Consider the following 230,686-nt stretch of genomic DNA (forward strand, 5'->3'; position numbering starts at 1 on the left):
AATAGACCTCAAAACAACAATCAATCTGCTAATTACTTAAATAGAAGTTGGCGCTATGTGGCAAACAACATGCCATCAGAATGGTATGGCTCTGAGGAGGCTAAACAGGTAGCCGAAAACATATTAATAACCCAAAAAAATATTGGTGGTTGGGCAAAAAACAAGCCATATCACCATACCTTATCAGCTACAGAAAAAGAAGAATACCTGAATACCAAAGACAAAGTTGGTGGTACTTTCGATAATGGCTCAACTATAACCGAATTACGGTTTCTTGCCAAAGTATATACCCGTTTAAAAGACGAACGCTATAAACAAGCTTTTATAAAAGGCATCCATTACATTCTAATTTCGCAGTACAGTAATGGAGGGTGGCCACAATACTACCCAACTAAAGAAGCCGAAGAAGAAGTTCGTTTAGACCACACTGCTCCTTACTCTATGCATATTACCTATAACGACAATGCTATGGTGAATACCATGGAGTTTTTAAAAGACATCTTTTTAGATGAAGAAGATTTTACAGCTTTAAAAATAAACCATCATTTAAAACAAAAGGCAGAAACTGCTTTTAATAAAGGTGTGGAATGCATTTTAAATACCCAAATAGTTGTAAATAACAAACCTACCGTTTGGTGCGCACAACATCATGAAACAACTTTGGCTCCTGCCAATGCACGTTCTTATGAACTGGCTTCTTTTAGTGGTTCAGAATCTGTGGGGATTGTGCTGCTGTTAATGAACATAGAACATCCTTCTAAAAAAATTATTAATGCTATTGAAGGTGCAGTAAATTGGTTTGAAACCCACAAAGTGGAAGGTATAAAAATAGAACGTGTTACCCTTTCCGATGGCACAAGAGACCGCATAGTTGTAGAAGATAAAGACGCACCAACTTTATGGGGACGTTTTTACGATTTAGAAACCGAAAAACCTTATTTTGCTAGTCGCGATGGTATCAAGAAAAACACTATTGCTGAGATAAGTTATGAACGCAGAAATGGCTATAGCTGGTACACATCAGCGCCAGAAAACGTTTTAAAAGCATACCCTGATTGGAAAAAAAAGCTAAATACACACAAGTAAAACTACTAAAGTATATCGTCTAATCTGTGCGTTTTTAGTTTATAAAACTTAACTTCGCTATTCTGTGAGTCACTTACATAAAAACACTTTTGCCTACTCACTATTGAATATTACGAAAAACACCATGGACACAAATATAAATTTAGCAGTACTTATTGATGGCGATAATATCCCATCGGCACACGTAAAGGAAATGATGGAAGAAATTGCCAAATACGGCAACCCCACCATTAAACGTATTTATGGCGACTGGACCAAACCACATCTATCAAAATGGAAAAACCTGTTACTTGAAAATGCCATTACGCCTATTCAGCAATACGGTTATACCACAGGAAAAAATGCCACCGATTCTGCAATGATTATTGACGCCATGGATGTATTGTATTCTGGTAAAGTAAATGGTTTTTGCTTGGTTTCCAGTGATAGCGATTTTACACGTTTAGCCGTTAGACTTCGCGAAGCGGGCATGTTGGTCATTGGTATTGGTGAAAAAAAGACGCCCAACCCATTTATTGTAGCCTGCGATAAATTTATTTATGTTGAAATATTAAAGAATAAAGCCGATAGGGAAAATAAGGATACCGATGATACTAAAGACAACGTTGATAAACTGACCCCAAAAGATATTGAACTAATTAAAACCACCATTGCCGACGTTTCTGATGATGATGGGTGGGCATTTTTAGGTGATGTTGGTAGTTTGCTACAAAAAAAACAACCCAATTTCGATTCTAGAAATTTTGGTTTTGATAAATTGACACCTTTAATAAAATCGATTGATATTTTTGAATTGGAGCAACGCGAAAACCCCAGAAGTCGACATAAACTCATTTTTGTGCGTATAAAGGCAAAGCAAGTTATTGTTAAAAAGAAACGACGATAAAATATACCTTCCTAAGTTATTAAAGTGTGATTCTAAAATACACTTAGAATATTGTATTTTTTATTGAAAACATTTTATGTAAATACTGCATTACACAATGTTTTAAAAAATTAAATTCGCATATAAGTGAGTATGAGTTATTGAACTAATTTATATCTTCAACGTTGCAAACCATTGTAAGAATGACAGAAAAAGCCATACGAATTGAATCCAAACAAATGCAGGATGTACTTTACAAACTCTTTGTAAAATATAAATTCACTAAAGAAAAAGCCAAATTAATGGCCAATGTATATACTGAGAGTACTTTAATGGGTGTAAATTCTCATGGAATTAACCGACTGCCTCTGTTTATTGAATATGTGGAAAATGGTTTAGTTAAAATTGATGCTGAAGCTGAAAAAGTAGAAACTTTTGGAAGTATTGAGCGATGGGATGGCAACCATGGTCCAGGTATTGTCAATGCAACGAAGTGTACAAATAGAGCCATAGAATTAGCAAAACTACATGGAATGGGAATGGTGGCATTACGCAACACCAATCATTGGATGAGAGGGGGAACATACGGAAGACAGGCGGCAGATGCCAATTGCATCTCTATTCTTTTTACAAATACTAAACCGAACATGCCACCTTGGGGTGGTAAAGACAGCCGAATTGGTAATAACCCATTGGTTATATCAATACCAAGGGAACAGGGGCATGTGGTGTTGGATATGTCAATTTCACAATTTGCATTCGGAAAAATCAACGACTATAAACTAAAAGGTGAAAAGTTACCTTATCCAGGAGGTTGGGATAACAATAATGAGCTATCCAATGATCCTGAAAAAATTTTATCAAATGAACGCGGATTACCCATTGGTTATTGGAAAGGTTCCGCTTTATCAATAATTTTGGATATGCTGGCAACTTTATTATCTGCTGGAGATTCTACTTACAAAATAGGGTTAAAAGAATTTGAAACAGGTATTTCTCAAGTGTATCTCTGTATTTACCCTGAAGTTTTTAACGATAAAGCATTACAACAAAAACTCATCAACGAAATTATTGATTATACCCATAATGTAGAACCCATGCGTTTTGGAGATAAAACTTATTATCCCGGAGAGCAAAGTTCAAAAATAAGAGCTAAGAATTTGAAAGAAGGGATGCTTGTTCACAGTGGTGTTTGGCAAAAAATAATGGTACTATCAGCATAAAACTTGAAAAACAACCGCTTGTAAAACCCTTTACAAAAGCTAAACTTGTAATTTTTTCGTAAAGTTTTATATGATGTTTGCTAACCGATTAAAAATGTCCGTCGCACATAACAGATGCGCTTTGCCCTTCTAAATACTGAACGTTATAGTTCTAATTATTGAAGTGTGATTTTTATATGTTTTCCGATTGATTTTGTTTTCATTAACACTTTTTTCATATAAATTACAGACTATATTTTTCTTTAGAGGGTTATAATTGTAAATTTGATTACCAGCTAACTTCCTCTTTCACCGAAGAATAAGTTAAATTCAACACTTTATATTTACAATCTAATGAGTTCAAATACCATAAACATAGCACCCATTACCAATAAAACCACCACAAAAAATAAAGGTGATTTTTATACTGTTTGTTGGATAAAAAACGATGTATTATCCATTGAGATTGATAAAGTAGTTTATAAAAATATTTCCAACTCCATTTTCTTTTTAAACTCTAGAATAGATTGGAAAATAACAAAAAAGAATACGACCAACTCATCTGGTTATGTACTGTACCTACCCAAAGCGGTATTAGACAATCCCTTGTTAAGCCAGTTACACATTAACGAAGTGGTGTTGTTTTCAGCAAATGAAATTCCAAAAATTAGCCTAGCACCAGGTATTGAAAAAAGAATACAAGCCATTTTAGAAATGCTTGACGAGTTATTAGGCTCTCATTTAAAACATAAAGATGATGCCATTATTTCTTTATTGAACACCTTTTTTGTGTATTGCGATGGGCAATGCAACATTAAATCCATTATTAGTGAAAGCAGCACCAAAAAAACCATCGTATATAAATTTAAAAAACTGGTTGATAAGCACATTTCGGAATGCCATGAAGTGAGTGCATATGCGCGTTTACTAAATATCTCCAACAGCTATTTAAACGAATGTGTTAAAGAAATTTTAGGTGTAAAAGCCATGCAAATCATTACGGAACAACGTATTATGAGGTCTCGCCACGAGTTAAAATTTACCAATAAATCCGTTAAAGAAATTGGTTTTGAAATGGGGTTTTCCTCCCCAGATTATTTTAGTTATTTTTTTAAAAAACACACCGGAATTACCCCTTCGGCCTTACGATAAAATGACAACCTTTAAAATTCTAAGGCTTTACCCCGTTTTGTACATGGTGTCCTAATGGTTTATATTATAATTTGCCTAAAAAACATATTATGGACCGTAAACAATTTATAAAAGCATCAAGTATGGGTATAGGGATTTCTTTAATTCCTGGAATATTCCACAGCCAAACAACATTTTCAAAAAACGAATCTTTAAACAATGCCGACCCAAAAATTATTAAAAACAAAGACGGAACTATTCTAAATGTTATTGGCGACATACAAACCCACAAACTGGTTGGGAGCGATACAGGCAACCAAATTGTAGAATGGGTAGATAATGTAGAACCTGGAGTAGGCATACCACCGCACATCCATACCTTAGAAGATGAAATTTTTAGGGTTATTAAAGGACAAATTGAAATTATGGTGGGTGGAAACACCTTTGTTTTAGAAGCGGGCGATGTTGCCTTTGCCCCAAAAAACATCCCGCATGCTTGGAAAGTAGTGGGGACAGAAAAAGCTAAAATGATAACCTCGGCATTTCCAGCAGGTATCGAACATATGTTCAAAACCTTATCTGAACTTCCTCCAGGGCCGCCCGATTTTGAAAAAGTAATAGCCATTTGCGCCGAACACGGTATTTCTTTTGTTTAAATACCTCCTTGGTGGCTTTATAATTTTAAGCAGGCTACAATTATTTATGGTGAAATATTAAAGAATAAAACCGATAGAGAAAATAAAGATACCGAGAAACCACCCCATTTTGATTCTAGAAATTTTGGATTCGATAAACTTACGCCATTAATAAAATCGATTGATATTTTTGAATTGGAGAAACGCGAAAACCCAAAAAACCGCCACAAACTTATTTTTGTGCGTATTAAAGCAAAACAAGTTATTGTTAAAAAGAAACAACATTAAAACTGATTTTTCTCTACCTGAACTTGCTTTAGGTTCCCATATAAAATTTCCTAAATTATTTAAGATGTGATTCTGATACAAGTTTAGAATCACATTTTATTGTTGGAAACTTTTCTTTATCTGTTTGTAATGTATTTCTGTTTTATTAATTGGGTTTTGTAAATTTGATTTTCGTGAATATAAAACATTGAAACGAATTTATATTCACCGTTGGCAACAAGCTAAACAAATCAAGAAAATGAAGTTATTAATTTGGACATTATTACTATTTACCAACATTACGATTGCTCAATCGAATGAAAAATTTCTGACTGACTTTTTGCTTAAAAGTGAACTGAATTCAGAAAATATTTTAGATAATTACAATCATTTTTACTTTTCAAATATTTGGACTAAAACAGAGAATAATAGCATTTTTGGAATTATAGGTAAAGAACATCAACGTATTCAAATCAAACTGATTTCAATAAAGAAAAATTCAAATAATCCGAATCAATATTTTGTATTTGGAAAATCCTGTGTTAAAGGTACAATCTGTGATTTTAAGGGAATTATTACTCTTACGGAAATAAAAGAAGTTAAAGAATTACACTTTGGAATTGACGATGAATATGCAGATAAAGGAATTAAATCACAAGGAATTTTAATTGCAGATTATGAATTCAAAGAAAATTCAGAACAAAAACATAGCGGAATTTTTAAAGGTAAACTTTACTCAAAATGGTACTTGAATTCTAAAAATCAAATTGAATACGACAATATTGAAAACATTTCAGATGGATATACAAACAATGCGTTTGTAGGAGTTTGGAAAAGCTACACATCTGAAAAAGAAAAGATTTGCAATTGGGCTGATTATAGAGTTCCAAATACCAATCGAGATTTTGACATTGGAGCTGGAGAATTTAGCGTATCGGAAAAATATTGGGATAAAGGTTGGCTTGATATTGCTTTAAAAAATCAAGTTTCAAATCACGCAATCAAGAAAAACAAAGAAAAAGAAAAAACTAAAGAGTGGTGGGAATAAAAGCCAGTTGCCAACAATCTGTTAAAATAATCGCTCAATTTTGGTCTTAACCAAAGGTCGTTGCAAGTTTACTACGTCTGATTTTCCTGCGGAAAATCCTCGCACGTAAACCCACAACTATTCTTATACGAGACCGATCAGCGCACATCCCAAAAATCACCCATAAAAAAAAGAGGCTGTCTGAAAAGTGTAATTTTGTGTCATGTCGAAATGAGGCACGATTGAATCATCGCATAACCGCTTATCAACCAATCTTTATGGGATTTCTCCTAACGTCGAAATGACATAGTAATTCACAAAAAAAGACCTTAATTAAAGGTCTTTTTCAATTTATGTAATCGTATTTTCTACTTCAAATATTCTAAAACATTGGTTTCAATACGTTTTTGTATATTGTTTACATCACCTTTTACAAAAGTTTCTCCTGTAATGTTTTCGTAAAGCTCTATATATCGTTCGCTAACGGTTTCAATATATTCATCACTCATAACAGGTACGGTTTGCCCTTTTAACCCTTGAAAATTATTGGCAATTAACCATTGGCGCACAAATTCTTTACTTAGTTGTTTTTGGGCTTCACCTTTAGCTTGTCTGTCTTCATAACCATCTGCATAAAAATAACGCGACGAATCTGGGGTGTGAATTTCATCAATCAATACAATTTGTCCGTCTTTGGTTTTTCCAAATTCGTATTTGGTATCTACTAAAATTAAACCACGGCTTGCTGCTATTTCTGTACCTCTATTGAATAATTTACGGGTATAATCTTCCAGTACCAAATAATCAGCTTCACTTACAATACCACGTTTTAAAATATCTTCTCTAGAAATGTCTTCGTCGTGGTCGCCCATTTCAGCTTTGGTGGCTGGTGTAATAATAGGTTCTGGAAACTTATCGTTTTCCTTCATGCCTTCTGGCATCGCCACACCACAAAGCATGCGTTTTCCTGCTTTATACTCGCGTGCTGCATGCCCACTCATATACCCACGAATCACCATTTCTACTTTAAAAGGTTCGCATAAATGCCCTACAGCCACGTTTGGATCGGGTGTAGCAGTTAACCAATTTGGTACAATATCTTGAGTAGCAGCCATCATTTTGGTAGCTATTTGGTTTAGTATTTGCCCTTTGTATGGAATTCCTTTTGGCATCACCACATCGAAAGCCGACAAACGGTCGGTGGCAATCATTACCAATTGCGCGTTGTTGATGTTATAAACTTCTCTAACTTTTCCGTGATACACCGATTTTTGTCCAGGGAAATTGAAATTGGTACTTGTAATTGTGTTCATTAAATGTAGCATGTTATGTATGTCACAAAGGTAATTTGTTTAAGGATGCCAAACAATAACTAAATAAAAAAAGGAGAAATAAACTTTCTCCTTTTTGCACTTATAAATTTATATTGATTATTTAAAACGAATATTATAGGTAACCCCTACACCAACGCTTTGTAAATCGACATCGTTTTCTGCAAAGGTGTTTTGGTAAAAGGCATAAATATTCCAATCGCGGTTATGGTAACCAATTTGTGGGTTTACGTATAAACCACCATCATTATTATCAACATTGGTTAAAAAACCATATCCTAAATCTGAACCAATAAACAGTCCGTTAGGGGTAAAATAATAACGTGCAAAACCCGCTACTGGTACCAGACCAAAATCATCAGAACCATCTTTTCCAAAATAATGATTATACCCAGAAGCCACACCTATGGCAAAATTAGGGTTGAATAAATATTGCCCTCTTAAATCGACGCCTGCTGTAAATGACGAAAAATCGCTAGCATCTCCTACGGGAACCCCGGCTGTTAATCCTGCTTTTAACCACGAGTTGTTGGGGGTTATGTCTATGTCCGTTTGTTGTGCAAACATGGTAGTTGCTCCTATTAGTCCGATTCCGATAATTAAAACTAATTTTTTCATAATGTTCTTTTTTTAAATATTTATACAGCAAATCTAGGTAACATTAGAAGAAAATGATTTACATGATTTTTATAAAAATTTATAGAATTAAAAGAATCCCTAGTGAAAAGTGTAATGTTAAGGACTAAAAAAGCCAGCTACGTTGGTAACCGGCTTTGCATATATATATAATGTCTATTTAATTAATCAGCGGCGTGCTCTATGCTTTTATATGCTTCAATTACTTTCTTAACCAAACGGTGACGGATCACGTCTTTATCGTCTAAAAATATCATACCCACACCTTCTACATTCTTTAATATCAACAAGGCTTCTTTTAAGCCAGAAATAGTACGACGCGGTAAATCTATTTGACCCGGATCGCCAGTTAATAAAAATTTAGCGTTTTTTCCCATACGGGTTAAAAACATCTTCATTTGGTTGTGTGTTGTATTTTGTCCTTCATCTAAAATTACAAAGGCGTTATCGAGTGTACGCCCACGCATAAACGCCAATGGTGCAATTTGTATAGTACCATTTTCTATATACATAGCCAGTTTTTCGGCAGGTATCATATCGCGTAGCGCATCATATAAAGGTTGCATATAGGGGTCTAGCTTCTCTTTTAAATCGCCCGGTAAAAACCCAAGGTTCTCCCCTGCTTCTACTGCTGGACGGGTTAAAATAATACGTTTCACCTCTTTGTTTTTAAGTGCTTGAACCGCCAAAGCTACACCCGTATAGGTTTTACCGGTTCCTGCGGGCCCAATGGCAAAAACCATATCGTTGGCACGCATACTTTCAACTAATTTACGTTGGTTGGCCGTTTGCGCTTTAATAAGCTTACCACCAACACCGTGTACCAAAACTTCGCCACTAGATTCGGATGTAGTATAATCGTCACTACTCTGGCTTGTTAATACACGCTCAATAACGTTTTCGTCCAGCATATTGTATTTGTTAAAATGGTTTAAAAGCATTTTCATGCGGCGGTCAAATTCTTCGAGTAAATCATCATCGCCAAAGGCTTTAACTTTATTACCTCTAGCTACAATTTTTAGCTTTGGAAAGTGTTTTTTTAGGAGTTCAATATTGATGTTTTGGGCTCCAAAAAATTCTTTGGGAGTAATTTCTTCAAGTTCTATACTAATTTCGTTCAAAGGCGTAGATTTTGTTTAAAAATTTCTTCTGAGATTAATGATAATATTGTTTACTCAAACGAAATGATTTATTAGATTTATTCAGTTATTTTAATTTGATAAATTGTCTTTATGAACTTACATTTTTCATGTTAAACATAAAATGAAAACAAAAATTTTATGTAGGTTTGTTGCAACTCTGTTAAAACTCAAAAATAAACAAATTTGAGTGTACAAACCTTAAAAACATATCAACAATTTGCCAATGGCGATAATAACATTAACTACCGATTTTGGTGAAAAAGATCACTTTGCAGGCGCAACAAAAGGCGCTATTTATAGTGAGTTACCTGATGTTAAAATTGTTGATATCTCACATTCTGTGTCCCCTTTTAATATTATGGAAGCGGGATATATTATTCAAAACGCCTACAACAGTTTTCCAAAAGGCACCATTCATATTATCGGAATAGATTCTGAAATAAATGAAGAAAACAAACATATTGCTTTAAAACTGGACGACCACTATTTTATTTGTGCCAATAATGGGATTATGAGTATGATTTGTTCTGAAATTGCCCCCGAAAAAATTGTTGAAATTAACATACACGATAAAATACAAACTAGTTTCCCTGTATTGGATGTTTTTGTAAAAGTAGCATGCCATATTGCTCGTGGTGGTACGCTAGAAGTTATTGGTAAAACCATACCGGAAATTAAACCTGCTAAGCACATTACCCCGTTTGTGAACGATGATAAAACCCAAATTATTGGTAGTGTTATTTATGTTGATAATTATGGAAACGTGATAACAAATATTAAACGTGCTTTTTTTGAAACTATACAAAAAGGAAGGTCCTTTGAAGTTTCGGCAAGAAACAATAAGTTTAAAAAAATACATAACCGTTATAGTGACATTGTAAATTTTGACATTCCTGAAGAAAAACGACATGACGAAGGAAGGGGTTTGGTGGTTTTTAATTCGGGAGACTTTTTGGAAATCGCCGTATACAAAAGCAATAGTGCCACAGTGGGTAGCGCCTCTACTTTAATGGGACTTGGTTTAATGGATGCTGTTAGCGTTAATTTCAGTACGGAATCTATACTTCCAAAGAGTTTGGAATAATAAATGTTTATAAGGATTGTTAAACTGAGATTTCTTAGTAATTTTGACACAAATTTATTATTAACGGTAAACAAGATTGACACTTTTAACCTTTAACTAAAATAAATGTTAGCCATACTTAAAAAAGAAATAAACACGTTTTTTGCGTCGCCCATTGCCTATTTGGTTATTGGTGTGTTTTTATTACTTAACGGTTTATTCTTATGGCTTTTTAAAGGTGAAAACAATATATTAGATTATGGCTTTGCCGATTTATCATCGTTCTTCTTATTAGCGCCTTGGATATTAATTTTCTTAATTCCGGCAGTAACCATGCGTAGTTTTTCAGATGAAAAAAAACAAGGCACTTTAGAATTGTTACTTACCAAACCCATTACACATTTAAACATTGTTTTAGGGAAATATTTTGGCGCATTCGTTTTAATTTTAATAGCACTTTTACCAACGTTATTATATGTTTACACTGTTTACCAATTAGGAAACCCTGTTGGTAATTTAGATTTTGGAAGTACTTTAGGTTCATATTTTGGCTTGTTGTTTTTAATTGCTGCCTACACAGCTATTGGTGTATTCGCTTCTACCTTATCAGACAACCAAATTGTGGCTTTTATAACAGCAGTAGCTATTTGTTTTATGTTTTATATTGGTTTTGAAAGTGTTGCCAACTTTACGTCAAGTAATTTTATAGACCAATTAGGCATGAACGCCCACTACAAAAGCATCAGTCGAGGGGTTATAGACACTCGAGACATTATCTATTTTCTAAGCATTACAGCATTTTTTATAATGCTAACTAAACTGAATATTAACAAAGAATAAAATGATTTTAACACCACTGTTCGTTATTTTTTTAATAGTCGTTTTCTTGTTAGTTTGGGCATTTACCAATACTATAGACAAGCGTAAATGGTTAAGCTTTTTAATAAGTATCATCTTAACCCCCATTGTTTACTTTTATGTATTTTATCCGCTTATCAATATTTTTAGTAGCTACCACCACGAAAAACATTTTGATGCAGAGGCTTGGACTGACAAACCTGCTTTACGCTATGAAATGAGTAACGAGATGACACAACTACAAATGTTTAAGGGCAAAACCAAAGGCCAAGTGGAAGCCATTTTAGGGACTAGCGAATGGTATGGTTGGGATGATAGCATTAAAGCCAACTCACCAGACAAATGGAACTACAATTTAGGTTACAAACCAGGTGCTTTTAACCTAACCCAAGAGTGTTTAGAGTTGGAATTTGTAAACAACAAAGTTGAAAGTGTTAAACAATATCAATTAGAAACAAAGTTTGAAGAAGCACCTTAAACATATTGCCTTATTATTAATTGCACTAGTAGCGATTAACTACATAAGTAGCCTTGCATTTAAGCGTTTCGATTTAACCGAAGACAAACGCTATACTTTAAGCGACGCGACTATTAATATTATTAATAATGTGGATTCACCTATTGAAATTGATGTGTTTTTAAGTGGTGAAGATTTCCCTTCGGAATTTAGACGCCTTCAAAACGAAACCAAACAATTACTTGAAGAGTTTTCATCAGAAAATAAAAACATCATTTTCAATTTTATCAATCCGTTGGAAGATGATGCTACCCGAGAACGCAATATTCAACAATTAACGGACAGAGGCTTAACACCTATGCAATTAAGCGTTCAAGAAAATGGAAAAGCATCCCAAGCTATTTTTTTCCCATGGGCGTTAGCCAGCTATAATAATGAAACGGTGATTATTTCACTTGTAAAAAATAAAATAGGCGCTTCGCAACAAGATTTGGTTACCAACTCTGTACAACATTTAGAATATGCCTTTGCCGATGGATTTAGCAAACTAATAACCCCAAAGCATCGAAAAATTGCCGTTTTACGGGGAAATCTCCAATTGCAAGATAAATACATTGCTAATTTGATTAGAAAATTGGGCGAGTATTATTTTATAGCGCCTTTTACTTTAGATAGTGTAGCTGGTAATCCTCAAAAAACACTTGAAAAACTAGAAGATTTCGATTTAATAATTTCAGCAAAACCTACCGAAGCTTTTACAGAAGAAGAAAAACTTGTTTTAGACCAATATACCATGAATGGCGGGAAAAGCTTATGGCTTATTGATGCCGTGGCTATGGAAAAAGACAGTCTGTACAACGACACAGGCAAAAATTTTGCAACCACAAGAGACTTAAACCTAACCGATTTCTTTTTTAAATACGGTGTTCGAATCAATCCAGTTATAGTGAGCACGCTTTACTCTGCCCCTATTACATTAGCTATGGGCGAAGGTAGCGAATCACAATTTCAGCACTTACGCTGGCTTTATTCTCCATTAGCTTCCACAAACGACACACATCCCATTGTTAATAATTTGAATTTGGTAAAATTTGATTTTGCCAACCAAATAGATACCCTTAAAAATAACATTAAGAAAACTATTTTGCTTGAAAGTGCGCCATTAACAAAACTTGAAGGTACTCCAAGAGAGATTAGTTTAGACATTGTTACACAAGATCCAGATCCGGCAACATTTAATAGAGGCAACCAAACTCTGGCTGTTTTATTAGAAGGCGAATTTACTTCGGTTTACGCCAATAGAATAAAACCATTCAGTCTTAAAAAGGAATTAAACAAAAGTATCCCAACAAAAATGGTAGTTATTGCCGATGGAGATGTTATAAAAAACGATGTTTTTAAAAATGTTCCTCAAGAATTAGGCTTTGATAGATGGACAGGGCAAACCTTTGGCAACAAAGAATTTTTACTGAATACCGTTAATTATCTATTGGATGATAATGGACTTATAAACATTCGTTCGAAAGAAATAATCGTTGAATTTTTAAATCAGGAAAAAATTGCAGACGAAAAAACCAAATGGCAAGTTATAAACATTTTACTTCCACTATTGCTATTAGGGGCTTTCGGGATGATTTTTAATTATTTCAGAAGAAAAAAATATGCAAATTAAACTCTGGTATTACAATGAATAAACCCTGTCTATTTAGTGATAAATGTTAATAAGTTTGTTTCCAGTTTCAGTCAGTATAGAATATATTTGTAAGTAGTATAATTAAAAATAATCTAAGCTATATTAAATGAAATTTATAGTATCAAGTACCTATTTATTAAAACAATTACAGGTTTTAGGAGGTGTTATTAATAGTTCGAACACCTTACCTATTTTAGATAATTTCTTATTTGAATTAGATAATTCAACATTAACAGTTTCAGCAAGCGATTTAGAAACCACTATGGCATCTTCTTTAGAGGTAGAAAGTGAGAGCAAAGGCAGTGTGGCAATTCCTGCGCGTTTGTTACTAGATACTTTAAAAACATTTCCTGAGCAACCGTTAACATTTGTAGTTGAAGAAAACAATACCGTTGAAATTAGCTCTAATCATGGTAAATATGCCTTAGCTTATGCTAATGGAAACGAGTTCCCAAAAGCTGTTTCACTTGAAGACCCAAGTAAAACTGTTATTCTTGGCGATATATTGGCTTCCGCTATAAGTAAAACCATTTTTGCTGCTGGCAACGACGATTTACGCCCGGTAATGAGTGGTGTGTTTTTTCAATTCTCAACACAAGGCTTAACGTTTGTTGCAACTGATGCGCACAAATTAGTAAAATACACGCGTGAGGATATAAAAGCAAACCAAGTAGCAGAATTCATTATGCCTAAAAAACCTTTAAATTTATTGAAAGGCATTTTAGCTGGTAGTGAAAATGAAGTTACTATTGAATATAACGATTCTAACGCTAAATTCACTTTTGAAAATTCTGAATTAATCTGTCGTTTAATTGATGGTAAATACCCTAATTACGAAGCGGTAATTCCTAAAGAAAACCCTAATAAATTGGTTATTGACAGAACACGGTTTTTAAACTCTGTGCGTCGTGTTAGTATTTTTTCTAACAAAACAACCCACCAAATACGTTTAAAAATTGCTGGTGCTGAACTTAATATTTCGGCTGAAGATATTGATTATAGCAATAAAGCTGAAGAACGTTTAACTTGTGATTACCAAGGTGATGATATGCAAATTGGTTTTAACTCACGCTTTTTAACAGAAATGCTTAACAATCTAAGTTCTACTGATGTACAGTTAGAAATGAGTATGCCTAATAGAGCCGGTATTTTAACGCCTATTGATGGTTTAGACGATGGGGAACAAGTAACGATGTTGGTTATGCCAGTCATGTTGAATAACTAGTTTTTATCATTCTCTTTTTCGAGAGAATTCTATATATTATTTAAACGAAAAAGGCCATCAAAAAATAATTTGATAGCCTTTTTTATTTATCTTATAATAGCTCCTAGATTCGCAGGAATTCTTCACTAACTAATAAAATTAAATGATAAAGGATATTTTGGCGTTTCGCCATTACTGGCTTTTATGGCATTTAATACTGGGAATATTATAGAGATAATTCCTAATACAATAAAGCCCACTATTCCTAATCCTAATAATAAAATTAAAGGGATACAGATTATAAAATACACTATCAAACTTAATTGAAAATTAATAATGTTTTTACCGTGCGCATCCATTTGATACACTTTGTCTTTTTGGGTAACCCAAATTATTAATGGTATTAACAAACTACCAAAGCCCGTTACCAAAGTAACCAACTGGCTTAAATGGGTAATTACTAAAAGTTGATTATCTTCCCTCATGATGGTGTTTTTTTTTTGATTGATACTAGTATGACGCTTAAATTCAAAAAATGTTACACCTATAAAGTTACAAAATTAATTATTACTGCACTTCATTACAAAAAAAGGTATATCAATATTAAATGCAATATTTTCAAAAGTGTTATTGTTAAACAAACGTTCAAAAAACGAATGTTTTCCTCTAGACATTGCAATCATTTTAATAGCATTTGTTGCTGTAAATTCTTGAATACACTTATAAACATCATGCTCTTTTACATTCAAATATTTAAAAACTGGATATCTAAAATTCGATTTAAAGAAATCTATACCACTATTAAGTTCTTCAGAAAAAGCATTATCACATACTGCGTGTAAAACATACAATTTACTATAGTTTAACGAAACAATATCTGCTAAGGGCTGCAATTCCTCTTTTTCATAAACCCTTCCAAAACTAGTTGTAAATGCAATTTTTTCTAAACTTGAAAATTTACAATTTTCTGGTATTGCCAAAACAGGCACATGGCCTCGGTTAATAACATGTACGGTATTGCTTCCAAAAAACACTTTATTTAATCCTGATGCGCCTTTAGTTCCCATGATTATTAAATCGATTTTAAATTTTTCTGAAACCTGATTAATGGAATCTACAAAATTATCATAGTCTACAATTGTTTTAAATTGATGCTTTTCGTTACTATATCGAGTTTCTATTTTTGTTATAATATTGGTAATCGATTTTTTTGCTGCATCTACAATGGTATTATAAATGGTTGCAGAAGCATTTGCTACCATAATATCATCTGAAATAAAAGAAGATGTTTTTTGTACATTAAGAATATAAAAAACACTTGGAACGTTTTTAAACAATTCCATAGCATAATTTATAGCGTTTATTGAGTTTTTAGAAAAGTCGGTTGGTAATAATATGGCTTTCATGTGTTTTTTATTAGTATTTTAGATTACATACTTACAATTATTCTTCTAGTTAGTTAAAGCTTTTTGTTTAAGTTAATCTTAAAAAAAGTGGTCATTAAACAATACTTTAATAATGAAATTGACAACAATAAATATAAAGGTAGCTTATCAAAAAAACTATGATAAATATCAGTTAGTACTACTCATTATTTTTGTATAAATAAAAATTAGTATAATATCTTAAAGCATTGTATTTTCGGCACAATAAATACCAATTGCTACGTTATAAATTAATTTTACTATATGTGTCGAATTCTAATTCATTTTGTTTTAATTTTAAGTTTTACCACGCATCTTTTTGCTCAAAATAAAGCTGTGGCAGCTGGTGAAAAACTTACATATACAGCTTCGTACAATATGTCTGGTGTTTTAACCGATATTGCCCAAGTAACCATGGAAACAAATGAAGTTAAAACATCAAAATCTACGCTATTAAGACTGAAATGTACAGCGGCAACCTATAGCAAATGGGATACCTTCTTTAAAATTAGAGATTTATACGAAAGCTATGTACACCCCAACAACTTAACCCCATACCTATATAATAGAGATGTGAATGAAGGTAGTTATTTCAAAAACATGAAATACACTTTTAGTAACAGTAGCAATACAGTAAAATCTGTAATGAAAAAAAAGAATAATTATGTTGAAAACAACAGTATAAAAATTAATTCTGGAACAAAAGATATTGTATCTACTTTATATTATATGAGGATTTTAGATTATAAAAACATGGCTATTGGCACAAAAAAGTCATTCACTATATTGTTTGACAATGAAGAAATTAAAGGTATAATAACCTATTTAGGGAAAGAAACCATTTCTACAGCCATAGGAAAAAAAGAATGTTACAAGCTTGCCGTTGGGTCTAGTGAAACCAATGTTTTACAAGGAAAAAACAATAACTTTTTATGGTTAACAGCCGATGAAAACAAGATAATTGTTTATGGCAAATTTAAAATACCCGTAGGTAATGGTGAATTAAAAATTAAATCGGCTTCAGGTTTAAAAAACTAAATTTATAAAATGAAAAAAATATTCACAATTTTAACCATTACAACATCTATTTTAGCTACCATTATTTCTGTATTACCCATTTCAAATTTAGCAGTTTTTCCTGCTGCTTTGGCTTTTATTTTTGGTGTTACCGCTTTTTATATATCAAAAAAAACAGGCGAGGTAAAAAAGATTATTCAGTTTAGTTTTTTACTAACCGCATGTGCTTTATCTATAGTAACCTACAAAGCTTTTTTTATTAAAACCGAAGTAGTAAACACAAAAATACTAAACGAAAAAGAAGCTCAATTTGAAGAAGATGCCATTGAAGAATTAGAAAATTTGGACATTGAAAGCTCTGAATTTGAGGATATTGAAATTGAAAATACAAATTTAGACAATTAATAGTAAGTAATTTCTTCGTTTATTAGTATATTTGTAAACGAATAATAAAAGAAACTAACATTAAAAACGTTTTCCTGCCCCAGAGAATGGTTTTACTGTAAGTTACAAGATACAAATCATCTTTTAAATTTATATATGAAAACCTTTTGCATACTCTCGGCATTTGCGTTAGTTGGTACTTGTGCTACACCAAAATACACGGCAAGAATACAAAGTCTTAAAGACAATATAAAACTAGAAGATAGTGCTTTAGTTATCAATTATGCCAATACAATAAATTCTAAAGAATTAAGCACGCATTTGTACACTTTTTCTTCAAATGATTTTCAAGGCAGACGCGTAGGTGAAATTGGGCAAAAAAAGGCAGCAGAATTTCTTAAAACTTACTATCAAAATGAGGGTATTAAATCGCCTTTAGGAGTGAATAGTTACTATCAATATATTCCAGAAGACTTTTTATCAAATGGCATTAAAGCTTCTGAAAATGTATTAGCTTTTATAGAAGGTTCTGAAAAGCCAAACGAAGTAGTTATAATTTCTGCACATTTAGACCATCTTGGGGTTAACAAAAACGGACAGGTAAACTGTGGTGCAGACGATGATGGGTCGGGTACAGTAGCAATCATGGAAATTGCCCAAGCTTTTAACATCGCAAAGAAAGAAGGTCATGGCCCTAAACGAAGCATTCTTTTTTTACATCTTACCGCCGAAGAAATTGGAAAAAGAGGTTCAGAATACTATGTTCATAATCCAGTATTTCCTTTAGAACAGACCATTACCAATCTTAATATTGACATGATTGGAAGAGTTGACGATATTCATAAAAATAATAAAAATTACATCTACCTTATAGGTTCTGATAGATTAAGCAAAGAACTTCATTATATTTCTGAAAAAGTAAATAAGGCTTTTTTTAATATTGATTTAGACTATAGGTATAATGCTGAAAGAGATAAAAATCAATATTACACCAGATCGGACCACTACAATTTTGCATCAAAAAACATCCCTGTTATATTCTACTTTAATGGTGAACATAAAGATTACCACCAACCAACAGACACACCCGAAAAAATAGAATATCAATTATTAGAAAAACGCACAAAACTTATTTTTGCTACCGCATGGCAAATTGCTAATCAGGACAAACGGTTAGAATTAGATATTCATAACCAGCTACTTAATTAACCCTCAAAAATTGTTTTCCTTAATTGATTTTTGTATTATAGTACAAAATTAATGCTTCAACAAATGAAAAGAACCTCCTTGCTTTTTTGCATCGCTTTATTAATAGTGGGCTGCAGTACCTGTCAAAATAAAAACACTGCAAACAATGCTGCCAAAGCTATAGATTATGCAAAAACCATTACTGCAAATAATTTAAAAGAAAATCTTTACACCTATGCTTCCGATGAATTTCAAGGCAGAAAAACAGGAGAACCGGGTCAAAAAAAAGCCGTTGAATTTATTAAAAATCATTATATCACTTTAGGAATACCCTCACCTATTGCTTATGGTGATTATTTTCAAGATATTCCAGCTTCTTTTTTTACCAGTGATATTACTAATGGATCTGAAAATGTATTAGCCTATATTAAGGGCTCTGAAAAACCAAATGAAGTTATTATAATTTCTGCGCATTTAGACCATATTGGAGTTTCCAAAAACGGCGATATAAATAATGGTGCCGATGATGATGGTTCGGGAACGGTTGCTATTTTAGAAATAGCTAAAGCTTTTAAAACTGCTGCTGACAAAGGCTATGGACCTAAACGTACCATTCTGTTTTTACATGTTACAGGTGAAGAAATCGGACTTTATGGCTCACGTTACTATACCGATGTTGATCCTGTTTTTCCTTTAAAAAACACTATAGCCAACTTAAATATAGATATGATAGGGCGTGTAGACCCTAAACACGAAAACCAACGCAACTATTTATATTTAATAGGTTCTGATAAATTAAGTAAAGAATTGCACAACATTTCTGAAGCTGTGAATAAAGAATATTTTAACATGGAGTTTGATTATACTTATAACGATGATAACGACCCAAACCGCTTTTATTACCGTTCAGACCATTACAACTTTGCAAAAAAAAATATTCCTGTTATCTTTTATTTTAATGGCACCCATGCCGATTACCATAAACCTACAGACACACCCGATAAAATACAATACGACCTTTTGGAAATGCGAACACGCTTAATTTTTCATACCGCTTGGGAATTGGCAAATAGAGATAAACGTGTTAAGGTTGATTAACAACAAAAAAATGAGCACAAAAAAAGCCTTTCAATTTCTTGAAAGGCTTTACTTTTTGGGTGGAAGACCGGGCTCGAACCGGCGACCCTTGGTACCACAAACCAATGCTCTAACCAACTGAGCTACAACCACCATGTAGCACGCATTATTAATGCGAGTGCAAATGTAACTGATTTCAATCTTTTCTACAAAGACTTTTTTGAAAAATTTTAAAGTAATTTTATAAATAAAATACTGCTTATTGATAACTATTTCAAATTGAATAAACTATCTACGGCAACAAAGCGCTCAACATTAAACCCTTCGGCGTACTCAACTCCTACTAAACGCCCTAAATCTCTAGCTCTATATAAAATACTATCGGTAAAATTTTTACTGGAAATAGGTGTTTCTGGCTCTTTACTGCTTGCGTCATAAAATTGTGTTTTATAAGCCAAAACCGCTTTCATCTTGGTTTCCATAAATTCGGAAACATCAACAACAAAATCGGGTTCTAAATTTTTCCATTGTATATAATGGTAAACTTGTTTAGGCCTCCAAGCTTTTTGCAATTTGCCTGCTTCTGTTTTTGTTTCGATTTTTACAAGTCCGCTTAAAAAACAAGCATCACTCACCAATTTACTGCCTTTACCATGGTCTATATGCCTATCATCAATGGCATTACAAATAACTATTTCTGGTTGATATTCGCGTATTTTACTTATAATTTCTAATTGATGTTTTTTATCATTTTCAAAAAAACCATCGGCAAACTTCATATTAATACGAACAGACACCCCTAATATTTTTGACGCATTGTTGGCTTCTTCAAATCTTGTTTCAGCGGTACCACGCGTTCCTAATTCTCCTTGGGTCAAATCTATTATCCCTACTTTTTTACCATTTGCTATTTCTCTTGCTATGGTAGCTCCACAACCTAATTCTACATCGTCTGGATGTGCACCAATTGCAAGTATGTCTAATTTCATTTTTTTATATATAAGGTAAACGTAAAATTAATAAACATATATTAGATACAATCTATTTGATATACTTCTTTTTAATTGCAAAGTTCTAACAAGCTAAAATTAAACCGCATTTACCCATTTCTTCTGCTCTTCAGGATTTAAAAAAGTCCAAACCACAATTCTTGACAGCTTATTCCCATGCCCCATATTAATAGTTTTAATTTCTTTTGCTCCTAATTTTTTTAATGACGCATACATACCCTTTACCAATTCCTTTTTAGAAACTAGCGTTGTAAACCAAAAACACTGCTGTTTAAACAAAGAACTTTCATATAAATAATTATGAAGAAAAGCCTTTTCCCCGCCTTTATACCACAATTCATTATGAGTGCCCGAAAAATTGCGAATCACTTTAGTTTCTTTACTATTTAGACCTTGTAACTTATTGCTTGTTGCATTTAAAGCCTCTTGTTCCGATTTGTAAAAAGGCGGGTTACACATTGTTGCAGAATACCTATCAGAGATATTTAAAACACCTTTAAAAATCAATGATTTATCTTTTTGATAAACTAAAGAAACAGAATTAGTTAGTCCATTTTTAGTTATTATTTTTTGTGCATGTTTTAATGAAGTTTCATCAATATCTACACCTGTGAATTTCCATTGATATTCGGCGGTTCCTAAAATGGGATAAATGCAACTTGCGCCCGTACCAATATCGAAAACAGAAATATCTTCCTTTATTTTTGAAGCTTGGAGCAAACCTGAAAGATGGTGAATATAATCAACACGCCCCGGGATTGGCGGACATAAATTAGTTTCTGGAAATTCCCAAAAGGTAATATTATAGTGTTTTACCAATAAAGCGGTGTTAAGTGCTTTTACCGCTTTGGGATTTGCAAAATCTATGGTTTTTGTTTGAAAAGAATTTTCAAATACAAAAGATAATAAATTGGGATATGCCTCACATAAAGCCACTATATCGTAACCTAATTTATGCTTGTTTTTAGAATGAAAATTGGGATTATTTTTGATAATTTATTTATTATAAATTAGAATCTTTATTTAGTGCTTTTTCAATACGATTATCTGGTATTAACCACATAACAGCTACAAAAACAAACATAAAACCACTTATCCAAATATTAAAAAATGCCGAAATAATCCCAATAATATAAAGTACAGGAGAGGCTTTTCCTTTTAAATCTTTCCCTAAGGCTTTAGATAAAATAAAATCTTTACCATGACTTTTTATGATTAAATATTGTAACACAAAATAAGCTATGGCTGCACCCAATAAAACGATGCCATACAAAAACACACCCGCTGTTGTAAAATGGTTTTCACCCATCCACCCAGACACAAACGGAATTAATGAGAGCCAAAATAGTAAATGCATATTTGCCCATAAAATGCTGCCTGTTACATGTTTTACGGTTTGCATCATGTGGTGGTGGTTATTCCAATAAATAGCGATATAAATAAAACTAAGAATGTAGCTTCCGAATATAGGGAGCAAAGGTTTTAAATCTTCAAAATCACCACCATGTGGCACTTTTAACTCCAAAACCATAATAGTTATAATGATTGCTAAAACACCATCGGTAAACGCTTCTAAACGTCCTTTTGTCATCATATTGTTATTGTTTTATGCAAGGTATGTAATTTTTAGGATTTAATATAAACCTGTAAGTTACATCAATCATCAAAAACTATAGTGTGTGAAGTCACGCATAATATAGAAATACATAGATAAAACAAGAACTTCAGTATTTAATCACTAACAATTAATATGTCAATTCAATATAAAAAGTATCAAAACACCCACTTTAGGGTATTTCATTGCGAGTCCATTAATGCTAATTTTGGTTAATCCATTAATGCTAATTTTAATTAATTATGTTAACATAATTAGCCAATAAATCCATATACAATGTTCAATTAAAAAACCACATTTAGTAGGTTACGTTCTTCCAAATCTATCTTAAATAAAACCAACAACTTTGACAACAAAACTAAGTAAAAGAATAGAATGATTACGCATTTTAATTACATATATTACAATAGATTAAGTCAATTAAAATAAAATTGAACTAATTATGGAATTATACAAATCGGAATTTATCACCATAATAAAAAAGGATGACACCCTCATTCAAGAGTGGACAAAGAAGCAATTAACCACAGATATCTTTACTAAAGAAATTCTAGTTTTTTTGGATTTCTTTGAAAGATTTAAACCTACTTCTGTTTTATGGATTCAAGATAATTTTAATCTAAAAATAGAAAATGATTATATTGGCTGGGTAGACAAAAATATTATAAAATGCGACCACAAAATTGGTATTCGTAAAATTGCAATTACTATCGCAAAAGACGAAGAAGCACATATAGCATTAGTTAAATTATTACATGCATCAAATTCACTCATACAGCCTCAGTATTTTAGATCTATTAGTACCGCTGAAAAATATTTAGAAACAGGTTATAATAGAGAATTGTACGATCATACAACTGTAAATTATAAAATTGTTTCTAATGGTTTGAACCATGTTATTTCACTTCATGTAGGCCATAATGACTTAGGGCAAACTTTAAACACGTTGAATCTTTTAAAAGAAAATAAAATATTTGCAAATAAGAATAGATTGAAGTTTGAATTATTGACATTAAAAGAATTAAAGAATTAGAGATTTTTAAACTTATTGTATTAGGAAATACGAATAAAGCCATTGGGGTCATCCTTTTTATAGAAACATCTACAGTTGCAACACATAGAAAACATATTTTAAGAAAATTAGAGGCAAGTTCATTTAAAGATTTGTATAAATTTGCAAAAGCTTTTAAAATTGTTAGATTTTGATTCTTATTAAAATTACCCTATTTCGGGTATTTTATTTAACTTGCTTTTTTTGTACATTGGCTTTTGTTTGAGTTACTTACTACCAAAAAACGATTAAAATCGTTTAAAATAAGAGAATTAAATTTATTGCTATTAATCCTATTCTCTAAATTAAAGCTATTATTTTTTTAATAGCTTTTTTTATTTTGTCTGTCTTTAATTTTCTTTTAAATCACAACTGATTTGCGTAAAGGCTTACTCATACATTTCTACTTAAAAATTTAAATCGTGAATGCTTCACATTTGAAACAACATCCTTTTTGGTACGAAAAAATATAGTAAAAGACCTGGTCAACTGGGCAATACAAATGAATTTTATTCCTCTTTATAAACTCTTTCTTTTTTCTTCCTCCAATAATTTGCCAATAAGGAGCCTGAAATATTCATCCAAGGACTAAAAACGGCCGCTGCTAAACCAACCGTAGCTAATTTACCCATAGAACCCGCCAAACCTGATGCCATACCTCCGTTTTGTAAACCTACCTCTAAAGCTACAGTTCTGCATGAGTTTTTATCTAAACCTAAGGCCCTGCTAATCCAATAACCAAATGTGTAACCTAATGTATTATGGACTATAGATGCTACTAGTATAAAAACACCTATGGTAAGTATATTATCTCTACTTGCTGCGGTAGTTACGGTTGTAAAATACACAATACCAAACATAGAAAGTATGGGCATGAAATTATGTATTGAAGGCTTTAAAGTAACCAAATGATAATATAACTTACCCACTATAATAGCCCCAAAAATGAAGTTGATTAATTCTACAATCTGTAAGGCGCTTTCTGATGATTTAGATTCTAAGAAAGCCCAAAACCCTAAAATCATAGCACAAAGCCAAATTACTGAAATATAAAAAGCAAGGTTAATACGTTTTCTAGCACCTTTTAAATCTTGTGAATAAACATCGTAAAGTAAAGCTGCTCCTATAGGCACAATAACTATTTTAATGATTTGTACACACATCCCTACAAAATCTATTTCTACGTAAGTACCAGCCAAAAGTTTCATCATTAATGGCGTCATAATAGGTGCTAATAAAGTCGCGACGGCTGTTAATGTTACTGAAAGTGTTAAATTGGCTTTTGCTATAAAAACCATAACATTAGATGCCAAACCACTAGAACAAGAGCCTATAAGTATAATGCCTGCTGCAATTTCTGGATCAAAATTAAATACACGCGTTAGCATATAACCAACAATGGGCATGATGGTAAATTGACAGAGAACACCAACCAAAACACCTTTTCCCATCGTTCTAATACCATAAAAATCTTTGATGCTCATTTGCGTTCCCATACCAAACATAACAACCTGTACCACAATAAGGATGAGCCATTTATTACGAAGATCGAAACTTCCCCATTGCAAAAAGGCAGTTGGGTAAAACATGCCACAAACTATGGCTACTAAAATCCAAGCAGTGTATTGATAACTTTTTAAAGTTGGCACCGACCGCATGCCTATAGATAAAGCTATGGCTGAAATTACCGATAGTGGCCCTATTAAACTTTCCCAATCAATTATTACGGACAATAAAAGTGTAACGGTTGAAACAAGTCCAAACCACAATGTATACTTTTCAACCTGCTTCATAGACTATAGAATTTTGGCTAAATATTCCATAGCTATTTCTGGGCTAGCCAAAATAGGTACTTTTTTATCGGCTTCTGAAAGTTGCCCCACTACCCTGGCCATAGAAGCTTGAGCCAACAAAATAACATCTACTTTTTCTGCTAATTCTTTTAATGCTGAAGCCACCATTTGGTCGTGTACTTCTGGTTTACCTCCCATTAAGGCTTCAAAAGCACCTTCACAAAGTTTGGAAGTTATTTCAATATCTTGGTTTAAAATAACGGCGCGTCTTCTTACTAAATCGCTTGTAGGCTCCAAAGTAGTTGGCAACGTTGCTATTACCCCCACGCGTTTCCCTAATTGTACTGCTGTATCTACCATGGGTTGATCGACACGTAATACAGGTACTTTTGTTAGCGGCACTGAACTTTCAACTGCTGCACCAATAGAGGAACAAGTTACCATAATATAATCGGCACCAGCTTCTTCGGCAGACCCAATGTAATTTACAACTCTGCGGGAGGTATCGGGTGTTACTTTACCACGTTCAATAGTGTTTTTTATTAAGCTATCATCAACAATATTAAATATTTTAATATCTTTTCCTTTTAAATGTTTATCAATCAACTCTTGGAATAAAGGTACTAAAGTTGCCGATGTATGTATTAATGCTAATGTTTTTGCCATGATATATTTTCTTTATGTTTTAAATTGTTTTTCTTCCTTTTTGCAAGGCTACAAAATAGGTTTCATCGCCTACTTGCCCGCCTTTTAAATTAACTTCTATATTGTTTATTGGTGAATTTGGAGCAAATGCACGACACATGGGAGCACCAATGAAAACGGGGGCTATCATTTCAACAGCTACAATACCCAATTCTCTAGCCACATAACTAGACGTATCACCTCCTGCTATAACCAATCGCTTAACAGGAATTTGTTCTAAAGCACGTCTAGCCGATTGACCTAAAATTTTACCAAAACGTTTTGCTGTTTGCGAACGAATCATTTGTTCATCCCAACCTTTTCTATTAAAAAATGATTTCGTTTCTTGAAATCTAGAATCTTCTGGTCCTTTTGATGTATGAAGAATAACACTCTTACCTGCTTTTAAAAAACTTGTTATTTTTTCTTGATAATCGTTAATTAACTTTGCTTCTGAATCCTCATTTTCTAAAGCTTCAACTGAAACTGCTATGTCTTCAAAACCATTGGCAACTGCCCAATTAATTTGAGATGCCGTAACAGGAGATACACTTCCCGAGAGCACCAATATAGGTTGACATTCTTCTAACACTTCCCAATCTGTTCGCTGTTTTAGTATTCCCACTTTCGACCAATAATCTCCTAAGGCCTTTTCAATACCTGATGAGCCTACTGAAAAAAGAGGTGCGTTTTCATTCACCTCGTTATCAAAAACTTCACCTATAATTTGCATTTGGTTTTCATACATAGCATCAAAAAACACAATTTGATTTCCTGATTCTGTTTCGGTGGAAAGTTTTTCTTTTACATCTAAAATGTCTTTATCTAAATCAACCAAGTCTATTAAACCCATTGGTTGGTTGGTTTGTTTTGACAGATGAATTCTTAAATCACTTTCGTGGGAAGGTGTAATAGGATGCTTGCTCATTGACGGATGCTTATCCAAACGATAAATAGCACCTTTACTACCAATACCCATGCGAGCATATAAATGTCCGAATGCGGAATAACGTCCCAAGTTTGGTGCTGCCACTAAAATAGGCGTAAATTTATTATTAAACGTATTAACGCCACATTGAATAGCAGTTCCAATATTTCCTATTTCCGGTGAAGAATCAAAGGTTGAACAAACTTTGTAATGTACATGCCGGGGTTTTAATTTTCTTAAAGACTGAAATGCTTCATCTAAAACGCTAGCCATTTCATCAGGAACCATGGCACGTGTCATACCTGCAACACCAATGGCATCCAAATCATTAAATTTTTCAAGAAGTTCTTTAGTTGGATTTTCAAGAAAAAGCACTGTTTTTGCTCCTGCACGACTTAAAAATTCGAGCGCATCGGTAGAACCCGTAAAATCGTCACCATAAAAGGCTAATAAAATATCTTTTGTTTTCTCCATGAAACTTAACCAAATTTAACAACCGATTCTCCAAACTCTTTATACTGTTTTGCTGTTTCTTCTAAAGTCATCCCTTTTACCGCCGAATCCCAAGCTTGGTGCAAAGCCCGGACACCACCAGTAGGACCTGATGGATGCGCCATAATGCCACCTCCTGCCATATAAAGCAAATTAGTTGTTTGGGTTCTTTTATAAGTTTCAAATGCTTGACCGCCCCATTGACCCGAAGATACCACTGGAATAACCGATTCGTTATTTAAAAACGGGGTGTGGCATGATTTAATGGAACGCACCACAGCATCGTCAGACTCCCAAAATTTATTTTTGATGCCATTCACATGCATTTGATCGACGCCTGCCAATCTCCAAATTTTATTATATGCCGGGAAATTTATACCTAAAAGTGGATGCCTGTTTAACATACCCCAACCATTCCTATGTCCGTGAATAGAGAGTTCTCCCCAATCACAAATTTGTTTTACACCTGCCCAACCTACACTGTTTATGCTTACCATAGCACAGGTTCCACCAGCATTTACAATGGTTTCATAATTGGTTTTCATGGTGTCTAAATCGCCAGTAACATTAAAAGCATACATGATTTTTTTACCTGTTTTATCAGCAAAATCGTTAATTACGTTCATAATCCGCTCCACGCGGGCTGCAAAAGGTGAATTTCCTGAAGAACCTAAAAGTTCATCGTCTTTAACAAAATCAATGCCCGCTTCTGCTAAGGTTTTAACCAAATTAGCTGTATATTCTGGTGTTAAACCCACACTTGGTTTTATTATAGTGCCAATCATTGGACGTTCTAAACCAACATTTGCTAATTGCTTGGTGCCTTTCATTCCAAACTTAGGACCTCGAAAATAGTTTTTATAAGACTCTGGTAATTCAAAATCATCTAATTTAAGACCTGTAAACTGGCGTAATTCGTATAAATTCCCTTGAAGAGTAGATATTAATAATGGAATGTTATATCCAAAATTTTCTACTGACCAAGATACTTTCACTTTGGCCTGTGTATAAACTTTATTCGCAATTACTTCACCAGGCATACTGGGTGAAGTAACTTCATTTAATATTTCAATAGACTCCACCCGAGCCGCAAAACGTGTTTTAAGTTCATCCGTTTCACCAGGTACCGATACAAAAGTTCCGCTAGATTGTTCGCCTGCTAACACAGCCGCAGCTTTTTCAACTGGGTAAGGCGTTTCTATAAGATACGTTGCTTGAATTCTTTCCATTTAATTAATTGTATAAAAATCAAATATTTACATTAAAAAACAACATGTGTTTATTAAGTCTTTATTTTTAAATTATGCTAAATGTATGAGTTTTTACTCAATTTTTATTTTATAATCAAACTTTGACCTTTATTATAAACCCTTGCTTCACTTAGGCTATTGTATTCTATTCTTTTATCTTCGCATAAAAAATTAAAATGCTAAAAGCTGTTATTTTTGATATGGACGGGGTAATTATTGAAAGTGAACCTCTGCACCATTACGCCTACTACAATATGTTTAAAGATGTTCATGTAGAAGTGAGCGATGCGCTTTACGAATCATTTACAGGGAAATCAACCATTAATGTTTGCAAAGAAGTCTGTGATATTTTTAAATTAAAAGAAACACCCGAATATTTGGTGTCTTTAAAAAGAAAGCATTTTGAATTTGTTTTTAATAACAGTCCTGATTTTGATTTAATTGAAGGTGTTTTAAATTTTATTAAAGACCTTCACGATAATGGTGTTACCTTGGTCTTAGGCTCATCTGCTACCATGCCGAGTATTGAACGCATTTTTAATCGTTTTGATTTGAATGCCTATTTTATTGCCAAATTAAGTGGTGCCGATTTAAAGCAATCGAAACCACATCCTGAAATTTTTATTAATTCAGTAAAAGCTTCGGGTTTTAAAACTAATGAATGCATGGTCATTGAAGATTCTACCAACGGTATTGAAGCTGCTAAAGGCGCTGGGGTGTTTTGCATTGGATATGATAATTTTCACTCTAAAAACCAAGATTACAGTAAAGCCGATTTAGTAATTAAAAAGTTTGAAGAAATTAACTTTGACAAGCTTAAACAGTTACTGTAATTTAACTAATTGCTTTTAGAAAATCTTCTTTTCTACGTGTTGAAACCTCTATCACTGAATTATCGATTAGCGTTACATAACCTCCCTTTCCTTTGGTGTATTTTTTTATATAATCTAAATTAATTAAGTGTGAATTGTGTACTCTAAAAAAATTACAATTGGCAAGTAACGCTTCAAATGATTTTAATGTTTTAGAAACCATAATTTTTTTAGAGTCTTTGGTAAAAATATTGGTGTAGTTTACATCGGCTTCACATCTAATAATATCAGACACTTCTAAAAACTCTAATCCGTCAATTGTTGGAATGGTGATTTTTTTCTGACCATCACTTTTAGAAACATTACTTAAAAGTGCATTTACTTTTTTTGTAAAATCTTTAGATTCAATTTTAGAGTTTAGCTTTTTGATTGCCAAATTAAAGTCATCTTCATCAATAGGTTTTAATAAATAATCTACTGCACTAAATTTAAAGGCTTGTACTGCAAAAGTTTCGAAAGCAGTGGTGAAAATCACTTCAAAAGCGTGATGATTAACTTCCATTAAAACATCAAAACCCGTTTTTTCATGAATCTGTACATCTAAAAATACAACATCAGGATTTAAGTTATCAATGGCTTTAATACCAGAATTTACCGTTGAAAATTTACCAATTAGGCTAATACTATCTTCAAAAGGTTTCAAAAGTTTTTCAACCCTATCAATACAATGCTGTTCGTCGTCTATTATAATAGCTTTTATCATATTTAATATGCTAATTGAAATGGAAGTTTAACCTCAACACGAACACCCTGTTCTTTATCTATCATTTTTACAGCTCCATTGGTACTTTTCTTCTGATTTATAATATCTATACGGCTTTTAGTAATACTAATGCCTAACGATTTGTTTTCAGACGAATTGGTATCAGTTTTTAGTGTTCTTCCTATGCCATTATCATCTACTGTACAAACAAGCATGTTACCTTCTTTCTTAATGTCAATATCTATATGTCCACCCGATACTTTTTTAGAAATACCGTGCCAAATACTATTTTCTATAAACGGTTGTAAAATTAGTGGCGGTACAAGAGTATTTTCAGCGTTAATGTTTTCATCTACATTTATTTTGTAGGTAAACTTGTTTTTTAACCGCATACTTTCTACTTGTAAGTATAAATCCAAAACTTTTAAATCGTCTTCTAATAAAATTTCACTTTGATTAGAATTTTCTAAAGTTTGGCGCATAATTTTTGCAAACTTGGTTAAATAGGTGCTAGCAGATTCTACATCGTTTTTTGATATATAATCGTTTATAGAGTTTAAAGAATTAAATATAAAATGCGGATTCATTTGAGCGCGTAAGGCTTTTAGCTCGGTATTGGCTACTTTAGTGTTAAATTCGGCTTCTTGTTTTTGGGTTACAGCGTCGCGTTTTCTTTTATACAGGAACAATCCTAAAATAGCCAAAGTTAATAGAACAGTACCTCCAGCTATAGCGCCGCTTTTTATTAGTTTTTGACGTTCAATTTCGGCGTTAGCTAGTGCTTGGTTTTTATCGTTTTCAGCCTTAACTAAATCGGCTTTTTTATCATATTCATATTTTACTTCTAATCGGGTAATTTCGTCTTTTAAGTCTTGTGAAGTTATACTGTCATTTATAACAATTGCCAATTCTTTAAACGCTAATGCATTTTTATAATCTCCCTTTTTAGCATATAATTTTGAAAATGAACTGTTTACATCTTTTTGAGTTTGTAAATTTCTGGTTTCCTTTGCAATTTCTAAGGCTTCATTTAAATGGGCATCAGCCTTTTTAAAACTACTAGTAGTTAAAGGCATTTCTAAAAACGCCTCACCAAGATAATATGTAACAATACCAAGGTTGTACTTATGCCCCAACTCTTTATATAAAGGCAAGGTCTGTTCCAAATAAAATACCGCCTTTTCATAATCGGGAACCGATGTGTAGGCTATTCCAATATTAGAAAGGGCATTTACCATTCCTAATTTAAAACCTATCTCTTTACAAATATTGTACGATTCTTGGTGTATTCCGATAGCTTTAAGTGGTTGGTTTAAATTGTCGTACGCATTTGCTAAATTAGCAAGCGCATTAGATATTGCTTTTTTACTACCTGTTTTTTTTAAAACTTCAACAGCCTGTTGGCTATACTTTAAAGCGAGGTCTAACTTATTTTCCATGCGGTTATAAACAATTCCAATATTGCTTAAAACATTGCCGTATTCTATGGTTTCGATTTTATTTTCATTTTCGTAGTGTCGCAATACTTTATTAAACGTTTCAACAGCTTTTGAATATTCATTTAAATACAATTGGCAAATCCCTATCCCATTTAGCATAGTTGCCATACCGGAATTGTCGTTTTTAGATTCAAAAAGATGGTAGCCTTTATAATAGTACTTAATCGCTTCTTCATAATTAGCCCAATTTTGATAAACTCTTGAAATGCCATACAAGGCTTTGCCAATGCCATCCAAATTATTCTTAGAAGTATAAATATCCAACGACTTATAATATAGTTTTAAAGCTAAAGAATCTTTACCCGCTGTTATGTAATTATGAGCTTTGTTAATATAAGCTCTTGCTAATTGCTCTTTGTAATTAAGTTTTTGGGCTAATGCTATGGCTTGGTCTGAAACTAACAATCCTTGTTCACTATTAATAGCTTCGTAATAGTAAGATAAACTGTTTAAAATATTTAACCTGATAGTATCGGGCTCTTTATGCTTTTTTAACAACTCGCTTAACGAATCAATCTTTTTTTGCTGAGCACCAACAAAAACAGAAAAAAGCAGAAGGATTATGGTTGGTAGTTGCCTTTTCATAAATACAATTTTATAAATGCTATTAATCAAAACTGTAAGTACAATACTTAAAATTAACTTTTTTTAAGATACAATCTAACTTTTAGAGCAAATAATAATTGAAGTATAGCAGAAAATAAATGTGTATAGTATTTATTTTCAATTTCATATAGTTTTATATAGCAATTAATCCATAAAACACAACATAATGAAACCAACATTATTTTATTTCTCGACTGCATTGACAATACTATTTTTAGTATCCAACAATGCTTATGCTAAAATTTGGCGTGTTAATAGCCAATCTAACTTCAACAATACTTCCAATTGGGGTGAAAATTATGGAGGTACTCCTTCCTACCCTGTTTTTAAACAAATTAATGAAGCCGTCGCAAGTGCAAGTGTTGTTGCTGGCGACACGTTACACATTGAAGGTTCTGTTATAACGTACAATGATGCTATAATTACGAAGCGATTGGTAATTATTGGACCTGGTTACTTTTTAACTGAAAACACCAATGTATCCAACACAACTTACGATGCTAAAATTGGATGGATTCAGTTTAACCCAGGTTCTGAGTATTCTCAACTTATAGGTATGAATATCATAAATGATGGAAATACTGCCGATGGCAAAGTGTATGTAACCGTGAATGATATAACCGTTAAACGTTGCAGAATGGAACGTGGGGTGCAATTTGGAACACTTCTGACTGATGTTTATATACTTCAAAATTATTTTGCAGCTGGCACAAATACTATATATACCAATGGTAATACTGCGTTTGTTTCACCTAGTAATATTTACTTTAATAATAATATTTGTTTAACAACGCTGCTTTGGGCAAATAAAAACATTCTGGAATGCAACAACAATGTTTTTGCAGGACCTGCGAATGTTTTAAATCTCGATTTTAATACTGGTTCTTTTAAAAATAACATATTAAAATCGGCCGGAATTACGGCAAATATTAATGGTGGTGCTAATAATAATGTGCAATACAATACGGTTTCCAATTCTGGTGTTTTTGTTGGAACCACTGGTAATGTTTGGGAGCCAAATATGACTGCTTTATTTGTAACCAATAGCACCTCCGATGGAAATTATAAACTACAAGCTGCAGCTACCAATAATGTAGCTGGTAGTGATGGTGCCGAGCGTGGAGCTTTTGGCGGTGCATCTGTAATCAAAAGATATACCCTTTCTGGTTTAGCCGCTATTCCTGTGGCTTATGATGTAACAACAAATGGCGTATCTCAACCTGGCACTGGCTTATTGGTAAGTGTGAAAGCAAGAACTATAAACTAAGCGCCATGAAAAAATCAATCCTAATTTGGTTTTTATATGTTACAATAGCGGGTATCTATGCACAATCGCCTATAACGCAAGTAGAATATTTTCTGGATTCGGATAATGGTTTTGGGAATAATACGCTCGTTGCTATTACACCAAATACCACTATTTCAGAAAACATTTTAGCTACCATCCCTCCTTCCACATCTATTGGTTATCATAAATTATATTTTAGAACCAAAGATACGGATGGCAATTGGAGCAAAACTACAAGAACCCATATAGAAATTATTAAACCTCAAACACAAAACAATGTGATTGTTGGCGAATATTATCTGGATAGCGACCCAACTTACTCGCAAGGAACCAGCTTTGTTATAAATCCACAAAGTACAGACATTACCCAAGATTTTATATCGCAAATACCTATCAATGCATCTATAGGCTACCATAAATTATACGGAAGAGTAAAAGACGTTTATGAAAACTGGAGTCACACCTTTCGAAAAAACATAGAAATTATTGAGAACAACGGAAATTTAGATATTGTTGAAATTGAATACTTTTTTGGAAGCGATTTAACCTTTGGAAATTCAAATATTATAACGGTTAGAAATCCGCAACCAGATCATACCGAGTTATTTCAAGTGCCATACCCTGCTGGACCTTATAATTTTAATGACGTGTTGTATGTTAGAACGAAAGACAGCTATGGCAAATGGTCTCACACTACTATTCTGGATGCCATAGATACTGGCTTAAACACTAATGAATTAGAAGTTAAAATGTTTTCATTATTTCCAAATCCCGTAAAAGATGTACTTCATATAAAATCAAATAATACGTTTTCGATTGAAACCATTTCAATTTATGACATGACAGGCAAAAATGTGTATAAAACCAACAAAAACAAACAGGTAATTAATATAAGCACTCTAAGTTCTGGAATCTATCTATTAAAACTAAATACATCCATTGGAAATGCCAGTTACAAAATATTGAAACAATAAAATATTTCTTATGAAAAATTTTAAAATTATATCGCTGTTCATTATTCCATTATTTCTTCTAGGATGTTTTGAGAATGGACTTTCAGGAACCTATATTGGGCAAGATGGTGCTTTTTTAGAAAAAATGACTTTCATATCTAATGATAAAGTTGAACTTACTTTTCTAGGCGCCACAACCGAAACCACATACGCAAAAGAAGGCAAAAAAGTAAAAATCAATAACGCTGGCGAAAACCAAATACTCACCATAACCGATACTGGTTGTTTAGATGGTGGCGGCTTTATTGGGACATATTGTAAAGAGTAACTAACATTAAAAATTTAAAAAAATGAAAACTATTAAAACAATTACAACCCTTTTCCTAATGTTAAGCTGTACTTTATTAAGTGCACAAAAAGATCCAAAAACAACGGTAGAAGAAATAGAAAGTAAGTGCGCAAGTACACCTACATCACAACGTGTAACCGTAAGTGTTTCCAGCTTTAATGTGGCAACCCCTACCGCCTATGCCAAATTTGGTGACGAACTTTCTCAAATGCTTACCAATGCCCTTCAAAATGTAAACTGCTTTAATGTATTGCTTAGTTTAAAGGACAGCAATGAAATTATGCAAGAGATAAACTTTGGAGAATCTGGAAATACACAAGCTGGTACGTCACCAAAAAGAGGCAATATGAAAGGCGCTCAAGTTATTGTTATGGGTAAAGTAACCGAATTTGCTTCGGGCGAAAGTAGTGCCGGAGCCATAGGAATAAAATTTGGAGGCAACAAAGCGCATATTGGGTTTATAATCCAATTAATTAATGCCGAAACCAGAGAATTAATTGATTCAAAATCGTTTAATGTTGACGGTAGAGCGAACGGGTTTAAAGGGCTTAAAATTGGGGGCTTAAATGTAGCAGGTTCTACACAAAACAACAAAGCTTTGGCCGATGCTACCGAAAAAGGCATCATTGAAGCTATTGAATATATTGTAGCTTCAAAAGATAAAATGCCGCTTCCTAAGGTTAACGACGTTAATTCTAAAAGTGGTTCATTTATATCTGTTTCGAATGCCGATTATGCTAAAGTAAAGTTATTGACAGACTTACTAGCTTCAAAAGGGAAAATATCTGACAAATCAATATCCAATGGTACAGGTTCATTTTGGTTAGAACATTCTGTAGCAAGTGATGCTATCGCCGATTTTATCAACACAAAATTAGGAAGCAAATTTAGTATTCAGTCTTTAGATGCTGGTGAGATAAGTTTGGTTGCGAAATAATTTTAAAATTCACTTTACTAAAAACTAATTCATGGACTTAAAACAAATCGATTTCGGGAAAACTTTACTTAAAGTTTTAGAGCTAATTATTGTAAAGCCTTTTACATTGCCCTGGCATGTTTACAAAAGTGCCTTATTAAATTTATCGAATGCGAATTCTGAAAATTCTGAAGAGAAAGTCTTATCGGCAGATTTTCCATTGTTTACATGGTTTATACGCATGTTCGATGCATTGATAGCTATTATTTATCCTATCGGAATTATTATAGCTTTAATTGCAGGACTTAACAAATATACTGGCGGATTTGGTAGCTTTTTAATAACCTTATTAGTTACATATTTTGCACCGCTAGGTTTAGGACTCATAAGAGAACTTTATCAAATCTCATTAAAAATGCTATTGTATTTAAAAATAATTTCTGCAAAATAAAATAAACAGAGTGTATCAAAAACCAACCTACTTTAAAACAGCATACCCAAAATTGACAGAGAAAGGCACACACCAAACAATAACATGGTTGTATTTAGTTAAATCTATGTTAGCGGGTAATGCGTAATCATAGTTACCACTAACCCCTTTTATTGCACCTAATGTTATATAATTAGCTCCAGAAGTATTTGTAGCTAAATATATTTCTAAAGAAGGACCACTATCTGTTTTGAAATTTGTTAGTGATAAAATAGTTTTTTCACTATTAATAGTTGCTTTTCCAGAAGTTGGGTGTGCGCTTGAAACAAAATCACCTTTATATAATGGTGTTCGCGTCATGTCTTGTATGTCCATTTTATCATCGTCCATCATTGGAGAATGAGAATTGGTACATGATTGAAACGTAATAAAAACAAAAAAAATTAAATAGAAAATACGCATGCCGTGTGGAATCAATTTTAAAAATTAACATTTTTGTCGAATTTCAAATTAAACCTTACAAAAATATGATTTATAGGTTTTTTTTAGCTTGATTCGCTGTTGTAATAATAGCCTTTAAGCGTTCCTTTCTAAGTTGTTCTTCACTCTTTTTCTTGTTCTTTTTTTGAACCATTAACTTAGAATGCTTCGCTTTGCTTTTTGTGTTTTTATCTCGACCTGTTTTTGCCATAGTAATCTTTACTTTTTATAAAACTTTGCGTAACCACGATATGCAAAAACAGCTAATAAAGCAATTATAGCAATGGTTATAGCTATAATATTAAAACTCGCAATTTGCTGTCCCGATTGGTAGGAGTGTAAACCCGATAAATAAAAATTAACCCCAAAATAAGTAAAAATAATACTTGAAAAAGCGACTATTGACATCAAATTATAAAACCATCTACTACGAAGTCCTGGAATTAATCGCATATGGATAACAAAGGCATAAACCATAATACTAATAAGTGCCCAGGTTTCCTTTGGGTCCCAACCCCAATAACGTCCCCAACTTTCATTTGCCCACATACCTCCTAAAAAATTTCCTATGGTTAGCATTACCAAACCTACCGTTAACGCCATTTCGTTAATTATGGTAAGTTCTTTAATATTCAAATCCATTTTAAGTTTATTCCTTTCTGTAGTGAAAATCATTAAAAATAGCACAACTACCCCCAAAATCATCCCTAAAGCAAACGGACCATAACTTGCCACAATTACCGCCACATGTATCATGAGCCAATAACTGTTTAAAACAGGTTGTAGGTTAGCAATGGCTGGGTCCATCCAATTCCAATGGGCAATCATTAACAACATAGCTGTTACAAATGCGGTTGATGCGATGGTTAAATCACTTTTTCTTCCAAAAGCCAATCCAAAAAACATGACTGACCATGCTACATAAATCATAGACTCATATGCATCACTCCATGGTGCATGACCAGAAATATACCAACGTGTAATCAACCCTAAAGTATGTATAACAAATAAGCCTAAAATGATGATTTTAAAAACGGTAACCGAAACATCTATTGCTTTACTATTTTCTTTAAAAATTTGAATAATTAATAGCACAAACAATAAACTACCAGCATACAAATACCAACTGAATAGCTTTTTAAATATATCGTACTTGTTATAAAGAATTTCTGCATTTATTTTTTTATCGGTTAACATTACCGAAGCACCCATTTGATGTTGGTTTTTTTTGAAAGCATCTAATAATTTTGTTGCTTCGGAAAAATCGCCCGTTTGTTTTGCCGTATTTACCGCATATAAATACATTTTGAAACCATTCTTCATAAAGTTTCCATATAAAGAATCTTGTATTTTATAATCGCCGTGTTGATAATCGTAAGCCGAAATCCACTTATTATTTTCATCATTTGGAATAGGAAATATTTTTAACGACATACCTTCAACTGTATTGTACAATAAATTCACACGCTGGTCGGCTTCTTTAAATTCCTTTTGAAAGGCATTAGGCGCAGTTGTTTTATAAGCTTCATCTAAATAAGGCGCTAATTTATAATCGCCTCTCTCGGTAAAAAAATCGGCCAAAGCCACGTACTTCGCGCTTTCATCTACACCAATAATATGCCTGATTGAATCGGCTTTTTTCATAGCCAAATAAATAATTGGTACATTATACCAAAGCATCGGGCTTTCTTGAATTGATAAAAATACTTGGTTCGCATCAAAACCGGCGTAAGTATCTTTTTTACTCAATTTTCGAAGCATTTCGGATGCATACGTGTTTACAGGCATCATACGCCCACTTAAATCTTGAATTACCAAATGCCCTAAGGCGTCGGTATGTTCTTTTGGAGTAATGTTCGCTGCTAATACAGAATCTATTTGGGTTTTGGTTGGTTTTGCGCTGTGGTTATGTCCATCGTTTTCAGAATGTGTTTGTGCGAAGGAATTCAACCCAAAACATAATACAAAAACACTCAAAAGTTTTGCTTTTTTGGCCTTTACTTTATCTAACTGATTTTTTAAATCTCCAAAACGAGACCCTTTCGTAAACAATATAGCCATCAATCCAAAATACAATAAAAAATAACCTATATAGGTAATTAAGGATCCCCAATAATCGTGGTTTACCGACAGAATAGTCCCTTTTTCATCAGGATCAAAACTAGATTGAAAAAAGCGATACCCCCTGTGATCTAATATATTGTTCATGAAAATCTTATAGTCAAAACTGCCTTCTTCCTCATCAACAACTGTTACTTGACTTGAATAGGCCGAATAACCATTTTCTGTTCCTGGGTAGCGTTCCGCTTCAAAATCGTTTAATTTTATGGCAAACGGTAACTCCATAACTTTAGAACCGTATTTAAACGCCATTTCCAATCCGCCAACCTGTAGTTGTTTAAAAGCATTGTTCATCCCTTTTCCTCCCAACAAACCTACACGTTGAGTTTCACCGTTAGTAGTTACTTTTAGGACAACGCCATCTTCATCGTTCTTTAAAATTTGAGATTTTTGAACAATATCAAAAACACCTTTAACAACGGGTTTTGGAAACACCAATTGCATATCGCCAATTACATAACGTGAACGTAGCATTAGTGGTTGTAAACTATCTTTTACCAAAACACCTTGAGCCATGGTTGCCATAACCATATACTCGCCTTCAAATGGAGATTGAATGATAAGTGCATCATTTTGATATGTAATATTGATAGCACCATCGGTCGGCTTATTCAATGCAAACAATACATTATGAATACTTTGCACCTCACCCACTTTTAAAAAGTGATTATGGGCTCCTCCGCCTCCTGCTTCAACTAATTTTAAATATTCCTCGCCTGTTTCATCTGGAATGATGTCTTCTTCTGCACCAACAATAAACTTTTCTAATTCAATGGTTACAGGCTGTTCGTGGTATTTTGTTTCAATCTTAAAATCGTTTTCCATCCGTCCTGAAAAATCAACTTCCCTTTCAAGAGGCAAACGTTGTAGCACACCATCAATTTCATAATCACCATCAATATAAGTGGTTATATATGTTTTTTGTGAAAGAAAGGTATTTTCGGTAGCACCCTCACGAATCGCCATCATACCTTCAAAACTAACATATCTAGTAATAAAAGCGCCTAATAGGATAAAAATAAAAGCCAAATGCAGCACCAATGTTGACCATTTTTCTTTTCTAAATAGTCTGAATCTAAAAATATTGCCCACAAAATTGATAACAAAAAACACCATAATAGCCTCGAACCACCATGCATTATAAATTAAATTTCTGGTATATGGTGTTGGTGATGTACCTTGACTGGCATCTAAAAACGTACCCGTAGCCATAGCTGCTGCAAATACTATAAATAAAATACCGGTAAGACGTGTTGAAAAAAGAATTTTGGAGAGTTTATTTTGCATAATACGAACCCATTTTAAGGTCGAGCAAATTTAAGTATTTAAGTTTATTTTAATGTGTTAAAGTTTGTGAAAAAGCCTCTAATATTTAGAGTTTCAAAGTTACAGAGTTTCAAAGGCTCAAAGTTTTCTGTATTTGTAAACTAAGACTGATACTGACAACTATTTATTGCGTGCTTCAAATATTTTTAAATACAAAAACGTTCCCATTTTACGGGCCCGCTGTTTGGCATTATTTGCGTAGTCACCTTCAAAGAGTTCATCAATGGTTTCAAACCAAAGGTTTAACCACAAACCAAAATGCAGTTCGGTAATACTATTATTATTTTCTTTATCTACTTTTACATGCACTTCCAACGGATTGCCTAAATACTTCGTTTTCAGAAACAAACTAGCTTCCCAAAAAGAAGTTAAGTTTTCTAAATGCGCATTCCAATCTTTTATAACACCATTAAAAAAAGGCCCTAAAACAACATCTTTTCTAACTTTTTTGTAAAATGATGATACTAATAAATACACATCGTCTCTGGTTTTAATATCTTTTTTCATAGATACAAAGCTATACTATTATTCTCGCTAAGCAACAAAGTCGCAAAGCTTCTTAGTTTCTAAGATGTTGTTAAAAATTTGTCCATTCATGTTAAATGGCTTTGCTGATTTGAAACTTTGCTACTTTTAACTTTCAACTTTCAACATAACTTATGTATTTTTGCCGTATGATTTCAGTAGTAATTCTCGGTGGTGGCAATGTCGCCTCTCATTTATTTAAAGCTTTGAATAAAACAGAACAAACATCTGTTGTTCAATGGTATAATAGAAGCATAAATTCTATTAATGAATTTAAAAATGAAGTAGCTATTATTGATGATCTATCACAACTTAAAGAAGCCGATTTATATATTTTAGCTGTAAGTGATGATGCTATTAAATCCCTTTCATCCCAACTTCCGTTTAAAAACAGATTGGTTGTGCACACATCCGGTGCAGCAAGTTTGTACGATATTGATAAAAAACACAAACGAGGTGTTTTCTATCCGCTACAAACCTTTAGCAAAACTGCTAAAATTGATTTTGCTAATGTACCTATTTGCATCGAAGCTTTAGAAAGTACAGATTATCATGTTTTAAAAAATTTAGCTAAAACCATTGGAAGCCCCACCAAGAAAGTAAATACCGACCAACGTAAAGTATTGCATCTTGCAGCTGTTTTTGTGAATAATTTTACCAATCAACTTTACAGAATAGCACATGAAATAACAGAAAGTGAAGGTGCTGAATTCGATCTTTTAAAACCCCTCATTTTAGAAACCGCTAAAAAAGTGCAAGACCTATCTCCGTATATGGCTCAAACAGGACCTGCAAAACGCAGCGATAAAAAAACCTTAAAGAAACATTTAAAACTTTTACAAGACACTCAACATAAAGACATTTACAACCTATTAACAAGCTCTATACAACGCACTCATGGAAGAAAAAAGCTATAAAGAATATTTGAATCATATCACCACGTTTATTTTTGACGTAGATGGCGTATTAACCAATGGTACTGTCTTAGTAACAACCTCGGGAGAACTTTTAAGAACCATGGGCATTAAAGATGGATATGCTCTAAAATTTGCCGTAAGTGCAGGTTATAATGTGGCTATTATTTCGGCAGGTACCAATGAAGGTGTTAAATTACGTTTAGAGGGCTTGGGTGTTAAAGACGTGTATCTTGGAGCGCACGATAAAATAAAACAATTTGAAACCTATATAAAAAACAATAATATCAAGCCTGAAAACATCCTGTATATGGGTGATGATGTTGCCGATTTTCCTGTAATGAAAGTCGTGGGTTTGCCAACGTGTCCACAAGATGCCATCCCTGAAATTAAAGGAATTTCTAAATACATATCGCACAAAAAAGGTGGCGAAGGTGCTGCCAGAGATGTTATTGAGCAAGTTTTAAAAGTACAAGGGAAATGGGCGTTGTAAAAAGTGGTTTTATATTATTTAGTATTTTAAGTTTTAATGCCTTTTCTCAAGATATAGATTCAACTACAGTCATCAAATTTTCAATAGTTGATGAAATTCCTATAACTCAAGATTGTAAACCAAAATGGGAAAAAGAAAAACTTAGAAAATGTGTTATGCATAGTATTAATATGCACGTTAATAAAAAATTTAATGTTGGTTTAGCAGCTGAAATAGGATTAAGTGGCAGAATAAAAGTCACGAATACTTTCACTATTGATACTGAAGGCAATATAGTTGATATTAGAATTACAAGTCCTAATGACAGATTAAATGAAGAAGCAATAAGAGTTCTTAAATTACTACCAAAAATGACACCTGGAAAGCAAAATGGAAAATTAGTTCAAGTAGAATATGAATTTCCTATTATTTTTAATGTTCAAGATTAATGAACCTCTTAAACCTCATCCGCTGGAAAAATTTATTGATGATTGCCATTGTGCAATTACTAATTAAATATGCGCTTTTAGAGCCCTTTGGAGTTCAAACCAGTTTGAATACTTCAGAAATCACTCTACTAATTATTGCCACCATTTGCATTGCAGCTGCTGGAAATATTATAAATGACATTTACGATGTTGAAACCGATTTTATAAACAAACCAGATAAACTTATTGTTGGCAAATCCATTTCAGAAAAAACAGCCTACAACTTATTTATTGCCTTCAACGTTGCTGGAGTTGGTGTTGGTTTTTACCTGTCTAATTTAGTTGATAGAAGTGCCTTTTTCTCGTTGTTTGTAATCGTTTCCGTGCTACTTTACGTGTACGCTAGCTATTTAAAACAAACTGTTTTAATTGGTAATATTATTGTTTCGGTTTTAGTAGCGCTTACCCTTATTATTATTGGGGTGTTTGAGTTGCTGCCTTCAATTACGAGCCTAAACCAGCAAACACAACTCACCTTTTTTAAAATTATTTTTGATTATGCAGTATTTGCATTCGCTATTAATTTACTTCGGGAAATAACTAAAGATATTGAAGACATTAACGGTGATTACAAAGCAGGTATGAACACCTTACCTATTGCTATTGGCACAGAACGTGCTTCAAAAGTGTTGTTTACATTATCAATAGGTATTTTATTAGCTGTTGTTTATTACGTAATTAATTCACTTTATAAAAATCAAATAGCAGTACTGTACTTTTTGGTTTTTATTATCGGCCCTCTACTCTACGCATGTATTAAAATTTTTAGTGCTAAGACAAAAAAAGATTTTCATTATATAAGCAATGTGCTTAAATTAGTGATGTTTTTTGGAATGCTTTCACTACTTTTATACAAGTATATTCTATTATAATGCTGAACGAAAAACTAAAAAACCACAACATTATTTTAGCTTCAGGCTCTCCCAGAAGACAAGAGTTTTTTAAAACATTAGGGTTGAATTTTGAAATCCGATTAAAACCCATTACCGAAGAATATCCACCACGCTTAAAACACTTTGAAATAAGCGATTATTTAGCACAACTAAAAGCATTGCCTTTTAAGAATGAACTGAAAGAAAACGATATCCTTATTACTAGTGATACCATTGTTTGGCATAACAATAAAGCTTTAGGAAAACCTAAAAGCGAAACAGACGCTTTTCAAATTATAAAATCGTTAAGTGATACCACGCATGAGGTTATTACTTCGGTTTGTTTTACAACAAAAACTTTCGAAAAAACGTTAAATGCCATTACCAAAGTTACCTTTAAAGATTTATCTGATAAAGAAATTTCATACTACATAAACACCTTTAAACCATTTGATAAAGCTGGCGCATACGGCATTCAAGAATGGATAGGGCTTATAGGTGTTACAAAAATTGAAGGCTCCTATTTTAATGTTATGGGCTTGCCATCACACATTGTTTACAAAACATTAAACGATATCGTTAATGATTTGTGAAAACTGAAAATACAACATGACCATGTTACGTTTCTAACGTATCTTTGTTTTTCATTCAATTCTAATAAAATTTAAAATGTTTTTTGAAACCTACAAAAGCGAATTCATTATAACCGGATTTCTACTTCTTTTCCTACTCATTATTCGATTTATTTTAACGAGACTCATAACTAAAATATCACGAAGAAACGGCATTAACCTAGCACGTATTCATCTAATTAACAGATACGTATCGGTTACACTTCTTTTAATAGGACTTCTTATTATTCCTTTTATTTTTGGAGCACAGCCACGCGAGCTAGCACTTGTTTTTTCTTCTGTTTTTGCTGTTATTGGTATTGGCTTATTTGCTATTTGGTCTATTTTAAGCAATATAACTTCGGGCATTATTATGTTCTTTTCGTTTCCTTATAAAGTAGGGGACAAAATTCAAATACACGATAAAGATTTTCCTCTTGAAGGCATTATTGAAGATATTAGAGCCTTTCAGCTACACTTGCGTTTAGAGAACGGGGACTTAGTAACCTACCCAAACAATTTAATGTTACAAAGAGCGGTTACACTTGTTGAAAAAGACGCTATAGACGATGATAGTATAGACGATATTTAATTTAAATATTTCATATATTTATTGAATGGCGAAAAACAGAATTAAAAAGCAGCATAAAAAGTTAGGGAAAGCACCTGGCAGTATTATTTATACCGGTGAAAAATCAACTAAAAAATTATTTGTAGAAGTTTTTGATTATAACATTGAAAAATGTGTAGAAAAAGAACTATATACAGTTGAAGAAGCCTTCGATTTTAAACATTCCGACTCTATAACATGGATAAATATTAACGGCTTAAACCATGTTGAAGATATAGAAAAACTAGGCAATCACTACAATTTACACCCACTTGTTTTAGAAGATCTTGTAAGCATTTCGCAACGCCCAAAAATAGATGAGTATGAAGACTACCTATTTGTTGTGGTTAAAATGCTCTATATAGACAAAAGCGACAACATTGCTTCAGAACAAGTCAGTTTTGTTTTAGGAAAAGGCTATGTATTATCGTTTCAAGAATCTGAAGGCGATGTATTTGATGCTGTTAGAGAAAGAATAAGACAAGGCAAAGGTAGAGCACGAAGCATGCAAGCCGATTATTTACTTTACATATTAATGGATGCTATTGTAGACCATTACTTTACCATAATTGAAGATTTAGGAGATAAAATTGAAGATTATGAAGACAGTATTTTTTCTGGGCAAGTAAATAAAACCATCAACAAAGACATTCAAGATTTAAAACGAGAAATACTTCGTATACGACGGGCCATTTTTCCGCTTCGCGAAGTTATTAATCGCATTGAAAAACACGAAAGCACACTTATTCTTAAAAAAACAAAAACCTTTTATCGCGATATTTACGATCACTTAATTCAAGTCTCTGAAAATATAGACATTTACCGAGAAATGATTTGGAGTTTAATGGACATGTACATGACCACCATTAGCAATAAAATGAATGAGGTTATGAAAGTGCTTACCATAATGGCATCCATTTTTATTCCACTAACCTTTATTGCAGGTATTTACGGTATGAATTTCGATTACATTCCCGAACTACATTACAAGTACTCTTATTTTATCTTATGGATTGTTATGATTGTCATGTTTTTAGGCATGCTTTACTATTTTAAACGGAAAAAATGGTTATGAATTAGATCTCTGTCAATCTGACATTTATAAAAACCAAAACCATTTATAAAAGGCATTTGGTATGTTTTTTGAAATTATTCAATACGAACAAATTGTGTAATCTAAAATATATCAAAAATGAAAACACTTAAATTTATTCCAATTTTCTTTCTTTTATTTTTTAACTGCACTGCTCAAAACAAACAAAAAACTGAAGAAAAAGCACTAAAACCGGACGAAAACATTCAAGTTAATAAAGAATATGATGAGTACGGAAATTTAACAAAGTACGATTCAATTTACTCCTATAGCTATTCTTCTAATGGAAAACTAAATGATAGCTTAAAAATGCAATTCCAAAAACATTTTAACAATCATTCATTCTTTAATGATTCTTTTTTTGATGATTTCTTTAAACAAGATTCCATTTCCGGGCATTTCAACCCACAAAACTTTTTTTATGATGGTTTTATGAATCAAGATGAACACATAAAAAGCATGATGAAGCGTATGGACTCTATCCAACAACAGTTTTTTAACCAAAATTTCCAGAGTATCATTCCTGCTGAACCTCAAAAAAAAGATTTAAAAAAAATTTAAGGGGATGTTTCCAAACCGTTAAATAAAGATTAAAACCAGCATAAATGCTGGTTTCTTTTTTATATTTGGTTTTAGCTAACTAAACAAACATGCAAAGAGTTCTTCCTACTTTTATATTATCATTTTTAATTTTCACGTTTTCACAAGCCCAAAAACCCACAACCTCTTCATCATCAGAGATTTTTGAATCTATTCAAAAACTTAATTTTTTAGGTTCTGTATTATATATTGCCGCTCATCCAGACGATGAAAACACCCGGTTAATTTCATACATGGCAAACCATGAAAAAGCCAGAACCGCATATTTGTCAATAACAAGAGGCGATGGTGGACAAAACCTTATTGGTACTGAAATAAGAGAGCTTTTAGGCGTAATTAGAACCCAAGAACTATTAGCCGCAAGACGTATTGATGGTGGTGAACAACTATTTACCCGTGCAAACGATTTTGGCTATTCTAAAGACCCCGAAGAAACTTTAACTATTTGGAACAAAGATGCTGTTTTAAGTGATGTGGTTTTGGCTATTAGGAAGTTTAAACCAGATATTATTATTAACCGTTTTGACCATAGAACTCCAGGAACCACACACGGACACCACACCAGTTCTGCCATGTTAAGTTTTGAGGCTTTTGATTTGGCTGGAGACAAATCGGCATTCCCAAACTTACTAAAAGACGCCAGCGTTTGGCAACCTAAACGTTTGTTTTTTAATACAAACTCGTGGTTTTACAGAAACCAAGAGGATTTTGATAAAGCCGATAAAAGTAATATGCTAAGTTTTGATATTGGTACCTATTATCCATTAAAGGGCATGTCGAATAACGAAATAGCCTCTTTGGCAAGCAGTCAACATTTATGTCAAGGTTTCGGGCGGTTATCCCAACGTGGGTCTCAAAAAGAATATATCGAGTTTTTAAAAGGCGATGCCTTAACAAATAATACAAACATTTTTGATGGCATCGATACCTCTTGGAATCGTATAAAAGAAGGCAAAGCTATTGGCTCTATTTTATATGCTATTGAAAATAATTTCAATTTTAAACACCCTTCAATACATGTTCCTCAGCTAATGGAAGCTTATAAATTACTCCAAAATATTGAGGACGAACATTGGAAATCTCAAAAAATTAAAGAATTAAAATCGATTATTGAAATGTGTGCTGGTTTGTATTTAGAAGCATCAGCCGAAACTCCAACAGGCACATTAAATCAAACTATAAAAATTAATATTGAGGCTTTAAATAGAAGCGGACAAAGTATTGTTTTAGAGAATATTACACAAAGTGATGGAAAAACGATTTCAAAAAATTTAGAATTGAAAAATAACGATTCTGAAAAGTTTGATACCAGTTATTTTATTTCAAACAATGAGCCTTACACATCGCCTTATTGGCTAAATAAAAAAGGCTCTTTAGGAATGTACGAGGTTGAAAACAACTCGCTCATAGGGTTACCGGAAACGCCTAGAAATGTTGTGGTTAACTTCAATTTAAAAATTAACAATACAGCAATTACTTTCAGTAAACCTGTTGTGTATCGTTACTCAAAACCAGACAAAGGTGAATTGTATCGTCCTTTTGAAATCATCCCTGAAGCTTCAGCTAGAATTTCGGAAAAAGTTATCATTTTCAACAATGATAAACAACACGACATTAATGTGATTGTAAAAGCAGGTCGTGATAATTTAGAAGGTTTTGTTGAAGTTTGCCACCCAAAAGATTGGAACGTATATCCTGAAAAACAAAAAGTAAACATCAGCCATAAAGGTGAAGAGCAAATGGTAACATTCACAATAGTTCCTCCTAAAAATCAAGATGAAGGGTATATAAGTCCTATTGTTCATGTGAATCATAAAGATTATACGAAAGAACTCATCGAAATCAATTACGAACACATTCCATTTCAAACAGTTTTACTGCCAAGTGAAAGCAAAATAGTGCGTTTAGACATAAAAAAGAAAGGCGAAAATATTGCTTATATTGCTGGTGCTGGAGATGTAATTCCAGAAAGTTTAAAACAAATTGGCTATAACGTTTTAACTATAAAACCCGATGATATTAGCTCTGAAACTTTAAGTAGATTTGATGCTGTGGTAGTGGGAATAAGAGCCTATAATACGGTTGAAAATTTAGAGTATAAACAACAATTGCTATTCGATTTTGTTGCCAATGGCGGTAATATGATTGTACAATACAATACCAGCAGAGGATTAAAAGCAGATAATATAGCGCCTTACGCTTTAAAATTATCAAGCGATAGAGTAACCGATGAAAATGCCGAAGTGCGTTTTTTAAATCCGAATCACCCCCTTTTAAACTATCCAAACAAAATCACCCAAAAAGATTTTGAAGGTTGGACCCAAGAACGTGGTTTGTATTTTCCAAATTCATGGGCTAATGAATTTACTCCTATTTTATCTATGAACGATAAAAATGAAACATCTAAAGAAGGAAGTTTATTGGTAGCAAAATACGGTAAAGGCTATTATATATATACCGGTTTAAGCTTTTTTAGAGAATTTCCTGAAGGTGTTTCGGGTGCGTATAGATTGTTTGCCAATATGTTATCTATAGGAAAAGAAGATTTAAAATTAGAATCTAAATTAAACGATTAGCCATGAACAAAGAAAAACAACATAAACAACCTTGGCTAAAACTATACTCCATCGTTTTAATTGCTAATGCCATTTATTTTATAATGTTCTATCTAATCATGCAAGCTTTTTAATATGCAAATACTAAGCTTGATAGATTGGGTTGTTTTAAGTGCTACATTACTTGCCATTGTTGTTTACGGAACGTGGCAAACTAGAGGTAGTAAAAATGTTCAAGACTATTTAAAAGGTGGAAACACATCCAAATGGTGGACAATCGGTTTATCGGTTATGGCAACACAAGCTAGCGCCATTACCTTCCTTTCAACACCAGGTCAAGCGTTTAATGACGGCATGGGCTTTGTGCAATTTTATTTTGGTTTACCTATTGCCATGGTGGTTATATGCATGGTATTTATTCCCCTATACCACCGATTAAACGTTTATACTGCTTACGAATTTTTAGAAAATCGCTTCGATCTAAAAACCAGAACCTTAACCGCTATTCTGTTTTTAATACAACGTGGGTTAGCTGCAGGAATTACCATTTTTGCACCCGCAATTATTTTATCTGTTGTTTTGGGTTGGGATTTATTAACTCTAAATATAATTATAGGCGTACTCGTTATTATTTACACAGTTTCGGGTGGCACACGAGCGGTAAACGTAACGCAAAAACACCAAATGGTGGTTATTTTTATAGGTATGCTCATCGCCTTCTTTTTAATAGTTGATAAGCTTCCGCAGGACATCACTTTTAGTAAAGCACTAAGTATTGCTGGTGTTAGTGGGAAAATGGAAATATTAGATTTTTCGTTCGATTTGAATAACCGCTACACCTTTTGGAGCGGCATTATTGGAGGTACGTTTTTAATGTTATCATATTTTGGGACAGACCAAAGCCAAGTACAACGGTATCTTTCAGGAAAATCGGTTAAAGAAATGCAATTAGGTTTGATTTTTAATGGCCTGTTAAAAGTACCCATGCAATTTTTTATTCTATTAGTTGGTGTTATGGTGTTTGTGTTTTATCAGTTTAATGAAGCACCCATGAATTTTAACCCAACAGCAACGGAGCTTGTTTTAGATTCTGAATTTTCAGAAGAATATATAAATCTTCAAAAAGAACAACAGGCGCTTTTTAATGATAAACAAGAGCTCATTAAATCATTTATAACTTCTGAAAACACTGAAGTTTCAAAACACATTGCATTAGCCAATAAATCAAACGATTCTTTAAGAGACAAAGCGCGAGAATTAATCGATAAAGCCTCTGAAAACCAAAGCAAAAAAGTGGAAAGTAATGACAAGGATTATGTTTTCATTCATTTTATATTGAATAATTTACCTCGCGGACTTATTGGTCTGCTATTAGCTGTTATTTTAAGTGCCGCCATGTCTAGTACCTCTAGTGAATTAAATGCCTTAGGTTCTACCACCACCATCGATTTATACAAACGAAACACCAGCGAAAAAACCGAAGAACACATGGTTAAAGCCTCAAAATGGTTTACGTTTGCTTGGGGTATTATTGCCATTGGTGTAGCCTGTATAGCAAATCTTGCCGAAAATTTAATTCAGTTGGTAAACATTATTGGCTCTATTTTTTATGGCAATGTTTTGGGCATTTTCCTATTGGCTTTTTTCTTTAAATTTGTTAAGGGACATGCGGTATTTATCGCTGCCATAATTACCCAATTCATAGTTTTTGCTCTTTATTTTTTAGATTTATACCAACATATTAACCTGCCTTTTTTATGGCTAAACTTTGTAGGTTGTGCTATTGTTATTGCTACAGCGTGCACCCTTCAACTAATTACAAAAAATGACACAACAATCACAACCTAAAAAAATTAAATGGGGCATTATTGGTTTGGGCAAAATCGCCAACAGTTTTGCAACCGATTTATCAACCATTAATGATGCAGAACTATTCGCCGTAGCTTCAAGAAGCCAAGAAAAAGCCGATGCCTTTGCTGAAAAACATGGTGCCACAAAAGCGTATGATAGTTACGAAGCTTTAGCCAACGACCCCAATATTGATGCCGTTTATATTGCAACGCCACACGCATTACATAAAGAAAATGCCATCATGTGTTTAGAAAATGGCATTGCTGTTTTAGGTGAAAAACCTTTTGCTATGAATGCCGAAGAAGTGGATGCTATGATAGCAAAAGCCAAAGAAAAAAATGTGCTACTTATGGAGGCTCTTTGGACCTACTTTTTACCGCATTATCAATTTGTTTTAAATGAATTAAAAAATAAAACTTACGGTAATATTTTAAAAATTGAAAGCGACTTTGGGTTTCAACGCCCGTACAATACCGAAACTAGGCTTTTTAATAAAGCCATGGGTGGAGGCAGTTTATTAGATATTGGCATCTACCCTATTTTTGCAACACTTTCTACGCTTGGTTTACCTAAAAACATTGAAGCAGCTGCAACTTTTTTTGAAAATGGCACCGATTCTTCATGCAATATGGTTTTTAGTTACGGTAACAATGTAAAGGCACATTTAAAAAGCTCCCTTTTGGAAGTTTTAGCTACGGAAGCTATTTTTTATTGTGAAAAAGCCACTATAAAAATCAATACAATGTTTCATATGCCAACAACCGTATCTATAATTATTGACGGAAAAGAAGAAATTAAGGATTTTGGATACAGTACTATTGGCTATAACTACGAAGCTGTCCATTTTAACCAACTCATTAGAGAAGGTAAAACCGAAAGTGATATTATGACTTTTGAGTTTAGTAAACAGCTTATAAAAACGCTTGATGATGTTAGAGGAATTATTAAATTGGAGTATTAATACTTATCGTTTTAAGATGTAAGTAATTTGAAAAAAACCTTAGCCATATCATTAATTCTTGTATTTGGATTCTACTCATGCGAATCCGATAAAAAATTTTCGGACTTTAATGAAGATGATTTTTATGAAGTTCAAGGAATTCTTGATTATGTTGGACAGAATAATAATCCTTTTGACAGTCGGTCAATAAAAAATGTAAGTTTTACTTATTTTTTAGATCGGTCAACACATAAAAAAGGGTCTGAAAAAAATCTTGACTTAAATGAAATTGAATATATATTGCGTCCTTATGACATCCAAAATGGTTACCCTCTAATTGTTTTAGTTCATAAAGACGACGAAAATATTAGCTTTTATGGTCAAGTTGGAATTCTAGAGAATTTGAATGAAAATGAAAAAGGGTTTCTAACTAAACACCTCCGAAAAGAAATGGATAAACTAAAAAAAAAGATACCTGAATACATTTATAGCGCACTAATAAAAGACACTATTAAATAAAATAAAACTTACAAAAACACAAACTTAAGAAGAACTGAGCTAAAAAATAAATATTTTTAAGCCATTTTTAAAAACAAAGTAATCATTGAGTGGTCTTCCTTATTTTCCGTCAGCAATCGTCGCAGTCAAACACGCAAATTTCTATTTACAAACATGTTACCCAACAAAATACTCATGTTCATTTTTGTAAAAAAATACATTATATTTGATTTCCAACTAAAAAAATATCATGGAGGAATTTCTTATATTAATTGTTCTTGTTCTAGTCATTATTATTCTTTCAAAAAACAATTCACACCGTAAAGAAATAAATAATTCCATTGATGGAATTCATCAAAAACTAAATCAGCTCAGAAAGGAGCTGTCATCCCTTCAAAATCCTGAGGTTAAACAAAAGCAAGAAGCAAAACCTACTCCAAAAGCTGAACCAGAAATTATAAAACCGGTTGAAGAAAAACCAATTATTAGGCCTCCAAAACCAATGGTAGCTGATGCTGTTATAAAACCAATTCCAATACCAAAACCTTTACAATTCACCGAACGGGTAAAACCAAAAGCACCAGTAACCCCTAAAAAATATTGGTTTGAAACTTTTAAAGAAAACAATCCTGATTTGGAAAAATTTATTGGTGAAAACCTTATCAATAAAATTGGGATTCTGGTTTTAGTTTTGGGTATTAGCTTTTTTGTAAAATATGCTATTGATAAAAACTGGATTAATGAATATGCGCGGGTTGGCATAGGCATTTTATGTGGATCGTTGGTAATGGGAATTGCACACAAACTCAAAAAAAATTATGCTGCTTTTAGTTCGGTAATGGTGGCCGGAGCTATTAGTATATTTTATTTCACCATTGCTATAGCGTTTCATGAGTATCATTTGTTCAATCAAACAGTAGCGTTTATTATCATGGTCGTTATTACTTCTTTTAGTGTTTTAATTTCTGTGACTTACAACAGGCAAGAGCTTGCTGTTTTATCGTTAATTGGCGGTTTTGCGGTTCCTTTTATGGTTAGTACTGGAAGTGGTAATTACATTATATTATTTACTTATATTACTATTTTAAACATTGGTATTTTAGCTATTTCGTATTTTAAAAAATGGAATGTCGTTACCATATTATCATTCATTTTTACCACTTTAATTTTCTTTTCATGGGTTGTAAAAGAATTATTCAACAACACCTTACCCCATGGTGGAGCATTGGCATTTGCTACACTGTTCTATTTTGTTTTTAGCATCCTTGTTGTTTTAAATAATTTGAGAAACAAAGGCAGTTTTTCATTCATTGAATATGGAATTCTTATAGCAAACACCTTCTTTTTCTTCGGGATTGGATTAACTATCATTCACAATTGGGAACTTCAAATAAAAGGATTATTCACCCTTTCACTTGCGCTATACAACCTTATATATGCGATGATTCTTTATAAAAAGTTTGGGCTGGACAAAAACGCCATTTATCTGCTTATAGGTTTAACATTAACCTTTGTAACCTTAACAATCCCTATTCAATTCAAAGGAAATTATATCACATTATTTTGGGCTTCCGAAGCTGTTTTATTGTTTTGGCTATCACAAAAATCTAAAATTAATGGTTTTAAACTAGGTGCTATTGCTGTTCAGTTTTTAAGCATTATCAGTTTGGTGATTGATTGGACGCAAAAATATTCGGATACTAATGATGATTCTTTACTAATCATTTCAAACCCCATATTTATTACGGGCATCATTGTTTTGGCTGCACTAATTGCTACCTATTATATTGTTAAAGAAGAAAATATAAGTTTTAATACTTTAGGGTTCGATTTAGACCTTTCATTTTATAAAAAACTATTGATAATCACAGCTGTTGGTATTGGTTATTTAGTTGGAATACTTGAAATAATTTACCAATCCAATCAATTTATTGCCAACCAACCATCGGCACTTTCATTTGCGGTTACCTATCATTTTGTGTTTAGTGCCCTATTTTTATACTTTGGTTTAAAAACCAAAAACACATTATTTAGCAAAGGAGCCTTATTACTTGCCATTACAAATATTGCTCTTTACATTTTGTTATTTTACAAACTTTCTTCAAACGAGATGGAGACAAATTACAATTTAGAATTGAATTATAGTTATGCTTTTATGTTCCATTATATCATTCTTGCTTGCCTAATTTATTATGGTATTTGTCTAGTTAAACAATCAAAAGAAAAAGCTGTTTTCAACTTTTTGAATTCAAAAATGACACTTTGGATATTTGCTTTTGCAATTGTTTATGTTTTTAGTAGCGAAGTTATTACTCATAGTTTAAAATTCGCGCCCGAAGTAGTAGATGTAACCGAGCTTAACACCATTTATGGTAAAGTAACTACTGATAACTATTATGAAGATTATGGTAGAATAGATTTTATAAACAACGAATTTAATACTGTTAAACGTCAAATTATAAAAATAGGCTATCCTATTTTATGGGGAATTTTGTCATTCATCTTTCTAATTATTGGCATTAGGAGACAATGGAAACAATTAAGAATTATAGCCCTTTCCCTTTTAGGAATCACCATATTAAAACTTTTTGTTTATGATATTAATAACGTTTCTGAAACAGGAAAAATCATCGCTTTCATACTTTTGGGCGTACTTATTTTAGTCATTTCTTTTGTATATCAAAAGATTAAAAAATTAGTTATAGATACTGAAACTACCAAAAACCCGGATGCAAATGTATAAACAGTTTCTTAATATATTATTTCTGCTTTCAGTATCTACAATAGTTTCTCAAAATTATAGAGGAATCATTTCAGATATAAACCAAAACGGATTTCATAAAATATTACTTTCACCAGAAGTTCGATCTGCAAGTTTATCAAACACCAATTTTTTCAGAATCCTAGACAGCAAAAAAAACGAGGTGCCATATATATTGTTAAATGGCGAAAGCACGATTGAATCCTTATACACACCATTCACTTTCGAATCTGTAAATAACACGAAAGACTCTGTTTCTTCCATTATAATTGAAAATAAAAACAAGCTAAAACTAGACCATTTCACGTTTAAAATTGCCAATACAAAAGTTAAAAAAACATTTAGCATAAGTGGTAGTAATGATAAAAAGGAATGGTATGGATTGGTGTCAAATCAATTATTTTATGGATTGAACGAAGCTGAAAAAACAACAGTTGAACAAACTTTTTCATTTCCACTAAATGATTATGCTTTTTTGAAGTTTGAGTTTAACAACAAAAAAGCGCTACCGCTTCAAATTCTAAATGTTGGTTTTTTTGAAAATCATTTTTCAAAGGCTGTTCCTCAAGTAGAGATTACCGATTTCAAAATAAAAAAAAGTGCCCATAAAAAAAACAAGACCACACAATTAACTGTTACCTTCAACATCCCACAACATATTGAAAGTATTGTTTTTGATATTGATAATGATATTTTTATGCGCCAAGCAAAAATTTTAGTAAATAAAACTAGAATTACAAAAAAAAGAATAGAAAACTATCAAGACACTGTTATTAGTTTTGACTTACACTCAGGCACACACAACAATTTTAAGATACCTTATGTTTTTGAAAAGGAAATTATAATTGAAATTGAAAACAATGATAATCCACCATTAAATATCAAACAGATTAAATTCTTCCAAAAACCACTTTATGTGGTTTGCGATTTTAAGAGCAGTGAAACTTATGAAGCCATTATAGATACCACATTGCAAAAACCCATATATGATATAGTTAATTTTAAAACCTCTTTTAATACTGATTTACCACAAGCAGCGATTACTAATTTTAGTAAAATAAATACTGGAAACAAATCTAATTCTCCCAAAAAACCGTTTTGGCAAACCAACGTCTTTATGTGGCTTTGCATTTTATTGGCAATAGTAGTTATTAGCTATTTTGCTTTGGGTTTACTAAAGGATTTAAAAAAATAGAATATTAGCACCACTTAAAAACAAAAAACCTCAAAGATTAAAAATCTATGAGGTTTAATTCTAAAAGTCTAAAATATCTAAAAGCGAAGCGGGCTAATAATCTAAATTACATCCCACCCCACTCTTTTAGCGAGTCTTTATTCATTTTTACATAATCAGCATTTCCTGCTGCTTCAGAAGCAGTTAACGATTTTTTTGCAGCTGCAATAGCTCCTTTTTTATCACCAGCTTTTGCATAAATTAACGATTGCTGTCTTAGTTGCCAAAACTGTACTTTATCGCCAGCCATGGCAATAGCTTTATCTATCCATGTTTTAGCCTGCTTAATGTCTTTACCTTCTTGTAAATAATAAATAGCAGCAGCATAATAATCATTAGCTGTTGGTGTACCGTTCATAGCGTCGTTAATATTTGCCAAAACCATGTCGTCTGTTGGTACATTAAAAGTAACACCTACAAAAGTTTTTTCCCAAATAAATTCAATACGCGCATCATTATTGGTTATAGCATTAATATCTATAGTAAAAGTTTCAACGTTAAACGGTATTTGATGGGATTCTGCCATAGTTTTTGCTGCTACTTTAGTATCATCCCATTCTTGAGGTACACCACCTCCGCTATAGTCAGAATAAAAATAAACTTCCCATTTTTCTGCTTCAGGTTTAGTAAAAATGGCATAAGTTCCTGCTTTAAGTGTTTGTCCATCTACAGTTACATCAGTACTAAAAGTAATTTTAGTTCTTGCGTTAGCACCAGTTCTCCATACTTTACCATAAGGCACTAAATCTCCAAAAATAGTTCTTTCTCGCACACTTGGTCTAGAATACTCAAGAGTCACATCGGTTAATCCCACCTTTTGCTCAACTTTAGAAAAAGGGCTTGGTTGTGGCGTTACAATTTGCGCATTAACAGTAAAAGTCGCTGTTATTGCTAATAAAATTAAGAGTAGTTTTTTCATTTTCAATATATTTATTTTAGGTTTTTAATAAAGTATATAAATTTAATCAATGCTTAGCTTTGAAATGTTAATAAAAGCTTAAATTAAAAGAAATTAAAAAGGTTAGATTAAAATCTAACCTTTTTAACTTACTCATGTTCTTTATAATAACAAAACCCTTTATTTGAGTCCTAATATAAAAACACCTAACTTTATACACAATAAAAAAACCAGAGAAGTTAACTTCTCTGGTTTAATTTAATTTATTTAAAAACTGTCAACCTATTTTTAGGACAACTCAAAATAATATTGCTACTTATGAATTTTGACGCTTAGCTTTTTTCTCTTCTCTAATTTCCTTTAATCTTTCAATTAAAGAACCTCCTATCCAATAAGGTATCACAAAAGTTAATAAAAAAATCATTAACCAGAAGCCTAATGTTAAAATGGATAAAAAAGCTAAAAATCCTAAATATTGGTCAAAATCAAACATAATTGTATGTATCTATTAAAAATCTTAAGCAAAGATAATGCAACGGTTTTTGTTAAACAATAGCTAAACCAAAATTTATTAACAGAACGGTGTTAATCTAAATTAGGTTGTGGGGTCATTCTTAAATAAGGTTTTATTTCTTTATGCCCTTTTGGGAACAGTGCTGGTATCTGTTCATTTGTAATAGCAGGAGAAATAACTACGTCTTCTCCATTTTTCCAATTGGCAGGTGTTGCTACTTTATGGTACGCTGTTAATTGCAGACTATCTATAACACGCAATAACTCTTCAAAATTTCTGCCTGTTGAAGCAGGATAGGTTATAATAAGTTTTACTTTTTTATCATCTCCAATTACAAATACAGAGCGTACTGTAAATTTATCACTCGCATTTGGATGAATCATATCGTACAATTCGGACACTTTTCTATCTTCATCTGCAATAATTGGAAAATTTACTGAAGTATTTTGGGTTTCATTAATATCATCAACCCAACCTTTATGAGACTCTAAACCATCTACACTTAATGCAACTATTTTTACGTTACGCTTATCAAATTCTGGTTTATATTTTGCTACGGTACCTAACTCGGTAGTACAAACTGGTGTGTAATCTGCGGGATGCGAAAATAATACTCCCCAGCTATCCCCTAGCCATTCATGAAAATTAATGTTTCCTTCGGTAGACTTTGCTGTAAAATTTGGAGCATCGTCGCCCAATCTAATTGTTGCCATACTATATAATATTTTTGAAATTAATAAATATATTCTTTACTTGCTAAGTTACCTTTTTTAATTCAATTATTAAAAATGAAGGCGTTATATCTCTGTTAAAAAAACTTATAAAAACTAACAAATATCTTACCAATAAAAACCATAAAACAGTTAACTTTGTAACTTAAATTAAATCATTTTACGATGGGTTTTAGAATAGAAAAAGATACCATGGGCGAGGTAAAAGTACCTGCCGATAAACTTTGGGGAGCACAAACAGAACGCTCTAGAAATAATTTTAAAATAGGAACTTCGGCATCCATGCCTTTAGAAATAATTTACGGATTTGCCTATTTAAAGAAAGCTGCTGCTTACACCAATTGTGAATTAGGCGTTTTACCAATAGAAAAGCGCGATTTAATTGCTGCCGTTTGTGATGAAATTTTAAAGGGTAAACATGATGACCAATTTCCGCTTGTAATTTGGCAAACAGGTTCTGGAACACAAAGTAATATGAATGCTAATGAAGTTATTGCCAATAGAGCACAACAATTAGCAGGTAAGGTTATTGGTGAAGGGGAAAAAGCCATTCAGCCTAATGATGATGTTAACAAATCCCAATCATCTAACGATACGTTTCCAACGGGCATGCATATTGCCGTTTATAAAAAAGTAATAGAAGTTACTATTCCTGGAGTTAAACAACTTCGTGATACATTAAAGAAAAAATCGGAAGCATTTAAAAATGTTGTAAAAATTGGTCGTACACATTTAATGGATGCTACACCTCTTACATTGGGGCAAGAACTTTCTGGCTATGTTGCACAACTTGATTATGGTTTAAAAGCCTTAGAAAACACCTTACCCCACTTAAGTGAACTAGCATTAGGTGGTACAGCTGTTGGAACTGGCTTAAACACACCTAAAGGATATAGCAAACGTGTTGCGGAATACATTGCAGAATTCACTGGACTTCCTTTTGTTACGGCTCCTAATAAGTTTGAAGCACTTGCTGCACACGATGCCATAGTTGAAACACACGGAGCGCTTAAACAATTAGCGGTTTCTTTAAATAAAATTGCTAATGATGTTAGAATGATGGCATCTGGACCACGAAGTGGCATTGGTGAAATTATTATTCCTGCAAACGAACCTGGTAGCTCTATTATGCCAGGAAAAGTAAACCCAACACAATGTGAAGCCTTAACAATGGTTTGCGCACAGGTAATTGGTAATGATGTGGCTATTTCTGTTGGTGGTTTACAAGGACATTATGAATTGAATGTGTTTAAACCTGTAATGGCAGCAAATGCGATACAATCGGCTCAATTAATTGGTGATGCATGTGCTAGTTTTAATGAGCATTGTGCTGTTGGTATTGAACCAAACCACGAAGTCATTAAAAAATTATTAAACAATTCATTAATGTTGGTTACTGCATTAAACACAAAAATTGGCTATTATAAAGCTGCTGAAATTGCAAATACTGCCCATACTAATGGCACCACTTTAAAGGAGGAGGCCATTAATTTAGGCTATGTTACTGCCCAAGATTATGACGCTTGGGTAAAACCAGAAGATATGGTTGGCGGTTTAAAATAAATATCCATTTACTACAAAAATAAAAAAACAGGTAAAAATTTACCTGTTTTTTTTTGGTTGGTTAGCTATCAATCCTTTTATATCCATAGGAAATCGTTTCAAATATATAATTAAACATGTTCTTAGATGTTAACATTTGTTAACATCTATCATTTTTTTCTAATTCTACTTAATTGAACTGCTGTAATTCCTAAATATGAGGCTATATGATACTGTGGTATTAAGGCGTCTACGTTTGGTATTTGCTTTTGTAATTCTACATATCTCTCTTTAGCATCCAATGAAATTAATTCTACAAGACGTTTTTCATACATCATATACACGGTCTCTAAAAATTTAGAATACAGAACATTAAGCGATTCGTTCTTTTTACATAATTCTAAAAGTTTATAATAGTCAACTTCATACATTTCAGAATCTTCAAGTGTTTCAAACACAAAAAATGATGGCGTTCTTTGAATTAACGCTGTTAAAGGACCAACAAAACTTAATGGCATATAAAAACTTTTATTGAATTCTTTACCAGACTCTGTACTTAAATAACATCTAACAATTCCAGAGACAAGCATAAATACTTTTGAAGGCACTTCGCCCAACTTAACAAATTGCTTACCTGCTTTTAGCGATTTAAACTCAGAAATTTTTAAAAGTTCTTCTTTAACATCTTCAGAAATATTACCGTAGGAATTTAAAAAATTTGCGTGAGAGTCTGTTTTATACATGTAAGAAGGCTATATTAAATATATAATTAGTGGAGTTTATAGAATAATACTAAAATATTCATTTTTTTTTTAATATTTGGAATATCTATGAACACTTTAAAATTACATCTTCTCATATTTCTATCGCTTATTTTTCTATAATTTACACATAAATTTGTTTAGATGTATTAAACCACATGAATATTAAACATTAATAAATAAAAAAGTCTTAGGAGTTAACCTAAGACTTTTCATTAACTTATTTTATATATAGTTTTATTTTAAAGTAAATTCAGATGTTGCTACTAAATCTTTTTCGTTAAAAACATTTATGATATACCGCCCTTTTTGAAACTCAGATTTACCTTTTGATGCAACGAACTCGCAAATATCTAAACTTGCATTTTCGTAATTAAATTTACTTATAATACTATAGTTTAAAGTTTTTCCACCAAAACTAACTTGGTCATTTAAACCTAATGTATTGCTTTTTGGGTCTATAACCTGAACATATAATTCTTGATTACCAGATTGAACTAATTTGTTCTTAGGCACTGTAAAACATACTCTAATTTTATCAGTACGACTTGCTCTTTCTGTTGGTATTAATTTACCAGAAGTTCTTTCAATTACTCCAAACCCTTTCATGTTTACCGCACCTAACACAGCTGCATTTGAAACCACATCTGCCAATGCTGTGTTTTGTATTAATAACGAATCTGAAAACATTGTGCGTTCTTCTAAACGAACACGTGTGCTATCTAAAGACGTCGCTAAATAAGAATTCTGAACTTTTAATTTATCGTTTTCAGCTAACAATACATCCATTTCTTTTTGTAATGAAGCATATTTTTGTTTGTAGCTCCATAAACTTTTTACGTTAGTTTCAGAAATTTTTAAAGAGTCAATTAATCCTTGAATACGTGCTCTAGCTTCAATTAAATCCTGATTTGCTACTTCATTTTCGCTAATGGCTACATCATATTGTTTTGCCATTGCATTTAAATCATTCATTACCAATTGCTTTTGCTCAGTTAAATCTTTCTGAACTTTTTCGCTGCTTTGGTACAAATTCATTGTGTAAAATGCAGTTCCTAAAAATAAAACCAATGCAATACCTAATGCTACTTTAAGCCCCATGCTACTTTTGTTGTTTTCCATAATTACTTGTTTTAATGTTTTTAATGTTAATTTTCTTTAATTATAATACTTTGTTTTTTTTTAATGCCGTAAAAAAATAATGATGTATTTTTATTTCAAAATTTATTTACTTTTTATGGATAAACTGGTTTTATTTAACAATACTACTTTAAATAAGTTATTAAACAAACGTCACGGCGAATCCAAATTTGGTGAACATATTCAAATATTAACCAACATTTCCAATATATACGACCAACTTATTAATTTGGATGTCACGCATGTAATTATTGGTTTACCCGAAGATGTTGGAGTATATGCAAATTACGGAAAAACGGGCACTTCAAAAGCTTGGGAAGCTACATTAAAGGTGCTTTTGAATATACAAAGTAACGAATTTACTAGAGCCAACAAGGTATTAATATTAGGGCATTTAGATTTTACTGAAGAATTATTAAAAATTTCTGAATTGGATGTTAATGAAAAGAAAAGCATTACTAAAGCCAGGAAAATTGTTAGTAAAATAGACAAGCATGTTACATTTATTGTTAACCTAATTGTTTCAGCAGGAAAAAAACCTATTATTATTGGTGGTGGGCACAACAATGCATACGGCAATATAAAAGGCACCAGCTTAGCTTTAAAAAAGCCTATTAATATTATCAACTTTGATGCACATTCCGATTTTAGACCCGAAGAAGGACGCCATAGCGGAAATGGTTTTAGTTATGCTTACGCTGAAGGGTTTTTAAATAACTATTTTATTTTTGGATTACAAAGAAACTATACATCAGATAAAATATTTAAATCGTTGAAGAAATTTAAACTAATTAAATATAATATTTTTGAAGATTTGGCTGTTGGTAAAGAACTAAAGTTTAAAGAAGAACTGGAAAGGGCTTCAAACCACATTGCGGATAAACCATTTGGAATAGAATTAGATTGTGATGCTATAGAAAACATACCAAGTAGTGCCATGACGCCTAGTGGTTTTAGCGTTAATAAAGCCAGAAGTTATGTTTCTTATTTTGGTAAATATGAAAACGCACGTTATTTACATATATGTGAAGCTGCTCCCACAAAAAAAACAGAGCAGCAAGTAGGGAAATTAATCGCTTACTTTATTGGTGATTTTATTAATGCCCACCAAGATTCATTATAAAAGTTTATGGATTATCGCGTATTGCAGTAAAACGATGGTTCTGGTATCGTATATTTCACCATTATTTAACATTCTAACAGCTTCTGTAAAAGGTATTTCTAAAACTTCAATGTCTTCGTGTTCACTCTCTAATCCGCCACCTTCATTTACTTTCATGGCATCAGTATATTCCCCAATAAAAAAATGCATTTTCTCTGTCATCACACCTGGCGATGAATATGCTTCAAATACTTTTTTTACCTCTTTCAACCTATAGCCTACTTCTTCTTCGGTTTCTCTTATTATACAAGCTTCTGGATTATCTTTATCTAACATGCCTGCACAAATTTCAACCAACATTCCATCTTTATTATCATTTAAAAACGTTGGCATTCTAAACTGTTTGGTTAAAATAACGGTGCCTTTTTCTTTGTTACAGAGCAAAATACCTGCGCCATCTCCCCTATCATAACATTCACGCATTTGCGTCACCCAATTTCCGTTTTTTAATTTATAATCGAAAGTTAATTTGTTTAATGTATAGTAGTTATTAGAAAGCACTTCTGTTTTTACGTTCTTTAATTTTTCAGATGACATAATAAATCGTAAATAAGTTTATTAAATTATAAGAAGCAATTTCGGTAAAAAAACATCAAATGACTACAACATTTAATTATTGTTGATAAAATTTGATAACATTTATTGCTAAACCCTTGTTTAATTTTCCGCCTATATTGCTCAAAACAAATAAGATAACTTACTGTTATTTGTGTTACAAATCTTGCTTTTACATTTTCAATGCTGTCATTTATAATTGCTTAGTAAATAAATTATACTATATTTGATTAGCTTTTAAATCAAACTTTTTGCACTGACTATGCCTCCAAATTTTTCAATCAATTTGCAACCTATAACACTTTCAATAAGCCAATCGGATATTGTATCCATTTTAGTTATAGTGGTTGTTTTTTTCGCTATATTATTAGTTTTAGGTATTAGGAAATCTTATAAACTTAAAAAAGAAAATGAGCGATTAGATAAGATTAGCGAAGAAATGGCAAAACAGGAAGAAAAATACAAAGATTTTACAGATGGCCATATGTACGGCGGCAATTAAAAAAACATAGAATAGCCAAAAAGCCTGCAAATGCAGGCTTTTTGGTTATGTACTCAGTACATTATTAACGTACTAACTTTTTATACTTAATTCGCTTCGGCATCAAATCACCACCCAAACGTTTCTTTTTGTTTTCTTCATATTCACTGAAACTACCTTCAAAGAAATACACTTGACTATCCCCTTCAAAAGCTAAAATATGGGTACAGATTCTATCTAAAAACCATCTATCATGCGATATAACTACAGCACAACCTGCAAAGTTCTCCAAACCCTCTTCCAATGCACGTAATGTATTAACATCAAGGTCATTAGTAGGCTCATCTAAAAGCAATACGTTGCCTTCTTCTTTCAATGTCATTGCTAAATGCAAGCGGTTACGTTCACCTCCAGAAAGCAATTTAACCTTCTTGTTTTGCTCACCTCCAGAAAAATTAAATCTACTTAAATAAGCACGGGAATTCACTTCTTTTCCACCCATTAAAATCAATTCTTGCTCATCACTAAAATTTTGCCAAATAGTTTTCTCAGGATCAATATTTGAATGACTTTGGTCTACGTAAGCGATTTTAGCAGTTTCACCTACTTTAAATTCTCCTTTATCTGGGGTTTGCTCGCCCATAATCATTCTGAAAATAGTGGTTTTCCCAGCACCATTCGGACCAATAACACCCACAATTCCAGCTTGTGGTAGTTTAAAGTTTAAATCTTCATATAATAATTTATCATCAAAACCTTTACTAACGCCTACGGCTTCAATAACATTGGTGCCTAAACGAGGTCCGTTAGGAATGTAAATTTCCAGCTTTTCGTCAAGTTGTTTTTGGTCTTGACTCATTAACTTATCATAGTTTTGTAAACGCGCTTTTTGCTTGGTTTGACGCCCTTTTGCACCTTGACGAACCCATTCCAACTCACGCTCTAATGTTTTTTGACGCTTAGAGGCTGTTTTGCTTTCCTGAGCCAAACGCTTCGATTTTTGGTCTAACCAAGATGAATAATTTCCTTTCCATGGAATCCCTTCACCTCTATCCAACTCTAAAATCCAACCCGCTACATTATCTAAAAAGTATCTATCATGCGTTACAGCAATAACAGTTCCTTTATATTGTGCTAAATGATGCTCTAACCAATGTACCGATTCCGCATCCAAGTGATTCGTTGGCTCATCCAACAATAACACGTCTGGTTCTTGTAAGAGCAATCTACATAAAGCAACACGTCTGCGTTCCCCACCAGACAATACACTTATTTTTTTATCACCGTCTGGCGTTCTTAGCGCATCCATGGCAATTTCTAATTTGGTATCCAACTCCCAAGCATTTGATGCATCAATTTTATCTTGAAGCTCAGCTTGTCTAGCCATCAGTTTATCCATTTTATCTGGGTTCGAATACACTTCTTCCAACCCAAACATATCGTTTATTTTATTGTATTCATCAAGAATGGCGACAGTTTCGGCTGCTCCTTCTTTTACAATTTCCAAAACGGTTTTACTTTCATCAAGCTTCGGTTCTTGCTCTAAATAGCCCACCGAATAATCTTGTAAAAAGGTAACATCACCTTGATAATTCTTTTCAACCCCTGCAATAATTTTAAGCAAAGTGGACTTACCCGAGCCATTTAAACCTAAAATTCCAATTTTCGCACCGTAAAAAAAACTTAAATAAATATTTTTTAGCACAGGCGTATTCGCCCCTTGAAACGTCTTGGTTAAACCAGACATCGAAAAGATAACTTTCTTATCGTCAGACATATAATTTTTGATTTACAATTTTTGTATTTACGAATTACTAAACGAAACAAGACATCGTTTTCAGCATATTAATTGTGTTTTTGTGTACGATTTTCAATCATAAAGTTTAAATTGAATATCGTAAATTTATTAAACACGTCCTTTTAAAGCATTAAACACCCATGCAATGGCAAAAAAACCAATTCCTACGGTTGCAAATCCCCATCCTGCTACATCATCATACCTGTAAGCTCCCATTAATATTAAAACCACACCCATAATAATCATTAAAACAGTTGCCCAAGCCAATACTGTATTTTTATTCATTGCCATAATTAGTTGTTTTTTTTTGGCGCAACCTTGAAAAAAGGTCGGGCTTTCCGCTATGTCTTTTATATGTATCTTGTTTTCGCTAAGAACAGAATTGTTTCGAAAACACATAAAAAAGGACGCCGCTGCAATCCCTTGCGCAAATTTAAAACACAAATATCGTATTTTTAAATAAAAAAGTATCCTTTTAAAAACTTAATTTTAACTTATTACAAAAGCATTTTTTAACATTCAAAATACACTCCATTCAACAAATGGATTGTATTTAATCCGATAAAACAGATGCTTTATCTATGTTTATTTTTATCTAATTGAAATTCATGTCTGTAAATTATTTAAATTTACATGTTTTTAATCCAAAGGTCTTAAATTGAAAAACATAAATATTCAATACCTGAAGATAGAAACAATTAGATTTTATATTCTCAATCAAATAATATGAAAATATTTGCCCCTTATTTTCTGTTTTTGTGCATCGCTATACAAGCACAAACAGGTAAACTGATTCCAAACCCTAAAGCGGATTTAAGAGGTGTTTTTGTGCCTTCAATATCCAGTTTATCTTGGCCAACAAACCGAAATGCAACACCTGCTGTACAACAAGCAGAACTCATTACCATTTTAGATAACCTCAAAGCAAACGGTTACAACACCGTTTTTTTACAAGTACGTCCAGAAAGCGATGCCTTGTATGCCTCATCCATTGATCCATGGTCTTATTGGCTTACAGGCACACAAGGAAAAGCGCCCACCCCTTTTTGGGATCCTTTGGAATTTGCTGTTAAAGAAGCGCACGCACGAGGATTGGATTTGCACGCTTGGTTAAATCCGTACAGAGTTAAACAAACTCCAGCCATGGAATTAGCACCAAATAATGTAGCAAAATTACACCCAAACTGGACGTTTCAAGCTAAATTAAATAATACTGATAAAGCGTTATCGTTAAAAATGCTAAATCCTGGACTTCCAGATGTTAGAAATTATATTGTTAATGTTGTTAAAGACATAGCAAACAGGTACGATATCGATGGTATTCATTTTGATGATTATTTTTACCCATACGCTGGCATGAATGCTACACCACAAGATGCAAAAACCTTTAAAGAAAATAATCCAACCAATATTACAACCATAGAAGACTGGAGAAGAAATAACGTAAACTTAATGATTGGGATGGTTTATGACGCAATTCAAACGGTTAACACAAACAAAAATAAAAATATTGTATTTGGTGTAAGTCCTTTTGGAATTTGGAAAGCAGACACACCTGCAGGTATTAAAGGAACATCTTCATTTAGTGCTTTATATTGCGACCCAATTGCTTGGTTAAATTCGGGGAAAGTAGATTATTTAGCCCCGCAATTATACTGGAATATAAATGGCAAACAAGATTATACGGCACTTTCCAAATGGTGGAACGATCAAGCAAAACGGTATTGCAAACAACTGTATATAAGTCAAGGCTTTTATAAATTAGACGGCAATAAATCTTGGGAAATTTCAGAAATTCAAAACCAAATCAATCAAAATAAAGCGGAACTAATGGATGCCAGTTTTGGTCAAATTGCATACAGTTATAATGCTATAAAATATAATTTGAAAGGGCTGAATGGTGTTTTAAGCAATACGCATTTTAAATATAAATCTTTTGCCCCACCTATTTTGGGATTAGGGAAAGATAATATTTCCCCCATAAAACCAAAAAACATTCGAGTGGAGCCATTTAAAATTTTATGGGACACACCAATTGCCGCTCCCGATGGTGATTTACCAGTAAAATATGTTATTTACGCTTTTGACAATGCTAATGAAGCCATTACAAACATGCATGATGGCTCTAAAATACTTGATATTGTTTCTGGTAATGAATTGAAATTAACCCAACATCAAATGGATACTAAAGTTTTTGTAGTAACATCATTAGACAAAAACAATAATGAAGCTGGCGATTTTACAGAAATCAAAAAATTTGGAATTACACACAAAAAAGTGAATGAATTAGTAATAAATCCCATTACAGATGATATTCAAACAAATGTTGAAGACCCTAATATTTTAATAAAAAAATCGATTTGATTACGAAATGAACTACGTCAAAGTACCATAAACAATGTTAACTGATTTATGCGTAATTTTTTAGATTATTTCTCTGCTACCTAGCTTTTCACATACTCGTTGCTTTTGGACTTGCAACAAAAATTTGAACAATTAATTACACATTTTAAGCTGCTACATATTGGCTATACATTTCCATTTCAAAGTCGTTAATAGCTTATACACCAAAGTAGAGCGTAGCATTCATTTATTGTGCCAAGTTTCAATCCAAGATAAGATGGATAGTTGCTTGGGCTTTGGATCTGTAATTATATCTATATTCGTAAACCCATTCTGTTTTTAAGCTCTTAAAAAAAAGGATTCAGTAACGACATAATCACAACAATTTCTTTTTCGGCTCATGCTCTGCTTTACTTAACCATCATAGTTTTTAATAAAATATTCTACCAAGCTAAAATTATACAATAACATCTCAATTTAGTGACTTCTTGTAACTTTTTCTAATAAATTTTCTATTCAATAATTGTATTTTGTTTAGTTTTTATTAAAAAATGTTGAACATTTTGTATATTTGCTGTAAAACTAATGGTTATGGCAAAAAAGAAAGAAATTGCAGAAAATAACATTATCGCATTTTACATGGATTATGTTTTACAAAATAATGAATACCCAAAATCAGTTTATGCATTTGCAAAAACAAATAATTTCGAAGAAGCAAAATTCTATGAGTATTTCGGTTCTTTTGAAGCTGTTGAAAAATTTATTTTTAAAAAATTTTTCAACAATACACTTTCAACTTTAAACCAAAGTGATGAATACATTTCGTTTGATGCAAGAAACAAACTACTAAGTTTTTACTTTACATTTTTTGAAAATTTAACTGCAAATAGAAGTTATATTGTTTACACATTGCGTAACCATAAAAACAATATGAAAGGTTTAGCGCTTCTTTCTGACCTTAAAAAAAGTTTCACAAAATACATTGATGGTTTAGATATTGAAACCTTAGATGTTAAGCAAGAGCAGCTAGAAAAAATTCAAAATATAGCCATTCAAGAATCGGCATGGGTGCAATTACTATTAACAATGAAGTTTTGGCTGGACGATACCTCTGCATCTTTTGAAAAGACTGATATTTTTATTGAAAAATCGGTAAACACAAGTTTTGATGTATTAGATATTGCTCCACTAAAAAGTGTGATTGACTTTGGGAAATTTATTTTCAAAGAAAAAATGCACATGAACTAAATATAACTATGAAAACAATAGATTCTATTCCTGTTTCCAAAATACACCGTGCTTCGAAATTGGTTTCTACAGGTGCCAAAGTCGGTGTTAATTACCTAAAATATTATGGTGATAAATTAACAAAAACCGAATCGGAAGCAAGAGCAACATTAAACGAAAATAACGCTGAAGACATTTACGATGGCTTAAAGCAGTTAAAAGGCAGCGCCCTAAAAGTGGCACAAATGCTAAGCATGGAAAAAAGTATTATGCCCCAAGCCTATGTAGAAAGGTTTTCGTTAGCACAATTTTCAGTACCTCCGTTATCGCCTCCATTGGTTATAAAAACCTTTAAAAATTATTTTGGTAAACTCCCAAATGAATTATATGATTCCTTCAACACAACTTCTGTAAATGCTGCAAGTATCGGTCAGGTACATATTGCAACAAAAGACGGAAAAAAACTTGCCGTAAAAATCCAATACCCGGGAGTTGCACAAAGTATTGCGACCGATTTAGCTTTAGTTAAGCCTATAGCTATGAAAATGTTCAATATTAAGGGAAAAGACTCGGACAAATACTTTAAAGAAGTTGAAGGAAAGTTAATTGAAGAAACAAATTATGTGTTGGAAATAAAGCAAAGCAAGGAAATTGCTTTTGCTTGCTCTCATATTTCCAACCTTTTGTTTCCCAATTACTACGAAGAACTCTCATCAGACCGTATCATCACGATGGATTATATGCATGGTGAACATCTTTCAGAATTTACATCCCATAATACCAACCAAGAAACCGCTAATAAATTAGGGCAAGCTTTATGGGATTTTTACATGTTCCAAATTCATAAACTTAAAAAAGTACATGCAGATCCGCACCCTGGAAATTTTCTGGTTTCAAAAACAGGTGAATTAATAGCACTTGACTTTGGTTGTATGAAAACTATTCCAAACGACTTCTACATACCTTACTTTGAATTGGCAAAACCACAAAACATATCAAACCAATCCTATTTTGTTGAAAAACTATATGAATTAGAAATTTTACGGGAAGATGATTCCAAAGAAGAAGTTGAATTCTTCACCGAGATGTTTCATGAGTTATTAAGCTTATTTACACAACCTTTTCATGTAGAAACGTTCGATTTTTCTGATAGTGATTTCTTCGGAAAAATCACAGAATTAGGACAGCGCTATTCAAAAAATACGGAATTAAGAAAAATGAATGGTAACCGCGGTTCTAAACATTTCATATATATAAACAGAACTTTTTTTGGCTTGTATAACTTAATGTTTGATTTAAAAGCTAAGGATATAAAAATTAATAATTTTAAAAACATATAATGCCACATTTTAACCAAAAGGATATTAAAAATTTGCAACATTTATATAAAATAAATCTTATAAATAGTTGTTCTGGTTTTAAATCGGCTAATTTAATAGGCTCAAAATCCATTAAAAACATTTCTAACGTAGCAATTTTTAGTTCGGTAACCCATATCGGGTCCGATCCTGCGTTGCTAGGTGTTTTCTTTAGGCCTACTACAGCAATAAGAAATACATATGATAATATAAAAGAAATGGGGTTTTATACAATAAATCACGTTTATGAATCTATTTTAGAAAACGCACATCATACCTCTGCTAAATATGATGCACATTTCTCCGAATTTGATGCTACTAACCTACAAGAAACTTATAAAAACAATTTTCGGGCACCCTATGTAAAAGGATCTCCGGTACAAATGGGCATGGAGTATGTTGAAGAATATCCTATAAATGCAAATGGAACTATACTGCTTATAGGTGAAATAAAAGACCTGTATATTCAAGATGATTTGCTAGAAACGGATGGTTTTATAAATCTATCAAAAGCAAATATTGTTACAATAAACGGTTTAGATGGATATTTAATCCCTAAATTTAAAACAAGATTAACCTACCAAAGACCAAAAAAATTATCTGATACAAACCCAATTAAATGAAAATCCTAGTTACAGGTTCAACAGGCTATATTGGAAAACGTTTAATTCCTATTCTAATTAACGAAGGGAATCACGTGGTATGCGCTGTAAGAGATAAGTTGCGTGCAGAAAAAACATACTTAAAAGAACCTCTTATAGAAATTATTGAAGCTGATTTTTTAAAACCTGAAACGTTAAACGCTATTCCAAAAGATGTAGATATTGCTTATTATCTTATTCATTCAATGTCTAATACATCTAAAGATTTTGAAAAATTAGAAGCCCAATGTGCTGAAAACTTTAAAGCCTATTTTGAAGATGCCAAATTAAAACAAGTTATCTATTTAAGCGGTATTACCAATGAAGAAAAGCTTTCTAAACATTTACAATCGAGAAAAAATGTAGAGGAAATATTAGCATCTAAAAACTATGCCCTAACGATTTTTAAGGCAGGAATTATAGTTGGCTCTGGGAGTTCTTCTTTTGAAATTATTCGCGATTTAGTTGAAAAACTACCTGTAATGGTCGCTCCAAAATGGTTAAACACAAAAACACAACCTTTAGCCGTTAGAGACGTGATGGCATTTCTTTCAAAAGCAAAAGCAAACCAAGAGCTCTATAACAAAAGTTTCGATATTTTTGGTCCAGAAATTTTAACTTACAAGCAAATGCTCTTAAAATTTGCCGAAATAAGACTTTTAAAACGCTACATTTTCACAGTACCGGTAATGACTCCAAAACTATCCTCTTACTGGTTATACTTTGTTACATCTACCTCATATAAATTAGCATCCACATTAGTAGATAGTATGAGTGTTGAAATTGTTGGAAAACCCAGTAACATCAATCAAATTTTAGATGTTAGCCCAATAACCTATACAGAAGCAGTTCAATTAGCTTTCGAAAAAATAGAACAAAACAGTATTGTTTCGAGTTGGAAAGATTCGATGATAAGTAGTGGTCGCTTAAAAAATAACCTACATAAATATATCAATGTTCCTAAATATGGTTGCTTTAAAGATTATAAAGAACGAAAAGTTATGGATGAAACCGTAACAATTAATAAAATATGGTCTATTGGAGGTACTACGGGTTGGTATTATGGTGATTTTTTATGGAAAATAAGAGGCTACATAGATAAATTAGTTGGAGGAATTGGACTTAGACGCGGAAGAACTCATGCATCAGAATTAAATGCAGGTGATGCTTTAGATTTTTGGCGTGTTATATTTAGTGACAAAAAAGGGAAAAAACTTTTACTATATGCTGAAATGAAATTACCAGGAGAAGCTTGGTTAGAATTCAAAATTGAAGACGGATTACTAAAACAAACAGCCACCTTTCGTCCCCGAGGTTTAGCTGGCAGATTATATTGGTATAGTGTATTGCCTTTTCATGGTTTTATATTTAATGGAATGATTAAGGAATTAGTTAAGGCTCTTTAAAAATTTTTGCTTTGTTAATTTTTGTTTAATTTTTTAACAAAAACATTAAACATTATTAAATTTTCATTATCTTTAAGCATGGTTTTAGATACAACTTACACAAAAAAAGAGCATAACAACTTAATAAACGATGTTGTGGGAAAACCATTTAGCTTTCTAAAATCTATTAAAATGAAGGGAATTGGCTCTAAACGGATGATAATTGATGATGCTAGTCTAAATATGAAAAAATATCTGAATTTAGTTTCTGATGCAAATTTAGAATTGCGCCCAACAGGAATCATAATTAGAATTAACAAAGGATTAAACAACTTTACATGGGTAATGCCACATTACCAATTAGTAGTTTATAAAACAAATGGCATAAGTATTTATGCACAAGGACGATTTATTCACTTTAAAAACAATGCTACATTTAATGAAAACAAACATTTTTTTGAAAATATGATGAATGAAAAAGTAAAATTTGAATCTAAATATAAATTTTCTCAAACATGAAAATTTACACCGAAAAAGATTTAGGCCGCATAATAGAAATGGCTTGGGAAGACCGAACACCTTTTGAAGCTATTGCATTTCAGTTTAACCTTAAAGAACAAGATATTATAGAGTTAATGCGCAAAGAAATGAAACTTAGCAGTTTTAAAATGTGGAGAAAGCGAGTTCAAGGACGAATTACAAAGCATCAAAAATTGAGAACTTTTAAAAAAGGTCGCTTTAAATGTTCAAGACAAAAACACATTACAAACAACTCAATTTCAAAACGATAACGTGCTTTGCTTTCTAAAATGAATACATAAAGATAGCATATAAAAAAGACACAATGAACACAGAAACATTAGTTAATAAAAAAAACGGACACAAACTCAAAGGGTTTTCGACTGAAGATATTGGAGACGACCATTTATATACTGGATTAGAAACTCCAATTAAAAAGGATGCATTCAAACTATCAGATTCTGAAAAGAAACACAGAATAGCCTTGTTATTTGAAGAAATTATGAAAGTTATGGGGTTAGATTTAACCGATGATTCTTTAAAAGGAACACCACAACGTGTTGCCAGAATGTATATTGACGAAATTTTCTCAGGTTTAAACCCTGTAAACAAACCCAAAATAGCACTGTTTGACAACAAATATCAATACAACCAAATGTTAGTTGAAAAGAATATTTCTTTCTATTCAAATTGCGAGCACCATTTTGTGCCTATTATTGGTAAAGCACATGTTGCATACATATCTTCAGGAAAAGTAATTGGTCTTTCAAAGTTGAATAGAATTGTACAATATTATGCTAAACGCCCACAAGTACAAGAACGTTTAACAAATCAAATTGCAGAAGATTTAAAACATATTTTAGGGACAACAGATGTGGCGGTTATTATTGATGCCAAACACTTATGTGTATCTTCTCGTGGCATTAAAGATGAATCATCAGCAACAGTTACATCTTATTATGGAGGAAAGTTTAATACTCCTGAAAAAATTGCTGAATTACAAAACTATCTTAAAGATTAAATTTATGGATATAATAAACGAAGCACTTGAATTCGAACAAGTAAAACTTAAATCACTTACAACAAGTAATAGAATAGAAATTTCAAGAAAAGCCAAATTGTTGATTTTAGGTTTGAATGAAATTTACAAACGCAGAAAGGATGAGCAAATAATGGACATTATGAAACGACTGACAACTATAAAAAGAAAAGTTGAAAAACGACTGAATGGCAAGCATTTAATCTCAAATATATAATTTTATGAAGACAATAGTTGTAATTGGTGGTAGCAAAGGCATTGGTAACGCTATAGTTAACAAACTACTTGACAAACATAAAGTTATTAATATAAGCAGGACAACACCCACCACAATACATACTAACTTGACACATTATGGTTGTGACATTTTAAAAGATGATTTACCGGAAATTACATCTATAGATAGCTTGGTTTATTGCCCTGGAAGCATCAATTTAAAACCTATTTCAAAATTAACTTTAGATGAATTCCGTGAAGACTTTGAAATTAATGTGCTTGGTGCCGTAAAAGCAATTCAGAAGTATATGGACATTCTTAAAAAGGGAGAAAAACCATCAATATTATTATTCAGTACTGTAGCTTCAAAGTTAGGTATGCCCTATCACGCAAGTATTGCTACAGCAAAATCAGGCGTCGAGGGATTGGTTAAATCGTTAGGAGCTGAACTTGCTCCAACTGTTAGAATAAATGCCATTGCACCTACAGTTACCAATACCGAATTAGCTTCAAAACTATTGCGGAATGACAAAATGATTGAGAACATAGTGCGTCGCCATCCTCTTAAAAAAATATTGAATACAGATGAAGTTGCTAGTATGGCTGAATTCTTGATATCGGACAAATCTATGGCTATGTCAGGACAAATATTTGAAATGGATTGTGGTATCGTTTCCTTTAAAATGTAAAAACATGAAAAAATTAATTTTATTAAGCCTTATGGTATCCATATTCTCAAAATCTAAAGCACAAACAGACCCTTTAGAATCTATTTACAATATTAAAATAAATAGTTTACAAGAAAAACCAATCGATTTCTCTCAATTTAAAGGCAAATACATCTTATTTGTAAATGTTGCTTCTAAATGTGGTTTTACTGGTCAATATGAAGATTTACAAAAATTACACGAAACCTATAAAGATAAGTTAGTGGTTATAGGGGTTCCTTGTAATCAATTTGGTGGCCAAGAACCGGGAACTTTTAAAGAAATCCAAACATTCTGTGAAGCTAACTATGGCGTTACTTTTTTAATGACCGAGAAAGTGGATGTGAAAGGTAAAAACCAACACCTACTTTACCAGTGGTTAACTCAACAAGAAAAAAATGGTAGTTCCAATTCGTCTGTTAAATGGAATTTTCAAAAATATTTAGTGGGTAAAAAAGGAGAGCTCATAGATTATTATTTTTCGGCTACTAATCCACTAAGCGACAAAATTACAAATCATATAAAATTATAACTATGTTTAATTTGTTCAGAAAAAAATCGGAAATTGAAAAATTAGAATCTACTTTCAAAAAATTAATGAAGGAGTGGCATGAGTTGTCTAGTGTTAACAGAAAGCTTAGTGATGAAAAATACGCTATGGCTCAAGCTTTAATTCCTAGAATTGATCAATTAAAAAAAACAAATGAAACTTTTTAAAACTCTATTAATTTTTCTAATTATTAATTTTTCAGCATTAGGCATTGGTGTTTGGCTTATGGATAATGGTCCACAAACCGAATGGTATTCTCAACTTAACAAAGCGCCTTGGACTCCTCCTGGGTGGGTTTTTGGAGCGGCTTGGAGCAGCATCATGGTATGCTTCTCCATTTACATGGCTTATTTGTATGATTTAGTACCAAATACAAAGTTAAAAATACTTTTTACGTTACAATTTATTTTTAATGTTGGATGGAATTTTGTTTTCTTCAACCAACACCTCATCGCTTTAGGGCTAATAGTTATCTTATCACTTACAGCCATTGTTACTATACTTCTATATGATTTTAAAAAACAATTAAGCTATAAAACCCTTTTAATACTACCTTACTTTTTATGGTTGTGTGTTGCAAATTCACTTAATCTTTACATTTTACTATACAACTAAATTATGAAGATTTATACACTACATAAAAAACAAAATTTACCAATAACTATAAATCAGGCGTGGGATTTTTTATCAAACCCAAAAAACCTAAAAATCATTACGCCCGATTATATGGGTTTCCATATTCTATCTGGAGTTGACAAGCCTATGTTTGCAGGACAAATTATTCAATATATTGTAACACCTGTTTTGGGTATTAAAACCAAATGGGTTACCGAAATTACCCATGTTGCTGAGAAACATTATTTTGTAGATGAACAACGTTTTGGCCCGTATGCACTTTGGCATCATAAACATTTTATAAAGGAAATAGAAGGTGGTGTAGAAATGGAAGATATTATAGATTATAAAATTCCCTTTGGAATTTTAGGACAATTAGCACACCCAATTTTAGTTAAGCCAAAACTGGAAGAAATCTTTAATTACAGAACAAAAAAGCTAGAAGAATTATTTGGAAAATATTCGTAATTAGCATCCATTTAAGCACATTCTACAATTTTTTAATAAGTAAATGAAACAAACAGTCAACATTTTTTGGTTTCGTCGTGATTTACGTCTAAACGATAACCATGGATTATTTAAAGCTTTAAACGGAAAACATTCTGTGCTTCCTGTTTTTATTTTTGATACAGAGATTTTAGACAAACTCCCAAAAGATGATGCTCGAGTTTCATTCATTCATAAAACGCTTCAAAATTTAAATAAAACACTTCAAACAAAGTACAGTAGTAGTTTGGCAATGTATTTTGGAAAACCTATTGAAGTATACAAACAACTTACCCAAGATTATAATATTTACACCGTTTTTACAAATCATGATTACGAACCCTATGCCCAAACACGCGATATAGAAATTAAAACTTTTTTAGCTGAAAATAATATTGAATTTAAAACTTACAAAGACCAAGTTGTTTTTGAAAAAAACGATATTTTAAAATCTGATGGTACACCCTATGTAGTTTACACACCGTATATGAAGCAATGGAAAGCACTTTTTAAAACCATAAAATTACAAATTTATGAAACTGAGGCACTTTTAAGCAACACCATTAAAACCAAACAATTACCTAATGTAAGTTTAGCCTATATGGGTTTCACCATATCAAATCAACAAATAGAAGATTTTACAGTTACACCACAACTTATAAAAAATTACGAAGCAACTCGAAATTTCCCATCGCAAGATAGCACCTCTAAATTAGGGCCTCATTTGCGTTTTGGAACGGTAAGCATTCGAAGAATGGTACAAAAAGCTGTGGCAGAACAAAACGAAATATTCTGGCAAGAACTTATTTGGCGCGAGTTTTTTATGCATATCCTATGGCACTTTCCGCATACGGTTACCCATAGTTTTAAACCTAAGTATGACCGAATTGAATGGCGGAATAATGAAGATGAATTTAGATTATGGTGTGAAGGACAGACTGGTTATCCGTTAGTAGATGCTGGTATTAGGCAACTCAACCAAACAGGTTTTATGCACAACCGTGTACGTATGTTGGTAGGTAGTTTTTTATGCAAACATTTACTTATAGATTGGCGTTGGGGTGAAGCCTATTTTGCCCAAAAACTGCATGATTACGATATGGCAAGCAATATTGGTAACTGGCAATGGGTTGCTGGCTGTGGTGTTGATGCTGCCCCCTATTTCAGGATTTTTAACCCAACTACGCAAATTGAAAAATTTGATAAAAACTTAGAGTATATTAAACAATGGTGTCCCGATTTTCAAGAACTCACCTATCCAACACCTATAGTAGACCATAAAATGGCCAGAGAACGCTGTTTACAGGTTTATAAAAAGGCTTTGCATTAATGAAAAGCAGTTCAAAACGTTAATGTTTCATTAATAATACGGTAAAAAAACTATAAACCCATTAGCTTTAGTATCTTGCAAAATTTTGACAATTAACGTTATCAAAAGTTTAATAAAATAAATTAAAATTCATGGAAATTATTGCCAATGCTTTAGAGTTCGAACAAAGAAAACAAACTTTTAAAACCACAAGCGAACGTATAGAAGCATCAAGAGAAGTAAAAGAGCTTATATTAAATTTGAATACCATTTATAAAGAAGAACAAGACCCAAAAATTATGGATATTATGAAACGATTAACGCTCATTAAGCAAAAGATTGAAAAACGATTAAAAGGAAGACCTTAATTATTTGTTACTATATTTTTTTTTAGCATCCGTTGAAAATATGGTTTTTACCAGAAATTGAATTTAAAGTCGGTATCAAAACCACCAACTACATCATTATTCCTATTTAAATTTTGGTAGTTAATTTAGCTCAATAAAAAAGTGGCGTTTTGATATAAATCAAAAACACCACTTTAATTTAAAAATGATACATTCTAATTTTAAGTATCTTAAAAATTATTCAATGCGTTCAATCTTAGCACCAATAGCACGTAAACGTTCGTCAATACGCTCGTAACCTCTATCAATCTGTTCTATGTTCTGAATAGTCGATGTGCCTTTAGCAGATAAAGCCGCTATAAGTAATGATACCCCCGCACGAATATCGGGAGAGGTCATGTTAGTTGCCTTTAAAGTCGATTTATAATCATGTCCAATTACAGTAGCACGATGCGGGTCACAAAGAATAATTTTAGCTCCCATATCAATCAATTTATCTACAAAGAACAAACGGCTTTCAAACATTTTTTGGTGAATAAGCACACTACCTCTGGCCTGTGTTGCAACTACCAAAATAATACTTAATAAATCCGGTGTAAACCCTGGCCAAGGTGCATCAGAAATGGTTAAAATAGAACCATCTATAAAACTTTGAATTTCATAACCGTCATTATGGGCAGGAATATGAATATCATCACCACGTTTTTCAACGGTAATACCTAATTTTCTAAAAACCGCAGGTATCACACCTAAATCATCCCAAGATACATTGGTTATGGTTAGTTCACTTTTTGTCATGGCAGCAAGACCTATCCAGCTCCCAATTTCAATCATATCGGGCAACATAGTATGCTGAGTGCCTCCTAAATTATCAACTCCATCAATGATTAACAAATTAGAGCCTACGCCACTAATTTTTGCGCCCATGCGATTCAGCATTTTACATAATTGTTGTAAATACGGTTCGCAAGCAGCATTGTAAATTGTAGTCCGGCCTTCTGCTAACACCGCAGCCATCACTATATTGGCAGTTCCCGTAACCGAAGCTTCTTCTAAAAGCATGTAAGCCCCCTTTAACCTATTAGCTTCTACACCATAAAACTGCTCTTCTTTACTATATCTAAATTTGGCACCTAAATTAATAAGACCTTCAAAATGAGTATCTAACCTACGACGCCCAATTTTATCCCCACCTGGCTTAGGGATGTAACCTCTTCCAAAACGCGCTAATAATGGGCCAACAATCATGATAGAACCTCGTAAACCACGGCCATCAACCTTAAACTCGTCCGATTCTAAATATTTCAAATTAACCGCGTCGGCTTGAAAGGTATAAGTACCATGTGCTAATTTTTCAATCTTAACACCTAGTTTTCTTAATAAGTTAATGAGTTTATTAACATCAACAATATCTGGAATATTATGAATGGTAACCAATTCTGGGGTTAATAAAACCGCACATAAAATTTGTAGTGCTTCATTTTTTGCACCTTGTGGCTGTATGCTACCTTTTAATTGGTGGCCTCCTTCAATTTTAAATGTTCCCATATAGTTTAGAAGCGTTTTCTTTTATAATTAGAGGTGTTTTTTTTATGATGCCCTCCTTTTTTGTTACTAGTATTACTACTGCTACTTGAAAATTTTGTTTTGCTACGCATTAAACTCGTAGCGTCTGATAAATCTTCTTCCGAATTTTTCAAGTTTATTCTACCTCCAGAAAGCTCGAATAAATGATCATAAATAACGTCATCTTCAACAGTGTCTTTATTCCAATTTAAAAAACACTTCTTCATGTGGTTGGCAATGGTATAAGTTAAAGCTTCTTTATGGTCGCCATCTTCCCATGTATTAGCAACATCAATCATCGTTTTAATATTGTTTCCATAAAAACGATATTTAGGAAAATTTTGTGGGTACTTTAAAGGCTCTGGGCGTTCCTCAAGAAGTTCTTTCGTTGGTTTTTCATAATCAGAATCAACATCCAATTCGAAATTAGACATGATAAAAAGCTGGTCCCAAAGCTTATGCTGGAAATCAGGAACATCTCTTAAATGCGGCTGCATATTTCCCATTACCGCAATAATACCTTTAGCTACTTTATTGCGTTCTTCTTTTGTTTCTAAGGTTTTAGCGTGATTAATCATTTTTTGCATGTGGCGACCGTATTCGGGTATGATTAAATGTTCACGCTCTGTGTTGTATTCTAATTCGTCTATTGTCAAAATAAATGTGGTGTAGAGTTATGGGTTTACTGCATGTAGTTGTTATGCTTGTGCAAAATACAAAAAAAAACTAAAGACTTATTACTCCTTCTACTTTTTCTGCTACTTCTTTGTACTTTTCTATAACAACCTCGGGGTTTTTCAATAAAACATTTATAGAAATACTTGTGTATTTACCGTTTTTAGACTCGGTAGTTTGTATTACTGCCCCCATATTATCAAATATAGATTCAACCATTACAATTTTAGAAGCATCCGATTTAATAATAAACTTATATAAATATTCCGAAGGCCAACTAGCAGTATCGTATAACTGCGTTCTTAACTTTTCGTAAAATTCATCCGAATTTTGGGGTGTACTCATAGTATTTTTATATACTGCAAATATACATTTAGTAAAGTAAATTATAAAAAATAATACACAATTAAAATCAGGGCATTTCCCTCCTGCCGTCGGGTCGGGCTTGTAGTTTACCCTGAGCGCATACGAAGGGCCACAAGTTCTCGCTCCCACGACGTTTCGGGGTCGCATGGGCTTTCTACAGCAATCCTTAACCCATCACCGCTAGTCACATTCCAAGTCACGGTTATTGCATCCATTAATCCTACTTTATCCGTTTTTAATTGTTAATTATCAATTGTTAATTGTTAATTTTACAGTTTAAATTTTCACTTTTGAACACAAGAAAGATTGTAATAACAGGTGGCCCTGGTACAGGAAAATCGACTTTAATTAATGAATTAACAAAAAGAGGTTTCACTTGCCTTGAAGAAATTTCGCGTCAAGTAACCTTAGATGCCAAAAAAGAAGGTATAGACCAGTTGTTTTTAACCAACCCGCTTTTATTTAGCAAGCTGCTATTAAAAGGCAGGCAGCAACAGTTTGAAGCCGCCAACAAATTACAATCAAAAACTATTTTTTTTGATAGAGGACTCCCCGATGTACTGGCATATATGAATTATATTGGAAACACCTATCCACAATCATTTGTAGACACCTGCAAAAAAGCGTTGTACGATACCGTTTTCATTTTAAAACCTTGGGAAACTATTTATACCAGCGACAACGAACGTTACGAAAGTTTTGAGCAAGCTTTAGAAATACACAAACAGTTACTCAACACCTACCAACAATTCAATTACAATTTAATTGACGTCCCATTTGGGACTGTAGAAAACCGAACCGATTACATTTTAAAAGTGTTACAGCTATAAATGGAACAACCCATAAACATACTAGAACGTTATTGGAATTTTACCGAATTCCGTCCCGAACAAGAAGCCATTATAAATGCCGTTATTGATGGGGAAGATACGTTTGTACTGCTACCCACTGGCGGCGGAAAATCTTTATGTTTTCAAATTCCTGCATTAGCAAAAGAAGGTATTTGTGTAGTTATTTCACCATTAATCGCTTTGATGAAAGATCAAGTACAGCAACTCAATGATAGAGGCATCAAAGCCATGGCACTTACCAGCGGCATTACCTACAGCCAATTAGATACCCTTTTAGATAATTGTATTTATGGTAATTACAAGTTTTTATACCTCTCGCCCGAACGTTTGCAGCAAGAACTTGTGCAAGAGCGCATCAAACAAATGAACGTAAATTTAATTGCTGTTGATGAGGTACATTGTATTTCACAATGGGGTAGCGATTTTAGACCGGCATATAAAAATATTACGCAACTACGTCAATTACAACCTACCGTTAATGTGGTGGCTTTAACAGCATCGGCAACTCCTAAAGTAGTGGATGATATTATTAAAGAACTCGATTTTATTCAACCTAAAATATTTAAACAATCGTTTGCCAGACCCAATTTGGGCTATATGGTGTATCATGAAAACGACAAATACTATCGCATTGAAACCATTTTAAAAAAATACAAAGAATCGTCTATTATTTACGTTCGAAACAGAAAATCCACCTTGGATGTTAGTACTTTCTTAAACTCAAAAAAAATATCGGCAACTTATTACCATGGCGGTTTAACCAACACAGAAAAAGACACAAATATGACGCTTTGGCTGCAAAACCAAAAACAGGTTATGGTGGCCACCAACGCTTTTGGAATGGGCATTGACAAACCCGATGTAAAAACCGTCATCCATTTAAATTTACCCGAAAGTATTGAAAGTTATTTTCAAGAAGCGGGTCGTGTTGGGCGTAATGGTGATAAGGCTTTCGCTGTTATTTTAAAAAATAATAGCGACGAGGTTTTGGTGAAAAACCAGTTTTTAAGCGTGCTTCCATCAGTCGATTTTGTAAAACAAGTGTATAGAAAACTATGCAGCTATTTTCAAATATCGTATGGAGAAGGCGAATATGAAACTTTTGATTTCGATTTTAATTCCTTCTGCAAAACATATAGTTTTAGTACCGTTTTAGCATATAATGCACTACTTTTATTGGATAGAAATAGCGTCATAACCTTATCAAAACAATTTAAAAACAAAGTATCGGTGCAATTTATCATATCAAGCGCTACACTTTTTAGTTATTTAGAAAATCATACTAATTTTAATGTAATAGTAAAATCGATGCTTCGAATGTATGGTGGTATTTTTGACCATAACAGCAAAATTGACTTAGTTAAAGTTGCTGAAAAAGCTTCTACAACAGAAAGTGTAGTAACACAGGTACTTCAAAAATTAGAGAGTGATGAAGTCATAAACTTACATCTAGCAAAAACCGATGCCCAAGTTACTTTTATTGAACCACGTGAAGATGACAAAACCATCAACCGCATTGCATCTATTATAGAACAACAAAACGAATTAAAACAATTTCAAGTAAAAGCAATGCTTGCGTACGTTGAAAACGAATCGGTCTGTAAAAGCATACAACTACTCTCCTATTTTGGCGAGCAAGATGCCAAACATTGTGGGATCTGTTCTGTTTGTACAGGCACTAAAAAAACGCCAAAACCACAGGACAGTCATGCTATTAAAAAACGTGTTATAGAGTTACTTGAAACAGGCCACCAATCATCAAGAAACATGATTGCTGCCTTAAATTGTAGTGAAACCGAATTGAAAATCGTTTTAAAATTACTTTTAGAACACGATATTATATCTATAACACCTACAAACACGTATAAATTAAGCCATTTATAAAATAAGCACTCTAATTGCAAATGGTCAATTAAAATTAAGAAACATCAACCGATGAAAGATTTAAGAATTGTATTTATGGGAACGCCAGATTTTGCCGTAACCACTTTAAAAACTTTAGTAGAAAACCAATATAGTATTGTGGGTGTTATTACAGCACCCGATAAACCTGCAGGGCGCGGACAAAAACTTAATGAAAGTGCCGTAAAACAGTACGCTGTATCGCAAAACTTGAATGTTTTACAGCCTACCAATTTAAAAAATGATGGTTTTATAAGTGAATTAAAAGCTTTAAAAGCCAATTTACAAATTATTGTGGCTTTTAGAATGTTACCAAAAATTGTTTGGCAAATGCCCAAATATGGCACATTTAACTTACATGCTTCTTTATTACCGAATTACCGTGGGGCAGCCCCCATTAATTGGGCGATAATTAATGGTGAAACAAAAACTGGTGTTTCAACCTTTTTTATTGATGAAAAAATTGATACTGGCGATATGATTCTTCAAGAGTCTATTGATATAAACCCAGAAGAAAACGCAGGTATTCTACACGATAAATTAATGAATATAGGAAGCCAGTTGGTTTTAAAAACCGTGAAATTAATACAGCAAGGTTCGATTAAAACCATTCCTCAAACCGAATCGACCGATATTAAAACCGCTTACAAACTAGATAGGGATAACTGTAAAATTGATTGGAACGATTCTTTAGAAAACATTTACAACTTAATTCGTGGTTTAAGCCCTTACCCTGCCGCTTGGTGTACTTTAGTAAATGGAAACGATTCATTAGATATAAAAATTTACGCTGCAGACAAAGAGTCCACATCACATAGCCACAGCATTGGAACCACAATTTCAACAAAAAAGGAATTAAAGGTTGCTGTATCAAATGGTTACATTATTATTAAGGAAATTAAACTTCCTGGTAAACGTGCTATGGATGTAAAATCCCTTTTAAACGGTTATGCTTTTGAAATAAATGCAAAAATGTGCTAAACCCCCGTTGTTATAGATATAACCTAATTTCACCGATAAAACACATGTTCTTTATTAACAAAATTCCTAATTTATCAACAATACTACGTATTTCCTACGCTATTGCTTGCGTGATTGTATAATCCGTATAAATTTGTAATAGGATTTAACAAAATGTTTAACCAATTTATTAATATTTAAAATATTACATTATGAACAAAACAGATTTAATCGATGCAATGGCAGAACATGCTGGAATTACTAAAGCTGCTGCAAAAAAAGCATTAGAATGTGCACTTATTGAAATTGAAGGCGCTTTACAAAAAGGCAACCGCGTTTCTTTAGTAGGATTTGGATCTTGGTCAGTTTCTAAAAGAGCTGCAAGAGAAGGTAGAAACCCACAAACTGGAGCTACTATCAAAATTAAAGCTAAAAAAGTTGTAAAGTTTAAAGCTGGAGCAGATTTATCAAACGCTGTAAACTAATTACTTACGTCTTTTATAAAAAAAATGCCTTCAAAATTTGAAGGCATTTTTTTTATATTTCATTAAAACAGTTGCTTTTTTAATAAATAAATATTAGATTTAGTTACTAATTCCTCAATTGTATGGTAACAACAACACCCAAAAAAGGTAATTTGTTAATCGCCGAACCTACCATATTTGGCGATGTTTCTTTTAACAGATCCATTATTTTATTAGCAGACCATTCTTCTGAAGGCTCTATTGGTTTTATTTTAAATAAACCCTTGGATTATACCATTAACGATTTGGTTCCTGAAGTAGAAGCTACTTTTAAGGTTTATAACGGAGGCCCCGTAGAACAAGATAATCTATATTTCATTCATAAAATTCCGCACTTAATACCTAATAGTATTGAAATTTCTTTAGGTATTTATTGGGGAGGCGATTTTAATAATGTTGCAGAACTTATTGCAAAAAAAATTATTAGTGAAAACGATATTAAATTCTTTTTGGGATATTCAGGATGGAATGCGAATCAACTTGAAAACGAATTAAAATCTAATTCCTGGGTAGTTACTGAGAATGTTTATAAAAACGGTATCATTGAAAAAAATTACGAAACGTTTTGGAAAGAAAAAATGTTAGAGTTTGGAGATGAGTACAGTATTTGGAGCAACGCACCCGAAAACCCTAACTATAATTAACTTAAGCGTAATTTCACATTTAATTTTTCAAGAATTGTTTTTGATACTTCTGTGTTAAATAATTTTTTACGGTATTTTGTTATTGGTTGAATCCCTACAATGACATTGGTTATAAAAATTTCATCGGCTTTTTGAAGTTCGAAGGGTGAAACCGATTCTTCAACCAATTCATATTCTGAAACGGTTTTTAAAACCTCAATAATCTGTTTGCGCATAACGCCTTTTAAACAACCATCACTAACAGGTGGTGTTTTAATAACATTACCTTTTACAACAAAAATATTACCATTAAGTGCCTCAATAACATGTTTGTTAGTGTTCAAAACAAAACAATTATTCAACTTATTTTCTTCAGCATAAATACTTCCCACCACATTAAGGGCTTTATTATTGGTCTTTAGGGTAGATAATAAGCTTGGTGACACATAATAATCTTTAAACAAATCTACTTCATAAAACCCATTTTGAAACACATAAAAATCGTCTTCAATCTGTTTTACTGAAATTATAAAACTAATATCGTTGGTGTTTGGTAAATACAAACCACCTTCATTTCTATGAACTAACAATTTAACTCTTGCCGAAGCAGTTTCTAAATTCGCTTCTTTTATTGTGTTTATAATTTGATCTTCAAGAAATTCCATGGTAAAATTCATGGGAATCTCCATACGCATAATACGCATCGAAGCCATGAGCCTGAAATAATGGTCTTCCCAAAATAACAATTTTCCATGAGATGTTTTTATAGTTTCAAAAAGCGCATCGCCATAGGCATACCCTCTATTTTGAATAGATAATAATTGTTCTTCCGCAGTAATAGTTCCGTTAAAATTAGTCATAAAAAAAAATCCCGTTCACTTTAATTTTGTAAACGGGACAAATATAATTTAAATTAATTATTTTTAGAATTAAGCCGAACCTAATACTTGTTTTAAACTAGAAATTTGGTTTTCCCATAGCATTTTAGACTCTTCAACTTCGTCTTCTTCAGCAAAATCGGTTACTATTAACGATACATCTTTGGTTATTTCATCCACTTGAATTTTAATTTCAAAATAAGAGGTTAAGTCTTCCTCGTCAGTTAGCCATCTAAATTTAATGCGCTCGCCTGTTTTTTTACTTATCAATTTTGCCTTTTCTTCGCTATCGTCCCAAATAAAAGTAAATAACTCACCTCTAGAATTCACATTATCAGAAAACCACTCCGATAAACCAGAAGGTGTTGATATATATTGATAGATTAATTGAGGTGAAGCTTGTATAGTAAATTCAATTTCAAATTTAATTTTTTCGTCCATATGTACTGTGAAAATTTTAAGTTCCCAATATATACATTAATTAATAAGTACCGTAATTATTTTTAATAATAATTTACTTAAGTAATGTTTGCAGACAATAATATTGTTTTTATATTTGCAGCCTTAAATTAGGCGAGGTAGCTCAGTTGGTTAGAGCGTCGGATTCATAACCCGGAGGTCGGGGGATCGTGCCCCCCTCTCGCTACAAATCAAAATCAGTTCAAAAACAACGGTTTAGTTCACTCTAAACCGTTTTTTTATGCATGATATTCATGAATTAATTATCTTAGACGTTCAAAATGAACACGATTTAGAACACGATTTGGAACACAAGCCCCTTTTTTCAAAACCCAAGATCTATGATGCCGACGGCGATTTAAGTAAATGCTGGTAGGTGTATTTTTCTTGTTTAGATCCTAAAACCAATAACGACTATGGATTGATAAATGATTTTATTCAACTTTTCTTTTTCTGCTTTTAACTCACTATCCCTAAATTTTAATTCAATATCCTGCGCTTCTCTTTCCTTTTTAAAATAATTATACTTAACAAATGAATACTTGTTTTCATTGATTTGTTTTGCCATTGCAATACTATCAGAAAGAAATTTATATTCCTTAATATTTCTATTGCCTTCAATCTCTATAAGAAAAGAAAGTGCTTCTAAGCGTTCCAGAGAATTATTGGTTTTTAAACTAATGGCATAAGCTAGCTGTGCATATTTTTTTAGATTTTAAATGTCGTTTCTGTCTTTGTAGTATTCTGCTAATGCTATATAACTTGAGTATAATCCTTGTATATCGTTTTTTGTTTTCTAAACTCTAAAGCTTCTAACAGGTTAGGCAAAGCTTCCGGTAATTTCAATTTCCCTTCTACAAAACCAAGGATATTTAACGCTCTAGCTAGTTGCAAGGTGTTCTTTATTTTTAGGCTATTCCCATAAACTATTTGAAACTATTTTTAAGCCAGCGTGTAGCTTTTTTAAATGTATTCGCTTTGTTGTTATGGATGATATTGACATAACTCAGCCTTTTGGTAGATTACAATAATTACCCAATTCGTTATAAATGATTTCCAAATGGTTATACAGCCCAATTTTGGCATCAAGTGTTTGTTCCGATTCTTTTAGAGCGTCCACAATTGTAATCGCTTCAACTGCGGTGGCTTCACTTTCATGTAATAGATCCAAATTATATTGAATGCTCGACATAAACCTTAAATCCCTAATAATTTCTAAGGAATCCTTGAATTTTAAATTCAGTGCTTTATGTTCTTGGTAATACGTAATAGCATTTAATAAGCCTTCACTAAGTCTGCTATAATCGGCCAGCTTTCTATAAGCCGATAGCAGTTTAATAGAGTCCTTGGTTTTTTGACTTTCCGTTAAAAGTATTTTTGCTGTTGAAATGGCATTCTTGAAATCTCCTGTTTTTGAATACAAATAGCTCTTTCTATCTAACCCGTTTTTTGCAGTTTAATATATAGTAAGTGTTGTTGTTGTTTTATTGCTAGATCAAGCAATTTACTGGTATACTTTAAGTTTTGTTTGTGATTTTGGGAGGTGTCTTCACTTAGTTCATGATAACAACTTAAGCTATCTGTCGCTTTTTGAGCCTTTACCCTATTCCAACCAAAAATAGTTAAAGCTAAGAATAAAAAAAAAGAGGAATGATGATTTATGTCTTTCATCCCTCCAAATTAACAACTAATTTTTAGTTAAAATAAATATTAATTATTGTCTTCATATTTAATCTTCAGGATGTAAAATTTCTCCATTTATTACCAGTTGTAGATTGTTATTCTATGGACAATATTTTCTGCTTTTAAAAAAAGCAGGATTTCAATTAAAACAATTCCTAATACCACTCAGATATTAAAATTTTGAATTGGACATGTTCAATGTAAAAACCTAATCATTGAGTTCTATTCTTAATTAAAGTTTTTGAACCATTTTCACTATTTAAAAAGCTCTTATGGGTTAACTTTAATCTTTGTAGCGTTGTTTTTCTATACGTTTCCAAAGGTTTTCGTTTGTAACCCATTCCACTTAACAAAAAACCATTATTTGTAAAAAAAAAAGATAAAGTCCCCAAACGTTACAGCAAACCTTTCAAATTTTTACTTAAATTGGTGTACGCATATTTATGAATAAGTTATTATGAAAAGTCACTATAACATTATTATTGCTGGTGCTGGGGGAATTGCAGAAGCAGCTGGACTCATTTTGGCTGAATGGAGTTCAGTAACACCTACAATCTATATTGGGAATCGCACCCTTTCAAAAGCTCAAAAAGTGGCAAATTGGATTATGAATGGCACTACCAAACCTTGTAATGTAATTGCTTTCCATCTAGATCCATCAAATATTACCAACGAAGTCACTTCCATTTTAAAAAATGGGGATGGCCTACTTGATTGCCTACCTGGTAGTTTAGCTCCAATCATGGCGAGACATGCAAAAAATAATAAACTCTATTATGCAAACCTTACTGAATATGTCTCAGAAACAAACCAAATAATAGAAATGGCTAAAAACGCCAAAACAGGGTTCGTTCTGCAAACAGGCTTAGCTCCTGGTTACATTAATCTACTGGCTAATTTTATGTTTCAGGAATTTTGCAAGCAACATGAGGTTGAACAGGTAAAAACGCTGGAATTTAAAGTAGGCGCACTAACCAATCATGCTGTAGCTCCACATTTTTATGGTTTTACTTGGAGTCCTGTTGGTGTGGCAACTGAATATTTAAGGGACTGCATCGCTATTCGTGATTTTAAAAAAACAAAGCTTTCTGCTCTATCCGAAAGAGCCCTTATTATAATTAATGGGATTACCTATGAAGAAGACCTTACCTCTGGTGGAGCAGCAGATCTTCCTGATGCCCTAAGTGGCAAAGTTCAACATTTGGATTATAAAACACTACGGCACCAAGGCCATTATGGTTGGGTCGAAAAACAGTTAAAAGGTTTAAATAATACCAAAGACCCCATTTCTGGTTTACAAAAAATTATGCGAGATGAAATTCCACATATCGAAGACGACCAAGTTGTAATCTATGCAGCTGTAGAAGGTAAAGACACTAATGGTATAGCACGCAGACAGGAAATTGCCAAACATATTCTGCCAAAACAAGTTGGAAAACATAAACTTCGAGCTATTCAAACAACAACCGCCGCCCCATTAGTACAAGCTATTCAATGGCTATTGGAAACAAAACCACAAGGCATTCTACTCCAAAGTCAACTAAATGCCAAGACTTTTTTAAATGGAGCGTTTGTAGCACCTATTTATGGGAAGGTTTAGTAAGCCATAAGAAAACAGCCTGTAAATAATTATACCTAAAAGGATGTATTAGAAAATAAATTAAATGAGTTGTTTAATTATATTGCCGTTTAGTCTTTGCTAAATCGTTTTTCGTGTCTAGATCAAAGAAATTACTATTTTTATTAATATTATAATTACCTAAAAATGCCATGAAAACTACCATAATCCGTTTTTTATTACTTGCTTTAAGCTTTTCTATTATTTCTAATACTAATGTACTATCACAGGCTTTACCCAAAATTATTGGAGATAAAGCAACAATTAAACAGAACTATTTACCAGATTATAGTTTTGCAGGATATCATAACGGTGAATTACAAATACTAAATAAGGATGCCCATATCATTTTAGCTATCGATTATGGTGCTATTCCTAATGATGGACTAGACGATTCAAAAGCTTTAATAAATGCTATTGAAGCTACTAATGATATAAAAGGGAATGTGGTATTGCAACTACCCGCTGGCAAATTAATTTTAAGTGATATTTTATATATTAAACGAAGCCATTTTGTGTTAAGAGGAAGCGGTGTTGGTAATGCTGGTACTGAAATTTTTTGTCCACGCCCAATGATGTATTTAGATAACCCAGAACAATTAAAAGAATTAAGGGAATATTTAATTGAGTTTGATAAACGGGAAATTCAAAAAAACAACAATATCGATTTGCCTTTTTCACAATATACCTGGTCTGGTGGTATGATTTGGACTCAAGTTCCTGGTGAACGTGTTAAGTCCTATTTAAGAAAATATGACCAACCCTCGCGAGTTTTAGCAAAAGTAAAGCAAGGTAATAGAGGAGAACATGTTATGACTGTTTCAAATATAAACGGACTTAAAGTTGGGGATATAGTGCAATTAGAGCTTTTTAATACCGAAGGAGAGAAAGGAAGTATGATACAGGATTTGTATAAAAATAGTAACGTAAAAATTGGCTCACATCACTGGGAATTTCCAGATATGGCAATTGTAAAACAACAAGTTGAAATAACAAAAATTACAAATAATAAAATCACAATTAATTCACCATTAACTATTTCAATAAAACCAAGCTATAATGCACAATTAGTAGAATGGAAACATTTAGATGAGGTTGGAATTGAACAGTTAAGAATAACATTTCCGAACGCTCCAAGAATTGCACATCATGTAGAACCGGGTTATAATGGTATTTATTTAACACGCGTATTTAACAGCTGGGTTAGAGATGTGGTAATTAGTAATGCCGATAGCGGAATATTATCTGAAGAAATAGCGAATGTTACAATTAAGGATATTGTTACAGAAGGCACCGAAATGGCTCATTACACAGTTGCTATTTCGGGTTCATATAATGTTTTGGTTAAAAACTTAAAGGTGTACAATAAAGCTTTTCATTCTTTAAGCTTCAATACATTATCTACCAAAAATGTATATCAAAACTGCGAAGTTTTTAATAGCCCTTTACTAGATCAGCATTCGGGTGCTAACCACCAGAATTTGTTTGATAATGTTAAAGTTCATATTAATCCAAATGAGGATAATACCTATCCCTTATTTACAGGTGGTGGTGCTAGCTATTGGAAACCTAGCCATGGCGCCTATAGTACCTTTTGGAATTTGAATGTTCATGTTTTAAATAAACAAGATTCTAAAAAACCTATAATTTTAGATGGAATGAAGGGCGATGGGCCATATGCTTACATTGTTGGTGTAAATGGAAATAATACTTTTAAAATAGATTATGGTCCCCATTCTTATAAAGAAAACATAAATGAATCTTTGGATGAGGTTCCTTCATTATATGACTATCAATTAAAAAAACGTATGGAATAGTTTTTTTTTTTTTAATATTAGTCGGTTGTGTTTTGCATAAAATCTGGAAACCCACTTTCTGTCCACTCTACAACACGGGCGCGAGTTGCACGATTTTTATCTGATAATTCATGACCCTGTATTTCCTTATAGTCTCGTGTATGGTATATCATTATGGTTGTTTTTCCATCTTCAGTTGTGGTAAATGAATTATGACCGGGACCATATCTTTTTAAATCTTCATTCGTATAAAAAACAGGTCCTGGAGATTTATGCCAATTGGAAGCATCTAACAAATCTGCTTCTTCATCAACCCATAACAAACCCATACAATAATTGTGGTTAGTAGCACTGGCAGAATAAGTTACAAATATTTTTCCGTTTTTCATAATCATCGCAGGTCCTTCATTCACATTATATTTCATCTTTTCCCAACTAAAATCTGGTTCTGTTAAAATTACTTCTGGCCCTACAAGTGTGGTTGGGTTTTTCATTTCAGATAATACTAAAGCAGTTCCGTGTTTTCCACCCCGTACATTTTGTGCCCATATAAGGTATCGCTTATCTTTATGTACAAAAGTTGTTGCATCTAACGAAAAAGATTCTCTTTGAGTTTTTATTTGCCCTTCTTCTATCCATTCTCCTTGCATAGGATCTTCCGATGAATTTGAAAGTACCCACATTCTTATGTTCCAAATATTTTCAGCTTCACCTGCTGCAAAATATATATACCAAATCCCATCTATCCTATGTAATTCTGGTGCCCAAATATGATGCCCCATAGTACCTTGCTTGTGTTTATGCCAAACTTCTTTTTCTTTGGCTTCTTTTAAACCGTTTATACTAGTAGCCTTTCGTATAACTATACGATCATACTCAGGAACTGTAGCTATTAAATAATATACGCCATCATCTGTTTTATGCACCCAAGGATCGGCACGTTGTTCTGCTATTGGGTTATTAAACTCTAATGGTTGTGAATAGCTTTGGAATGGATGAACCATAGCCATTATAAGTACAGTAAAAATTCTAAATAACTTCATACGTTTTTTTGTTTTTATCAACCTTTTTTAAAATCTTGCTTTTCTATTATTGCACCATCATTAAAATTGGATGTTATTTTCTATGCCTCCTTTTATTTTAATAGTAACCGTGCCATTACCTGAACTTGTAATTTTTTTTATTGGTAGTAATTCATTTTTCTTCCATGTTTCTCCAGACCTTTTCCAAAGCATTAAAATTGCATACACAGATGCTTCTTTCCCATTTGAAATTTCATTACTAGAAACATTAATCACACTACTTTCCTCACTTTCTGGATGCAACCCTTTTGCTTTTACAATTTCTGCTTTATCCCATCCTAACAATGGCACCATGGCCAATTGGTATTTGCCGTTATCTATAATTGTTACATCGTACCCTTTTACCTTTCTTTTAATTGTAACGATTTCTTTGTCTAATTTTGGCAACGCATAATGTCCTAACCGTAAAGAAACAGGTTTTGTACTATTTTTTTTATCTATTCTTAAAATGCCGTTGGATAAAGGCATATCTGCCAAACTAAACTTAATATTTTCATCGGTTTCTAAAACAACATCCCTGTAATAAATACCATTTTCAAACTTTTTAAAAGTGTACAATCTAAATGCTTCCCACTTATTATTTTTATTTTCAACCACATAATTCATGGCTACTTCGCCGTTTTCTCCATCGGCTTGCCAAGGAAACGCACTGTTATATGATAGCCTATTATAATTTTCGGTAGAACGGAATTTTTGCCAATCGTCTTTCACTTTTTCATGACACCAAGCACGTATTTCTGATGCTCCAATGTTTGGATAATCAGTAATCAAAATTTCTGAATCTCCTTGATATTTATTATAAACTGTATCTTTTTGAAATTCGCTTTCCCATGCTCCATTATTTTCTTTGGCTGTCCAAAAAGGGTTATTATCTGGAACAAGCAATCCTAAAAATGCCTTTCCCATCCAATACACGCTTCCTCTGCAACTATAATTTTGTACCGCAGGCTCGAAAACACCATAAAAACCTAAAGTTGGTACATTATCTTTTATGAAATCTGGATGTGTAAAAAATTGCTTAATAACGCCTGATGCTATTCGACGCATCCATCCAAAATTTATATTTGAATTGTTTTCGAACCCCATTAATGGAAACGGGATAATTGATCCTATTCTATAACTAATGCTTCGTCCATACATTATCATTTCCCCATTTTTGCTAAACATATATGGGTAATTATCTTTTAAACCACTGAAATTTTCTTTGAATTTTGAGGCTATTTCTGGGTAGTATTTATTCCCAAAATATTCAGACCATATCATGCCATACATTTGAAATGCCCACATGCTATAATAATCGTATGCAGGACTATCATTATACCAACCATTACCCCTATAATGTTTTAATGATTTTTCTAAATATTCAACCAACAAATTTTCATTAACAGTATAGCCCTGATCTTTAAAAAAACTTAATACGAAAATGTTGAAAAATTTCCAGTTAGAATCTACCGTAGGCCCATCACCATAACTTAACATGGTTTTAGCCAATGCATCTTTTTGATATTGAGGTAATGGTTCCCATATCACTTCTGGATTGATTAACATCGATAAAGCTAAAGCACCAAATTCTACTAAATTTTGATTTGCACCTCCATTTTTTGCTCTGGGAACAATATAGGACTCACTTATTAAATCTATTAATTTACCTATTTGATACCGGTAATAATCGGCAACTTTTATATTGTTAATAACCAACTCTGGATTCTCTTTTAAAAGTGGTGCTGCTACAAACAACGTTCTACATAAACCTTCTAATTTTTCGGTAGGAACACGACTTTCATCATGCGGATAACTCTTTCCGGGTTGTTTAGGAAATTTCATCGGGTCGTCTAAACTGTTAACATATCCAAACGCGCCTTCAAGCAAATACATCGCAGCATCTTTCCAGTGTTGCTTGGTCATACCTGTATGTGGACTTAATTTATAATCAGGGTTTACTATTTGAAAAATATCTTCAGTATTTTGTTTTTGTTGAGAAAATACTGAAAAGCTGCATGATATAGATAGTAGTATAAATATTTTTAAGCATTTCATATGAAAAAATCTATATTTTTATTAAATATTAAGGTTTGTGAATTTTTCCAACAACTAGTTTGTCACCAGATAAATCAACCTCAAATATATGAGGAATTCTAATGTTTCTTTCTGCAACTTTTTTATGGCTGTGAATTGCCATAAGCGTTTTTCCTTCAAATGTTTTAAACAACATACCATGACCAAAATTTGCAGGTGTAATAAGCTCTTTTTCATGAATCCATGGACCATCTAACGTACCACTTTCAGAATACGCTACTCCCTGTACATAAATATCAAATTGCCAACTTGTCCAAATCATTCCTAATCGATTAGTGCCTGTACGAAATAAAAAAGGACCATCAGTAACTTTATGAGCTACAATATTTCCGTTTTCATTTTTGTCTTTACTCCATGGCGAATCACTTGCCTTAAAAAGCAATTTCCCTTCTCCCACAGAGCCACTTAAATCGGGTTTTAATTCAATTTTTTCAATTGTACCATTACCATTTTGTAACCACTCATAACAATACACCATATATGGTTTATTATTAGTATCTATCCAAAAAGTACCATCAAGAGTTGGTTTATCTGCTGGTAAATAGATCTCATCTTTCATTGGAATATACGAACCATCTGGTGTATTGCTCACTAAAATATGACTTGCACGACGGTCAATTATATTATCTGAAACCGTATCAATCTTTATGTTCTTATTGGTGAATGTGGCGAAATAATAATATTTGTTTTTGTATTGATGAAGTTCTGCTGCCCAAATCATGGGGTTTTCTCCCATCCATGATTTTGGGTTTGTTTTAGCCACCACGTAAGGGCCTTCCCAAAATTTAAGATCCTTACTTTTCCAAAGTTTTCCACCAGTACCAGTCATATAATACATTTGCGTCTTTATGTCTGTTAAAATGTAGGGGTCACTTAACCTTATAGAATCTAAAGGTATATTCTTTTTAATATTTCCTTTTTGCCCAATGCAAAGTGTAATCCACAAAAAGCTGACAAATACCGAGAAATAACGATGTGGTTTAACTATCATTCTTTATATTTTTTAGTTATTGACCCATCAATTTAAGTTGGTATGAATACGTGTATTTTTTATCATGCAATCTATACTGTTTATGTGGGTATGCACCCCAACTGGTATCTCCACCTACTCCTCTTTGTTTTAAATCGATATGCAGGTATATTTTATCTTTTTCTACAATAATATCCGTGGGATGTGTTTGCGATTTAGTGTCACCGCCATCTAAAGTTTCAGTAGCCATATTTAAAGCACTAAAGCCTAATGGTTGTTCTCCAATAATTTCCAAACCGCTGTTATTTTTATCTTTTAAAGTTAACCAACGCACATCGGTTTTATAGCCAGCTTCTTGTGGGCGAATGTATGTCCATGTATATTGATTTTCAACTTTATCATTGTAAACCCCCATAAATGAAGCGGTATTTCTATCGGAATAATTTTCCCAAGGACCACGACCATAATATGCTAAATCATCAAAACTGCCATCTACCACCATTCGCATACCAAAACGTGGTAACTCGGGCAATTCTTTATCTCCCATATCCATACTTGCAGTGATTTTTATAGAACCATCATTTTGAATCAAGTAATCTACTATATATGGAATATCTAATTCTGAAATAATAAACTCCACTTTAATTAGAACTCCTTCCTTTGTTTTCTTACCAACCGTAACATTTTCAACTTTAATATTTTTATGAGCGTTTTTCCATTTTCCTAAACGTTCCGGCATTTTATTACCGTAATCGTTATCGGTTGGTGCGCGCCAAAAATAAGGTTCAGGAAAGTTTAAAATAATTTCAGAACCATCTTTAACCGAAGCATATTTTTTGAATTTACCTGTTGCTAAATCAAATTCTCCTTTAACGACATTATTCGAAAATGAAAGTACCTTATCCTTAATTTTGAATACAATGTTACCATCATTAAATTCTCTTGAATCAAAATAAGTTGAGCTACCTAACGCAAACTGCTCGCGAGCCACTTCATGATTTTCGGGAATAATTTTAGTCGCATTTTTGGTAAATGCATAAACCTCTAGATAATGGTCTTTATTACTTTCTAAAATAGGTAGTTCTAAAACAATATCTTTACTTTCATTTGGTTCTGCTGAAATTTGAAACGTTTTTTCTTTAACAACCTGACCATTTACCTTTAAAATCCATTTAAAATTATATTGACTTAAATTGGTAAAATTGTAACGATTTAAAACTACTAGCCTATTATTTTCTATTAACTCAAACTGAATATCCTGATATACTTTTTTTACTTCAAAAAGTCCCGGATGTAGAATCCTATCTGCTGTAACCAAACCGTTAGCACAAAAGTTCTGATCGTGTTGCAAGTTTTCGCCACCTAAATCGCCACCATACGCCCAAAACATCCTACCATCTGCTGTTTCAGTTTTTAAGCCTTGGTCTACCCAATCCCAAATAAAACCACCTTGCATTTTTTTGTTTGTGCTTATAATATCAAAATATTCCTGAAAATTACCGTTACTATTCCCCATAGCATGCGAGTATTCACACATAATATATGGTCTTGTTTTTTCTGGATTTTCGGCATATTCTTTCATTTTATCCATACTTGGATACATGGGTGCAACAATATCAGTGTTACTATTTTCATCAGCTTGTTCAAAGGTTACAAAACGTGTTTTATCGCGCTCTTTCAGCCATTTATAGGCATCATAAAAAACAGGTCCGTTACCACATTCGTTACCCATAGACCAAAGAATAACTGACGTATGGTTTTTATTTTGTTCAAGCATTCTTTTAATCCTATCTAAATGTGCCGGTGCCCACTCTGGTAAATAGGCCGGATGCTTACTTTTGTCAAAGTTTCCTTGTTTTTCTGCACCCATTGCATGCGTTTCAATATTGGCTTCATCTACAACGTACATTCCGTATTCATCACACAAGGTGTACAAATACGGGTCGTGCGGGTAATGGCTCATTCTTATGGCATTGATGTTATTTTGCTTCATCAACTTAATATCTTCCAACATGGTTTCCCTATCTGGTGCGTGTCCTTTAACCCCATGATGTTCGTGCAGGTTCACCCCATTTACCATTAAAGGCTGCCCATTGACCATGAGTTGTGAATCTTTAATTTCAACCTTTCTAAAGCCAATCATTTTTGAAATAACTTGAGATGCTTTTTTATCGGATAATTTTAATACATATTGGTATAAATTTGGCGTTTCAGCACTCCATTTTAAAACATCTTCTATGGTGGCAGAAAAACTAATTTTATTAGTTGAAGCATTTATTTTCTTTTCTTCGGAATACACGACCTTACCATGAGCATCTAAAAGGCTGATTGAAACTGATTTATTTTTTGAAGATTTGGCTTCAAATTTCCTTAAATCGACATCTACCTTGAAAGTTCCATTTTTATAAGCATCATCTAAACTAGCTTCAACAAAATAATCCCAAATAGTAGTTTTTGGCATTGCTTGTAAATACACATCACGTTCTATACCACTTAAACGCCAAAAATCTTGGTCTTCTATATAACTACCATCATGCCAACGAAAAACTTGAACTGCCAGTAAATTTTGTCCGCTTTTTATAAGCTTAGTAATGTTAAATTCCGCAGCCGTTTTTGAAGCTTTCGTCATTCCAACCTCATTTCCATTTACAAATATTCTAGCATAACCTGATATGGAACCGAAATTCAATACTATTTCTTTATCAATCCAATCATCAGAAATTGAAAAAAGCTTTCTATAGCTGCCAACAGGGTTATAACCGCCATCTATATATGGAGGGTTTTTAGGAAACGGATAAATAATATTGGTATATATAGGAATATCAAAACCTTGCAATTCCCAATTTGAAGGTACATTAATGGTACTCCAATTAGAATCATCTAAGTTGACATTATAAAAATTTAAAGGTCTACTTGCTGGTTGTTTTACTAAACTAAATTTCCATGCCCCATTTAAACTTTTATAGAATTTAGAATTTTCGGGAATATCCGTAAGTGCAGAAACTTCATTTTCATATAAAATAAAAGATGCTCTCCCTGTTTCTTTATTGCGATCTACAACCGTTGGGTTTTCCCATTCATTGGGTTTATTTTGTGCAAAACTAACACTAAAAAAAACTAATAATATCTGTGCAAAAATTAAATAACGCATTATATATATTGTGATTTTAATTATCCTATTAAAGTGTGTTTATAAATCTTTTTAAATAGGTTTTATTTATTTAAAGTTATTCCTTCATGTGTGGGTTTCACCTGTTTTATTGAGCCGTCTGTTTGAAATTCCACTTTATCAATACAAACTTCACGATTATAACCTGCTGAACGTCCCATTTTAATACCGTTTGGATAATCGAACCGATGATAAACAATATACCATTCATCTTTACCTGGTATTTGTAATATTGAATGATGTCCAGTTCCCAGTATTCCTAATTCCTTATCCTTGGCAATCAACAAATTATCATTAGGTATTGTGAATTCTCCGAGTGGCGATGTTGATGTTGCGTAACGTACTCTATAATCTTCACTTCGAGTATCATTTTCAGACCAAGTAAAATAATAAACGCCATTTCTATAAAATATGTTTGCACCTTCTCGAAACGTATTGTCTGGTTTCAAAATGGTTAATGTTTCGGTTTTAATAGAAGTCATATCATCGTTTAATTCGGCACCAGCCATAAAACCATTACCCCAATAAAGGTAACTTTTACCTGTTTTCGGATCGGTAAACACATCGGGATCAATAACTTGTCCGCGTGTAATCCCTTCTGGATGTTTATCAATTAAAGGTTTCCCTAAATCAATAAATGGCCCTGTTGGATTGTTAGACACCGCCACACCAATTTTTTGTGCAGCAGTGAAATAATAGAAATATTTATAGTCTCCGTTAATCTTCTTTTCTTCAATACACGGTGCCCAAGCATTTCTATCTGCCCAAGTAACATCTTTTCCTAATTGCAAAATAACTCCTTCATCGTTCCAATCTATAAGATTTTCAGATGAAAATGATTTAAAATAAGTTCCTGACCAATTTGTAAAACCATCACTAGTTGGGTATAGATAATATTTACCAGTTTTATTTGAGAAAAGTATATCAGGGTCGGCATAGTAACCTTCCAAAATTGGATTGTTGTTAATTTGCGGAAAACCAACTGGCCTACCCCATTTATTTAACAATGTTTTTAGTTCGCTGCGGGTAATAGCCATGATTGTGCCATGTCGAGGTTTAAAATTTAGATTAACCACACTATCAATTGCTGTAAATGTTTCTAAATCGGTACTTAGGCTAAATTGAAAACCATGTGCTTTGAATAAGTCGTACATCATGATATAGGTGTCTGAATTATTCATTTTAAACACTCCAGAACCTTCTACATCCTCCTTGGTAGGTTGAAGGTAACGTTCTTTTTCATTCCAATTTCCAGAAGTTAAATACTTTGCTGTAGCTACTTTGATGCCAGATCCATCTTTATCTCCCGTTTTACGAAATAAATAATAAAGACTGTCTTTTTTGATGATATCGCCATCTATACAAAAATTGCCTGATTTTGGTATAAACAGTGGTTTGGGCTCGCCTTCAATGTCTGTAAAATCAGCATTGGCGTAGGTATAATAAATAATATCATTTTTGTTTCCATATTTCATAGACCAATAAATCATATACTTGCCAGTTTCAGCATCAAAAATAGTTTGAGGTGCCCAAACACGTAACAAATTGTCTTGCCCTTTATACTTTTTTTGAATGTTTACAACGCTAGATGTCCAGTTTATTAAGTCGGTTGACTTTAAAAGAACCATGGCCCTATTAGAATCCCAACCTTTTGAAGCAACCATATCGGTAACCACCATGTAAAAGGTTTTACCATCTTCACCTCGCAAAATATGAGGATCTCGAACCCCACCAGAAGAACTTATACTTTTTGCGTCGATAACTGGTTTGTTTTCGTTAAGTGCCATATAGTTGTACCCATCAGTACTCACGGCAAATCGTATGGCTTCATCACCTCTATTATTACCCGTAAAATATGTGAAAAGGTAAGCCGTTTTATCTTTTTCGGCCAATGGTGGTGGTGTTTGAGAACTTATTTTTTCAGTAAAAAAGCACGAGATAAGTATGATAATAAATGTATTTTTCATTTTGTCAATGTCTATTTAAAATTGGTTGTTAATTTTTAATAAAACTATTTAAGGGGGAAATCAAAATCTTTAAAACCCATCTAAAAATCGATGCATTTCTGATGCTGCCAATAAAAAAGCGCCAACGCCAAAATCGGCAGTAGATTTAACATCTACTACTTGACCTGGTATGGCTTTTTCACCTATAGGTTGTACATAGCCTACAGCACCGTTTTCTTGCAAAGCAACTTCGGTTAAATATTTCCAAGATTTATTAACTACCGGCAAATAAGCTTGCTTATCTAAAATTCCATTATTAATGCCCCATAAAAAGCCATAAGTAAAAAACGCTGTTCCACTGGTTTCTGGCCCAGGTGCGTGTTCTGCATCTAAAATACTGCGTGTCCAGTAGCCTTCTACTTGTTGTGCTTTGGCCAAGGCTTTTGCCATATCTTTAAATCTGGCAATGTATTTTTGCTTTTGCTCAGAATCTGGTAAATCTTGAATAATTTTAGCGTAGCCTGCAAAAACCCAACCATCACCACGTGCCCAAAAATCTTTTTTACCATGGGCACTTTTATGTTTAGGGTAAACGTATTTAGCATCTCGATAATAAAGTTTTGCTTCTTCATCGTACATAATACTATCAGCATAAGTTAAATACTCATTTAACTTATCTAAATAAAGTTCATTGCCTGTAACATTATATAGTTTGGTCATTACCGGCATCACCATGTACAAACCATCTGCCCACCACCAATAATCGGTTTGTGGTGTACTCATTTCATATTCCATAACCTCTCGTGCACGAGCAATTTTAGAATCATCATTTTTTCCTGTGAAATTATAAAGGTCTATATATGTTTGAAAACAAATTTGCCAATCGCCGAACAGCACATGCTTGTCAGTTTCTCCATAATTATACTTCCATTCTGATTTGTTTTGAGATTTTGCACCCATCCATTCATTTTTATCTGCCCACGCTAACGAGTAGTTAAGATAGTCTTTATTTTGAGTTACTTTATAAGCTTCCATATTTCCTGTGTGGTACGCGGAAACATGCCAAAATGCATTTCCTGAATTTGGATGGGTTTCTTGCCAATATTTATTCACTTTATGAATTATTGAAATAACGTCTTTCTTTGATTGATTTATTGCATTTTTTTTTACAATACTGCCACAGCTAACAAAAATCAATACTATTAGGGTTATAGTTGAAAAAAGTAATGGTTTTAAATTCATGGTTTTATTTCGTTTTATGTAAACATTAACTTATTACTCGCCTATTCAATTAATTTATTGAGGTTTTCCACCTTTAAGATTCTTACTTCTGAAGCTTTCTCTTTAGCCACGCCTTCACCATCAATTTGAGTTACGTTTTGTAAAAAAATATGGAGTTCTTTTTGGCTTTTCCATAGAACTATATCATAATTTGGTTCCCATTGCCCTATCTCATTTTTACTTAAATCAACAACCTTCCAAGGTAATTCATCATTTAAAAATGAATAGGCTAAAGACACTTTATTACCTCTTTCTTCATCTCGAAAAAGTATGAAAACCAAAGTTCGTATATTAGTATCATCAATTAAAATATCCGGACGTGCGATAGGGATTTTTTTGGTACCACCACCACCTAATAAAAAGGACGTTTTTCTAAAACCTGTATTTGACTTCTTCCATTTATTAGATTCTAAATAAATAACTTGATATTGCGGAATAGTTGCTTCGTTGAAGTAGGTAGCTATATATGGATTACCGTTGCTATCGGTATCCATTGCTGTTTGATTGATTAAATTACTGTTTTGAGGAATTTTCCAAGCTATTTCAGCTGAAGCTAAGGTAATTGGCAGGTTATAGATTTCTCCATTAGATTTTTCCCAAGTTTTGCCACCGTCTTTAGAACGTGCATAGCATACATCGTGATTGGTTTCTACGCCCCATGTTTCTCTCCAAACCCAAGACATATGTATAATGCCAAAGGCATCTACACATGCTTGCCAATATGCACTTCGTTTATCTTCGCCATCAATAAGATTACTTTGTAATGGTGTCCATTTTTTTGTGTAAATGTCATAGGAATTAATTACCAGATTGCCTCTTCCAGATTCACCAGACCGGTAGAAAAAAACCAAATTTCCGTTAGGTAGATTATAAAATTCCGGATAAGTTACTTTATCCTCTTGCTCCCAGGTCATTAAGGTTTCTTCACCTAGTTCCAAACTTAAAGGTTCTTTACTTTTAGCATATCTTAATTTGGTATTATGATGGTCCCAACTTACATGTAAATACCCAGAACCATCAACAGCTATACTTATACTGTTATGAGCATCTTTAACATTTCCCTTATAGTTCGTTTTTAAAGTAGTCCAGTTGGAAGATTTAATGTTTCGCTTTCCTAAAATTAAATAGCCTTCTTGATTATAATACGCTGTAAATTGAAATTCTTTGTAAGCGGTTAGCGCGTTTTTTCTGAATTTTACCGTGTTTACGGAATTACCACTCCACCCATTACCTACAACTGTGTATGATGTGTTTTTGACACACGCTAAGAAACAAATGCTTAACAAAGCTAATAGTAAATAATTTTTAAAAAATAAAACTAATTTGTTTTTGTTCATTAATAAAAATCTAATTTTAATAAAAGTTTAAAAAGCTTGCTGTTGGTAATTAAACTTAATAAGTGTTAAAATTACATTTTAAAAACTAATTGTTCAAATATCTCCGTGAAAATTAATTCTCAAAGTCGAAATTTTAGCAAAAAAAGTTAGAAATGTTCTAGTTAAAAAAACTAAAGAATACCAGTAAAAACAACCTCTGTAATTGTGCCATTTATTTTATTAAAAATCTTTGAACAGTAAATCAATTTGATACGAAATATATACTACATTAGACCGCGTTTTTGTAAAACAATAAAGTGTTATGAAAACATGAAAAACGGTCTGCAACTTTAACAAGCTAAACTAAATTAAACATGTATATTCTTCTAGCTATTGCATTTATAATTGGCTATATTTTTATAGCTTTTGAACATCCTTTAAAAATAGACAAAGCAGCATCTGCCATTCTTACGGGCGTTATTTGTTGGGTTATTCTTGTTTTAGGGCAGGAAACTATTTTCCAAACAACACCCGAACCTCATTTTATTGATGAAGCTATCCTTCATCATTTAGGTGAAATATCTCAAATTTTATTTTTTCTATTGGGTGCTATGACTATTGTTGAGTTGATTGATACACATGGCGGATTTCACATTATTACTTCAAAAATTAAAACAGCTAATAGAATAAAATTATTATGGATTATTGGCGTTGTTACGTTTATATTATCGTCTGTTTTAGATAACTTAACAACTACCATTGTTATGGCAACATTACTTAAAAAACTGATGAAGGATAAAGAAGATGTTTGGTTTTTTGGAGGTATTGTAGTTATTGCAGCAAACGCGGGAGGCGCTTGGTCTCCTATTGGTGATGTTACCACTATTATGCTTTGGATTGGAGGGCAAGTAACGGCTCTTAATATTATTAAAGAAGTTTTGCTACCAAGTATTGTTTGCTTGATCGTCCCACTTTTTGTTTTGTCTTTTATAAAAAGAGGAGAAATTACAAAGTCCGCAAGTTTAGACAGTAATAACCATGAACAAATAACAAGTCCTTTTGAAGCTTCATTAATACTTTGGTTGGGAGTTGGTGGTTTGTTATTTGTTCCTGTTTTTAAAACACTTACGCACCTTCCCCCTTTTATGGGCATCCTTTTAAGCTTAGGGGTTTTATGGATAGTTACAGAAATTATTCACAAAAATAAAGCCACAGACCATCGACACAACTTATCGGTTGCACATGTGATACGTAAAGTAGACACCCCTAGCGTGCTATTCTTTTTAGGTATTCTTTTGGCTGTTGCCAGTTTACAAACGGGTGGTCATTTAATAGAAGTTGCTAAATTATTGAACGACACTTTTGGTAATATCTATATCATCAACATCATTATAGGTTTAATATCATCTATTGTAGATAATGTGCCGCTTGTTGCTGGCGCCATGGGTATGTATCCGTTATCATTATACCCACAAGACCATGAGTTCTGGGAGCTTTTAGCATATTGTGCTGGAACCGGAGGCAGTACACTAATTATTGGGTCGGCAGCAGGAGTTGCCATAATGGGTATTTTAAAAATAGACTTCTTATGGTATTTGAAAAAAATTAGCTGGTTGGCCATTATTGGCTATTTAGCAGGTGTTTTAACTTATTACCTTATAAACTTATAATTAACAAAAGACTCCCAATGGGAGCCTTTTGTTTTTTTTACGAAGTAATGACGTAAAAAAATGTTGACAATTACGTATTACTACTTTAGAAATTTTGTTAATAAAAATCTAACTTGGTTTATCTGTAAATATAAGTCATGGTAAAGGAATTCATATTCTAAATGTTCTATGTCATTCAAAAAAACATAAAAAAAACAAATAATTATATTTTTTATTATAATAATTCCAAAATTTATCATGGCACAAGATTATCTTACGGCGGATATCTTATCTAGAGTTTTCCATGTAAAATACAATACTTAAAGTGAGACGACTTTTCTTATAAATAAAGGTTCTGCTAACTATTTTGTAATTGCAAAACACATGTTACAAAATCCAAAATATGGAGAGAAAATAACAATTGAAATATATCAAGACAGTTTTGTGGGAAAAAATCAATGTGTGAAGTTTATTTTTATAAAACGAATAATATTGAGGTTGCCTTTATAAAGCTAGAAAGTTTAGACTTTGTTCAATCAGGAATTAGCTCAAAAAGTATTCAAACATATTAGGAGATGCGGGATGTTTTCTTGGATTTCTTATGGATCAAGCAGTAACTATAAAGAAAATACTAATGCTGGATTCCCTGTTTCTTTAGTTAAAAAAGCGGTATTTTCTGGAACAACAACTAATGATGGCGCTAAAACTTTATTATTAGATGGCCAAAATAATCCTGGTTTTACAGAGGACCAGTTCTATTTAAAGATAAATTGAAAAATGGCGATAATAAATATCAGTTAGTTGTAATTGTTTCTGCATACGTTAATCAACAAAATGAATTGATAATGCCATTCGGAAATTAAAATATCAAGAGTATTCAGGAATAATTGTTGCTATAGGGAAAAACTAATTGACGAAATTATTGAGAAAATAAAAACGCGTTAAAACAAACAGTATAAAATAATTGCTAGTTCAAGCCTACTTATAAAAATCCTGAAAATTTCCAAATAACAAAAAAATCCAGCTATTTGCTGGATTTTCAATATCTAACTAGGTGGTTTGTAAATTAGTTTACTACCAATCTAAACCCTTCACCATGTATGTTAAGTATTTCTACTTTTTCATCTAGTTTTAAGTATTTACGCAGTTTGGCAATGTACACATCCATACTACGTGAAGTAAAGTAATTATCGTCTCTCCAAATTTTGGTTAGGGCTAATTCACGAGGCATTAAATCGTTTTCATGTAAAGCCAATAAACGCAATAACTCATTTTCTTTAGGCGATAGCTTAACAGGCTCTTTGCCATCAAATTTCAAAAATCGTAGTTTAGAGTTTAAATCAAAACGTCCTATTTTAAATTCAAATTGTTTACTATCTGATATGGTTTCAGTGGCTTTGCGTTGAATGATAGCTTTAATTTTCATTAGCAAGACTTCACTATCAAACGGTTTGTTTAAATAATCGTCGGCACCTACTTTATAACCTTTTAAAACATCTTCTTTCATGGTTTTAGCCGTTAAGAAAACAATAGGCACATCTGTATTCTTTTCACGAATCTCTTTTGCTAGCGTGAAACCATCTTTATAGGGCATCATAACATCTAGAATACACAAATCGAAATCGTCTTTTTTGAATTTTTCGAATCCTTCCATACCGTTTTTCGCATGAACAACATCATAATCGTTCATCATTAAATAATCTTTAAGAACAATTCCAAAATTAGGATCGTCTTCAACTAGTAAAATTTTCTTTTTTTGCTCTTCCATTTTTATGATATTATTGGAAGCTTTATAATAAATGTGCTTCCTTTGTCTTTTTCACTTTCTACTGATACATGACCTTGATGGTCTTCTACAATTCTTTTTACATAGGCCAAACCTAAACCATGACCTTTAACATTATGAATGTTTCCTGTATGTTCTCTATAAAATTTTTCGAACACACGTTTGGCAGCTGCTTTACTCATGCCACTACCATAATCTTTTATTTTTAACAAAATATTGTTTCCAACATTTTCAGTATATACTTCTATTTTTGGTGCTTCTGGAGAATACTTAATGGCATTATCCAAAATGTTTACAATCACATTTGTAAAGTGGGTTTCGTTTGCTAAAATAGTCGATTTTGGTGCATCAAAAAATGTTTTTATATAACCTTGCCTGTCTTCAACCAGAAGTTCTACATGTGTAATAGCATCTTCAACTATGTCGTTCAAATCTAACCTATCCTTACTTATATTTAATTCGTTTTTCTCTAGTTTAGATATTCTTAATACGTTTTCGACTTGGGCGTGCATGCGTTTGTTTTCTTCTTTTATCATTGCCAAATAACGCACTACTTTTTCTTTATCGTCAATAACTTTTGGATTTTTTATAGCATCCAACGCCAAATTTATAGTAGCGATTGGCGTTTTAAACTCGTGTGTCATGTTATTAATGAAATCCGTTTTTATTTCTGCTATTTTACGTTGCTTTACTAATTGGTATAAAGCACTTCCATAAGCTAAAATAATAATGGAGGTAAAAATTATAGATAGTAAGATCATACCCATTATAGATGATAAAATAAACTTTTTATCATCTGAAAAACTTACCAAAAGCTTATAGGTGCTTTGGTTACTTTCGTTATAAAACATAAACACGCTAAACACCGATGCATCGTTATTCTCAAAATTATCGCTTCGTACCCTAGTAGCTAAATCATTACTATAAATGGCAAATTCAAAATCGATATTAATACTATCTTCTTTAAGCTTTTCAGATAATAACTTTTGGATTTCTTCTTTAGTTACACGTTTATGAATTGGTAAACGTGATGCTAAATCTTTATAAATATCCTCAAAAACAATTTCGTCGGTACTGGACATTTTATCTAAAAGCAACAACTTGTCGTTTGTGCTTAAATCTAAATCTAAACTAGACCCGCTATTTTGATAAATTTTTGTTTCGCGATTGTTTAAAATGCGCTTTACGTTAATGGTATCTAAACCTATGTCAAAGATCGATGAATTAAACTTATAATTTTCTTCTAAAGTACCACTTCTGTAAACTACAGTTTCTTTAGAGTCAAAATCTTCTTTAATAATATATAAATTTCTAATTGCCGCAGTATCAACCTTAACACCTTGAGAAATTAAATCTTGAAGTTTATATACATATTCTGAATACTCACGTTTTTCAATGGTATTGGAAACGTAATTTAATACCTTATTTACATTAAACCTAAATCGTTCCTTTTCGTTTTTTACAGAACCACTAATATAATAAGCTTGAACAAAAATAATCCCTATTAGAGATAAGCTCATTAATAGGATTAATAATACAAATATTTTTTTGCTCATTATTCAAAATTAACATTTTAACATTTAGTGCTAATGCCTTTTAACCTTACATTAACAAAAATGTTAAAATTTGAGTTTATTTGATAGATTTAAGAATTTTAAAGTGAATTTCTTCTACTTGATTTATAGTATTTTCAAGTTCAGTATTGGTTATTACATAATCTGAAAGCTTTATTTTTTCGTCATCAGACCATTGATTTTTCATAATGGCTTCCACTTTCTCTTCAGTTGTTTCATCTCGCTTTAACAAACGTTCTATACGTAGTTCCTTTGGTGCTGTAACGGTAATAACATAATCGCATTGTTTATAACCTCCGTTTTCAAACAAAATAGCGACTTCCTTTATTAGATAAGGGGCGTCTTGTTTTGACTGCCATTTTTTAAAATGAGCTGCCACCCGTGGATGTACAATAGCATTCATTTTTTGCAAATAGGATGTATCGTTGAAAATAATATTTGCTATAAAAGGTTTGTTTAACTGGTTGCCAACATACGTTTCCTTACCGAATAATTGAATTAGTTTTCGTTTAATAACTTTAGACCTATTCATAAGCTTTTTTGCTTCCTCATCGGCTATATACACAGGAATACCTAAGGTTGCAAACTGTTTTGCTACCGTAGTTTTACCACTTCCAATACCGCCTGTTAAACCTACTGTTATCATTCTATTATAATGAATTCTATACGTTGCTGCTTTATTTTTACATTTTTTGCCGTTTTAGGAAAATCATCTAATTCTGGCACCAAAAGCGATTGATTATTTACGGCGTTACTGTAATTACAAACTACATTAAAATCTTTTGCCGAAATTGAATTAAAATCACTTAAACTTACGTAATAAGACACATTAACTTCTTTAGGAAAATACTTTAAATTGATATTATCGGGCACATTAATAATAGTTACAGGAACTTTTAAGGTGCCCTCGGTAAACTTTTCAACGGTGGCTTTTAAAATAATTTTATCATTTGAAAAGGTTAAATCTTTATTCTTTTTAGGCAGTTTTAACTTAACGGCTTCAGATATATTTTTTCTAACATTATCTAACGAAAATTTTTCAGTTTGAACAAAACCTACCTGAGAAACTAATGCTTTAGGGCCTACTACCACAATAGAATCTGGTTTTAAAATATATGGTTTTGAAACATTAAACCCCGGACTATATTTTATATCCGAGTTGAGTTTAACGGGCACCTTTTTAACCATATTAACGCCATACCTGAATGTGAGTACTTCTGGCGATACGTTTAGCAACGCAACTTGCTTATCAAATTGGGTATTCTCTATATAAGCCTTGGACTTATTCCATATAAAAACAGAATCTTTTTTATAAACATCTTTTTTAAAATCGATTGTAATTGTTGGTTTAGAGAAGTAATAGGACATCCATTTAAAACCATGTGTTTTTAAGGTAATGCTTAAAGCTACTGAATCGTTAAAAATAACATTCTCTTTTGGCACATTCACTTTTTCAATATTAAAAACAACTGTGTTGGTATATGTTTTAGAAAGTTTTGTAAATATTAAAATGATGAACGACAGCACTAAAAACAAAAGAAACACATTTATTTTTTTGTTTTTAATGGATGTTAGTATGTCTGATTTTATTTTTTTTATCATAGCGATTTAAAAAACAAATTAGGAAAATGGATTTCGGGATTCTTTTTAAAAACATCTACAGCTAATGTCGATTTTAAAAATCCATAGCCATAACCAAAAAACTGAACGCAAATAGCAACTAACGCTAAAACCGAAACCACTATGTTTTTAGTTGTAAACAAGGCTGTTAAAAGCGCTAAAATAAAATAAATGACATAGAGCATAATGAACAACTTGATTTGGAATGCAAGAAATAAAACAGCCATGAAAAACCCCAAACTAAACACCGTAGGAAACCAATAGGTTATTTTTTTAGTTGAAGGATGCCAGCTATTTAAAATAGGGCGCACCAACCCAAATTTATAGACTTGTTTGTAAAATTTGTTCCAAGAAATACGGCGTTTGTGGTACACAAAAGCTTCTGGAATTAAGGTTGTTTTATAGCCCAGATCCCAAAGTCGGATGGATAAATCGGGATCTTCACCAGGGTGAATAAAACCAAAACCTTTGGATGCTAAAAATGCTTCTTTTGAAATTCCCATGTTAAAACTTCGCGGTTGAAACGTATCTACACTTTTTTTATTCCCTCGAATTCCTCCTGTTGTAATAAAAGACGTCATTGAAAAATTAATCGCCTTTTGCAAATCACTAAACGATTTGTGTGCCGCATCAGGACCACCAAAGCAATCTACATAATTTTGTTTTAAGCTTTTTTCAACTTCTAATAAATAGTTTTCAGGCAGGATACAATCGGAATCTAAAATAATGAAATAATTGCCTTTTGCCTTTTGCATACCAAAGTTTCTAGAATCGCCTGGACCTGTATTTTCTTTTAAATAATATGAAATATCAAGTGTAGATGCAAAAGCATCAACTACTTCTTTAGAAGATATAGTTGAACCGTCTTCAACAATAATAATTTCAAACTTATCATCCGCTTTCAACCCAACAAAACTTTGCAAAAGTTCTTGCGTTTCGTCAGGACGATTATAAACAGGAATGATGAATGAAAATTGTAATTGCATAACACAAATGTAATTAAACCAATAACAAAAAGCACTTAAAAAGAAACAAACTCATCTTTCTGATTTCGTCTAAAAATCAAAAAGATGAGTTCATTTATTATGAGAACCTAAAACAAGTTCAGGTTGACGTAAAACAAAAAAACCACCTTATACAAGTGGCTATGTTTTATTTTTTCAGACCTCACAGGTTTTTGAAATCTGTGAGGTCTTACCCAATAAATTATATAATTTAATTTTATTCTTCTCCAACAAAAGTACTCATAACAGCATCACTAACTCCCATATTGCTAAAACCTCCATCGTGGAATAGATTTTGTAAGGTCACACGCTTTGTTAAATCGCTAAATAATGTTACGGTATAATTCGCACAATCTAAAGCCGTGGCGTTACCAAGTGGTGACATTTTATCGGCATAAGCAATAAATCCGTCAAAACCTTTTACACCGCTACCAGCAGTTGTAGGTGTAGGCGATTGAGAAATGGTGTTTACACGCACTTTTTTATCGCGACCAAAGAAATACCCAAAACTACGGGCAATGCTTTCTAAATAGGCTTTATTATCCGCCATATCATTATAATCTGGGAACACACGTTGTGCTGCCATATAGGTTAAAGCCACAATACTTCCCCACTCGCTCATAGCATCTTGCTTGTAAAGCGTTTGCATCACTTTATGGAAAGACATTGCAGAAACATCCGTTCCTTTTTGTGTCCAATCATAATTTTGGTCGGTATAGTGTTTTCCCTTTCTAACGTTTATAGACATGCCAATAGAATGTAAAACAAAATCTATTTTACCTCCTAAAATTTCTACAGATTGTTTCACTAAATTTTCTAAATCCTCTAAAGAAGTAGCATCGGCTGGAATAATTTTAGACCCTGTTTTCTCAGCTAATTCATTAATTTGTCCCATTCGCATCGCAACAGGTGCATTGGTTAAAACAAAAGTTCCACCTTCTTCATGAACACGTTCTGCTGTTTTCCAAGCAATTGAATTTGAGTCTAATGCTCCAAAAATGATTCCTCTTTTTCCTTTTAGTAAATTATACATAGTTTTTAGTTTATGTGTTGATTCGTTAATTTGTTGATTCGTTTAAAAGCTAGCTTAAAACTTTTAAAGTTCAAAAATACTAAACTTTAAACTTTTAACTTTAAACTTTTTCAATTTAGTAATTCTTTTGCATGTGCAATAGCAGAAGACGACATTTCTAAGCCACCCAACATTTGAGCTATTTCTACAATGCGCTCATCATGGTTTAGTTTTACTAAATTGGTTTGTGTAACGTTGTTAACGTCTTCTTTAAATACTTTGAAATGTGAATGTCCCTTGGCAGCAATTTGAGGTAAATGTGTAATAGAAAATACTTGCATGGTTTTGCTCATTTGCAACATAATATCACCCATTTTATTGGATATTTCGCCAGAAACACCCGTATCAATCTCATCAAACATGATGGTTGGCAACTGAATATATTTTGCCAATACCGATTTAATGGCCAGCATAATTCGAGACAATTCGCCACCAGAAGCCGCTTTTTTAAGCTCATTAAAATTCCCGCCTTTGTTGGCAGAAAATAAAAATGATAAATCGTCCTTTCCATTAGCAAAAAATTCATCGCCATAAACAACTTCAATTTTAAATTGCGCATTTGGCATACCCAAAGTTGCTAAAATAGTTTCTAATTGTCCTTTCAACTGCGGAATAACCTCAGTACGCTTATCATGAATTACTTTTGAAATAGTATCAAGCTCTACTTCTTTTGTGTTAATTTCTAATCGTTTTTTCTCAATAGAATCATCTAAATTCTCTGTAAAAGACACTTTTTCTTCCAGCTGATTTTTTATTTCAATTAATTCTGAAATGCTATTTACAACGTGCTTTTGCATTAAATTGTGAAGCACACGTAATTTAGAATCGACCACTTCTAACCTATTGGGATCTGCTTCTAAATTGTCTTGCAAAACATCAACTTCTCTATACACATCATCCATTTCAATTAAACTACTATTTACTCTATTGAATAAATCTTCATATTTAGTAGCGTAGCTCGATAGCTTTTGAAGTGTATTTTTTAAAGATGTTAAAGTTGATAATACGCCTATTTGTTCTCCATTTAATAATTGATACGCCTCGGCAAGTTTTTCTTTGATACCTTCAATATTATTTAAAGTTTCATATTCTTCTTCTAGCAATTCCAATTCGCCATCAACCAAATTGGCCTCAATCAACTCATTCAACAAAAACGAGTTATAATCGTGTTCTTTTATAGCTTCAGTTTGAAAATCTAAAAGTTCTTGAAGTTCTTTTTTAAACTTTTTATAAGATTTTAATTCTAGTTTATAAGTATGAAGTGTTTCTTCGTTATTAGCCAACGCATCAATAATTTGAAACTGAAACTCATTGCTTGTTAATTCTAAAGTTTGGTGTTGCGAATGGATATCAATCAATCGTTCTCCCAATAATTGTAAACTATTTAAGTTAACTGGCGAATCGTTTACAAATGCTCTCGATTTACCTGAAGGCAATATCTCTCTGCGAATAATAGTCTGCGCTTCATAATCAAAATCTTCTGTTTTAAAAAGCGATTGAAGCTTGTAGTTTGAAATATTAAAAACTGCTTCAATCACGCACTTTTCTTCGGTGTTTTTTAAACTGCTTAAATCGGCACGTTTACCAAGAATTAATGATAAACCACCTAAAAGTATCGATTTCCCTGCACCAGTTTCACCTGTAATTATTGAAAAACCATCGTTAAATTCAACTTGAAGATTATCAATTAAAGCGTAATTTTTAATGGAAAGTGATGTTAACATTTTTTAGGTGATGGGTGTCTAAAAACTTTATTACTATAAAACTATTTTACTTTGAAACTTTGAAACTAAATAAAACTAAAACTTAATATTTTGCCATTTGCTACTATGCATTGGCGCTACTTTTTGTAGTGTTTCTTTAACGCTTGCTATGTTTACATTGGGACCATCACTAAAAATTTGTTGAATTTCATCGGCTTTAGCATCAAAAAAAGTTCGTAGTAAAAAAGAATTTGGTCGGCGATTGTTCATGGCCTGAAATTGTTTTAAAGATGTTGCTATTTGGTTTTTGCCTTCTTTAGCATTGTTACTCATTACATCTAATCCAATACGGTGGTAAGTGTACATAACATCTCTATATTCTTTAAAGGTTGGCGACAAAATATTGTCTATAAGTGCAAATCTGCTTTGTAAACCATCTGCCAATTTCCAGCCTTTAAAATTATCTTGCTGAGAGTAATTAACAATGGTTTGAACCTGTTTAAAATAGGTGTCGCCTCCGTTTGGAACAAACGATTCGGCATCTAAACCTAAAATCATATAAACATGAAATGCCAAAACAGAGACTAAATTAGATTCGTACTGCGTTGGACTGAAAATTAAATTTTGAAATTCTAAATACCTGAAATTAAAATCTTTATCGTTATAATTATAAATAGGTGTTGTAAACGATGAGCCATAAACGGGTCGAGACGATTGCACTTGTAAAGACGCTTGAAATGACTCGCCACTATAATTTACAATATTAACAATCATGCTACAATCAATGCGTTCTTGGGAGGTAAAGGTTTTGTTCGTCCATTTAGTATTATTAACAAATTCTTTTAATTGTTTTTCTAAAGTTTTAAAAATAGGCAAATTTTCGTTACCTGTTTGTTGTGCATTTACTACTACATTGCAGTTTAACTCTTGAGAAAAACCAACAATTCCAAAACTGAATATTAAAACTATAAGAATATTACGCATTAATTTTTTCTAAAATTTTATTTAATAAATCGTTTGCAACGGCCGCTTTCGACTTTAATTGAAATTCGGTTACAGTGTCATCAGCATCAATAAACGTTACTTTATTGGTGTCGCTTTTAAAACCTGCACCTGTATCGTTTAACGAATTTAAAACAATTAAATTTAAATTCTTTCTTTTTAGTTTGTCTTTTGCGTTTTCAAGCTCGTTATTGGTTTCTAAAGCAAACCCCACTAAATACTGATTGGTTTTTAAAGCACCTAAAGATGCTAAAATGTCTTTTGTTTTTTCCAGCTCTAAAGTTAACGTAGAATCTTTCTTTTTTATTTTTTGAGAAGCCACTTCTTTTGGCTTATAATCGGCAACTGCAGCAGAAAGTATGGCGATATCTACTGATTTGAAATGCTCGTGAGCAGCATTATACATATCATTCGCACTTACAACTGGAATTGTATTTATAAGACTATGTGAAACTTTTTGATGCGTAGGACCCGTAATTAAAATGACTTCAGCACCTAGATTTGCTGATGCTTTAGCTATTTCAAATCCCATTTTACCACTGGAATGATTACCAATAAACCGAACCGGATCTATAGCTTCGTGTGTTGGACCCGCCGTAATAAGTACTTTTTTTCCTTTTAAAGGAAGTTTCCCTAAAATATCGTTTTCTATAAAAGAAACAATAGCTTCAGGTTCTGCCATTCTACCCTCGCCTAACAAACCACTGGCTAATTCACCACTTTCAGCAGGAATCATTATGTTACCGTAACTTTTTAAAACTTTAAACGAGCGTAATGTGCTTTCGTGCTTGTACATATCTAAATCCATAGCGGGAGCAAAATATACAGGACATTTAGCCGATAAATAGGTTGCTAACAATAAATTGTCACAAACACCATTTGCCATATTAGACAAGGTATTTGCTGTAGCTGGAGCAATAATAAACAAGTCTGCCCATAAACCTAAATCTACATGGTTATTCCACACAGCATTTTCATCTTCTTCCTTTGTGAACGATGAATACACCGGATTTTTTGATAGTGTTGATAAGGTTAAAGGTGTAATAAAATCTTTAGCAGAAGGCGTCATAACTACTTTTACATTGGCGCCCGATTTTACAAATAACCTTACTAGAAAAGCTGTTTTATAAGCGGCAATACCAGCTGTTATGCCTAATAATATTTTTTTTCCGCTTAAAATACTCATAAAAAACAGCTTTCAGAATTCTTATGATTAATACGAATTAAACTCCAAAACCACATATTTATATCGTTTTGGAGTTTAATAATAACATTGAAATTTTAGAAATTATTGCTGATTATCTTCCTCAGTATTTCTAAAATATATTTTATCTGTTAACCATTCTTGAACAGCTAAAGCGTGTGGTTTTGGTAATTTTTCATAAAATTTAGAAACCTCAATTTGCTCTTTGTTTTCAAAGATTTCTTCTAAACTATCGTTATAAGTAGCAAATTCCTCTAACTTATCGATAAGTTCTTTTTTAATCTCTGTGTTAATCTGCTCAGCACGTCTTGCGATGATTGAAATTGACTCATAGATATTCTCTGTTGGTTCGTCAATTTGATTTCTGTCGTACGTGATGGTATTAACAGGTGCATTGGTTTTCTTTAAATCCATTGTCATTGTTATTTAACTTTTAGTGCTATATTTTTGTAATTGTTCATTTAATTCTAAAGCCATTTTGTCAACTTCTTCTATGTGTTTAGAATTAGCGAATGCTTTTTTAAACGAATCGTGATATTCTTTTGCTTGTTCCAAACGTTCTTTCTTTAAATGAACAATACCGTTTGGTGTATTTTTGTATTCTACACTATTTACAGCTAATTTGTAAGCTGAATCAAATCTTAAAAACAAAGCGTCTTCACGCAATGTAGAACCAGGAAAATCGAACATGAAATTATCGAACGATTTTACAGAAGCTGGATAATCGGATATCGTATTATATTGTTTAGCAATACTAAATGCTTTCTTTTCTAATTTATAATCCAATTCTTTAACTAATTTATTAGCTTCAGAAAGGTACTCAGACTCTGGGAACAAATTGATAAAATCTTGAAGCTTCTCGATAGCAGATCTAGTATCCTTTTGGTCTTTAGTATAAACTGGCGACAACATGTAATAACTCTTTGCCCCTAAAAAAGATGCTTCCTCTAATTTTTCGCTTTTTGGGTAACTTGATGCAAAACGTTCAAACTGATAGCCCGCTGTATAGTAGTCTTTCATTTTATAAAATGAATTCGAATATAAATACATCAACTTTTCTGCTTGTGGTTTTCCTCTATAATTAGGCACTATTTGAGCAAATAATTTATTCGCTTTTGCAAATTTACCATCATTATACAGTTCTTCTCCCATTTTAAACTTGGCAGCAATATCTTCTTTTTTTAAAACTTTTTGATACTCGCTACAAGAGCTTAAAAGCGTAATAGTTATTAATATGTAAAGAAATCTCCTCATGGTTTTGAAACAAGACGCAAAATTAAGTTATTAATATGGATTTTAAAAATATTATTTTACCGCTAAAATAAAGGCTTGAACCCAGTAATTATAAGGATTAAGTAATATTTAACAGATATATAAATTTAACTTTGCTCTTAAAACTTATTTATAAACGATTTGATTTTCTCTTTTAATGGATTTGAAGCTGGCACCAACGGCAATCTTACACTATCTCTACACAAGCCTAAAGCTTCAAAAACCCCTTTAATACCCGCAGGGTTATTTTCTTCAAAAATATAACCAATAACATCCATTAACCTGAAGTGAAGTTTGTAGGCGTCTTTAGCGTTTCCTTTCAATCCTAAACGAATCATTTCCGAAAACTCTTTTGGAAACCCTTGCCCTATTACCGAAATAACACCTGCTCCACCAGCTAAAACAATACCTAAAGCTAAATCGTCATCACCAGAAATTATTAAAAAATTGTCTGGTTTGTTTTTAATTAGCTGTAAATATTGCGACACATTGTTTCCTGCTTCTTTAACACCTATCACGTTTTTAAAATCGTTTGCTAGCCTTAAAGTAGTTTCTGGCTCTATATTTCTAGAAGTACGTCCAGGAACATTGTATAAAATAATGTCAATTGGTGATATTTCCGCAATGGCTTTAAAGTGCTGATAAATGCCTTCTTGTGTTGGCTTACTATAATAAGGTGACACCGATAAAATGGCGTCGATATTACTTAAATCGGTAGCCTTTATTTCTTCAATAACTTGTGCTGTATTGTTACCTCCAATACCTAAAACCATTGGCACACGTCCATTATTAGCTTTAGAAATGGTAGCTATTACATCTTTCTTTTCTTGCTTGGTTATGGTTACACTTTCTCCAGTAGTACCACAAACAACTAGATATTCTACACCATTTTCAATATTGAAATTTACAATATTTGTCAATGCAACGTGGTCTACACTTAAATCTGCTTTAAAAGGTGTAACCAATGCAACTCCAGTTCCTAGAAACTTACTATTCATTTTTAATTTTATTTAATATAGTTAGGTATTTAAAAATTTCGTCTTTAAATACGTTAAATTCTCTTAGGTTGGTTTTTATAATTAAATCATTTAAACGCTCGTCGGTTTGCAATATGCCTACTTTTAATTGCGCTTTTGATAAGGCTGTTAGCAATTTTAATTCTGTTACCTCAGCTTCGTAATAACTGATTAGGACATCAAATTTAGTATCTAAAAAGGTTTGCAATTCGCTATTTTTTATAACACCATGCCAACCAAAATCGTCTAGATTAAAACAAACATCCCAAGATTTAAGGGTCTGCTTTTTATTTGATGAAAACGCTATGAGCTTTAATTTGTTTGGAAGCACTTTTAAATAAGATGATAGCTTATTAAACTGTTCAAAATCATCAACCTCATCTAAATTAAAGATAATTCCCAAACTTTCAACCTTATTATCTGAAACATTAATATGCCGTTCAGATAACAATTTGTTCATGTACTTTTTAATAGATTTTTCCTTAAAACCTTTTAAAATCATTTATCTTTATACTTTGCGCAAAGGTAACAAAAGTACATTCAAAATATCTATTAAAAATATGAGGTTTACATATTTAATTTATTTGTTATATATATTACTCTTTTTTAATTGCAAGCAGCCTAAAGCATATGTAACAAAAATTGAAGGCAAACAAATTCCTATTACAGATTCATTAGCTATCGATTCTGAAATTGAAGCCTTTATTAAGCCTTACAGAACACATATTGAAAAAGACTTAGATAGCGTATTGGCATATTCGGTTGGTACTTACACAAAAACTGATGGCGCATTTAATACAGCCATTGGGAATTTTATGGTTGATGCTGTGTATGATGAAGCAAATCCTATTTTTAAAAGTAGATATGATAAAAATATCGATTTTGTATTTCTCAATTTTGGAAGTATCCGATCAATCATACCAAAAGGAAATGTTACAACTAGAAACATTTTTGAAATAATGCCTTTTGATAATGACATATACATTGTAGCCTACAAGGGTAGCCAAGTATTAGGTCTTGCCAAAGAAATTGTAGAAAATAAACAAGCACATCCTATTTCCAAAATTAAAATAGTAATTGATAAAAACTATAACTTAATTAAAACAACTATAAATAACGAGGAAATAGATACTTCAAAAACATATTATATAGCTGTATCAGATTACATGTATAATTCTAGAGTTGATTTTTGGTTGCCAAATGATGGTGTTTATCCTCTAAATTACCATATTCGGAATATCTTAATTGATCACGTTAAAAAAATTGACACTATCGAGCCTGTTATGGATGATAGGTTTACACAAATAAATTAAATCATGAAAAGAAGAGATTTTATACAAAAAACATCGGCAGGTGCTTTAATAACTATTGGCGGTTTTGGGTTAACATCATTTACTAACTCAACAAAAACATCAAAAATAACTATTTTACATACAAATGATGTACATAGCTATATTGACACTTTTGGTCCAAATGAAGGTAGAAACTCAAACAAAGGCGGTGTAGCCAGAAGAGCCAGTTTAGTGCAATCTATCAGAAACGAAAACCCCAACACACTTTTATTTGATGCTGGCGATTTTTTTGAAGGAACACCCTATTTTAACTATTATGGTGGAGAGCTAGAGCTTAAACTAATGAGTAAACTTAAATACGATGCAGCTACCATAGGCAACCATGATTTTGCAAATGGATTAGATGGATTATTGGCACAATATCCACATAAAGATTTTCCTTTTTTAATTGCTAACTACGATTTTTCAAACACTGTTTTAGATACCCAAACTAAACCTTACCAGGTATTCATTAAAGACAAAATTAAAATTGGTGTGTTTGGTTTAGGCATTGAACTAGAAACTTTAGTTCTTAAAAGCCTTTACAAGGAAACTAAATATTTAGACCCTGTTGAAATAACACAAGACATAACACGTATTTTAAAAACCAAAGAAAAATGCGATTTGATTATTTGCCTGTCGCATTTAGGATATGAGTACAAGAACAGTGCTGAGAAAATATGCGATCTAAAACTTGCCGCTTTAACTAAAGATATTGACTTAATAATTGGTGGACATACCCATACTTTTTTAACCAAACCAACTGTTGTTAAAAATAGTGAAGGCAAAAACATGTTGGTAAACCAAGTGGGATGTTATGGTATTAATTTGGGGAAAATTGATTTTTATTTTGATGCCGATAAAAACAAATCTGCAAACGGAACATCAATTATTGTTTAAGACAAAACCGTATCAGACGAATAGCTTTCTTCCAACTTTATTTCCTTAGGTTTCTTTAATATAACCTCTCTACTCATAACATATTTAAACATTACATAAAGTGCCAATGCATATAAAATTCGCTTTAGTAATTCCAAACTCCAATTATATACATAATATAGATTTATATAACTCAATATTACAGATAAGCCAAAAAACACAACGGCTGTTAAAAACAAAACAGATTGTTTCGTTTGCCTGTTTAAATACACCCCAAAAGACACAAAAGTTAAAATAATTAAAGTGATACTTTTTACACCATACAAATGCACCTCTGTACTATTTGGTATAATAACTTTTAACATACTATATATAGTAAACAAGAAATAAAGGCTAATTACAAAAACAACCAGTAAATACACACCTATTAATTTATCAAATTCCAAAACCTTAAATTTAGGTGCCACCATAACTATTAAGCAAATGTAACTTAATATATAAAGTACACTTGATCCTTCAATTAAAGCATCCTCAGAAAAAAGCATGGGAGCTATATCGCCTAAAAAAGAAAACAATAAAAATGAAATAAAGGCAATCCCTAAAGAAGTATATCTTATAAAAAAGAAGATTAGATATACAGGAATGAAAAGCGGCATAACCGTTTTCATTACCAAAGCATCTTCTATTAATGCTCCAACAACATTTAATGCTATTAATAGAATTAATGCACCTAGAAATACTGTATTGAAAGTAAATTTAAACCAATTTTTCACAATGTCACATAAGTAAGTTCAACCAAATATAAAAAATAAAAATTATTTCAACGGAAAAAATGTACTTTTAATCGATTATATAATGATTATTGTGCGTTTTGTCGGATAAATTAGAAATTTTCTGATAAGAAGCTAATCCAAAAGCATCTAATGCTATGTCATCTAAACACGCATGATGAAAAATTACATTCCTCTAGAATTAATAATTATAGTAGCCTCCAATTCAAACACTTCGCTTTAAATTTACCGCACAACCAAATAATGTGTATATTTTTTAAAAAATTGGACTAGAACCTTATGGCAGAATACCTATAGGTAGTTCAGAACTTATTGCCGGTATTTTATTGCTCATACCAAAAGCCATTTGGGTTGGGGCACTAATAACACCTAGGTGTTATTAGTGGCGCCATATTTATGCATTTAACAATATTAGGCATTGAAATAAATAAAGATGAAAGTATTTTATTTTACACAGCAGTGCTAACTTTTATATTATCTGTAATCATTTTATATTTATACAGAAAAGATATGACTTTAAAAAAGCAGGTTAACTAACCAACATAGCTGACTCATCCAGCTCGACTTCTCGTTCTATTCTTGATTGTCTATAGAAGAAATAAAACGCTGACACATATAATGTTATATAAACAACACTAAGAAAATGCCTTTCAGAAATATAAGTATAAGCTACCCAAATTACTTCACCAAACACAATGCATAAAGCGCCTAAAAACATATACAAAGACTTCACATTATCTTTGTAAAAATAGTTCACCAACGCAACCGACAGTAACAATAGCATAACTATATTATATATCAATTCTACATAGTATTCATTTGTTTTGGCTACAAAAGGATCTACTATAACTTGTAAAACATGAATTATATATATGTTTAAAATGGTTAAAACCAACAAATGAATTTTATAATTTCTTATAACATGAAATAAAGAAATAGATTTAGAAACTTCAACAACCAAAAAACCATATGCTAATATGTATAAAGAATTCCCTAAAAAATAATCAATATTATTTGAAACATAAGGCGTTAAAAAAAACATTAAATCTGAAACAGAAAACAACACTAAAAAAAGTGTAAAAAACAATGATTTCTTCTTTACCGTTACAAAATATAACAAAGTAACTACTGGCAATATAATTGATTTGAGAGCATTTGCAATTACATCTTCATCGCTAAACTGAAATACAACAGATAGAATATAAAGTAATAATGCTAAAATCGCCAAGGCTTTCGACTTGTTCATGATAACAATTTATAGTTGAACTACAAATATAATTAAAATATACAATTAAACGTTAAAAAATACATTTAATCGATAAAAAACACTTTTTATTTTATTTTTTGTAAGAATTCGTATTCGTTTAATATAGGTATTTTTAAGCTATCCGCCTTTATTTTTTTACTTGGGCCCATATTATCGCCAGCAACAATAAAACTAGTTTTTGATGAAATAGAACTGCTTACTTTACCGCCATTATCTTCTATAAGCTTTTTAAGTTCGTCGCGCGAAACAGATTCAAAAACGCCAGAAACAACAATACTTTGTCCTTTTAGTATATCGGTTTGACCAATAAGTTGTTCTGCTGAAATTTCTAACTGAACACCAAATACTTTCAATCTGTTAATTATAACTATATTCTCCTCTGAAGAAAAGAAAGCACGAACACTTTCGGCGATCTTAACACCAATCTCATCAACATTAACTAGCGCTTCTTCCGATGCTTCAGCAATGGCATCAATACTTTTGTAATGCTTTGCCAATTTTTTAGCAACGGTTTCTCCAACATACCTAATCCCTAAGGCATATAACACGCGTTCAAAAGGGATGTTTTTAGATTGTTCGATGCCTTGAATTAAATTATCGGCACTCTTTTCTGCCATCCGCTCCAATGGAATAACCTGCTCTTTAGTTAATCCATACAAATCTGAATAATTGGAAATCAAGCCTTCATTAACTAAAAGCGCCACAGTTTCGCCACCCAAACCTTCAATGTCCATTGCTTTTCTAGATATAAAATGTTGTATCCGACCAATTATTTGAGGATTACAACCATTGTAATTTGGACAATAATGTTGTGCTTCACCTTCTTGTCTTACTAATTCTGTTTCACATTCAGGACAATGTGCAATATACTCGGTTGGATTAGAGTTTAAAGGACGCTTAGTTAAATCGACCCCCAATATTTTAGGAATAATCTCCCCTCCTTTTTCTACATACACTTCATCACCTACACGTATATCCAGTTTTTCAATTTGGTCTGCGTTATGTAAAGATGCACGTTTCACTGTTGTTCCTGCCAGCTCTACAGGTTCTAAGTTAGCCACCGGAGTAATGGCTCCAGTACGCCCCACTTGGTATGTGATACTATTTAGTTTTGTTGAAACCTGTTCTGCTTTAAATTTGTATGCCATAGCCCAACGTGGTGCTTTGGCAGTATACCCCAACTCTTCCTGTTGCTGCAAGCTATTTACTTTTATCACAACTCCATCAGTTTCATAAGGCAAATCATGGCGGTTTACATTCCAATAATCTATAAACTTTAAAACTTCATCAATGGAATTAGCAATTATTGCCGCACTAGGCACTTTAAAACCCCATTTTCTGGCTTTTTCTAAACTTTCAAATTGTGAATTGACACCCAAATTTGACCCTGTTAAATTGTAAAGCATACATTCCAACGGGCGTTTAGCAACCTCCGCACTGTCTTGCAGTTTTAAACTTCCCGAGGCTGTATTTCTTGGGTTTCTATAAGGTTCTTCGCCAATTTCAATACGCTCTTCGTTCATTTTATTAAACCCATCAAAAGGCAAAACAATTTCACCACGAATATCAAATTTTTGAGGGTAATCATTTCCTTTTAACTGTAATGGCACCGATTTTATAGTCTTCACATTCGCTGTTATATTATCCCCATGAAACCCATCACCCCTAGTTACCGCTTTTTGCAACATACCGTTTTCATAAGTCAAACTAATGGAAGCACCATCGTATTTTAATTCACAAGTGTATTGAATAGTGCCATCTATTTGTTTTTTTATTCGTGTTTCCCAGTCTAGTAAATCTTCTTTTGAATAGGAATTATCTAACGAATACATGCGGTAATCATGTGTAATGGTCTCAAAGTTTTTGGTAATCTCACCTCCTACCCGCTGTGTTGGTGAATTCGCATCAAATAATTCTGGATGCTTCGCTTCTAATTCTTGAAGCTCTTTTAATTTTATATCAAAATCGTAATCAGAAATGGTTGCATTATCTAGCACATAATAATTGTAGTTGTGCTCATTCAACTCGTTACGAAGGTTTTGTATTTGTTGTTCTATATTCATAGTATCTGCCACTAATTCACTAATAGATGTATTCTATAATTGTTATTCTTTAATTCCTTTAATCATTCTATCTTTTTTGAAAATATCTTGTTTTAATTCGATGTTATTGAAATTATTATCTACCAATAATTGTATCATTTCTTTCCCAAGATATTCATTGATTTCAAAAAACAACTCGCCATTTTTAGCTAAATTTTCAACAGAAAACTCTGTGATAGCCTTATAAAAAAGTAACGGGTTTTCATCTTTTACAAACAAAGCCAAATGCGGTTCGTTATTTAAAACATTGGGTTTCATAAGCTGTTTTTCTTGCTCCCTTACATAAGGAGGATTTGAAACTATAACATCAAAATTCATTCTATTGATGTTGATAGTTATCGGAACGGAATTCCAAGTTTCAGGCTTTAGTATATCGGCTTCAATAAATTCAACATCCACATTATTTGATTGTGCATTTTTTTTAGCCATATTAATAGCTTCTTTACTTACATCTAAAGCATAAACCTTAGCGTTTGTCAAATTTTTGGCCAATGAAATTGCAATACAGCCACTACCTGTTCCCACATCTAAGATTCTAAATTCTGAACTCTGATTTCTGAATTTAGAAATTATCCACTCAACCAATTCCTCTGTTTCTGGTCTTGGTATTAAAGTATGTTGATTTACTTTAAAAGGCAATCCATAAAACTCGGTTTCACCTAATATATATTGAATGGGTTGCTCTTCTTTTAACAAATTTAAAGCATTCAAAATAGCTTTGTTACTATCAGCCGAAAATTCAGGCTCCATTGCCAACTTCAATCTAGACACATTATAATACGATTCTATGAGCATGTAAAAGAAGCTGTCTACCTCTTCCTTACTATAAATAGCACCTAACTCTAAATGGAATGTATTTTGTATGTCTTTTAAATTCAAAGTTTAAAGTTTCTAAGTTACTGACTATAAAGTTACAGAGTTATAAAACAATGAGAAAACCAATCGCTAATCATAAATCTTTAATCATCCAAACACCACACGAGTAATGCCCAGTATTTCCTAAAGCACCTTTTAAATGCTTAAAACCATAACTTTCATAAATATGAATAGCCGCTTTAAGCTGTGGTGCCGATTCTAGATAACATTGTTTGTAACCCAGCTCTTTGGCAGATTGTATACATTTTTCAAAAAGTTGTCTACCATAACCTTTTCCTCTTACTTTAGGTGAAAAATACATTTTTTGAATTTCGCACACGTCTTCTTCAAAATCCTTTAAAGGTTTAACTCCACCTCCACCTAAAATTTCTCCCGCAGCATCAATCACAAAATAAACATCATTAGCGTTTTGGTACGACTCATACATTTTAGGTGTTTCCTTATCTGAATACGCCGTACCTTCCAAAGGAATTTTAAATTCATGAAAACACGCTCTAATAACCTGCTCTATTTGAGCATTATCGCTAGGTGCTATTTTCCTAATAACAATAGTATCTTTACTCACATTAAAATATTAATTTTGTATCGATGTTTATCGGGATGAAGATACATTAAATCTAAAAAAACAGAGATGAAACGCTTTATAATCTTATCAACAATATTCATTACTTTTTTAAACTGCTCTGTAAATGAGAAACCCGAATTTTTAGGAGTTGAGAACATAAAAATGCTTGAATCTACCCCAGAATATATCATTTTTTCTGCTGATGCTTTATTTGAAAATCCAAATATTATCGATGGCGAACTTGAAGTAAGCAACATTAAAGTTTATATTGACAATAGTGAAATGGCTTCGGTTTCATCTAAAAGTTTTAAAGTCCCTGCAAAAAAGGATTTTTCAATACCTTTAACAGCCAATGTTCCCATTGATAGTATTTTTGGTGACGAAAACTTAAGCACTTTAATTGGCAGCTTACTAAGCAAAAAAATGACCGTACAATATAAAGGTGTGATAAACTATAAAGTTTTAGGTTTTTCCCATACGTACAATATTGACAAAACCGAAGATGTAAAATTAAAATAACTCACTTTTTTTTGACCAATCACGAAACATACATAAAACGCTGTATAAACATTGCTAAAAACGGTTTAGGTTCCACTAGACCCAACCCTATGGTTGGTAGCGTTATTGTATATAACAATCAAATTATAGGCGAAGGTTATACAAGTACTTATGGTAACAACCATGCAGAAGTAAATGCTATAAACTCGGTAAAAGAGAAATCACTTTTAAAAGAATCTACTATATACGTAACTTTAGAGCCCTGCTCCCATTTTGGAAAAACACCACCTTGTAGCGACTTAATTATAAAACACCAAATACCAAATGTGGTTATTGGCTGTATAGATGACAATGTGCAAGTAGCAGGAAAAGGTATTGAAAAACTAAAAAGTGCAGGTTGCAATGTGATTGTTGGAATTTTAGAAAACGAATGTAAAGCACACCACAAACGCTTTTTCACCTTTCACAATAAAAAACGGCCATATATTATTTTAAAATGGGCGGAAACTGCTGATGGCTTTATAGCACCTAATACAAAAAACGAACAAAAACCGGTTTGGATAACCAATGCATATTCCAGACAATTAGTGCACAAATGGCGCACCGAGGAACAAGCTATTTTAGTGGGCACCAACACCGTTTTACAGGACAACCCAAGTTTAACGGTTAGAGACTGGACCGGGCAAAATCCTATTCGTATTGTACTAGATAAAGAAAACAAACTTTCTAAAGATTATACAGTTTTTAATGAAAAAGCAAAAACCATTGTTATCTCAAACAACGAAATAGATTTTTCTAAAAATGTGGCGCAACAAATTTGTGATGTCCTTTTTAAAAACAACATCAATTCCGTTATAATAGAGGGCGGCTCTAAAACTTTACAAACCTTCATTAATGAAAACCATTGGGATGAAGCGCGTGTTTTTACAGGAACTATCCTATTTAAAAAAGGTGTAAAGGCACCAACCTTTTCTGGAAGGTTAGTTTCTGAAGAAAAAACAATTACAGATACCCTCAAAATCTACAGAAATGACTAAAACTATTATTTTCGACTTTGGTAACGTGTTTATCAATTTAGATATTGAAGGCGCCATCAAACATACTTTTAATTCATTTAAAATTGATGCTCTTTCGGAAGAAATGACGGCGTTTAACAGTTTCTATGAACAAGGTTTAATTTCAACCAAAGAATTTATCGAGTTTTATGTTGAAAATTTTCCAAACATTTCAAAAGAAGAAATAATAGACATTTGGAATTTTATGTTGAAAGATTTTCCAAAGCATCGTTTAGAATTTTTAAAACAATTGAAAGCCACTTCAAAATACAAGCTCATTCTTTTAAGCAACACGAACGAACTTCATATAGATTCCATAAAAAAAACCATACCATTTTATGATGAATTCAAAAACTATTTTGATGCGTTTTATTTATCTCACGAAATCAATTTAAGAAAGCCAAATAAAGATATTTTCGATTTTGTTCTTACTGAAAACAAATTAATTGCCAACGAATGTCTTTTTATTGATGATAATGAAGACAATTGTAAAACCTCAAAATTTTTAGGCATTAAAACCTGGCACATCAATCCAAAAACAGAAGATATTACAAATTTGTTTAAACTTAAAAGTGAGCTATTTAATTAAGTTTGGTTGAAAAAGACACATACAAAACCATTGAAACTTCAACCGAAGGCATTCTGTTTAAAGAAAAGAATAGCAAATTTTTCGGTTACGCCTTCCCTGTTTTAAATGAAGATGATGTAAAACTTCATATTGAAACCTTAAAAAAAGAACACCATGCTGCAAGACATTGGTGTTATGCCTACCAACTTGGAACAGAAACCATATACTACCGAACTAATGATGATGGCGAACCTAGTAATTCTGCAGGCATGCCTATTTACGGACAAATACAATCTTTTGAAGTTACCAACATTTTAATTGTAGTTGTTCGCTATTTTGGCGGTGTTAAACTAGGTGTTGGTGGTTTAATAAGTGCTTATAGGGCCACCGCGCAATTAACACTTGAAGCGTTGTCTATTGTTGAAAAAACCATCAATATCGATTTTCTAATTACTTTCGATTATAAAAACATGAATACGGTAATGCGTATCATAAAAGAAAAAAAATTGAACATTACTAATCAGAAACTAGAATTGAATTGCCAAATAACAATCTCTGTTAGAAAAAAAGAAGCTGCATTTGTTTTTGAAACTTTTTATCATCTTTTTGAAATCGATATAAAAGAAATTTAGATTAATTATTAATAGCGTCTAAAATGTATTGTGGTGCTTTTATTGGCCTGTTAGTTTTCATATCTATAAACACCAAAGTAGTATTAGCCATTGTTAAAATTTCCCCCTCTTCATTAGTAATTTCATACTCAAATTCTATCTTAGCCGTGGGTATGTTTTTTAGTTGAGTTTTTACATTAATTACATCGTCATAAACAGCTGATTTTTTATAGTTTATATTTAAAGAAATTACTGGTAGCATTACACCGTTTTCTTCCATGCTTTTATAGGAAACCCCTAATTTACGAAGCCATTCAATCCTACCCATTTCTAGGTATAATGCGTAGTTTCCGTGATAAACAACGCCCATTTGATCGGTTTCTCCATATCTCACTCTTATTTGTATTTCGTCGATTTTCATAAGGTTTATTAAATATTTTTTTGTAGCTTCGGCAAGGGGTTAAACATGGGGAAAAAATTCTGAAAATTCAATACTATTTCATTTTTTTTTTAAGAATTTTGTCCACATATTTGCCAAACCAAAAAGGGGGTTAATATTATTAATTTTCTTTCACAAACCTAACGAACAAAACCAGAAGAATAAACATGAGTATAACTGCGCAAACGGTATGGAATAATTGTCTCGAATTCATAAAGGATAATATTCAGCCGCAAGCTTACAAAACTTGGTTTGAACCAATTCAAGCAGTTAAACTTACTGATAATGCTTTGAGCATACAAGTACCTAGTAAATTCTTTTACGAATGGCTTGAAGAACACTACGTAAAAATCCTAAAAGTATCATTAACTAAAGAATTAGGTGAAAAAGCCAAACTTGTTTACATTATTAAAATGGAAAACACCTATGGCAACAAACAACCTTTTACTGAGAAAATTCCAAGTTCTAATAGAACTGCCATGAAATCTCAGGAAGTTGATGTTCCCTTGAACAATAAAAACCCGGAATTACGAAATCCGTTTGTAATTCCTGGAATTAGAAACGTAAAGATAGAATCTCAACTTAATCCTAATTATAGTTTCGAAAACTTTTTAGAAGGCGATTCTAACCGTTTAGCTCGTAGTGCCGGTTTAGCAGTAGCTTCAAAACCAGGTGGCACTTCGTTTAATCCGTTACTAATTTTTGGAGGTGTTGGTTTAGGGAAAACCCATTTAGCTCATGCTATTGGCGTTGATATTAAAGATAAATACCCCGAGAAAACGGTTTTATACATTTCTGCTGAAAAGTTTACACAACAATATATAGATTCTGTTAAGAAAAATAATAGAAATGATTTTATCCATTTCTATCAAATTATTGATGTGCTCATTATTGACGACGTACAATTCCTTTCAGGAAAAACAGGTACTCAGGATGTGTTTTTCCATATTTTCAACCACTTACACCAAAACGGCAAACAGGTTATTTTAACAAGTGATAAAGCACCTGTTGATATGCAAGATATTGAGCAACGTTTATTATCTCGTTTTAAATGGGGGCTTTCTGCAGAATTGCAGACACCCGATTTTGAAACCCGTGTTTCTATACTAAAAAACAAATTATATCGTGATGGTGTTGATATGCCAGATGATATTATTGACTATGTTGCAAAAAACATCAAATCGAATGTACGGGAGTTGGAAGGTGCTATTATTTCATTAATTGCCCAATCGTCTTTCAACAAGAAAGAAATCACCATTGATTTAGCAAGAATTATAGTTGAGAAGTTTGTTAAAAACACCAAACGTGAAGTTTCTATTGATTATATACAAAAAGTAGTGTCCGATTATTTCCAAATGGATATTGATACATTACAATCAAAAACAAGAAAGCGTCATATAGTTCAAGCGAGACAATTAGCTATGTTTTTTGCTAAAAAGTTCACCAAGGCTTCATTAGCAAGTATTGGTTCCCAAATTGGAAAACGCGACCACGCCACTGTTTTACACGCTTGCAAAACTGTTGATAACTTATCTTCTACAGACAAGCAGTTTAAAAAGTATGTTGAAGATATTACCAAAAAACTTTCAGTCTAAACTCAACTAAAATGACTAAGATTCTAATGGTATGTTTAGGCAATATTTGTCGTTCTCCATTAGCTGAAGGCATTTTAAAGTCTAAACTTCCAAGTGATTCGTTTTTTATAGATTCTGCTGGAACGGGCGATTATCATATTGGTAAAAACCCAGACATTCGTTCCATTGCCGTAGCTAAAAAATACGGTTTAGATATCTCGAATTTAACAGGACGCCAATTCAATGTTTCAGATTTTGATGCCTTTGATATTATTTATGTGATGGATGAATCGAATTACCGAAACGTTATACTACTTGCAAGAAACGAGCAGGACAAAGCAAAAGTCAACTTCATTTTAAACGAAATTCATCCAAACCAGAACCATAATGTTCCAGACCCTTATTACGGCGGAAACGATGGTTTTGAAAATGTTTATAAGATGTTAGACGAAGCTTGTATTGTTATTGCTAAAAATCTTCAAAAGTAATTCCTATAGTTTTCACAAAAGATTTTTTGTAACTTAGGCTATCTTAACTCCCTAAATACTAACAAGATGAAAAAATTAGCCTTATTTTTTATAACCTACATTACTTCTATTTTATCAGCGCAAAATATCGACATTGAATTAGTCGCAAACGGTTTTGACGCTCCTGTAAGCATTAAAAGTGCAAACGATAGCAAACTATTTGTTGTTGAACGTAAAGGGGTTATCAAAATATTAAATGCAGATGGCAGCGTAAATAATATGCCTTTTTTAGATATTAACAGCAAGGTATCCGATTCAGGTGGAGAAAGAGGTCTTTTAGGGTTGGCGTTTCATCCAAATTATAGCGTAAATGGTTTTTTTTATGTGAATTATGTGAACAACTCTGGCAACACGGTTATCGCAAGATATTCCAGAACGGCCGAATCAACTGCCAACGCCAATTCTGAGCTTGTTTTACTAACAATAAACCAACCCGCATCAAACCATAATGGTGGCGATATGAATTTTGGACCCGATGGTTATTTATTTATAGCCAGTGGTGATGGTGGTGGTTCGGGAGACCCCAGTAATTATGCTCAAAATTTGAACACTTTATTAGGAAAACTACTCAGAATTGATGTTGACAATACCAGCAACGGAAACAATTATGCCATTCCTTCAAATAATCCATATTTAAATGATGGCAATGCAAACACATTACCCGAAATTTGGGCTTACGGATTAAGAAATCCTTGGAAGTTTTCGTTTGATAAAACTACTGGCGATTTATGGATAGCCGATGTAGGTCAAGGTGTTTATGAAGAAATAAACATGATCTCACCTACAGTTTCTGGGGTAAATTACGGCTGGCGTTGTTACGAAGGTGCAAACCATCCATATAACACGAGCGGTTGCCCACCGGAAAGTTCAACAACAAGACCTATTGCAGAATATTCACATAACGGAAATGGTGTTTTTAAATGCTCCATCACTGGTGGTTTCCGCTACAGAGGTTCGCAATACTCTAGTTTATCTGGACTTTATTTCTTTGCTGATTATTGCAGTGATGAAATTGGTGTACTAACCCCAAATGGTTCCAATTGGATCATGACATTCCCAAAAAAATACAACAATAAAGGATGGACTGCTTTTGGTGAAGCAAATAATGGCGAGCTTTATATTGCTGGGATAGAGTCTGGTGAAGTTTTTAAAATTATAGATCCTAGCTTGAATGTTGACAGCCTTAACAAATTGAATATTAGTATGTACCCAAATCCTGCTGAAAATATTTTAAATTTTAATATCTCTCTCCTTAAAAACCCTTTAGGTTCTATTAAAATTTACGATATTCACGGAAAACAAATATCACTGGCCGCTTCAATAAATAACCCAATAACAAGGATAAACGTTAACAACTTAGCAGACGGTATTTATTTTATTGAATTGGTAGATACCAGTGGCATAAAAGAAATTAAAAAACTCATCAAATATTAATGGCAAATCCTTTAGGAAAATTATTCCTTATACCTACAACATTAGGCGACAACGAACCTTTAGAAGTACTTCCTATAACCGTTAAACAGGTTATTGAAGAAACCGATACATTTATTGTTGAAAATGATAAAACTGCAAGACACTTTATAAAACGTATTTCTCCGGAAAAATCGCAACCTTCGTTAAAAATGTTTCATTTGAATAAACATACTGATGTTGCAGATTTACCAACTTTCTTAGAACCTTGTTTAAACGGCATCAATGTTGGGCTTTTATCTGAAGCGGGTTGCCCAGGTGTTGCAGATCCGGGTGCTGATATTGTAAAGATTGCGCATCAAAAAAACATTAAAGTAATCCCTTTGGTTGGACCATCATCTATTTTAATGGCATTGATGAGTTCTGGAATGAACGGACAAAGTTTTGCTTTTAATGGCTATTTACCTATTGATAAAGGCGAACGAAAAAGTGAAATCAAACGTTTAGAACGTTTATCATTTGAACACAATCAATCGCAAATATTTATTGAAACACCTTACAGAAATAATAAAATGCTTGAAGATTTAAGTAATGTTCTAGACCAAAATACTCAAATTTGTGTGGCTTGCGATATTACTTTATCTACCGAATTTATAAAAACTCAATCTGCAAACCTGTGGAAAAAAAACAGCGCAGACCTTCACAAAAGACCTACGATATTTATAATCCATAAAAGCTAAAATTAAATAGCTTTTGCTTTCTTGTTTGCTGTTATAGACGAGGTGTCGTATCCTGAAAACTTTTTCATATAGTACTCAATGGTAGTACCATAACTGTCTTCAAAATTATCAATACCGTAACTTCTCAAATAGTTTTTCACACTACCAGCACCTGCTAAATGCGCTGCTGCCAAAATACCAGATTCCGTAATTAAGATACCATTAAGTTTTCTACCAACAAAATTCTTGATGTCTCTACGTAAAATCCATTTATTACGTTGCGTATTAGCTACAAATGCTTTTTCTTGAAGTTCTGGATCTTTTAAAAATAATGATGGATTATGAATTCCTATTAATTTTAAAGTTCCTGCTCCAAATTGATATTTTCCTAAATAGCCTAAGGTGTTTACTATAAAATAGTCGCCTCTAGATTCTTTAAAAGCTAAGGCTTCCTTAAAACCTACAAACGATTTGCCAAGAATAGGAGAAATAGGTTTGTTCACTTCATTTGACGCTAAAGCATTATCTTTAATGCTTTGGTCCTGACTTACCGTGTAGTATAACTCTAAGCCAGCTGTTGAATATTTACTTAAATCAATCGTTTCATCTGACGAAAACGATACGAACAATAGAATACATATTGTTAGAGTTAGGGTTAAGTAACTTGCAATACTTTTTCTCATAGTTTTTAAATTTTTTCAGCAAAAATCACATCGTAAAATTGCTTGAAAATTTGAGCGTGCAAATGTACGCCTTTTTTTAATTATTTCAAAACTAATCGGTTAACTACTTTTTTTAGTAGTAGAATAGATGAAATACACAGCCTTTTTTATTGAATTCTAAAGTTGGAAAGGGAACTTTTATCATATTGACAATATCGAAAACAGACCTAAGCAACTTTGAATTTGTTTCAATGTTTGATAAATTTACATCTAAACTCAAATAGAATTGACGTTGCCTGTCTGAATTTGTTAACAACTGATTGTCAACATCTTTCAATCCAGTCAACATGCCGTCAGCCCCATAGCCTACTGCTATATTCAACCATTTCGGTATGTTTTTTTCTTTAAAAAACGAATATAAATTTCCACTTAGCCAATATGTTTGACCATTATAGTCCTTCAAAACCTGTTCCAAAAATCCATCTCCGAGCTTATCAGGACGTTCTAAAGCGTATTTTGTTTGATGAAAAGAGAATTTTAATGCGATGCGTTGTTCATTCCAAAGCAATTCTTGACCTACATACAATCCTGTCCCTAATGCATTTGCTAAAATATCACCCCAAGAAAATCCCCATTCTTGAGAAAAACCATCAAACATTTCAACTGTTGTTAAAAATCCAAAACCTAAAGTAGCACCGTAAATTAATTGGTCATTTTTACCAACACCACTCCAATTTAATAACTGTGCACTATGTTTTCCCATTTGATACGAAGTGAACACATGCCCTATTTTATCCATTTTAAGCCACTCGTTGTTATCATTTATGGTGTGAAATTTTGATTGTTTATAATCGGCATACCAAAGTTGATGTAACCCTACCAAAGAAATACCTGCAAGTGAAGCCTCGACGATTACGACAGCGTTTCGTCTGGATTTATTAAGCGTGTCACTCGGTGTTAAAAATGTATCGAGATTAGATTGTGAAAATGATATGAACGGCAATAAAACAAATAGCAACAGATATTTTATTGGTGAATACGTCACTATTTATTTATTCCTTGAGATGATAAATAGTGTTGGTATTCGCGTGCGTTCGCGTTATGCTGCGATAATGTTTTAGCAAATTTATGAAACCCTAAGTGTTTAGCATCCGCACAGAAATAGAGATATTGATGTCTCTCATAATTTAAAACCGCATCAATAGCCGAAATATCGGGCATGGCGATAAGTCCTGGTGGCAATCCTAAATTTTTATACGTATTATAAGGAGATACAATTTCTTTGTGAATATTTAAAACACGTTTAATAACGGTCTCTTTATATTCTGGTAATTGATATGCTGCAAATTTCAACGTTGGGTCTGCTTGCAATGGCATACCAATTTTAATGCGGTTCAAGTAAACCCCGGCAATTTTTGGTTGCTCTGAAGCTTGTTTAGATTCTTCATAAACAATAGATGCTAAGGCAATAACTTTGTCGCGAGTTAAACCAATGGCTTTTGCTTTTTCATTTCGAGCCTCCGTCCAAAAACGATTGTACTCTGTAAGCATGCGCTCTCTAAATTGTTCTGCTGAAGTGTTCCAAAAAAACTCATAACTATTTGGTAAATACATACCTAAAGCGGTAGCCTTACTAAAACCATATTTTGATAAAAACGAAATGTCCTTCATAGCATTCAACAAAGACATGCTGTCTGCTTCAATTTGGGAAGAAACACGTCCTGCCAGTTTTTCAAGACTTTCTTGATTGTTAAAAGACAATTTTATTGGAAGATTTCTACTTCTAATAGAATTAATGATATCATTATTATTCATGCCTTTGGTAATGGCAAAACGTCCTGCTTTTATATTAGCAACATACTTTTTTTGTTTCGCCAAAGCATCGAACGTATTAATATCTTTTAATAAAGGTTCTAATTGTTCCCTAACATCATCATAAGTTGAATTCGTAGCGACAAAAACGTAAGCGGTATCATTATTAAAAGCTGTATTGGAATTCATCATAACACTATAAACATAGTAAGCAAAATAAGCTGCAACAGCCAACCCAATAAGCACAATAGCAAAAAGTATTTTTTTAATGTACATTTAATATTTTATAAGCTGAAATATATACTCGTTTTTATAAGAACCGTTAACTAAAATCCAGTCCTTTTTTAGTCCTATTTTTTTAAAACCCTGATTGGAAAAAAGCTTGACGCTCACATCATTTTCTTCAGAAATATTGCAATATAACTGATGTAAACCCAAATGGTTGAAACTGTAATTTACAAGTAGCTTTAAGGCTTCACTACCTACACCTTTTGCTCTATCTTCAATGTTTTTTACTAAAATACCAACACCTGCCCTACTATTTTTAAAATCGAAATCGAACAAATCTATCATACCCAAAGCAACCTCATCATAACTTGAAATAACCAAGCGCAATTGTTTTACTTCAAAAATATCTTTGTGAGATTGTTTTAAATATTGTTTTATTAAAAATTTAGAATAAGGTGTTATGGTGTTGCTTATTTCCCAAACCGATTCATCGTTTTCAATAGTGTGAATAAACTCTAAATCTTCAGGTTCTAAAGCACGTAAATAGATATGTTCTCCTTTTAGGGTAATCATAAAGTTCCGCTAAACACGTAAGTTGCTGGTCCAATAAGCCATACGTTTTTATAAACGCCATTTTCTACATCAAAACTCACTTGCAATTCGCCTCCTTGAACTTTTAAAGTAATTAAGTTTTCGTTGGTTTGTTTTAGCGCATGCATAGCCAGTGCTACGGCTGTAACGCCTGTACCACATGACAAGGTTTCATCTTCTACCCCACGTTCGTAAGTTCTAACAGCAAAAATTTGGTCGCTAATTTTCTTTACGAAGTTTACATTACTGCCTATTTCGTTATAAGGTGCGCCGTACCTAATTTTAGCTCCTTTTGTTTTGATATCGAAATTTTCAATTTGATCTTCAAACTCTACATGGTGTGGAGATCCTGTATTTAAAAACACATGGTTTTCATGTTTTTCAACTACATCTACATCTAGCATTTGAAGTTTTACGATGCCGTTATTTATGGTAGCATGGTGCAACCCATCAATAGCTTCAAATACAGCTTTATCTTTTATAACGCCTAATTGGTTTGCGAAGGCAACCAAACAGCGCCCACCGTTGCCACACATGGTGCTTTCGTTTCCATCGGCATTGTAGTACACCATTTTAAAATCGAGGGTAGGATGATTTTCTAAAAGAATTAAACCATCGGCTCCTATGCCAAAACGACGGTCGCACAAAAATGCGATGTGTTTGGTATCTTTTTTGTTGAACGTTTCTTGACGATTGTCTATCATCACAAAATCGTTTCCTGTTCCTTGATATTTGTAAAAAGTCTGTTGCATAATAATGCACAAAGATAAAGAAGTCTTTTTTATGATTTACGATTTTTGATTAAACGATTAACGATTTTTGAACTCTGAAACTTGTTTGTCTCCCTAAGACGCTAATTTGCAAAGCTAAATAGCAACAATACAGAGAATAAAAATAAGATATTAAAAGGCGTTTGGATTTTTAAATGTTCATTGTTGATTTTTCATTGTTAATTGGTTTGCGTTAGGGATTGAAACGGCATCCTTTTTAAAACTTGATAGTAATAAATAATAGGGAAACTTAAAATTAACAGATTACTTCGTCGCCTACTCCTCGTAATGACGTTTTAAAAAGACATATAGAGAAAAGCCTGAACCGATAGGGTAATGCCCAAATTATGAATGGTATATGTTTGTTAAAACGTCGTTAAAGTGGGCGTTAAAAAAAGTTAAAGTTGATTTCTTAAGTCAATAAATATTTAATTTTAATCGTTAATTAAAAATTAAAACTTAAACTGAAAATATATGAAAAAGATATTATCATTAGTACTGGTTTCGGCATTAGGTGGCGCTTTAACCTTGGGGGCTTATAAGATTTTTGTTGAGCCAAAAAGTGAATTTGTTTTAACAACGCCTGCCTCAAATCCGGCATTTTTACCCACTAATAATATAAATAATTTAGCTTACGAAGCACCCGATTTTACGGTTGCTGCAGAAAATGCAGTGAATGCCGTGGTGCACGTTAAAAATGTATCGATTAGTTCGGGACAAATGAGTTTGCAGGATTTGTTTTCGGGTAGAACAACACCGCGTGCACAAATGGGTACTGGTTCGGGCGTGATTATTAATGCTGATGGATATATAATTACCAATAATCATGTGATTAATAATTCGGATGAATTGTCGGTTACCTTGAACAACAACAAAACGTATAAAGCAGAAATTGTAGGATCGGATTCTAAAACCGATATCGCGCTTTTGAAAATTGATGCTGATGAAGATTTGCCTTTTGTAACGTTTGCCGATTCAGACCAAGCTAAAATTGGTGAATGGGTATTGGCAGTTGGTAACCCTTTTAACTTAACATCTACCGTTACAGCGGGTATTATTAGTGCGAAGGCTAGAGATTTATCGGGCACGAGTTCACAATCGTTTATACAAACCGATGCTGCTGTAAACCCTGGAAATTCGGGAGGTGCGCTTGTAAATACCAGAGGAGAGTTGATTGGTATTAATACCGCAATTTCATCACAAACTGGTTCTTATATTGGCTATTCGTTTGCAGTACCAAGTAATATTGCACGTAGAGTTATTGAAGATATTATGGAGTTTGGTAATGTGCAAAATGGTATTCTTGGTATTAGCGGTGGCTCGTTAAACAGTGAGGTTTCCGAAAAATTAGGTATTAACGATACCGAAGGTATTTATGTAGATAGTGTTGTTGAAGAATCGGGGGCTGAAAAAGCGGGAATTAAAAAGGGCGATATTATTAAAGAAATTGACAATGTAAAGGTTTCTAAATTTGCCGATTTAACCGGACACATTGGAGCAAAACGTGTTGGTGATATTGTAAATTTAAAAGTATCTAGAGATGGCTCGTTAAAAAACATTAATGTAACATTGACCCGAAATGAAACTTTAACGCTTCCATTGGTTGGCCGTGTAAAAAATGCGAAACAAGAAGATTTAAAACGATTTAAAGCTTCTAATGGTATTAAAATTATTGAACTGGATGAAAAATATGCCGATTACTGGAAAAAGAACGGTGTAAAAGAAGGAACAATAATTACATCTATTAACGATAGTAAAATAAACTCGGTTGATGATGCCCAGGAAGCTATTAAAAACAAATCGGCTTACGAACCTTTACGTATAGAACTAATAAATGCTAACGGCGAAAAAGAACGTTATAATTTTAGATAGAATTTAAACATTTATAAACTTAAATAACCGCTTGAAAATAAATTTTCAAGCGGTTATTTTTTTAAAAACAGGTTACGAAAACGTTTGAGTTGTAGTATTTTTGTTAATATTAATATCAACAACCTAAACTATTTAAGCATGCCTTTGAATAAAAATTATGAAAAGGAATTAGCCTTTCAAGCAGATCGTAGAAAAGCCACTGTAGAATTTATTAAAATTGTTAGCGACTTATGGTACGACAAATCTATTGAATTAGTGATTTTTAGAAATCAGTTAATTGACCGAAACGTAAGTCAAATTTTAAACCTACACGAATATGCTGGTAAATTTGTAGAAAAACCCATTTCCATTTTCGATTCTGTTGAAATTGCCCAAGCTATAAAAGCCATGGAAATTCCTCCAGCAAAGTTAGATATTGGTAAACTAACGTATGAATTTCATTCCGAAGAAAACAACTTTAGCGACGCCCGAAGTTTTATAACCGAAAAATTGAAAGGTGCGCATAAAGCTGAAAATTTCAAACCCAAAAATGTGGTACTCTATGGTTTTGGTAGAATTGGCAGATTAGTTGCACGTGAATTAATGACACGTACAGGTAAAGGTAGTCAGCTACGTTTAAGAGCCATTGTAACAAGGGGAACTATTGATACCCAAATACTTGAAAAAAGAGCGGCATTGCTACGTAATGATTCTGTTCATGGCTATTTTTCAGGTTCCGTTTCTATAGATGCCAAAAATAATGCTTTAATAATAAATGGTACTACTGTAAATATTATTTCGGCTAATGCTCCAGAAGACATTGACTATACAGAATACGGCATTGACGATGCCTTAGTAATAGATAACACTGGGGCTTTTAGAGATAAAACAGCTTTAAGCAGACATTTAAAATCTAAAGGTGTTGACAAAGTGTTGTTAACAGCGCCTGGAAAAGAAGTTCCTAATATTGTTTATGGCGTTAATCATTTAGAAAATAATCCTGATAAAATTAATATTGTTTCAGCAGCTTCATGTACTACCAATGCCATTACCCCTATTTTAAAAGTTGTTGAAGATTCCTTTGGAATAAAAAGTGGCCATATAGAAACCATTCATGCCTATACGAACGACCAGAATTTAGTTGATAATTTACACAGTAAATACCGCCGTGGTCGTGCAGCAGCTTTAAATATGGTTATTACCGAAACTGGAGCTGGAAGTGCCGTAGCTAAAGCATTACCTAGTTTAACTGGCAAATTAACTTCAAATGCCATACGTGTTCCTGTACCCAATGGATCGTTAGCCATTTTAAACTTAGAACTAAAAAACAAAACTTCTATCGATGGTATAAATACCATATTAAAAAAATATGCCTTAGAAGGTGATTTGGTTGAACAAATAAAATATGAATTAAGTGACGAATTGGTATCTACCGATATTGTTGGCTGTTCTGCACCTGCTATCTACGATAGTAAGGCAACGATAGTGCGTGCCGATGGCAAAAATGCAGTACTTTATATTTGGTACGATAACGAATATGGTTATAGTCAACAAGTTATTAGACTTGCAAAATATATTGCTAAAGTAAGACGTTTTACATATTATTAATTTAAAAAAATCTATTTCACATTTTTTATCGTATATAATTTAGCCTCACTTTGTGAGGCTTTTTTATAATTTTAATTTATTTAATAAACATTTTTTTTAACTTAGTAAACCGAAATAACCAGTAAACCTAACCAAATGCATTATTTTAAGCCCCTAACTTTATTACTTTTTCTGATTTCCTTCACAACTTTTGCACAAAACCCTGATAATAATGAAGACAAACTGTCTTTAAATAGTGGTCCAATAGAAAATCAATTTGAGTACGCCATTAAGAATTCGAACGGTTGGAGAGATGAACGCGGACAAGAATATCGAGTTATAAAAACCTTTTGGTTAACCGAATTGAAAGCACACGTATTAGATTCTATACAAGCCATCAAAAAAGATATAATAGAATCACAAATAACGTTAAAAGCGCAAGCGCAAGAAATTTCAGATTTAAAAACAAGTCTTTCCAACACACAAAGCACTTTAGATAAAACCAAAAATGAAAAAGACAACATGTCTTTACTTGGGGCTGAAACTAGCAAAAGCGGTTATAGCGGCATCATGTGGAGTATTGTAGGTGTTCTATTTGCTTTATTGCTTTTCTTTATTTATAAATTCAAGAATAGTAATGCTGTTACTAAAGATGCCAAACGTGCACTTTCAGAGCTTGAAGATGAATTTGAAGAACATCGTAAAACTGCTGTAGAGCGCGAACAAAAAGTACGTCGCCAGCTACAAGATGAAATAAATAAGCAAAAAACAATTAAGACAAAAAAATAAGTTTTATTTCCCTTATAAATAGTTTAAAATCTGCAAGAGTTTCTTGTGGGTTTTTTTTTTTGACTTTATCAGAAAAAACAGTTAAATTTAAAAACAAACACCTCTGTTCTTACCTGACCAAGAAATAAACCTATTGAAATAGAAAATCAAACAAGAAACAGAATTGGATTCAGAGGATTTACTCAATGAGTATAAAATGTGTTTTAGGAAAATGACTCAACGATTATACTTCTTAAAACAATTTCAAACATTAAAAACTACTAAATGAAAAAAATAAGTTCTGTTGATGAATACATTGAAGAACATGCCCAATTTAGTGAGGCATTAACACTTTTACGTACTATTATTAACAGCTCCGAATTAGAAGAATCTGTAAAATGGAATGCACCAATTTATGCTCTTGAGGGTAAAAACGTAATTGGTTTAGGGGCTTTTAAACATCATTTTGGTATTTGGTTTTTTAATGGTGTTTTTCTTAAAGATGAAAAAAAATTACTGCAAACTGCTCAAGAGAAAACCAAAGGATTAAGGCAAATGCGCTTTGAATCGATTAATGATATTAATAAAAACAGTGTTTTAGCTTATATAAAAGAAGCTATTGAAAATCAGAAACTAGGTAAAGAAATAAAACCGAACAAAACAACAAAAAAAGATATTGTATTTCCTGAGGAACTTCAAAAACTATTGAAAAAAAATCCAGTGTTATATGAAGCCTTTAATATACTAACACCAAGCAAACAGCGTGAATATTGTGAATTCATTGCTGAAGCCAAACGTGATGCTACCAAATTAGCCCGCTTAGAAAAAATAACACCTATGATTTTACAAGGTGTTGGCTTGAACGATAAATACAAAAACTGCTAAAACATAAAAAGCTTCCTAATTGGAAGCTTTTTATGTTTTATGGTTCTGTTGATTACAAAGACACTTTTGTACCAACCGCTTTACCATCTATAATATCAATAATAACATTATCTTTTTTTCCATTTACTATATAAGTAGGTACATTATTTGCCGCAGCTTGTTGTGCATAATCTAGTTTAGAACCCATGCCACCACGACCTTCAGCTTCACCCTTATTACTGTCTTTAATGTATTTATCTAAATTATCGTTCGGATTTACATTTTTTATTAAATCACTGCTTTCAGCATCAGGATGACCTGTGTAAAGTCCGTCAATATCCGTTAAAATTATGAGCTTATCAGCATTAATAAGTTGCGCAATTAAACTTGCCAACTCATCATTATCAGAGAACATAGACATGGTAACTGATACGGCATCATCTTCATTGGCAATAGGAATTACGCCTTCAGCCAACAAGCCTTCACAACAATTAATCATATTTTGTCTGTGCACACCTGCACTAAAATCGCGTTTAGTAGGAAGTACCTGTGCACATTTCATACCAAAATCATGAAAAATATTGTAATACAAACGCATCATTCGTGGTTGCCCAATAGCCGAATAAACCTGACGACGCTGTGTTTTATCTTTTATTTTAGACTTTCCTAAAACTTCCTTTCCCGCAATGACGGAACCTGACGATACGAGAACGCAAATGATATCTCGTTCATAAAGTTCTGCTATTTGTTTTACCAAATTACTCAAAACAGGCCTAACAATTCTATTGTCTTTGTTGGTCATTACATTGGTACCAACTTTTATAACTATTCTTTCTTTATACATTATTTAATATTCTTTACCTAATTCAACAGCACGATTAAACGCCGCAAATGCTGCTTCTTTTATCAATTCGCCTACGTTATTATCTTTCATAGAATCTAACGCCGCTCGGGTTGTTCCTCCTTTTGAGGCTACTTTTTCCATCCATGAGTCAGGTGATAAATTAGATTGGTTAAACAACTCAACTGCTCCTGTAAAAGTTTGACTTACCAACACGGTAGAGTCATTTTTAGAAAAGCCCATTTGTAAGGCAGCTTCCATCATGCTTTGCATAAAATAAAACACGTAAGCGGGTCCACTACCAGAAATGCCTGTAGAAGCATCTATAAAATTTTCGTTGGATACACGCATGGATTTCCCTGTGGTATCTAACAAACTTTCTACGGTTAGCATTTCGATTCTGGAAATCTCATCCGAGGTGACGTACGAGGTTAAACCTTTACCTATTTGTGCTGGTAAGTTAGGCATCGCTCTAACTACTTTGTTCAATCCGGTTAATTCTTTTATAGAACCTATGGAAACTCCTGCCATAATTGATACTATAATTTGTTGTGGCTGAACTAGTGTTTTTATAGCTTTAAATACACTTTCGGCATGGTATGGTTTAACGGCTACAAATATAATATCTGCTTCTGGAACACAATCTTTCAACTCTCTAAAAGCATCAAAATGTGATATTTGGTTAAGTTCTTCAAGTTTTTCTTCAGATTTATCTAAAACCATTATGTTTTTTTTCTTCAACAATCTTGATTTAGACATGCCTTCTGCATAAGTAAGCCCCATGTTGCCTGCTCCTATTACTAGTACTTTCATTTATTTGTGTATTTGTTAATTTAGGTTTTCTTTATTAAAATTATTAAACGAATAGCATACAATCATTACAGTCTTTAACCTCTCCATAATAAGTTTCTCTATATTTATGAAGTGTTTTAATAGGTAACCCGAACAGGTATTTTTTAATATAAGTAACCTTTGTGGTTAATTCTCCCATTTTTAAACTGTGTCGCTTTTCGTATGTTGTTTCTCTTTTTATATATAAAATTTTCATATGTGCTTTATTTGTAATTTGTATTAAATGATTGATTAATTTCTAACCAACCTCATTTCTATATTTCTTGATTTAAAACCCTGTTTTTCAAATAACTCAACCACAGGATTATCTTTATTTATATGTATTGAAATATCGCCATCGCAATATTTTATGGTATGTTTAATTAATGCCTTAGCAATACCTTTTTCTCTAAAAGCCGTCTTAACAGCAATGTAAACCAATATATTTTCCGGTATATATTCATTCATTCCGGTTCTGTTTACCACTGTTGCTCCTATAATATCATTATTATGCTCCATAACAAATACATAGCCCCCTAATCCAGGAACCTCTTTTGCGGCATATAACACGGATTTTCTAATGGCACTTTTAGTGTCTCTAACATCATCAGAATATTCAAACAAAAAATTAGTTATTCGGTTTATATCAATAATTGATAGCCTTGAAAAGGCATCAAAGGTTTTTATAGTCATTAATGTTATTGTTTTTAATCACATCTAAAACAATAGATGCAACTAATTAAGGAGATAGTAATTAAATTAAAAAAACGGGAATAAATAAAGTGTACTATTTAAAGACAGAACACCTATTTTGAGGCTCTAGGAGGAATAAATTTATCTGATTGGGTTCTGAAAACCAAAAAGTTAAAGTTGAATATTCTACAGTTTTGCCTTTCATGAAGTCTTTTGCTCATGCTGCAAATTTACAAAAATAGACCGCCAATAGCAAATAAGCATTGTTAAGATAATGACAAGCTTAAATAACAAACAAAAAAGCTCCCGGAAAAAGGAGCTTTAAAATCAAATAACTATGTATTAAAATAAACCTAAACTAACTCTTGGGGTTCGAACGTTTATACTGGTGTTAACAGTACTACGCTGTGGATATCTATGGTAATAACCATCATCATATCTGTAATAATAAAATGATGCATGGTGATAATAATGAGGACTGTGACGACAATGAGTATCGCAATGTTCGTAATGACTAGCGTACGCATCCTTTTTACCTTTCATATAGGCTTTGTAAGCTTTTTTATCTCTTTGCTTTAAATCTTTTTCGTAAGCTTTTTGCTCTTTCCAAAAACTTTCTTCCTCTGCCTTAGTATCAGCGGAATACTGTTGTTCGAATTTAGCGTCTTCAATAGCTCTTTGTTCATAATAAGATTTACTCGCTATTTTAGCTTCTGTAGTTGACTTTGTTTCCTGTGCATTTCCTATAGAAGAAAAAATTACCATTAATAATATTGCTATAATTTTAATTAATTTCATGGTTTAAATTTTTATATTAAACTTTAATCACAAGGTTAATTGCTGTGATTCTATAATTAAGACAACTTAACATTTGTTTACCCTACCCCTCAAATAAAATAATTTATATATTTTTTTTAATTTGTAGATAAAGAAGATATACGTCTGGTAGATTTTAAAATACTTTTTTGGGTTGAAAATTTCAAATCATTAAACTCATGCATTTGACTAAATCTACTTTTATCAATTTTATTATGAGCCAAATACATTTCAAAATCAGAAATAAATTCCAACATTTTTAGTTTATTGTTCAATTGAATTTTTTCAATACTCAAATCGAGTAAACGTTTAGCTTCTGTATTTTTTTGTTTTTTTGAATTACCTAATAACAAAAATATAGATGCTAAACCGTTTTTTCGTTCAGGCAATACGCTGCTTAAATTAATACTGGAAAAATATTTAATCTTAGATATGACAAATGAACTTTTATTAGGGTTTTCAAAAATGTTTTTCTCTTGAAATGCATATATGGCTATACCATTTATTGTTAAAAAAACTAAATAAAATAAGAATAGATACATAGTTTAAAAGATTAGGTTAATAAAGAACTCAACATTAAGACAATCTTAAAGTTATTTACCCTACTTTAATTAAACTCGAATGATAAGACTGTTACGAAAACACCGACTATATCCTATTTAATATTTCAATTATAAAAAACAAAAAAGCTTCCTTATCCAGGAAGCTTTTTCAATATTTTTTAAACTAAACTAGTATTATTCTTGTGCGTTAGCTTTAACACTTAATTCCATAGAAATGGCAGAACGCTCGAACTTAACTTTTCCCGACATGGTTTCTATAATACATGTTTGGTCTTTATCATTAAGTTCTAAAATTTTACCGTGCAAACCGCTTTTGGTTATAACTTTATCGCCTTTTTTTAATTCTGAATTAAACTTTTTCTCTTTTTTGGCTCGTTTCATTTGTGGTGCAATCATAAAGAAATACACAACCACAAACATTAGTATAAACGGTAAAAATTGACCGATTCCTTCCATTGTTTCTTGTTATTTGTTAGTTATTTATTGTGCTGCTCTAGCAGCGATATTAATTTGTTACTGCAATTGGGTCTTTTACAAACGCAGAAATTTTAACAACCTCAGACCCCTTTTCGGTATTGGCTGTAACTGTAATGGTTTTTGTGATTTTATTAGACCCACTGCCATTATATTTAACTGTAAATTGTCCTGTTTTCCCTGGTGCTAAAGGTTCTTTACTCCAATTTTCTGGCACGGTACATCCGCAAGAACTTTTAATTTCAGTTATAACTAGCGGAGCATTTCCTGTGTTTTTATATGAAAAAACAGTTTCAACTGCTTGGTTTTTTTCTATTTCGCCAAAATCATGTTCCGTTTCATTAAATTCAAGTACAGGAAATTTAGACGCATTAGCATCTCTAATGGCTGCTGCAGTTACATTAGCTTCATCTACTTTTTTAGAAGCATCTTCTTTACAAGATGTAAAGGCTATTAAACTAAGCACACTTAATCCTAATATCAATTTTTTCATTACTAAGGTATTTTTTTTCAAGCTGTAAAAGTAGGAATTATTTAAACTATTAAAAACTTTTAATGGTTTCTTAACACAATTTTACAGCAATCCGCGACCTACTTTTTTTAGGTTTCCAGCCTCTTCATACTCTTTTACCAATTTATCTAAAATACCATTTATAAAAATGCTACTTTTTGGTGTAGAATATTCCTTGGCTATTTCTAAATATTCATTAATAGTCACTTTTACAGGAATAGACGGAAAGTTTTTTAATTCACAAATTGCCAATTGCAGCAATACATAATCCACATTGGCTATACGGTCCGAATCCCAATTCTGTGTTTTCTCTTCTATTTCTTTATTTAGTACGCTTCTATTTAAAAGGGTTTTTCTAAATAAATCGATAGCATACTGCTTATCGTCTGCATCTTTATACAGTTTTGGTGTAAAATAACCTTCTGCCGAGGTGCTTTTTGCTTTTCGTAACAACTTTAATATGGTGGTATTTACCGTTGGTAAATCGTCTAACCATGTTAAATTTTTATCTTCTAAATAATCGTACAATTTATCGTTTGGAGCTATAATGTCTTTGAACACATCTACAATAAAATCTTTGTCTTCTTTAAAATCGGACACTTTGGTTTGCATATATTCTTTATACAAATCGCTAGATGTAATGGCTTTAAAAATCACATCTACATATTCGCCATCAAGTTCCCAATTATTGATATTGTGTATTTCTAACTGGTTTTTTAATTGAAAATTATCTGATATAAGTTGAAGCAGTTGGTTGTTTACAAACTTCCTGTTTGGGTCTTTATCTTCCTTAGTGGCTAAATGCTTTTTTTGCTTTTTTTGTAAATCACTTTCGGCTCTCTTTTGAACCTCCAATAACAAAGAAAGAAGCAATAAGTACAAGTTGTACATATTGTCAATACTAAACAGTAAAAATTTTTGATCTTTACTAAAATCATCACTTTCACCACCTTTAAAGGCATACATGGTTTGCATTACTTTTACACGGATATGTCTTCTGTTTAGCATAATTACAATGAACTTAAATTTATAAAGACGAAAATTTTATTATTTCGAGCTGCAAAAATAACACTATTTTAAAAAGTTACTCCATATTTTTTGTTTTTATTATTTACTAAACACTTTATGGTATTTTTAACAATTACTAAACAGTTAACAACCCTATTTATGCTTTTAAAACTTTATATTTGCTAACTTATTTATTACTATTTTCCACACAGATCAAACCGTTAAATGAAAGAATTACAGCACTTAAACAAATACTTTTTAAAATATAAAAAACAGCTTTTAATAGGTACTGTAATTACAATTATAGCTAGAATATTTTTGCTTTTTACACCGCGCTATGTTCGAGAAATTTTTGTGGTTATTGAAAAATATTTAAAAGGAGGTGTTTCAGAACAGGTTGTAAAAGCAGAATTAACCGAAGTTATCATCTACATTATTGCTGCTGCATTAATCGCTGCCATTTTCACGTTTTTTATGCGTCAATATATTATTAATGTATCGCGCTATGTTGAATTCGATTTAAAAAATGAAATCTACATTCAATATCAAAAACTGTCTTTAAACTTTTATAAAAAGAACAGAACAGGCGATTTAATGAACCGCATAAGTGAAGATGTTGGCAATGTACGCATGTATGCAGGTCCCGCTATAATGTACAGCATTAACACTATCACGCTTTTTATAATTGCACTTATATACATGTTTAACGAAGCACCAAAATTGGCTTTATACACCGTATTGCCTTTACCTGTATTATCAATAGTTATTTATAAATTAAGTAAAGAAATACACCATAGAAGTACCATTGTGCAACAATTTTTATCGAAACTTTCTACTTATACACAAGAATCGTTTAGCGGTATCTCGGTTATTAAAGCATACGGAATAGAGCCACAAACTTCTGCAAGTTTTAAAGACTTAGCTGCTGAAAGCAAAGGAAAGCAAATAAAATTAGCCAAAGTGCAAGCATGGTTTTTCCCCATGATGATTTTACTAATTGGCACCAGTAATTTATTGGTAATTTATGTTGGTGGAATGCAATACATTAATGGTGAAATTGAAAGTCTAGGAACTATTGCCGAATTTATTATTTATGTAAACATGCTTACATGGCCCGTTGCAACGGTAGGTTGGGTAACCTCTATTGTGCAACAAGCCGAAGCTTCTCAAAAACGTATCAATGAGTTTTTAAAACTGGAGCCTGAAATAACAAATACAGTAGAAGCGCATACCAAAATTACTGGAGATATTGTTTTTAATAACGTAACCTTTACTTATGATGATACAAATATTCAAGCATTAAACGGCGTAAGCTTCAATATAAAACAAGGAGAGACCTTAGCTGTTTTAGGAAAAACAGGTTCTGGGAAATCTACTATTTTAGATTTAATTGGGCGTTTGTACGACATCGATGGTGGCTCAATTTTAATAAATGACATCCCTATTAAAGACCATAATTTAACCGATTTAAGAAAAAGCATCGGCTACGTTCCACAAGATGCCTTTTTGTTTTCAGACACCATTAAAAACAATATTAAATTCGGAAACCAAGAAGCTACTGATGATGAAGTTATTGAAGCAGCCAAAAATGCCCAAGTGCATAAAAACATAATCAAGTTCAACAACGGTTACGATACCATTTTAGGTGAGCGTGGTATTACACTTTCGGGCGGACAAAAACAACGTGTATCTATTGCGCGAGCTATTATAAAAGCGCCTGAAATTTTATTGTTTGACGATTGTTTATCGGCAGTTGATACCGAAACCGAAGAAAAAATACTAAAGAATTTAACAAAAATCACTAAAGGCAAAACATCTATCATCGTAGGCCACCGTGTATCCTCAGCTAAAAATGCCCATAAAATTATAGTGCTAGATAATGGCAAGATTGTTCAAGAAGGTACACATGAAACACTTATAAATGTAAAAGGATATTACCAACACCTGTACTTAAAGCAGTTAAGCGAAGCCTCCTCTAATAAAGATTAAACCCCTTATTTACAAATAAATAGCTTGCATAAAATTCAACAAAAAATGATACTTTAAAAAGAAATATCATAAAATGTTGGTTAGTATCGGTTTTTTTTAGATTTTTGATATAAATTGATAATTTAATAAATTTCTATACAACTATGAACAACAATGACATGATGGAGAAAGAGGAGATTTTTTCTAAAGTATTAAGAGCAGGAAGACGCACATATTTTTTTGACGTAAGATCTACAAAAGCAGACGATTATTATCTAACTATAACTGAAAGTAAAAAGTTTACCAACGATGATGGTTCGTTTCATTACAAAAAGCATAAAATTTACATCTACAAAGAAGACTTTAATGAGTTTAAAGATATTTTAGGTGAAATGACAGATTACATTATTGATGAAAAAGGAGACGAAGTTATTAGCGAACGCCATCAAAAAGACTTCAAAAAAGAATATGAAACCGAAGATACTCCAAGTGAAAATGGTGAATTACACAAATCTACTGAAAGTTTCACTGATATAGATTTTGACGATATTTAATCTTCAAATTAAAAAAAGCAAAAAACCGTTACCAAAAAGTAACGGTTTTTTTAGAGTTAGTCTAAAAAGTTGCATCAATATCATATTGGCCTTCTCGAAACAAACCAACTTATTGATAATCAGTATTATTTTTAACAAGTTCAACCTGACAAAACAAGTTAAAAACACTTTTTAGACAGCCTTTTTTTAGCTAACAACACTACCATTTTTTACTTTGTTTTCTGGGTTTAAAAGAATCACATCTTTACCGTTTACTGCACCCAAAACCAAACATTCGCTCATAAACTTAGCAATTTGTTTTTTAGGGAAATTAATTACCGCAGTAATTTGTCTTTGTAACAAATCTTCCTTTTTATATAACGTTGTAATTTGTGCCGATGTTTTTTTTATCCCCAAATCGCCAAAATCAATCGTTAATTGATAGGCAGGATTTCGTGCTTCTGGAAAATCGTTTACTTCTATAATGGTTCCCACACGAAGGTCGATTTTAGAAAAATCCTCAAAAGTTATTATAGTACTCACTTTTTTATTTAAACTTCATTTTCGTTTTCCAAAAATAGAAATAATCCCGAACTTTGAATAAAACTTTTTATTATGTCTGACACACCTTCAAACATGCTTCCTTTAGGCACAAAAGCACCTTTTTTTAAGTTACCTGACACCATTAGCGATACGCTTATGGATTTGAACACATTAAAAGGGAAAAGAGGAACTGTAATTATGTTTATTTGCAACCACTGCCCTTTTGTAATTCACATTAACAAAGAAATAGTTGCCATTGCCAAAACCTATTCTAAAAAAGGAATTGGTTTTGTTGCTATTTCGAGTAACGATACTGTAAAATATCCGCAAGATGGCCCAGATAAAATGAAATATCACGCTAAAAACGAAAACTATCCATTTCCTTATTTGTATGATGAAAGTCAAAAAATAGCCAAAGCTTACGATGCGGCATGTACACCAGATTTATATGTGTTTGATGCTGATTTAAAACTGACTTATCGAGGTCAATTAGACGATTCTAGACCTGGAAATGGATTGCCCATTACAGGAAATGATTTAAGAAATGCCTTAGATCGCTTAATTGAAAACAAAGAAAATACTAACATACAAAAACCAAGCATTGGTTGTAGCATTAAATGGAAAAAATAGCGTTTTTATAACTTTCATAAAGTTAATTGCCAAAAGCCTACATCGTGCCACTTTCCAAATTTATATCCCACTTCTTTAAAATGAGCTACTTTTTCAAAACCAAAGTTTTCATGAAGTTTTACACTTGCATCATTAGGCAAAGTTAACCCTCCAATAACTACATGATAATTTTTATTTTTAAGCTGAAACAATAATTCTGAATACAATTTTTTACCAATTCGTTTTCCTAATTCTGTATGTTTAATGTAAACCGTTAATTCTACGGTGTTTTTATAGGCAGGTTTTGTTCGGAACGTATTGGCATAAGCATAGCCTAATACCTCGTTATTTTCTTCATAAACTATAAAAGGAAAATCATTCGAAATGGTTTTAATTTTATCTTCAAATTCCTGAGCCGAAAATGAAACCAAATCTAATGTAACTATAGAATTTATTACGTAATAATTGTAAATATCTACTATTTGTTGTGCATCTTGAATAGTTATAGGTCTAATCATAAACTTCTAAATCCAATTATTTCGTTTTATCAAATTTTCAATATGTGCATAATGATGATTGCTGTGCCATGCATAAATGCCTATATTCTTTTTTAAAACCACTTCACTTTGTGTTTCTGGATGAACAAAACACTTATTTAAATTATCGTCCGATAAGCCTTTTAATAAATAAACAAGTTTCGCATGAATTGCTTTTAAATGAAGCAAAGACATTTCAATTGGTGCCGATTTAGTATCAAATAATTCTGCCCACCTATCTTCATAATAAGCTTTAATAATCGGCTTGTCTTCGGTTAAAGCCCATTTAAACCGCGCATAACTATGATGATGACTATCCGATAGATGGTGAACAACTTGCCTAACCGTCCAACCTTCTGGTCTGTAATGTGTATCTAATTGCTCGTCTGATAAATCTTTAATAAGATTTTCTAATCGATTTGGAAAATGTTCTAAAATAGATATCCAACTTTCTATATGCTGTGAAGAAATATTGTTTGGACAATCAAACTTACCAATTGGGTATCTAAGCTTTTGTAATTCTATATCTGTCATAAAAACAAATATAGAGAATTACTATGCAATTCAAGCAACCTTGTTTTTTATTGAATTTATTGCTGTATGAAGATTGTTAAACCACTTTATCTTATTTCAAAGAAAGACAAACTATAAAAACTAAAAAGCACCTAATGAACAGGTGCTTTTTAAACTTATATTTTGTTGAACACTATTTAACTTTCATCAATTCTACATCAAAAATTAAAGTAGCGTTAGGAGGAATAACGCCACCCGCACCCCTGCTTCCATAGCCTAAATGACTAGGAATTACAAAACGTGCCTTATCACCTACATTTAATAATTGAATGCCTTCATCCCAACCTGAGATTACCTGACCAACACCCACTGGAAAATCAATGGGTTCGTTACGTTTGTATGATGAATCGAAAACTGTACCATCAGCTAGTTGTCCTTTATAATGTACGGAAACATTTTTACCTTTTTCAGCTTTAGCTCCAGTTCCTTTTTGAATGATTTGATATCTTAACCCGCTTTCGGTTTTACTAAATCCTGTAGCTAATTTATCTAATTCTGTTTCAACTGCCTTTTTTTCTTCAGCTAATCTTTTTTCTCTAGAACCTTCAAAAGTTCTAAAAGCTTCAATGGCATTATAAGATTCGGCATCAGCACCAACTCTTACAATTTCTAAGGTTTCAATTTTATCACCTTGGGCAATGGCGTCTACCACATTTTGCCCTGCAATAACTTTACCAAAAACCGTATGATTGTTATCTAACCAAGGTGTAGCAACGTGTGTAATAAAAAATTGACTCCCGTTAGAACCAGGACCTGCATTTGCCATTGATAAAATACCCGGTGCATCATGCTTTAAATCTGGGTGAAACTCATCGTCAAATTTATAACCTGGATCTCCTGAACCTGATCCTTGTGGACAACCACCTTGTATCATAAAATCTGGAATAACTCTATGGAATTTCAAACCGTTATAATAAGGTGTTCCTTGTGGCTTTACTTTGTTTTCTAAGTTTCCTTCGGCTAAAGCTACGAAGTTACCAACTGTTCCTGGTGTTTTTTTGAATTCTAAAGCAACAAGAATTTCTCCTTTTGTTGTATTGAATTTTGCGTATAATCCGTCTTGCATTGTTCTAATTTTATTTGAAAATGCAAAGATAGGAATGATTTACGAATTACGATTTACGATTTTTGATTTTTTAGGAGTTAAAAGCTACTCTACTAAGTAACAAAGCTCCAAAGTTTCATGCAAATACATTTAAACTTTGGAACTTTAAATACTTTTATTCTTTTGATACTTTCAAACTCTGCTTGTTTGAAGGGTTGCAACTTTGAAACTTTAATTAGCTACGTCACTTATAAATTTTATTCTATATAAACGAAGTTCATCATCATCATAATCGCCATCAAATTCTTTAATAGCCGCATCAATACTATCGGTTTTAGATTCCATAAAGTAATCGTGAATTTCTTCTTGCTGGTCTTCATCTAAAATATCATCAATCCAATAGTTTATATTTAGTTTAGTACCAGAATAGACAATGGCTTCCATTTCTTTGATAAAGTCTTCCATAGACATTCCTTTTGAAGAAGCAATATCATCTAATGGTAATTTTCTATCTATATTTTGAATAATGTAAAGCTTATTTGCAGAATTAGTTCCTGTAGATTTTACAACCAAATCGTCTGGACGAATAATATCATGCTCTTCAACATACTTCTCAATAAGTTCTATGAAATCTTTTCCGTATTTTTTTGCTTTACCATCTCCAACACCATGAACATTAGCTAGTTCCGATATGGTAATTGGGTATTTTAACGCCATATCTTCAAGAGATGGATCTTGAAAAATAACAAATGGCGGAACACCTAACTTTTTGGCATTCTTTTTACGTAAATCTTTCAGTAAATCCATTAACAACTCATCGGCTACAGCGCCTTCACTTTTAGCTGCAGTTATAATAGAACCATCTTCTTGCTCTCCATCAAAAATATGGTCTTCGGTCATCATAAAGGATTCTGGTTTTTTTATAAAATCTCTACCAGCATCCGCTAATTTAATGACACCATAAGTTTCTATATCCTTTTTAAGGAAACCAGATACCAAAACCTGCCTTAACAAGGCCATCCAATATTTTTTATCTTTGTCTTTGCCTTTTCCAAAAAAAGCTTGCTCGTTGGTTTTATGTGAATTAATTAGCGCATTTTCTTTACCCGTAATTACATGTACTAAATCTTTAGACTTATACTTTTCGTTTGTTTTATCAATGGTTTCAAGAAGTAGTTTAACATCATCTTGGGCTTCATGTTTCTTTTTAGGATGTCTTACATTATCATCCATACTGCCACCTTCTCCAGTTTCATTATCAAACTCTTCACCAAAATAATGCAAAATAAATTTTCTACGGGAAATAGAAGTTTCGGCAAACGCCACTACTTCTTGCAATAAGGCTTGCCCTATTTCTTGTTCAGCAACAGGTTTGCCAGACATAAATTTTTCTAGTTTCTCAATATCTTTATAGGCATAATAAGCCAAACAATGCCCCTCGCCCCCATCGCGTCCTGCCCTACCAGTTTCTTGGTAATAACTTTCGATACTTTTAGGAATATCATGATGGATTACAAACCTCACATCGGGTTTATCGATACCCATACCAAAAGCTATGGTAGCTACCACCACATCAACATCTTCCATAAGGAATTGATCTTGATAATTAGATCTAGATTTGGCATCTAACCCGGCATGATATGGCACTGCTTTAATACCGTTTACTTGTAAAACCTGTGCTAATTCTTCAACTCGTTTTCTGCTTAAACAATAAACAATACCAGACTTTCCATTATTTTGCTTTATAAAGCGAATAATATCGGCATCTACATTTTTGGTTTTTGGGCGTACTTCGTAATATAAATTTGGCCTGTTAAACGATGCTTTAAATGTTTTAGCACCACTAATTCCAAGGTTTTTTATAATGTCTTCCTGTACTTTTGGTGTTGCCGTAGCCGTTAAACCTATAATCGGGATATTATCACCTATACGTCCAATAATATGCTTTAAATTTCTGTATTCAGGTCTAAAATCGTGTCCCCATTCGCTAATACAATGTGCTTCATCAATAGCCATAAAGGACACTTTCACCGAACGTAAAAACTCGACATTTTCTTCCTTTGTAAGCGATTCGGGCGCTACGTAAAGCAGCTTCGTTACACCATTTACAATATCCTCCTTAACACGTTTTATTTCTGTTTTATTTAATGAAGAATTTAAAACATGTGCAATACCTTCTTCATTGGAGACGCCTCTAATGGCATCGACTTGGTTTTTCATTAAGGCAATTAAAGGCGATACCACAATAGCGGTTCCTTCTTGCATTAACGCAGGGAGCTGATAACAAAGCGATTTACCCCCACCCGTTGGCATGATAACAAATGTGTTATTTCCTGACAGTATACTTTCTACGACACCTTCTTGTAGTCCCTTGAATTTACCAAACCCAAAATATTTTTTTAGTGCAGATTGCAAGTCACTTTTTGCTATTAACATGAATAATACTAAAATTTATTTAATCATTAAAAACACTAAAAATATTCAATACACTATTGATTATTTTAAAGTGCATAGAGAGAACCCTCGTAATTTTTTCGTTAGTTTTGTAACGAAAATCGAAATTACAACAAAATTAATTTCGATTTACATTTAAAGATAACAATTTCTTTAAAAGCATCAACTAAAAAATCAATAAATTTTGAATAGTAAAAGTTCAATTATCAATATCGCAAAACAAACTATTGAAATGGAAAGTAAAGCCATTTTAAACCTTTCTAGTTTAGTAAATGACGATTTTGCCGATGCCGTAAAACTTATTTATAATTCTAACGGCCGTGTTATTATTACAGGTATTGGCAAAAGTGCTATAATAGCAAGTAAAATAGTTGCTACCTTAAATTCTACCGGAACACCATCTATTTTTATGCATGCTGCAGATGCTATTCACGGCGATTTAGGACTTATTCTTAAAGATGATGTGGTAATTTGTATCTCAAAAAGTGGCAATACCCCAGAAATAAAAGTGCTTGTTCCACTTATTCAAAGAGCTAAAAACAAAATAATTGCTATTACTGGCAATAAAGAATCGTTTTTAGGACAACATGCCGATTATATTTTAAATGCTTACGTAGAAAAAGAAGTTTGCCCCAATAATTTGGCTCCAACTACAAGCACCACAGCCCAATTAGTTATTGGCGATGCGCTTGCTGTTTGCTTACTAGAATTACGAGGTTTTTCCAGTACCGATTTTGCTAAATACCACCCTGGTGGTGCATTAGGAAAAAAACTATACTTACGCGTTCAAGATATATCTTCCGTTAACCAAAAACCAAAGGTTACTGCTTCAACAAGCATTAAAAACGTTATTATAGAAATAACAGAAAAAATGTTAGGCGTAACAGCAGTTGTAGAAAACACTAAAATTATAGGTATTATAACTGATGGCGATCTACGTAGAATGTTGACAAAAGTTGATGATTTTTCTAAACTAACCGCCAACGATATTATGAGCGCCAACCCAAAACGCATTAATGCAGATGCTATGGCGATTGATGCCTTAGATATGATGGAAGTCTTTGGTATTTCCCAGCTTTTAGTTGAAGACAATGGTAGTTATGCAGGCGTGGTTCATTTACACGATTTAATTAAAGAAGGCATTATATGATGGCTAAAAAAAAGAATATAAACGAGATGTCTTTTTTAGACCATCTTGAAGAGTTACGCTGGCATCTTATTAAAATTACTTTAGCCATAATTATTGTAGGGACTTTGGCTTTTATTTTTAGCCGATTTATTTTTGATGATATTATTTTCGCACCATTAGACATGAGTTTTCCAACTTATAAATGGTTGTGTGACATGGCTACCTATATGAGTTTAGACACTAGTTTCTGTAATGATAAAATACCACTTATTTTACAAAACAGAACTATGGCTGGACAGTTTTCAGCAGATATTTGGACCGCTATTTTAGCTGGTTTCATCATTTCATTCCCGTATGTTATTTATCAATTATGGAAATTTATCAGCCCAGGTTTGCACGACAACGAACGCAAACATTCACGTGGGTTTATCTTTATTTCATCTTTGTTATTCTTTATGGGGGCGTTATTTGGGTACTATATTATATGTCCGCTTTCCATTAACTTTTTAGCTAATTATAGCATTTCATCGCGTGTAGATAATCAAATTGATATTAGCTCGTTTATAGGCTTGGTTCGTTCTTCTGTATTGGCGTCTGGTATTATTTTCGAATTGCCCATTATCATCTATTTTTTAACTAAAATAGGCATCGTAACACCCGAATTCCTAAGAAAATATAGAAAATATGCGTTGATTCTTGTTTTGGTTTTATCGGCAATTATAACACCTCCAGATATCGCAAGTCAAGTAATTGTAGCCATTCCTATTTTAATTTTGTATGAAGTGAGCATTTTTATTTCTAAAATTGTTGTCCGAAATCAAAACCGTAAAGCAAAAAAAAATGTCAGAAATAGTTAAGGAATTTAATGAGTACCGTGCTAAAATGAACGACAAAATTTTAGCCGATAATAATAAAGTCATCAAGCGTATTTTCAATTTAGATACGAACGCTTACGCCAAAGGCGCTTTAGATGTAAAAACAAAAGAACTTTTAGGTTTAGTAGCTTCGGCAGTTTTACGTTGCGACGATTGTGTAAAATACCATTTGGAAACAAGCCACAAACTAGGCTTAACAAAAGAAGAAGTTGTTGAAGCTTTAAGCATTGCCACATTAGTGGGTGGTACTATTGTTATTCCGCATTTACGTCGTGCTTACGAGTTTTGGGACGCTTTAGAGGAACAGCGTTAAACAAAATATAAATTAAAACATCTGGCGCTAAAGTGAATATGATTTCACTATTTTTGGCGTTCATTATATAAGATATGATTTTAAGAGCTCAAAATTTAATGAAGTCCTACAGTGGACGAAAAGTGGTAAAAGATGTTTCTTTACAGGTTGAACAAGGTGAAATTGTTGGACTTTTAGGACCAAATGGTGCTGGTAAAACCACTTCTTTCTACATGACGGTTGGCTTAATTAAACCTAATAGTGGTCATATTTTCTTAGATAATACTGAAATTACACAATACCCTATGTACAAACGGGCACAAAACGGTATTGGTTATTTGGCACAAGAAGCATCGGTTTTTAGAAAATTAAGTATTGAAGATAATATTTTAAGTGTATTGCAACTTACCAAGCTCAGTAAAAAAGAGCAAGAACATAAAATGGAATCCCTTATCGAAGAATTCGGTTTAGGCCATATTCGTAAAAGTAGAGGCGATTTATTATCAGGTGGTGAACGTAGACGTACCGAAATTGCACGTGCTTTGGCAACCAACCCAAGTTTTATTTTATTAGATGAACCCTTTGCGGGCGTTGACCCCGTTGCTGTTGAAGACATTCAACGTATTGTAGCGCAACTTACCAAAAAGAATATAGGTATTTTAATTACAGACCATAACGTACAAGAAACACTTGCTATTACCGATAGAACCTATTTAATGTTTGAAGGCAGTATTCTTAAAGCTGGTGAACCCGAAGAACTGGCAAATGATGAAATGGTACGTAAAGTGTATTTAGGTCAGAATTTTGAATTGCGTAAAAAGAAAATTCGTGATTAGGCACTAAGTGCCATTTGAAAGATTATCTGCTTTTGTTTGTCATTTCAACCTTCGAAGGAATGACAAACTTGAAAATTTTGAGTTATATTAAAAGAGCAAGAATTATTTTGTCTTATTCTCTATTATAATTGGGATATCAACTTCTGTTTCATCATCCATATTTAGAAGAGGCAACTTTTTCAAATAGTTTTCATAATTCAAAGCAATTATACTATCAATGCCTTTAAACTTAAACATTCTGTTTTTAGACATGACCTCGTATTTATATTGGTCTTCAAAATTCCTACATTTATCAGCAGTAAATGCAGTGTCACTAATTCTATATAGTCTTATTATCTGTCTATAAGTTATATTTTCCAAACTTATTTTAACATCATCAAAACTTCTAAAAACACATTTATAATATTTATTTGACTTATTGAATAAAAAAGTGTCATACTTAATTTTATATTTTCTTATGTCTACAGGAAAACAATTGTGATTATAATAAATTTTAAAATCACTTTTTGAATCAAAATTTACTTCTGCATATGTTGAATCATTATCAATAGTTAAAATCCAATTTCCTTCTATATTGTAATTTTTAGTTTTAAAATTGCAAGAACATATGATTAAAAATATGAAAATTAAAATAAATATTTTTTTCATGTTTTTTAAGTTGCAAATTCCTATTGTGTGTTTAGCAATTCTACTTAATCAATTTAAAAATAACTAATCTACAAATATCAAAACGAAATTAAATATTCTTAACGCTGGATAATTATCTTTTTTGTCATTATTTTTTTATCATCCTCTAATACTGAAACAAAGTATACTCCATTTGAAAATTTAGAAGTATCCACCAAATAGTTATTGGTTATTTTTTGAATTTCTTTTATTGTTCTTCCGTAAGCATCAACTATCACTACATTAAGAGACGCTTTAAAATTAGAACTGAAGCTTAATTTAATTTCATTTGATGCCGGATTTGGCACCAATGAAATACTATTTGTTTCAAATTTAGAATTGCTTAGCTGCGTACCAACAAATTGAAGTTTTACCAATGCACCGGCATCTGTTACTGTGTAAATTGTGATTCCATCAGGGTCTATTGTTACATCTCTAAAACGGTCGCTAGACGAATGAAATTCCTCATAAGTTCCATCTTCTAAGGCTGTACCATCAGCATTTAATTTTGTTCTAAAAATTTTTCCTGCTTTAAGCGTAGGCACTAAAAGAGATACGCCCCAATTTGGAATTTTCCCTCCTTCATAAATATTAATACTAGCTGGAGCAACTGTAGGCCATGTAGAAGATGTACTACCTGTAGGCTCTGTATTTGGAGTGCTATTAAACGTTCCTATTGGCGGCATAAAGTTTGGCATTGAGGCCGCCGATGTAGATTCTTCTATTGCGGCTCCTGGGCAATTACCAATAACATTACTATAAGAACCACAATTTGCTGGATAACTAGACCAATTACAGTAAGCATAACCTTTATCATCATTATAACCCGAAATTAATGGCCAACCGTAGTTTTTACCCGATTCTATAATATTTATTTCATCATCGGTTTTATCACCGTGTTCAGATGAATATAATTTTCCATTAGAGCCAAACACCAAACCTTGAGCATTTCTGTGCCCATAACTAAATACATGACTTTTCACACCATCAAGTGTTGGATTATCCGCAGGTATACTACCATCCAAATTTAAACGCAACATTTTACCTTTATAATCGGAGTAATCAGAAGGGCTTGTAGGTAAATATTGTGCTCTTATTTCTAAGCAAGCTTTACTTCCTCTATTATTAGCAAATTCACCAATAGTCCAATACAATTTCAAATCTGGTCCCATTACAATTTTACCAGAATTATGATCGTTGCTAGCTTCAATGCCATCAATAATAGTTGTAGCACTCGCACTATTTAGTTTTCCTGTGGCAACATTGTAGGTATAGCGTGCAATTCTAAATTTAGTGCCAGAACTATTATATGTGTAAAGCAGATATAAATAGTTATTTGTAGTTGTGTTGATATCTGCATATAAATCTGGATGCACAGTCATACCCATTAAGCCGTTTTGACCAGCAGATTGATATACAACACCAGACAAATCTAGCATTTCTATTTTTGCGCCTCCTGAAGGGCTAATTTTAACAACTTTTTTTCCAACACGTTCTGTTATCCATAAATAACCATCAGGACCATATAGAATGGTATTTGGGTTTAGTAATGCATTATTATTTGCTAGGTTGGTTACGGTCCAATCTGCACCAGAGGTAACTGGCGTTTGTGAAATACCTACATTCAAAAAAAACAAAGCAACAAGAAGTAATATAGTCTTCATATATAAATTTTTAACCAGTTAATCGATTACATTATGAGACATTCAACTCATATTTCTAAGTGATAAAGATATTGTTTAAATTATTCTTATTTGAATTTTAATATAATTATTCTACAATTTATTTCTAATACCGTGAAATACTTTTAGTATTAAAAGCATCACTAACCCAACTAAAAGACCAACTATGAAGTCTTTAATAAAAACTGGAATCACTTCTATGAAATGATGAAAAAAACCAATGTTATGGGTAAAAATACCTCCTGCAACCAAAATAAGTGCTATAGTGCCTATTACCGATAAACTCTTAATAACTAAAGGAAGTGCTTTAACTAAAACAGTTCCAATGTTTGCTAAAAACCCTTCACCATTATTACTCTTTTTAATAAGTCTGAAACCTAAATCGTCCATTCTTACAATTAACGCCACAATACCATAAACACCAACGGTTGCAATGATGGCAACTATAGAAACGACTAATATTTGGGTAATTAAGGGTTGGCTTATAACAGACCCTAGTGCGATAATAATAATTTCAACAGACAAAATAAAATCGGTAAGAATAGCTGATTTTATCTTCTTATTTTCAACCAGCAACACATCGTCTTCGGAAGGATTCAGTTGTTCAATATCTGGTATTTCATGATTGTGTGGCACAAAATATTCTACTATTTTTTCAACACCTTCATACGCCAAATAAACCCCACCTAATATTAAAATAAAGGTTACCGCCCATGGTAAAAAATAACTCAATAAAAAAGCTATGGGTAAAATAATAAGTTTATTTAAAAAAGACCCTTTAGTAATTGCCCATAAAACAGGTAACTCTCTTGATGATACAAAGCCCGTCGCTTTTTCGGCATTAACCGCTAAATCGTCTCCTAAAATACCTGCTGTTTTTTTAGTAGTAATTTTACTCATTACCACTACATCGTCCATAAGTGCAGCAATATCATCTAATAGGGCAAAAAATCCTGAAGCCATTGTAAGTGTAAGTTATTTTAATTTGGAAGCTACATTATCTAAAACAGACATGCTAATATAAAGTAATATAATAAGTGGAATAGCTGCGAATTGCAATACAATTAAAAGAATAATACAAAGCATGATAAAAATATATCGGGTAGCATTAGCTTTAAAACCCCAATCTTTAAACTTTAATGCAAATAGTTTAATGCTAGAGTTTAACATATAACAACTTAGTGCTGTAAGCCCAATTAAAAACCATTTATTAACTATTATGGAGTTTATTAAATCATTGTTTTGGAATTCTAAAATTAGTGGCAATGATACAATTAGAAGTGTATTGGCAGGTGTTGGCAAGCCTTTAAAATAGGTTTGTTGGTCTTCATCTATATTAAATTTTGCCAATCTGTAGGCTGAAGCAAGCGTAACGCTTAGCCCGATTAAAGGAAAAAAGCTATAGACTTTTGTAGTTCCATAAAAATCGCCGTTCCATCCATCATCAAAACTTACCGTTGTTGGTAAATCTAAAGTCATTTCCAATAATTTATACATAACAATTCCAGGCACAACGCCACTGGTTACCATATCTGCCAACGAATCTAATTGCACACCCAATTCACTTTGTACATTCAATTTTCTAGCTGCAAACCCATCAAAAAAATCGAAAAATATTCCTAGAAACACAAATAAGGCAGCAGCAACAAAATTATTGTTCACAGCAAAAATAACAGCAATACATCCACAGAAAAGATTCAAAAGTGTTAATGCATTCGGAATATATTTATTCATAACAGGTATTTTAATCTTGTAAAAATAGCAAACAATTTTCGTCTAAAGCAATATCTATTATAATTTCAAGTTTATAGGTTTATAAATTATGTGCATCTTTGTAAAAAAATTGCGATTGAGATCTTACATTACTGCATTCCTTTGCGTTATAACAGCATCTGTATTTAGTCAAACCGTTAGAAAATATTCCAACGAGTTTATGAATATAGGTGTAGATGCTGCCGCTTTGGGCATGAGTAGTGCCGTAACTGCAAACACATCCGATGTAAATTCTGGGTATTGGAATCCTGCTGGTTTATTGAAATTGGAAGACAACCAATTGGCCTTGATGCACTCCAGCTATTTTGCCAATATTGCCAATTACGACTATGTGGCATTTGCGAAACCTTTAGATGACCGAAGTGTTATTGGTATTTCATTAATTCGTTTTGCTGTAGATGATATTTTAAACACCACACAACTTATTGACGAACAAGGCAATATCAATTACGACAGAATTAGTCTTTTCTCTACTGCCGATTACGGACTCACCTTTTCGTATGCACGTGAGCTTCCTGTTAGAGGGCTTAATTATGGGGTGAATGCAAAAATAATACGTCGTGTTATTGGCGATTTTGCTTCGTCTTGGGGGTTTGGTTTTGATGCCGGTATTCAGTTTGAAACCAATAACGATTGGAAATTTGGTGTGATGGCGCGTGATATTACAACCACTTTTAATGCGTGGGCTATTAATGAAGAAGAATTTAAAAAAGTTCAGGGTGCCGTTGAAGGACAAAATCAAGAACTGCCCGAAACCACCGAAATAACCATTCCTAAATTACAAATTGGGGTTTCTAAACTATTCGATTTTCATTACGATTATACCCTTTTAGCTGCTGCCAATTTAAATGTTCGATTTGAAGAAAACAACGATGTCTTCTCTTCATCTTTTGCAAGTATCAATCCCGCATTAGGTTTTGAATTTGGTTATATCGATATGGTATATTTACGCACAGGAGTTGGAAATTTTCAAAATGAATTGCAAATAGACAATAGTACGCAATTAAGCTTTCAACCTAGTTTTGGTGTTGGCTTTAAATACAACGGCATTCAAATTGATTATGCCTTTACAGATATTGGTGACCAAAGTGTAGCCTTATATTCCAATGTATTTTCATTAAAACTCGATTTTAGTTTCTTTAGGTAATTCTATTTACATGAAAAAAACAGTACTTTTTTTATTTCTTATTTTTTTTGTTGAAATAAGCTTTGCACAACAAAACATTTTATCTGAAAGAGCCGAAATTAGCGTACTAACTATTGGTCCTGGTATATCTTTAAATGATGCTTTTGGACATAGTGGATTTCGAGTGAAAGACCCTGTTAAAGGCATCGATTTAGTATTTAATTACGGTGTTTACGATTTTGAAACGCCTAATTTCTACACAAAATTTGCTCAGGGAAAACTCAATTATTTAATTGGCTTAAACTATTATGAAGATTTTTTTGAGTCTTATATATCTCAAAACAGATCCATTAAAGCTCAGGTTTTAAATCTTACTGCTTCAGAAAAACAGAAATTATTCGATTATTTATTAAATAATTTAAAACCAGAAAATAAGGCCTATTTGTACGATTTCTTTTATGATAATTGTGCCACAAAAATAAAAGATATTACCAATATTGCCGTAAATAATTCCATCGTTTTTAATACACCTAAAGACTATAAAGACCAAACTTTTAGAACTTTAATTCAAAATAATTTGAATAAAAATTCTTGGGGAAGTTTTGGAATAGATATCGCATTAGGTTCTGTTATTGATAGAAAAGCAAGAACCATAGACCATATGTTTTTACCAGAAAACATCTATAAATTCTTTGAAGTTGCCAGTATCAAAAACAACAAACCCTTGGTTAAAGAGAGTAAAGTGATTTATGAAAAAATAGAATCGCCAACACCAAGTAATTTTTTAACTAGTCCGTTATTTGTTCTTGGGGCTTTAGGTTGCTTCATTCTTTTTATCACCTACAACGATTTTAAAAAGCAAAAACAAACGGTTTGGTTAGATGTTACTTTATTTAGTATTACGGGACTTATAGGTGTACTTATTTTACTACTTTGGTTTGCCACAGACCATAAAGGTACGCACCAAAACTATAATTTACTTTGGGCTTTTATTCTGAATATTTTTGTAATTGGACAATTATTAAAGAAAAAAACAAGCACTTGGTTTCTTAAATATTTGAAGCTATTGGTAATTCTTTTGTGCCTTTTAACACTGCATTGGGTTATGGGCGTTCAAGTATTTGCTATTGGGTTAATTCCTTTATTAATGGCCTTGTTTGTTAGGTATGTCTTTTTAATAAAGCACTACTCTACTATTAGGCATTAGGCATTAGGCATTAGGCATTAGGCAAATCTAATTATTGACCTCTGTAGAAAATAATGGTGCTCAACGTTTTTATAATGATGTTGGCATCTAACATAAAACTTCGGTGCTTGATATAATACAAATCGTATTGTAACTTCAATAAGCTATCATCAACCGAAGAACCATACCTCGTTTTTACTTGTGCCCAACCTGTAAGTCCTGGTTTCACAATATGTCTGGTTTCATAAAATGGCAGTATTTGTGATAGTTGTCTAACAAAATGCGGACGTTCTGGTCTAGGACCAATTAAACTCATATCTCCTCTTAAAATATTTAAAAACTGAGGGAATTCGTCTAGTCTGCTGTTTCTTAAAAACTTGCCAAATGGGGTAATTCTTGTATCATTTTTTTTTGCCCAAACTGCTCCGGCTGTTTCGGCATCCTTTATCATGGTTCTAAACTTAATAATTCTAAAAAGATTTCCATTTTTACCAATACGCTCTTGTCTATAAAAAAGCGGCCCTCGGTTTCCTAAAAGGTTTCCCAATAAAATTACAGGTAATAGCAGCAGACCAATAAAAGTTCCTAAAATAGAAATAAGAATATCGAACAAGCGTTGAAAAAACAAATACAGTTTATTGTGATTGCTTCGGCTGAATGGAAAATATCTATAAAAATCTTTTCCAACAAATTGAACGGGTACACGTTGGGTCAAATCTTCATAAACCTGGGTGTATTCCTTTATGGGGAAACCGCCTTCTAAAAGCGTAATAAGGTCTCTATAAATTTCCGCAGTTATAGATTCAGAATTATAGCTAGCAATAACAATTTCCGAGATGTTTTCATCTTTAATAACTTGATAAATTTGCTTCGGACTGTATTCAACAATGCCTTTAAATTTAATTTTATCTAATTTTTTCTTTTCACAATTAATAAATCCAATGATTTTATAATTAGGATCGGAAGCTTTAAAGGTTTCAACTATTGCTTGGATGTTTGAAGTTTCGCCTACAATAAGTACCTTCTTATAAAAACGAGGAGAGACTATAAATGTTAAATAAGCTATTCGCCATAAAAACAAAGCAAATAGTATGGCAAAATAAAAATAGATAATTTGTAGCCGGTTATCTGGCAATATAGGTGTAAAGAAGGGTGTTAAAAAATAGAATAAAACGGTAATAGAAACCGTAAAAACAATACTGGTAGAAATTTTTTCAATTTTACTGGATTTTTGCAAATCGTAAAGTTCAAAAATGGTTCCGAAGATAGAAATGTATAAAGTTAGAACAAAAGCCCAACGCCAATTTTCTTTTGTAAGAGTAAAATAATCAAAATCAAAGGTGTTGCTTACAAAGTACAAAACGACAAAAATTGAAACGATATCGAATATTCGCAATAAAACCTTGCGTTCTGAAATTTCGAAATGAATCCCTTTTTTGGACATTATATACTTTATGGTTTGGGTATAGTAAAGATAGGAAGTAAATTAAACAAAACACTACTTATTGCAACACACTAATCCATAAGTTTTTAACAACATCCCAATCATAATTTTCAGCCTTTTTTCTAGCTTTTAAAGCCATTTTATTGGTGTTTTCAATATCCAACTGTACTTTTTTAATGGCTTCAACAAATTGGTTTACGTTATTGGGTTCTATTAAGATGCCTTCTAAATTGTTTTCAATTAAAAAATGCATACCACCTACATTAGTTGAAATAACAGGCATACCTAAGGCCATCGCTTCAACCACACTAACTGGCATATTATCAAAATTGGTGGTGTTAATAAAAATATTGTGATTTTGGGAAAGTGAAATCCATTTTGGTTTTGAAAGCTTATTGGTAAAAGTAACTTCAACACCTAATTGGTTTGCATAGCTTTTAGTTTTTTGCAAAGAACCATCACTATCTGGACCTATCATACAAAGTGACGCTTGAAGCCCTTCATCTAAAAGAAATTTTAAAATTTTAACTGCCAATAATGGGTTGTATATTTCTGAGAATGAACGCACCCATAGCAATTTAATGGTTTCGTAATTTCTTTCTTTAAAAGAATAGTTTTTTATATTTATTGAATTAGGAATATATACCAAATTGGAATACCCTTGCTTTTCAAATTCAGATAGCATATAAACCGAAGGTGCTATATTTTTATATGCATAATTAAAAATGAAACTACTTAACTTTGGATTTGATTTTAATCGGTTTGGTAAATTTCCACCATGCAAAATGGGTATGTATTCCAAATTTAAAAACCTGCACAATTGACTGCACAAATAAGCATAATAAAAATTGGATGTGCTATAGGTATCGATTAAAACATAATCAATTTGTTTTGTATATTTCAAAATAGAAAATAGCATATCTAAAAGACGCAATGCTTTGTTTTTCTTATTAGAAACCGTATAAATTGTATAGCCTTCTTGCCTTAACGACTTACTTAAGGTTTCAATGGTCGTTTCTGTTTTACCGCTATTGGAAAGATAATTTCCTATGTATAGGAGGTTTTTCATTACTTTTTGTGCACTTCTTTTAGTTCCTTATTCCTATTTGCTTTGTGCTATTGTCACTACCTGCCGGTTTTTGGGGTTTGCCATTTGGATATGTAATACTTAATAAACTTAGTCCGTACAAAAAGGCAGGAGCTGCAATTCGCATGGAGGAATGATTAATAGTTAAAAACCAAAAAAGATAACATGCATAAAAAAACATATTAGATTTGTTTCTAATTCGTAATATTAAAGGTGCTAACAACAAAATGGATAAGGCTATCAAACCCAACAACCCGTGTTCAGATAGTATTCGGCTCATTTCGTTGTGCGAAGCTGCCAAAACACCTTCCTTTTGCTCCCTCAATTCTTTTATTTTCCCTACTCCAACCCCAACAAATGGGTTATTTAAAAATTCATCCAATTCAAAAGAAACCAATTCACTACGTCCGGTTGTAATATCTGCTTTCTCTCTTCCTAAGGCATCTTGGTTAGCATAACGTTTGTCTATAAACCCTCCTGTCTGTACAGAGGAATAAACCCATATAGAAAACGCTAGACCTGCAAAAATTAATACCAACCTACTAATTCTTAATTTATGGAAAACATTTACTTTTTTGAAATAGAAATAGACAAAAGCGGCAATCATCAATAACGCTGTGATAACCCCACCTCGACTAAACGTTATTATGGCTCTATAACTAATTAAAAAGAAAAGGGCTGCATTAACCGCTTTAAAAAACATGGAAGGTGATTGGGAAAAAAACCGAACGCTAAAAATAAACATCCCCAAACCCAATACCGTTGCCACTTGGTTAGGTCCAAAACCACCAGATGCCGCATAATTTGAACCTGTTCCCGTAATAGTGTCTCTTACACTTGGGTTAAACAGAAACAAATAAGTGGTAGTGGCTATTAGTGGCAATGCCATGGTAAAAAATATTTTTTGAATATTGTTATAGCTTACTTTAAGTTTATAACAAAATACCGCTACAATACCCAAACAAATAGGACCACTTAAATTAAACGTAATAGCTGTACGAAGTGTGGTACTCTCACTAACATTAAACGCAGCTACAAAAATACCAGGGATAAGTAGCAAAATATAGATTACATATGCTATCGGCTGGCTTTGTTGTCTCACAGTAAATATCCCCATTAGGCAAAACAATATCACCAAATACTTTGATGCTTCATACAAAAAACTTCCCCCGGTCATCCTTATAAACACCTCTGCACCCACCACATAAGCACAGGCTACTAATATTTTCACTGCCCGATTTGATGGTTTTGTTTTAAATATTTGGTTTGTAAAATACACCAAAATACCTAGAAAGTATACTTTAGATAAACTAGAGAACGCATAAACAGCAAATCCTATTAAAACATGTAATCCTATTGTTTTTATGTAATTACTATACTTCAAATTAGTTGCAAATATTATTATAGGTTTTTAAAATAGTTTTTATTTGTGCTGCTTCTGAATAGTTGTTTTGTATGTGTTTGTTATAACATAAGGCATGCTTCTCTCTTAATTCTTTATTTTCAATATATTTAATTAGTACTTTTGAAAGTTGTTTGAAATCTTCTGATTGAACCAACAACCCATTACAATTATCATCTATAACTTCTAAACATTCGCCGACAGAGGTAGCTATAACTGGTAATTTTGCTAGACCATACTCTAACAAGGCCAAGGGCAATCCTTCCGATTTTGATGCTAATACCCCTATACTACTTTGAGATAAAACATGAAACGTATCGGTCTTGCTTCCGTAAATAAAAACATTATTTTCTAGCTTATTGTTTAAAACAAATAATTTTACTGCTTCAGAACAGGAATCATTAAAATCTTTACCTACCAAATGCAAACTCCAATCGTTATGCTTTTTAGTAACTATTTTGAATGCATTCAATAACGTTAAATGGTCTTTTTGCGCTCTAAAATTGGCCAAACACACAATACGTTTTTTATCATTCCCATATAAAGCAGTTTCAGGAATTTCATTGTTTATGACTGCAAAATTTGGTAAATAGCTTACACTTTTAGATTTAAGGTTTAATTGAGCCCACTGCTTCAATTGTTTATTAACGCTAAAAACATGACTAAAATATGTTGAACAAATTTTTAAAACTTTAAACTTTCTGCTTTCTAAAAACTCGCTGTTGCCATAGTGGTCGTGCCAAACTACTTTTAAATTATCATTAAAAAATTTAATGATTGTAGCTAAAAAAAATGATGAAGAATGGGCGTGGATAACATCTATTTTTTCAGCTTTAACAAACTTGCTTAATTTAAAAATAGCCTTTAAATCGATTGTAGATTGTTTGTTTAAACACAAAAAAATTACCTGATTGTTTAGTGCCTCTTTCAACAATCCTTCTTCACGGGTGGCACACAAATAAGAACCTTCAATTTTTGAAGACAGTGCATTTGCTATGTTTACAGCAACACGTTCTGCCCCACCAACTTCCAAAGAATCTATTAATTGTAAAACCTTCATACTTTACGTAGCAACTTATAAATTTCCTCATCAAAAACTTCCAATGTGTAGTGTTGAGACCAATTTGATGCTAATTTACTCATCATTTTTAAAGATGCTTCATTATTAATAGCTTTATTAATTTGAATTAAGGCGCTAGTTAATTCTGGTTTAATCATGACACCCCTTTCAGCCTCATTCAACATAAAAGGAATACATGAAACTGAAGTTGTTATTGGTATCGTTCCAAAAAACATAGCCTCGGCGACGGCTTTAGGCCAACCCTCAGATTTTGAAAGTAACATTAAAAAATGGGTGCTTTTTAAAGCATCCTTTACAATAGTTTTTTCTTTATTACCATGAAGCTTTATGAATTTTTCTAAACTATTTCTGGAAATATATTCCTGCAATACTTCTCTTAAAACACCATCTCCATACACATCCAAACGTACTCGCTTTCCTTTATTTTGCAATGCTTCTACTATTTGAATCGCCAACAATGGTCTTTTTCCTTCCACTAAACTACCTACAAAGGCAAACTTTAACTCATTGGAATAATCTCTTGGTCTTGGTTTTTCAATTTCAGAATTAGAATAAGTAGCTGTAAAAAATGGTTTTATGTTTTTGGTTTGATTTTCCCAATTACCATAAACCAAAACTTGTATGTTTTTTGTTAGAAAGGTATTGCTTAAAATCCATTTTTGAAGTTTATAGCTCAAAGGTTGTTTTGCCTTTGGGTCCCAATTACCTGCATACTTCGCCGTTTTTGGCTTTTTAGGAAATAGCATTTGAACAAAACACCCAAGTAACCCCATATTTCCCGGACAACGCAAATGAATATGGTCTGCCCTTTTGCATGCTTTAAAAATAGCCCAGACAATTATTGGAAGTTTTATTACAGATGACAAACTACTTTTTAATGAAGTAAATTGAATGGAAGGAATCTTATGAAACTGAATATTTTTATACTTATAAGCCATATCAATAGCTGAAGGCATTTTCTTTGTTTTGGGAGCAACAATCAAAACCTCATCAACATGCTTAAGCCACAAATTCATTTCACGCACATAAGGTGCATAAGCAAAATATTCGCTTTGCGATGTACTATGCGGAACATGAGTGATGATGGCAAAAATCATTTTTTTAAAGTATAAAACTCTTTCAGCAATTCTTTTGATGTCCTTTTAACATCATCTTTTTTAAATGTGAACGCATAGCCTTTGGGCATGGATACAGTTCTCCTGTTTGGTAATGCCTGTCGCTTATCTAAATACTTCAACCAGCCAAATAAAATTCTTGTCACAAATAAAAACCCGCTTCTAATTAGTTTTTTTGAACTTAAATTCACAAAATAATTAGAGAGGGTTATAGCCACAACCGATGCATTCCCTTCGGTTATTTCGGCTTTCAAAACGGCGCAATTAGGAAACAAACTACGCATACCTGTATAAGTAAACCTATAAAAATCATAGGGTTCTGCGTGATATGGAAAATTATGTGGTGCTTCAATTTGTAATATGCCACCAAGTTTAGTTACACGTTGTAATTCTTGGCAAAATTTCCACGGATTAATAGTATGTTCAATAACCTGAGCCGCTAAAACAACATCGAACGTGTTGTTAACAAACGGAATAAAATGTCCATCAAAAACATAATCGGGTTTAAATTGATTATGTACGTCGGAAGTGATGACCTCGCAATTCTTGAATTTATTTTTATAATAATCAATCTTCTCGCCAGCACCAACAACTAATACTTTTCCGTTATTAGGGCAAAGTTCTACAAGTCGGTTATACCTTTTTTCAATATTAAAATCGGTGCAAAGTGAAGGCAACAGTTTTCTTCGTATGTAGTTTTTAGTACTAGAGGTATTTAAATAATCACTGCTTTGAGTGGTTGCTTTAGCTTTGACAATATCATCAATACTAAAAATAGAATCGGAGCTAAACAAAATAGGCACCCCATTGTGTACTGGTAATATTGTTCCATCTTCAAACAAATAATTAGATTCAGTAATTTCAATTAGTTTTGAATGTGTATCTGGATGAAATATATTATCTATAGTCATGCTTTTTTTAACGTATTAAAACTTTTAACCAACCTACAGACCGTCCAATAGCTTCTGTAAATACTTGTTTTTTGTTTGATGCCGTAAAGGTATTGCTAAATCTAATGAATATCAACAAAAGCGTAATGACATGCCATTTCATCTTGTCTTTAAAAGTAGGCTCCGAATTTTTAACCCGCCAAACATACCAACCATTTTTAACCACCATATTACCATATTTGTATTGGTTTGGTCTACCAGATACTTCGTGGTAATGATCTAGTTTTGCCGCTGTGTTTAAGTATAGTTTTCCTGTTTTTGCTAAACGAAGCGAAAAATCTGCATCCTCATACAAACCATAGCCTTCAAAATAGGTTGAAAATTGATGCGTTTCAAACACTTCTTTTTTAAATGATGAAACCCCTCCCATTAATAATTCTACCTCATAAATTTTATTGCTTGGAGGTAAAAAACTAACGCTTCGTGCATGTGAAAAACTCGGTGAAAAACCCGGAGGACAATCGGGTTCTAGCCCAAATTTCTTTCTTATTACAAACCGACTACTGTCTTTTCGTTTCCAGCCATCAAAATAAAATTCATTGCTTTTAGGCTTATAATTATGTCCTACATAGTCAAAAACAGATTCATTTTCAATATAACCACCAACACCCAAAGCTTCTGGATATACACTATATGTATTTAATAATTGCTGAAAATAATCGGTGTTTAAAACGGTGTCATCATCTAAAAAACATATAATTTCTGAAGCTTCAGAAACTTTATCAATACCAAAATTACGTTGCTTTGTTAAACCTCGATTTTCGGCATCAACTTTATAATACTTTAAGTTTTTAAATGGATCTTGGTTTAAAGCAAATTCCGTTTCATTATTGGTAGAACCATCAATTATTAAAATTTCGTTCGGATAAACGGATTGCTTATCTACCGATTTCAACAGCTTTAAAAGTGGATTTGGCCTTAAATAAGTACAAATTATAAGGGTAAACGTTTTATCCATTTCTATTGACTTTATTTAAAAATGCATCGTGAATTTTAATAAAATACAACGGACGCATTAAATGGGTTTCCCAAAGATTCCGATTACTTTTTTGAAGTTCCTCAAACTCATTATCGCTTATAGAATTATGAAAATCAATCATTTGACTCCCTAAAGACGCTTTCTTTTTAATATCTAAAACAACAATATGTTTATTCCAATCTATTATATCACTTAAGGGCAATCTGCAATCGGTATTTAATAAAATTGGAATGCGACCAACTGCTAAGGTTTCGTAAAACCGAACCGAAAAATTACCAACACCCCGACTACAAAATGTATAGGCATTATTAAAAACATTATTGTAAAACTCTTGGGTTGATGTTTGTTTATCAGCTTCGGTTTGTACACCAGCTCTATAATGATTTCTTAAAATAAAATTGGTTTTCAAGCCCTTTGACAAACGTAATTTATGCAAATAACCAGCTCGTTTTATACTGGATGGATAAAATGTTTGTCTATCTGCCAAAACAAATCCCATAGTTCTTTTAAATTTAAATTTAAAATGGCTTAATAACTCTTTTGTATATTTAAAAACACCCGCTTTAGCGTTCCCAACAAAACCAATTGTTGGCTCTTTTTCCTTTTTTAAAGAAGAAAAACCTTGGGGCAATTGACATGAATACGGGTCGTTTACAAAAGAAGGCATTATAAAAGTCGTTTCATCCAATTTACTATCAAAACCACCCAATCTAAACGTATAACTGTTTTTTATATAATTAGAAAACCCATAATCGCCCCCTGTGTAAATCCAAATGGGTTTTTGATATTGTTTTGCTAACTGTTGAAGTTTATTAAATGCCGATTTAAATTTTATAAAACGAACATAATCAATTGGAAACACAACAACATCGCTTATTGAAGCATCATCAACTAATTGATAGTAATTAAACAATAACTCATTTTTTAAATAATGCAAATCAAACAGTAACGGAAACACTTCTTTACGATGGCTTTCGGTTAAAAATTCGATATCAGTATATAGTTTAAGCATTAATTAAAAGCGTGTTTTCTTGCGTTTTTATATGAAATTAACCCTCTTTTAGTTTTATTATAAAAAATCCATTCAAAATACAACCTAAAAGCTCTTGCTAGTTTTAATAAAGATTTACTTGGTGTTATTTTGGTTGTTTTAGGTTTAAATTCGTGTATTAAAATAGATTGACTACCTTCAATTGTAGTTGCTAGCGTTTCATTGGTTATTGCAATTTTAGCGTTACTATTACAAATACGAATGGCATATTCTGTCTCACCATATCGCCCAGAGGTATTTTCTAGATAATAACCGTAAGAGCGATAAAAAAGCTTTTTGGTAATAAATGGATGATCGCTATACTGATAATAATTTTGAGTAAAATTTTTAAATGAAAACTTAGGTATTAATGAAATGGCATCGGTTAATTTAATCAACTTGTTGAACTTAAAATTTGATGTAAACCGAATTAAATCTACACGATTGGTGTCCAACAACTCTAAGCATTCATTCAAAATACCGCCAATTCTAGGGTTTAGCAAAAAATCTTCCTGACAATACAAGATATATTCACCTTCACAAGCTTCAATACCTTTATTAATATTGGCTGCTAATCCTTTATTTTCTTTAGTAAGCACAAGTTTATCAATACTATATGTTTTTAAAAGGTTACTAGTATTTTGATCGCTACCATCATCACTCACTACAATTTCAGATGCCTTAATATTAACTTGACGTATGGCATTCATACATTTCAACAAATCATTTGGTCTGTTGTAATGGGTAATTAAAATACTTATACGTGGTTTTTGTTTCACAATAAATTATAGTTTTTTAGCCCAAAATATACTTGCTTGCCATTTTTTTTGAAAATTTTTATAAAAACTCCAATAATTAAAAATCGATTCTTTTTTAATTAGTCTTAAAAACAAAACCAATTTATAATTTAAAAGTTGCTTTTTGGTATAATGTTTTAAAAAGGTGTACATAATAGTTGGCGATGGTTTGGGTTGTACCGCATTATTATCCCATAATTGTTTAACCTCGGTTCTAAAACCGCCAAAGGGCGCTTTAAGATGTGTAATTCTAATATATGGACAGTAAACAACATCAACGCCTTCATTGCGCAACTGCATGCCAAAATCAAAATCTTCACCATAACCAAACTCCAAAGCCATATCAAACCGAATGTTTTTTAAACAACTGGCTTTTACAAAACTATTACCCGAACCAAATATACCTGTTTGATGCATTTTTGTAAAAAGCAGACTTTCGTTTTCTTGTAAATACGCTGTGGTGATAGCCAAAACATCAAATTTGTTGATTGTTTTAAAAACAGATTCTATTAAATTTTTATTAAACCTGTTATCATCATCATTTAAAAACACCCATTCACTTTCAATTTGATTCAGTGCCAAGTTTCTAGCATTGCAAACACCTGTTTGGTTCGTAAAAGTATGTTTTATATTAAAGGGCCAGTTTTCAGTAGTTATAAAATCTAATTCTGAAACGCTGTCTGGAAGTGGGTTTTGTTCGATAATGATTACGTTTTTTGGAAGTACGCTTTGGGTGGCTAAATCTTTTAAAACATCGTGCAAATAGGTTGTTCTTCCTATGGTTGGAATAATAACATCAATCTCCTTTTTGGTTACAACAATGTTTTTTGATTGGTAATCAAACTCCTTTAAACTTAAAAGTAATCGCTTCTGAAAAAACGTGTTAATAAGTGGTATAATTTTTAATTTCCTTTCGTAAATAGCAAAGCAAAATGCAAGCATATAAACCCAAACCCACTTGTAATGTTCTTTTACAAATTTGAATAATTGAATATTCGAAGCTTGTTTTGTTTCAACTATTGGTTGTACATTTTGATTTAACAAAGCAGGTTCAGAATAACAAAACACCCCTTGAATCATACCTGCTTTTGCTAATGAATTAAGAAAATACTCAAAAGCATCGGTGTGGTTTAAACTTTTGGCAACCGAGTTTAATAATCCTGTTGAAACACCGCCTACATCGCTACTCATTAACCAAGTTGGGTAAGTCACATCTTTTTTTACGTTTAAAAATACCGATTGATCTATATAACCAATACTATCTGGAATGTAATATTTGTGACTAACCGAATAAGATGCTAGTATATTTTGATGATGAAATATAGCGTTTAATACTGATGAATTTATAAATGCTTGATAGGTTTGATGGCACCAAATAATGGTGTCGTTTGGAAAGGCTTCAGCTATTTTAAATAGTGTTTTAGTAATGGAAGCATCTATTGAAAATGGCACTTCTACAAATTCACTATTAAGCACCTTTAGCGCATTATTATTTTCATGTATTAAATAAATCATTCTATTATAGATTTATAATACTTAATATTTATATCTGCAATTTTATCTATATCAAACAATGCTTCTACTTTTTCTCTTGCTGCAATACCTACTTTTTCAGACAATGCTTCATCTTTTAAAAGTTCCAGAATACGTTGTGCATATAAATCGATGTTTGATGGATGTACTAAAAAACCATTTTTAGTGTCATCAATTAATTCTTGCGCCCAACCTATATTCGTATTCACCACTGGTTTTTGCAATGCCATACTTTCAATGGTTACCATTCCTAAAGTTTCAGCAAAACTAGGAAACACACATACATGTGCATTTTTAATATGATCTATAACTTCTGAATAAGCCACTTTCCCTAAATAATTCACATGCTTTTTTGCTTCGTTTGAAAACAAACTATCAACCAAAGTATAGGTTGATGAAGTTCCCGTTTTTAAATCGGGCGAATCATTTCCTATTAAAATTAATTGTGCTTCAGAATTTGATTTTGCTACTTTATTGAATATTTCAGCTAGTTCTAAAACACCTTTTTTTCTTATAATAGTTCCAATGTAAAGAATGTTATTTCTATTGTAAGTTGAAGGAGTTTCATTTTCAAAATCCTTTAATCGCAAGCCATAGTGAATGGTTTTTATTTTCCTCTTATCTAAACCGAAAATCTTTTGCGTTTCTGTACCAGCAAAGGTAGTTGGAGTAATATAAGCCGAAGCATTTTTTAGAGCCAATTTTTCAAATATGAAATTTTTAAACTTTTGTTTACGCTTATCTAATTTGCAAAAATAAGCATCGCTTCCATGAAACCTTATTACCAAAGGCACTTTAAAGTGCATAAACGCTGTTATACCTGTCCAATCGGGAGCTTCAACTATATCAATACCTTCCGAAACAATATATGAGTTAAGATATTTTTCAATGAATTTACGATGCCAGTACCATCCCATAACTTTATAAGCTCTATTCTTAATAAGATGAATTTTCACTTTGTCTTCATTAAAAATAGCGTCCTCTTTCTGAGCATAAACAAAAACAGATACTTTTACTCCCTTTTCTGATAATGAAACCACTAAATTCCTAATACTAGTTGCTATACCCGCAGCATGAGTAGCTCTCTGATGAGGATATTCCGAAGTTAGGAAAGCAATGTGCATATTAGATTTATTTATAAACGAAATTAACTATCTATTGCCAAAATTTTTGTGCCAGTTTCCATTTTAGAGATTATCCTTTTTGCAAATTTTTGAAACGGAACTTCAACTAGACTATAACTTATTTTTGAAACTATAATTGAAATGAATAAAACCAACAACAATCTAGTAACGTAATTAATTAAATAATTATCGAAAAAATCCATTAGATGATATTTAGCTAACCAAGAAATAACTATAAAATGGAAAATATACATACTATAACTGATTTTTCCAATATATCTTATTAAAGGAATATTTAAAAACCTAAATTTTCCTTTACTTAAAAGAACACCAAAAAAAACAAAAATAATCCCAAAAATTATATGATTTAAATATAAAAAATCTAATGCAGAACCAATTTGTAACGGTAATAAAACCAGTAAAAATATTATAACTTTATTTGAAACTTGACGTATGCTTTTAGAGTCTTGTATTAAGAAAAACATAATAATACCTAAAGCAAAAATTGGGAGTTGACATGGAAAATAATAAAATAAATACTCATTCCACAAAAAATCGGAAGCCATTAATTGATTATAGCTTAGTATTTCTTGAAATATCAGTTTAAAAATTAATGATACATTTAAAAACACAAAGGCGTTATTAATGGTCTTTATACGAAAAAATAAAAAAGGAAAAACCACATAAAACATCATTTCTACAGCAATTGACCAACCACCAGGAACTAAGGTGTTTGTCCAATACGGACTAAAACCATGTAGAAACAATATATTTGAAATTTTATTATATATAGAAATATAAGGTTGGGTTCCTAACCAGTAACGCGCACCTAAACTTTCGTGAAATATATAGTACAATATGGCTAAATAATAAATAGGAGCTATTCTAAAAAACCTTCTAATAAAGAAATTTCTTGTTGGCATATTTTCTGCCAAACTTCTATTTTTATAGGATCTGAATAAAGTAAAAGCACTGGCAATAAAAAATAGTTGCACACCTCTAGAACCTAAACTAAAAAAAACTGCAACTGCGTGTGGTATTTTCACAAAACCTTGTTGAGCCGTATGGTGCATTACTACCATAATTATGGCAAGCCCTCTAATTGCATCAATATAATTTAGTTTTTCTAATTTGGTTACACTCATATTCGTACTAAACTTTACAATATTTGAAAAAAAAAATCAAGAATTAATTTTTTATGCAATTTTTAATAGCCTTCCAAATATTTTCAGATGCTTTTGTTGGGGCTTTACCTGCTACTATTTCAAACCATTTTAACCCTTCTTCAACATTCGATAATTTACCATCTATAATTTTCTGCACCAAATTTTCTAAATCGTTTTTATCAGTACAAAATACAGCCGAATTTTTACTTGGCATGCTTCGAAAATGAACATATTTATAATTCTGACCAATATCTCGAATGCCTTTTTTTAACTGAGGTTGCTCGTAATTATAATAAATACAAGCTTTATTGTGCGCCACAAAATCAAATACTGTGGATGAACATACATTGGTAACAAAGACACTATGTTCACACACGTTATACAACATTTTAAAGTCTTCTTTAGCTGGTAAAACCTCGTTCCACATTGTACCAACTTGTTTCCAAATAGGATCTAAAACTTCAATAATATCTTTGTTCGCTTCAATAATGGCATCATAGCGATTTGTAAAATCAACCGGACATTTTCTATAAATAATGCCTAAGTTGTAGCCCTTAGAGTTTAAGTTTCGAACGGCATTTGCTAGATCTTCTAAATAATATTGATCTAAAGGTGAAGTGGTTTCATCATCACCGGAATAACAAATATATTTTTTATTACTATCTAGATTATACTGCTCAAAAAAAACTTCTCTATTCTCTTTTAAACTACTATTAAAATGTGGTTCAAACTGTGGTGTCCCAGTAACAAAAACATGTTCATCTTTTACAAATGGGTAATACTGTAGCACCTGTTGTTTCATTAAATCACTCCAAACAAAATAATAATCGGTTTCTACTACTTGCATGGCCTTAGGAACGTTATCCCATGAATATACAAATGCCACTGTTGGAATTCCTAAATCTTGTGCTGCTAACAAAGCACTTATAGATTGTGTAGAACGTTGTGTGGTGCAAAACACCAAATCTGGTTTATGTTTTTGCAATTGTACTTTACAATAGGCGTATTTGGACGTTGAACGCTCTAAGCCATTTATTTTTTTTCGAATACGGTCAATACCCTTTTCAGAATTATACAACCCTATTAAAAATTTAGTAAATATACTTTTGAATGTGTTTTTTAATCCATTATAATTAAACGGAAACTTGTAAGTTGTGTATACTTCATCATTAAACTTCTTTTTAGACACATTTAGTTCAATTCGTTTTCTTGCTCTCGAATATAAAGGTGTTAATGGATGAATTTGATGGTTTTCAATGATAACTTCATTAAAACCCAAATTATCTTTTAATGAAAAAACAGTATTGTTCCAGTAATGGATATCATACCCCATGTTTTCACCTATTTCCTTAAAATCTGTAAATGCAAAGTTTCTTAAACCAACACCATCAGGAAAAAAAACGAATACCTTTTTCTTCATATCCTATTACGCTTTAAAAGGGCAAACGGCCATTAAGTTAGAACATAATGCTTCTATTTTTGTGCTTTCAGGTATTGATTCAACTCCATTAAAAAGGCTAAGTAATTCCTCTGTATTCATCTTAACATCTTTCATTTCTAGTTTATAGGCAGGAATTCCTACAGACTCTAAATAATCTTGATATTTTATATCGTCTCCAAATACATCATTAGAAAATTTTTGCCAAACAGCTGGAATACGATAAGCATGCGCAACGATGACACCGTGTAATGACGAGGAAACAATTTTTTCACATTTCAAAATTTCATTAGTCGTTTTCTCAACATCATCCGTCATTAAATCAATTAATAAGGTAGATGTTTTATTTTTATAAAATGCCTCCACTTTTTTAAAATCTCTGTAATGTGGAATCACACCTATTTTAAATTCTTTCTCAATTTCTGGATTGTAGTACTTTGGCAATAACAACGCAGGATCTCCATAAACTTCTGGAACATCATAGCCTTGGATTAAAAGACACTTTCTTGTTTGTGGTCCTCGAACCGCTAAAAATTCAGCTTTTTTTACTACTGACTCTTTTGATATAATGCCACTTCCCCAAACAATACAATTACCGGTTACATGAGTAAGAATACTGCCGATAGTTACATAAATGGGTGAGAAAAAGTTATAAATTGAAAACATGGAAGGTTTCACCCAAACTGCTTTTTTTTGGGATATTTTTTCAACCAAATACTTACCTAAGAGGTCTCCATAATTTTCTTTAGATTTTTTTTGTAGTTTCTTTTCGTTCCACCAAAACAACCTAATTGTACTAGAAAAAATCATGTTTACACCTTTTGGTTTTTTAATTTATTGCGTTGAACCTGTTCGATAGGCAAAATATCATGCAATTTAAAACTAAGTGCTTTATGTACCGCATTTAAATCTCTAGATAATTTACGCAATCCCATAGGCTCTAATGAAGCCGCATGATCTGTACCTTTCCAAGTTCTATCAATAGTATAATGGCGTTCTATAATGTTTGCACCCAAGGTATAAGCAGCCACATCTACAGCGATGCCTAAATGATGCCCTGAAAAACCAATATGTTTTACATCCTCTTTATATTTTTCAATGAGCAAATTAATGTCTAGAAGGCATACATCTTCAAATGGCACTGGATACCCCGAGGTACAATTATAAAGCACTAAATCTTTATTTCTATTGAACTTTTTGAAAAACTGAACCAAGTCTTCAATTTCATTTTTAGTAGTCATACCTGTTGAAATATGAAGTTCGCCTTCATAATTTTTACATAACCACTCCAACATGTTCATATTATTATTACATGCCGAGGGTATTTTTATAAACTCAGGCTGTAAAGAAGCTATTTCTTTTGCAGAAGTTACATCCCAAACCGATGTGGAGTACGTAATCCCAATTTCTTCGCAATACGCTTTCAATTCTTTATGCTGCTGCACATCAAACTCCAGGTACTCACGATGTGCTCCGTAGGTGTCTCCATAAGAATTAGCTGGGTTTGGATGCGGTTGGTTGTATTGTTCTTCAGTTAATAATTCTTTATTATTTCGCTTTTGAAACTTAACCGCATCGGCATTACAAAATATTTTCGCCACTTTAATAAGTTCTTTGGCTATTTCCATATCGCCTTTATGGTTGCAACCAATTTCAGCAATTATGTAGGGTTCTTTATAAGTATTCATAAATATTCAGGCAATTAAAATCTTTTATTATAATTAAAAATAAACTGACAAGCTTCTCTAATAGCACCTGCTCCCGAATTTTTAGAAAGCACAATGTCAGCATGTTGTTTAACCACATCGGTCGCGTTATTTGGGGTTAACGACCAACCAACACTACAAATATTGGTTAAATCGTTCACATCATCACCTAAATATGCGACGTTATTAAGTGATATGTTTTGTTCTTTTAAAACATGCTGTAATAAGCTGTATTTATCTTTCACACCTAAAAATACTTGATTTATTTTTAGTTTTTGCATGCGTTTGGCAACCAATTCAGACTGTTCCGAAGTCATGACCATAACCTCAATATTAAATTGACGTAATATTTCAAGCCCCATACCATCACGCATATCGAAGTCTTTAGTGTGCTCACCATCTTTGGTATATGTAATAGTGCCATCTGTAAAAACACCATCTACATCTAAAACAATGTGTGTGATTTTCTTAGATTCCTTTGCACGTTTTTGGCGTTCTATGAGCAAAGTTTCAACAGCCATCCAATCGTTTTCAGAATCAATTTCCAATAAAGTATCCTCTGCCATTTTAACCACAGCTACTTTATTGCCTATTCTGTTTTTATGTTTCTGTAAAGCTTCTTTGGTTGTGGTATAAACAGCTCCATTTTCCACCAATAAACCCTCAAAATCTTGACGTCTAGGTCTTTTATGAGGATTGTAATTAATGGCAGTTCCGTTTTCATTCCATAAAAAACGATGTGTATTTACAACTGTTAATGCGGAATCAAACCCATTCTTTAATTCATCCAAACAGGCATTTATATCCTCTTTTTTAGTAAAAGGCGATGTGGCTTGAAGCAAACAAAATATATCAAAATCATAATTTATTCTTTCACAGAATTCAAGCATTGCGAACTCGGATGAAGCAGTATCGGTTGCACTTTCATCACTCCGCAAAACAGCTTTTACTTTAGGCGTCCAACAGTATTCTTTATTTATAAAATCAATAATATCAGTATCATCTGTATAAACAAATACTTCATCTAAATTTGAAAAAATGGCTTCCGCTAAAACCCACGTAAACAAGGGTCTACCAACCATTTTCCGCTTATTTTTATTAGGTATTCCTTTGGAATTTTTTCTAAGAGGTATAAATCCTATTTTACTCATCTATACTTATATCATTTGGTTGCTAAACAGAACATGCTAAAATACACTTTTTGTGTTTGAAACAACAGAAATTTAAAACAAAATAGATAATTAAAAAACTAAACTAATGGATTAAATATTGAAGGCGAATTATAGTTAAAATCTAAATTATTTAAATCAAAAATTAAATTCCCTGCTTTTTTAACGAAACAGACATCACTTTGATCTAAAAAATAAACTAATTCATTATCAATGTATTGACTAAACATTTCTTTACCTACTTCATTAACTAACAAAGTAGGAATTCTTAATTGTACAGCCTCAATCAAACACCCTGAATAATTTGTAATATGCAACAAACTAGATAATAATGCTTTTGGTAACGGTATAGAGTAAGCGTCCTGAATTACTACTTTACTATCTATTTCATTTATATATAAAAACGTATTCAATTCATTAATATCCAAATTATTTCTTGGGTGCAACCTCAAAACCCATTTATATTTATTCTCTTTGATTAATAAAACCATCTTAGGTGTCAGTATGTCTTTGATGGTGAATGGATATGTTTGTAGGCTATAAAAAATACAATCACGCTTAATTTCAATGTTTATATTCTTACTCAACCAATACCCTAAATAAGGCTGACCAACAACTCTAGAAGAAATTACATCTGTTTTTTTTGCCCATACATCAATATTATTTTTAGAAGCCTTATCCCAATTCCAAAATTCTATTGGCATCGTATTAAAACCTTTTTTTGGTATTTTATCCCAATTTGAAAAAGCAAGATGAACATTAGTTTGTGGTCCATGTTGAAAATCAATTGTTTTTATTTTAAGATTATTAGCAACCACCAATGCTGAATATAAATCATCTAAGCCGTAATAACCTAAAAAAATCACTTTTTCTGGCTTTACACACTTGAATAGGTTGTTAAAAAACCCATTACTAATTCTTAGTTTATTAGTCCATTCAATCAAGTTATGCTTTCTTAAGCTTAAGATATCCATATTTAGGTTTTCCATAACTAAATCATCAAGAAAACTATCATAACCCTCTAGCTCAAATTTTGCTTTTTTCTTTATTAACTTGTTGAGTACTTTTTTTAAAAACTTATAATAATCAAGGTGTTTATTTAATAGAATTATGGACTTCCTATTATAAATAGGCTCATTGATTTTCTGATATTCAATTGTATAAATTTCATTTTCCAACCTATGAAAATCAATCATCGAATCATAAAATCGATTAAAATTTACTCCATCTTGTAGAATACGATGAATATGAGATCCAAAAAAAACAATTCTTTTTCGCTTTAGCCTTAAAAAGAAAACTATCAAAACAAATGGAGCCTTCAAAAAGTACAGGTTTTTTTTCAGAAGTTGGAGTGGTGAAAAGCTTTTTCTTGATTTGGTTTTTTCACCATTTTTAATGGCCAAAGGTTTTTCATTCATTAAAACCAACATATGAATATACAGTTTTATACGAACATAAGGCCAAATATGAATACCATTGATAAGCCAAGTATCAACAGGATATTTATGCTCTAAACCCAGAATGGTTTCCTTAATCTTTTTTTGTGTAAACATTGAAAATAATATTCAACTTTTTGAAACTTTGTTATAAGCGTCCAAAACTTGTTCTTTAATTAATTGTCTTTCAAATATTGGTTTTACTGATATTTGATTTAACTTAAATGCATTTTTAATTAAATCCATTCTTGAAAGAGCAGAAACAATATGCCGGTTAATTTCATTAATATCTTCACAATTTTCAATCAACAAACCATTTTTATTATGAGTTATAACTTCTGCCGATGCACCTCCAGGGTTGGACTGAATTGGGAATGCCCCTTGTGCAATAGCTTCTAATAACGTATTTGGCATACCATCTGAATTACTGTTACCAATATAAATTAAAGCTTCCCCCATAAGTTCTAAAATTTCATGATGGGGTAAAAAGTCTTTCCTGTATAAAACCTTAATGGAAAGTTTGTTAGAAAGTTTTTTTTTAATCACATAATTAGCAACCTCAATATCGGCACCAAATACAACAACAGTAAATTCTTTAAGTTCTTCTGTTAATGATTGAATGGCTTTTAAAACCTGAATAGACCTACCCGAACGCCCTTGGTATCCTTTTATTAAAATTGTTTTTCTTTCTTCTACTGGTTTTATATATCTATTAGTTTCATCATAATTAAAACCTCCTCCTCCTGGAAAAGTTCCCAAAACGTTACCTTTAAACCCTAGTTCATTTGCTATGTTAATATCTCGCATACAATCGGTAATTAAATAATCAATTCGGGGCAACACTTTTAAAATATCTTCTTTATATTTAGGTAAGTTTCTAAAATAGAACAAGTCGCTACCCCACGAAGAATAAATCCAAGGTATTTTATTATAAGTTTTCATTACTTCTAAAATTGGAGCACAAGAAATATATAAGACGAAGCTGTGAACTATATCTGGTTTAATGTTTTCTATTGTTTTTTTAAAGGTTTTAACAACATCATTTTCTATTAAAAAACTAATTCTTTTATAGAAAAAAGGCAATCGTTTTTTTATAAAATGTCTTCCTTTTAAATTAGGGTACTTTTGCTTCCAACCTGTAATTTGATATACCCATGGTAAATTTTCTGCTTTACCGCCATCTAAAACATCAAACCAATATACTTCATGTCCAGAATTTTCAAGTTGATGTGCCCACCGCACAAAATGTATTGAATTCATTGACACCAAAAGTATTTTCATATTAGTTACAATTTAATAATTAAATGGATTGTTTGATTTTTGGAGTTATACTGAAATTGATATGCTTTATCTCTCAAATTTGTAATAATATATTCCAAAAGAAGATTATTAATTGTGTCCATCTCTAAAAAAGATATTGTTTTTTGTCCTAATACTTTTTTGGTGTTTTGTTTTATAGATTTAAATTCTTTGTGTGGTTTTATTTCAATCTTGATTACTTTATCTTTTTCAGTAAGCAGAATATGGTTTACAAAAGCTTTAAATTCAGCTTCTTTATTAGTTAAACTATATGTTGTTTCTATATTATTTAAATCATCATAATCAGATTTGTTATAGCTCCCCCAAGGAAAATTTACATTTGCTTTTATTTTATTATTGCTATTTGTAAACTTTAAATACTCATGATTTATCTTTTCTAACAAATTATGAAAAGGTGTTAAACTGTTCTTATTTCTATAGCTTTTAGGATGCCATTGATGAAGCATTAATATAGTATCATCATAAAAATAAACTGTGTAACCAGCATTTCTAAGTCTGATGTGAACATCTGTATCTTCACCTCCCCAACCATTATAAAATTCATCATAACCATTAATCGATTTTAAAATATCCGTAGTAAACAAAGCCATTCCCGTAGCCTCTTTATTGGATTTAAAATTGATATGATAATCAACAAACGCTTTATTAATTTTTGATTCGGTTTGACTTAAAAAACCAACCTGAAAATAGACAACCTTTAAGTTGTTTTTTAAAATATTAAGTGTGGAAATAAAATCCGGACTATAAATCATGTCCACATCTCCAACAAAAACAAAAGGGGTTACACACCGTTTTAAAGCTATATTGATAGCTCTTGACTTACACCACAACTGTTGCTCCGTCTCACATCTTACTAGCTTTATAAACTTATAATTTCCGAGCAACTTTTCAAGTTCGTTTTTGTATAATGCTACACTACCATAATCTATCAATATAACTTCAAAACATCTATCTGTTTGGTTTAATAAACTGTCTAAACAGTTTTTCAAAATACCTATATCTCGGTTTCTGTATGTTAAAACAATAGTTATCAATATCTAACTGTTTTACTTAACTTATTTGTTATAATAATCGGAGTTTTCTTTAACCTCAATACACGCTTTTCTACTAAATGCCACGATAAACACCCAAACATTATAGAAGCCATCAGAGAATAAATCATCAACTGGTATGCATCCAATCTAAAAAAATACATTAAGGTTTGTTGAACAGGAAAACTATAAATATAAATTCCATAGGACATATCTCCAATTTTACCAAAAGTACTAAAAAAAGGCAGGGGTGTAAACCCTATAAGCAAAATTATAATTGGCAGAATAAGATGCTTTACCATGCTATAAAAATTGAAATAAATTGAAACGACAAAAATTAGAGTAGCCAACAAAAGCAGCCATTTCGTTTTTATCTTTTCAAAGTCAAATGCCGCCAATGTACTACCACAAACGAAGAAAGTTCCCAGATCAAGAATTTCATACCCAAGCATCCCTAATACAGAAGCTCCTGCAAATCTGCCAAGAAAAAAATTATATATGATTATTAAAACAGCTAAACTTGTTATGAGAATACATTTCGCTATATCAGTATTTTTCCTAAAAAAGAATAACAAAGCGAGCGCTATGTACAATGAAAACTCATAGCGAATGGTCCAAAGTGAACCATTGATAGAATGGTAAGGGTTCTGGTTGAATATCCCTTTTATAACTGGTTGAAAATTGTATAAGGATAGGTTATTAGGCAAGTAAGTATAAACTTCTATATTTTTATAAAAAGGCATAGTCCCTTCATATACAAACGGTGCTAGCATTAAGGTAATTAACAAAACCACGAAAAGTGCCGGAAAAAGTCTTAAAAACCTTTTTTTAAAATAATCTAATAGGCTTTTACTTCTTTGAAGGCTTTGAAAAATAAAAAATCCACTAATAATAAAAAACCCATCTAAGCCTATTCGAGCTAATACTAACTGTCCATTGCTTATTTGGTAAATCCATTGTGAAGTTTCATTACTTCCAGAAAGCGGATAGGAATGTGATATAACCACAAATATGGCAAACAAAAATCTTAAAAAATCAAAATTATTATGCTTTTTCATTTTTAAGACTTATCCTTTTAAAACCGCTTGTGTCTTCAAACATTAATATTTATCTGGTTTGTTTGATATAAATTTTATTAAATAAACATACCGCTTCATTATATACCAAAAATCAATAAAAAAGTTTTTTAGTAATCTGAAAACAGACATTAAAAATCCTTTTGAAGCACTTATAAAACCAACATCCTCATGCCATAATTGATAATTTCCAACTACATCTCTTGTAAACCTAAAAAACAATTGCTTTTTGTTTCTTTCAATTTGATAACAAAAAATGGATGCAACAAAATCAATCTCATATCCTGCTTTTAAAACACGTTTTGTCCATTCCTTATCTTCAAAAGTGGCAACATCTTCTTTAAAGGGATGCTTTTCCCAAACTTTTTTATTAAAAGCTGAACCTGAAAAAATTAAACCCGATTTATTTGGGTCTGTTTTGGCAGGTATATTATTTATAAAATTTTTGTAATCATTTGTATTATGCAAACATCGTAATCCCGCCAAATCTGGATTTTCCTCAAATTTCTTTTTTATTAGCTTAAAAAAATCATGGCTAACAGGATAAGAATGTGCACTAAACATGACTACAATGGGAAACTTCGCTTCCTGTGCAGCAACATTTGCACTACCACCGTAACTGAATTTATTAATGGTAATAAATCTAGCATTATATGCTTTTGAGACCGCTTCACTTGTATCTGTTGATAAATTATCAATTACCAAAATCTCCCCAATATCATCTAAGTACCTTTCTGCTAAATTCTTTAAAAGAAAAGTAAGTGCTTGGTCTTGATTTTTATTTCTTATAACAACTGAAATCATAGATAGTAATTCCGAATAACTTTTATTTTCTAAAAAACCTTAAAGGTCTGCTAACTAGTTTAGCTATTCTATATTCTATTGAATTTTTAATTTTCATTTCACTAGAACGGTGCGTTTTTAATTGATAAAAAAGTACCCGCATGCAATTGTCAAAATCATCAATATAAAGCTCTTTATGCTTTCTATAAATATATTCTCTGCTTTTTTCCGAATGATTTTTAATAGTGTCCACAAGCATTGATTTTCTTGATTTTCTATAATAAAACAAAAAGTCTTCAACTATTTTATATTTCCAACCTCGCTTGGTAATGGACAGCCAAAACTCCCAATCTTCAAAACCATTCTTCATACTTTCGTCATAACCACCAACCTCTTCCCAACATTTTTTTTTATATAATGAAGTGGCAATTAATTGGTTTGCATAAAGTAGATTGAGGTGCGTAGTTCCCTTTGGTTTCAATTTATAAATAATGTTATCTACCCCTTTATCAAAAAACAAGCTGTAACATGATACTATTGCCAATGATTCATCTTTTCTTAATTCTGGAACCAGTGTACTTAAAAAATTGGCATCAATAATATCATCTGAATCTAATGGAAGTACATACTCACCATTACTAACTTTTATACCAGTGTTTCTAGCACTTGATAAACCACCATTTTCTTTAGATATGTATTTAAATCTTTCATCTTTAGAACACCATTGTTTTGCCACCTTTTCGGTGTTATCTGGACTTCCGTCGTTCACAACGATACATTCCCAATTATCATAAGTTTGATTTAATACAGATTGAAGCGTTTCATCTAAAAAATGAGCTTGTTTGTAACAGGGAACTATTATGGAAACGAGTTTATTCATTCAAAAGAAAATCCTAACAATACTATTTTACTTATTAAAAATACCTATATATTTTTTCAAAAATCTTAGTGGTGCTAAAATAGCACTTCCTAATTTGTAATTTAATGAGTTTACTGCTTTTAGCTTACTTTTTTTTAATTGATGGTTTGAGTATAATAATTGACTTGTAAACGACTCAAAATTATCCAAATATATTTGCTTATGTTTATTGAATATATAATTTCTTAATTCTGTGTCATGATTTTCAAGCGCTTTACGATCGCGTGATATGGTTTTTACTCTGTATATAAATAGAGGTTCTTCAATGATGTGCATGTGCCAACCGATTTTCAAAATGGAAATCCAAAAATCCCAATCTTCATAACCATTAACCATGTTTTCATCATAACCAGAAGTTTGTTCCCAGCATTTTTTTCTGTACATAGAACAATTCATCGCATTGTTTTTTACCAGAAAGTTAGTAATAGAACCCCCTAAAGGTTTTATAACCTCACCACCTATTTTATTACCTTTTAACTTTTTATAATAACAGCCAACAACACCAATATTTAAATTACCATTTAATACATTAATTGCATTTTCTATAAAAGTAGTCTCAAAATAATCATCGGCATCTAGATTTAAAATATAGTCTGTTTTTGCTAAACTTACACCTACATTTCGGGCTCTGCAAACCCCTCTATTATCTTGAAAAACAACCTCAACATTTTCATACTGAATAGTTTCTAAAATTTTTCTTGTTTCAGCATTAGAACCATCATCAATAATAATAACCTTTTCAGCTTTTAAAGTTTGATTTAAAACAGAATGCAACGCTTCCATAATATACTTCCCATCATTGTAACAGGGAATTACTACGGTAACATTGCTAAGAGTACTCATGGTTTTAAATTAACTTATTGTTTGTATAAAAATGGAAAAAGTTTTTTTCTAAGCCTAATTATTGGGAAGTATTTTACACTAAGATATGAAAATAGAAATTCAGGATTTTTCATAAACAACATCACCCAATACATGAGATCTTCATGTAGTTTGTTTTTTTCTCTAAATCTTACTACCCATAACCAGTTAAAAACAACATCAATTTCATCAATTGAAATTTGATTTTTACTACTCCATGAAATGATAGATTCATATAATTTCATATTATATTTTTTATATAAATCTTTCTGGTCAAAAACATTTGTTTCGTGAATACCTCTTAATGCTAGAGGTTCTTCTATGATTCCTGATTCCAAACGACATTTAATTGCCATTTTAAAAATAATATCTGAATCTTCAGCCACCATTAACTGTTCATTAAAATAGCCAATAAAATTAAACACAGACTTTCTAACCGTTAACCCGTTTAAATGTAAATAACCATATTTACTGGAAATTATAGCATCAAATAATTTTTCGGGTTTTATTTTTTTTGTAATGGTGTTTAACTTTAGCTGTTCCTTTTCTAAAGGTGTTACTTCTCTATAAAAATGAAATCCAACGGCATTGTATACTCCATCGGCTTTTTTGTTTTCCTCAAATATTTTTTTATCATTTGCAAACCTATCTTCCAAATAAAAATCGTCTGCATCTAAAAAGGCAATATAGTTTTCTTTAGCATGTTTAATTCCTAAATTCCTGCTAGCCGAACGCCCTTTATTTACTTTGTTTTGATGCTGGTAAATTTTAATTTTTGAATTCGAAATTTGTAATGTTTTAAGAATTTGAAGTGTTTTGTCTGTACTGCCATCATTTACCACAACAACTTCATTAACTTCTGGCTGCAATAATGCCGAGTTAATAGCCTTTTCTATGAAGCGTTCAACATTATATGCTGGAATGATTACAGATATTAAAAAAGACATTTGTTTGTTTTAAAATTATCAATACTGCTTCAAAAACATATTGCGTATTGTAAAGTTGTAGATTAATTAACTTCTATACAAAAATGGGAAAAGTTTTTTTCTAAGCCTAATTACAGGAAAGTATTTAATTGCTAAAAGTGAAAACAAACATTTTGGATTTCCGACAAATAAAAATTTCCAATACTTTATATTTTTTAACAAACTATCCTCTTCTTTATATTTTAAAATCCATAATCGTTTAAGTATTGTATCTATTTCATTATAAGGGATGCCATTTTTACAACTCCATAAAAAAAGCAATTCATAAACTTTTGCTGTATAATTATTATAAAGTTCTTTTCTATTAAAAACATTAAATTCATGCACCCCTCGAATCGCAACAGGTCGATTGATTATTCCCGTTTGTAATTTACACTTTAATGCTATTTTATAAAAAAGTTCTGTGTCTTCCATAACCTGTAAAGATTCATCAAAGTATCCAACAGCATCAAAAACTGATTTTTTAATTGTTAATCCATCAATTGAAAATTGACCTTCTTTTCCATAGAATAAGGTTTCAAAAAGATGCTCTGGCTCAATTTTGGTTTTTACGGTGTAAAGTGCAAGTCCTGCTTTTTCACCTAAAGTAGTTTCTCTATAAAAATGAGCTCCAATAGCATTATACACACCATCTGAAAAGGGATTGTTTTCAAAGTGTACTTTATCTGCTTTAAATCTATTTTCCAGATAAAAATCATCAGCATCAAGAAAAGCAATATAATTGCATTTCGCCTTCTTAATACCTAAGTTTCTACTTGCCGAACGCCCTTTATTTATCTTATTTTCGTGTTGATATATTTTTATTTTTGGGTTTTGATTTTCAAGTTTTTTAAGTATAATTTGGGTATCATCAGTGCTACCATCGTTAACCACAATTATTTCACTAACTTCTGGTTGTTTTAATACAGATAGAATAGCCTTTTCAATAAAACGCTCGCAGTTGTACACCGGAATTACAACGGAAATTGAAAAAATCATTTTTTATATTTTCGATTTGCTTTAATAAATCTATTCAAAATTTTTAAACCAGAAATAAAAGACCCTTGTTTAAATAGTTTAAAAGCAATGATACATGCTTTATTAAAATGCAATTGTCTATTCTCTTTTAAAACATTACCATATTCTAGCAAGAAATACTCTTGTTGTTTTGTTTCAAATTTATTTAGAGCTTGATTAACCAAAAACTCATAAAATTGCATCTTTGCTTCACTTTTCTCCGTTAAATTATTGTCTTTTCCTGTAATACTATTTGAAGTTACCCTTATTGAAACTACTGCTTCGTTTAAAGTGTATATTTTTTGGAAATTTGTAAACTCTAACCACATGCGGTCATCTGAAAACCAAGCTAAAGGATAATTATATAACTTGTTTTTAAGATAGGCTGCTTTTGAAAAAATATGCTCAGAGAGCGAACTTCGTGATTGCCCTAAACATTTCCGATAATATGCATCTGTAGCTTTTTCTATTTTTGAATGATTATATAAAGGATATCCTTTTAATGGGTTGCCATCTTCATTAATATATTGTGATGCAAAACGCACAACTTCAATATCTTCTTTTAAAATGTTATTCATATTGGCATAAAAAAATTCTACACAATTTTTTCCCAACACATCATCATCTCCTAAAAGCATAATCCAAGTTTCGTCTAAAGTCATGTCAATACAGCGCTTCCATTGTTTAACCAATGATTTTTTACCTAAATTATTATCGAAACTTTTATAGGTAATATTAAGGCATTCCTTATATTTTTCAATAATATCCACAGGGTTATTTACACTATTGTCATTGCCTATATATACATTAAACCGTTTATCAGTTTGAAGGGATAAAGACTTTAGAGTGCTTTCAAAATAATTATAATTATAATATGGTATAACGATGCCTAACATTTAATTGTTTATTTGAATTTTAAAAAATTCTATCTTAGGAAACTTTAAAGTATACTTAATACCCAAATCATTAATAAGAGTTTTGTATTTATTTTCATCCCCCCAAAGTCCAAATTCAGCTTTTTTCCTAATATAAGACACAATAGTACATTGTTTTAAAGGTTTTATTGAATTTAACAATAGTTCACATTGTTGTTTGTTTTCATCTAATGATTCGTCGTAGCGCAAATAGATTAACAATTCATCATTTGGTTTTAAAAGTGTGATGAAATTTTTAACAGATATCATATAATCAACTACACTTTTTTCAGTCTTAAAAACTTCACTAGTTGTGTTGTGCAAAAAACAGCAAGGTCTATATTTGGTTTTGTGCACTAATCTATTTATTCGCAGTTTTATTTTATTCTGAAATTGAATGTTTGTTTGTAAATCATCGAAGTGGTAAAATAAAGCTTCAGGGTATTTTTTTGAATATACTTTACCTTCCTCATTTTTACTTAAATCTGCTAAAAAAAAACGGAAAGAATCTCGAAGCATTTCATAAACATATTGCATTGCTAACAGAGGTTCAATGTCTAACCAATCAAACGGTAAACTCTCATCTCTTAATTTAGTTTTATACAAAACATATGCGGGATGGCAATCGCAACCAATTGGTATAATAGCTTTATTTGAACCATATTGCTTATTGATTTTAACTCCAAATTGACCACCTTTATATTTAAGTAAATTAATTCTCATTTTTTTATCTTGAAACCTATGCACTTAAGCTTGTTAAAGAAATAATTTTCTTTTTATAGTCACTAAAATTTTCATAATAAAACTATGCTTCTTCAATAATTTCATTTTTGTTTTATTGTTGAGAAGCCAAAAATACTGGTTATAAACAATGACATCAAACTTTTGTAAATCTGAAATTTTTCCTTCATTTTTATTTGTAGTTTGTTCTAAATGAAGCCTAAATGTTACTAGTTTTTCATTTATTAACGCCGCTTTATATTTTAAAAGCGCTCGGTTACAAAATTCAAAATCTAATATTTGAATTAAATCTTCTCTAAATTTACCAATTTCTTTTATTAAATCTTTTTTAAAAAGTATAACGCTTGGTTCTCCGAATTTGTTTAAAGGCTCTATTAAAAACGCGCTTAGTTTGAATATTTTTTTATCAATAATAGAGATCCCATTTTCAGATTTTAAGTTTAAATTACTTTGTAAATCACCATACATTTCAATCCATTGCTTGGTTTTGTTTGATTTAAATGATTCATCTACCAAAATATTTCTTTTAGATAACACAATTTTTATAGAATTATCGGTTTCTAAAACTTTCATCATTTTATCTATACAAGTAGGTTCAAGTAAATCGTCTTGAAACAAAAATTTTATGTATTCACCATTTGCTTTGTCTATACAATAGTTCCAATTTGCACCAATCCCTTTAGGTGCATGGTTATATATTTTTACAGGAATTCTTGTTTTAGAAATATACGATTCTATAATAGACAATGTATCATCATTTGAAGCATCATCAGAAACAATAATCTCTAGGTTTGGATATGTTTGCTGTATTGCTGAATTCATAGTTTCAGCAATATACTTTTCCCCGTTGAACGTTGGGATACAAATAGATACAAGTGGTAATTTAGCCATTAATGTTGCTGTTATGTTATTACTTCAAATTTAATATTGGTTTAACTAAAAACATCATCAAAATTATACTTGCTACTTATTTTGTGTTTTTATTTAAATTTAGAAACAATTGAATTAAATATTAAAACACTTTTTTTAACCAATTTATACTTATTTAAGAAAAAAGGAAATGTACTTAACATGACAAAAAAACCATTAATCTTTTTATTATTGCCATATAAAAGACTCGCTTTTTCATACTTTAATTCCTTTATTACCTTTCTGTTATTTTTTAATATTGAAACGTAATTGGTGGGTTTGCTACTTTTTAAATAAAGTAACATTTTAGACCTAAAAAAAAGATTTGCATCAATAATAGATATTTTTTTTTCATTTCTAACCAAAGTAGCAATAACACTATTGGAATGACATCTAAAATTATTTAAGCTTTTAGCAACATATCCTATTTTATTATTAACTAAAAGTTTAATATACAACAACCAATCGCCACTATATTTTAAATCGTTTTTGCTTTCTATAGAACCTAACGACAATAATGCTTTTCTTTTCATTAAAACCGCACTAGCATTAGGTATTACATTTATAAACATTAAATAGTGTTCAATAAATAAATTACCGTCTAAAATAAAATCATTTTCAAATTGATTTTTACTTAACCAATTCGTGTGACTTTCCCAATTTCCTGTGATGGTCCCTTTTTCATTTACCCGATTTGATTGACAGTAAGATAAAACAACTTCACTATTATGAATTAATGGTTTACTTACTTCTTCCAAAAATTGAGCATCATTAAAATCATCTGTCTCTGCTATCCATATTATCTCACCCTTAGCCAAATGCATCCCTTTATTCCACTGTATAAATGTATTTCCTGAATTGGTTTTATTTAAAATACAATGGCTCACGTTTGGATTTTTAGCATATTCAAGCAATATAGATTGACTATTATCTGTACTACAATCATCCAATAAAATTACCTCAAAATTAGGGTAGGTTTGATTAAAAATAGAATCTAAACGTTCCCTTAAAAAAAGTTCGTGATTATAATTTGGTACTATTACTGAAATTAATGGCACCTCACTTTTATTGGGTTCTATTTTATTCAAAGTACTCAATTCCTCTTTTATAAGCTATTACTTTATAATATTCCGGACAAATGATATCTGGAGTAAAATTTGAAAATTCAATTTTGTTAATTTCTCCATGAGCCTTTAAAACCTGTTGATTATTAAAATAATAAACAACTTTTTCTGCCATTGCTTCAATATTTAAATATGGCACAATTACTCCTCCACCTTTTTTTATAATCTCTTCGCTTCCTGTAGCGTTCTCAAAACAAATAATAGGTTTACCAAGCATACCTACTTCAATACACACCAAAGGAAAAGGGTCTTCACGAGAAGTCATTAAAAACAAATCAAAACTGTTATAATAATCTTGTGGATTGGTTTGCTGTCCTACAAATGAAATAAGACTTTCTATTCCCATTTTTCTTATATCCTCGTCATTTATAAGTTTTTCCTTATGAGATATATCGCCAACCCAAGTAAACTGTATTGATAAGTTAGGGTAGTGTGTTTTAATATATCTTGCAACTTGAATAAATATATCGCTCCCTTTTCGCCAATGAACAACTCCAGAACCTCCAACATGAAATACTCTTGAATCATTATTTTGAATTAGCACATTATAATTAACCGTAGAACATTCATACACTCTAGTAATACAAGTTTTATTTATAGACCAATTTAATATTAAATTTTGCTTTACGAGTTCCGATGCTGCAATAAAATGATCTACTTCAATGATATCTTTATTAAAATTAGGAGTTGCCTCTTTAATAATAACATTCAATTCATGAATATGAGCAATATGTTTTGAATTTTTGCTTTTTATTTTACTACCATAAGCAATAGATAAAATAGTGTTTGAATAAATAATATCATAACTATTTAAACGAAGTTGTTCAATTAAAGCATCTTGCTTATCTTTTACTTTAATTAATTTACCTGACAGCCTTTTTAAAGCTGTCTTTTTTTCTTTTAATTCTGACAAATCAAAATATTCGTTTACCACTTGTTTAAAATCCTCATACAACTCCCCTTTTTTTAATGAAAGAAGTGTTAAATTCAAATCACTTTTATTCGCTTTTAACCAACGCAAAAAATGTAGTAACACCATGGGTGCACCAGTTCTAGAAGTTTCATGGGTTATGAAGATTAATTTCATAGTATAAAGTCTACTTTAAAATGTTTTTAATTTGAGAAGAATTTTTTTAATCTCATTTTGCAATTTTAAATATTTACTAGACAATTCATAGGCTTTTTTATATAATAACATTTCTATATTTTGCATTATAAATATACAACCTGAAAAAATTAACTTCAGCTAAATTTTATTCAAATGAATCAACCAAGCCATTAAATATTGCAACATTTTCATTAGGATAAGCAAAAATTTGATTTTCGGATTTATGTAGACAATCAACAACATAATCAAAGCGATCAAAAATTGTCACTCCACTGTCGACAGCAGCTGAGTAATGTTTACCCGAATTATTCATAAAAGATTGAGACCAATCGTATCCTAATCCTGTCTTTGTAAATAAGGCTTCAAGTTCTTCATCAAAAAAATATTCCTTAGTATTCAAATCAACACCTAACATTAATATATTTAACTTCGGATACTTTATAGATACTAAATTCAAGACACTTGTCAAACTACCTCTAAAATGAAATAATTCTTCATTGAGAGTATTTGCCCATGTATTATCAAGATCCCATAAATAATGCACCTTGATATAATAAACCTTATTATGTTTATTAAGTAATAAAGGCTTTCTCTCCTTAGAATCATACAAATAAGCCCTTATCCTATCGTGGCTTTTTTTACTGAATGGTTTTACCGTTCTTCTGCTTACTTTTTCAAAAAAAGACTTATTCAAGATTATTAAATACCTTAAAAATAAATAAATAAAATAAAAAAATGATTTAGTTATAAAATCTTTAGTTACCGGAGAAACATAATAGGTCGTTGCTGTATTCTTAGTCCGATTAATCGTCTTGTAAAAAAAATACTCAGATGTTTTATCATGAAAATCATGAAAATAAATATCCGTCGGAATTATACCCGCTTTTTCATAAAATGCTCCATATTTATTTATAGCGATTCTTGCCCGTGTTTTGTTAGTCCATTTTTTAAGATTTTTAGGTAAATAATTAATACTAGCTCCTGAACCTAAAACAACTATCCACTCTTCTGGATTTGGAAATTGTTTATTCATAAGCATTTTTCAACTTAATCGCAGCAATTCCATCACTTACGTTCCTCAACGAAACCTCATATAACTCTTTTTGCTTTTCAGTTATGAAAGAAATATTATCTTTTGTATTTGCAAGAGAATCTAAAACCTTTAATTTCAAATCTTCCATATAAGTGCTAGACAATACATCTACACCCCATTCTGGTTTGTCTATGTCATCTAAAAACCATTGCATTTTATTATGAGAAACAATAGAAATTATAGGTGTTTTACAGCCAAAAGGAATCATTTGAGCATGTCCCCGCATACCTATTACTAACTTAGGTTTAGCATAAGCCTCTATAATGGTCTTAGGGTGTTTTTTATTTAGCTTTACTAACTCATATGGCACATTATAACTTTGCAAAAAAGGCAAAATAGCCTCATCTGATGGTATATGACTATAAAATTTGATAGGCATTATTACTGAAAGTTCTTTTAATACTTTAGTCGTATCAGATAATATGCTACCGATATTTTCTCCAAATCGCAGATGCGACCTATCAAAAGCAGCATTAAAAGCTATAAAGTTCTCTTTTGTATCAAAATCAAAGTCTTTATCATATAAGCGTGATATAAAAGTAGTCATGCATGGTTGAAAGCGTAACTTTTTATGTAAAGCTTCTGGCAAATAATTTTTAAGAGCATTTATACTCCCAGAATTTCGCAATCCTATATATACTGCTTTTTCGGCAAATGCCTGGATGTTGTCTTTAAAAAACGGCTCAAATTCGTCTTGCCCCCTAAAACGGTTATAACCAACAGCATAAAAAACTATTGGCACTTTAATTTTAGCTAGCATTTCTGTCGAACATGGCCACTGCCAACCACTTATATCGTTTGCATTAGTATCTTTTAAGAATAGACCACCACCACCTATAACTAATCCATTTGAATTGTTTATTTTGGTTACTAAATCAAAATCTACAGCAGGATGAATTTGTTGATTCTCCCAATTTATTTTACCTACTCCATTTTGCCAAGTGTCTTGTAATACAATAGGTAATAATACATCGCCTGCATTTCCATAATCAAATGCAGACACATGATATAGGGATAATGCGCTCCTACTATCAGTATAGTTTGTTATTTGAGGTAACTTCTCTTTTTGTTGAATTCGTTTCACCTGCTTCTTTATAAATGGCTTAACTAGCTGCTTTATTTTTTTTAAACCTCTTTTTAATAGCTTTACCATAATCTACAATTATTTAATTGCTTCGACATATAAAGAACGATAATCCTCATTTGCTTCAGATGGGTATGCCCCTTCAAAAGAAAAATAATCAACTTGACTATTTTTAAAGCCCATTTTTTTGACTTTATTATCATGAAAGCCTGCTAATATTAAATCTGATTTTATTGTTTCAAAATCCCACGCATTTTGATGTGCTAATGAATTTTCGCCTAATAAATTCGTTTGCGCACTAGCAGATAAAAAATCTTCCTTTAAACACTCAAAAATCGTGTAATCTCGACTATAATTAGCCATTGCTCGCTCTTTCCTTCTTTTAAATAACAAGAATTCCTTGTTACCATCCAAATATTCCTTAATACTTTTCTCGGCATCTGGAAGAATTAACCTAAAAACACCATCTTTTTTTAAAACTCTATATACTTCTCTAAAAATCTTTGGAGTTGTAAATATGCTCATGTGTTCAAAAACATGGGAGCCATATACACACTCTATAGAATTATCTTTAAGCGGAAGCTTTTCAAAATCTTTAAAATTAATTATTATATCTCCCAAATCAGGCTCCACATCTACACTTAACCATTCTTTATTAGGTTTTTTCCAATTAGGTCCTGGCCCAAAATTTAATTTTGCATTATCAACAACAGTTAATACTTTATTAGAAGTTGTTTTCTTTATATACTTTTTAATTTTTATTTGAAACTCTACACCTAACAGTTGTATTCTTTTTTCCATATTAAATTTAGAATTAAAATTCTTTTAATTTTAACAAAATTAGTTTCAGCCTACTTTTGATTTTACCAAACACACTTTTATTAATATTATTTTTGTTTTGTGATACTTTAAATTTTTTCACTATTTCTAAAACCCTTTCTTTACTATCTGACTCAAACCTTTTTTCAACTCCTTTTGATGCTATTATGCAAACAAATCCCCTATTCATGAAAATTTCATTTACTGTAAAACCTTCACTTTCTAAAAGCCAAGGAAGACTTTTGTTTGAAAAGGTATTAACATGTACGTCCCAAAAGAAAGTATTTAAATCATTAGTATATATGTCATCAATTGTTGGACACTCAATAAGAATACAACCATTGTTTTTCAATCTTTGATATATGTTTTTCACAAATTCCCGAGGATCTAGAACGTGCTCAATGACATGAAAGTTACATATAAAATCATATAATTGTGAATCACTGAAATTGTCAAAAAGTACAGTTTCTACATCTATATCATATCTTTTAATCGCAACATTTACAAACTGAGAATCAGGCTCAATACCTTTTACCAAATGTCCTCTACTTTTAAGCAACCATAAAAAACTGCCTGTTCCACATCCTATTTCCAAACAAGTTTTTGTGTTCAAAAAAAAAGTTGGCAACTTTTGCTCTAATAGATGTAATCTTTCCAATGCCCAACTTTCGGTTTGTATAAATTTGTTTAAGTCTGGTTCATGTGATTTTCTTGCCTCTTTAGAAAAACCACCTTCTAAATACAAATTGCCAATTTCTTCATTTGAAATACGTGGAAAAGTATAAATAAAACCACAATTATCGCAAACATAGTTTTCAAGATACTTGTTACCTCTTGAATTTGTATAAAGCAATTCATTATTATTAGATTCGCAAAGGGAACATTTATTCATATTCTACGGTGAAATTAGAGTTTAATATAATTGGAACAGATGTTGTCAAAGGTGATTCTCTTACATAAAACTTAAAACAATTTTCTTTTTTATATAAGATTTTCCCAATATTAAAATGATTTGGGCCTCCTTTTGTTTCTATTATTGTAATGCCCACGTAGAATTTTCCATTAGTAAAAGAACTTGGAATTTTACATTTTACATAGATATCATCACCATGATTTAAACTAACTCCTATATTTTCCAAAGAAGATGTTAATGCTACATGAATCATCTGTTCATCTGTTATGGGTAAATGAATGGAAAATTCCTTTATATCCAATGGACATTTGAAAGTAAAACTAAGTTCTAAATCTTCCCCTTTTTTCAAATTCAATGCCAATTCATTATCACCTACATCCAATCCATTAGCTTTAATATCGTAAATATCTATTCCAAACGGATTAATTTCGTTGGATTTATAATTATCTGTAAACACCTTGTAATATTGTTCAACAAGCTCTCCTATGCTATTGGTTATTAATCTTTCTTGTCCGTTATGCAACAATAATCCATTAGTACAAATTCGAGCTATTTGAGGCATTGAATGCGAAACTAATATTACAGCACAATTATTCAATAAGTCTGATATTCTGTTCAAGCATTTTATCCTAAAACCCACATCTCCTACCGCTAGCACCTCATCAATAATCAATACATCAGGTTCCATTTGTGCCGCTATGGCAAAACCCAAGCGGACTTTCATACCACTACTGTAGTTTTGCACAGGCATATCGATAAACTCGCGTATTTCAGAAAAATCTATAATTTCTTCAACTTTAGCCTCAATTTCCTTTTTGGAGAAACCCAAAACCGCAGCATTGTTGTAAATGTTTTCACGCCCACTCAATATGGGATTAAACCCTGCACCTAATTCTATAAGTGCACCAACCCTGCCTTTTATAGTTACTTTACCTGCATCAGGATTAATTAAGCCATTTAGTATTTTAAGTAAAGTTGATTTTCCGGCTCCATTATGCCCAATCAAGCCTAAACATTCGCCACGGCGCAATTCAAAATTAATATCTTTTACTGCCCAAAACTCTTTGTCTCGCAACAATCTTTCGTTTTTATTACCTCGTATGTTTGAAACTAGATCTTGCACACCATACCACAAGCTTGTTTTTAAATCTTTACAGAATTTTTTACTTAAGCCTTCTACTTTTATCAATACTTCTTTTTCTTCCATCCTAAGCACTTAAACGTTCTACAATAATTGGAATTGAAATTCGGTAAAACAACAAGCCTATAAAAAACAATAACGCACTAACAGCAAAAACACCACAGAAATAATTCAAATATTCAGGCGTACTCCCTAAAGCCAGATCTCTTGCTGTTAAAATTAACGACGTAAAAGGGTTTAACTCCATAACCATTTTCATAAGTCCATCTTCAGGAATCGCATAAACTACCGGTGTTATATACATGAGTAAACTTAACCCCATGCTAATTATTTTAGCAATATCGGTGTAAATAAGACTTATGGGTGTAAAAAACAACCCAATGGTGGTACCAAACAAAATGGCTGCCAGAATAGCAAACGGAAATAGCAACAAAGACCAATGAAACCCAACACCAAATGCAAAAATTAAAGTTATTAACAGTCCTATTTTTATAGAACTATTAAAAAGCAGCTTGTAAATACCTGATAACACCAAGGCTTCCTTTGGAAAATTAATTTTTGTTAAGATACCTCTGGCTGCATTGGTATTACTTGATGGTAAGTTAATAGCTTCTGTAATAATAGACCATATTAAAGTTCCTGAGAACACATATATAGGGTATGGTACACCTGTGTCATTAAGTTTTATCGTACCAGTAGCACTTAAAAAAATCCAAACAAAAGCAGAAGAAATAGGGGAAATAAATGCCCAAATAATGCCCAAGTACGATTGTCTGTATTGCGCTTTTATATCCCTAGTTGCTAACTGTTTTGCCAAAAAGTGAGAATCAAAAAAATCTTTAGCAGAATCTTTAAGTAATTTGCCAATTTTCAAGTTATTTTCTTTTTGATATATTCTGGTTTCAAGCTGCATTTTAATTTTTTAAATGTTTTATCATTTCCTTTATCTAACTATAAAATATGGGTTTAACAAATTTTCTTTATTGTATACTAATGCTTCTTTTTTATTTACTTGGGCCACTTCTAAGCCTACGGCGTTGCAAATGGCATGTCCTGCAGCCGTATCCCATTCCATGGTTGGGGCAAATCTAGGGTAGATATTAGCCTCACCTTCGGCTACTAAGCAAAACTTTAAAGAACTTCCTTTAGAAAACAAGAGAATGCCTTTACCTTCTAATTTTAAGTTTTTAATAAATGTATCGGTTTCATCACTTTTATGGGAACGACTACCAACTATTTTTATTTGATTGTTTTCTTCCTTTTGAGGCACTAATTCTCTACTATTATGAAAGATACTTTCTGTAAACTCATGTGAATTTAATTCACATTTATATGCTTTATTATTAGATACTATCGCGTAATATAGCATTTTTGTTACAGGAACATAAATAACACCTAATACAGGTGTGTTGTTTTTTATAAGCGCTATGTTTACGGTAAATTCACCATTTCTCTTTATAAATTCTTTGGTTCCATCCAATGGGTCTACCATCCAACACGTATCCCAATGTTTCCGAACGGCAAATGACACTCGTTTATTCTCCTCACTAATAATAGGAATTGCTGTTTTTTCTAAATAAGCATTTATAACCGCATTGGCACGTTCATCAGCGATTGTTAATGGCGAATTATCCTGTTTTAAAGTGAACTTAAAACCTTCAGAATAAATTTTCATTATTTCTGCCCCTGCATGAATAGCGCCTTTTATGGCTGTTATAAGCAATGTATTCATTGTGTATTCAATTAAAAAAACATCAAAAACTTTTAAGTAATTAACCTTTTTTAAATATCTTTTTTAATTTACCCATCAACCCTTTTTTAGATTCCTCATCTTCATGATACCCATTGGCATAATGCCCGTAGCCATAGCCGTAACCATAGCCATAGCCGTAACCATAGCCATATTTTCCTTTTTGGTCGTAATAATTATATAGGAAACTTATATTTTTAACTTCGCCTTTATCATACTTATCGTTAATAAGGTTTAGCATACCCTTTTCGGTATAATCTTGTCTAACTACATAAATAGTAGCATCTGTATATTTTAACAATTCAAAAGCATCTGCCACCAAACCAATTGGAGGCGTATCTAACACTATAAAATCATAGGTTTCCTTAAGTGTGGCCATTAAAGCATCTGTTTTTTCGCCTATTAACAACTCCGATGGGTTAGGCGGCACAGGACCAGATGTTATTACGTCTAAGTTAGGCACATTGGTTTGCTGTACAATTTCTTCTACACTTTTTTGTCCTATTAAATAATTAACTGCTCCTATATCATTCTTAATTTCAAAATCGCCGAAAATTTTCGGTTTTCTTAAATCCAATCCTACCAACACCGTTTTTTTACCACTCAAGGCAAAAACAGTGGCTATGTTTATAGAACAAAACGTTTTCCCTTCGCCACTTACAGACGAGGTAACCATAACTGTTTTTGAACCCTCAGGATTTCGTTTGCTGTACATATATTGTAAACTAGACCTGATGCCCCTAAAGGATTCTGCTACAACCGACTTTGGTTTAAAATGCACTATTAAATTACTCTCTAAACTACTTTTACCAACCACACCTAACAGGGGAATTTTAGATAAATTCTCTAAAATCTGAGGACTATGTATTTTTTTATCAAAAAAAGTAATTAAAAATGCTGCTAACAAAGGAATTAACAACCCTCCTACAACCGCAAACAAATACCTGGAACTCAATTTTAAATCTATGGGAATGGCACCTGTATCTTTTGCTGTATCTATTATAACAACATCTGAAACACTTGCTGATTTTATAATGTCAGCTTCTCCTCGTTTTGCTAAAAATACGTTATACGTTTGCTCGCTTAAGGCATATTGTCTTTTTATACCCAATAATTTTTGTTGTGCTTTAGGAAGCCTCCTTATTTCAGATTCAGCGGTAGCTATTTTAGAATTTACATTTTGCAATTCTCTTTTTATACCGTTGGTTGCAGTACTTATATTTTCTAGAAGTACGGTTTTTATACCTTCTATCTGCCTATTCAGGTCATCAAAAATCAACGCATCTTTTCTTACAGTAGATTCATACTTTGATTTCTGTACAGATAATTGGTTAATCTGCCCAATATTTGACAGAATGTTACCTTCGTCTATTCCCGCAATTGATGGCGCAGGAACTTCTGTAAAGCTATTGCTCGTTTCTAAATAGGTTTTTAAACTGGCATAATATGCCAGTTTTCTATTCATGTTATCCTTTTCTAATTCTAAACTTGTTAGCTTATTATTTACAACTGCGCTTTCACCATCTAGACTATAAATCTTATTTTGCTCTCTATAATTATTTAAGGAATCGGCATTTAAGGTAAGTTGGGCCCGTACTCTTTCTAACTGCGCATCTATAAAATTAATGGTATTGGTAACAAATTGGTTTTTTCTATTTAATTGGTCTTCGCTTAAAACTTGAACGGTTTCATTCAAATAATCTACAATTTTACCTGTATTCACATCTACCATACTTAAATTTAATATGGCGGAATTTCTCGGGTTATCGATGGCTAATCTATTTTTATAATTAGCAACAACCGCATCAAAATCGCTAAATTGTATATAATACTCATCGCCAGCATTTGCTATTCTTTTTTCTGCTAATTCAATAGTGCCATTAAAATAAGGTAATATGACCGTTTCACCCAAAGCAAATTGCATTTTAAGTTCTTGAACAGGCACATCTATATTAAGTCTTTCTTTGCTTGTAAAGTTTTGTGCTCTAACAACATTGGTCTCGAAATTGAAGGTTAATTCATAGGTGTTCTTATCTAAAAAAACAATTTTAACCGGAATATTTAAAACCTGATTGGTGTTTGGAACTAGCTTAAGCCTAAAAGGGGCATCTTTATAAATATCGTCTTTTCTAAAACGAGATTGCTTTAAATAAGACACATAGAACTGAAGATTATCGACTACTTTTTCATGTATAGAGCGCGAACCTAAAGATGTCATCATGGTTTGCACCTTTCCTGATACACCTCCCCAGTTAAATGTTAAACTGGTGGTTGATGTAAATAGCGGATTTGATTCTTCCTCAATTGAAATTTGTGTACTTAATCGATACGATTGTTGTTTCCTTATGTTTTGTTGATATACTATGAATACACCAATTCCTATAAAAAGTATATACAGTTTCCAATAGCTTAAAGCTCTATATAGAAAAGCTTTAAAATCAAATGCAGTTTGAAATTGCGATTCCGATACTTCAAATTCATCATTCATATTAAAAGCTTATATGTTTTTAACTAAAAAATAAGTAGACACCAATACTGCAAGGATGGATGATACTGTTGTTATGTTTTGAATAGCTGTTTGTCCCGCACCTAACACTTTTCTTTTTAGTGGTTTAACCAAAATGATGTCATTTGGTTGAATATAATAAAAAGGGGATTGCATAGCGGCAATATCAGTTAAATCAATATGGTGTATTTTTTGACCGTCTGGGTATTGCCGTATTACCAAAACATCTTTTCTATCTCCCGTTAAGGAAATATCACCTGCATTTGCCAAAGCTTCAATAATATTTACCCTGTCTTGAAAAAGCGTGTGTACACCCGTACCAACCTCTCCTATAGTTGTATATTTTAATCCTGCAAGTTTAACTGTTACAAACAATTCTGCCGATTCTTTAAAGTATTGTGCTAACAACTCACTTTTTACTTTTTTTTCTATTTCTTGAATGGTAAAGCCTAAAACATTAATCTCTCCCAAAATGGGAAATTTAATGTTTCCATGTAAATCAACAGTAAAACCGCTAAAGTACAAACCACCTTGACCACTGTTAGAAGCACCTTCAACAGGATTAAAAATAGCCGTAAGCTCATTATCTAAAGCCTTTACATTAATGCTTAAAATATCGTTAACTTGAACTCTGTAAGGTTTCGATAATTCTTTTATTGACAAAGAATCTAGTTTAACAGTACCTTTATCTTGTAAATAAACAACATCTTTATTGGTGATACACGAAGAACATAAAACACTGATTGACACACAAATAAACAAGAATGTTTGTTTCATCATAGGGCTAATTGATTTATCACAAATATAACTTTTCAAAATGAACAATGAAACTTATCACTGAATTTTTGGTTTTTTATACGTTCTTTGCATAAAAAATAGCCTTTTGAATTATTTAACTGTTGAAAATATATCGAAATCTTACGGAGAGCTAACGCTTTTTGAAAACATTTCTTTTAGTATACACAAAGACCAAAAAATTGCTTTTGTAGCAAAAAATGGGACTGGCAAAACCTCTATCTTAAATATTATTTCTGGTGATGATGAAGCTGATTCTGGCAACATAACCTATAGAAATGGCATTGTGGTTTCGTTTTTATCACAAGACCCAAAATTGGATAAAAACTTAACCGTTGAAGAAACTATTTTTGCTAGTGATAACCCTATTTTAAAAGTCATTCAAAATTACGAACATGCCCTTTTAAATTCTGACGATGCCGAAGCTTATCAAAAAGCTTTCGAACAAATGGAACAATACCAAGCATGGGATTTTGAAACACAATACAAACAAATACTTTTCAAATTAAAGTTAGAAGATTTAAATCAAAAAGTTTCTTCGCTTTCTGGAGGTCAGAAAAAACGTTTATCACTGGCGAATGCCTTAATAAACAAGCCCGATTTATTAATTCTTGATGAGCCGACCAACCATTTAGATTTAGAAATGATTGAATGGCTAGAAGCCTTTTTCGCCAAAGAAAACATCACCCTTTTTATGGTAACGCATGACCGTTACTTTTTAGAACGTGTATGCAATGAAATTATTGAATTAGATGAAGGGCAGCTTTACAGCTACAAAGGCAACTACTCATATTATCTGGAAAAACGAGAAGCCAGAATTGAACAAACCGAAGTAGAAACCGGCAAAGCAAAACAACTTTTTAAAAAGGAGTTGGAATGGATGCGCCGCCAACCTAAAGCACGTACCACAAAATCGAAATCACGTATAGACGATTTTCACGACATAAAACACCGTGCCAGCCAACGCAGAAACGACCACGAAGTTCAATTAGAACTCAACATGGAACGTTTAGGCAGTAAAGTGGTGGAGTTTCATAAAGTGTCAAAATCCTTTAAAGACAAAGTAATACTTGATGGTTTTGAATACCTTTTTAAAAACGGCGAACGTGTTGGTATTATTGGAAAAAATGGTACAGGAAAAACCACTTTTTTAAATCTTTTAACACAAACCACACAACCCGATTCTGGAAAGGTTATTTTAGGTGAAACCGTTAAGTTTGGTTACTACACCCAAAACGGCATCGCCATAAAACCAGAGCAAAAGGTTATTGATGTAATACGGGAATTTGGTGATTACATTCCACTAAAAAAAGGACGTCAAATTTCTGCTCAGCAATTACTGGAACGCTTCTTATTCAGTAGAAAAAAACAATACGATTTTGTTGAAAAACTAAGTGGTGGCGAACGCAAACGCTTGTATTTATGTACGGTTTTAATTCAAAATCCAAACTTTTTAATTCTAGATGAGCCAACCAACGATTTAGATATTGTAACTCTAAATGTATTGGAAAGTTTCTTGATGGATTTCCCTGGATGTGTGATTGTGGTATCGCATGACCGTTACTTTATGGATAAAGTGATCGACCATCTTTTTGTGTTTAAAGGCGAAGGTGACATTGAAGATTTTCCTGGAAATTATACCGATTATAGAGTGTATGAAGACAGCCAACCCGTTGTTTCAATTGCTTCAGAAGACAAAAAGGATAAAAAAGCCTGGAAAAAAACCGAGGACAATAAGCTGTCTTACAACGAAGAAAAAGAACTTAAAAATATTGAAAGTAAATTAAACTCTTTAGCGTTTGACAAAAAGGAATTGGAAGCAAAGTTTAACAATCCAGATTTATCGCCCGATGAAATAAACAAACTCTCAAAAGCATTACAGAAAATTATTGATGACTTGGAAGCAAAAGAAATGCGTTGGATGGAGTTGCAGGAAAAATTGGAAGAATGACATTGCAAAGAAGTCACAAAGTTGCAAAGTACCTGATTAGCTAAGCTACAAAGAGACTAAGACCTATTTTTTTCTCTAAACATATAAACCTACAAAACATTAAAACTCTGTGGCTTTGAAACTTAGAAACTTTGAGACTTTATTGTATCAAATTAAATCATACATAAAATTCCTTTTAAAATCCACCAACCAACATGGTGTGCACTCCCCGTTTGTTTATAGCTTGGTAACCAAATGTTTTTACAATCGTTCAAAACATGAAGAGTATAAAACCATTTCAGCATATAAAAATCAGCTCCTTCAAAATAAAAATAAAATTTCAGTAAACGATTTAGGTATAGGCTCTCATGCGACTAAACAACGGGAACGCTTCATTTCTGAAATTGCTGAAAACGCTGGAACTACCAACAAAAGAGCTAAACTTTTATACCGACTTGTCGCTTATTTTAAACCAAATTCCATATTAGAATTAGGAACTTCCCTCGGTATAGCAACACATGCTATGAGTCTAGCAAACCCGGAAGCATCCATCACTTCTATTGAAGGTTGCCCGAACATTTCTAATTTCACAAAAGCTAATTTTGAAAAGCATCAATTAAACAACATCAATTTAATTACGGGGAATTTTAATGAAGAAATCCAAAACCTAAAATCCAAAACCTACAACCTCATTTTCTTCGATGGGAACCATCAAAAAGAAGCTACATTAAGTTATTTTGAAACGCTTTTACAAACAGCTCACAACGATTCTGTTTTTATTTTTGATGACATATACTGGTCGAAAGAAATGACTGAAGCTTGGGAAACCATCAAACAACACCCACAAGTAACCGTAACCATTGATACCTTCTTTTGGGGATTTGTGTTTTTAAGAAAAGAACAAGCTAAAGAGCATTTTATAATTAGAGTTTAGCTGTTTTATGTAATAAAATCATTAACTTTTTAAATACCTCATTTGAATGTTTTTACTATTTAAAAAAACAATAAAATAACGAGCAAAAACTTCAATACAGAAAAAGGAGAAAAAAAACGCGAAGATTAAAAAATATTCACTGTGCCCCAGTGAAATGATTATTGGTGAATTCGTTGCAAAAACTTTCAACTTTTAATATTTAACTTCTAAATTTGTTGTTATGAAAATTTACACAAAAACAGGCGATACAGGTACCACCGCGTTATTTGGCGGTACGCGTGTACCAAAACACCATATTAGAATTGAAAGCTACGGAACGGTTGATGAATTAAATTCACATTTAGGATTAATTCGTGACCAAAATATGGATTCTCACTACAAAGATATTCTTACACAAATTCAAGATAGATTATTTACCGTTGGGGCTATTTTGGCAACCGACCCTGAAAAAGCTATTTTAAAAAATGGAAAAGAACGACTGAACATTCCTAAAATTTCCAATGGAGATATTAAACGTTTGGAGCAGGAAATGGATACCATGAATGAGGCTATACCACCTATGACGCATTTTGTGCTTCCTGGTGGTCATCAAACGGTGTCATTCTGTCATATTGCGCGTTGTGTGTGCCGTAGAGCCGAACGTTTAGCTACAGCACTTAATGACATTGAAGTGGTTGACCCCAACACATTAATATACTTAAACCGTCTTTCTGACTATCTTTTTGTATTGGCACGAAAGTTGACTTACGACTTGCAGGCAAACGAAATTAAGTGGATTCCTGAAAAGCGCTAAGCTTTGAAGAAATGTTTACATTTCGAGAAACAGTGATTTTTTCATAAAAAAGTGATTTGCGTTAGGGATTGAAGCAAGCTACCGTGTAGCGCTAAACATTTATGTTCATGAGCTCATTGATTTGAAATAGAAACTCACGAATAAAAGCCCGACCCTTTGGTAAAGCCCAAATTAAAACACTTAATTTAAGGTGGTTGCAATTGAAAACTACACGTTCTTGAAAATAATAATTAAATAATTCATTTTTTTCTTGTGTGTTTAAACTAAAAAATTATTTTTGCACAAAATTAAAACGCATAAAAAATGTATTGGACTTTAGAATTAGCATCGTATTTAAGTGATGCGCCTTGGCCAGCAACAAAAGACGAGTTGATAGATTACGCTATTAGAACTGGTGCTCCTTTGGAGGTTGTTGAAAACTTACAGTCTATTGAAGACGAAGGCGATGCCTACGACTCTATTGACGAAATTTGGTCTGATTATCCAACAGATGAAGACTACCTTTGGAATGAGGATGAATATTAATAAAGCATAAAGAAAAGTTAAAAAGTCTCGGTTTGAGGCTTTTTTTTTGGCTTAAATCTTTATAAAACATATAACAAAATGTATCTTTGATTGCTTTTAAAAAGCAACCAAAAACAATATAATTTACCACTAGGAAATCCCTAGTTAACATATAATATATATAACATGAGTTTTTTAAATTCTGTACTTAAAGTATTTGTTGGCGACAAATCGAAACAAGATGTGAAGGCCATCACCCCTATTGTTAGTAAAATTAAAGCCTTTGAAAGTGCTTTGGAAGGATTATCGCATGATGAATTAAGAGCAAAAACAGCACAATTTAAGGCAAGTATAGCTCAAGCCATTCAGCCTATAAACGACCAAATTGCTAAACTACTAGAAGAAGCTGAAAATACGGAAGATATTGATAGACGAGAAGATATCTATCAAGATATTGACAAACTAAAGGATGACGCTTACAAAACGACCGAAGATGTTTTAAATGACATTTTACCCGAAGCTTTTGCGGTGGTTAAAGAAACCGCAAAACGTTTTAAAAACAACACTACAATTACAGTAACAGCAAATACTTACGATAGAGAATTATCGGGCAATAAAGATTATGTTACTCTAGATAACGAAAAAGCCATTTGGTCTAACTCTTGGGATGCAGCTGGGAAACCCATTACTTGGGATATGGTGCATTACGATGTACAGCTTATTGGTGGTATTGCCATGCACCAAGGTAAAATTGCCGAAATGCAAACGGGTGAAGGTAAAACTTTGGTAGCAACCCTTCCTATGTACTTAAATGCGCTTGCTGGAAAAGGCGTGCATTTGGTAACCGTAAATGATTATTTAGCAAAACGTGATAGCGCGTGGATGGCACCCATTTTTCAGTTTCATGGATTGACTATTGATTGTATTGATTACCACCAGCCAAATAGTGAAGCTCGTAAAAAAGCATACAATGCCGATATTACTTACGGTACCAACAATGAGTTTGGTTTCGATTACTTGCGTGATAATATGGCACACTCGCCAAACGATTTAGTACAACGCCCACACCATTACGCTATTGTGGATGAGGTGGATTCAGTATTGGTTGATGATGCACGTACACCCTTAATTATATCGGGCCCTATTCCGTTAGGAGAACGCCATGAATTTAACGAATTGAAGCCTAAAGTTGATGATATTGTTGCGGTACAACGCAAATATTTAACAGGTGTTTTGGCAGAGGCTAAAAAATTAATCACTGCTGGCGATACTAAAGAAGGTGGTTTCCAATTACTACGTGTGTATCGTGGGATGCCTAAAAACAAAGCGCTTATTAAGTTTTTAAGTGAAGAAGGCGTAAAACAACTGCTTCAAAAAACCGAAAACTTCTACATGCAGGACAACAACCGTGAAATGCCACAGGTTGATGCCGAATTATACTATGTAATTGAAGAAAAAAACAATCAAATTGAATTGACAGATAAAGGTGTTGAATACCTTTCTGGAAAAGACAATCCCGATTTCTTCATCATGCCAGAAATAGGTATTGAAATTGCTAAAATTGAAAACCAAAATTTACCTTTAGCGGAAGAAGCTAAATTAAAAGAAGAATTATATAAAGATTTTGGTGTGAAATCGGAACGTATCCACACACTTAATCAACTGCTCAAAGCCTACGCTTTGTTTGAAAAAGACATTCAATATGTGGTCATGGATAATAAAGTGATGATTGTTGATGAGCAAACGGGACGTATTATGGATGGTCGTCGTTATTCTGACGGATTGCACCAAGCCATTGAAGCTAAAGAAAATGTAAAAATTGAAGATGCTACCCAAACTTTTGCTACTGTAACACTTCAAAATTATTTTAGAATGTACCGCAAATTGTCTGGTATGACGGGTACTGCGGTAACTGAAGCTGGTGAGTTTTGGGAAATTTACAAATTGGATGTTGTTGAGATTCCAACAAACAAACCCATTGCTAGAAACGATAAAGAAGATTTAGTTTATAAAACAAAACGTGAAAAATACAATGCGGTTATTGATGATGTAACAGCACTTTCACAAGCAGGTAGGCCAGTACTTATTGGTACAACTTCGGTTGAAATTAGTGAGTTACTTGGTAAAATGCTTACCATTCGTAAAATTCCGCACAACGTATTAAATGCGAAACAGCATAAAAAAGAAGCTGAAATTGTAGATCAAGCAGGTAAAACAGGACAAGTAACCATCGCCACCAATATGGCGGGTCGTGGTACCGATATTAAATTAAGCGACGAAGTTAAAAAAGCCGGAGGTTTGGCCATTGTGGGTACAGAGCGCCATGATTCACGTCGTGTAGACCGCCAGTTACGTGGTCGTGCAGGTCGTCAGGGAGATGTTGGTAGTTCGCAATTCTATGTATCGTTAGAAGATAACTTGATGCGCTTGTTTGGTAGCGAACGTATTGCTAAAATGATGGATCGCATGGGCTTGAAGGAAGGTGAAGTGATTCAGCATTCCATGATTTCAAAATCTATTGAGCGTGCCCAGAAAAAAGTAGAAGAAAACAACTTTGGGGTTCGTAAGCGTTTATTGGAGTACGATGATGTTATGAATGCACAACGTGAAGTGGTTTACAAACGTCGCCATCATGCCTTATTCGGGGAGCGTCTTCGTGTGGATTTAGCAAATATGATTTTTGATACGTCTGAAGGCATCGTTGAAACTAACAAGACTGCCAACGACTTTAAAAATTTCGAATTTGAATTGATTCGTTATTTCTCTATGAGTTCGCCTATTACTGAAGTGGAATTCGGAAAACTTTCTGCACAAGAAATTACTGGTAAAATATACCGTGCAGCGTTCGATCATTACAAAGAAAAAATGGCACGCAATGCAGATATCGCATTCCCTGTTATTAAAAATGTATATGAAACGCAACGTGATAAATTCAAACGTATCGTGGTACCTTTTACCGATGGCATTAAAACCTTAAATGTAGTTACCGATCTTGAAAAAGCTTACCAAACCAACGGTAAACAATTAATTACCGATTTTGAAAAAAATATCACACTTGCCATTATTGATGATGCTTGGAAAACCCATTTACGTAAAATGGACGAGTTGAAACAATCGGTGCAATTAGCCGTACACGAACAAAAAGATCCGTTACTTATTTATAAGTTTGAAGCTTTTGAATTGTTTAAAGCCATGATTGATGAAGTAAACAAAGATGTAATTTCATTCTTATTTAAAGGGGAGTTACCTCAAGAAACACAAAACACCATCCATGAAGCTAGAGAGCGCAAACAAGAAAAGCTAAATGTGCAAAAAGACGAAATACCTAATTTAGATGAGCGTTCGGCACAAAGTAGGGCTGCAGGAAATACCCAGCGCCAGCAACAAGTAGTTGAAACTATTGTGCGCGATAAACCAAAAATTGGGCGTAATGACCAAGTAACTATCAAACAAGTTATTACTGGTGAAAATAAAACGCTTAAATACAAACAAGCGGAACCGCTTTTAGCCAAAGGCGACTGGGTAATCGTTGAAGATTAAACAACACGCTAACAATAATTTATCAATAAAAATCCCGATAGGCAGCTATCGGGATTTTTTAATTTTGATACTGCAATCTAGAAGTTTCTATCTTTTGCATATTCGCTTTGGCCCAGCCTACCAAAGTATTTAAATGTGGTATTAAGCTTTGACCTAGTTCTGTTAATTCATACTCTACTTTTGGTGGCACCTGCGGATAAATGGTTCGTTTCACCAAACCATCGGCCTCCAAACCTTTTAAAGTCACCGAAAGCATTTTTTGAGAAATGCTTACAATATGTTTATCTATTTCATTAAAACGCAATAAGCCTTTTTCTTCTAAAAGTAACAGTACCAACATAGACCATTTATCACCTATACGATCTAGAACATTTCTAACCGGACAATCTGAGGGTTCTGTATATTTATTTTCAATTTCTTTTTTCATAATACATTGATTTTCAATAAAACTAACCTAAACGTTAGCTAGTCACATATTTGTAACCTCTTGTTTTAAAGATACTTAATCACTATATTTAACTAACTAAAAGTAAGTTAAAAACTTTTAATCATCAAATATACAATAGAAACTATAACAAACAAATACTATGAAAATAGGAATAACAGGCGCTACCGGTCAATTAGGCAGATTAGTAGTAAACGAACTTAAAAAAAGAGAACATAATAATCATCTTGTTGCTTTGGTACGTTCCACTGAAAAAGCTAAGGATTTAGAAATTGAAACTCGCGAGTTTGATTATGATAACCCAAAAATCCTAGAAAAAGGATTAAAAGATATTGATCGTTTGGTGTTTATTTCTGCTAATGAAATAGGCCAAAGAACCCGTCAGCATAAAAATGTAATAGAAGCAGCCAAAAAATCAAATGTTAACTGGATTGTTTACACAAGTCTTCTTAAGGCAGACACGTCTTCAGTAAATTTAGCTGGAGAACATTTAGCAACAGAACAAGAATTAAAAGCTTCGAATATTGATTATACCATTTTACGCAATGGATGGTATACAGAAAACTATACCGCATCCGTACCTAGTGCCATTAAAAACGGTGCTTTTATAGGTAGTGCGGGAAACGGTAAAATTTCTTCGGCAGCACGATTGGATTATGCAGAAGCCCTAGCCGTGGTAATTACAAATGACCAAAATAAAGGGCAAACATTTGAGCTAGCAGGAGACAACAGCTATACTTTAACAGATTTAGCTAAAGAAATATCAAAACAAACAGGAAAAGATATTCCTTATAACAATTTACCTGAAGACACTTATTCTAATATTTTATTACAGGCTGGTCTACCTGAAATACTAGCTAAAGGTTTAGCAAGTTGGGATATATCTGCTTCTAAAAATGATTTATTTGATAATAATCGTAAATTATCTACCTTAATAGGAAGGCCTACAACCGCACTGGAAATCTCCATACATGACGCTTTGTAATTAGGTTTTTCAAATAAATTTTCTAAAATTGTTAGTATTATTGCTACAATACGTTTGAGTATGACTTTAAAAGATTTAAATAAAATAGTCTCAACCTTAAGCAATACAAAGAAAATGCCTGTATTGTTTTTAGGACATGGTAGCCCCATGAATGCTATTGAAGAAAACGAATTTGTTGCATCTTTCAGGCAATTGGGCAAAGATCTTGCAAAACCAAACGCCATACTATGCATATCTGCACATTGGGAAACTAATGGCACGTTTGTAACCGCTATGCAAAATCCACCAACCATTCATGATTTTGGAGGGTTTCCACAAGCCTTGTTTGATGTACAATACCCAGCTCCAGGCAGCCCTGAATTAGCTAAAGAAACTAGAAGTATAATTACTAAAACAAATGTGGAACTAGATGATAAATGGGGATTGGATCACGGTGCTTGGAGTGTTATTAAACACCTGTATCCTAATGCCAATATTCCTGTTATTCAAATGAGTATTGACTATTCTAAACCACCACAATACCATTATGAACTGGCTAAAGAACTAGCAAGTTTAAGGCAAAAAGGCGTGCTTATCATTGGTAGTGGCAACATGGTGCATAATTTAAGGCTTGTGGCTTGGAACAAACTAAATGATACTTTTGCTTTCGATTGGGCATCTGAAGCTAATGAAAAGATGAAACAATATATTTTAAATGATAAACATCAAAATCTAATTCGCTTTAGGGATGAGGGAAAAGCATTTGATTTGGCCATACCAACACCAGAGCATTATTTACCTCTCATATACACCTTAGCTTTAAAAGAAAAAAACGAAACCGTTACTATTTTTAACGATAAACCCGTTGGTGGCTCACTTACAATGACTTCGCTTAAAATTGATTCTGATTAATTTCCAAGACATTGTGTTATCTATATAATTAGCAATAGAAATCAAAAAAAAACAATCTATTTTTTAAAGAAAAAAACCAACAATCATGTCGGCTTTTTTGTTTAAAAAATCTCTATAACCACCCTAATCTTTAATGGTTATCTCTGTTTTTTTCTTTCCGTCTTTAGTAGAAAACTCAACGCCATCACCATCAACTTTAAGAGATGTTCCATCGTTTTCTTCAGCTTTAGGAGCCTCAACTTGTTTTTCTATAACAACGGTTTCCGTTTTTGCTTTCTCTTCTCTACAACTTGTAAAAGCTAATAATATAATCGTGGCGAAAATGGCAAAACTTATAAAATTTCCGAGTATTAATGTTCTTTTTTTCATCTTCATGTTTATTTAGATTAATATAAGCGCAAGGTACAACCAGCTGCAATTAAATAAATTACATCAATTTTAATTTGTGTTATAGAATTACCATTTTTGATTCTGATATTCAATAAGCATTAACAAACTTTATGAAACTATAACTTCAATAACAAATTCGGGTTGGGGCAATTCTCTAAATAAAAATCTAAATCAGCCTTATTACAAACTCCAGGGTAATCACCCTTAAAACCTTGTAAATCTTTTATAATTTGAAAATGTAAATGCGGTGGATAATCGCCATTTACACTGGCATCACCCAATAATCCTAATAGTTCACCTTGTTTTATAAATTGATTCACTTTTAAGTTTTCAATAGATGCCAAATTTAAATGACCGTAAAGTGTATAAAAATCCACATTATTTATGTGATGCTTTAAAATAATGGTAGGTCCGTAATCACCATAATTAATATTGTTTTTAAAACTATGTACAGTAGCATCCAATGGTGTAAATACAGGCGAATGGGCATCGTACCACAAATCCATTCCTATATGGATATTACGTTCTTTAGCAGTTTCTAAGTTAAAATAATTACTGCGCTTATAAATATTTCGGTTTTCATTATAACCTCCAAAAGCAACGAGTGCATTGTGTTTTTTTATATGATTTGTTATATAGTTTTCTAATTTAGATGATGAAGACACATCAACCATTTGCAGTGCTTCGTTATCTTCTGACAAATCCAAAGCAATATAATTTGAATTATCAATAGAAGGATCTAGCACACGAAGTGGTGTACCGTTAAGCTTAAAAAGGAATTCAGAAAAAGTATTTGGATACACGAAAAAAGGTTTTACCAAAAGTAAGAAAGTTAGGTAAATCTTCCACAATACAAAATAGTTCTAAAAACCATTAATAAAGCATTACAATATGTTAACATTCAAATAATTATCAATAGTGAAAGAAACTTTATTTTTATAGGATAACCAAAGTATTGAATTATGAAACTTGAAACTGCTGAAGATTTTTTAAAAAAGTTTGATTACAATTACGAACGACGTGACAATGCGTTGATTGTTGATATGGAATTTTCGCAGAAAGTTTTAGTCGATTTTTCTAATCCTGAAAATGTTGTAATGACAAATAAATTAAAAGGTTGGAATTTTTTAACAGGAATTATTCCTTCAAGTATTAAAAATGCAATCGTGCTTAATGTAATTATAGGTGGCATTTTAAGCCTTATAATCTCAATTTACGATACTAAAGCAGGTATGTTTTTCTTTTTAGGTTTGCTATTTTGGGTATTGGTATGGTTTACTTTCTACCACTCAAAGTTTAATAAATTACAACAGTTTTTAACTAAATGGGTGAATTAAATTCAAATAACAACTATCATACAAATTGAAATAGCTTTACTAGTTTCAAAACCACAAAATTCTTTTTCTATACATTACAGCTAAGAAATCTTCAAAATTTAACGAGTCACCATAAAAGTATGTATTCAAACGCATTAAAATAGTACTTTTGCTCCCATGGAGAATTTAGAACAGATTACAAAAAAATTGCATCGGTCTACGGGTGAGGCTTTAGAACAATTTTCGATGATAGCAGATGGCGATCGCATTATGGTTTGCCTATCTGGAGGAAAAGATAGCTACACCATGTTAAACATGCTACTCCACTTTCAAAAAGTGGCTCCTATCTCTTTTGAAATTATTGCTGTTAATCTAGACCAAAAACAACCTGGTTTTCCTATGGAAGTATTACCTAATTATTTAAGTAAGTTAGGTGTAAATTATAAAATTATAGAAAAAAACACCTATAAGGTGGTCATGGAAAAAACCCCCGAAGGCAAAACAACTTGTAGCCTTTGCTCCAGATTACGCCGTGGCACTTTATACGAAGCCGCCAAAAACTTAAATTGCAACAAACTGGCGTTAGGGCACCATAGAAACGATATTGTAGAAACTTTTTTACTAAACTTCTTTTTTGCTGGAAAATTAGAAACCATGCCTCCAAAGTTTAAAAACGATGCAGGCGATTTGGTGATATTAAGACCTTTGGCCTTATGCAAAGAAGAAGACATTGAGGTGTATTCGCAATACATGAATTTTCCTATAATCCCATGCAATTTATGCGGTTCTCAAGAAAATTTACAACGCAAAAAAGTTAAAGAAATGATAGCCAATTGGGAAACTGATTTCCCTGATAGAACGTCTGTTATGATGAATGCACTACAAAACGTATCACCTTCTCACTTATTAGATCGTAAAATTTACAACTTTTCGTTGCTTCAAGATATGGTTTCTAACGACGCTTTGTTTTAAACAACGTCTGCGAACAAATCAAAATCTGCTGCTTCGGTAATTTTAACGGTAGCAAACTCACCTGTTTTCATATAGGTTTTGCTGGCATCAATTAAAACTTCGTTATCAACATCTGGCGAATCAAATTCGGTACGTCCCACAAAATAATTACCTTCTTTCCTGTCGATAACCACTTTAAAGATCTCTCCTATTTTTGCTTGGTTCAATTCCCAAGAAATCTGAGATTGAATTTCCATAATCTCGTTGGCACGTGCCTGTTTTACTTCTTCTGGCACATCATCTTCTAAATTATAAGCATGGGTGTTTTCTTCGTGAGAATAGGTAAAACAACCCAAACGTTCAAAACGCATATCCTTGACCCATTCTTTTAGAATTTGATAATCTTCCTCCGTTTCTCCTGGATAACCAACAATAAGTGTGGTTCTAATGGTCATATTAGGCACGGCAGCTCTAAAATCTTTAAGTAACTGTGTGGTTTTTTCTTTGGTAGTTCCACGACGCATACTTTTCAAAATAGCATCTGAAATATGTTGCAACGGAATATCTAAATAATTACAAATTTTAGGTTCGCGGTTCATAACTTCCAAAACATCCATTGGAAACCCTGTTGGGAAGGCATAATGCAAACGAATCCACTCGATGCCTTTAACTTTTACCAAAGCCTCCAGTAATTCGGCAAGGTTACGTTTTTTATATAAGTCTAAACCGTAATAGGTTAAATCTTGTGCAATTAAAATCAGTTCTTTAACACCTTTGGCTGCTAATTTTTCAGCTTCAATAACCACGTCTTCAATCGGGGTACTTTTATGTTTCCCACGCATTAATGGAATGGCACAAAAGCTACAAGGGCGATCGCAACCTTCAGCTATTTTTAAATAGGCATAATTTTTTGGTGTGGTAGTTAATCGCTCGCCAATCAATTCGTGTTTATAATCGGCTCCCAAGGCCTTCAATAAACCTGGCAATTCGGTTGTGCCAAAATAAGCATCAACATCTGGAATTTCTTTTTGCAAATCGGGTTTATAGCGCTCACTTAAGCAACCTGTCACAAATACTTTATCTACTTCTCCATCTTCCTTTTTCTGCATAAATTCCAAAATGGTATTGATGCTTTCCTCTTTGGCATTATTAATAAATCCGCAGGTATTAATTACAACAATGTTACCTTCTTCCTCATGAACAACATCTTTCCCACTGGCTTTTAATTGCCCCATTAACACTTCACTGTCGTAAACATTTTTACTACAACCTAGCGTTACTACATTAATCTTATTCTTTTTAAGCGATTTCGTTCTCATACCAAAATTTAAGTGTGCAAAGATACGGAATGATTGTGGATTAACGATTTTAGAATTACAATTTTAGAATTGTTAAATTCTAAGTTCATTATTCACATAAAACAATTTGCAACTGTTTTACATTCAACTTTTAATCCTTTTTGTTAAAGCTTTCATATATTTGAATGTCCTATTATTAATACCTACTTTATGAAACGATTGTACTTTTTACTGTTTATAGTAATTGTAACGCTTTTTAATTGTTCAAAAGACGAGCCTGCTGAAACTGAAACACTTTACTTCCCTTCAATAAATTCCAATGCTTGGGAAACAAAGTCTATAACCGATTTAGGCTGGAACGAAAATGAACTACAGCCTTTATTGGATTTTTTAGAAGAGAAAAACACCAAAAGTTTCATGATGCTTTACAATGGCAGAATTGTTCGTGAAGATTATTTTAACGGACACAGCAAAACAGCTTTATGGTATTGGGCAAGTGCCGGAAAAACATTAACCACTGCTGTTTCTGGGATTGCACAGCAAGAAAGGTTGATAAATATAAACAATAAAGTTTCTGATTATTTAGGAACGGGCTGGACGAGTGCCTCCATTACCAAAGAAAATCTAATTACTTGCAAACATTTGCTATCGATGAATTCTGGTTTAGATGATAGTTTAGGTGACGATGTATCACCCGCCAACCTTCAATATGTGGCAGACGCCGGTACACGTTGGGCATACCATAATGTATATGTAAAAATGCAGGATGTAGTTTCAGTAGCAAGCAACCAAACATGGAACAGTTATTTTAACACCAAACTTAGAGACAAAATTGGCATGAGTGGACTTTGGGTAAATTTAGGTGATTTAAGTGTTTATAACAGCAACACCCGAAGTATGGCACGTTTTGGTTTGATGATATCTGCTAAAGGAAAATGGGAAAACACACAGATTGTGCCCGAAACATTTTTAAATGAAGCCACAAATACTTCACAAAACATCAATAAAGCTTATGGCTATTTATGGTGGCTAAACGGAAAATCAACTTACCATTTACCACAAACTCAAATTGAATTTAATGGTGAATTAATACCGAATGCACCAGAGGACATGTATGCTGCTTTAGGTAAAAACGACCAGAAAATCTATATTGTTCCTAGTGAAAAATTGGTGATTATTAGAATGGGAGATGCAGGTGATGGTCCTAATTTTGCACTTTCTACTTTTGATAATGAGTTATGGGGAAAGATTAATGCATTAATAAACTAAGCTCGGTTTTCAAAAGGAACAACAATTCCTTTTTCAAGATAGTTTTTTAATCCATTTAATAGCAATGCCCAACAAAATGAACAATGCTTGAAATGATTATTGGCTTCTTGCCAATTGACATGGCTGAATTTAACAAGCGCTCCATTTTCATTTTTTTCAAAATCGAAACCAAAAGTGGTTGGATTCCAATCGGCATCAGATTGTGTCATTTTTAAATGAAATGATTTGTTTGGCTTGACTTTGGAAACCAGACAATACCAATTATAAGTATCGGTAAAGTTTAAATTATATTCTGAATTTGGCTCTGGTTTCCCTGAAGATTTTAAAGTCCACCAATTATTAAGATGTTCTGGCAATGACACTGCATCAAAAATTTCTTTAAGTGAAGCTTTAATAACAAAGTTATGAAAGATAGAATAACTCATAATTGTAAAATTATGAAAAATATCCATTAAACAGATTTCTGCGTTCTAAGTAATTTTACTTGAAAAAAGAATCAACAAACTCGAATTTATTAAATACTTGTAAATCTTCAATACCTTCGCCTACGCCAATATATTTTACAGGAATTTTAAACTGGTCTGAAATTCCAATCACAACACCACCTTTTGCGGTTCCATCCAATTTTGTTACGGCTAATGAAGTTACTTCGGTTGCTGCTGTAAACTGTTTTGCTTGTTCAAATGCATTCTGACCTGTTGAGCCATCTAAAACCAATAACACTTCGTTAGGTGTGTTATCCACTACTTTTTGCATCACACGTTTTACTTTAGTCAACTCATTCATTAAGTTTACCTTATTGTGTAAACGACCTGCGGTATCTATAATAACTACATCGGCATTTTGAGTAACAGCACTTTTTAACGTATCAAACGCTACCGAAGCAGGATCTGAACCCATAGATTGTTTTACCAGAGGAACTCCCACTCTATCTGCCCAAACTTGAAGTTGATCAATTGCAGCGGCTCTAAAAGTATCGGCAGCACCTAACACCACATTATATCCTTGCTTCTTAAACTGATGTGCCATTTTACCAATAGTAGTCGTTTTACCAACTCCATTAACACCAACTACCATGATGACATATGGTTTTTTATCTTGAGGAACAGTAAATTCGGAATCATTACCAGAATTCGTTTCACTTAATAAACTCGCTATTTCTTCACGAAGTATGAGATTTAATTCGTCGGTTCCCAAATATTTATCTTTTGAAACGCGCGCTTCAATACGTTCGATAATTTTCAAAGTAGTATTTACACCAACATCGCTTGATACCAAAACTTCTTCAAGGTTATCTAAAACCTCATCATCTACCTTAGATTTTCCTGCAACTGCTTTACTTAATTTACCAAAAAAACTGGTTTTAGTTTGCTCTAAACCTTTATCGAGGGTTTCCTTTTTTTCTGAGGAAAATATTTTTTTAAAAAAACTCATATTGTTGGTTGTTGGTTGTTGTTTAGTTGTATGTTGTTAAGCTTTGGGCCAAATAACTATACAACAAACACCTTAACTAATTAAAACAAATATAAACATAAAAAAGCTGCTATCAATAAAGAAAGCAGCTTGGTATATTTTAAAAAGCTTGTTCTTACTTTTTGTTGAAAAAGTCGTCAGCAAATTCTGGAGCCATGATTGATTCAACAAACATGTAAGCACCTGTTTTAGGTGATTTTACCATTTTAATTGCTTTTGTTAATCTTTTAGAAGATGTTTGTAACGATGCTACTGTTTTCTTTGCCATGACTTATTATTTTATCTCTTTATGAACTGTCATACGCTTAAGGATAGGGTTGAATTTTTTAATTTCCATTCTATCTGGCGTATTCTTTTTATTTTTTTTAGTAACGTAACGTGAAGTTCCTGGTTGTCCAGACTCTTTATGCTCTGTACATTCTAATATTACCTGAATTCTATTGCCTTTCTTTGCCATTTCTTTTACTTATTAAATACAGCTATTATTTTAAAAATCCTTTAGATTTTGCATCCTTAATTGCTGCGGTAATACCTATTTTATTGATAGTTTTTAAAGCAGATGTAGAAACTTTTAAAGTTATCCAGCTGTCTTCTTCTGGAATGTAAAAACGTTTCTTTACTAAATTCGCATTAAATTTGCGTTTAGTTTTATTCATTGCATGAGACACGTTGTTTCCAACCATTGCCTTCTTACCTGTAAGTTCACAAACTCTTGACATTATTTATAACTTTAAATTTCTTTTGTTGCTTAAAATCGAGGTGCAAATATACAAATTCTTTATATTATGACAACTTAAATATTATCAATTTTTAAAAATTTCTTTTAGAAGCATTTCCAAAGCTTTATTCACAGCTTTATTTATCACTTTTATACGGTGATTTCCCAGCATGAATTTTTCTGAATACACGTCATTTTTAGTAGCAATTGCAATGTAAACGGTTCCTACTTCGGCTTCAGAATCGCCTTTTGTTGGACCTGCATTTCCTGTAGTAGCCACCGCATAATCTGACTGAAATAATCGCAAAGCATTACTAGCCATAGACTCAACAACTTGAGCACTTACAACAGAAAAAGCATCAATATCTGCTTTTGGCACACCTAAAACGTTAATTTTAGATTCTGTTGAATAAGTTACCACACCACCTTTAAAATAGGCTGACGCACCTGGATGCGTTGTAAATTGTTCGGCAATCATGCCTCCCGTACAACTTTCGGCAATTGCCAGAGTTTTTCCTAATTTATTTAATTTTTTTGCAATAACAACTTCTACCGAGCCATCCTCTTCTTCAAAACCTGCAAACTCGGTTTTTATTAAAGGAATTACTTTATCTATTTCGGTTTGAACACTGTCTGTAACTTCTTGAACATTAAAACCTTTTGAAGATAAACGCAACCTCATTTTTCCTAAACTTGGCAAATAAGCTAGTTTAATATGTTTTGGCAAAGCGTCTTCCCAAGATTCAATGCGTTCTGCTAAGGCACTTTCACCTATACCGTATACCAATAAGGTTTTGTGTAAAATATACGGGCAATTGTATTTTTCTTTTAGCTTTGGAATAACCGACTCTTCAACTAAGGCATTCATTTCGTAAGGCACTCCGGGAAGTGAAATAAAAACTTTATCATCTTTTTCCATCCACATACCAGGAGCAGTACCCAATTTATTCATAAGCACTTTGGCTTTTGAAGGTACTAACGCCTGGTCTCTATTTACTTGAAGTAGTAAACCACCAGTGTAATGTTTCCAGAGTTCTTCAATATTTTCTATGACCGAATCGTCTTTTACTAAAGTGTCATCAAAATATTCGGCTATGGTTTTTTTTGTAATATCGTCTTTTGTTGGTCCTAAACCACCTGTAAGAATAACGATATCTACATTGTTTTCAGCATCTTTTAAAGCTTTAAGTATATGTTCTTTATCGTCTTGAACCGATGTTATTTGATATACCGATATGCCTATTTTATTAAGATGTTTAGCTATAAATGCAGAATTGGTGTCAATAACTTGACCAATAAGAAGCTCATCTCCAATAGTAATTATTTCTGCTAACATTTATAAATTAAAATCTGATTTTATTTCAGCAACCGTATTTTCTACAGCCGAAATAACAATAGCCAATTGAGAAGAAATATCTAAATCTCTTTTTTCAAATTTGCCCCAATCTTGTACTTCTATTAAAATATCAAGCACCCCTAGCTCAAATAAATCAACTGTTGGTTTCATTTTATGTGCCGCTTGGTAAGCTTCCTGATAATTTTTTTCAGCTACAGCTTTCTTTAAACGTTCGGCATCTTCAGGTACTTCTTCCAAAAATGCCTCGGCTAATGTTGCGATAAAATCTTCGTCGTTGTCTGCCAACTCACGAACCCTAAATAATTTGTAATGTTGTTCCATTTTATTTTACTGTTATTGAAAATAGTTCTTTATCTTCTATAAATCCTTTAAGTTTATCATTTGCAACTACTTTGCCAACACCTGCTGGTGTACCTGTAAATATAATATCTCCTATCTTTAATGTGAAATATTTTGACACATATTCTATTAATTCATCAATTTTCCAAAGCATGTGGCTTGTATTTCCTAATTGCACAATATTATCATTTTTTTTTAAGGAAAATTCAATCGCATTTACATTTTTAAAGTCAGAAACTGGTAGCCATTTTCCAACCACTGCTGCTCCATCAAACGATTTTGCTTTTTCCCAAGGCAATCCTTTTGCTTTTAATTCGCTTTGCAAATCCCTTGCTGTAAAATCTATTCCTAAGCCAATTTCATCATAATATTTATGAGCAAATTTTCTATCAATATACTTTCCAATTTTATTAATTTTTACCAAAATCTCAACTTCATAATGTACATCGTTTGAAAAATCCGGAATGAAAAATGGTTGTTTTTTAAGCAGAATAGACGTGTCTGGCTTTAAAAATACTACAGGATCTGTGGGTTTTTCGTTTTCGAGTTCTTTTATGTGTTCAGTGTAATTTCTACCGATGCAAATTATTTTCATTCTAGGCTTAATTAGATTTTAGACTTATTAGATAACATTAGACTAACCTAATTTATTATTGAAACTTCTTAGTTTAATAGCCGTTAATACTTTCTTTGTGTACAACGGGAAATCGGCATTTAATAACCATCCGAAATAACCAGGTTCGGTTTCTAAAACCTCGGTTACTAATTTTCCTTTATGCTTTCCGAAAGAAAAACATTCTTCACCCTTTTTATTGTAAACAATGAAGCCCGCAAAATCTGCAAATTGTTTTCTGGAGCTAAACTCAGCTAAAAACTTCGTGTCGTTTTCTATTTCATCATACTTAGCTATTTGGGCTTTCAATACTTCAAAAGTCGCTCTGGTATCAGCTTCGGCTCCATGTGCACCTTCTAATTCTTCATTACAATAAAACTTATAGGCAGCACTTAAGGTACGTTGTTCCATTTTATGGAAAATAGTTTGCACATCTACAGCTACTCTATTTTTCATATCAAAGTCTACCTCCGCACGCAACAGCTCTTCTGCCAATAATGGAATGTCAAATCTATTAGAATTAAACCCTCCTAAATCGGAATCTTTAATCATATTATAAACCTCTTTTGCGACTTCCTTAAACGTTGGCTTATCGGCAACATCTTCATTTGTTATACCATGAATAGCGATGACTTCCTTTGGAATAGTCATTTCAGGGTTTACCAACCATGTTTTACTTTCTTCCTTTCCGTTAGGATGTACTTTTAAAATAGCTATTTCAACTATTCTATCGGTTGTTATATTGACACCTGTTGTTTCTAGGTCGAAAAAACAAATGGGTTTTGTGAGATTTAAATTCATAAAAGTGATTTTTGCAAATATACTTTTTATATATTTATTTAAATTTGCTTCTTATGATGATTTTAGAATAAGAATTAAAATGACTGACTTCAAAGATTTATAATGCTCAACAAATTTATTTTCTTATTCACATTTCTTTCCTTTTCATTTTGCTATGGACAATATGATTGGAGTTATGGTGAAATTCTCTTAAACAATAATATTCGATTAAAAGGATTAATTGAAATACAAATGGAATCTAATCATCCTCTTGATTTAGGGAAACAAAAGGTGTTTTATAAAAAAAATCACAATTCCAAAACAGAAAAATTTAACGAAGATTTAATACAAAAATCTACTTTGATGGTTTATCAGATGAGAAAACTGGCTATTATGAATATGTTTCCATTAAGAAAAACAAGAAAACCATCATGAAATTGATTGTTGTTGGAAAAGTAAAATTATATACCAGAACGAAAAAAATATTTTCAAGTACATATAATGGTCTTTCTAATAATCCAAACATGCCTAACATGCCCAATCGCGTGGTTACAACAGATACTGAAAGTGAGTTTTTTGTAATTAGAGATAATGAAGACTATGCAACTGGCTTAATTAAAAGTAACGCACTGTCAAAATCATTTATTTATGCTGCTAAAAAATATTTCTCAGACTGTGAAAATATTATATTTCCCTATTACTATCCCAAGCTTCTAAATAATCTTTAACCGCTTTTACAAATTGCCCACCTAAAGCGCCGTTTACAACACGATGGTCGTAAGAATGCGATAAAAACATGCGGTAACGGATGCCGATAAAATCGCCTTCACTCGTTTCTATTACTGCTGGCACTTTTCGAATAGCACCCAATGCCAATATCCC

The 230,686-nt window shown here is 32.2% G+C and carries 237 protein-coding genes and 2 tRNA genes (2 of these 239 only partly in view); 102 read left to right on the forward strand and 137 right to left on the reverse strand.

The features are described from left to right. The 7 genes from pelA to VP395_RS01200 form a co-directional block, all read left to right on the forward strand. Nucleotides 1–1,086, forward strand: the 3' portion of a protein-coding gene (gene pelA / locus VP395_RS01170; protein WP_346239870.1) for a pectate lyase. Its footprint begins 63 nt before the window's first position; only the last 1,086 of its 1,149 coding nucleotides appear in the window; the start codon falls outside the window, past its left edge; its stop codon occupies nt 1,084–1,086. Between the two features lie 124 nt (nt 1,087–1,210). After that, the gene (locus VP395_RS01175) at nt 1,211–1,972 is read left to right on the forward strand and encodes an NYN domain-containing protein (protein ID WP_346239871.1); all 762 of its coding nucleotides are present in this window, start codon (nt 1,211–1,213) and stop codon (nt 1,970–1,972) included. A 182-nt stretch (nt 1,973–2,154) separates the two neighbouring features. Then, nucleotides 2,155–3,174 carry a 3-dehydro-L-gulonate 2-dehydrogenase gene (yiaK, locus tag VP395_RS01180; protein WP_346239872.1) on the forward strand — a complete coding sequence of 340 codons (1,020 nt, stop codon included), beginning with the start codon at nt 2,155–2,157 and terminating at the stop codon, nt 3,172–3,174. A gap of 333 nt (nt 3,175–3,507) precedes the next feature. Beyond that, nucleotides 3,508–4,305 (forward strand): helix-turn-helix domain-containing protein, encoded by a 798-nt coding sequence (locus tag VP395_RS01185; RefSeq protein ID WP_346239873.1) that lies wholly within the window; start codon nt 3,508–3,510, stop codon nt 4,303–4,305. 89 nt (nt 4,306–4,394) lie between these two features. Further along, nucleotides 4,395–4,940: a cupin domain-containing protein gene (locus tag VP395_RS01190; protein ID WP_346239875.1), complete on the forward strand. Its 546-nt coding sequence runs from the start codon at nt 4,395–4,397 to the stop codon at nt 4,938–4,940. A 54-nt stretch (nt 4,941–4,994) separates the two neighbouring features. Next, nucleotides 4,995–5,207 carry an OST-HTH/LOTUS domain-containing protein gene (locus VP395_RS01195; protein WP_346240422.1) on the forward strand — a complete coding sequence of 71 codons (213 nt, stop codon included), beginning with the start codon at nt 4,995–4,997 and terminating at the stop codon, nt 5,205–5,207. Between the two features lie 187 nt (nt 5,208–5,394). Continuing rightward, nucleotides 5,395–6,234, forward strand: coding sequence for a hypothetical protein (locus VP395_RS01200; protein ID WP_346239876.1), 840 nt, complete (start codon nt 5,395–5,397; stop codon nt 6,232–6,234). Nucleotides 6,235–6,581: 347 nt separating this feature from the next. On the opposite strand, the gene VP395_RS01205 is transcribed toward VP395_RS01200, so the two are convergent. The 3 genes from VP395_RS01205 to VP395_RS01215 all read right to left on the reverse strand — a co-directional run bounded on the left by VP395_RS01205 (nt 6,582) and on the right by VP395_RS01215 (nt 9,301). Continuing rightward, on the reverse strand, nt 6,582–7,526 hold the full coding sequence (locus tag VP395_RS01205) for a phosphoribosylaminoimidazolesuccinocarboxamide synthase (protein ID WP_346239877.1): 945 nt from the start codon (nt 7,524–7,526) through the stop codon (nt 6,582–6,584). Between the two features lie 117 nt (nt 7,527–7,643). Then, a complete protein-coding gene (locus VP395_RS01210; protein ID WP_346239878.1) occupies nt 7,644–8,162 on the reverse strand; it encodes a hypothetical protein in 519 nt (172 codons plus the stop codon). 182 nt (nt 8,163–8,344) lie between these two features. After that, entirely contained in the window at nt 8,345–9,301 is a 957-nt protein-coding gene (locus tag VP395_RS01215) for a PhoH family protein (RefSeq protein WP_346239879.1), read from the reverse strand. A 244-nt stretch (nt 9,302–9,545) separates the two neighbouring features. On the opposite strand from VP395_RS01215, the gene VP395_RS01220 reads away from it, so the two are divergent. The 5 genes from VP395_RS01220 (at nt 9,546) to dnaN (ending at nt 14,618) form a co-directional block, all read left to right on the forward strand. Further along, on the forward strand, nt 9,546–10,406 hold the full coding sequence (locus tag VP395_RS01220; RefSeq protein ID WP_346239880.1) for an SAM hydrolase/SAM-dependent halogenase family protein: 861 nt from the start codon (nt 9,546–9,548) through the stop codon (nt 10,404–10,406). A 105-nt stretch (nt 10,407–10,511) separates the two neighbouring features. Beyond that, nucleotides 10,512–11,225, forward strand: coding sequence for a gliding motility-associated ABC transporter permease subunit GldF (gene gldF / locus VP395_RS01225; RefSeq protein WP_346239881.1), 714 nt, complete (start codon nt 10,512–10,514; stop codon nt 11,223–11,225). Nucleotide 11,226: 1 nt separating this feature from the next. Continuing rightward, on the forward strand, nt 11,227–11,721 hold the full coding sequence (locus VP395_RS01230) for a hypothetical protein (protein ID WP_346239882.1): 495 nt from the start codon (nt 11,227–11,229) through the stop codon (nt 11,719–11,721). Beyond that, a complete protein-coding gene (gldG, locus tag VP395_RS01235; RefSeq protein WP_346239883.1) occupies nt 11,705–13,372 on the forward strand; it encodes a gliding motility-associated ABC transporter substrate-binding protein GldG in 1,668 nt (555 codons plus the stop codon). The genes VP395_RS01230 and gldG overlap by 17 nt, the downstream gene beginning before the upstream one ends. A 127-nt stretch (nt 13,373–13,499) precedes the next feature. Beyond that, complete coding sequence (dnaN, locus tag VP395_RS01240; RefSeq protein ID WP_346239884.1) at nt 13,500–14,618, forward strand: DNA polymerase III subunit beta; 1,119 nt, start codon at nt 13,500–13,502, stop codon at nt 14,616–14,618. Nucleotides 14,619–14,743: 125 nt separating this feature from the next. Here the strand turns inward: dnaN and VP395_RS01245 are convergent, their stop codons facing one another. After that, nucleotides 14,744–15,082, reverse strand: coding sequence for a DUF4870 domain-containing protein (locus tag VP395_RS01245; protein ID WP_346239885.1), 339 nt, complete (start codon nt 15,080–15,082; stop codon nt 14,744–14,746). 75 nt (nt 15,083–15,157) lie between these two features. Then, nucleotides 15,158–16,003, reverse strand: a complete 846-nt coding sequence (locus VP395_RS01250) for a universal stress protein (RefSeq protein ID WP_346239886.1) — start codon at nt 16,001–16,003, stop codon at nt 15,158–15,160. A 282-nt stretch (nt 16,004–16,285) separates the two neighbouring features. On the opposite strand from VP395_RS01250, the gene VP395_RS01255 reads away from it, so the two are divergent. From VP395_RS01255 to VP395_RS01270, 4 genes are all read left to right on the forward strand, one after another. After that, on the forward strand, nt 16,286–17,059 hold the full coding sequence (locus VP395_RS01255; RefSeq protein WP_346239887.1) for a DUF3108 domain-containing protein: 774 nt from the start codon (nt 16,286–16,288) through the stop codon (nt 17,057–17,059). A gap of 9 nt (nt 17,060–17,068) precedes the next feature. Next, nucleotides 17,069–17,443 carry an FUSC family protein gene (locus VP395_RS01260; RefSeq protein WP_346239888.1) on the forward strand — a complete coding sequence of 125 codons (375 nt, stop codon included), beginning with the start codon at nt 17,069–17,071 and terminating at the stop codon, nt 17,441–17,443. 135 nt (nt 17,444–17,578) lie between these two features. Further along, on the forward strand, nt 17,579–18,631 hold the full coding sequence (locus tag VP395_RS01265) for a M28 family peptidase (protein ID WP_346239889.1): 1,053 nt from the start codon (nt 17,579–17,581) through the stop codon (nt 18,629–18,631). 63 nt (nt 18,632–18,694) lie between these two features. After that, nucleotides 18,695–19,708 (forward strand): M28 family metallopeptidase, encoded by a 1,014-nt coding sequence (locus VP395_RS01270; protein WP_346239890.1) that lies wholly within the window; start codon nt 18,695–18,697, stop codon nt 19,706–19,708. A 57-nt stretch (nt 19,709–19,765) separates the two neighbouring features. Here the strand turns inward: VP395_RS01270 and VP395_RS01275 are convergent. The 4 genes from VP395_RS01275 to VP395_RS01290 form a co-directional block, all read right to left on the reverse strand. Further along, nucleotides 19,766–19,841: transfer RNA gene (locus VP395_RS01275), tRNA-His, on the reverse strand. Between the two features lie 115 nt (nt 19,842–19,956). After that, nucleotides 19,957–20,676, reverse strand: coding sequence for a bacillithiol biosynthesis deacetylase BshB1 (bshB1, locus tag VP395_RS01280; protein ID WP_346239891.1), 720 nt, complete (start codon nt 20,674–20,676; stop codon nt 19,957–19,959). A gap of 99 nt (nt 20,677–20,775) precedes the next feature. After that, complete coding sequence (gene rlmF, locus VP395_RS01285) at nt 20,776–21,693, reverse strand: 23S rRNA (adenine(1618)-N(6))-methyltransferase RlmF (protein WP_346240423.1); 918 nt, start codon at nt 21,691–21,693, stop codon at nt 20,776–20,778. A 7-nt stretch (nt 21,694–21,700) separates the two neighbouring features. Further along, nucleotides 21,701–22,291 (reverse strand): TMEM175 family protein, encoded by a 591-nt coding sequence (locus VP395_RS01290; RefSeq protein ID WP_346239892.1) that lies wholly within the window; start codon nt 22,289–22,291, stop codon nt 21,701–21,703. Between the two features lie 463 nt (nt 22,292–22,754). Between VP395_RS01290 and VP395_RS01295 the strand changes: the two genes are divergently transcribed. Then, nucleotides 22,755–23,345, forward strand: coding sequence for a hypothetical protein (locus tag VP395_RS01295; RefSeq protein ID WP_346239893.1), 591 nt, complete (start codon nt 22,755–22,757; stop codon nt 23,343–23,345). A gap of 50 nt (nt 23,346–23,395) precedes the next feature. Next, complete coding sequence (locus tag VP395_RS15800; protein WP_379884139.1) at nt 23,396–23,518, forward strand: LuxR C-terminal-related transcriptional regulator; 123 nt, start codon at nt 23,396–23,398, stop codon at nt 23,516–23,518. A gap of 354 nt (nt 23,519–23,872) precedes the next feature. Here the strand turns inward: VP395_RS15800 and VP395_RS01300 are convergent, their stop codons facing one another. From VP395_RS01300 to VP395_RS01315, 4 genes are read right to left on the reverse strand one after another with little or no spacing between them, the layout of a single operon-like run. After that, a complete protein-coding gene (locus tag VP395_RS01300) occupies nt 23,873–25,156 on the reverse strand; it encodes a bile acid:sodium symporter family protein (protein WP_346239894.1) in 1,284 nt (427 codons plus the stop codon). A gap of 3 nt (nt 25,157–25,159) precedes the next feature. Continuing rightward, a complete protein-coding gene (locus VP395_RS01305; protein WP_346239896.1) occupies nt 25,160–25,822 on the reverse strand; it encodes an aspartate/glutamate racemase family protein in 663 nt (220 codons plus the stop codon). A 19-nt stretch (nt 25,823–25,841) separates the two neighbouring features. Further along, nucleotides 25,842–27,242, reverse strand: coding sequence for a four-carbon acid sugar kinase family protein (locus VP395_RS01310; protein WP_346239897.1), 1,401 nt, complete (start codon nt 27,240–27,242; stop codon nt 25,842–25,844). A gap of 5 nt (nt 27,243–27,247) precedes the next feature. Continuing rightward, on the reverse strand, nt 27,248–28,489 hold the full coding sequence (locus VP395_RS01315) for a ribulose-bisphosphate carboxylase large subunit family protein (RefSeq protein ID WP_346239898.1): 1,242 nt from the start codon (nt 28,487–28,489) through the stop codon (nt 27,248–27,250). A 197-nt stretch (nt 28,490–28,686) separates the two neighbouring features. Between VP395_RS01315 and VP395_RS01320 the strand changes: the two genes are divergently transcribed. After that, a complete protein-coding gene (locus VP395_RS01320; RefSeq protein WP_346239899.1) occupies nt 28,687–29,343 on the forward strand; it encodes an HAD family hydrolase in 657 nt (218 codons plus the stop codon). A 1-nt stretch (nt 29,344) separates the two neighbouring features. Here VP395_RS01320 and VP395_RS01325 read toward each other — a convergent pair whose 3' ends face one another. Together VP395_RS01325 and VP395_RS01330 are read right to left on the reverse strand one after the other, a co-directional pair. Further along, nucleotides 29,345–30,085, reverse strand: a complete 741-nt coding sequence (locus VP395_RS01325; RefSeq protein ID WP_346239900.1) for a LytR/AlgR family response regulator transcription factor — start codon at nt 30,083–30,085, stop codon at nt 29,345–29,347. A gap of 2 nt (nt 30,086–30,087) precedes the next feature. Then, entirely contained in the window at nt 30,088–32,169 is a 2,082-nt protein-coding gene (locus VP395_RS01330) for a tetratricopeptide repeat-containing sensor histidine kinase (RefSeq protein WP_346239901.1), read from the reverse strand. 187 nt (nt 32,170–32,356) lie between these two features. On the opposite strand from VP395_RS01330, the gene VP395_RS01335 reads away from it, so the two are divergent. From VP395_RS01335 to VP395_RS01355, 5 genes are read left to right on the forward strand one after another with little or no spacing between them, the layout of a single operon-like run. Continuing rightward, nucleotides 32,357–33,457 carry a hypothetical protein gene (locus VP395_RS01335; protein WP_346239902.1) on the forward strand — a complete coding sequence of 367 codons (1,101 nt, stop codon included), beginning with the start codon at nt 32,357–32,359 and terminating at the stop codon, nt 33,455–33,457. A 5-nt stretch (nt 33,458–33,462) separates the two neighbouring features. Then, nucleotides 33,463–34,452 carry a T9SS type A sorting domain-containing protein gene (locus VP395_RS01340; RefSeq protein WP_346239903.1) on the forward strand — a complete coding sequence of 330 codons (990 nt, stop codon included), beginning with the start codon at nt 33,463–33,465 and terminating at the stop codon, nt 34,450–34,452. Nucleotides 34,453–34,462: 10 nt separating this feature from the next. Beyond that, complete coding sequence (locus VP395_RS01345; protein ID WP_346239904.1) at nt 34,463–34,759, forward strand: hypothetical protein; 297 nt, start codon at nt 34,463–34,465, stop codon at nt 34,757–34,759. A gap of 22 nt (nt 34,760–34,781) precedes the next feature. Beyond that, entirely contained in the window at nt 34,782–35,717 is a 936-nt protein-coding gene (locus VP395_RS01350; RefSeq protein ID WP_346239905.1) for a CsgG/HfaB family protein, read from the forward strand. Nucleotides 35,718–35,748: 31 nt separating this feature from the next. Continuing rightward, on the forward strand, nt 35,749–36,147 hold the full coding sequence (locus VP395_RS01355; RefSeq protein ID WP_346239906.1) for a hypothetical protein: 399 nt from the start codon (nt 35,749–35,751) through the stop codon (nt 36,145–36,147). Nucleotides 36,148–36,174: 27 nt separating this feature from the next. Here VP395_RS01355 and VP395_RS01360 read toward each other — a convergent pair whose 3' ends face one another. The 4 genes from VP395_RS01360 to VP395_RS01375 all read right to left on the reverse strand — a co-directional run bounded on the left by VP395_RS01360 (nt 36,175) and on the right by VP395_RS01375 (nt 40,560). Beyond that, nucleotides 36,175–36,603 carry a DM13 domain-containing protein gene (locus VP395_RS01360; RefSeq protein WP_346239907.1) on the reverse strand — a complete coding sequence of 143 codons (429 nt, stop codon included), beginning with the start codon at nt 36,601–36,603 and terminating at the stop codon, nt 36,175–36,177. A 55-nt stretch (nt 36,604–36,658) separates the two neighbouring features. Then, nucleotides 36,659–36,817 (reverse strand): hypothetical protein, encoded by a 159-nt coding sequence (locus tag VP395_RS01365; RefSeq protein WP_346239908.1) that lies wholly within the window; start codon nt 36,815–36,817, stop codon nt 36,659–36,661. 8 nt (nt 36,818–36,825) lie between these two features. Beyond that, the gene (locus tag VP395_RS01370) at nt 36,826–40,014 is read right to left on the reverse strand and encodes a cytochrome c biogenesis protein (protein ID WP_346239909.1); all 3,189 of its coding nucleotides are present in this window, start codon (nt 40,012–40,014) and stop codon (nt 36,826–36,828) included. Nucleotides 40,015–40,173: 159 nt separating this feature from the next. After that, the gene (locus VP395_RS01375; protein ID WP_346239910.1) at nt 40,174–40,560 is read right to left on the reverse strand and encodes a group III truncated hemoglobin; all 387 of its coding nucleotides are present in this window, start codon (nt 40,558–40,560) and stop codon (nt 40,174–40,176) included. A 167-nt stretch (nt 40,561–40,727) separates the two neighbouring features. Between VP395_RS01375 and VP395_RS01380 the strand changes: the two genes are divergently transcribed. The 14 genes from VP395_RS01380 to VP395_RS01445 all read left to right on the forward strand — a co-directional run bounded on the left by VP395_RS01380 (nt 40,728) and on the right by VP395_RS01445 (nt 56,038). Then, complete coding sequence (locus VP395_RS01380; protein ID WP_346239911.1) at nt 40,728–41,495, forward strand: Rossmann-like and DUF2520 domain-containing protein; 768 nt, start codon at nt 40,728–40,730, stop codon at nt 41,493–41,495. Further along, nucleotides 41,476–41,985, forward strand: a complete 510-nt coding sequence (locus VP395_RS01385) for a KdsC family phosphatase (protein WP_346239912.1) — start codon at nt 41,476–41,478, stop codon at nt 41,983–41,985. Before VP395_RS01380 ends, VP395_RS01385 begins: the two co-directional genes overlap by 20 nt. Continuing rightward, complete coding sequence (locus VP395_RS01390) at nt 41,973–42,413, forward strand: energy transducer TonB (protein ID WP_346239914.1); 441 nt, start codon at nt 41,973–41,975, stop codon at nt 42,411–42,413. Before VP395_RS01385 ends, VP395_RS01390 begins: the two co-directional genes overlap by 13 nt. Then, nucleotides 42,413–43,324: a geranylgeranylglycerol-phosphate geranylgeranyltransferase gene (locus VP395_RS01395; RefSeq protein WP_346239915.1), complete on the forward strand. Its 912-nt coding sequence runs from the start codon at nt 42,413–42,415 to the stop codon at nt 43,322–43,324. The genes VP395_RS01390 and VP395_RS01395 overlap by 1 nt, the downstream gene beginning before the upstream one ends. After that, entirely contained in the window at nt 43,324–43,917 is a 594-nt protein-coding gene (locus VP395_RS01400; RefSeq protein ID WP_346239916.1) for a Maf-like protein, read from the forward strand. The genes VP395_RS01395 and VP395_RS01400 overlap by 1 nt, the downstream gene beginning before the upstream one ends. Before the next feature lie 76 nt (nt 43,918–43,993). After that, entirely contained in the window at nt 43,994–44,527 is a 534-nt protein-coding gene (locus VP395_RS01405) for a mechanosensitive ion channel domain-containing protein (protein WP_346239917.1), read from the forward strand. 25 nt (nt 44,528–44,552) lie between these two features. Continuing rightward, nucleotides 44,553–45,620, forward strand: a complete 1,068-nt coding sequence (gene corA / locus VP395_RS01410) for a magnesium/cobalt transporter CorA (RefSeq protein WP_346239918.1) — start codon at nt 44,553–44,555, stop codon at nt 45,618–45,620. Between the two features lie 117 nt (nt 45,621–45,737). Further along, complete coding sequence (locus tag VP395_RS01415) at nt 45,738–46,199, forward strand: hypothetical protein (protein WP_346239919.1); 462 nt, start codon at nt 45,738–45,740, stop codon at nt 46,197–46,199. A gap of 89 nt (nt 46,200–46,288) precedes the next feature. Then, nucleotides 46,289–48,814, forward strand: coding sequence for a PIG-L family deacetylase (locus VP395_RS01420; protein ID WP_346239920.1), 2,526 nt, complete (start codon nt 46,289–46,291; stop codon nt 48,812–48,814). Nucleotides 48,815–48,928: 114 nt separating this feature from the next. Then, complete coding sequence (locus VP395_RS01425) at nt 48,929–50,641, forward strand: sodium:solute symporter family protein (protein WP_346239921.1); 1,713 nt, start codon at nt 48,929–48,931, stop codon at nt 50,639–50,641. Further along, entirely contained in the window at nt 50,619–51,605 is a 987-nt protein-coding gene (locus VP395_RS01430) for a Gfo/Idh/MocA family protein (protein WP_346239922.1), read from the forward strand. The genes VP395_RS01425 and VP395_RS01430 overlap by 23 nt, the downstream gene beginning before the upstream one ends. A gap of 27 nt (nt 51,606–51,632) precedes the next feature. Then, nucleotides 51,633–52,103 (forward strand): hypothetical protein, encoded by a 471-nt coding sequence (locus tag VP395_RS01435; protein WP_346239923.1) that lies wholly within the window; start codon nt 51,633–51,635, stop codon nt 52,101–52,103. Between the two features lie 229 nt (nt 52,104–52,332). Further along, nucleotides 52,333–54,825 (forward strand): DUF2339 domain-containing protein, encoded by a 2,493-nt coding sequence (locus VP395_RS01440; protein WP_346239924.1) that lies wholly within the window; start codon nt 52,333–52,335, stop codon nt 54,823–54,825. Beyond that, nucleotides 54,818–56,038, forward strand: a complete 1,221-nt coding sequence (locus VP395_RS01445) for a hypothetical protein (RefSeq protein WP_346239925.1) — start codon at nt 54,818–54,820, stop codon at nt 56,036–56,038. The genes VP395_RS01440 and VP395_RS01445 overlap by 8 nt, the downstream gene beginning before the upstream one ends. Nucleotides 56,039–56,144: 106 nt before the next feature. Here VP395_RS01445 and VP395_RS01450 read toward each other — a convergent pair whose 3' ends face one another. From VP395_RS01450 to VP395_RS01460, 3 genes are all read right to left on the reverse strand, one after another. Continuing rightward, complete coding sequence (locus tag VP395_RS01450; RefSeq protein ID WP_346239926.1) at nt 56,145–56,996, reverse strand: DUF2911 domain-containing protein; 852 nt, start codon at nt 56,994–56,996, stop codon at nt 56,145–56,147. A gap of 295 nt (nt 56,997–57,291) precedes the next feature. Then, the gene (locus VP395_RS01455; RefSeq protein ID WP_304387397.1) at nt 57,292–57,468 is read right to left on the reverse strand and encodes a hypothetical protein; all 177 of its coding nucleotides are present in this window, start codon (nt 57,466–57,468) and stop codon (nt 57,292–57,294) included. Between the two features lie 92 nt (nt 57,469–57,560). Continuing rightward, a complete protein-coding gene (locus tag VP395_RS01460; RefSeq protein WP_346239927.1) occupies nt 57,561–58,202 on the reverse strand; it encodes a peroxiredoxin in 642 nt (213 codons plus the stop codon). Between the two features lie 183 nt (nt 58,203–58,385). Between VP395_RS01460 and fumC the strand changes: the two genes are divergently transcribed. Continuing rightward, on the forward strand, nt 58,386–59,783 hold the full coding sequence (fumC, locus tag VP395_RS01465) for a class II fumarate hydratase (RefSeq protein ID WP_346239928.1): 1,398 nt from the start codon (nt 58,386–58,388) through the stop codon (nt 59,781–59,783). A gap of 149 nt (nt 59,784–59,932) precedes the next feature. Here the strand turns inward: fumC and VP395_RS01470 are convergent, their stop codons facing one another. Together VP395_RS01470 and VP395_RS01475 are read right to left on the reverse strand one after the other, a co-directional pair. Continuing rightward, complete coding sequence (locus VP395_RS01470; protein ID WP_346239929.1) at nt 59,933–60,505, reverse strand: Crp/Fnr family transcriptional regulator; 573 nt, start codon at nt 60,503–60,505, stop codon at nt 59,933–59,935. A 255-nt stretch (nt 60,506–60,760) separates the two neighbouring features. Further along, nucleotides 60,761–61,645, reverse strand: a complete 885-nt coding sequence (locus VP395_RS01475; protein ID WP_346239930.1) for a chromosome partitioning protein ParA — start codon at nt 61,643–61,645, stop codon at nt 60,761–60,763. A gap of 115 nt (nt 61,646–61,760) precedes the next feature. On the opposite strand from VP395_RS01475, the gene VP395_RS01480 reads away from it, so the two are divergent. Next, the gene (locus VP395_RS01480) at nt 61,761–62,786 is read left to right on the forward strand and encodes a formimidoylglutamase (RefSeq protein WP_346239931.1); all 1,026 of its coding nucleotides are present in this window, start codon (nt 61,761–61,763) and stop codon (nt 62,784–62,786) included. On the opposite strand, the gene VP395_RS01485 is transcribed toward VP395_RS01480, so the two are convergent. Then, entirely contained in the window at nt 62,781–63,362 is a 582-nt protein-coding gene (locus VP395_RS01485; protein ID WP_346239933.1) for an NUDIX domain-containing protein, read from the reverse strand. The genes VP395_RS01480 and VP395_RS01485 overlap by 6 nt on opposite strands. Nucleotides 63,363–63,642: 280 nt before the next feature. Here VP395_RS01485 and VP395_RS01490 point away from each other — a divergent pair, with 280 nt between their 5' ends. After that, a complete protein-coding gene (locus VP395_RS01490) occupies nt 63,643–63,882 on the forward strand; it encodes a hypothetical protein (protein ID WP_346239935.1) in 240 nt (79 codons plus the stop codon). Nucleotides 63,883–63,946: 64 nt separating this feature from the next. Here VP395_RS01490 and ettA read toward each other — a convergent pair whose 3' ends face one another. Both ettA and VP395_RS01500 read right to left on the reverse strand, forming a co-directional pair. Next, nucleotides 63,947–65,638 carry an energy-dependent translational throttle protein EttA gene (ettA, locus tag VP395_RS01495; RefSeq protein WP_346239936.1) on the reverse strand — a complete coding sequence of 564 codons (1,692 nt, stop codon included), beginning with the start codon at nt 65,636–65,638 and terminating at the stop codon, nt 63,947–63,949. A gap of 129 nt (nt 65,639–65,767) precedes the next feature. Beyond that, nucleotides 65,768–65,950, reverse strand: coding sequence for a CAL67264 family membrane protein (locus VP395_RS01500; RefSeq protein ID WP_019387444.1), 183 nt, complete (start codon nt 65,948–65,950; stop codon nt 65,768–65,770). Between the two features lie 435 nt (nt 65,951–66,385). On the opposite strand from VP395_RS01500, the gene VP395_RS01505 reads away from it, so the two are divergent. From VP395_RS01505 to VP395_RS01580, 16 genes are all read left to right on the forward strand, one after another. After that, complete coding sequence (locus tag VP395_RS01505; protein WP_346239937.1) at nt 66,386–68,023, forward strand: glycoside hydrolase family 10-like protein; 1,638 nt, start codon at nt 66,386–66,388, stop codon at nt 68,021–68,023. 570 nt (nt 68,024–68,593) lie between these two features. Then, on the forward strand, nt 68,594–69,250 hold the full coding sequence (locus VP395_RS01510) for a TetR family transcriptional regulator C-terminal domain-containing protein (RefSeq protein ID WP_346239938.1): 657 nt from the start codon (nt 68,594–68,596) through the stop codon (nt 69,248–69,250). A gap of 8 nt (nt 69,251–69,258) precedes the next feature. Further along, nucleotides 69,259–70,569, forward strand: coding sequence for an ABC1 kinase family protein (locus tag VP395_RS01515; RefSeq protein WP_346239939.1), 1,311 nt, complete (start codon nt 69,259–69,261; stop codon nt 70,567–70,569). Further along, nucleotides 70,569–71,210 carry a flavin reductase family protein gene (locus VP395_RS01520; RefSeq protein ID WP_346239940.1) on the forward strand — a complete coding sequence of 214 codons (642 nt, stop codon included), beginning with the start codon at nt 70,569–70,571 and terminating at the stop codon, nt 71,208–71,210. Before VP395_RS01515 ends, VP395_RS01520 begins: the two co-directional genes overlap by 1 nt. Then, nucleotides 71,207–72,634: an SDR family oxidoreductase gene (locus VP395_RS01525; RefSeq protein WP_346239941.1), complete on the forward strand. Its 1,428-nt coding sequence runs from the start codon at nt 71,207–71,209 to the stop codon at nt 72,632–72,634. Before VP395_RS01520 ends, VP395_RS01525 begins: the two co-directional genes overlap by 4 nt. A 78-nt stretch (nt 72,635–72,712) precedes the next feature. Next, nucleotides 72,713–73,132 (forward strand): hypothetical protein, encoded by a 420-nt coding sequence (locus VP395_RS01530; protein ID WP_346239942.1) that lies wholly within the window; start codon nt 72,713–72,715, stop codon nt 73,130–73,132. Further along, nucleotides 73,129–73,404: a TIGR03643 family protein gene (locus VP395_RS01535; protein ID WP_346239943.1), complete on the forward strand. Its 276-nt coding sequence runs from the start codon at nt 73,129–73,131 to the stop codon at nt 73,402–73,404. The genes VP395_RS01530 and VP395_RS01535 overlap by 4 nt, the downstream gene beginning before the upstream one ends. Nucleotides 73,405–73,457: 53 nt before the next feature. Then, nucleotides 73,458–74,153 carry a GTP cyclohydrolase I FolE gene (folE, locus tag VP395_RS01540; RefSeq protein WP_346239944.1) on the forward strand — a complete coding sequence of 232 codons (696 nt, stop codon included), beginning with the start codon at nt 73,458–73,460 and terminating at the stop codon, nt 74,151–74,153. Nucleotides 74,154–74,157: 4 nt separating this feature from the next. After that, a complete protein-coding gene (locus VP395_RS01545) occupies nt 74,158–74,388 on the forward strand; it encodes a hypothetical protein (RefSeq protein ID WP_346239945.1) in 231 nt (76 codons plus the stop codon). 4 nt (nt 74,389–74,392) lie between these two features. Then, a complete protein-coding gene (locus VP395_RS01550; RefSeq protein WP_346239946.1) occupies nt 74,393–75,076 on the forward strand; it encodes an SDR family NAD(P)-dependent oxidoreductase in 684 nt (227 codons plus the stop codon). 31 nt (nt 75,077–75,107) lie between these two features. Then, nucleotides 75,108–75,626, forward strand: coding sequence for a glutathione peroxidase (locus VP395_RS01555; protein WP_379884141.1), 519 nt, complete (start codon nt 75,108–75,110; stop codon nt 75,624–75,626). 2 nt (nt 75,627–75,628) lie between these two features. Then, nucleotides 75,629–75,811, forward strand: coding sequence for a Lacal_2735 family protein (locus VP395_RS01560; protein ID WP_346239948.1), 183 nt, complete (start codon nt 75,629–75,631; stop codon nt 75,809–75,811). Beyond that, nucleotides 75,798–76,259 carry a TspO/MBR family protein gene (locus tag VP395_RS01565; protein WP_346239949.1) on the forward strand — a complete coding sequence of 154 codons (462 nt, stop codon included), beginning with the start codon at nt 75,798–75,800 and terminating at the stop codon, nt 76,257–76,259. Before VP395_RS01560 ends, VP395_RS01565 begins: the two co-directional genes overlap by 14 nt. Before the next feature lie 3 nt (nt 76,260–76,262). Beyond that, the gene (locus VP395_RS01570; protein ID WP_346239950.1) at nt 76,263–76,727 is read left to right on the forward strand and encodes an SRPBCC family protein; all 465 of its coding nucleotides are present in this window, start codon (nt 76,263–76,265) and stop codon (nt 76,725–76,727) included. 43 nt (nt 76,728–76,770) lie between these two features. Further along, a complete protein-coding gene (locus VP395_RS01575; protein WP_346239951.1) occupies nt 76,771–78,075 on the forward strand; it encodes a cryptochrome/photolyase family protein in 1,305 nt (434 codons plus the stop codon). 131 nt (nt 78,076–78,206) lie between these two features. Next, a complete protein-coding gene (locus VP395_RS01580; RefSeq protein WP_346239952.1) occupies nt 78,207–78,422 on the forward strand; it encodes a hypothetical protein in 216 nt (71 codons plus the stop codon). A 216-nt stretch (nt 78,423–78,638) separates the two neighbouring features. Here the strand turns inward: VP395_RS01580 and murA are convergent, their stop codons facing one another. From murA to VP395_RS01595, 3 genes are all read right to left on the reverse strand, one after another. Beyond that, on the reverse strand, nt 78,639–79,949 hold the full coding sequence (murA, locus tag VP395_RS01585) for a UDP-N-acetylglucosamine 1-carboxyvinyltransferase (RefSeq protein WP_346239953.1): 1,311 nt from the start codon (nt 79,947–79,949) through the stop codon (nt 78,639–78,641). Between the two features lie 5 nt (nt 79,950–79,954). Next, nucleotides 79,955–80,623 (reverse strand): DUF4290 domain-containing protein, encoded by a 669-nt coding sequence (locus tag VP395_RS01590; protein ID WP_346239954.1) that lies wholly within the window; start codon nt 80,621–80,623, stop codon nt 79,955–79,957. Nucleotides 80,624–80,693: 70 nt separating this feature from the next. Continuing rightward, the gene (locus VP395_RS01595) at nt 80,694–80,987 is read right to left on the reverse strand and encodes a DUF493 family protein (RefSeq protein WP_346239955.1); all 294 of its coding nucleotides are present in this window, start codon (nt 80,985–80,987) and stop codon (nt 80,694–80,696) included. A 311-nt stretch (nt 80,988–81,298) separates the two neighbouring features. On the opposite strand from VP395_RS01595, the gene VP395_RS01600 reads away from it, so the two are divergent. From VP395_RS01600 to VP395_RS01620, 5 genes are all read left to right on the forward strand, one after another. Further along, a complete protein-coding gene (locus VP395_RS01600; RefSeq protein WP_346239956.1) occupies nt 81,299–81,838 on the forward strand; it encodes an AAA family ATPase in 540 nt (179 codons plus the stop codon). Beyond that, nucleotides 81,839–83,743 carry a RecQ family ATP-dependent DNA helicase gene (locus tag VP395_RS01605; protein ID WP_346239957.1) on the forward strand — a complete coding sequence of 635 codons (1,905 nt, stop codon included), beginning with the start codon at nt 81,839–81,841 and terminating at the stop codon, nt 83,741–83,743. Nucleotides 83,744–83,794: 51 nt separating this feature from the next. Beyond that, complete coding sequence (gene fmt, locus VP395_RS01610; protein WP_346239958.1) at nt 83,795–84,742, forward strand: methionyl-tRNA formyltransferase; 948 nt, start codon at nt 83,795–83,797, stop codon at nt 84,740–84,742. 191 nt (nt 84,743–84,933) lie between these two features. Continuing rightward, nucleotides 84,934–85,206, forward strand: a complete 273-nt coding sequence (locus tag VP395_RS01615; protein WP_117178369.1) for an HU family DNA-binding protein — start codon at nt 84,934–84,936, stop codon at nt 85,204–85,206. A gap of 122 nt (nt 85,207–85,328) precedes the next feature. Then, on the forward strand, nt 85,329–85,889 hold the full coding sequence (locus VP395_RS01620; RefSeq protein WP_346239959.1) for a YqgE/AlgH family protein: 561 nt from the start codon (nt 85,329–85,331) through the stop codon (nt 85,887–85,889). Here VP395_RS01620 and VP395_RS01625 read toward each other — a convergent pair. Beyond that, on the reverse strand, nt 85,886–86,728 hold the full coding sequence (locus tag VP395_RS01625; protein WP_346239960.1) for an aminotransferase class IV: 843 nt from the start codon (nt 86,726–86,728) through the stop codon (nt 85,886–85,888). The genes VP395_RS01620 and VP395_RS01625 overlap by 4 nt on opposite strands. A gap of 69 nt (nt 86,729–86,797) precedes the next feature. Beyond that, on the reverse strand, nt 86,798–87,187 hold the full coding sequence (locus VP395_RS01630; protein ID WP_346239961.1) for an START-like domain-containing protein: 390 nt from the start codon (nt 87,185–87,187) through the stop codon (nt 86,798–86,800). Nucleotides 87,188–87,318: 131 nt separating this feature from the next. Here VP395_RS01630 and VP395_RS01635 point away from each other — a divergent pair. Both VP395_RS01635 and VP395_RS01640 read left to right on the forward strand, forming a co-directional pair. Beyond that, a tRNA-Met gene (locus tag VP395_RS01635) sits at nt 87,319–87,392 on the forward strand. Between the two features lie 54 nt (nt 87,393–87,446). Further along, complete coding sequence (locus VP395_RS01640) at nt 87,447–87,581, forward strand: hypothetical protein (protein WP_346239962.1); 135 nt, start codon at nt 87,447–87,449, stop codon at nt 87,579–87,581. Nucleotides 87,582–87,596: 15 nt separating this feature from the next. On the opposite strand, the gene VP395_RS01645 is transcribed toward VP395_RS01640, so the two are convergent. The 3 genes from VP395_RS01645 to VP395_RS01655 all read right to left on the reverse strand — a co-directional run bounded on the left by VP395_RS01645 (nt 87,597) and on the right by VP395_RS01655 (nt 88,876). Then, nucleotides 87,597–87,773, reverse strand: coding sequence for a hypothetical protein (locus VP395_RS01645; RefSeq protein ID WP_346239963.1), 177 nt, complete (start codon nt 87,771–87,773; stop codon nt 87,597–87,599). A gap of 438 nt (nt 87,774–88,211) precedes the next feature. Next, nucleotides 88,212–88,628, reverse strand: a complete 417-nt coding sequence (locus tag VP395_RS01650; RefSeq protein WP_346239964.1) for a hypothetical protein — start codon at nt 88,626–88,628, stop codon at nt 88,212–88,214. A gap of 14 nt (nt 88,629–88,642) precedes the next feature. After that, nucleotides 88,643–88,876, reverse strand: coding sequence for a hypothetical protein (locus VP395_RS01655; protein ID WP_346239965.1), 234 nt, complete (start codon nt 88,874–88,876; stop codon nt 88,643–88,645). Nucleotides 88,877–89,345: 469 nt separating this feature from the next. Between VP395_RS01655 and VP395_RS01660 the strand changes: the two genes are divergently transcribed. Continuing rightward, nucleotides 89,346–90,488, forward strand: coding sequence for a saccharopine dehydrogenase family protein (locus VP395_RS01660; RefSeq protein WP_346239966.1), 1,143 nt, complete (start codon nt 89,346–89,348; stop codon nt 90,486–90,488). Between the two features lie 170 nt (nt 90,489–90,658). Beyond that, nucleotides 90,659–92,323, forward strand: a complete 1,665-nt coding sequence (locus VP395_RS01665; RefSeq protein ID WP_346239967.1) for a DUF4955 domain-containing protein — start codon at nt 90,659–90,661, stop codon at nt 92,321–92,323. Nucleotides 92,324–92,340: 17 nt separating this feature from the next. Here VP395_RS01665 and VP395_RS01670 read toward each other — a convergent pair whose 3' ends face one another. The 7 genes from VP395_RS01670 to VP395_RS01700 form a co-directional block, all read right to left on the reverse strand. Continuing rightward, the gene (locus VP395_RS01670) at nt 92,341–93,345 is read right to left on the reverse strand and encodes a glycoside hydrolase family 43 protein (RefSeq protein WP_346239968.1); all 1,005 of its coding nucleotides are present in this window, start codon (nt 93,343–93,345) and stop codon (nt 92,341–92,343) included. A gap of 60 nt (nt 93,346–93,405) precedes the next feature. Next, entirely contained in the window at nt 93,406–95,421 is a 2,016-nt protein-coding gene (locus tag VP395_RS01675) for a DUF2264 domain-containing protein (protein ID WP_346239969.1), read from the reverse strand. A gap of 28 nt (nt 95,422–95,449) precedes the next feature. Continuing rightward, on the reverse strand, nt 95,450–96,451 hold the full coding sequence (locus VP395_RS01680; RefSeq protein WP_346239970.1) for a glycoside hydrolase family 43 protein: 1,002 nt from the start codon (nt 96,449–96,451) through the stop codon (nt 95,450–95,452). 16 nt (nt 96,452–96,467) lie between these two features. Beyond that, on the reverse strand, nt 96,468–99,581 hold the full coding sequence (gene lacZ, locus VP395_RS01685; protein WP_346239971.1) for a beta-galactosidase, LacZ type: 3,114 nt from the start codon (nt 99,579–99,581) through the stop codon (nt 96,468–96,470). Between the two features lie 62 nt (nt 99,582–99,643). Further along, nucleotides 99,644–101,566, reverse strand: a complete 1,923-nt coding sequence (locus VP395_RS01690) for a glycoside hydrolase family 43 protein (RefSeq protein ID WP_346239972.1) — start codon at nt 101,564–101,566, stop codon at nt 99,644–99,646. Between the two features lie 69 nt (nt 101,567–101,635). Next, nucleotides 101,636–102,787, reverse strand: a complete 1,152-nt coding sequence (locus VP395_RS01695; RefSeq protein WP_346239973.1) for a glycoside hydrolase family 88/105 protein — start codon at nt 102,785–102,787, stop codon at nt 101,636–101,638. Between the two features lie 41 nt (nt 102,788–102,828). Then, nucleotides 102,829–104,163: a BNR repeat-containing protein gene (locus VP395_RS01700; protein WP_346239974.1), complete on the reverse strand. Its 1,335-nt coding sequence runs from the start codon at nt 104,161–104,163 to the stop codon at nt 102,829–102,831. Nucleotides 104,164–104,516: 353 nt separating this feature from the next. On the opposite strand from VP395_RS01700, the gene nhaD reads away from it, so the two are divergent. Continuing rightward, nucleotides 104,517–105,812 carry a sodium:proton antiporter NhaD gene (gene nhaD, locus VP395_RS01705; protein WP_346239975.1) on the forward strand — a complete coding sequence of 432 codons (1,296 nt, stop codon included), beginning with the start codon at nt 104,517–104,519 and terminating at the stop codon, nt 105,810–105,812. A gap of 507 nt (nt 105,813–106,319) precedes the next feature. After that, entirely contained in the window at nt 106,320–106,565 is a 246-nt protein-coding gene (locus VP395_RS01710; protein ID WP_346239976.1) for a hypothetical protein, read from the forward strand. A 292-nt stretch (nt 106,566–106,857) separates the two neighbouring features. On the opposite strand, the gene VP395_RS01715 is transcribed toward VP395_RS01710, so the two are convergent. The 13 genes from VP395_RS01715 to VP395_RS01775 form a co-directional block, all read right to left on the reverse strand. After that, nucleotides 106,858–107,559, reverse strand: coding sequence for a response regulator transcription factor (locus tag VP395_RS01715; protein WP_346239977.1), 702 nt, complete (start codon nt 107,557–107,559; stop codon nt 106,858–106,860). A 2-nt stretch (nt 107,560–107,561) separates the two neighbouring features. Beyond that, nucleotides 107,562–109,133 carry a sensor histidine kinase gene (locus VP395_RS01720; protein ID WP_346239978.1) on the reverse strand — a complete coding sequence of 524 codons (1,572 nt, stop codon included), beginning with the start codon at nt 109,131–109,133 and terminating at the stop codon, nt 107,562–107,564. A 76-nt stretch (nt 109,134–109,209) separates the two neighbouring features. Continuing rightward, a complete protein-coding gene (gene coaE / locus VP395_RS01725) occupies nt 109,210–109,797 on the reverse strand; it encodes a dephospho-CoA kinase (RefSeq protein WP_346239979.1) in 588 nt (195 codons plus the stop codon). Then, nucleotides 109,794–110,753 (reverse strand): CdaR family protein, encoded by a 960-nt coding sequence (locus VP395_RS01730; protein ID WP_346239980.1) that lies wholly within the window; start codon nt 110,751–110,753, stop codon nt 109,794–109,796. The genes coaE and VP395_RS01730 overlap by 4 nt, the downstream gene beginning before the upstream one ends. Continuing rightward, complete coding sequence (locus VP395_RS01735; protein ID WP_346239981.1) at nt 110,750–111,757, reverse strand: glycosyltransferase family 2 protein; 1,008 nt, start codon at nt 111,755–111,757, stop codon at nt 110,750–110,752. Before VP395_RS01735 ends, VP395_RS01730 begins: the two co-directional genes overlap by 4 nt. Before the next feature lie 235 nt (nt 111,758–111,992). Further along, nucleotides 111,993–112,808, reverse strand: coding sequence for an enoyl-ACP reductase FabI (locus tag VP395_RS01740; protein WP_346239982.1), 816 nt, complete (start codon nt 112,806–112,808; stop codon nt 111,993–111,995). Between the two features lie 110 nt (nt 112,809–112,918). Then, nucleotides 112,919–114,571 (reverse strand): DNA repair protein RecN, encoded by a 1,653-nt coding sequence (gene recN, locus VP395_RS01745; RefSeq protein WP_346239983.1) that lies wholly within the window; start codon nt 114,569–114,571, stop codon nt 112,919–112,921. A gap of 75 nt (nt 114,572–114,646) precedes the next feature. After that, nucleotides 114,647–115,534 carry a type IX secretion system protein PorD gene (gene porD, locus VP395_RS01750; RefSeq protein ID WP_346239984.1) on the reverse strand — a complete coding sequence of 296 codons (888 nt, stop codon included), beginning with the start codon at nt 115,532–115,534 and terminating at the stop codon, nt 114,647–114,649. After that, the gene (gene coaBC, locus VP395_RS01755) at nt 115,527–116,738 is read right to left on the reverse strand and encodes a bifunctional phosphopantothenoylcysteine decarboxylase/phosphopantothenate--cysteine ligase CoaBC (RefSeq protein WP_346239985.1); all 1,212 of its coding nucleotides are present in this window, start codon (nt 116,736–116,738) and stop codon (nt 115,527–115,529) included. Before coaBC ends, porD begins: the two co-directional genes overlap by 8 nt. A gap of 102 nt (nt 116,739–116,840) precedes the next feature. After that, nucleotides 116,841–117,170, reverse strand: coding sequence for a DNA-directed RNA polymerase subunit omega (locus VP395_RS01760; protein WP_346239986.1), 330 nt, complete (start codon nt 117,168–117,170; stop codon nt 116,841–116,843). 12 nt (nt 117,171–117,182) lie between these two features. Next, entirely contained in the window at nt 117,183–118,010 is an 828-nt protein-coding gene (locus VP395_RS01765) for an outer membrane protein assembly factor BamD (RefSeq protein WP_346239987.1), read from the reverse strand. A gap of 137 nt (nt 118,011–118,147) precedes the next feature. Continuing rightward, nucleotides 118,148–119,026: a 4-hydroxy-tetrahydrodipicolinate synthase gene (dapA, locus tag VP395_RS01770; protein WP_346239988.1), complete on the reverse strand. Its 879-nt coding sequence runs from the start codon at nt 119,024–119,026 to the stop codon at nt 118,148–118,150. Beyond that, nucleotides 119,019–119,546: a DUF6913 domain-containing protein gene (locus VP395_RS01775; RefSeq protein ID WP_379884034.1), complete on the reverse strand. Its 528-nt coding sequence runs from the start codon at nt 119,544–119,546 to the stop codon at nt 119,019–119,021. Before VP395_RS01775 ends, dapA begins: the two co-directional genes overlap by 8 nt. A gap of 58 nt (nt 119,547–119,604) precedes the next feature. Here VP395_RS01775 and VP395_RS01780 point away from each other — a divergent pair, with 58 nt between their 5' ends. Beyond that, a complete protein-coding gene (locus tag VP395_RS01780) occupies nt 119,605–120,357 on the forward strand; it encodes a 5'-nucleotidase C-terminal domain-containing protein (protein WP_346239990.1) in 753 nt (250 codons plus the stop codon). A gap of 3 nt (nt 120,358–120,360) precedes the next feature. After that, nucleotides 120,361–121,275 (forward strand): bifunctional metallophosphatase/5'-nucleotidase, encoded by a 915-nt coding sequence (locus tag VP395_RS01785; protein WP_346239991.1) that lies wholly within the window; start codon nt 120,361–120,363, stop codon nt 121,273–121,275. On the opposite strand, the gene VP395_RS01790 is transcribed toward VP395_RS01785, so the two are convergent. The 5 genes from VP395_RS01790 to VP395_RS01810 all read right to left on the reverse strand — a co-directional run bounded on the left by VP395_RS01790 (nt 121,272) and on the right by VP395_RS01810 (nt 126,855). Next, on the reverse strand, nt 121,272–122,027 hold the full coding sequence (locus VP395_RS01790) for a hypothetical protein (RefSeq protein WP_346239992.1): 756 nt from the start codon (nt 122,025–122,027) through the stop codon (nt 121,272–121,274). The two genes, VP395_RS01785 and VP395_RS01790, sit on opposite strands and share 4 nt — an antisense overlap. A 547-nt stretch (nt 122,028–122,574) precedes the next feature. Beyond that, the gene (locus tag VP395_RS01795; protein WP_346239993.1) at nt 122,575–123,291 is read right to left on the reverse strand and encodes a hypothetical protein; all 717 of its coding nucleotides are present in this window, start codon (nt 123,289–123,291) and stop codon (nt 122,575–122,577) included. Nucleotides 123,292–123,377: 86 nt separating this feature from the next. Continuing rightward, nucleotides 123,378–125,375 carry an NAD-dependent DNA ligase LigA gene (ligA, locus tag VP395_RS01800; protein ID WP_346239994.1) on the reverse strand — a complete coding sequence of 666 codons (1,998 nt, stop codon included), beginning with the start codon at nt 125,373–125,375 and terminating at the stop codon, nt 123,378–123,380. 42 nt (nt 125,376–125,417) lie between these two features. Beyond that, complete coding sequence (gene prmC, locus VP395_RS01805) at nt 125,418–126,293, reverse strand: peptide chain release factor N(5)-glutamine methyltransferase (protein WP_346239995.1); 876 nt, start codon at nt 126,291–126,293, stop codon at nt 125,418–125,420. Nucleotides 126,294–126,363: 70 nt separating this feature from the next. Next, nucleotides 126,364–126,855: a GNAT family N-acetyltransferase gene (locus tag VP395_RS01810; RefSeq protein WP_346239996.1), complete on the reverse strand. Its 492-nt coding sequence runs from the start codon at nt 126,853–126,855 to the stop codon at nt 126,364–126,366. A 66-nt stretch (nt 126,856–126,921) separates the two neighbouring features. On the opposite strand from VP395_RS01810, the gene VP395_RS01815 reads away from it, so the two are divergent. From VP395_RS01815 to VP395_RS01830, 4 genes are read left to right on the forward strand one after another with little or no spacing between them, the layout of a single operon-like run. Then, on the forward strand, nt 126,922–127,374 hold the full coding sequence (locus VP395_RS01815; RefSeq protein WP_346239997.1) for a hypothetical protein: 453 nt from the start codon (nt 126,922–126,924) through the stop codon (nt 127,372–127,374). Between the two features lie 11 nt (nt 127,375–127,385). Next, nucleotides 127,386–128,390, forward strand: a complete 1,005-nt coding sequence (gene ribD, locus VP395_RS01820; protein ID WP_346239998.1) for a bifunctional diaminohydroxyphosphoribosylaminopyrimidine deaminase/5-amino-6-(5-phosphoribosylamino)uracil reductase RibD — start codon at nt 127,386–127,388, stop codon at nt 128,388–128,390. After that, nucleotides 128,383–128,997 carry an HAD family hydrolase gene (locus tag VP395_RS01825; protein WP_346239999.1) on the forward strand — a complete coding sequence of 205 codons (615 nt, stop codon included), beginning with the start codon at nt 128,383–128,385 and terminating at the stop codon, nt 128,995–128,997. The genes ribD and VP395_RS01825 overlap by 8 nt, the downstream gene beginning before the upstream one ends. A gap of 2 nt (nt 128,998–128,999) precedes the next feature. After that, the gene (locus VP395_RS01830) at nt 129,000–129,608 is read left to right on the forward strand and encodes an IMPACT family protein (protein WP_346240000.1); all 609 of its coding nucleotides are present in this window, start codon (nt 129,000–129,002) and stop codon (nt 129,606–129,608) included. Nucleotide 129,609: 1 nt separating this feature from the next. Here the strand turns inward: VP395_RS01830 and VP395_RS01835 are convergent, their stop codons facing one another. Beyond that, the gene (locus VP395_RS01835) at nt 129,610–130,008 is read right to left on the reverse strand and encodes an acyl-CoA thioesterase (protein WP_346240001.1); all 399 of its coding nucleotides are present in this window, start codon (nt 130,006–130,008) and stop codon (nt 129,610–129,612) included. 185 nt (nt 130,009–130,193) lie between these two features. Here VP395_RS01835 and dnaA point away from each other — a divergent pair, with 185 nt between their 5' ends. The 4 genes from dnaA (at nt 130,194) to VP395_RS01855 (ending at nt 134,277) form a co-directional block, all read left to right on the forward strand. Next, complete coding sequence (gene dnaA, locus VP395_RS01840) at nt 130,194–131,621, forward strand: chromosomal replication initiator protein DnaA (protein WP_346240002.1); 1,428 nt, start codon at nt 130,194–130,196, stop codon at nt 131,619–131,621. An 11-nt stretch (nt 131,622–131,632) separates the two neighbouring features. Beyond that, on the forward strand, nt 131,633–132,088 hold the full coding sequence (locus VP395_RS01845; protein WP_346240003.1) for a low molecular weight protein-tyrosine-phosphatase: 456 nt from the start codon (nt 131,633–131,635) through the stop codon (nt 132,086–132,088). A gap of 66 nt (nt 132,089–132,154) precedes the next feature. After that, nucleotides 132,155–133,561 carry a PQQ-dependent sugar dehydrogenase gene (locus VP395_RS01850; protein WP_346240004.1) on the forward strand — a complete coding sequence of 469 codons (1,407 nt, stop codon included), beginning with the start codon at nt 132,155–132,157 and terminating at the stop codon, nt 133,559–133,561. Next, complete coding sequence (locus VP395_RS01855) at nt 133,561–134,277, forward strand: SAM-dependent methyltransferase (protein ID WP_346240005.1); 717 nt, start codon at nt 133,561–133,563, stop codon at nt 134,275–134,277. The genes VP395_RS01850 and VP395_RS01855 overlap by 1 nt, the downstream gene beginning before the upstream one ends. Nucleotides 134,278–134,279: 2 nt before the next feature. Here VP395_RS01855 and VP395_RS01860 read toward each other — a convergent pair whose 3' ends face one another. The 5 genes from VP395_RS01860 to dapF all read right to left on the reverse strand — a co-directional run bounded on the left by VP395_RS01860 (nt 134,280) and on the right by dapF (nt 138,301). Further along, nucleotides 134,280–134,939, reverse strand: coding sequence for a peptidoglycan-binding protein LysM (locus VP395_RS01860; RefSeq protein WP_346240006.1), 660 nt, complete (start codon nt 134,937–134,939; stop codon nt 134,280–134,282). 112 nt (nt 134,940–135,051) lie between these two features. Continuing rightward, nucleotides 135,052–135,963: a DUF2279 domain-containing protein gene (locus VP395_RS01865; protein ID WP_346240007.1), complete on the reverse strand. Its 912-nt coding sequence runs from the start codon at nt 135,961–135,963 to the stop codon at nt 135,052–135,054. Next, entirely contained in the window at nt 135,963–137,006 is a 1,044-nt protein-coding gene (gene mltG, locus VP395_RS01870; protein WP_346240008.1) for an endolytic transglycosylase MltG, read from the reverse strand. The genes VP395_RS01865 and mltG overlap by 1 nt, the downstream gene beginning before the upstream one ends. After that, nucleotides 137,007–137,531: a GNAT family N-acetyltransferase gene (locus VP395_RS01875; RefSeq protein WP_346240009.1), complete on the reverse strand. Its 525-nt coding sequence runs from the start codon at nt 137,529–137,531 to the stop codon at nt 137,007–137,009. Further along, the gene (gene dapF / locus VP395_RS01880; RefSeq protein WP_346240010.1) at nt 137,528–138,301 is read right to left on the reverse strand and encodes a diaminopimelate epimerase; all 774 of its coding nucleotides are present in this window, start codon (nt 138,299–138,301) and stop codon (nt 137,528–137,530) included. The genes VP395_RS01875 and dapF overlap by 4 nt, the downstream gene beginning before the upstream one ends. A 492-nt stretch (nt 138,302–138,793) precedes the next feature. Between dapF and VP395_RS01885 the strand changes: the two genes are divergently transcribed. From VP395_RS01885 to VP395_RS01900, 4 genes are all read left to right on the forward strand, one after another. Beyond that, a complete protein-coding gene (locus VP395_RS01885; protein WP_346240011.1) occupies nt 138,794–140,191 on the forward strand; it encodes a trypsin-like peptidase domain-containing protein in 1,398 nt (465 codons plus the stop codon). Between the two features lie 138 nt (nt 140,192–140,329). Then, nucleotides 140,330–141,778 (forward strand): glyceraldehyde-3-phosphate dehydrogenase, encoded by a 1,449-nt coding sequence (locus VP395_RS01890; RefSeq protein WP_346240012.1) that lies wholly within the window; start codon nt 140,330–140,332, stop codon nt 141,776–141,778. A gap of 135 nt (nt 141,779–141,913) precedes the next feature. After that, complete coding sequence (locus VP395_RS01895) at nt 141,914–142,546, forward strand: tRNA (guanine-N1)-methyltransferase (RefSeq protein WP_346240013.1); 633 nt, start codon at nt 141,914–141,916, stop codon at nt 142,544–142,546. A 264-nt stretch (nt 142,547–142,810) separates the two neighbouring features. Further along, nucleotides 142,811–143,410 carry a YdeI/OmpD-associated family protein gene (locus VP395_RS01900; protein ID WP_346240014.1) on the forward strand — a complete coding sequence of 200 codons (600 nt, stop codon included), beginning with the start codon at nt 142,811–142,813 and terminating at the stop codon, nt 143,408–143,410. Nucleotides 143,411–143,462: 52 nt separating this feature from the next. Here VP395_RS01900 and proB read toward each other — a convergent pair whose 3' ends face one another. From proB to nusB, 9 genes are all read right to left on the reverse strand, one after another. After that, nucleotides 143,463–144,233, reverse strand: coding sequence for a glutamate 5-kinase (gene proB, locus VP395_RS01905; RefSeq protein WP_346240015.1), 771 nt, complete (start codon nt 144,231–144,233; stop codon nt 143,463–143,465). A 3-nt stretch (nt 144,234–144,236) separates the two neighbouring features. After that, entirely contained in the window at nt 144,237–145,043 is an 807-nt protein-coding gene (gene proC, locus VP395_RS01910) for a pyrroline-5-carboxylate reductase (RefSeq protein ID WP_346240016.1), read from the reverse strand. A gap of 43 nt (nt 145,044–145,086) precedes the next feature. After that, nucleotides 145,087–145,278, reverse strand: a complete 192-nt coding sequence (locus VP395_RS01915) for a hypothetical protein (RefSeq protein WP_346240017.1) — start codon at nt 145,276–145,278, stop codon at nt 145,087–145,089. A 35-nt stretch (nt 145,279–145,313) separates the two neighbouring features. Further along, complete coding sequence (locus VP395_RS01920) at nt 145,314–145,754, reverse strand: GNAT family N-acetyltransferase (protein ID WP_346240018.1); 441 nt, start codon at nt 145,752–145,754, stop codon at nt 145,314–145,316. A 342-nt stretch (nt 145,755–146,096) separates the two neighbouring features. Beyond that, nucleotides 146,097–146,519 carry a hypothetical protein gene (locus VP395_RS01925; RefSeq protein ID WP_346240019.1) on the reverse strand — a complete coding sequence of 141 codons (423 nt, stop codon included), beginning with the start codon at nt 146,517–146,519 and terminating at the stop codon, nt 146,097–146,099. A 149-nt stretch (nt 146,520–146,668) separates the two neighbouring features. After that, complete coding sequence (locus tag VP395_RS01930) at nt 146,669–147,112, reverse strand: hypothetical protein (RefSeq protein WP_346240020.1); 444 nt, start codon at nt 147,110–147,112, stop codon at nt 146,669–146,671. A 195-nt stretch (nt 147,113–147,307) separates the two neighbouring features. Next, nucleotides 147,308–147,589 carry a preprotein translocase subunit YajC gene (gene yajC, locus VP395_RS01935; RefSeq protein ID WP_346240022.1) on the reverse strand — a complete coding sequence of 94 codons (282 nt, stop codon included), beginning with the start codon at nt 147,587–147,589 and terminating at the stop codon, nt 147,308–147,310. Between the two features lie 49 nt (nt 147,590–147,638). Further along, nucleotides 147,639–148,100 carry a DUF1573 domain-containing protein gene (locus VP395_RS01940; protein ID WP_346240023.1) on the reverse strand — a complete coding sequence of 154 codons (462 nt, stop codon included), beginning with the start codon at nt 148,098–148,100 and terminating at the stop codon, nt 147,639–147,641. Between the two features lie 81 nt (nt 148,101–148,181). Further along, nucleotides 148,182–149,126 carry a transcription antitermination factor NusB gene (gene nusB / locus VP395_RS01945; protein ID WP_346240024.1) on the reverse strand — a complete coding sequence of 315 codons (945 nt, stop codon included), beginning with the start codon at nt 149,124–149,126 and terminating at the stop codon, nt 148,182–148,184. Nucleotides 149,127–149,351: 225 nt separating this feature from the next. On the opposite strand from nusB, the gene VP395_RS01950 reads away from it, so the two are divergent. Both VP395_RS01950 and VP395_RS01955 read left to right on the forward strand, forming a co-directional pair. Then, on the forward strand, nt 149,352–151,115 hold the full coding sequence (locus VP395_RS01950; protein ID WP_346240026.1) for an ABC transporter ATP-binding protein: 1,764 nt from the start codon (nt 149,352–149,354) through the stop codon (nt 151,113–151,115). Between the two features lie 143 nt (nt 151,116–151,258). After that, nucleotides 151,259–151,648, forward strand: coding sequence for a PUR family DNA/RNA-binding protein (locus VP395_RS01955; protein WP_346240027.1), 390 nt, complete (start codon nt 151,259–151,261; stop codon nt 151,646–151,648). A gap of 186 nt (nt 151,649–151,834) precedes the next feature. On the opposite strand, the gene VP395_RS01960 is transcribed toward VP395_RS01955, so the two are convergent. Further along, complete coding sequence (locus VP395_RS01960) at nt 151,835–152,170, reverse strand: tRNA-binding protein (RefSeq protein WP_346240028.1); 336 nt, start codon at nt 152,168–152,170, stop codon at nt 151,835–151,837. A 72-nt stretch (nt 152,171–152,242) separates the two neighbouring features. Between VP395_RS01960 and VP395_RS01965 the strand changes: the two genes are divergently transcribed. Further along, the gene (locus VP395_RS01965; protein WP_346240029.1) at nt 152,243–152,800 is read left to right on the forward strand and encodes a thioredoxin family protein; all 558 of its coding nucleotides are present in this window, start codon (nt 152,243–152,245) and stop codon (nt 152,798–152,800) included. 14 nt (nt 152,801–152,814) lie between these two features. On the opposite strand, the gene VP395_RS01970 is transcribed toward VP395_RS01965, so the two are convergent. The 4 genes from VP395_RS01970 to VP395_RS01985 form a co-directional block, all read right to left on the reverse strand. Further along, the gene (locus tag VP395_RS01970; RefSeq protein ID WP_346240031.1) at nt 152,815–153,297 is read right to left on the reverse strand and encodes a GNAT family N-acetyltransferase; all 483 of its coding nucleotides are present in this window, start codon (nt 153,295–153,297) and stop codon (nt 152,815–152,817) included. A 6-nt stretch (nt 153,298–153,303) separates the two neighbouring features. Then, nucleotides 153,304–153,849 (reverse strand): YfiT family bacillithiol transferase, encoded by a 546-nt coding sequence (locus VP395_RS01975; protein WP_346240032.1) that lies wholly within the window; start codon nt 153,847–153,849, stop codon nt 153,304–153,306. 172 nt (nt 153,850–154,021) lie between these two features. Beyond that, nucleotides 154,022–154,954 (reverse strand): peptidylprolyl isomerase, encoded by a 933-nt coding sequence (locus tag VP395_RS01980; protein ID WP_346240033.1) that lies wholly within the window; start codon nt 154,952–154,954, stop codon nt 154,022–154,024. A gap of 210 nt (nt 154,955–155,164) precedes the next feature. Continuing rightward, nucleotides 155,165–157,369 carry a RecQ family ATP-dependent DNA helicase gene (locus VP395_RS01985; RefSeq protein WP_346240034.1) on the reverse strand — a complete coding sequence of 735 codons (2,205 nt, stop codon included), beginning with the start codon at nt 157,367–157,369 and terminating at the stop codon, nt 155,165–155,167. 250 nt (nt 157,370–157,619) lie between these two features. Between VP395_RS01985 and VP395_RS01990 the strand changes: the two genes are divergently transcribed. The 4 genes from VP395_RS01990 (at nt 157,620) to lptB (ending at nt 160,519) form a co-directional block, all read left to right on the forward strand. Further along, entirely contained in the window at nt 157,620–158,537 is a 918-nt protein-coding gene (locus VP395_RS01990; RefSeq protein ID WP_379884143.1) for a KpsF/GutQ family sugar-phosphate isomerase, read from the forward strand. Continuing rightward, nucleotides 158,537–159,373, forward strand: coding sequence for a twin-arginine translocase subunit TatC (tatC, locus tag VP395_RS01995; RefSeq protein WP_346240424.1), 837 nt, complete (start codon nt 158,537–158,539; stop codon nt 159,371–159,373). The genes VP395_RS01990 and tatC overlap by 1 nt, the downstream gene beginning before the upstream one ends. Next, on the forward strand, nt 159,357–159,704 hold the full coding sequence (locus tag VP395_RS02000; protein ID WP_346240036.1) for a carboxymuconolactone decarboxylase family protein: 348 nt from the start codon (nt 159,357–159,359) through the stop codon (nt 159,702–159,704). The genes tatC and VP395_RS02000 overlap by 17 nt, the downstream gene beginning before the upstream one ends. A 74-nt stretch (nt 159,705–159,778) precedes the next feature. Further along, nucleotides 159,779–160,519 (forward strand): LPS export ABC transporter ATP-binding protein, encoded by a 741-nt coding sequence (gene lptB, locus VP395_RS02005; RefSeq protein ID WP_346240037.1) that lies wholly within the window; start codon nt 159,779–159,781, stop codon nt 160,517–160,519. Between the two features lie 102 nt (nt 160,520–160,621). Here lptB and VP395_RS02010 read toward each other — a convergent pair whose 3' ends face one another. From VP395_RS02010 to VP395_RS02025, 4 genes are all read right to left on the reverse strand, one after another. Then, the gene (locus VP395_RS02010; protein ID WP_346240038.1) at nt 160,622–161,167 is read right to left on the reverse strand and encodes a hypothetical protein; all 546 of its coding nucleotides are present in this window, start codon (nt 161,165–161,167) and stop codon (nt 160,622–160,624) included. A gap of 98 nt (nt 161,168–161,265) precedes the next feature. Continuing rightward, nucleotides 161,266–162,849, reverse strand: coding sequence for a PQQ-dependent sugar dehydrogenase (locus VP395_RS02015; RefSeq protein WP_346240039.1), 1,584 nt, complete (start codon nt 162,847–162,849; stop codon nt 161,266–161,268). Nucleotides 162,850–162,960: 111 nt separating this feature from the next. Further along, nucleotides 162,961–163,830 carry a DUF808 domain-containing protein gene (locus VP395_RS02020; protein ID WP_346240040.1) on the reverse strand — a complete coding sequence of 290 codons (870 nt, stop codon included), beginning with the start codon at nt 163,828–163,830 and terminating at the stop codon, nt 162,961–162,963. A 12-nt stretch (nt 163,831–163,842) separates the two neighbouring features. After that, complete coding sequence (locus VP395_RS02025) at nt 163,843–164,601, reverse strand: CDP-alcohol phosphatidyltransferase family protein (protein WP_346240041.1); 759 nt, start codon at nt 164,599–164,601, stop codon at nt 163,843–163,845. A 115-nt stretch (nt 164,602–164,716) separates the two neighbouring features. Between VP395_RS02025 and VP395_RS02030 the strand changes: the two genes are divergently transcribed. Both VP395_RS02030 and VP395_RS02035 read left to right on the forward strand, forming a co-directional pair. Further along, on the forward strand, nt 164,717–165,787 hold the full coding sequence (locus VP395_RS02030; RefSeq protein WP_452299615.1) for a putative type IX sorting system protein PorV2: 1,071 nt from the start codon (nt 164,717–164,719) through the stop codon (nt 165,785–165,787). Between the two features lie 10 nt (nt 165,788–165,797). Then, complete coding sequence (locus tag VP395_RS02035; RefSeq protein WP_346240042.1) at nt 165,798–166,973, forward strand: lipoprotein N-acyltransferase Lnb domain-containing protein; 1,176 nt, start codon at nt 165,798–165,800, stop codon at nt 166,971–166,973. A 31-nt stretch (nt 166,974–167,004) separates the two neighbouring features. On the opposite strand, the gene VP395_RS02040 is transcribed toward VP395_RS02035, so the two are convergent. From VP395_RS02040 to VP395_RS02230, 39 genes are all read right to left on the reverse strand, one after another. Further along, the gene (locus tag VP395_RS02040; RefSeq protein WP_346240043.1) at nt 167,005–168,396 is read right to left on the reverse strand and encodes a sugar transferase; all 1,392 of its coding nucleotides are present in this window, start codon (nt 168,394–168,396) and stop codon (nt 167,005–167,007) included. Nucleotides 168,397–168,454: 58 nt separating this feature from the next. Further along, nucleotides 168,455–169,465, reverse strand: a complete 1,011-nt coding sequence (locus VP395_RS02045; RefSeq protein ID WP_346240044.1) for a glycosyltransferase family 4 protein — start codon at nt 169,463–169,465, stop codon at nt 168,455–168,457. A gap of 19 nt (nt 169,466–169,484) precedes the next feature. Next, on the reverse strand, nt 169,485–170,714 hold the full coding sequence (locus VP395_RS02050) for an O-antigen ligase family protein (protein ID WP_346240045.1): 1,230 nt from the start codon (nt 170,712–170,714) through the stop codon (nt 169,485–169,487). A 154-nt stretch (nt 170,715–170,868) separates the two neighbouring features. Next, nucleotides 170,869–171,945 (reverse strand): glycosyltransferase, encoded by a 1,077-nt coding sequence (locus VP395_RS02055; RefSeq protein WP_346240046.1) that lies wholly within the window; start codon nt 171,943–171,945, stop codon nt 170,869–170,871. Continuing rightward, nucleotides 171,942–173,063, reverse strand: coding sequence for a glycosyltransferase family 4 protein (locus tag VP395_RS02060; RefSeq protein ID WP_346240047.1), 1,122 nt, complete (start codon nt 173,061–173,063; stop codon nt 171,942–171,944). The genes VP395_RS02055 and VP395_RS02060 overlap by 4 nt, the downstream gene beginning before the upstream one ends. Next, the gene (locus VP395_RS02065; RefSeq protein WP_346240048.1) at nt 173,060–173,992 is read right to left on the reverse strand and encodes a methyltransferase domain-containing protein; all 933 of its coding nucleotides are present in this window, start codon (nt 173,990–173,992) and stop codon (nt 173,060–173,062) included. The genes VP395_RS02060 and VP395_RS02065 overlap by 4 nt, the downstream gene beginning before the upstream one ends. 7 nt (nt 173,993–173,999) lie before the next feature. Beyond that, nucleotides 174,000–174,989 (reverse strand): glycosyltransferase family 2 protein, encoded by a 990-nt coding sequence (locus VP395_RS02070; protein ID WP_346240049.1) that lies wholly within the window; start codon nt 174,987–174,989, stop codon nt 174,000–174,002. Beyond that, nucleotides 174,982–176,022, reverse strand: coding sequence for an exostosin domain-containing protein (locus VP395_RS02075; protein ID WP_346240050.1), 1,041 nt, complete (start codon nt 176,020–176,022; stop codon nt 174,982–174,984). Before VP395_RS02075 ends, VP395_RS02070 begins: the two co-directional genes overlap by 8 nt. Continuing rightward, a complete protein-coding gene (locus tag VP395_RS02080; RefSeq protein WP_346240051.1) occupies nt 176,022–176,819 on the reverse strand; it encodes a glycosyltransferase family 2 protein in 798 nt (265 codons plus the stop codon). The genes VP395_RS02075 and VP395_RS02080 overlap by 1 nt, the downstream gene beginning before the upstream one ends. 6 nt (nt 176,820–176,825) lie before the next feature. Then, on the reverse strand, nt 176,826–178,352 hold the full coding sequence (locus tag VP395_RS02085) for a glycosyltransferase family 2 protein (RefSeq protein ID WP_346240052.1): 1,527 nt from the start codon (nt 178,350–178,352) through the stop codon (nt 176,826–176,828). Continuing rightward, nucleotides 178,349–179,494 (reverse strand): glycosyltransferase family 4 protein, encoded by a 1,146-nt coding sequence (locus VP395_RS02090; RefSeq protein ID WP_346240053.1) that lies wholly within the window; start codon nt 179,492–179,494, stop codon nt 178,349–178,351. The genes VP395_RS02085 and VP395_RS02090 overlap by 4 nt, the downstream gene beginning before the upstream one ends. A gap of 23 nt (nt 179,495–179,517) precedes the next feature. Continuing rightward, entirely contained in the window at nt 179,518–180,639 is a 1,122-nt protein-coding gene (locus tag VP395_RS02095) for an acyltransferase family protein (protein ID WP_346240054.1), read from the reverse strand. 43 nt (nt 180,640–180,682) lie between these two features. Beyond that, a complete protein-coding gene (locus tag VP395_RS02100; RefSeq protein ID WP_346240055.1) occupies nt 180,683–182,080 on the reverse strand; it encodes a UDP-glycosyltransferase in 1,398 nt (465 codons plus the stop codon). A 6-nt stretch (nt 182,081–182,086) separates the two neighbouring features. Next, on the reverse strand, nt 182,087–182,908 hold the full coding sequence (locus VP395_RS02105; RefSeq protein WP_346240056.1) for a polysaccharide pyruvyl transferase family protein: 822 nt from the start codon (nt 182,906–182,908) through the stop codon (nt 182,087–182,089). 2 nt (nt 182,909–182,910) lie between these two features. After that, nucleotides 182,911–183,786, reverse strand: coding sequence for an N-acetylneuraminate synthase family protein (locus VP395_RS02110; RefSeq protein ID WP_346240057.1), 876 nt, complete (start codon nt 183,784–183,786; stop codon nt 182,911–182,913). Nucleotides 183,787–183,800: 14 nt separating this feature from the next. Continuing rightward, the gene (locus VP395_RS02115) at nt 183,801–184,955 is read right to left on the reverse strand and encodes a cytidylyltransferase domain-containing protein (protein WP_346240058.1); all 1,155 of its coding nucleotides are present in this window, start codon (nt 184,953–184,955) and stop codon (nt 183,801–183,803) included. Nucleotides 184,956–185,053: 98 nt separating this feature from the next. Beyond that, nucleotides 185,054–186,526 carry a hypothetical protein gene (locus tag VP395_RS02120; RefSeq protein ID WP_346240059.1) on the reverse strand — a complete coding sequence of 491 codons (1,473 nt, stop codon included), beginning with the start codon at nt 186,524–186,526 and terminating at the stop codon, nt 185,054–185,056. Between the two features lie 12 nt (nt 186,527–186,538). After that, nucleotides 186,539–187,690, reverse strand: a complete 1,152-nt coding sequence (locus tag VP395_RS02125; protein WP_346240060.1) for a glycosyltransferase family 4 protein — start codon at nt 187,688–187,690, stop codon at nt 186,539–186,541. 5 nt (nt 187,691–187,695) lie between these two features. After that, entirely contained in the window at nt 187,696–188,763 is a 1,068-nt protein-coding gene (locus VP395_RS02130) for a glycosyltransferase family 2 protein (protein WP_346240061.1), read from the reverse strand. Further along, nucleotides 188,760–189,818 (reverse strand): acyltransferase family protein, encoded by a 1,059-nt coding sequence (locus tag VP395_RS02135; RefSeq protein ID WP_346240062.1) that lies wholly within the window; start codon nt 189,816–189,818, stop codon nt 188,760–188,762. The genes VP395_RS02130 and VP395_RS02135 overlap by 4 nt, the downstream gene beginning before the upstream one ends. Before the next feature lie 42 nt (nt 189,819–189,860). Then, on the reverse strand, nt 189,861–190,640 hold the full coding sequence (locus VP395_RS02140; protein WP_346240063.1) for a glycosyltransferase family 2 protein: 780 nt from the start codon (nt 190,638–190,640) through the stop codon (nt 189,861–189,863). 22 nt (nt 190,641–190,662) lie between these two features. Next, entirely contained in the window at nt 190,663–191,499 is an 837-nt protein-coding gene (locus tag VP395_RS02145) for a glycosyltransferase family 2 protein (RefSeq protein ID WP_346240064.1), read from the reverse strand. Nucleotides 191,500–191,526: 27 nt separating this feature from the next. Then, nucleotides 191,527–192,381, reverse strand: coding sequence for a glycosyltransferase family 2 protein (locus VP395_RS02150; RefSeq protein WP_346240065.1), 855 nt, complete (start codon nt 192,379–192,381; stop codon nt 191,527–191,529). 14 nt (nt 192,382–192,395) lie between these two features. Then, complete coding sequence (locus VP395_RS02155) at nt 192,396–193,346, reverse strand: glycosyltransferase family 2 protein (protein ID WP_346240066.1); 951 nt, start codon at nt 193,344–193,346, stop codon at nt 192,396–192,398. Nucleotides 193,347–193,412: 66 nt separating this feature from the next. Further along, nucleotides 193,413–194,363: a glycosyltransferase family 2 protein gene (locus VP395_RS02160; RefSeq protein ID WP_346240067.1), complete on the reverse strand. Its 951-nt coding sequence runs from the start codon at nt 194,361–194,363 to the stop codon at nt 193,413–193,415. Then, on the reverse strand, nt 194,360–195,277 hold the full coding sequence (locus tag VP395_RS02165; RefSeq protein WP_346240068.1) for a glycosyltransferase: 918 nt from the start codon (nt 195,275–195,277) through the stop codon (nt 194,360–194,362). The genes VP395_RS02160 and VP395_RS02165 overlap by 4 nt, the downstream gene beginning before the upstream one ends. Then, complete coding sequence (locus tag VP395_RS02170) at nt 195,278–196,018, reverse strand: DUF1796 family putative cysteine peptidase (RefSeq protein WP_346240069.1); 741 nt, start codon at nt 196,016–196,018, stop codon at nt 195,278–195,280. A gap of 33 nt (nt 196,019–196,051) precedes the next feature. Next, complete coding sequence (locus VP395_RS02175) at nt 196,052–196,927, reverse strand: glycosyltransferase family 2 protein (protein ID WP_346240070.1); 876 nt, start codon at nt 196,925–196,927, stop codon at nt 196,052–196,054. Nucleotides 196,928–197,016: 89 nt separating this feature from the next. After that, complete coding sequence (locus tag VP395_RS02180) at nt 197,017–198,033, reverse strand: glycosyltransferase family 2 protein (protein ID WP_346240071.1); 1,017 nt, start codon at nt 198,031–198,033, stop codon at nt 197,017–197,019. After that, nucleotides 198,026–199,156, reverse strand: a complete 1,131-nt coding sequence (locus VP395_RS02185) for a glycosyltransferase (protein WP_346240073.1) — start codon at nt 199,154–199,156, stop codon at nt 198,026–198,028. The genes VP395_RS02180 and VP395_RS02185 overlap by 8 nt, the downstream gene beginning before the upstream one ends. A 166-nt stretch (nt 199,157–199,322) precedes the next feature. Further along, entirely contained in the window at nt 199,323–200,210 is an 888-nt protein-coding gene (locus VP395_RS02190; RefSeq protein WP_346240074.1) for a hypothetical protein, read from the reverse strand. Next, nucleotides 200,203–201,423, reverse strand: a complete 1,221-nt coding sequence (locus VP395_RS02195) for a polysaccharide pyruvyl transferase family protein (protein ID WP_346240075.1) — start codon at nt 201,421–201,423, stop codon at nt 200,203–200,205. Before VP395_RS02195 ends, VP395_RS02190 begins: the two co-directional genes overlap by 8 nt. A 9-nt stretch (nt 201,424–201,432) precedes the next feature. Then, the gene (locus VP395_RS02200) at nt 201,433–202,155 is read right to left on the reverse strand and encodes a class I SAM-dependent methyltransferase (protein WP_346240076.1); all 723 of its coding nucleotides are present in this window, start codon (nt 202,153–202,155) and stop codon (nt 201,433–201,435) included. Nucleotides 202,156–202,168: 13 nt separating this feature from the next. Further along, the gene (locus tag VP395_RS02205) at nt 202,169–203,065 is read right to left on the reverse strand and encodes a class I SAM-dependent methyltransferase (RefSeq protein WP_346240077.1); all 897 of its coding nucleotides are present in this window, start codon (nt 203,063–203,065) and stop codon (nt 202,169–202,171) included. Beyond that, nucleotides 203,058–204,293: an ABC transporter ATP-binding protein gene (locus VP395_RS02210; RefSeq protein ID WP_346240078.1), complete on the reverse strand. Its 1,236-nt coding sequence runs from the start codon at nt 204,291–204,293 to the stop codon at nt 203,058–203,060. Before VP395_RS02210 ends, VP395_RS02205 begins: the two co-directional genes overlap by 8 nt. 1 nt (nt 204,294) lies before the next feature. Next, nucleotides 204,295–205,140 carry an ABC transporter permease gene (locus VP395_RS02215; RefSeq protein ID WP_346240079.1) on the reverse strand — a complete coding sequence of 282 codons (846 nt, stop codon included), beginning with the start codon at nt 205,138–205,140 and terminating at the stop codon, nt 204,295–204,297. A gap of 30 nt (nt 205,141–205,170) precedes the next feature. After that, nucleotides 205,171–205,959, reverse strand: coding sequence for a 3'(2'),5'-bisphosphate nucleotidase CysQ (gene cysQ, locus VP395_RS02220; protein WP_346240080.1), 789 nt, complete (start codon nt 205,957–205,959; stop codon nt 205,171–205,173). A gap of 40 nt (nt 205,960–205,999) precedes the next feature. Further along, nucleotides 206,000–208,465 carry a polysaccharide biosynthesis tyrosine autokinase gene (locus tag VP395_RS02225; RefSeq protein ID WP_346240081.1) on the reverse strand — a complete coding sequence of 822 codons (2,466 nt, stop codon included), beginning with the start codon at nt 208,463–208,465 and terminating at the stop codon, nt 206,000–206,002. A 9-nt stretch (nt 208,466–208,474) separates the two neighbouring features. Next, nucleotides 208,475–209,263 (reverse strand): polysaccharide biosynthesis/export family protein, encoded by a 789-nt coding sequence (locus VP395_RS02230; RefSeq protein ID WP_346240082.1) that lies wholly within the window; start codon nt 209,261–209,263, stop codon nt 208,475–208,477. A 103-nt stretch (nt 209,264–209,366) separates the two neighbouring features. Between VP395_RS02230 and VP395_RS02235 the strand changes: the two genes are divergently transcribed. From VP395_RS02235 to secA, 5 genes are all read left to right on the forward strand, one after another. Further along, a complete protein-coding gene (locus VP395_RS02235; protein ID WP_346240083.1) occupies nt 209,367–211,229 on the forward strand; it encodes an ABC-F family ATP-binding cassette domain-containing protein in 1,863 nt (620 codons plus the stop codon). Nucleotides 211,230–211,344: 115 nt separating this feature from the next. Next, nucleotides 211,345–212,142 (forward strand): O-methyltransferase, encoded by a 798-nt coding sequence (locus VP395_RS02240; RefSeq protein WP_346240084.1) that lies wholly within the window; start codon nt 211,345–211,347, stop codon nt 212,140–212,142. 220 nt (nt 212,143–212,362) lie between these two features. Continuing rightward, a complete protein-coding gene (locus VP395_RS02245) occupies nt 212,363–212,935 on the forward strand; it encodes a cob(I)yrinic acid a,c-diamide adenosyltransferase (protein ID WP_346240085.1) in 573 nt (190 codons plus the stop codon). A 303-nt stretch (nt 212,936–213,238) separates the two neighbouring features. Next, nucleotides 213,239–213,460: a DUF2795 domain-containing protein gene (locus VP395_RS02250; RefSeq protein ID WP_044638512.1), complete on the forward strand. Its 222-nt coding sequence runs from the start codon at nt 213,239–213,241 to the stop codon at nt 213,458–213,460. Nucleotides 213,461–213,625: 165 nt separating this feature from the next. After that, a complete protein-coding gene (gene secA, locus VP395_RS02255) occupies nt 213,626–216,979 on the forward strand; it encodes a preprotein translocase subunit SecA (RefSeq protein WP_346240087.1) in 3,354 nt (1,117 codons plus the stop codon). Nucleotides 216,980–217,037: 58 nt separating this feature from the next. Here the strand turns inward: secA and VP395_RS02260 are convergent, their stop codons facing one another. Then, nucleotides 217,038–217,406 carry a winged helix-turn-helix transcriptional regulator gene (locus VP395_RS02260; RefSeq protein ID WP_346240088.1) on the reverse strand — a complete coding sequence of 123 codons (369 nt, stop codon included), beginning with the start codon at nt 217,404–217,406 and terminating at the stop codon, nt 217,038–217,040. 160 nt (nt 217,407–217,566) lie between these two features. Here VP395_RS02260 and VP395_RS02265 point away from each other — a divergent pair, with 160 nt between their 5' ends. Together VP395_RS02265 and ygiD are read left to right on the forward strand one after the other, a co-directional pair. After that, nucleotides 217,567–218,409 (forward strand): SDR family oxidoreductase, encoded by an 843-nt coding sequence (locus VP395_RS02265; RefSeq protein ID WP_346240089.1) that lies wholly within the window; start codon nt 217,567–217,569, stop codon nt 218,407–218,409. Between the two features lie 60 nt (nt 218,410–218,469). Then, complete coding sequence (ygiD, locus tag VP395_RS02270; RefSeq protein ID WP_346240090.1) at nt 218,470–219,300, forward strand: 4,5-DOPA-extradiol-dioxygenase; 831 nt, start codon at nt 218,470–218,472, stop codon at nt 219,298–219,300. 123 nt (nt 219,301–219,423) lie between these two features. On the opposite strand, the gene VP395_RS02275 is transcribed toward ygiD, so the two are convergent. Both VP395_RS02275 and VP395_RS02280 read right to left on the reverse strand, forming a co-directional pair. Next, on the reverse strand, nt 219,424–219,669 hold the full coding sequence (locus tag VP395_RS02275) for a hypothetical protein (protein WP_346240091.1): 246 nt from the start codon (nt 219,667–219,669) through the stop codon (nt 219,424–219,426). A 137-nt stretch (nt 219,670–219,806) separates the two neighbouring features. Next, complete coding sequence (locus VP395_RS02280; RefSeq protein ID WP_346240092.1) at nt 219,807–220,493, reverse strand: peptidoglycan DD-metalloendopeptidase family protein; 687 nt, start codon at nt 220,491–220,493, stop codon at nt 219,807–219,809. Between the two features lie 159 nt (nt 220,494–220,652). Between VP395_RS02280 and VP395_RS02285 the strand changes: the two genes are divergently transcribed. Together VP395_RS02285 and ttcA are read left to right on the forward strand one after the other, a co-directional pair. Beyond that, on the forward strand, nt 220,653–221,027 hold the full coding sequence (locus VP395_RS02285; protein WP_346240093.1) for a hypothetical protein: 375 nt from the start codon (nt 220,653–220,655) through the stop codon (nt 221,025–221,027). Between the two features lie 156 nt (nt 221,028–221,183). Continuing rightward, nucleotides 221,184–221,978 carry a tRNA 2-thiocytidine(32) synthetase TtcA gene (gene ttcA, locus VP395_RS02290; RefSeq protein WP_346240094.1) on the forward strand — a complete coding sequence of 265 codons (795 nt, stop codon included), beginning with the start codon at nt 221,184–221,186 and terminating at the stop codon, nt 221,976–221,978. Here the strand turns inward: ttcA and rimO are convergent. After that, on the reverse strand, nt 221,975–223,276 hold the full coding sequence (gene rimO / locus VP395_RS02295) for a 30S ribosomal protein S12 methylthiotransferase RimO (RefSeq protein WP_346240095.1): 1,302 nt from the start codon (nt 223,274–223,276) through the stop codon (nt 221,975–221,977). The two genes, ttcA and rimO, sit on opposite strands and share 4 nt — an antisense overlap. Nucleotides 223,277–223,465: 189 nt before the next feature. Here rimO and VP395_RS02300 point away from each other — a divergent pair, with 189 nt between their 5' ends. Then, nucleotides 223,466–224,524, forward strand: coding sequence for a serine hydrolase domain-containing protein (locus tag VP395_RS02300; protein WP_346240096.1), 1,059 nt, complete (start codon nt 223,466–223,468; stop codon nt 224,522–224,524). Here VP395_RS02300 and VP395_RS02305 read toward each other — a convergent pair. From VP395_RS02305 to VP395_RS02345, 9 genes are all read right to left on the reverse strand, one after another. Then, nucleotides 224,521–224,949, reverse strand: coding sequence for an SRPBCC family protein (locus VP395_RS02305; protein ID WP_346240097.1), 429 nt, complete (start codon nt 224,947–224,949; stop codon nt 224,521–224,523). The genes VP395_RS02300 and VP395_RS02305 overlap by 4 nt on opposite strands. A gap of 55 nt (nt 224,950–225,004) precedes the next feature. Further along, nucleotides 225,005–225,958 carry a signal recognition particle-docking protein FtsY gene (gene ftsY / locus VP395_RS02310; RefSeq protein WP_346240098.1) on the reverse strand — a complete coding sequence of 318 codons (954 nt, stop codon included), beginning with the start codon at nt 225,956–225,958 and terminating at the stop codon, nt 225,005–225,007. 154 nt (nt 225,959–226,112) lie between these two features. After that, the gene (locus VP395_RS02315; RefSeq protein ID WP_346240099.1) at nt 226,113–226,265 is read right to left on the reverse strand and encodes a DUF4295 domain-containing protein; all 153 of its coding nucleotides are present in this window, start codon (nt 226,263–226,265) and stop codon (nt 226,113–226,115) included. A 6-nt stretch (nt 226,266–226,271) separates the two neighbouring features. Next, nucleotides 226,272–226,454: a 50S ribosomal protein L33 gene (gene rpmG, locus VP395_RS02320; protein ID WP_132218687.1), complete on the reverse strand. Its 183-nt coding sequence runs from the start codon at nt 226,452–226,454 to the stop codon at nt 226,272–226,274. Nucleotides 226,455–226,479: 25 nt separating this feature from the next. Further along, complete coding sequence (rpmB, locus tag VP395_RS02325; protein WP_111309066.1) at nt 226,480–226,716, reverse strand: 50S ribosomal protein L28; 237 nt, start codon at nt 226,714–226,716, stop codon at nt 226,480–226,482. A gap of 84 nt (nt 226,717–226,800) precedes the next feature. Continuing rightward, nucleotides 226,801–228,051, reverse strand: coding sequence for a competence/damage-inducible protein A (locus tag VP395_RS02330; RefSeq protein WP_346240100.1), 1,251 nt, complete (start codon nt 228,049–228,051; stop codon nt 226,801–226,803). Next, nucleotides 228,052–228,393 (reverse strand): Hpt domain-containing protein, encoded by a 342-nt coding sequence (locus tag VP395_RS02335; protein ID WP_346240101.1) that lies wholly within the window; start codon nt 228,391–228,393, stop codon nt 228,052–228,054. Nucleotide 228,394: 1 nt separating this feature from the next. Continuing rightward, nucleotides 228,395–229,006, reverse strand: coding sequence for a fumarylacetoacetate hydrolase family protein (locus tag VP395_RS02340; RefSeq protein WP_346240102.1), 612 nt, complete (start codon nt 229,004–229,006; stop codon nt 228,395–228,397). 42 nt (nt 229,007–229,048) lie between these two features. Continuing rightward, nucleotides 229,049–229,825, reverse strand: a complete 777-nt coding sequence (locus VP395_RS02345; RefSeq protein WP_346240103.1) for an exonuclease domain-containing protein — start codon at nt 229,823–229,825, stop codon at nt 229,049–229,051. Nucleotides 229,826–229,927: 102 nt separating this feature from the next. Between VP395_RS02345 and VP395_RS02350 the strand changes: the two genes are divergently transcribed. Next, on the forward strand, nt 229,928–230,239 hold the full coding sequence (locus VP395_RS02350; RefSeq protein ID WP_346240104.1) for a hypothetical protein: 312 nt from the start codon (nt 229,928–229,930) through the stop codon (nt 230,237–230,239). A 249-nt stretch (nt 230,240–230,488) separates the two neighbouring features. Here the strand turns inward: VP395_RS02350 and VP395_RS02355 are convergent, their stop codons facing one another. Next, nucleotides 230,489–230,686, reverse strand: partial view of a dihydrolipoamide acetyltransferase family protein gene (locus VP395_RS02355; RefSeq protein WP_346240105.1) — the 3' end only. 1,140 nt of this gene lie beyond the right edge of the window; the window shows 198 of its 1,338 coding nt (coding positions 1,141–1,338); its start codon lies off the right edge, out of view; the stop codon is at nt 230,489–230,491.

The organism is Mariniflexile soesokkakense, from assembly GCF_039650365.1.
Classification (GTDB): domain Bacteria; phylum Bacteroidota; class Bacteroidia; order Flavobacteriales; family Flavobacteriaceae; genus Mariniflexile; species Mariniflexile soesokkakense.

What these genes read in the sequence shown, in the direction of transcription:
- VP395_RS01175 (WP_346239871.1), top strand. Translation starts at nt 1,211, where the DNA reads ATGGACACAAATATAAATTTAGCAGTACTTATTGATGGCGATAATATC.
- yiaK (WP_346239872.1), top strand. Translation starts at nt 2,155, where the DNA reads ATGACAGAAAAAGCCATACGAATTGAATCCAAACAAATGCAGGATGTA.
- VP395_RS01185 (WP_346239873.1), top strand. Translation starts at nt 3,508, where the DNA reads ATGAGTTCAAATACCATAAACATAGCACCCATTACCAATAAAACCACC.
- VP395_RS01190 (WP_346239875.1), top strand. Translation starts at nt 4,395, where the DNA reads ATGGACCGTAAACAATTTATAAAAGCATCAAGTATGGGTATAGGGATT.
- VP395_RS01205 (WP_346239877.1), bottom strand. Translation starts at nt 7,526, where the DNA reads ATGAACACAATTACAAGTACCAATTTCAATTTCCCTGGACAAAAATCG.
- VP395_RS01210 (WP_346239878.1), bottom strand. Translation starts at nt 8,162, where the DNA reads ATGAAAAAATTAGTTTTAATTATCGGAATCGGACTAATAGGAGCAACT.
- VP395_RS01220 (WP_346239880.1), top strand. Translation starts at nt 9,546, where the DNA reads ATGGCGATAATAACATTAACTACCGATTTTGGTGAAAAAGATCACTTT.
- gldF (WP_346239881.1), top strand. Translation starts at nt 10,512, where the DNA reads ATGTTAGCCATACTTAAAAAAGAAATAAACACGTTTTTTGCGTCGCCC.
- VP395_RS01230 (WP_346239882.1), top strand. Translation starts at nt 11,227, where the DNA reads ATGATTTTAACACCACTGTTCGTTATTTTTTTAATAGTCGTTTTCTTG.
- dnaN (WP_346239884.1), top strand. Translation starts at nt 13,500, where the DNA reads ATGAAATTTATAGTATCAAGTACCTATTTATTAAAACAATTACAGGTT.
- VP395_RS01245 (WP_346239885.1), bottom strand. Translation starts at nt 15,082, where the DNA reads ATGAGGGAAGATAATCAACTTTTAGTAATTACCCATTTAAGCCAGTTG.
- VP395_RS01250 (WP_346239886.1), bottom strand. Translation starts at nt 16,003, where the DNA reads ATGAAAGCCATATTATTACCAACCGACTTTTCTAAAAACTCAATAAAC.
- VP395_RS01255 (WP_346239887.1), top strand. Translation starts at nt 16,286, where the DNA reads ATGTGTCGAATTCTAATTCATTTTGTTTTAATTTTAAGTTTTACCACG.
- VP395_RS01260 (WP_346239888.1), top strand. Translation starts at nt 17,069, where the DNA reads ATGAAAAAAATATTCACAATTTTAACCATTACAACATCTATTTTAGCT.
- VP395_RS01265 (WP_346239889.1), top strand. Translation starts at nt 17,579, where the DNA reads ATGAAAACCTTTTGCATACTCTCGGCATTTGCGTTAGTTGGTACTTGT.
- VP395_RS01270 (WP_346239890.1), top strand. Translation starts at nt 18,695, where the DNA reads ATGAAAAGAACCTCCTTGCTTTTTTGCATCGCTTTATTAATAGTGGGC.
- bshB1 (WP_346239891.1), bottom strand. Translation starts at nt 20,676, where the DNA reads ATGAAATTAGACATACTTGCAATTGGTGCACATCCAGACGATGTAGAA.
- VP395_RS01290 (WP_346239892.1), bottom strand. Translation starts at nt 22,291, where the DNA reads ATGATGACAAAAGGACGTTTAGAAGCGTTTACCGATGGTGTTTTAGCA.
- VP395_RS01295 (WP_346239893.1), top strand. Translation starts at nt 22,755, where the DNA reads ATGGAATTATACAAATCGGAATTTATCACCATAATAAAAAAGGATGAC.
- VP395_RS01300 (WP_346239894.1), bottom strand. Translation starts at nt 25,156, where the DNA reads ATGAAGCAGGTTGAAAAGTATACATTGTGGTTTGGACTTGTTTCAACC.
- VP395_RS01305 (WP_346239896.1), bottom strand. Translation starts at nt 25,822, where the DNA reads ATGGCAAAAACATTAGCATTAATACATACATCGGCAACTTTAGTACCT.
- VP395_RS01310 (WP_346239897.1), bottom strand. Translation starts at nt 27,242, where the DNA reads ATGGAGAAAACAAAAGATATTTTATTAGCCTTTTATGGTGACGATTTT.
- VP395_RS01315 (WP_346239898.1), bottom strand. Translation starts at nt 28,489, where the DNA reads ATGGAAAGAATTCAAGCAACGTATCTTATAGAAACGCCTTACCCAGTT.
- VP395_RS01320 (WP_346239899.1), top strand. Translation starts at nt 28,687, where the DNA reads ATGCTAAAAGCTGTTATTTTTGATATGGACGGGGTAATTATTGAAAGT.
- VP395_RS01325 (WP_346239900.1), bottom strand. Translation starts at nt 30,085, where the DNA reads ATGATAAAAGCTATTATAATAGACGACGAACAGCATTGTATTGATAGG.
- VP395_RS01330 (WP_346239901.1), bottom strand. Translation starts at nt 32,169, where the DNA reads ATGAAAAGGCAACTACCAACCATAATCCTTCTGCTTTTTTCTGTTTTT.
- VP395_RS01335 (WP_346239902.1), top strand. Translation starts at nt 32,357, where the DNA reads ATGAAACCAACATTATTTTATTTCTCGACTGCATTGACAATACTATTT.
- VP395_RS01340 (WP_346239903.1), top strand. Translation starts at nt 33,463, where the DNA reads ATGAAAAAATCAATCCTAATTTGGTTTTTATATGTTACAATAGCGGGT.
- VP395_RS01345 (WP_346239904.1), top strand. Translation starts at nt 34,463, where the DNA reads ATGAAAAATTTTAAAATTATATCGCTGTTCATTATTCCATTATTTCTT.
- VP395_RS01350 (WP_346239905.1), top strand. Translation starts at nt 34,782, where the DNA reads ATGAAAACTATTAAAACAATTACAACCCTTTTCCTAATGTTAAGCTGT.
- VP395_RS01355 (WP_346239906.1), top strand. Translation starts at nt 35,749, where the DNA reads ATGGACTTAAAACAAATCGATTTCGGGAAAACTTTACTTAAAGTTTTA.
- VP395_RS01365 (WP_346239908.1), bottom strand. Translation starts at nt 36,817, where the DNA reads ATGGCAAAAACAGGTCGAGATAAAAACACAAAAAGCAAAGCGAAGCAT.
- VP395_RS01370 (WP_346239909.1), bottom strand. Translation starts at nt 40,014, where the DNA reads ATGCAAAATAAACTCTCCAAAATTCTTTTTTCAACACGTCTTACCGGT.
- VP395_RS01375 (WP_346239910.1), bottom strand. Translation starts at nt 40,560, where the DNA reads ATGAAAAAAGATATTAAAACCAGAGACGATGTGTATTTATTAGTATCA.
- VP395_RS01380 (WP_346239911.1), top strand. Translation starts at nt 40,728, where the DNA reads ATGATTTCAGTAGTAATTCTCGGTGGTGGCAATGTCGCCTCTCATTTA.
- VP395_RS01385 (WP_346239912.1), top strand. Translation starts at nt 41,476, where the DNA reads ATGGAAGAAAAAAGCTATAAAGAATATTTGAATCATATCACCACGTTT.
- VP395_RS01390 (WP_346239914.1), top strand. Translation starts at nt 41,973, where the DNA reads ATGGGCGTTGTAAAAAGTGGTTTTATATTATTTAGTATTTTAAGTTTT.
- VP395_RS01395 (WP_346239915.1), top strand. Translation starts at nt 42,413, where the DNA reads ATGAACCTCTTAAACCTCATCCGCTGGAAAAATTTATTGATGATTGCC.
- VP395_RS01400 (WP_346239916.1), top strand. Translation starts at nt 43,324, where the DNA reads ATGCTGAACGAAAAACTAAAAAACCACAACATTATTTTAGCTTCAGGC.
- VP395_RS01405 (WP_346239917.1), top strand. Translation starts at nt 43,994, where the DNA reads ATGTTTTTTGAAACCTACAAAAGCGAATTCATTATAACCGGATTTCTA.
- corA (WP_346239918.1), top strand. Translation starts at nt 44,553, where the DNA reads ATGGCGAAAAACAGAATTAAAAAGCAGCATAAAAAGTTAGGGAAAGCA.
- VP395_RS01415 (WP_346239919.1), top strand. Translation starts at nt 45,738, where the DNA reads ATGAAAACACTTAAATTTATTCCAATTTTCTTTCTTTTATTTTTTAAC.
- VP395_RS01420 (WP_346239920.1), top strand. Translation starts at nt 46,289, where the DNA reads ATGCAAAGAGTTCTTCCTACTTTTATATTATCATTTTTAATTTTCACG.
- VP395_RS01425 (WP_346239921.1), top strand. Translation starts at nt 48,929, where the DNA reads ATGCAAATACTAAGCTTGATAGATTGGGTTGTTTTAAGTGCTACATTA.
- VP395_RS01430 (WP_346239922.1), top strand. Translation starts at nt 50,619, where the DNA reads ATGACACAACAATCACAACCTAAAAAAATTAAATGGGGCATTATTGGT.
- VP395_RS01440 (WP_346239924.1), top strand. Translation starts at nt 52,333, where the DNA reads ATGGAGGAATTTCTTATATTAATTGTTCTTGTTCTAGTCATTATTATT.
- VP395_RS01445 (WP_346239925.1), top strand. Translation starts at nt 54,818, where the DNA reads ATGTATAAACAGTTTCTTAATATATTATTTCTGCTTTCAGTATCTACA.
- VP395_RS01450 (WP_346239926.1), bottom strand. Translation starts at nt 56,996, where the DNA reads ATGAAAAAACTACTCTTAATTTTATTAGCAATAACAGCGACTTTTACT.
- VP395_RS01455 (WP_304387397.1), bottom strand. Translation starts at nt 57,468, where the DNA reads ATGTTTGATTTTGACCAATATTTAGGATTTTTAGCTTTTTTATCCATT.
- VP395_RS01460 (WP_346239927.1), bottom strand. Translation starts at nt 58,202, where the DNA reads ATGGCAACAATTAGATTGGGCGACGATGCTCCAAATTTTACAGCAAAG.
- fumC (WP_346239928.1), top strand. Translation starts at nt 58,386, where the DNA reads ATGGGTTTTAGAATAGAAAAAGATACCATGGGCGAGGTAAAAGTACCT.
- VP395_RS01470 (WP_346239929.1), bottom strand. Translation starts at nt 60,505, where the DNA reads ATGTATAAAACAGACTCTCACGCAAATTTTTTAAATTCCTACGGTAAT.
- VP395_RS01475 (WP_346239930.1), bottom strand. Translation starts at nt 61,645, where the DNA reads ATGGAAAACAACAAAAGTAGCATGGGGCTTAAAGTAGCATTAGGTATT.
- VP395_RS01480 (WP_346239931.1), top strand. Translation starts at nt 61,761, where the DNA reads ATGGATAAACTGGTTTTATTTAACAATACTACTTTAAATAAGTTATTA.
- VP395_RS01485 (WP_346239933.1), bottom strand. Translation starts at nt 63,362, where the DNA reads ATGTCATCTGAAAAATTAAAGAACGTAAAAACAGAAGTGCTTTCTAAT.
- VP395_RS01490 (WP_346239935.1), top strand. Translation starts at nt 63,643, where the DNA reads ATGCCTCCAAATTTTTCAATCAATTTGCAACCTATAACACTTTCAATA.
- ettA (WP_346239936.1), bottom strand. Translation starts at nt 65,638, where the DNA reads ATGTCTGACGATAAGAAAGTTATCTTTTCGATGTCTGGTTTAACCAAG.
- VP395_RS01500 (WP_019387444.1), bottom strand. Translation starts at nt 65,950, where the DNA reads ATGGCAATGAATAAAAATACAGTATTGGCTTGGGCAACTGTTTTAATG.
- VP395_RS01505 (WP_346239937.1), top strand. Translation starts at nt 66,386, where the DNA reads ATGAAAATATTTGCCCCTTATTTTCTGTTTTTGTGCATCGCTATACAA.
- VP395_RS01510 (WP_346239938.1), top strand. Translation starts at nt 68,594, where the DNA reads ATGGCAAAAAAGAAAGAAATTGCAGAAAATAACATTATCGCATTTTAC.
- VP395_RS01515 (WP_346239939.1), top strand. Translation starts at nt 69,259, where the DNA reads ATGAAAACAATAGATTCTATTCCTGTTTCCAAAATACACCGTGCTTCG.
- VP395_RS01520 (WP_346239940.1), top strand. Translation starts at nt 70,569, where the DNA reads ATGCCACATTTTAACCAAAAGGATATTAAAAATTTGCAACATTTATAT.
- VP395_RS01525 (WP_346239941.1), top strand. Translation starts at nt 71,207, where the DNA reads ATGAAAATCCTAGTTACAGGTTCAACAGGCTATATTGGAAAACGTTTA.
- VP395_RS01530 (WP_346239942.1), top strand. Translation starts at nt 72,713, where the DNA reads ATGGTTTTAGATACAACTTACACAAAAAAAGAGCATAACAACTTAATA.
- VP395_RS01535 (WP_346239943.1), top strand. Translation starts at nt 73,129, where the DNA reads ATGAAAATTTACACCGAAAAAGATTTAGGCCGCATAATAGAAATGGCT.
- folE (WP_346239944.1), top strand. Translation starts at nt 73,458, where the DNA reads ATGAACACAGAAACATTAGTTAATAAAAAAAACGGACACAAACTCAAA.
- VP395_RS01545 (WP_346239945.1), top strand. Translation starts at nt 74,158, where the DNA reads ATGGATATAATAAACGAAGCACTTGAATTCGAACAAGTAAAACTTAAA.
- VP395_RS01550 (WP_346239946.1), top strand. Translation starts at nt 74,393, where the DNA reads ATGAAGACAATAGTTGTAATTGGTGGTAGCAAAGGCATTGGTAACGCT.
- VP395_RS01555 (WP_379884141.1), top strand. Translation starts at nt 75,108, where the DNA reads ATGGTATCCATATTCTCAAAATCTAAAGCACAAACAGACCCTTTAGAA.
- VP395_RS01560 (WP_346239948.1), top strand. Translation starts at nt 75,629, where the DNA reads ATGTTTAATTTGTTCAGAAAAAAATCGGAAATTGAAAAATTAGAATCT.
- VP395_RS01565 (WP_346239949.1), top strand. Translation starts at nt 75,798, where the DNA reads ATGAAACTTTTTAAAACTCTATTAATTTTTCTAATTATTAATTTTTCA.
- VP395_RS01570 (WP_346239950.1), top strand. Translation starts at nt 76,263, where the DNA reads ATGAAGATTTATACACTACATAAAAAACAAAATTTACCAATAACTATA.
- VP395_RS01575 (WP_346239951.1), top strand. Translation starts at nt 76,771, where the DNA reads ATGAAACAAACAGTCAACATTTTTTGGTTTCGTCGTGATTTACGTCTA.
- VP395_RS01580 (WP_346239952.1), top strand. Translation starts at nt 78,207, where the DNA reads ATGGAAATTATTGCCAATGCTTTAGAGTTCGAACAAAGAAAACAAACT.
- murA (WP_346239953.1), bottom strand. Translation starts at nt 79,949, where the DNA reads ATGGGAACATTTAAAATTGAAGGAGGCCACCAATTAAAAGGTAGCATA.
- VP395_RS01595 (WP_346239955.1), bottom strand. Translation starts at nt 80,987, where the DNA reads ATGAGTACACCCCAAAATTCGGATGAATTTTACGAAAAGTTAAGAACG.
- VP395_RS01605 (WP_346239957.1), top strand. Translation starts at nt 81,839, where the DNA reads ATGGAACAACCCATAAACATACTAGAACGTTATTGGAATTTTACCGAA.
- fmt (WP_346239958.1), top strand. Translation starts at nt 83,795, where the DNA reads ATGAAAGATTTAAGAATTGTATTTATGGGAACGCCAGATTTTGCCGTA.
- VP395_RS01615 (WP_117178369.1), top strand. Translation starts at nt 84,934, where the DNA reads ATGAACAAAACAGATTTAATCGATGCAATGGCAGAACATGCTGGAATT.
- VP395_RS01620 (WP_346239959.1), top strand. Translation starts at nt 85,329, where the DNA reads ATGGTAACAACAACACCCAAAAAAGGTAATTTGTTAATCGCCGAACCT.
- VP395_RS01625 (WP_346239960.1), bottom strand. Translation starts at nt 86,728, where the DNA reads ATGACTAATTTTAACGGAACTATTACTGCGGAAGAACAATTATTATCT.
- VP395_RS01630 (WP_346239961.1), bottom strand. Translation starts at nt 87,187, where the DNA reads ATGGACGAAAAAATTAAATTTGAAATTGAATTTACTATACAAGCTTCA.
- VP395_RS01640 (WP_346239962.1), top strand. Translation starts at nt 87,447, where the DNA reads ATGCATGATATTCATGAATTAATTATCTTAGACGTTCAAAATGAACAC.
- VP395_RS01645 (WP_346239963.1), bottom strand. Translation starts at nt 87,773, where the DNA reads ATGGCAAAACAAATCAATGAAAACAAGTATTCATTTGTTAAGTATAAT.
- VP395_RS01655 (WP_346239965.1), bottom strand. Translation starts at nt 88,876, where the DNA reads ATGAAAGACATAAATCATCATTCCTCTTTTTTTTTATTCTTAGCTTTA.
- VP395_RS01660 (WP_346239966.1), top strand. Translation starts at nt 89,346, where the DNA reads ATGAAAAGTCACTATAACATTATTATTGCTGGTGCTGGGGGAATTGCA.
- VP395_RS01665 (WP_346239967.1), top strand. Translation starts at nt 90,659, where the DNA reads ATGAAAACTACCATAATCCGTTTTTTATTACTTGCTTTAAGCTTTTCT.
- VP395_RS01670 (WP_346239968.1), bottom strand. Translation starts at nt 93,345, where the DNA reads ATGAAGTTATTTAGAATTTTTACTGTACTTATAATGGCTATGGTTCAT.
- VP395_RS01675 (WP_346239969.1), bottom strand. Translation starts at nt 95,421, where the DNA reads ATGAAATGCTTAAAAATATTTATACTACTATCTATATCATGCAGCTTT.
- VP395_RS01680 (WP_346239970.1), bottom strand. Translation starts at nt 96,451, where the DNA reads ATGATAGTTAAACCACATCGTTATTTCTCGGTATTTGTCAGCTTTTTG.
- lacZ (WP_346239971.1), bottom strand. Translation starts at nt 99,581, where the DNA reads ATGCGTTATTTAATTTTTGCACAGATATTATTAGTTTTTTTTAGTGTT.
- VP395_RS01690 (WP_346239972.1), bottom strand. Translation starts at nt 101,566, where the DNA reads ATGAAAAATACATTTATTATCATACTTATCTCGTGCTTTTTTACTGAA.
- VP395_RS01695 (WP_346239973.1), bottom strand. Translation starts at nt 102,787, where the DNA reads ATGAATTTAAAACCATTACTTTTTTCAACTATAACCCTAATAGTATTG.
- VP395_RS01700 (WP_346239974.1), bottom strand. Translation starts at nt 104,163, where the DNA reads ATGAACAAAAACAAATTAGTTTTATTTTTTAAAAATTATTTACTATTA.
- nhaD (WP_346239975.1), top strand. Translation starts at nt 104,517, where the DNA reads ATGTATATTCTTCTAGCTATTGCATTTATAATTGGCTATATTTTTATA.
- VP395_RS01715 (WP_346239977.1), bottom strand. Translation starts at nt 107,559, where the DNA reads ATGGAAGAGCAAAAAAAGAAAATTTTACTAGTTGAAGACGATCCTAAT.
- VP395_RS01720 (WP_346239978.1), bottom strand. Translation starts at nt 109,133, where the DNA reads ATGAGCAAAAAAATATTTGTATTATTAATCCTATTAATGAGCTTATCT.
- coaE (WP_346239979.1), bottom strand. Translation starts at nt 109,797, where the DNA reads ATGATAACAGTAGGTTTAACAGGCGGTATTGGAAGTGGTAAAACTACG.
- VP395_RS01730 (WP_346239980.1), bottom strand. Translation starts at nt 110,753, where the DNA reads ATGATAAAAAAAATAAAATCAGACATACTAACATCCATTAAAAACAAA.
- VP395_RS01735 (WP_346239981.1), bottom strand. Translation starts at nt 111,757, where the DNA reads ATGCAATTACAATTTTCATTCATCATTCCTGTTTATAATCGTCCTGAC.
- VP395_RS01740 (WP_346239982.1), bottom strand. Translation starts at nt 112,808, where the DNA reads ATGTATAATTTACTAAAAGGAAAAAGAGGAATCATTTTTGGAGCATTA.
- recN (WP_346239983.1), bottom strand. Translation starts at nt 114,571, where the DNA reads ATGTTAACATCACTTTCCATTAAAAATTACGCTTTAATTGATAATCTT.
- porD (WP_346239984.1), bottom strand. Translation starts at nt 115,534, where the DNA reads ATGCGTAATATTCTTATAGTTTTAATATTCAGTTTTGGAATTGTTGGT.
- coaBC (WP_346239985.1), bottom strand. Translation starts at nt 116,738, where the DNA reads ATGAGTATTTTAAGCGGAAAAAAAATATTATTAGGCATAACAGCTGGT.
- VP395_RS01760 (WP_346239986.1), bottom strand. Translation starts at nt 117,170, where the DNA reads ATGGATTTAAAGAAAACCAATGCACCTGTTAATACCATCACGTACGAC.
- VP395_RS01765 (WP_346239987.1), bottom strand. Translation starts at nt 118,010, where the DNA reads ATGAGGAGATTTCTTTACATATTAATAACTATTACGCTTTTAAGCTCT.
- dapA (WP_346239988.1), bottom strand. Translation starts at nt 119,026, where the DNA reads ATGAATAGTAAGTTTCTAGGAACTGGAGTTGCATTGGTTACACCTTTT.
- VP395_RS01775 (WP_379884034.1), bottom strand. Translation starts at nt 119,546, where the DNA reads ATGATTTTAAAAGGTTTTAAGGAAAAATCTATTAAAAAGTACATGAAC.
- VP395_RS01780 (WP_346239990.1), top strand. Translation starts at nt 119,605, where the DNA reads ATGAGGTTTACATATTTAATTTATTTGTTATATATATTACTCTTTTTT.
- VP395_RS01785 (WP_346239991.1), top strand. Translation starts at nt 120,361, where the DNA reads ATGAAAAGAAGAGATTTTATACAAAAAACATCGGCAGGTGCTTTAATA.
- VP395_RS01795 (WP_346239993.1), bottom strand. Translation starts at nt 123,291, where the DNA reads ATGAACAAGTCGAAAGCCTTGGCGATTTTAGCATTATTACTTTATATT.
- ligA (WP_346239994.1), bottom strand. Translation starts at nt 125,375, where the DNA reads ATGAATATAGAACAACAAATACAAAACCTTCGTAACGAGTTGAATGAG.
- VP395_RS01815 (WP_346239997.1), top strand. Translation starts at nt 126,922, where the DNA reads ATGAAACGCTTTATAATCTTATCAACAATATTCATTACTTTTTTAAAC.
- VP395_RS01825 (WP_346239999.1), top strand. Translation starts at nt 128,383, where the DNA reads ATGACTAAAACTATTATTTTCGACTTTGGTAACGTGTTTATCAATTTA.
- VP395_RS01835 (WP_346240001.1), bottom strand. Translation starts at nt 130,008, where the DNA reads ATGAAAATCGACGAAATACAAATAAGAGTGAGATATGGAGAAACCGAT.
- dnaA (WP_346240002.1), top strand. Translation starts at nt 130,194, where the DNA reads ATGAGTATAACTGCGCAAACGGTATGGAATAATTGTCTCGAATTCATA.
- VP395_RS01845 (WP_346240003.1), top strand. Translation starts at nt 131,633, where the DNA reads ATGACTAAGATTCTAATGGTATGTTTAGGCAATATTTGTCGTTCTCCA.
- VP395_RS01850 (WP_346240004.1), top strand. Translation starts at nt 132,155, where the DNA reads ATGAAAAAATTAGCCTTATTTTTTATAACCTACATTACTTCTATTTTA.
- VP395_RS01855 (WP_346240005.1), top strand. Translation starts at nt 133,561, where the DNA reads ATGGCAAATCCTTTAGGAAAATTATTCCTTATACCTACAACATTAGGC.
- VP395_RS01860 (WP_346240006.1), bottom strand. Translation starts at nt 134,939, where the DNA reads ATGAGAAAAAGTATTGCAAGTTACTTAACCCTAACTCTAACAATATGT.
- mltG (WP_346240008.1), bottom strand. Translation starts at nt 137,006, where the DNA reads ATGTACATTAAAAAAATACTTTTTGCTATTGTGCTTATTGGGTTGGCT.
- VP395_RS01875 (WP_346240009.1), bottom strand. Translation starts at nt 137,531, where the DNA reads ATGATTACCCTAAAAGGAGAACATATCTATTTACGTGCTTTAGAACCT.
- dapF (WP_346240010.1), bottom strand. Translation starts at nt 138,301, where the DNA reads ATGCAACAGACTTTTTACAAATATCAAGGAACAGGAAACGATTTTGTG.
- VP395_RS01885 (WP_346240011.1), top strand. Translation starts at nt 138,794, where the DNA reads ATGAAAAAGATATTATCATTAGTACTGGTTTCGGCATTAGGTGGCGCT.
- VP395_RS01890 (WP_346240012.1), top strand. Translation starts at nt 140,330, where the DNA reads ATGCCTTTGAATAAAAATTATGAAAAGGAATTAGCCTTTCAAGCAGAT.
- VP395_RS01895 (WP_346240013.1), top strand. Translation starts at nt 141,914, where the DNA reads ATGCATTATTTTAAGCCCCTAACTTTATTACTTTTTCTGATTTCCTTC.
- VP395_RS01900 (WP_346240014.1), top strand. Translation starts at nt 142,811, where the DNA reads ATGAAAAAAATAAGTTCTGTTGATGAATACATTGAAGAACATGCCCAA.
- proB (WP_346240015.1), bottom strand. Translation starts at nt 144,233, where the DNA reads ATGTATAAAGAAAGAATAGTTATAAAAGTTGGTACCAATGTAATGACC.
- proC (WP_346240016.1), bottom strand. Translation starts at nt 145,043, where the DNA reads ATGAAAGTACTAGTAATAGGAGCAGGCAACATGGGGCTTACTTATGCA.
- VP395_RS01915 (WP_346240017.1), bottom strand. Translation starts at nt 145,278, where the DNA reads ATGAAAATTTTATATATAAAAAGAGAAACAACATACGAAAAGCGACAC.
- VP395_RS01920 (WP_346240018.1), bottom strand. Translation starts at nt 145,754, where the DNA reads ATGACTATAAAAACCTTTGATGCCTTTTCAAGGCTATCAATTATTGAT.
- VP395_RS01925 (WP_346240019.1), bottom strand. Translation starts at nt 146,519, where the DNA reads ATGGTAATTTTTTCTTCTATAGGAAATGCACAGGAAACAAAGTCAACT.
- VP395_RS01930 (WP_346240020.1), bottom strand. Translation starts at nt 147,112, where the DNA reads ATGTATCTATTCTTATTTTATTTAGTTTTTTTAACAATAAATGGTATA.
- yajC (WP_346240022.1), bottom strand. Translation starts at nt 147,589, where the DNA reads ATGGAAGGAATCGGTCAATTTTTACCGTTTATACTAATGTTTGTGGTT.
- VP395_RS01940 (WP_346240023.1), bottom strand. Translation starts at nt 148,100, where the DNA reads ATGAAAAAATTGATATTAGGATTAAGTGTGCTTAGTTTAATAGCCTTT.
- nusB (WP_346240024.1), bottom strand. Translation starts at nt 149,126, where the DNA reads ATGCTAAACAGAAGACATATCCGTGTAAAAGTAATGCAAACCATGTAT.
- VP395_RS01950 (WP_346240026.1), top strand. Translation starts at nt 149,352, where the DNA reads ATGAAAGAATTACAGCACTTAAACAAATACTTTTTAAAATATAAAAAA.
- VP395_RS01955 (WP_346240027.1), top strand. Translation starts at nt 151,259, where the DNA reads ATGAACAACAATGACATGATGGAGAAAGAGGAGATTTTTTCTAAAGTA.
- VP395_RS01965 (WP_346240029.1), top strand. Translation starts at nt 152,243, where the DNA reads ATGTCTGACACACCTTCAAACATGCTTCCTTTAGGCACAAAAGCACCT.
- VP395_RS01970 (WP_346240031.1), bottom strand. Translation starts at nt 153,297, where the DNA reads ATGATTAGACCTATAACTATTCAAGATGCACAACAAATAGTAGATATT.
- VP395_RS01975 (WP_346240032.1), bottom strand. Translation starts at nt 153,849, where the DNA reads ATGACAGATATAGAATTACAAAAGCTTAGATACCCAATTGGTAAGTTT.
- VP395_RS01980 (WP_346240033.1), bottom strand. Translation starts at nt 154,954, where the DNA reads ATGCAAGACGGATTATACGCAAAATTCAATACAACAAAAGGAGAAATT.
- VP395_RS01985 (WP_346240034.1), bottom strand. Translation starts at nt 157,369, where the DNA reads ATGTTAATAGCAAAAAGTGACTTGCAATCTGCACTAAAAAAATATTTT.
- VP395_RS01990 (WP_379884143.1), top strand. Translation starts at nt 157,620, where the DNA reads ATGGAAAGTAAAGCCATTTTAAACCTTTCTAGTTTAGTAAATGACGAT.
- tatC (WP_346240424.1), top strand. Translation starts at nt 158,537, where the DNA reads ATGGCTAAAAAAAAGAATATAAACGAGATGTCTTTTTTAGACCATCTT.
- VP395_RS02000 (WP_346240036.1), top strand. Translation starts at nt 159,357, where the DNA reads ATGTCAGAAATAGTTAAGGAATTTAATGAGTACCGTGCTAAAATGAAC.
- lptB (WP_346240037.1), top strand. Translation starts at nt 159,779, where the DNA reads ATGATTTTAAGAGCTCAAAATTTAATGAAGTCCTACAGTGGACGAAAA.
- VP395_RS02010 (WP_346240038.1), bottom strand. Translation starts at nt 161,167, where the DNA reads ATGAAAAAAATATTTATTTTAATTTTCATATTTTTAATCATATGTTCT.
- VP395_RS02015 (WP_346240039.1), bottom strand. Translation starts at nt 162,849, where the DNA reads ATGAAGACTATATTACTTCTTGTTGCTTTGTTTTTTTTGAATGTAGGT.
- VP395_RS02020 (WP_346240040.1), bottom strand. Translation starts at nt 163,830, where the DNA reads ATGGCTTCAGGATTTTTTGCCCTATTAGATGATATTGCTGCACTTATG.
- VP395_RS02025 (WP_346240041.1), bottom strand. Translation starts at nt 164,601, where the DNA reads ATGAATAAATATATTCCGAATGCATTAACACTTTTGAATCTTTTCTGT.
- VP395_RS02035 (WP_346240042.1), top strand. Translation starts at nt 165,798, where the DNA reads ATGAAAAAAACAGTACTTTTTTTATTTCTTATTTTTTTTGTTGAAATA.
- VP395_RS02040 (WP_346240043.1), bottom strand. Translation starts at nt 168,396, where the DNA reads ATGTCCAAAAAAGGGATTCATTTCGAAATTTCAGAACGCAAGGTTTTA.
- VP395_RS02045 (WP_346240044.1), bottom strand. Translation starts at nt 169,465, where the DNA reads ATGAAAAACCTCCTATACATAGGAAATTATCTTTCCAATAGCGGTAAA.
- VP395_RS02055 (WP_346240046.1), bottom strand. Translation starts at nt 171,945, where the DNA reads ATGAAGGTTTTACAATTAATAGATTCTTTGGAAGTTGGTGGGGCAGAA.
- VP395_RS02060 (WP_346240047.1), bottom strand. Translation starts at nt 173,063, where the DNA reads ATGATTTTTGCCATCATCACTCATGTTCCGCATAGTACATCGCAAAGC.
- VP395_RS02065 (WP_346240048.1), bottom strand. Translation starts at nt 173,992, where the DNA reads ATGACTATAGATAATATATTTCATCCAGATACACATTCAAAACTAATT.
- VP395_RS02070 (WP_346240049.1), bottom strand. Translation starts at nt 174,989, where the DNA reads ATGGATAAAACGTTTACCCTTATAATTTGTACTTATTTAAGGCCAAAT.
- VP395_RS02075 (WP_346240050.1), bottom strand. Translation starts at nt 176,022, where the DNA reads ATGCTTAAACTATATACTGATATCGAATTTTTAACCGAAAGCCATCGT.
- VP395_RS02085 (WP_346240052.1), bottom strand. Translation starts at nt 178,352, where the DNA reads ATGATTTATTTAATACATGAAAATAATAATGCGCTAAAGGTGCTTAAT.
- VP395_RS02090 (WP_346240053.1), bottom strand. Translation starts at nt 179,494, where the DNA reads ATGCACATTGCTTTCCTAACTTCGGAATATCCTCATCAGAGAGCTACT.
- VP395_RS02095 (WP_346240054.1), bottom strand. Translation starts at nt 180,639, where the DNA reads ATGAGTGTAACCAAATTAGAAAAACTAAATTATATTGATGCAATTAGA.
- VP395_RS02100 (WP_346240055.1), bottom strand. Translation starts at nt 182,080, where the DNA reads ATGAAGAAAAAGGTATTCGTTTTTTTTCCTGATGGTGTTGGTTTAAGA.
- VP395_RS02105 (WP_346240056.1), bottom strand. Translation starts at nt 182,908, where the DNA reads ATGATTTTTTCTAGTACAATTAGGTTGTTTTGGTGGAACGAAAAGAAA.
- VP395_RS02110 (WP_346240057.1), bottom strand. Translation starts at nt 183,786, where the DNA reads ATGAATACTTATAAAGAACCCTACATAATTGCTGAAATTGGTTGCAAC.
- VP395_RS02115 (WP_346240058.1), bottom strand. Translation starts at nt 184,955, where the DNA reads ATGAGTAAAATAGGATTTATACCTCTTAGAAAAAATTCCAAAGGAATA.
- VP395_RS02120 (WP_346240059.1), bottom strand. Translation starts at nt 186,526, where the DNA reads ATGTTTACACAAAAAAAGATTAAGGAAACCATTCTGGGTTTAGAGCAT.
- VP395_RS02125 (WP_346240060.1), bottom strand. Translation starts at nt 187,690, where the DNA reads ATGAAAATACTTTTGGTGTCAATGAATTCAATACATTTTGTGCGGTGG.
- VP395_RS02135 (WP_346240062.1), bottom strand. Translation starts at nt 189,818, where the DNA reads ATGAAAAAGCATAATAATTTTGATTTTTTAAGATTTTTGTTTGCCATA.
- VP395_RS02140 (WP_346240063.1), bottom strand. Translation starts at nt 190,640, where the DNA reads ATGATTTCAGTTGTTATAAGAAATAAAAATCAAGACCAAGCACTTACT.
- VP395_RS02145 (WP_346240064.1), bottom strand. Translation starts at nt 191,499, where the DNA reads ATGAATAAACTCGTTTCCATAATAGTTCCCTGTTACAAACAAGCTCAT.
- VP395_RS02150 (WP_346240065.1), bottom strand. Translation starts at nt 192,381, where the DNA reads ATGAGTACTCTTAGCAATGTTACCGTAGTAATTCCCTGTTACAATGAT.
- VP395_RS02155 (WP_346240066.1), bottom strand. Translation starts at nt 193,346, where the DNA reads ATGTCTTTTTTAATATCTGTAATCATTCCAGCATATAATGTTGAACGC.
- VP395_RS02160 (WP_346240067.1), bottom strand. Translation starts at nt 194,363, where the DNA reads ATGATTTTTTCAATTTCCGTTGTAATTCCGGTGTACAACTGCGAGCGT.
- VP395_RS02165 (WP_346240068.1), bottom strand. Translation starts at nt 195,277, where the DNA reads ATGTTAGGCATCGTTATACCATATTATAATTATAATTATTTTGAAAGC.
- VP395_RS02170 (WP_346240069.1), bottom strand. Translation starts at nt 196,018, where the DNA reads ATGAGAATTAATTTACTTAAATATAAAGGTGGTCAATTTGGAGTTAAA.
- VP395_RS02175 (WP_346240070.1), bottom strand. Translation starts at nt 196,927, where the DNA reads ATGGCTAAATTACCACTTGTATCTATTTGTATCCCAACGTTCAACGGG.
- VP395_RS02185 (WP_346240073.1), bottom strand. Translation starts at nt 199,156, where the DNA reads ATGAAATTAATCTTCATAACCCATGAAACTTCTAGAACTGGTGCACCC.
- VP395_RS02190 (WP_346240074.1), bottom strand. Translation starts at nt 200,210, where the DNA reads ATGAATAAACAATTTCCAAATCCAGAAGAGTGGATAGTTGTTTTAGGT.
- VP395_RS02195 (WP_346240075.1), bottom strand. Translation starts at nt 201,423, where the DNA reads ATGGTAAAGCTATTAAAAAGAGGTTTAAAAAAAATAAAGCAGCTAGTT.
- VP395_RS02200 (WP_346240076.1), bottom strand. Translation starts at nt 202,155, where the DNA reads ATGGAAAAAAGAATACAACTGTTAGGTGTAGAGTTTCAAATAAAAATT.
- VP395_RS02205 (WP_346240077.1), bottom strand. Translation starts at nt 203,065, where the DNA reads ATGAATAAATGTTCCCTTTGCGAATCTAATAATAATGAATTGCTTTAT.
- VP395_RS02210 (WP_346240078.1), bottom strand. Translation starts at nt 204,293, where the DNA reads ATGGAAGAAAAAGAAGTATTGATAAAAGTAGAAGGCTTAAGTAAAAAA.
- VP395_RS02215 (WP_346240079.1), bottom strand. Translation starts at nt 205,140, where the DNA reads ATGCAGCTTGAAACCAGAATATATCAAAAAGAAAATAACTTGAAAATT.
- cysQ (WP_346240080.1), bottom strand. Translation starts at nt 205,959, where the DNA reads ATGAATACATTGCTTATAACAGCCATAAAAGGCGCTATTCATGCAGGG.
- VP395_RS02225 (WP_346240081.1), bottom strand. Translation starts at nt 208,465, where the DNA reads ATGAATGATGAATTTGAAGTATCGGAATCGCAATTTCAAACTGCATTT.
- VP395_RS02230 (WP_346240082.1), bottom strand. Translation starts at nt 209,263, where the DNA reads ATGATGAAACAAACATTCTTGTTTATTTGTGTGTCAATCAGTGTTTTA.
- VP395_RS02245 (WP_346240085.1), top strand. Translation starts at nt 212,363, where the DNA reads ATGAAAATTTACACAAAAACAGGCGATACAGGTACCACCGCGTTATTT.
- VP395_RS02250 (WP_044638512.1), top strand. Translation starts at nt 213,239, where the DNA reads ATGTATTGGACTTTAGAATTAGCATCGTATTTAAGTGATGCGCCTTGG.
- secA (WP_346240087.1), top strand. Translation starts at nt 213,626, where the DNA reads ATGAGTTTTTTAAATTCTGTACTTAAAGTATTTGTTGGCGACAAATCG.
- VP395_RS02260 (WP_346240088.1), bottom strand. Translation starts at nt 217,406, where the DNA reads ATGAAAAAAGAAATTGAAAATAAATATACAGAACCCTCAGATTGTCCG.
- VP395_RS02265 (WP_346240089.1), top strand. Translation starts at nt 217,567, where the DNA reads ATGAAAATAGGAATAACAGGCGCTACCGGTCAATTAGGCAGATTAGTA.
- ygiD (WP_346240090.1), top strand. Translation starts at nt 218,470, where the DNA reads ATGACTTTAAAAGATTTAAATAAAATAGTCTCAACCTTAAGCAATACA.
- VP395_RS02275 (WP_346240091.1), bottom strand. Translation starts at nt 219,669, where the DNA reads ATGAAAAAAAGAACATTAATACTCGGAAATTTTATAAGTTTTGCCATT.
- VP395_RS02285 (WP_346240093.1), top strand. Translation starts at nt 220,653, where the DNA reads ATGAAACTTGAAACTGCTGAAGATTTTTTAAAAAAGTTTGATTACAAT.
- ttcA (WP_346240094.1), top strand. Translation starts at nt 221,184, where the DNA reads ATGGAGAATTTAGAACAGATTACAAAAAAATTGCATCGGTCTACGGGT.
- rimO (WP_346240095.1), bottom strand. Translation starts at nt 223,276, where the DNA reads ATGAGAACGAAATCGCTTAAAAAGAATAAGATTAATGTAGTAACGCTA.
- VP395_RS02300 (WP_346240096.1), top strand. Translation starts at nt 223,466, where the DNA reads ATGAAACGATTGTACTTTTTACTGTTTATAGTAATTGTAACGCTTTTT.
- VP395_RS02305 (WP_346240097.1), bottom strand. Translation starts at nt 224,949, where the DNA reads ATGAGTTATTCTATCTTTCATAACTTTGTTATTAAAGCTTCACTTAAA.
- ftsY (WP_346240098.1), bottom strand. Translation starts at nt 225,958, where the DNA reads ATGAGTTTTTTTAAAAAAATATTTTCCTCAGAAAAAAAGGAAACCCTC.
- VP395_RS02315 (WP_346240099.1), bottom strand. Translation starts at nt 226,265, where the DNA reads ATGGCAAAGAAAACAGTAGCATCGTTACAAACATCTTCTAAAAGATTA.
- rpmG (WP_132218687.1), bottom strand. Translation starts at nt 226,454, where the DNA reads ATGGCAAAGAAAGGCAATAGAATTCAGGTAATATTAGAATGTACAGAG.
- rpmB (WP_111309066.1), bottom strand. Translation starts at nt 226,716, where the DNA reads ATGTCAAGAGTTTGTGAACTTACAGGTAAGAAGGCAATGGTTGGAAAC.
- VP395_RS02330 (WP_346240100.1), bottom strand. Translation starts at nt 228,051, where the DNA reads ATGTTAGCAGAAATAATTACTATTGGAGATGAGCTTCTTATTGGTCAA.
- VP395_RS02335 (WP_346240101.1), bottom strand. Translation starts at nt 228,393, where the DNA reads ATGGAACAACATTACAAATTATTTAGGGTTCGTGAGTTGGCAGACAAC.
- VP395_RS02340 (WP_346240102.1), bottom strand. Translation starts at nt 229,006, where the DNA reads ATGAAAATAATTTGCATCGGTAGAAATTACACTGAACACATAAAAGAA.
- VP395_RS02345 (WP_346240103.1), bottom strand. Translation starts at nt 229,825, where the DNA reads ATGAATTTAAATCTCACAAAACCCATTTGTTTTTTCGACCTAGAAACA.
- VP395_RS02350 (WP_346240104.1), top strand. Translation starts at nt 229,928, where the DNA reads ATGCTCAACAAATTTATTTTCTTATTCACATTTCTTTCCTTTTCATTT.